186 protein-coding genes, 3 tRNA genes and 1 riboswitch (2 of these 190 cut by a window edge) are annotated in these 230,686 nt (G+C 47.6%); of the genes, 76 read left to right on the top strand and 113 right to left on the bottom strand.

What is annotated here, in order from left to right; all coding sequences use genetic code 11:
* From V7S65_RS08710 to V7S65_RS08700, 3 genes are all read left to right on the top strand, one after another.
* A protein-coding gene (locus tag V7S65_RS08710) for an EVE domain-containing protein (RefSeq protein ID WP_079472477.1) crosses the window boundary here: on the top strand, window positions 1–393 show its 3' portion. The gene continues 21 nt to the left of window position 1, outside the view; the window shows 393 of its 414 coding nt (coding positions 22–414); its start codon lies off the left edge, out of view; it ends in the stop codon at window positions 391–393.
* A 107-nt stretch (window positions 394–500) separates the two neighbouring features.
* Window positions 501–1,370 (top strand): DUF4349 domain-containing protein, encoded by an 870-nt coding sequence (locus tag V7S65_RS08705; RefSeq protein ID WP_336388529.1) that lies wholly within the window; start codon window positions 501–503, stop codon window positions 1,368–1,370.
* A 10-nt stretch (window positions 1,371–1,380) separates the two neighbouring features.
* On the top strand, window positions 1,381–2,058 hold the full coding sequence (locus V7S65_RS08700) for an SIR2 family NAD-dependent protein deacylase (protein ID WP_079471926.1): 678 nt from the start codon (window positions 1,381–1,383) through the stop codon (window positions 2,056–2,058).
* Window positions 2,059–2,144: 86 nt separating this feature from the next.
* Here the strand turns inward: V7S65_RS08700 and V7S65_RS08695 are convergent, their stop codons facing one another.
* Window positions 2,145–3,467, bottom strand: coding sequence for a saccharopine dehydrogenase C-terminal domain-containing protein (locus V7S65_RS08695; protein WP_111578203.1), 1,323 nt, complete (start codon window positions 3,465–3,467; stop codon window positions 2,145–2,147).
* Window positions 3,468–3,890: 423 nt separating this feature from the next.
* Between V7S65_RS08695 and gyrA the strand changes: the two genes are divergently transcribed.
* A complete protein-coding gene (gene gyrA / locus V7S65_RS08690; RefSeq protein WP_079471924.1) occupies window positions 3,891–6,497 on the top strand; it encodes a DNA gyrase subunit A in 2,607 nt (868 codons plus the stop codon).
* A gap of 159 nt (window positions 6,498–6,656) precedes the next feature.
* Window positions 6,657–7,910, top strand: coding sequence for a tetratricopeptide repeat protein (locus V7S65_RS08685; RefSeq protein WP_079471923.1), 1,254 nt, complete (start codon window positions 6,657–6,659; stop codon window positions 7,908–7,910).
* Between the two features lie 166 nt (window positions 7,911–8,076).
* Here V7S65_RS08685 and V7S65_RS08680 read toward each other — a convergent pair whose 3' ends face one another.
* From V7S65_RS08680 to V7S65_RS08665, 4 genes are all read right to left on the bottom strand, one after another.
* A complete protein-coding gene (locus tag V7S65_RS08680; RefSeq protein ID WP_079471922.1) occupies window positions 8,077–8,277 on the bottom strand; it encodes a hypothetical protein in 201 nt (66 codons plus the stop codon).
* A gap of 156 nt (window positions 8,278–8,433) precedes the next feature.
* The gene (locus tag V7S65_RS08675; RefSeq protein WP_336388530.1) at window positions 8,434–10,632 is read right to left on the bottom strand and encodes a hybrid sensor histidine kinase/response regulator; all 2,199 of its coding nucleotides are present in this window, start codon (window positions 10,630–10,632) and stop codon (window positions 8,434–8,436) included.
* 136 nt (window positions 10,633–10,768) lie between these two features.
* A complete protein-coding gene (locus V7S65_RS08670) occupies window positions 10,769–10,960 on the bottom strand; it encodes a hypothetical protein (protein WP_079471920.1) in 192 nt (63 codons plus the stop codon).
* Window positions 10,961–11,087: 127 nt separating this feature from the next.
* Complete coding sequence (locus V7S65_RS08665) at window positions 11,088–11,783, bottom strand: LytR/AlgR family response regulator transcription factor (protein ID WP_336388531.1); 696 nt, start codon at window positions 11,781–11,783, stop codon at window positions 11,088–11,090.
* 103 nt (window positions 11,784–11,886) lie between these two features.
* Between V7S65_RS08665 and V7S65_RS08660 the strand changes: the two genes are divergently transcribed.
* The 5 genes from V7S65_RS08660 to V7S65_RS08640 all read left to right on the top strand — a co-directional run bounded on the left by V7S65_RS08660 (window position 11,887) and on the right by V7S65_RS08640 (window position 19,523).
* The gene (locus V7S65_RS08660) at window positions 11,887–12,192 is read left to right on the top strand and encodes a DUF6660 family protein (protein ID WP_336388532.1); all 306 of its coding nucleotides are present in this window, start codon (window positions 11,887–11,889) and stop codon (window positions 12,190–12,192) included.
* Between the two features lie 96 nt (window positions 12,193–12,288).
* Entirely contained in the window at window positions 12,289–15,420 is a 3,132-nt protein-coding gene (locus V7S65_RS08655; protein ID WP_339545534.1) for an efflux RND transporter permease subunit, read from the top strand.
* On the top strand, window positions 15,417–16,649 hold the full coding sequence (locus tag V7S65_RS08650; protein ID WP_336388534.1) for a TolC family protein: 1,233 nt from the start codon (window positions 15,417–15,419) through the stop codon (window positions 16,647–16,649). Before V7S65_RS08655 ends, V7S65_RS08650 begins: the two co-directional genes overlap by 4 nt.
* A 24-nt stretch (window positions 16,650–16,673) precedes the next feature.
* Complete coding sequence (locus V7S65_RS08645) at window positions 16,674–17,837, top strand: efflux RND transporter periplasmic adaptor subunit (RefSeq protein WP_336388535.1); 1,164 nt, start codon at window positions 16,674–16,676, stop codon at window positions 17,835–17,837.
* A 63-nt stretch (window positions 17,838–17,900) separates the two neighbouring features.
* On the top strand, window positions 17,901–19,523 hold the full coding sequence (locus tag V7S65_RS08640; RefSeq protein WP_336388536.1) for a hypothetical protein: 1,623 nt from the start codon (window positions 17,901–17,903) through the stop codon (window positions 19,521–19,523).
* A gap of 13 nt (window positions 19,524–19,536) precedes the next feature.
* Here the strand turns inward: V7S65_RS08640 and nfi are convergent, their stop codons facing one another.
* The 3 genes from nfi to V7S65_RS08625 are packed head-to-tail and all read right to left on the bottom strand — an operon-like array spanning window position 19,537 to window position 22,146.
* Entirely contained in the window at window positions 19,537–20,226 is a 690-nt protein-coding gene (nfi, locus tag V7S65_RS08635) for a deoxyribonuclease V (RefSeq protein WP_336388537.1), read from the bottom strand.
* A 23-nt stretch (window positions 20,227–20,249) separates the two neighbouring features.
* Window positions 20,250–21,458: a DUF763 domain-containing protein gene (locus tag V7S65_RS08630; protein ID WP_336388538.1), complete on the bottom strand. Its 1,209-nt coding sequence runs from the start codon at window positions 21,456–21,458 to the stop codon at window positions 20,250–20,252.
* Window positions 21,459–21,477: 19 nt separating this feature from the next.
* Entirely contained in the window at window positions 21,478–22,146 is a 669-nt protein-coding gene (locus V7S65_RS08625) for an MgtC/SapB family protein (RefSeq protein ID WP_336388539.1), read from the bottom strand.
* Between the two features lie 129 nt (window positions 22,147–22,275).
* On the opposite strand from V7S65_RS08625, the gene V7S65_RS08620 reads away from it, so the two are divergent.
* The 3 genes from V7S65_RS08620 (at window position 22,276) to V7S65_RS08610 (ending at window position 24,698) form a co-directional block, all read left to right on the top strand.
* A complete protein-coding gene (locus V7S65_RS08620; RefSeq protein ID WP_079471912.1) occupies window positions 22,276–22,473 on the top strand; it encodes a hypothetical protein in 198 nt (65 codons plus the stop codon).
* Between the two features lie 75 nt (window positions 22,474–22,548).
* Window positions 22,549–22,788, top strand: a complete 240-nt coding sequence (locus tag V7S65_RS08615) for a hypothetical protein (RefSeq protein WP_079471911.1) — start codon at window positions 22,549–22,551, stop codon at window positions 22,786–22,788.
* 137 nt (window positions 22,789–22,925) lie between these two features.
* Complete coding sequence (locus tag V7S65_RS08610) at window positions 22,926–24,698, top strand: ABC transporter ATP-binding protein (RefSeq protein WP_336388540.1); 1,773 nt, start codon at window positions 22,926–22,928, stop codon at window positions 24,696–24,698.
* A 47-nt stretch (window positions 24,699–24,745) separates the two neighbouring features.
* On the opposite strand, the gene V7S65_RS08605 is transcribed toward V7S65_RS08610, so the two are convergent.
* Both V7S65_RS08605 and V7S65_RS08600 read right to left on the bottom strand, forming a co-directional pair.
* Entirely contained in the window at window positions 24,746–25,219 is a 474-nt protein-coding gene (locus tag V7S65_RS08605; protein ID WP_079471910.1) for an acyl-CoA thioesterase, read from the bottom strand.
* A 30-nt stretch (window positions 25,220–25,249) separates the two neighbouring features.
* Window positions 25,250–27,742 carry an outer membrane beta-barrel family protein gene (locus tag V7S65_RS08600; RefSeq protein WP_111578195.1) on the bottom strand — a complete coding sequence of 831 codons (2,493 nt, stop codon included), beginning with the start codon at window positions 27,740–27,742 and terminating at the stop codon, window positions 25,250–25,252.
* A gap of 348 nt (window positions 27,743–28,090) precedes the next feature.
* Between V7S65_RS08600 and V7S65_RS08595 the strand changes: the two genes are divergently transcribed.
* Window positions 28,091–28,849 carry a DUF695 domain-containing protein gene (locus V7S65_RS08595; RefSeq protein ID WP_079471908.1) on the top strand — a complete coding sequence of 253 codons (759 nt, stop codon included), beginning with the start codon at window positions 28,091–28,093 and terminating at the stop codon, window positions 28,847–28,849.
* A 71-nt stretch (window positions 28,850–28,920) separates the two neighbouring features.
* On the opposite strand, the gene V7S65_RS08590 is transcribed toward V7S65_RS08595, so the two are convergent.
* Window positions 28,921–29,082, bottom strand: coding sequence for a DUF1328 domain-containing protein (locus tag V7S65_RS08590; protein WP_079471907.1), 162 nt, complete (start codon window positions 29,080–29,082; stop codon window positions 28,921–28,923).
* Between the two features lie 320 nt (window positions 29,083–29,402).
* On the opposite strand from V7S65_RS08590, the gene V7S65_RS08585 reads away from it, so the two are divergent.
* Together V7S65_RS08585 and V7S65_RS08580 are read left to right on the top strand one after the other, a co-directional pair.
* Window positions 29,403–31,151 carry a hypothetical protein gene (locus V7S65_RS08585; RefSeq protein WP_079471906.1) on the top strand — a complete coding sequence of 583 codons (1,749 nt, stop codon included), beginning with the start codon at window positions 29,403–29,405 and terminating at the stop codon, window positions 31,149–31,151.
* Between the two features lie 57 nt (window positions 31,152–31,208).
* Window positions 31,209–32,276, top strand: coding sequence for an NAD(P)H-dependent flavin oxidoreductase (locus tag V7S65_RS08580; protein ID WP_336388541.1), 1,068 nt, complete (start codon window positions 31,209–31,211; stop codon window positions 32,274–32,276).
* On the opposite strand, the gene V7S65_RS08575 is transcribed toward V7S65_RS08580, so the two are convergent.
* Genes V7S65_RS08575 through V7S65_RS08560 form a run of 4 tightly spaced genes read right to left on the bottom strand, consistent with a single transcriptional unit; the run spans window position 32,266 to window position 36,964 of the window.
* Window positions 32,266–32,817 (bottom strand): putative glycolipid-binding domain-containing protein, encoded by a 552-nt coding sequence (locus tag V7S65_RS08575; protein ID WP_336388542.1) that lies wholly within the window; start codon window positions 32,815–32,817, stop codon window positions 32,266–32,268. The genes V7S65_RS08580 and V7S65_RS08575 overlap by 11 nt on opposite strands.
* Window positions 32,818–32,820: 3 nt before the next feature.
* Entirely contained in the window at window positions 32,821–35,115 is a 2,295-nt protein-coding gene (locus V7S65_RS08570) for an FdhF/YdeP family oxidoreductase (protein ID WP_336388543.1), read from the bottom strand.
* A gap of 11 nt (window positions 35,116–35,126) precedes the next feature.
* On the bottom strand, window positions 35,127–35,954 hold the full coding sequence (gene fdhD, locus V7S65_RS08565) for a formate dehydrogenase accessory sulfurtransferase FdhD (protein ID WP_336388544.1): 828 nt from the start codon (window positions 35,952–35,954) through the stop codon (window positions 35,127–35,129).
* Between the two features lie 8 nt (window positions 35,955–35,962).
* Window positions 35,963–36,964, bottom strand: coding sequence for an NADP-dependent oxidoreductase (locus tag V7S65_RS08560; protein ID WP_336388545.1), 1,002 nt, complete (start codon window positions 36,962–36,964; stop codon window positions 35,963–35,965).
* A 147-nt stretch (window positions 36,965–37,111) separates the two neighbouring features.
* Between V7S65_RS08560 and ypfJ the strand changes: the two genes are divergently transcribed.
* Window positions 37,112–37,975 carry a KPN_02809 family neutral zinc metallopeptidase gene (gene ypfJ, locus V7S65_RS08555; RefSeq protein ID WP_336388546.1) on the top strand — a complete coding sequence of 288 codons (864 nt, stop codon included), beginning with the start codon at window positions 37,112–37,114 and terminating at the stop codon, window positions 37,973–37,975.
* 63 nt (window positions 37,976–38,038) lie between these two features.
* Here the strand turns inward: ypfJ and pncB are convergent, their stop codons facing one another.
* Window positions 38,039–39,205 carry a nicotinate phosphoribosyltransferase gene (gene pncB, locus V7S65_RS08550; protein WP_111578190.1) on the bottom strand — a complete coding sequence of 389 codons (1,167 nt, stop codon included), beginning with the start codon at window positions 39,203–39,205 and terminating at the stop codon, window positions 38,039–38,041.
* A gap of 61 nt (window positions 39,206–39,266) precedes the next feature.
* Between pncB and V7S65_RS08545 the strand changes: the two genes are divergently transcribed.
* Window positions 39,267–39,662, top strand: coding sequence for a hypothetical protein (locus V7S65_RS08545; protein WP_336388547.1), 396 nt, complete (start codon window positions 39,267–39,269; stop codon window positions 39,660–39,662).
* Window positions 39,663–39,665: 3 nt separating this feature from the next.
* Here the strand turns inward: V7S65_RS08545 and V7S65_RS08540 are convergent, their stop codons facing one another.
* Window positions 39,666–40,496: an ion transporter gene (locus V7S65_RS08540; protein ID WP_079471897.1), complete on the bottom strand. Its 831-nt coding sequence runs from the start codon at window positions 40,494–40,496 to the stop codon at window positions 39,666–39,668.
* A 90-nt stretch (window positions 40,497–40,586) separates the two neighbouring features.
* On the opposite strand from V7S65_RS08540, the gene V7S65_RS08535 reads away from it, so the two are divergent.
* Window positions 40,587–41,033: a DinB family protein gene (locus tag V7S65_RS08535; protein WP_079471896.1), complete on the top strand. Its 447-nt coding sequence runs from the start codon at window positions 40,587–40,589 to the stop codon at window positions 41,031–41,033.
* A gap of 4 nt (window positions 41,034–41,037) precedes the next feature.
* Window positions 41,038–41,682: a phosphatase PAP2 family protein gene (locus V7S65_RS08530; RefSeq protein WP_336388548.1), complete on the top strand. Its 645-nt coding sequence runs from the start codon at window positions 41,038–41,040 to the stop codon at window positions 41,680–41,682.
* Here the strand turns inward: V7S65_RS08530 and V7S65_RS08525 are convergent.
* The 3 genes from V7S65_RS08525 to V7S65_RS08515 form a co-directional block, all read right to left on the bottom strand.
* Window positions 41,671–42,192: a hypothetical protein gene (locus V7S65_RS08525; RefSeq protein ID WP_079471894.1), complete on the bottom strand. Its 522-nt coding sequence runs from the start codon at window positions 42,190–42,192 to the stop codon at window positions 41,671–41,673. The two genes, V7S65_RS08530 and V7S65_RS08525, sit on opposite strands and share 12 nt — an antisense overlap.
* A 442-nt stretch (window positions 42,193–42,634) precedes the next feature.
* Window positions 42,635–43,465, bottom strand: a complete 831-nt coding sequence (locus V7S65_RS08520) for a phosphatase PAP2 family protein (protein WP_079471893.1) — start codon at window positions 43,463–43,465, stop codon at window positions 42,635–42,637.
* Window positions 43,466–43,523: 58 nt separating this feature from the next.
* Window positions 43,524–44,027, bottom strand: coding sequence for an FUSC family protein (locus V7S65_RS08515; protein ID WP_168771358.1), 504 nt, complete (start codon window positions 44,025–44,027; stop codon window positions 43,524–43,526).
* A 64-nt stretch (window positions 44,028–44,091) separates the two neighbouring features.
* Between V7S65_RS08515 and V7S65_RS08510 the strand changes: the two genes are divergently transcribed.
* Entirely contained in the window at window positions 44,092–45,147 is a 1,056-nt protein-coding gene (locus tag V7S65_RS08510) for a PCMD domain-containing protein (protein WP_336388549.1), read from the top strand.
* A 6-nt stretch (window positions 45,148–45,153) separates the two neighbouring features.
* A complete protein-coding gene (locus V7S65_RS08505; RefSeq protein WP_339545525.1) occupies window positions 45,154–45,948 on the top strand; it encodes a porin family protein in 795 nt (264 codons plus the stop codon).
* Window positions 45,949–46,015: 67 nt separating this feature from the next.
* Here the strand turns inward: V7S65_RS08505 and V7S65_RS08500 are convergent, their stop codons facing one another.
* Window positions 46,016–47,560, bottom strand: a complete 1,545-nt coding sequence (locus tag V7S65_RS08500) for a S10 family peptidase (protein ID WP_336388551.1) — start codon at window positions 47,558–47,560, stop codon at window positions 46,016–46,018.
* Between the two features lie 71 nt (window positions 47,561–47,631).
* Window positions 47,632–48,423, bottom strand: coding sequence for a helix-turn-helix transcriptional regulator (locus V7S65_RS08495; RefSeq protein WP_336388552.1), 792 nt, complete (start codon window positions 48,421–48,423; stop codon window positions 47,632–47,634).
* A gap of 86 nt (window positions 48,424–48,509) precedes the next feature.
* Here V7S65_RS08495 and V7S65_RS08490 point away from each other — a divergent pair, with 86 nt between their 5' ends.
* From V7S65_RS08490 to V7S65_RS08480, 3 genes are read left to right on the top strand one after another with little or no spacing between them, the layout of a single operon-like run.
* Window positions 48,510–49,835: a TolC family protein gene (locus V7S65_RS08490; RefSeq protein WP_336388553.1), complete on the top strand. Its 1,326-nt coding sequence runs from the start codon at window positions 48,510–48,512 to the stop codon at window positions 49,833–49,835.
* 3 nt (window positions 49,836–49,838) lie between these two features.
* Complete coding sequence (locus V7S65_RS08485; RefSeq protein ID WP_336388554.1) at window positions 49,839–50,912, top strand: HlyD family secretion protein; 1,074 nt, start codon at window positions 49,839–49,841, stop codon at window positions 50,910–50,912.
* A 2-nt stretch (window positions 50,913–50,914) separates the two neighbouring features.
* Entirely contained in the window at window positions 50,915–52,510 is a 1,596-nt protein-coding gene (locus tag V7S65_RS08480) for an MFS transporter (protein WP_336388555.1), read from the top strand.
* A 375-nt stretch (window positions 52,511–52,885) separates the two neighbouring features.
* Here the strand turns inward: V7S65_RS08480 and V7S65_RS08475 are convergent, their stop codons facing one another.
* From V7S65_RS08475 to glk, 4 genes are all read right to left on the bottom strand, one after another.
* Window positions 52,886–53,302 carry a RidA family protein gene (locus V7S65_RS08475; protein ID WP_336388556.1) on the bottom strand — a complete coding sequence of 139 codons (417 nt, stop codon included), beginning with the start codon at window positions 53,300–53,302 and terminating at the stop codon, window positions 52,886–52,888.
* Window positions 53,303–53,476: 174 nt separating this feature from the next.
* Window positions 53,477–53,914, bottom strand: a complete 438-nt coding sequence (locus V7S65_RS08470; protein ID WP_336388557.1) for a VOC family protein — start codon at window positions 53,912–53,914, stop codon at window positions 53,477–53,479.
* A gap of 50 nt (window positions 53,915–53,964) precedes the next feature.
* Window positions 53,965–55,251: a voltage-gated chloride channel family protein gene (locus tag V7S65_RS08465; protein WP_336388558.1), complete on the bottom strand. Its 1,287-nt coding sequence runs from the start codon at window positions 55,249–55,251 to the stop codon at window positions 53,965–53,967.
* A 45-nt stretch (window positions 55,252–55,296) separates the two neighbouring features.
* A riboswitch (Fluoride riboswitch) is annotated at window positions 55,297–55,368 on the bottom strand.
* Window positions 55,369–55,384: 16 nt separating this feature from the next.
* A complete protein-coding gene (glk, locus tag V7S65_RS08460) occupies window positions 55,385–56,440 on the bottom strand; it encodes a glucokinase (RefSeq protein WP_336388559.1) in 1,056 nt (351 codons plus the stop codon).
* A gap of 164 nt (window positions 56,441–56,604) precedes the next feature.
* Between glk and V7S65_RS08455 the strand changes: the two genes are divergently transcribed.
* Entirely contained in the window at window positions 56,605–58,386 is a 1,782-nt protein-coding gene (locus tag V7S65_RS08455; RefSeq protein ID WP_079471881.1) for a glycoside hydrolase family 15 protein, read from the top strand.
* 53 nt (window positions 58,387–58,439) lie between these two features.
* Here the strand turns inward: V7S65_RS08455 and V7S65_RS08450 are convergent, their stop codons facing one another.
* The 4 genes from V7S65_RS08450 to V7S65_RS08435 form a co-directional block, all read right to left on the bottom strand.
* Window positions 58,440–60,626: a bifunctional alpha,alpha-trehalose-phosphate synthase (UDP-forming)/trehalose-phosphatase gene (locus V7S65_RS08450; RefSeq protein ID WP_079471880.1), complete on the bottom strand. Its 2,187-nt coding sequence runs from the start codon at window positions 60,624–60,626 to the stop codon at window positions 58,440–58,442.
* A gap of 239 nt (window positions 60,627–60,865) precedes the next feature.
* Window positions 60,866–61,768 (bottom strand): EamA family transporter, encoded by a 903-nt coding sequence (locus V7S65_RS08445; RefSeq protein ID WP_079471879.1) that lies wholly within the window; start codon window positions 61,766–61,768, stop codon window positions 60,866–60,868.
* Window positions 61,765–62,379, bottom strand: a complete 615-nt coding sequence (locus V7S65_RS08440; protein ID WP_336388560.1) for a CGNR zinc finger domain-containing protein — start codon at window positions 62,377–62,379, stop codon at window positions 61,765–61,767. Before V7S65_RS08440 ends, V7S65_RS08445 begins: the two co-directional genes overlap by 4 nt.
* 332 nt (window positions 62,380–62,711) lie before the next feature.
* Complete coding sequence (locus V7S65_RS08435; protein WP_336388561.1) at window positions 62,712–64,343, bottom strand: hypothetical protein; 1,632 nt, start codon at window positions 64,341–64,343, stop codon at window positions 62,712–62,714.
* 114 nt (window positions 64,344–64,457) lie between these two features.
* Here V7S65_RS08435 and V7S65_RS08430 point away from each other — a divergent pair, with 114 nt between their 5' ends.
* Genes V7S65_RS08430 through V7S65_RS08415 form a run of 4 tightly spaced genes read left to right on the top strand, consistent with a single transcriptional unit; the run spans window position 64,458 to window position 68,018 of the window.
* Window positions 64,458–65,345, top strand: a complete 888-nt coding sequence (locus V7S65_RS08430) for a decaprenyl-phosphate phosphoribosyltransferase (RefSeq protein WP_336388562.1) — start codon at window positions 64,458–64,460, stop codon at window positions 65,343–65,345.
* Complete coding sequence (locus V7S65_RS08425; RefSeq protein WP_111578176.1) at window positions 65,345–66,676, top strand: FAD-binding oxidoreductase; 1,332 nt, start codon at window positions 65,345–65,347, stop codon at window positions 66,674–66,676. The genes V7S65_RS08430 and V7S65_RS08425 overlap by 1 nt, the downstream gene beginning before the upstream one ends.
* 26 nt (window positions 66,677–66,702) lie before the next feature.
* Complete coding sequence (locus tag V7S65_RS08420; protein ID WP_336388563.1) at window positions 66,703–67,434, top strand: SDR family oxidoreductase; 732 nt, start codon at window positions 66,703–66,705, stop codon at window positions 67,432–67,434.
* Window positions 67,431–68,018 carry an HAD family hydrolase gene (locus V7S65_RS08415; RefSeq protein WP_111578174.1) on the top strand — a complete coding sequence of 196 codons (588 nt, stop codon included), beginning with the start codon at window positions 67,431–67,433 and terminating at the stop codon, window positions 68,016–68,018. The genes V7S65_RS08420 and V7S65_RS08415 overlap by 4 nt, the downstream gene beginning before the upstream one ends.
* A 108-nt stretch (window positions 68,019–68,126) precedes the next feature.
* Here V7S65_RS08415 and V7S65_RS08410 read toward each other — a convergent pair whose 3' ends face one another.
* Both V7S65_RS08410 and V7S65_RS08405 read right to left on the bottom strand, forming a co-directional pair.
* Window positions 68,127–68,903: an acyl-CoA desaturase gene (locus tag V7S65_RS08410; protein WP_079471872.1), complete on the bottom strand. Its 777-nt coding sequence runs from the start codon at window positions 68,901–68,903 to the stop codon at window positions 68,127–68,129.
* A gap of 112 nt (window positions 68,904–69,015) precedes the next feature.
* On the bottom strand, window positions 69,016–70,659 hold the full coding sequence (locus V7S65_RS08405; RefSeq protein WP_336388564.1) for an ABC transporter substrate-binding protein: 1,644 nt from the start codon (window positions 70,657–70,659) through the stop codon (window positions 69,016–69,018).
* Window positions 70,660–70,704: 45 nt separating this feature from the next.
* On the opposite strand from V7S65_RS08405, the gene V7S65_RS08400 reads away from it, so the two are divergent.
* Window positions 70,705–72,336: a M1 family metallopeptidase gene (locus V7S65_RS08400; protein WP_336388565.1), complete on the top strand. Its 1,632-nt coding sequence runs from the start codon at window positions 70,705–70,707 to the stop codon at window positions 72,334–72,336.
* A gap of 53 nt (window positions 72,337–72,389) precedes the next feature.
* On the opposite strand, the gene V7S65_RS08395 is transcribed toward V7S65_RS08400, so the two are convergent.
* Window positions 72,390–73,049, bottom strand: coding sequence for an NADPH-dependent F420 reductase (locus V7S65_RS08395; protein WP_079471869.1), 660 nt, complete (start codon window positions 73,047–73,049; stop codon window positions 72,390–72,392).
* A gap of 206 nt (window positions 73,050–73,255) precedes the next feature.
* Window positions 73,256–74,008 (bottom strand): menaquinone biosynthetic enzyme MqnA/MqnD family protein, encoded by a 753-nt coding sequence (locus V7S65_RS08390; protein WP_079472474.1) that lies wholly within the window; start codon window positions 74,006–74,008, stop codon window positions 73,256–73,258.
* 142 nt (window positions 74,009–74,150) lie between these two features.
* On the opposite strand from V7S65_RS08390, the gene purB reads away from it, so the two are divergent.
* The gene (gene purB, locus V7S65_RS08385; RefSeq protein ID WP_079471868.1) at window positions 74,151–75,488 is read left to right on the top strand and encodes an adenylosuccinate lyase; all 1,338 of its coding nucleotides are present in this window, start codon (window positions 74,151–74,153) and stop codon (window positions 75,486–75,488) included.
* 163 nt (window positions 75,489–75,651) lie between these two features.
* Here purB and V7S65_RS08380 read toward each other — a convergent pair whose 3' ends face one another.
* Both V7S65_RS08380 and V7S65_RS08375 read right to left on the bottom strand, forming a co-directional pair.
* Window positions 75,652–75,819, bottom strand: coding sequence for a hypothetical protein (locus V7S65_RS08380; protein ID WP_159454397.1), 168 nt, complete (start codon window positions 75,817–75,819; stop codon window positions 75,652–75,654).
* Between the two features lie 87 nt (window positions 75,820–75,906).
* Window positions 75,907–76,257, bottom strand: coding sequence for a YraN family protein (locus V7S65_RS08375; protein WP_079471867.1), 351 nt, complete (start codon window positions 76,255–76,257; stop codon window positions 75,907–75,909).
* A 146-nt stretch (window positions 76,258–76,403) separates the two neighbouring features.
* Here V7S65_RS08375 and manA point away from each other — a divergent pair, with 146 nt between their 5' ends.
* On the top strand, window positions 76,404–77,606 hold the full coding sequence (gene manA / locus V7S65_RS08370) for a mannose-6-phosphate isomerase, class I (RefSeq protein ID WP_111578171.1): 1,203 nt from the start codon (window positions 76,404–76,406) through the stop codon (window positions 77,604–77,606).
* 50 nt (window positions 77,607–77,656) lie between these two features.
* On the opposite strand, the gene V7S65_RS08365 is transcribed toward manA, so the two are convergent.
* From V7S65_RS08365 to V7S65_RS08345, 5 genes are read right to left on the bottom strand one after another with little or no spacing between them, the layout of a single operon-like run.
* On the bottom strand, window positions 77,657–78,607 hold the full coding sequence (locus V7S65_RS08365) for an NADP-dependent oxidoreductase (protein WP_336388566.1): 951 nt from the start codon (window positions 78,605–78,607) through the stop codon (window positions 77,657–77,659).
* A gap of 37 nt (window positions 78,608–78,644) precedes the next feature.
* On the bottom strand, window positions 78,645–81,248 hold the full coding sequence (locus V7S65_RS08360) for a polynucleotide kinase-phosphatase (protein ID WP_336388567.1): 2,604 nt from the start codon (window positions 81,246–81,248) through the stop codon (window positions 78,645–78,647).
* Entirely contained in the window at window positions 81,232–82,308 is a 1,077-nt protein-coding gene (locus V7S65_RS08355; protein ID WP_336388568.1) for a DNA polymerase beta superfamily protein, read from the bottom strand. Before V7S65_RS08355 ends, V7S65_RS08360 begins: the two co-directional genes overlap by 17 nt.
* Window positions 82,298–83,059 carry a nucleotidyltransferase domain-containing protein gene (locus tag V7S65_RS08350; RefSeq protein ID WP_111578167.1) on the bottom strand — a complete coding sequence of 254 codons (762 nt, stop codon included), beginning with the start codon at window positions 83,057–83,059 and terminating at the stop codon, window positions 82,298–82,300. The genes V7S65_RS08355 and V7S65_RS08350 overlap by 11 nt, the downstream gene beginning before the upstream one ends.
* Window positions 83,056–84,429 carry a 3' terminal RNA ribose 2'-O-methyltransferase Hen1 gene (locus tag V7S65_RS08345; RefSeq protein WP_336388569.1) on the bottom strand — a complete coding sequence of 458 codons (1,374 nt, stop codon included), beginning with the start codon at window positions 84,427–84,429 and terminating at the stop codon, window positions 83,056–83,058. The genes V7S65_RS08350 and V7S65_RS08345 overlap by 4 nt, the downstream gene beginning before the upstream one ends.
* 156 nt (window positions 84,430–84,585) lie before the next feature.
* Between V7S65_RS08345 and V7S65_RS08340 the strand changes: the two genes are divergently transcribed.
* Window positions 84,586–85,890, top strand: coding sequence for an O-acetylhomoserine aminocarboxypropyltransferase/cysteine synthase family protein (locus V7S65_RS08340; protein ID WP_336388570.1), 1,305 nt, complete (start codon window positions 84,586–84,588; stop codon window positions 85,888–85,890).
* 42 nt (window positions 85,891–85,932) lie between these two features.
* Here V7S65_RS08340 and V7S65_RS08335 read toward each other — a convergent pair whose 3' ends face one another.
* The 11 genes from V7S65_RS08335 to lepA all read right to left on the bottom strand — a co-directional run bounded on the left by V7S65_RS08335 (window position 85,933) and on the right by lepA (window position 96,895).
* Entirely contained in the window at window positions 85,933–88,359 is a 2,427-nt protein-coding gene (locus tag V7S65_RS08335) for an AsmA family protein (RefSeq protein ID WP_336388571.1), read from the bottom strand.
* Window positions 88,360–88,403: 44 nt separating this feature from the next.
* Window positions 88,404–89,108, bottom strand: coding sequence for a hypothetical protein (locus V7S65_RS08330; protein ID WP_079471858.1), 705 nt, complete (start codon window positions 89,106–89,108; stop codon window positions 88,404–88,406).
* A gap of 9 nt (window positions 89,109–89,117) precedes the next feature.
* On the bottom strand, window positions 89,118–89,897 hold the full coding sequence (locus V7S65_RS08325; RefSeq protein ID WP_336388572.1) for an urease accessory protein UreD: 780 nt from the start codon (window positions 89,895–89,897) through the stop codon (window positions 89,118–89,120).
* Window positions 89,894–90,529, bottom strand: a complete 636-nt coding sequence (gene ureG, locus V7S65_RS08320; RefSeq protein ID WP_111578161.1) for an urease accessory protein UreG — start codon at window positions 90,527–90,529, stop codon at window positions 89,894–89,896. The genes V7S65_RS08325 and ureG overlap by 4 nt, the downstream gene beginning before the upstream one ends.
* Before the next feature lie 17 nt (window positions 90,530–90,546).
* Entirely contained in the window at window positions 90,547–91,227 is a 681-nt protein-coding gene (locus tag V7S65_RS08315; RefSeq protein ID WP_336388573.1) for an urease accessory protein UreF, read from the bottom strand.
* 5 nt (window positions 91,228–91,232) lie between these two features.
* A complete protein-coding gene (gene ureE, locus V7S65_RS08310; RefSeq protein WP_079471854.1) occupies window positions 91,233–91,736 on the bottom strand; it encodes an urease accessory protein UreE in 504 nt (167 codons plus the stop codon).
* Between the two features lie 12 nt (window positions 91,737–91,748).
* The gene (gene ureC / locus V7S65_RS08305; RefSeq protein WP_079471853.1) at window positions 91,749–93,470 is read right to left on the bottom strand and encodes an urease subunit alpha; all 1,722 of its coding nucleotides are present in this window, start codon (window positions 93,468–93,470) and stop codon (window positions 91,749–91,751) included.
* A complete protein-coding gene (gene ureB, locus V7S65_RS08300; RefSeq protein WP_336388574.1) occupies window positions 93,467–93,841 on the bottom strand; it encodes an urease subunit beta in 375 nt (124 codons plus the stop codon). The genes ureC and ureB overlap by 4 nt, the downstream gene beginning before the upstream one ends.
* Before the next feature lie 21 nt (window positions 93,842–93,862).
* Entirely contained in the window at window positions 93,863–94,165 is a 303-nt protein-coding gene (ureA, locus tag V7S65_RS08295) for an urease subunit gamma (protein ID WP_079471851.1), read from the bottom strand.
* A gap of 253 nt (window positions 94,166–94,418) precedes the next feature.
* Complete coding sequence (locus tag V7S65_RS08290) at window positions 94,419–94,973, bottom strand: thioredoxin family protein (protein WP_336388575.1); 555 nt, start codon at window positions 94,971–94,973, stop codon at window positions 94,419–94,421.
* A gap of 128 nt (window positions 94,974–95,101) precedes the next feature.
* The gene (lepA, locus tag V7S65_RS08285; RefSeq protein WP_079472473.1) at window positions 95,102–96,895 is read right to left on the bottom strand and encodes a translation elongation factor 4; all 1,794 of its coding nucleotides are present in this window, start codon (window positions 96,893–96,895) and stop codon (window positions 95,102–95,104) included.
* Window positions 96,896–97,143: 248 nt separating this feature from the next.
* Here lepA and V7S65_RS08280 point away from each other — a divergent pair, with 248 nt between their 5' ends.
* From V7S65_RS08280 to V7S65_RS08270, 3 genes are read left to right on the top strand one after another with little or no spacing between them, the layout of a single operon-like run.
* Window positions 97,144–97,407 carry an acyl-CoA-binding protein gene (locus tag V7S65_RS08280; protein WP_079471849.1) on the top strand — a complete coding sequence of 88 codons (264 nt, stop codon included), beginning with the start codon at window positions 97,144–97,146 and terminating at the stop codon, window positions 97,405–97,407.
* 59 nt (window positions 97,408–97,466) lie between these two features.
* On the top strand, window positions 97,467–98,705 hold the full coding sequence (gene rocD / locus V7S65_RS08275) for an ornithine--oxo-acid transaminase (protein ID WP_336388576.1): 1,239 nt from the start codon (window positions 97,467–97,469) through the stop codon (window positions 98,703–98,705).
* A 10-nt stretch (window positions 98,706–98,715) separates the two neighbouring features.
* On the top strand, window positions 98,716–99,360 hold the full coding sequence (locus tag V7S65_RS08270) for a VIT1/CCC1 transporter family protein (protein ID WP_159454396.1): 645 nt from the start codon (window positions 98,716–98,718) through the stop codon (window positions 99,358–99,360).
* A gap of 55 nt (window positions 99,361–99,415) precedes the next feature.
* Here V7S65_RS08270 and V7S65_RS08265 read toward each other — a convergent pair whose 3' ends face one another.
* Both V7S65_RS08265 and V7S65_RS08260 read right to left on the bottom strand, forming a co-directional pair.
* A complete protein-coding gene (locus V7S65_RS08265) occupies window positions 99,416–99,811 on the bottom strand; it encodes a hypothetical protein (RefSeq protein WP_079471846.1) in 396 nt (131 codons plus the stop codon).
* A gap of 28 nt (window positions 99,812–99,839) precedes the next feature.
* The gene (locus V7S65_RS08260) at window positions 99,840–102,002 is read right to left on the bottom strand and encodes a S9 family peptidase (protein ID WP_336388577.1); all 2,163 of its coding nucleotides are present in this window, start codon (window positions 102,000–102,002) and stop codon (window positions 99,840–99,842) included.
* Window positions 102,003–102,222: 220 nt separating this feature from the next.
* On the opposite strand from V7S65_RS08260, the gene V7S65_RS08255 reads away from it, so the two are divergent.
* The 3 genes from V7S65_RS08255 to V7S65_RS08245 all read left to right on the top strand — a co-directional run bounded on the left by V7S65_RS08255 (window position 102,223) and on the right by V7S65_RS08245 (window position 103,870).
* Window positions 102,223–102,486, top strand: coding sequence for a hypothetical protein (locus V7S65_RS08255; RefSeq protein WP_079471844.1), 264 nt, complete (start codon window positions 102,223–102,225; stop codon window positions 102,484–102,486).
* A gap of 79 nt (window positions 102,487–102,565) precedes the next feature.
* A complete protein-coding gene (locus V7S65_RS08250) occupies window positions 102,566–103,180 on the top strand; it encodes a trimeric intracellular cation channel family protein (protein ID WP_079471843.1) in 615 nt (204 codons plus the stop codon).
* 42 nt (window positions 103,181–103,222) lie between these two features.
* Window positions 103,223–103,870, top strand: coding sequence for a MarC family protein (locus V7S65_RS08245; RefSeq protein ID WP_200817322.1), 648 nt, complete (start codon window positions 103,223–103,225; stop codon window positions 103,868–103,870).
* Window positions 103,871–104,262: 392 nt separating this feature from the next.
* On the opposite strand, the gene V7S65_RS08240 is transcribed toward V7S65_RS08245, so the two are convergent.
* The 6 genes from V7S65_RS08240 to V7S65_RS08215 all read right to left on the bottom strand — a co-directional run bounded on the left by V7S65_RS08240 (window position 104,263) and on the right by V7S65_RS08215 (window position 111,529).
* Entirely contained in the window at window positions 104,263–104,463 is a 201-nt protein-coding gene (locus tag V7S65_RS08240; RefSeq protein WP_111578155.1) for a hypothetical protein, read from the bottom strand.
* A gap of 48 nt (window positions 104,464–104,511) precedes the next feature.
* Window positions 104,512–105,603 (bottom strand): efflux RND transporter periplasmic adaptor subunit, encoded by a 1,092-nt coding sequence (locus V7S65_RS08235; protein WP_336388578.1) that lies wholly within the window; start codon window positions 105,601–105,603, stop codon window positions 104,512–104,514.
* 13 nt (window positions 105,604–105,616) lie between these two features.
* Window positions 105,617–108,820: an efflux RND transporter permease subunit gene (locus tag V7S65_RS08230; protein WP_336388579.1), complete on the bottom strand. Its 3,204-nt coding sequence runs from the start codon at window positions 108,818–108,820 to the stop codon at window positions 105,617–105,619.
* A gap of 12 nt (window positions 108,821–108,832) precedes the next feature.
* Window positions 108,833–110,212 (bottom strand): TolC family protein, encoded by a 1,380-nt coding sequence (locus V7S65_RS08225; protein ID WP_336388580.1) that lies wholly within the window; start codon window positions 110,210–110,212, stop codon window positions 108,833–108,835.
* Between the two features lie 66 nt (window positions 110,213–110,278).
* Window positions 110,279–110,635: a hypothetical protein gene (locus V7S65_RS08220; RefSeq protein WP_336388581.1), complete on the bottom strand. Its 357-nt coding sequence runs from the start codon at window positions 110,633–110,635 to the stop codon at window positions 110,279–110,281.
* Window positions 110,636–110,722: 87 nt separating this feature from the next.
* The gene (locus V7S65_RS08215; RefSeq protein ID WP_336388582.1) at window positions 110,723–111,529 is read right to left on the bottom strand and encodes a DUF6630 family protein; all 807 of its coding nucleotides are present in this window, start codon (window positions 111,527–111,529) and stop codon (window positions 110,723–110,725) included.
* Window positions 111,530–111,622: 93 nt separating this feature from the next.
* Between V7S65_RS08215 and V7S65_RS08210 the strand changes: the two genes are divergently transcribed.
* Window positions 111,623–112,570, top strand: a complete 948-nt coding sequence (locus V7S65_RS08210; protein ID WP_336388583.1) for an aldo/keto reductase — start codon at window positions 111,623–111,625, stop codon at window positions 112,568–112,570.
* Between the two features lie 48 nt (window positions 112,571–112,618).
* On the opposite strand, the gene V7S65_RS08205 is transcribed toward V7S65_RS08210, so the two are convergent.
* The 3 genes from V7S65_RS08205 to V7S65_RS08195 form a co-directional block, all read right to left on the bottom strand.
* Entirely contained in the window at window positions 112,619–113,632 is a 1,014-nt protein-coding gene (locus V7S65_RS08205) for an outer membrane beta-barrel protein (RefSeq protein ID WP_336388584.1), read from the bottom strand.
* Window positions 113,633–113,714: 82 nt separating this feature from the next.
* Window positions 113,715–114,902, bottom strand: a complete 1,188-nt coding sequence (locus tag V7S65_RS08200) for a hypothetical protein (protein ID WP_336388585.1) — start codon at window positions 114,900–114,902, stop codon at window positions 113,715–113,717.
* 61 nt (window positions 114,903–114,963) lie between these two features.
* The gene (locus tag V7S65_RS08195; RefSeq protein WP_079471833.1) at window positions 114,964–115,242 is read right to left on the bottom strand and encodes a SelT/SelW/SelH family protein; all 279 of its coding nucleotides are present in this window, start codon (window positions 115,240–115,242) and stop codon (window positions 114,964–114,966) included.
* 139 nt (window positions 115,243–115,381) lie between these two features.
* Between V7S65_RS08195 and V7S65_RS08190 the strand changes: the two genes are divergently transcribed.
* Window positions 115,382–117,454 carry a tetratricopeptide repeat-containing sensor histidine kinase gene (locus tag V7S65_RS08190; RefSeq protein ID WP_336388586.1) on the top strand — a complete coding sequence of 691 codons (2,073 nt, stop codon included), beginning with the start codon at window positions 115,382–115,384 and terminating at the stop codon, window positions 117,452–117,454.
* Here V7S65_RS08190 and V7S65_RS08185 read toward each other — a convergent pair whose 3' ends face one another.
* Entirely contained in the window at window positions 117,455–117,919 is a 465-nt protein-coding gene (locus V7S65_RS08185) for an Lrp/AsnC family transcriptional regulator (RefSeq protein WP_079471831.1), read from the bottom strand. It abuts the gene before it with no gap.
* A 166-nt stretch (window positions 117,920–118,085) separates the two neighbouring features.
* Between V7S65_RS08185 and V7S65_RS08180 the strand changes: the two genes are divergently transcribed.
* Window positions 118,086–119,216, top strand: coding sequence for a histidine decarboxylase (locus tag V7S65_RS08180; protein ID WP_336388587.1), 1,131 nt, complete (start codon window positions 118,086–118,088; stop codon window positions 119,214–119,216).
* Here V7S65_RS08180 and V7S65_RS08175 read toward each other — a convergent pair.
* The 3 genes from V7S65_RS08175 to V7S65_RS08165 all read right to left on the bottom strand — a co-directional run bounded on the left by V7S65_RS08175 (window position 119,213) and on the right by V7S65_RS08165 (window position 120,936).
* Complete coding sequence (locus V7S65_RS08175) at window positions 119,213–120,097, bottom strand: mechanosensitive ion channel family protein (protein WP_336388588.1); 885 nt, start codon at window positions 120,095–120,097, stop codon at window positions 119,213–119,215. The two genes, V7S65_RS08180 and V7S65_RS08175, sit on opposite strands and share 4 nt — an antisense overlap.
* Window positions 120,098–120,155: 58 nt before the next feature.
* Window positions 120,156–120,410, bottom strand: a complete 255-nt coding sequence (locus V7S65_RS08170) for a hypothetical protein (RefSeq protein ID WP_079471828.1) — start codon at window positions 120,408–120,410, stop codon at window positions 120,156–120,158.
* A gap of 106 nt (window positions 120,411–120,516) precedes the next feature.
* A complete protein-coding gene (locus V7S65_RS08165) occupies window positions 120,517–120,936 on the bottom strand; it encodes a DUF6496 domain-containing protein (protein WP_079471827.1) in 420 nt (139 codons plus the stop codon).
* Between the two features lie 272 nt (window positions 120,937–121,208).
* Here V7S65_RS08165 and V7S65_RS08160 point away from each other — a divergent pair, with 272 nt between their 5' ends.
* From V7S65_RS08160 to V7S65_RS08145, 4 genes are all read left to right on the top strand, one after another.
* Window positions 121,209–121,529 carry a KGG domain-containing protein gene (locus V7S65_RS08160; RefSeq protein ID WP_200817321.1) on the top strand — a complete coding sequence of 107 codons (321 nt, stop codon included), beginning with the start codon at window positions 121,209–121,211 and terminating at the stop codon, window positions 121,527–121,529.
* A 110-nt stretch (window positions 121,530–121,639) separates the two neighbouring features.
* Complete coding sequence (locus V7S65_RS08155; RefSeq protein ID WP_336388589.1) at window positions 121,640–122,023, top strand: ribosomal maturation YjgA family protein; 384 nt, start codon at window positions 121,640–121,642, stop codon at window positions 122,021–122,023.
* 28 nt (window positions 122,024–122,051) lie between these two features.
* Window positions 122,052–122,414: a DUF1304 domain-containing protein gene (locus tag V7S65_RS08150; RefSeq protein WP_079471825.1), complete on the top strand. Its 363-nt coding sequence runs from the start codon at window positions 122,052–122,054 to the stop codon at window positions 122,412–122,414.
* A gap of 8 nt (window positions 122,415–122,422) precedes the next feature.
* The gene (locus V7S65_RS08145; protein WP_336388590.1) at window positions 122,423–122,836 is read left to right on the top strand and encodes a hypothetical protein; all 414 of its coding nucleotides are present in this window, start codon (window positions 122,423–122,425) and stop codon (window positions 122,834–122,836) included.
* Window positions 122,837–122,838: 2 nt separating this feature from the next.
* Here the strand turns inward: V7S65_RS08145 and soxC are convergent, their stop codons facing one another.
* From soxC to V7S65_RS08115, 6 genes are read right to left on the bottom strand one after another with little or no spacing between them, the layout of a single operon-like run.
* Window positions 122,839–124,077, bottom strand: a complete 1,239-nt coding sequence (gene soxC / locus V7S65_RS08140; RefSeq protein ID WP_336388591.1) for a sulfite dehydrogenase — start codon at window positions 124,075–124,077, stop codon at window positions 122,839–122,841.
* Window positions 124,078–124,082: 5 nt separating this feature from the next.
* The gene (locus V7S65_RS08135; protein ID WP_336388592.1) at window positions 124,083–124,649 is read right to left on the bottom strand and encodes a c-type cytochrome; all 567 of its coding nucleotides are present in this window, start codon (window positions 124,647–124,649) and stop codon (window positions 124,083–124,085) included.
* An 8-nt stretch (window positions 124,650–124,657) separates the two neighbouring features.
* Window positions 124,658–126,310, bottom strand: a complete 1,653-nt coding sequence (locus V7S65_RS08130) for a hypothetical protein (RefSeq protein WP_336388593.1) — start codon at window positions 126,308–126,310, stop codon at window positions 124,658–124,660.
* A gap of 10 nt (window positions 126,311–126,320) precedes the next feature.
* A complete protein-coding gene (locus V7S65_RS08125) occupies window positions 126,321–127,670 on the bottom strand; it encodes a DoxX family protein (protein WP_336388594.1) in 1,350 nt (449 codons plus the stop codon).
* 26 nt (window positions 127,671–127,696) lie between these two features.
* Window positions 127,697–129,058 (bottom strand): RagB/SusD family nutrient uptake outer membrane protein, encoded by a 1,362-nt coding sequence (locus V7S65_RS08120; RefSeq protein WP_079471820.1) that lies wholly within the window; start codon window positions 129,056–129,058, stop codon window positions 127,697–127,699.
* Between the two features lie 19 nt (window positions 129,059–129,077).
* Window positions 129,078–132,212: a SusC/RagA family TonB-linked outer membrane protein gene (locus V7S65_RS08115; protein WP_339545496.1), complete on the bottom strand. Its 3,135-nt coding sequence runs from the start codon at window positions 132,210–132,212 to the stop codon at window positions 129,078–129,080.
* 412 nt (window positions 132,213–132,624) lie between these two features.
* On the opposite strand from V7S65_RS08115, the gene tkt reads away from it, so the two are divergent.
* Together tkt and V7S65_RS08105 are read left to right on the top strand one after the other, a co-directional pair.
* Complete coding sequence (gene tkt / locus V7S65_RS08110) at window positions 132,625–134,700, top strand: transketolase (protein WP_336388596.1); 2,076 nt, start codon at window positions 132,625–132,627, stop codon at window positions 134,698–134,700.
* 9 nt (window positions 134,701–134,709) lie between these two features.
* On the top strand, window positions 134,710–135,456 hold the full coding sequence (locus V7S65_RS08105; protein ID WP_336388597.1) for an HAD-IIB family hydrolase: 747 nt from the start codon (window positions 134,710–134,712) through the stop codon (window positions 135,454–135,456).
* Here the strand turns inward: V7S65_RS08105 and V7S65_RS08100 are convergent.
* The 5 genes from V7S65_RS08100 to V7S65_RS08080 form a co-directional block, all read right to left on the bottom strand.
* Window positions 135,444–136,448, bottom strand: a complete 1,005-nt coding sequence (locus V7S65_RS08100) for a glycoside hydrolase family 130 protein (RefSeq protein ID WP_336388598.1) — start codon at window positions 136,446–136,448, stop codon at window positions 135,444–135,446. The genes V7S65_RS08105 and V7S65_RS08100 overlap by 13 nt on opposite strands.
* Window positions 136,449–136,480: 32 nt before the next feature.
* Window positions 136,481–137,014, bottom strand: coding sequence for an FEKKY domain-containing protein (locus tag V7S65_RS08095; protein WP_336388599.1), 534 nt, complete (start codon window positions 137,012–137,014; stop codon window positions 136,481–136,483).
* Between the two features lie 121 nt (window positions 137,015–137,135).
* Window positions 137,136–137,212, bottom strand: a tRNA-Arg gene (locus tag V7S65_RS08090).
* 144 nt (window positions 137,213–137,356) lie between these two features.
* Window positions 137,357–137,430: transfer RNA gene (locus V7S65_RS08085), tRNA-Arg, on the bottom strand.
* 209 nt (window positions 137,431–137,639) lie between these two features.
* Window positions 137,640–139,052 (bottom strand): aminotransferase-like domain-containing protein, encoded by a 1,413-nt coding sequence (locus V7S65_RS08080; RefSeq protein ID WP_336388600.1) that lies wholly within the window; start codon window positions 139,050–139,052, stop codon window positions 137,640–137,642.
* A gap of 95 nt (window positions 139,053–139,147) precedes the next feature.
* On the opposite strand from V7S65_RS08080, the gene V7S65_RS08075 reads away from it, so the two are divergent.
* The gene (locus V7S65_RS08075; protein WP_336388601.1) at window positions 139,148–139,600 is read left to right on the top strand and encodes a GNAT family N-acetyltransferase; all 453 of its coding nucleotides are present in this window, start codon (window positions 139,148–139,150) and stop codon (window positions 139,598–139,600) included.
* 71 nt (window positions 139,601–139,671) lie between these two features.
* On the opposite strand, the gene V7S65_RS08070 is transcribed toward V7S65_RS08075, so the two are convergent.
* Together V7S65_RS08070 and V7S65_RS08065 are read right to left on the bottom strand one after the other, a co-directional pair.
* Complete coding sequence (locus V7S65_RS08070) at window positions 139,672–140,292, bottom strand: rhomboid family intramembrane serine protease (RefSeq protein ID WP_336388602.1); 621 nt, start codon at window positions 140,290–140,292, stop codon at window positions 139,672–139,674.
* A gap of 30 nt (window positions 140,293–140,322) precedes the next feature.
* Window positions 140,323–140,796, bottom strand: coding sequence for a 23S rRNA (pseudouridine(1915)-N(3))-methyltransferase RlmH (locus V7S65_RS08065; RefSeq protein WP_079471812.1), 474 nt, complete (start codon window positions 140,794–140,796; stop codon window positions 140,323–140,325).
* 123 nt (window positions 140,797–140,919) lie between these two features.
* Here V7S65_RS08065 and V7S65_RS08060 point away from each other — a divergent pair.
* Window positions 140,920–140,993, top strand: a tRNA-Arg gene (locus V7S65_RS08060).
* A gap of 76 nt (window positions 140,994–141,069) precedes the next feature.
* Here the strand turns inward: V7S65_RS08060 and V7S65_RS08055 are convergent.
* Complete coding sequence (locus tag V7S65_RS08055; RefSeq protein WP_336388603.1) at window positions 141,070–141,819, bottom strand: response regulator transcription factor; 750 nt, start codon at window positions 141,817–141,819, stop codon at window positions 141,070–141,072.
* A 772-nt stretch (window positions 141,820–142,591) separates the two neighbouring features.
* Between V7S65_RS08055 and V7S65_RS08050 the strand changes: the two genes are divergently transcribed.
* On the top strand, window positions 142,592–143,128 hold the full coding sequence (locus V7S65_RS08050) for a GNAT family N-acetyltransferase (RefSeq protein WP_336388604.1): 537 nt from the start codon (window positions 142,592–142,594) through the stop codon (window positions 143,126–143,128).
* Window positions 143,129–143,198: 70 nt separating this feature from the next.
* On the opposite strand, the gene tilS is transcribed toward V7S65_RS08050, so the two are convergent.
* Window positions 143,199–144,536 carry a tRNA lysidine(34) synthetase TilS gene (gene tilS / locus V7S65_RS08045; RefSeq protein WP_336388605.1) on the bottom strand — a complete coding sequence of 446 codons (1,338 nt, stop codon included), beginning with the start codon at window positions 144,534–144,536 and terminating at the stop codon, window positions 143,199–143,201.
* Window positions 144,537–144,560: 24 nt separating this feature from the next.
* Entirely contained in the window at window positions 144,561–144,872 is a 312-nt protein-coding gene (locus V7S65_RS08040) for a tetratricopeptide repeat protein (RefSeq protein WP_336388606.1), read from the bottom strand.
* Between the two features lie 136 nt (window positions 144,873–145,008).
* Between V7S65_RS08040 and V7S65_RS08035 the strand changes: the two genes are divergently transcribed.
* From V7S65_RS08035 to ispE, 4 genes are all read left to right on the top strand, one after another.
* Entirely contained in the window at window positions 145,009–145,749 is a 741-nt protein-coding gene (locus tag V7S65_RS08035; RefSeq protein ID WP_111578129.1) for an electron transfer flavoprotein subunit beta/FixA family protein, read from the top strand.
* Window positions 145,750–145,785: 36 nt separating this feature from the next.
* The gene (locus tag V7S65_RS08030) at window positions 145,786–146,757 is read left to right on the top strand and encodes an electron transfer flavoprotein subunit alpha/FixB family protein (protein WP_079471805.1); all 972 of its coding nucleotides are present in this window, start codon (window positions 145,786–145,788) and stop codon (window positions 146,755–146,757) included.
* Window positions 146,758–146,946: 189 nt separating this feature from the next.
* Complete coding sequence (locus V7S65_RS08025) at window positions 146,947–147,546, top strand: bifunctional nuclease family protein (protein WP_079471804.1); 600 nt, start codon at window positions 146,947–146,949, stop codon at window positions 147,544–147,546.
* A 74-nt stretch (window positions 147,547–147,620) separates the two neighbouring features.
* Entirely contained in the window at window positions 147,621–148,430 is an 810-nt protein-coding gene (gene ispE / locus V7S65_RS08020) for a 4-(cytidine 5'-diphospho)-2-C-methyl-D-erythritol kinase (protein WP_336388607.1), read from the top strand.
* A 3-nt stretch (window positions 148,431–148,433) separates the two neighbouring features.
* Here ispE and rplT read toward each other — a convergent pair whose 3' ends face one another.
* Both rplT and rpmI read right to left on the bottom strand, forming a co-directional pair.
* On the bottom strand, window positions 148,434–148,778 hold the full coding sequence (gene rplT, locus V7S65_RS08015; protein WP_336388608.1) for a 50S ribosomal protein L20: 345 nt from the start codon (window positions 148,776–148,778) through the stop codon (window positions 148,434–148,436).
* Window positions 148,779–148,826: 48 nt separating this feature from the next.
* Complete coding sequence (gene rpmI, locus V7S65_RS08010) at window positions 148,827–149,024, bottom strand: 50S ribosomal protein L35 (RefSeq protein ID WP_079471802.1); 198 nt, start codon at window positions 149,022–149,024, stop codon at window positions 148,827–148,829.
* A 428-nt stretch (window positions 149,025–149,452) separates the two neighbouring features.
* Between rpmI and V7S65_RS08005 the strand changes: the two genes are divergently transcribed.
* Together V7S65_RS08005 and V7S65_RS08000 are read left to right on the top strand one after the other, a co-directional pair.
* Window positions 149,453–165,565 carry a T9SS type B sorting domain-containing protein gene (locus tag V7S65_RS08005; protein WP_339545476.1) on the top strand — a complete coding sequence of 5,371 codons (16,113 nt, stop codon included), beginning with the start codon at window positions 149,453–149,455 and terminating at the stop codon, window positions 165,563–165,565.
* Window positions 165,566–165,669: 104 nt separating this feature from the next.
* Window positions 165,670–165,963, top strand: coding sequence for a phosphoribosylpyrophosphate synthetase (locus V7S65_RS08000; RefSeq protein WP_111578125.1), 294 nt, complete (start codon window positions 165,670–165,672; stop codon window positions 165,961–165,963).
* A 136-nt stretch (window positions 165,964–166,099) separates the two neighbouring features.
* Here V7S65_RS08000 and V7S65_RS07995 read toward each other — a convergent pair whose 3' ends face one another.
* The 4 genes from V7S65_RS07995 to serA all read right to left on the bottom strand — a co-directional run bounded on the left by V7S65_RS07995 (window position 166,100) and on the right by serA (window position 171,136).
* Window positions 166,100–167,677 carry a S41 family peptidase gene (locus V7S65_RS07995; protein WP_336388611.1) on the bottom strand — a complete coding sequence of 526 codons (1,578 nt, stop codon included), beginning with the start codon at window positions 167,675–167,677 and terminating at the stop codon, window positions 166,100–166,102.
* A 33-nt stretch (window positions 167,678–167,710) separates the two neighbouring features.
* Window positions 167,711–168,475 carry a hypothetical protein gene (locus V7S65_RS07990; RefSeq protein WP_111578123.1) on the bottom strand — a complete coding sequence of 255 codons (765 nt, stop codon included), beginning with the start codon at window positions 168,473–168,475 and terminating at the stop codon, window positions 167,711–167,713.
* A gap of 115 nt (window positions 168,476–168,590) precedes the next feature.
* Window positions 168,591–169,796 carry a hypothetical protein gene (locus tag V7S65_RS07985; RefSeq protein ID WP_336388612.1) on the bottom strand — a complete coding sequence of 402 codons (1,206 nt, stop codon included), beginning with the start codon at window positions 169,794–169,796 and terminating at the stop codon, window positions 168,591–168,593.
* 104 nt (window positions 169,797–169,900) lie between these two features.
* Entirely contained in the window at window positions 169,901–171,136 is a 1,236-nt protein-coding gene (gene serA, locus V7S65_RS07980; RefSeq protein ID WP_079467377.1) for a phosphoglycerate dehydrogenase, read from the bottom strand.
* A gap of 315 nt (window positions 171,137–171,451) precedes the next feature.
* Here serA and V7S65_RS07975 point away from each other — a divergent pair, with 315 nt between their 5' ends.
* Window positions 171,452–172,663 carry a serine hydrolase domain-containing protein gene (locus tag V7S65_RS07975; protein ID WP_227024529.1) on the top strand — a complete coding sequence of 404 codons (1,212 nt, stop codon included), beginning with the start codon at window positions 171,452–171,454 and terminating at the stop codon, window positions 172,661–172,663.
* Between the two features lie 77 nt (window positions 172,664–172,740).
* Here V7S65_RS07975 and V7S65_RS07970 read toward each other — a convergent pair whose 3' ends face one another.
* Window positions 172,741–173,718 (bottom strand): cation diffusion facilitator family transporter, encoded by a 978-nt coding sequence (locus V7S65_RS07970; protein ID WP_336388613.1) that lies wholly within the window; start codon window positions 173,716–173,718, stop codon window positions 172,741–172,743.
* 183 nt (window positions 173,719–173,901) lie between these two features.
* Here V7S65_RS07970 and V7S65_RS07965 point away from each other — a divergent pair, with 183 nt between their 5' ends.
* Both V7S65_RS07965 and V7S65_RS07960 read left to right on the top strand, forming a co-directional pair.
* Window positions 173,902–174,492, top strand: coding sequence for an HD domain-containing protein (locus V7S65_RS07965; protein ID WP_111578120.1), 591 nt, complete (start codon window positions 173,902–173,904; stop codon window positions 174,490–174,492).
* A 25-nt stretch (window positions 174,493–174,517) separates the two neighbouring features.
* Window positions 174,518–175,033: a hypothetical protein gene (locus V7S65_RS07960; protein WP_336388614.1), complete on the top strand. Its 516-nt coding sequence runs from the start codon at window positions 174,518–174,520 to the stop codon at window positions 175,031–175,033.
* An 83-nt stretch (window positions 175,034–175,116) separates the two neighbouring features.
* Here the strand turns inward: V7S65_RS07960 and infC are convergent, their stop codons facing one another.
* Both infC and thrS read right to left on the bottom strand, forming a co-directional pair.
* Window positions 175,117–175,824 carry a translation initiation factor IF-3 gene (infC, locus tag V7S65_RS07955; protein ID WP_079467382.1) on the bottom strand — a complete coding sequence of 236 codons (708 nt, stop codon included), beginning with the start codon at window positions 175,822–175,824 and terminating at the stop codon, window positions 175,117–175,119.
* Between the two features lie 170 nt (window positions 175,825–175,994).
* The gene (gene thrS / locus V7S65_RS07950) at window positions 175,995–177,935 is read right to left on the bottom strand and encodes a threonine--tRNA ligase (RefSeq protein ID WP_079467383.1); all 1,941 of its coding nucleotides are present in this window, start codon (window positions 177,933–177,935) and stop codon (window positions 175,995–175,997) included.
* A 631-nt stretch (window positions 177,936–178,566) separates the two neighbouring features.
* Between thrS and V7S65_RS07945 the strand changes: the two genes are divergently transcribed.
* Window positions 178,567–179,136 (top strand): hypothetical protein, encoded by a 570-nt coding sequence (locus V7S65_RS07945; RefSeq protein WP_336388615.1) that lies wholly within the window; start codon window positions 178,567–178,569, stop codon window positions 179,134–179,136.
* A gap of 80 nt (window positions 179,137–179,216) precedes the next feature.
* Here V7S65_RS07945 and V7S65_RS07940 read toward each other — a convergent pair whose 3' ends face one another.
* A complete protein-coding gene (locus V7S65_RS07940; protein ID WP_336388616.1) occupies window positions 179,217–181,580 on the bottom strand; it encodes a TonB-dependent receptor in 2,364 nt (787 codons plus the stop codon).
* 69 nt (window positions 181,581–181,649) lie between these two features.
* Window positions 181,650–182,240: a DUF3347 domain-containing protein gene (locus tag V7S65_RS07935; RefSeq protein ID WP_336388617.1), complete on the bottom strand. Its 591-nt coding sequence runs from the start codon at window positions 182,238–182,240 to the stop codon at window positions 181,650–181,652.
* 129 nt (window positions 182,241–182,369) lie between these two features.
* Here V7S65_RS07935 and V7S65_RS07930 point away from each other — a divergent pair, with 129 nt between their 5' ends.
* The 7 genes from V7S65_RS07930 (at window position 182,370) to V7S65_RS07900 (ending at window position 193,356) form a co-directional block, all read left to right on the top strand.
* On the top strand, window positions 182,370–184,337 hold the full coding sequence (locus V7S65_RS07930) for an ABC-F family ATP-binding cassette domain-containing protein (RefSeq protein ID WP_079467386.1): 1,968 nt from the start codon (window positions 182,370–182,372) through the stop codon (window positions 184,335–184,337).
* A 64-nt stretch (window positions 184,338–184,401) separates the two neighbouring features.
* Complete coding sequence (locus V7S65_RS07925) at window positions 184,402–185,088, top strand: response regulator (RefSeq protein ID WP_079467387.1); 687 nt, start codon at window positions 184,402–184,404, stop codon at window positions 185,086–185,088.
* A gap of 9 nt (window positions 185,089–185,097) precedes the next feature.
* Window positions 185,098–186,468 carry a HAMP domain-containing sensor histidine kinase gene (locus tag V7S65_RS07920; RefSeq protein WP_336388618.1) on the top strand — a complete coding sequence of 457 codons (1,371 nt, stop codon included), beginning with the start codon at window positions 185,098–185,100 and terminating at the stop codon, window positions 186,466–186,468.
* Window positions 186,469–186,550: 82 nt separating this feature from the next.
* On the top strand, window positions 186,551–187,828 hold the full coding sequence (locus V7S65_RS07915; protein WP_168771352.1) for a TolC family protein: 1,278 nt from the start codon (window positions 186,551–186,553) through the stop codon (window positions 187,826–187,828).
* Window positions 187,829–187,832: 4 nt separating this feature from the next.
* Entirely contained in the window at window positions 187,833–188,924 is a 1,092-nt protein-coding gene (locus tag V7S65_RS07910) for an efflux RND transporter periplasmic adaptor subunit (RefSeq protein WP_079467390.1), read from the top strand.
* A 7-nt stretch (window positions 188,925–188,931) separates the two neighbouring features.
* Window positions 188,932–190,245: a carbohydrate porin gene (locus tag V7S65_RS07905; RefSeq protein WP_339545467.1), complete on the top strand. Its 1,314-nt coding sequence runs from the start codon at window positions 188,932–188,934 to the stop codon at window positions 190,243–190,245.
* A 12-nt stretch (window positions 190,246–190,257) separates the two neighbouring features.
* Complete coding sequence (locus tag V7S65_RS07900) at window positions 190,258–193,356, top strand: efflux RND transporter permease subunit (protein ID WP_079467391.1); 3,099 nt, start codon at window positions 190,258–190,260, stop codon at window positions 193,354–193,356.
* A 189-nt stretch (window positions 193,357–193,545) separates the two neighbouring features.
* On the opposite strand, the gene trhO is transcribed toward V7S65_RS07900, so the two are convergent.
* From trhO to V7S65_RS07865, 7 genes are all read right to left on the bottom strand, one after another.
* Window positions 193,546–194,562: an oxygen-dependent tRNA uridine(34) hydroxylase TrhO gene (trhO, locus tag V7S65_RS07895; RefSeq protein WP_336388620.1), complete on the bottom strand. Its 1,017-nt coding sequence runs from the start codon at window positions 194,560–194,562 to the stop codon at window positions 193,546–193,548.
* A 113-nt stretch (window positions 194,563–194,675) separates the two neighbouring features.
* Window positions 194,676–194,882, bottom strand: coding sequence for a hypothetical protein (locus V7S65_RS07890; protein WP_336388621.1), 207 nt, complete (start codon window positions 194,880–194,882; stop codon window positions 194,676–194,678).
* Between the two features lie 462 nt (window positions 194,883–195,344).
* On the bottom strand, window positions 195,345–197,864 hold the full coding sequence (locus V7S65_RS07885; protein ID WP_336388622.1) for a DUF5686 and carboxypeptidase regulatory-like domain-containing protein: 2,520 nt from the start codon (window positions 197,862–197,864) through the stop codon (window positions 195,345–195,347).
* Window positions 197,865–197,944: 80 nt separating this feature from the next.
* A complete protein-coding gene (locus tag V7S65_RS07880; protein WP_133256181.1) occupies window positions 197,945–198,298 on the bottom strand; it encodes a hypothetical protein in 354 nt (117 codons plus the stop codon).
* Window positions 198,299–198,337: 39 nt separating this feature from the next.
* The gene (locus V7S65_RS07875) at window positions 198,338–198,955 is read right to left on the bottom strand and encodes a hypothetical protein (protein WP_336388623.1); all 618 of its coding nucleotides are present in this window, start codon (window positions 198,953–198,955) and stop codon (window positions 198,338–198,340) included.
* 203 nt (window positions 198,956–199,158) lie between these two features.
* Window positions 199,159–200,346, bottom strand: coding sequence for an O-succinylhomoserine sulfhydrylase (locus V7S65_RS07870; RefSeq protein WP_336388624.1), 1,188 nt, complete (start codon window positions 200,344–200,346; stop codon window positions 199,159–199,161).
* A 21-nt stretch (window positions 200,347–200,367) separates the two neighbouring features.
* Window positions 200,368–200,787 (bottom strand): OsmC family protein, encoded by a 420-nt coding sequence (locus V7S65_RS07865; RefSeq protein ID WP_079467397.1) that lies wholly within the window; start codon window positions 200,785–200,787, stop codon window positions 200,368–200,370.
* Window positions 200,788–200,912: 125 nt separating this feature from the next.
* On the opposite strand from V7S65_RS07865, the gene metX reads away from it, so the two are divergent.
* Entirely contained in the window at window positions 200,913–201,950 is a 1,038-nt protein-coding gene (gene metX / locus V7S65_RS07860) for a homoserine O-acetyltransferase MetX (protein ID WP_336388625.1), read from the top strand.
* A 158-nt stretch (window positions 201,951–202,108) separates the two neighbouring features.
* On the top strand, window positions 202,109–204,970 hold the full coding sequence (locus V7S65_RS07855; RefSeq protein WP_336388626.1) for a TonB-dependent receptor: 2,862 nt from the start codon (window positions 202,109–202,111) through the stop codon (window positions 204,968–204,970).
* Window positions 204,971–205,044: 74 nt separating this feature from the next.
* Here the strand turns inward: V7S65_RS07855 and V7S65_RS07850 are convergent, their stop codons facing one another.
* The 4 genes from V7S65_RS07850 to ychF form a co-directional block, all read right to left on the bottom strand.
* Entirely contained in the window at window positions 205,045–206,562 is a 1,518-nt protein-coding gene (locus V7S65_RS07850; RefSeq protein ID WP_111578110.1) for a reverse transcriptase family protein, read from the bottom strand.
* Window positions 206,563–206,997: 435 nt separating this feature from the next.
* The gene (locus V7S65_RS07845; RefSeq protein WP_079467400.1) at window positions 206,998–208,650 is read right to left on the bottom strand and encodes a hypothetical protein; all 1,653 of its coding nucleotides are present in this window, start codon (window positions 208,648–208,650) and stop codon (window positions 206,998–207,000) included.
* A 14-nt stretch (window positions 208,651–208,664) separates the two neighbouring features.
* Window positions 208,665–211,991 (bottom strand): HEAT repeat domain-containing protein, encoded by a 3,327-nt coding sequence (locus V7S65_RS07840; protein WP_336388627.1) that lies wholly within the window; start codon window positions 211,989–211,991, stop codon window positions 208,665–208,667.
* A 168-nt stretch (window positions 211,992–212,159) separates the two neighbouring features.
* Window positions 212,160–213,263 carry a redox-regulated ATPase YchF gene (gene ychF, locus V7S65_RS07835; protein ID WP_079467402.1) on the bottom strand — a complete coding sequence of 368 codons (1,104 nt, stop codon included), beginning with the start codon at window positions 213,261–213,263 and terminating at the stop codon, window positions 212,160–212,162.
* Window positions 213,264–213,330: 67 nt separating this feature from the next.
* Between ychF and V7S65_RS07830 the strand changes: the two genes are divergently transcribed.
* Window positions 213,331–214,563 carry a nucleoside recognition domain-containing protein gene (locus tag V7S65_RS07830; RefSeq protein WP_111578107.1) on the top strand — a complete coding sequence of 411 codons (1,233 nt, stop codon included), beginning with the start codon at window positions 213,331–213,333 and terminating at the stop codon, window positions 214,561–214,563.
* 273 nt (window positions 214,564–214,836) lie between these two features.
* On the opposite strand, the gene V7S65_RS07825 is transcribed toward V7S65_RS07830, so the two are convergent.
* From V7S65_RS07825 to V7S65_RS07810, 4 genes are all read right to left on the bottom strand, one after another.
* Window positions 214,837–215,334 carry a PH domain-containing protein gene (locus V7S65_RS07825; RefSeq protein ID WP_079467404.1) on the bottom strand — a complete coding sequence of 166 codons (498 nt, stop codon included), beginning with the start codon at window positions 215,332–215,334 and terminating at the stop codon, window positions 214,837–214,839.
* 45 nt (window positions 215,335–215,379) lie between these two features.
* Window positions 215,380–215,679, bottom strand: coding sequence for a thiamine-binding protein (locus V7S65_RS07820; protein WP_336388628.1), 300 nt, complete (start codon window positions 215,677–215,679; stop codon window positions 215,380–215,382).
* A gap of 340 nt (window positions 215,680–216,019) precedes the next feature.
* A complete protein-coding gene (locus V7S65_RS07815; protein ID WP_336388629.1) occupies window positions 216,020–216,817 on the bottom strand; it encodes an FkbM family methyltransferase in 798 nt (265 codons plus the stop codon).
* A 139-nt stretch (window positions 216,818–216,956) separates the two neighbouring features.
* Complete coding sequence (locus V7S65_RS07810) at window positions 216,957–218,477, bottom strand: bifunctional GNAT family N-acetyltransferase/carbon-nitrogen hydrolase family protein (protein WP_079467407.1); 1,521 nt, start codon at window positions 218,475–218,477, stop codon at window positions 216,957–216,959.
* Between the two features lie 166 nt (window positions 218,478–218,643).
* Here V7S65_RS07810 and V7S65_RS07805 point away from each other — a divergent pair, with 166 nt between their 5' ends.
* Together V7S65_RS07805 and V7S65_RS07800 are read left to right on the top strand one after the other, a co-directional pair.
* A complete protein-coding gene (locus V7S65_RS07805) occupies window positions 218,644–219,849 on the top strand; it encodes a glycosyltransferase (RefSeq protein ID WP_336388630.1) in 1,206 nt (401 codons plus the stop codon).
* Between the two features lie 2 nt (window positions 219,850–219,851).
* The gene (locus tag V7S65_RS07800) at window positions 219,852–220,466 is read left to right on the top strand and encodes an acyltransferase (RefSeq protein WP_079467409.1); all 615 of its coding nucleotides are present in this window, start codon (window positions 219,852–219,854) and stop codon (window positions 220,464–220,466) included.
* On the opposite strand, the gene V7S65_RS07795 is transcribed toward V7S65_RS07800, so the two are convergent.
* Window positions 220,463–224,803: a PKD domain-containing protein gene (locus tag V7S65_RS07795; protein WP_336388631.1), complete on the bottom strand. Its 4,341-nt coding sequence runs from the start codon at window positions 224,801–224,803 to the stop codon at window positions 220,463–220,465. The two genes, V7S65_RS07800 and V7S65_RS07795, sit on opposite strands and share 4 nt — an antisense overlap.
* Before the next feature lie 478 nt (window positions 224,804–225,281).
* Between V7S65_RS07795 and V7S65_RS07790 the strand changes: the two genes are divergently transcribed.
* Window positions 225,282–226,622: an oligosaccharide flippase family protein gene (locus V7S65_RS07790; RefSeq protein WP_111578103.1), complete on the top strand. Its 1,341-nt coding sequence runs from the start codon at window positions 225,282–225,284 to the stop codon at window positions 226,620–226,622.
* A gap of 10 nt (window positions 226,623–226,632) precedes the next feature.
* The gene (locus V7S65_RS07785) at window positions 226,633–227,478 is read left to right on the top strand and encodes a beta-1,6-N-acetylglucosaminyltransferase (RefSeq protein WP_336388632.1); all 846 of its coding nucleotides are present in this window, start codon (window positions 226,633–226,635) and stop codon (window positions 227,476–227,478) included.
* A gap of 61 nt (window positions 227,479–227,539) precedes the next feature.
* Here the strand turns inward: V7S65_RS07785 and V7S65_RS07780 are convergent, their stop codons facing one another.
* The 3 genes in view from V7S65_RS07780 to asnB are tightly spaced (at most 21 nt apart) and all read right to left on the bottom strand, a layout consistent with a single transcriptional unit that may run on beyond the window.
* Complete coding sequence (locus V7S65_RS07780; RefSeq protein WP_079467413.1) at window positions 227,540–228,310, bottom strand: class I SAM-dependent methyltransferase; 771 nt, start codon at window positions 228,308–228,310, stop codon at window positions 227,540–227,542.
* Window positions 228,311–228,331: 21 nt separating this feature from the next.
* Complete coding sequence (locus V7S65_RS07775; protein ID WP_079467414.1) at window positions 228,332–229,459, bottom strand: glycosyltransferase family 4 protein; 1,128 nt, start codon at window positions 229,457–229,459, stop codon at window positions 228,332–228,334.
* 1 nt (window position 229,460) lies between these two features.
* Window positions 229,461–230,686 carry the 3' portion of an asparagine synthase (glutamine-hydrolyzing) gene (asnB, locus tag V7S65_RS07770; RefSeq protein WP_111578100.1) on the bottom strand. Its footprint extends 676 nt past the window's final position, so 1,226 of the gene's 1,902 nt are visible here — the last part of the coding sequence; the start codon falls outside the window, past its right edge — the gene reads right to left on this strand; it ends in the stop codon at window positions 229,461–229,463.

Raw genomic sequence — 230,686 nt, 5'->3', positions numbered from 1 at the left:
TCTGAACCATTTAAATATTCTTGGGATCAGTTTGTAAAAGACAAGATCACCTTCTGGGATGGCGTGCGTAACTACCAGGCACGCAACAATCTCCGGGGCATGAAAAAAGGCGACCAGGTACTGTTCTATCACAGCAATGAAGGGATGGAAATAGTAGGGTTGGCCACCGTTGCCAAAGAAGCCTACCAGGATCCCACTACACCCGATCCAAACTGGGTAGTGGTAGACCTTAAACCATTAAAGCCCTTTAAAAAGGCCGTAACACTGGCCCAGATGAAAGCCGAAAAACGATTGGCCAACCTGTCGCTCATACGCCAGGGACGCTTATCGGTATGCGATGTGAAGCCGGAAGAGTTTGAAGCGATTATGGAAATGGGGGGTATGAAGAAGTAAGTATTTTTACAGAGATATGAATGCGAAGGTTATCTTTCTTTTGGAAGATAACCTTCGCCGTTTATGGAATTCCGGTCAGCTATTCATCATAGAGAAAATTCCAGCTCATGAAATATTCATTCATACTAGCCCTTTGCGTGGCAGTGGCCCTTTTGCCTGCATGCCGCAACAACAACAGCACCCCGGCGGTAGCAGAACTTAAACAGGAGGAAGCCGGAGGGGCAGCAGCGGTAACGGCCACTCAGGCGTTGGCTCTGCCTGATAACGACGCTGAGCAGGCCCCCGCGTTATCCATCTCCCAAAAAATAATAAAAAATGCGGTGCTCCGCTTTTCCACTTCCGATTTTGAAGCCTGTAAGAAACGTATAGCCGATACCGTTAAAAAATACGGCGGCTACATTGCCAGCGAAAAACAGGAAAATACCAATATGCAATGGCGGAATGAGGTAGCTATAAAAGTACCGGCAGCAGCCTTTGAACAATGCGTGGAAAGCCTCACCGGCGGCGCCTCCAGGGTGGATGAAAAAAGTATCACTTCCACCGATGTAACAGAAGAATATGTGGACCTCGACGCCCGCATGAAAGCACGCCTGGCCGTAGAGCAGCGTTACGTACAGATATTGCAGCAGGCGAAGAATGTAAAAGAAATACTGGAAGTGGAAGCACAGCTGAAAAGTATCCGCGAAGAAATTGAATCCGCAAAGGGCCGGTTACAGTACATGGATCATCATGTGGCTTACAGCAACATCAGCCTGGAGTATTATCAAACCTTTGCCAACTCGGATCCGCAGTCGCCGGGATTCCTGCAGCGGTCCTGGTTGTCGTTTAAAGACGGTTGGAACGGGCTTTTATCTTTTGCATTGGGTATACTGAGTGCATGGCCTTTGATTGTTGGTATTGTTTTTATTTTTATTTTTATAAAAAAAGGAATAGGGAGATGGAAATCCCGCAGAACCCCAACTAACGTAAACCAATAAACGAATTCACATGAAACCAAGATTGGTGGTGCTGACCGGAGCCGGCATCAGCGCAGAAAGTGGCCTCCGGACTTTCAGAGACACAGACGGATTATGGGAAGGCTACGATGTATATGAAGTGGCTTCCCCGCAGGGCTGGCAGAAGAACCCCGCCCTGGTGCAGGACTTTTACAACGGCCGGCGTCAGGACGTAAAAGCGGCGCTTCCCAATGCCGCGCATACGGGCCTGGCAAAGCTGGAAGAAAAGTATGATGTACGGATTATTACCCAGAATATCGACGACCTCCACGAAAGGGGAGGCTCTACCCGCGTGCTGCATCTGCACGGCGAAATTTTCAAGATGCGCAGTGTAGATAACGAGGAGCTGATTTATGATATCCACGATGATATTAAGATGGGCGATCTGGCAGAAGACGGCGGACAGCTGCGCCCGCACATCGTTTGGTTCGGCGAGGCAGTGCCTATGATTGAAAAGGCGGCGCGGGAAGTATGGGAAGCTGACGTGTTTGTGGTAGTAGGTACTTCTTTGCAGGTATACCCGGCGGCGAGCCTGTTGCAGTATGTAAAGCCCGGTGTACCGGTGTATATCATCGACCGGAAAATTCCTGAAGTAGCGGTGGCAGATAACCTGCACCTCATTGAAAAGCCTGCTACAGAAGGCGTACTGGAATTATTAAGTATCTTATAAAAATAAAAACCTCCCCGTTCCAGGGGAGGTATCACAAGTCCTTGTGCCCGATTAGAGTCCATCATAGGAAAAAAATAACTTTGCGCTTATTCAAAGCTTTCTTCAAATCTGATATCATACTCCTCTAATTCTTTTAGAACGGGGTTATATACTTCCGGCATTACCGGTATTTGTAGTCCTGTTAATGTTACCTTGTCCTGGAGGATCATTTTGGCCATGATGCCCAGCGGAAGCCCCACTGTTTTAGCCATTGCGGTGTGTATGTTGTCTTCGCCCTGAACAATCATGTAACTGTGCATCCTGGTGGCCATGTTGCGTCTTTCAAACTCAATTTCGTGCATCATTACAATCATGTCCTTGTCGGCAGGTTCCATTTTAAGTTTGTTTTCTACCAGGAACTGGAGGACGCCGGCATTGGTTTGTTCTCCTAAATTTATGACTTCTGTATTTAATAATCCCAGGAATTTTAACTGGCGGATCACTTTCGACTTGGTGCTAACGCCCAGAAACTGGGCCATATTCTCTTCCGGGGTGCCTGTTCCTTCTTTAACGGATTTGGTGGACCAGTCAGTATACGTAAGTTTATCTGTGGCAATTTTATGACGGTCGTCTGTCAGACCCAGCTTTATCAGGGCGTTCCAGCCTTCGCAAAAGTCGGGGTACCGGAGGGTGGCGCGCATAAAGGTGGCCAGTTCTTCCAGCTTATACGCCTGCATATACCCCAGTGAATCGCGGTTGGGATAGAAGGCCAGTTTACCGATGCCGGGTACCTGGATGGTTTTGGTATGATCAAAAAGTTGTTCGTAGCTGAGTTCCTTTACTTTTCCTTTTTCTTTGTAGGTAGCGCCGGAAATGCCTGCCATTACTATGTTCCGGGCGTTCCAGGATACTTTGTACTGCCAGGGATTATCATTGCTGTCGGGGGAGATAAGGCCACCGCAGTAGGATTTAAAGGAGAAGATCTGTCCGCCTTTCTTTTCAATGGAGTGAATGAGCTTCATGGCCGACATATGGTCGATACCCGGGTCCAGTCCCATTTCATACATAAAGAGCAAACCGGCTTTTTCAATTTCGGGTTGCAGTTGCCGTACTTCTTCGTCGATATAAGAGGCGGTGAGGAGGTTCTTTTTTGCCGCGAGGCAATCTTTGGCTACCAGGATATGCAGGGTGGCGGGTAAAAGGGAGATCACGAGGTCAGTATCGCGGATCAGTTGTTGTCGGGCCGCGTTGTCTTTGATATCGAGTGCGGCGGGTGTAGCATAATATGATTTTCCTGTTTTGGATTTGATGAGCGAAAGATCGTGATCTGCTACAGTGATATGCCATTTTTGTCGCGGTGCATTTGCCAACAGATAGTCGATCAGACTGGTGGCCGATTTACCGGCTCCAAACAACAGTATGTTCTTCATAGTCTTCTTTAGAAAAGTGATTAAGAATCAGGGGAATAACAGCACTTTTTATACTAATGTTCGAATTTTTAAGCAAATTCGGATTTGATCTTATTATATATATGTTTTCCGTTGATTCGAACAATTGATTATCAGCCTCTTAGAAACAAATACTTTGCCAATATTTATATTCTAATATATTAAAGGGTCTTAACATATTGCAGATAAAACAAAAACAGGGTTGTTTTACTATAACACAAATGCTATATAAATGGTTCTCATTCATTGTGTAAATCAATCATATATCGATATTGCAATATAATCGTTAATCCCTATGGCGTTTTTTATTCACATTCTTTGATTTTTAGGCCGGAATAAGGGCTGAAATGGCTATATTTGCCTTTATCTGTTTTACGCAGAAAAAACTGTAAATCAACACACAAAATGACAGAGCATACGGAAAATCATCAGGAAGGGAGAATTGTCCAGATAAATATCGAGGAGCAAATGAAAACGGCCTACATAGATTACTCTATGTCCGTGATCGTGGGCCGTGCCTTGCCCGATGTGAGAGATGGTCTGAAGCCTGTGCACCGGCGCGTTTTATTCGGAATGAATGAACTCGGCAACCACAGTAACAAGGCCTACAAGAAATCAGCGCGTATTGTGGGTGAGGTAATGGGTAAGTATCACCCGCACGGTGATGCTTCCATTTATGACACCATTGTACGACTGGCGCAACCCTGGAGCATGCGTTATCCAATGGTGGATGGACAGGGTAACTTCGGTTCGGTAGATGGCGACATGCCGGCTGCCATGCGTTACACCGAGATCCGCCTGCAGAAGATTGCAGAAGCCATGCTGGAAGACATCGAAAAGGAAACGGTGGACTTTACCAACAACTTCGATGACACCCTCGAAGAACCTACAGTGCTGCCTACCCGCATTCCCAACCTGTTGGTGAATGGCGCTTCCGGTATCGCCGTTGGGATGGCGACCAACATTATGCCCCACAACCTCAGCGAAGTGGTGGATGGCGCCATTGCCTACATTGAAAACAAAGAGATCACTATAGAAGAGCTGATCAAACACATTAAAGCACCTGATTTCCCGACAGGGGGTGTTATTTATGGTTTTGAAGGCGTTAAGCAGGGTTTTGAAACCGGCAGGGGCAGGGTAGTGGTAAGAGGTAAAATTACTTCTGAAACCGCGAAAAACGGCCGCGAAAAGCTGGTGATCTATGAGCTGCCTTACCAGATCAACAAGGCAGTGCTGCACCAGAAAATTGCACAGCTGGTAAATGATAAAATCATTGAAGGCATTTCCGATGTACGTGACGAAAGTGACCGTGAAGGTATGCGCCTGGTAATTGATCTGAAAAGAGAAGCAATCTCCAATGTGATCATCAACCAGTTATTTAAATACTCTGAACTGCAAACATCTTACGGTATCAATAACGTGGCGCTGGTAAAAGGCCGTCCGCGTATCCTGAACCTGAAAGATATGATTGCAGAGTTCATCGACTTCCGTCATGAAGTAGTAGTGAGAAGAACCCGCTTCGACCTGCGTAAAGCAGAAGAAAAAGCGCACATCCTCGCCGGTTACCTGATCGCGCTGGATCACCTGGACCAGGTGATTGCACTGATCCGCGCCGCTGCTACGCCTGATATTGCGAAGGAAGGGCTGATGACAGAATTCGGATTGTCTGAGTTACAGTCGAAAGCTATACTGGAACTGCGTTTACAACGTCTTACCGGTATGGAGCGCGATAAGATCCGTGCTGAGTACGACGACATCATGAAACTGATCACTTACCTGAAAGAAGTATTGGCTGATGAATCTTTACGTATGAAGATCATCCGTGAAGAACTGGAAGAAGTGAAGAAGAAATTTGGTGACGAACGTAAAACAGAGATCCAGTATCTCGCCAGCGAAATGAGGATCGAAGATATTATTGCAGAAGAAGATGTGGTGATCACCATTTCTCACCTGGGATATATCAAACGTACTTCTGCCTACGATTACCGTCAGCAGAAACGTGGTGGCCGTGGCGCCATTGGTGGTAAAACCCGTGATGAGGATTATATCGAGCACCTGTTCGTAGCCTCCACGCACCATACCATGCTGTTTTTCACGGAGAAAGGCCGCTGCTACTGGCTGAAGGTTTATGAAATTCCGGACGGAGAGAAGAGCGGTAAGGGACGTGCCATCCAGAACATGATCCAGCTGCCGGCCGATGATAAGATCCGCGCTATCATCGATATTAAAGACCTGAGTGATAAAGATTTTATCAATAACCATTATATTGTACTTTGTACCAAGAAGGGTATCATCAAGAAGACGATGGTGGAAGAGTTCTCCCGCCCGCGTCAGAACGGTGTAAATGCCATTACCATCAACGAAGGCGATGAACTGCTGGAAGCCAAACTGACTACCGGCGACAGCCAGATCATGATGGCCATCCAGAGCGGCCGCGCTATCAGATTCCCTGAAGCCACAGTGCGTGACACCGGTCGCGGCGCCATCGGGGTAAGAGGAATTGAGGTAGACAGCGACAAAGACGAGGTGGTTGGTATGGTTTGTGTTAATAAGGAAGATGAACAGAAAACCATCCTGGTGGTTTCTGAGAAAGGATTCGGTAAACGTACCAGCATCGATGAGTACCGTATTACCAACCGTGGCGGTAAAGGGGTGAAAACCATTAACATCACGGAGAAAACCGGTAACCTGATCGCAGTACTCGACGTAACAGAGAAACATGACCTGATGATCACCTGTAAGTCCGGTATCACCATCCGCATGGCTGTTGCAGATATCCGCGAAGCCGGCCGCGCCACACAGGGCGTACGCCTGATCCGCCTGGATGACAACGACGAAATAGCCGCTGTAGCACGGCTGGATGAACAGGAAGAAGAAGTAATCCACGCAGAAGAAGGCGAAGAAGGTAGCGAAACGCCCGCTGTAGCAAGTAATGAAACACCTGAAGCAGGTGAAAATGACAATACACCGGAAGGAACCGACGGTGAAGCTACTGACACTACAGAAGAATAAATAAATTATAGCCGGTAACAGGTCCTTAACCCGGTCTGTTACCGGTTTCTGATAAAAAAAATACAGCCAGCTTTTAGTGGTAACTATACTACTGGTTGTATTACTGTTTATTGGAGCACCATACTCTTATTGTAATCAGCAACTAAAAAAAACAAAAGCATGAAAAAATTATTGGTATCTCTTCTCTTTTGCACGGCCGGTGTATCGGTTATGGCACAACGGGCAAAAGTTAGCAGTGCGGATGAGAACCTGAAGAAGCAAGATCTGGAAAAAGCCAAAGCGGATATTGACGCAGCATTACAGAATGAAAAGACCAAGAACGACGCTAAAACATGGCTGGTAGATGGTAAGATCCTGGAAGCTATGGGCACCAAGCAGAAAAGTTCTGCACTCGCAACAGAAGCTTTTGCTGCCTTCAAAAAAGCGTTGGAAATAGATCCTAAAATGAAAGAAGCTGTTCTGGAAATGAACCAGCCGTTATTCAATGTATACGCTACTATCGCCAACGCCGGTTATGCTAACCTGAATGAACAGAAATGGGACTCCTCCCTGTATAACTTCAAACAGGCATTTGAAGTAGCTGACTTCTATAACAGTAAAAACCTTGGTGGCTCTATTCCTACAGATACTGCCCTCACTTTTTACGTTGGTTACGCTGCCAACCAGGCCGGTAAAAAAGATGATGCTTTCACCTACCTGAAAAAAGCAGCAGATCTGCAGTTCAAAGGCGAACCAGCACTCTATGTAATCCTGGGTCAGCTGTATGAAGAAAAAGGCGATCAGGCAAACTGGCTGAAAACTATTGAACAGGCTAAAGGTTTATTCCCTAAGGATAAACGCTTTAACGATATGGAAATGGCTTTCTACAGCAAAACAGGTAAAACCAACGAATTACTGACCATGCTGGAAAAGAAGATTGCCGAAAATCCAAACGACCAGCCAGCTGTACTGGATTACGCTATCCGCGTAGATAACCTGGCTAATCCCCGCGACGATAAAGGCGGTGATGCTCCTAAACCAGCTAACTACGAAGAACTGATAGGTAAAGCAGAAGCAGCTTACAAGAAAGCTATCGAAATGAACCCTGCTGATGCTACCGCTAACTTCCAGCTGGGCGCACTGTACTTTAACCGCGCAGTTGTTTTCAACAAAGAACTGAATGGCCTGGACAGCAAACAGCAAACTTCTCCCAAAGCCAAAGAATTACAGGGAAAAGTAGAAGGCCTGATGGGGCAGGCATTACCTTTCTTCGAGAAAGCTGATGCAGGCTTTACTGCTAAAGCCAGCAGCCTCGATGCCAGCGACAAACAAACTTACGAAAGCTGCCTCTATGCACTGCAGAAGATCTATGCGATCAAAAACAACACTGCAAAAGTAGAAGAAGTGAAAAAGAAACTGGACAGTTTGAAATAATAACTGCCCTGATATTATTGAAAAGAGCTCACTTTATAGTGGGCTCTTTTTTTGCGTATAAGGGTCGCTGATTTGTATCATTTCCCGCGATTCTCCCATACATAAAAAATCCCGTTAACCGGGAAGGCCAACGGGACTATTAACTCAAACGCTGTATGGTGCTGAATTATGCTTTCTTAGGAGCAGGAGCAGCTTTCTTTGCATGTTCGTGTTTAGCGGCTTTCTTAGTAGTATCAGCAGCTGGTTTTGCTTCAGCTTTTGCTTCAGTTTTAGCAGCTTTCTTTGCAGGTTTAGCAGCTGGTGCTTGTGCGAAAGATGCAGCAGAAATGCTCATTACTACTACAGCGGCGATCAGGCTTTTTTTCATGATGTTGTCTTTTTAAAATGATTAGATGAAGAATATTTTGTTATAGTTTCTGTAGTAAAAATACATCAGCAAAGAAGGTATTGGCAGGATGTTTCGGTGAACAGGGAATTACTGTCGTTGAACAGGGAAAAATGTACGGTAATATATAGCAGGGAATTATAACAGGATGTGGATTGCCTCCTGTACAGCCTGTATACACAGCTGTTTCAGGGTATTGAACTGGCTGGCCACCATGCCGGGGTGATAGTTGTTTTCCTGTAGTTTTTCCAGCGGTTCCAGGATAGGATACAGGTGATCCTGCAAACCGATAAAGGATACGGTTGTTTTCAGGTTGTGTGCAGTGGAACGTATAGCGGGAATGTCTTCCGCCACCACCGCCTGTTTCAGCAATGATAATTCTTCCGGCAGTTGCGCAATGAATTGCTCCAGCATCGTTTTTTCGAAGTGGCTGTTGCCTTTGGAAAGATCGTGGAGATAATTCAGGTTGATAAGATGCTGTGCGCCATTTTCATTTGGCAGGTGATAAACAGCTGGTAACTCCCGGGGCGGCAGTTTGCCAATGTATACCTGGATCATCCTATACAGGTCCTCTTCAATAATGGGCTTGGAGATATATTCATTCATGCCCATCTGGAGGCATTTTTCACGCTCTCCGGCCATGGCGTGGGCGGTCATGGCAATTACGGGAATAGTGGAGTGCAGCTCATGCCGGATGGACTGTACGGCAGTGTAGCCGTCCATTTCCGGCATTTGGATATCCATCAGCACCAGGTCGTAGTGCTGCCGGTCCAATGCCTGCAATACTTCCCTGCCATTGCTCACAATTTTATACTGCAATTGCCAGCTGCCCAGCAAGTGACGCAGCAGGTTCTGGTTCATCCTATTATCTTCTGCCACCAGCAGCCGCACATCGGGATGTAAGGGGAGTTGGTCGTTCTCCGTAAAATAATGATGTCCTTCTTCTGACAATGACTCACCTAATGTATAGGGCAATTCCACTTTGAAGGTGGCGCCTTCACCGGGTTTGCTTTCCACGGAAATAAAACCATTCTGTAATTCTATCAGTTGTTTTACGATGGTGAGCCCCAGACCCGTTCCGCCGAACTTACGCGTGGTGGCGGCTTCCGCCTGGTGAAAGCGGTCGAAGATGCGTTGCTGCATAGCGGGGTCAATACCAATACCGGTATCACTAACGGTGAATAATATACGAACCGCATTCTCTTCTGCCCATACTTTCGCCACATGTATGCGTACTTCGCCTTCACTGGTAAATTTAATGGCGTTGCTGGTAAGGTTCACCAGCACCTGTGTCAACCGCATTACATCTCCATATAAAATATCCGGTACCTCTTCGTCGATGGTAACAGCCAGCCGGAGTTGTTTTTCCTCGGCTTTGGGTTTGAACATGGTGTTTACGCCATGCAACACGCTGCGCAGGCTGAAGGAGGTAGCTTCTATGCGCATCATACCGGATTCTATTTTGGAGATATCCAGGATGTCGTTGATGATTTCGAGTAAGCTCTGGCCTGCGCTTTCTATGGCGCCTACATATTCTTTGGATTTATCGTTGAGCGGTTGCGCTTTAAGCAGGTTGGTGAAACCCAGCACCGCATTCATGGGAGTCCGTATTTCATGGCTCATATTGGCCAGGAACTGGTCTTTTATGGTGGCTAGTTTTTTCTCCTGCTGCTGCGATTCATCCAGCGCTTCTATGAGTTGCTCCTGCCGGTGGATACGGCTGGTGATATATAAAAACGCGAGCAGGCTCATTAAACAGGCAAAGAACACCAGTACGGTGCCCCAGCGCTGGGCTTTTTGCCCGCTGCTGTCTATCAGGTGGGTTGTGCGGTTCACCTCCGATTGCCGGGTGGTATCCAGTTGCCGCAGAATACCGTTGATGGCTTCGCCCAGCCGCCTTCCTTTCTGGTTGTTGATTAATTTTTCAGCGGCCCATTTACCCTGGCTGTAAAAAGTATCCAGCACCATCAGGTTAAAGGTGTTCTTTTCATCTACCAGGTAGTTGAGCTGGGTAAGCAGTTTCTCCGTGCTGTCGTTTTTGATGATTTTATTGATCTCTTTAAGATCTGCCTTAATAATGGCTATTTCGGCTTCAATGCCGGTAATATGAATAGTGTCCTGGGAAATAACTGCGCCACGTACCTTGCTGTCGGTTTTGGCCATATTGGTTTGCAGCTTCTGGAGTTCGTTCTTTACATTCAGTTCCTGTAACAGCTGCTCATTGCCTTTGATCAGCTTATGGATATTGTTGGCGGAGTTGAATTGCAGCACCACAAATAATATCATTCCGGTAATGAACAGGCCGAGGAGGTAATATTTGATTCTTTTAGGCTGCATGACAGTTTAGTACATATAAACGCTGATATAGGAAAGCCGGTTCAATAAAAGTAGCAATTTTATTGCTCCTTCCTTCAGATAATTAGCCTCAGCGTGATAATTCGCTGAGGCTAATTATGTTGACAAAGCAATGTGATTATTTTGCTTTGGGTGCAGCCGGAGCAGCAGCAGGTTTTGCTGTATGATGATGCTTCGCATGTGTTTTGTGAGCAGGCGCCTTTGCAGTCGCTTCTTTTTTTGTTTCTTTTTTAGGCGCAGTGGTCTGTGCAAAAGATGATGCACTCATAAACAACATAGCTGCGGCGATTACAATACCAAACTTTTTCATGGCTGTATATTTTATTTAGTGATCAATTGTTTGACGACATAAAGGTACATCCACTTCAAAAGTGAGGGTAATACTAATGGCCCAACAGGCAGCAGCTATCGGTCAAAAAGGGGAAAGTGTCGTTGAGCTACAGGAGGTTCAGTTTATTATTCAGTGCAGAACGGTAGGCATCTGCTACGGGAATCGCGTTTTTATTGATAATGATCGTGCCGTCTTCAATAGACTCAATTTTGTCGAGCGCTACGATATAAGACCGGTGCACACGCATGAATTTACCAGCAGGCAGTTTCTCTTCCAACGCTTTCAGTGTGGTATGGATGGCGTGGAATTTCTGCGGGGTATTTAATTTTACATAATCGCCCATTGCTTCCAGGAAAAGGATGTCTTCTGTTTTTATTCTCTTCAGAACACCATTATCACGTATAAATACAAACTCGGTATCGGATACCTGTAGTTCGCGGTGATTGCTGTCGGCGATTTCGCGGGCTTTTTCAATGGCCTGGATAAAACGGGCGGGTTGTACGGGCTTAATCAGGTAGTCGGCCACATTCAGCTCAAACGCTTCCACTGCATAATCTTTTTTTACCGTGGTAAAGATGATCACCGGACGTTTCTTCCCCAGGTTGCGGGTAAGCTCCAGACCACTCATACCGGGCATTTCTATATCCAGCAACAGGAGATCTATCTTTTCTTTCTGTAAAAAATTATATGCTTCCATAGCGCTGCTGCATTCACCTGCCACATGTAATTGTTCCACATGACTGGCTAATTGCTTCATGGCGGTACGTGCCAGCTTATTATCGTCTACTATCAGGCAATTCATGCGGCTAATTTAAGTACAAATCGTAATATAAAATCATCTCAGCCGCAACTGCGATGCAGTTTTTTCCGGCGGGGTTTTAAGTTTAATTTTTACATTTGTAAAGATGAAGTGGTTACTTTACATACTAAGCTGTTATATCCTGCTGCTGTCGTGCATTCCCTGCAACGACTACCAGCCGGCAAACAGCAGCATGGCGGTACAACTCACCACTTCCCACGATCACGAAACACAACCGGACTACTGCTCGCCGCTTTGCGTATGCAGTTGCTGCAATGTACAGGCCACTCCCGGTGTGGTAGTCACCGTTTATTTTATGGCGCAACGGATCATCATAGATTACCCACTGTTGCCTGTTAATTCGCTTCCTTCCTTATCAGATAATATCTGGCAGCCCCCACAGCTGGTTTAATCCGTTTTACAGATGTTTTTGCTATGAGCATATCCGTGCCTTTTACCGGTGCAGATATGGCTATGGTACGTCATTTTATTACTTATTGAATCAATCATGCTGGATAAGATCATTCGTTTCTCTGTGAGGAACAAATTAATGATAGGGATATTTACGTGTGCCCTGGCGGCATTTGGCGTGTACTCCCTATTACGTTTACCGGTAGATGCAGTACCGGATATCACCAACAACCAGGTGCAGGTGATTACACAATCGCCTTCACTCGCGGCGCAGGAAGTGGAAAGACTCATTACCTTTCCTATTGAGCAAACAATGGCGGTAATACCGGAACTGGCGGAAATACGCTCTATTTCCAGGTTTGGACTGTCGGTGGTCACCATTGTATTTCACGATAATGTAGATATTTACTGGGCCCGTCAACAGGTGAATGAAAAACTGGGCGAAGCCAGAACCAATATACCTCCCGGCATCGGCGCCCCGGAAATGTCGCCCATTTCCAGCGGCCTGGGGGAAGTATACCAATATGTGCTGCATCCGCGGAAAGGATATGAAGAAAAGTTCGACGCCCGTGAGCTGCGTACTATACAGGACTGGTATGTAAGACGGCAGCTGCTGGGAACGCCGGGTGTAGCCGAAGTAAACAGCTTTGGCGGGATGCTGAAGCAATACCAGGTAACGCTGAACCCGGACAAACTCCGCAGTCACCACCTGGGCATAGCCGATGTGTTCAACGCCATGGAAAGGAATAACCAGAACACCGGTGGCGCTTATATCGACAAGAAACCCAACGCTTACTTCATTCGCAGCGAAGGACTGATCAGCAGTTTGGCGGATATAGAAAAGATAGTGGTGAAGAATACACCGGATGGATTGCCCGTATTGATAAGAGATATCGCTACCGTGCAGCTGGGCGATGCGGTTCGTTATGGCGCGCTTACCCGTAATGCAAACGGAGAAGCCGTTGGCGGCATTGTAATGATGCTGAAAGGGAAAAACTCCAACGAGGTAGTGAAAACGGTGAAAGCCAGGATCGCAGAGATACAGAAAACCCTGCCGCCCGGTGTGGTAATAGAACCTTTCCTGGACCGCAGCGAATTTGTAGGCAGGGCTGTGGGCACGGTACAAAAGAACCTGGTAGAAGGAGCGCTCATTGTTATCTTCGTACTCGTACTATTCCTCGGGAACCTGCGCGCAGGGCTGATTGTAGCCTCAGTAATCCCTTTGTCGATGTTGTTTGCCATTTCTATGATGTACCTGTTCGGGGTATCGGGCAACCTGATGAGCCTGGGAGCTATCGACTTCGGGCTGATCGTAGATGGCGCCGTAATTATAGTAGAAGCCACATTACACCATCTTGCCGGGAGAAATAAAACCGGGCAACTGATACGCTTATCACAGCAGGAAATGGACACCGAAGTATTTGAGGCTGCCAGCAAGATCCGCAGCACCGCCGCCTTTGGTGAAATCATTATCCTCATCGTATACCTGCCTATACTTGCTTTAACCGGTATTGAGGGCAAGATGTTCCGCCCGATGGCGCAAACCGTTTCCTTCGCCATCCTCGGCGCTTTCATCCTGTCGCTCACCTATGTGCCCATGATGTCCGCGCTGATGCTGAGTAAAAACCTGGATAATAAAGTTACGGTGGCCGACCGCCTCATGCGCTTCTTTCAGCGTATATACGACCCCGTTATCCGGGGCGCATTGCGCGCAAAGGCGTTGGTAACGGGGGCGGCTATACTGCTTTTTGTGATCGCATTATTTTTATTTGGTAAGATGGGGGGAGAATTTATTCCTACCCTGGAAGAAGGCGATTTTGCCGTGGAGACACGGCTACTCACCGGTAGCTCACTGTCGGAAACAATCGACAAAGTGAGCCTGGCCTCCGGTATAATAATGAAACAATTTCCCGAAGTGAAAGAAGTGATCGGCAAAATAGGCGCCGCAGAAATACCCACAGACCCCATGCCGATGGAGGCCTGCGACCTTACCATTTTACTGAAGCCCAGGAAAGAATGGACCAGTGCCCGCAGCCGGGAAGAACTGGCCAATAAAATGCAGGAAGCCCTGGAGGTCATACCTGGTGTGAGTTTTGGCTTTTCGCAGCCTATCCAGCTACGGTTTAACGAACTGATTTCCGGCGTGCGGCAGGATGTAGGCATTAAGATTTTTGGAGAAGACCTCGCCACGCTGGCTTCACTGGCCGATAAAATAGGCCGCATTGTGAACCGTACGCCCGGCGCTAAAGATCTGTACGTAGAGCAAACCGGCGGGTTGCCACAGATAGTGGTAACAGCCGACCGGGACAAGATAGCCCGTTACGGACTTGATATCGCCACCATTAATCAAACTATTAACACCGCTTTCGCCGGTCAGAGCGCCGGACTGGTATATGAAGGGGAGAAGCGTTTCGACCTGGTATTGCGGCTGGATCAACAAAGCCGGCAGCAGCTGGCGGATGTACAAAACCTGTATATCACCACACCATCCGGCAACCAGGTGCCGCTACAGGAAGTAGCGGAAGTGAAATTGACGACCGGTCCCAACCAGGTGCAAAGAGAAGATGCGAAAAGGCGTACCATCGTTGGTTTTAACGTTCGTGGCCGCGATATCACCAGCGTGGTAGAAGAGATTGAAGCAGCTATCGGCAAAGAGGTAAAGCTACCCGCTGGTTATTTTATCCGGTACGGCGGGCAGTTTGAAAATCTGAAAGAAGCCAACCGGCGTTTAGCCGTTGCCGTACCCGTGGCGTTGTTGCTGATTTTTGGCTTGCTCTATTTTACTTTTCACTCTGTAAAACAATCGCTGCTCATATTTACCGCCATCCCGATGTCGGCCATAGGAGGCGTTTTTGCGTTGATGCTGCGCGGTTTGCCTTTTAGTATTTCCGCTGGGGTAGGATTCATTGCATTGTTTGGTGTGGCCGTATTAAATGGCATTGTGCTGATAGGAGAGTTCAACCGTTTAAAACAGTCCGGCTTGCAGGACCTGAACAGCGTGGTACTAAATGGAACGGCTACACGATTACGGCCGGTACTCATGACGGCTTTTGTGGCGTCGCTCGGTTTTTTACCGATGGCCCTGGCCACCAGCGCAGGAGCGGAGGTACAGCGTCCGCTGGCTACCGTGGTAATAGGAGGATTGATTACTTCTACCTTGCTCACCCTCCTGGTGTTGCCGTGTTTATATATCTATTTTGAGAAAGGTTTTTCAAAACATACATTATGAAGATCTGGATATTAACAGGCTTGCTGTTACCTGCGATGGCCGTGGCGCAATCGCAGGCGCTGACACTGGAAACAGCGGTGCAGCTGGCCTTGCAGCAAAACAAAGGACTGAAATCTGCCGATGCTTCCATCGGTTACTACCGTAAAATGACAGGCACCAGCGGGGAGATCCCGAAAACAGATGTGAACCTGCAGTACGGACAAACAAACAGTTATGTTGCGAATGATAACAACTACAGCGTAACACAAACCATTCCTTTTCCCACCGTGTTCGGCGCCAGGAAGGAACTGAATAATGCGCAGGTAGATAAAGCCGTATGGTTTAAAGCCGTTACGCAAAATGAACTGGTGTACCAGGTGAAGCAGGTATATGTACAGCTGCTGTACCTGCAGGAAGTAAGAGCCCTGATCATGCGGCAGGACAGCATCTTCACCAGCTTTGCCCGCAGCGCGGATCTGCGTTACCGCACCGGGGAAAGCAGGATGCTGGAGAAGATCGCTGCTGAAGGACGGCTCAATGAAGTAAAGAACTCCCTGCGTCAGAACGAGGCGAATCTTAAAATTTATACCGCCAGGTTGCAGGCATTACTGGGCATCACTACCCCGGTTACTATAACGGAAACGGCTATACCGGATGCTAGGCTTTCCCTCGTAAATGATTCCGCAGCGGTGGCTGCCAATCCGCAACTGCAATACCTGAAACAGCAGGTAACCATTGCGGAGAAGCAAAAGAAGTTGTTCAAAGCAGCGATACTGCCGGATATCATGGTAGGTTATTTTAACCAGTCGTTTATTGGCACCCCGCTGAATGCTTCAGGCGCGCCGCTGGCCACCAACAGCAACCGTTTCCAGGGATTCCAGGTTGGACTGGCACTGCCCATCTGGATGGGGCCACTTAAAGCAAAAGTAAGGGCGGAAGAAAAGCAGCAGCAGGCTGCCAGTTTGCAGTTTGATAATAATGTGATACAGCTGCAATCCCAGTATGAACAGGCAGTACAACAGTTTATCAAAAACAGGAACAGCCTGGAGTTTTATGAAAGCACGTCGCTGCCAAACGTGGAGTTGCTTTTGAAACAATCTGAGAAATCATACAGCAGTGGAGATATTGGCTATGCAGAATACTTTCTTAACCTGGAGCATGGGCTCACCGCCCGGCAGGGATACCTGCTGGCCCGCAATGAAGTAAAACAGGCAGAATTATATATGGCTTACCTGGCAGGTCAGCAGTAAGGTCATCAACAAAAAAATATCATCATGCAATTATTCAAAAAACATATAGCCTTTACCGTTATCATCTTCTTTCTTGTTTCCTGTGGAAGCAAACAAACACCCGCTACTACAGATGCCCATGATCATGAAGAAGAAGCCGGTGTTGTAGAGCTGACTGCCGAGCAGTTTAAAACAGCAGGGATCACTTATGGTAAACCTGAGAACCGGCAGATCAGCGGCGCCGTGAAAGTAAATGGCCTGCTGGATGTACCACCGCAGCAACAGGTAAGCATTTCTGTACCGATGGGTGGATTTATAAAACAAACCAGCCTGTTGCAGGGCATGCCGGTAAAACAGGGGCAGGTAATTGCGGTACTGGAAAACCTCGACTACATCCAGTTACAGCAGGATTACCTGGAAGTAAGCAGTCAACTGGAGTATGCCACAAAGGAACACGACCGTCAGCAGGAATTGGCCAAAGAAAATGTAAACGCCCTGAAAACGCTGCAGCAGGCCAAAGCCAGCTGGCAAACTCTGTTGGCGAAAGAAAATGGACTCAGGCAAAAATTGTCGGTGCTGAACATCAACCTTACTGCTTTGCAAAAAGGGAATATTCAACGTACAGTCAATGTATATGCGCCTATCAGCGGTTATGTAACACAGGTGAATGTTAACCTGGGCCAGTTTGTAACGCCGGCGGATATACTTTTCCGCATTGTAAATACCGAGCATCTGCATGCGGAGCTGACCGTGTTTGAAAAAGATGTACCACGGTTAAAGATCGGGCAGCTGGTGCGTTTCACGCTCGCCAATGAAACTACGCCGCGTACCGCCACGGTTCACCTGATTGGCCGCGAAATAAGCCCGGAACGTACGGTAAGGGTGCATTGCCACCTGGAGGAAGAAGATACGCAGCTGCTTCCGGGCACTTACCTGCAGGCGATGATTGAAACCGGCGCTGCTGCCGTAAAGGCGTTGCCCGACGCTGCTGTGGTGAATTTTGAGAACAAGGCATACGTGTTTGTAAAGAAACCGGGCGCAGACAGCACCTTTCATTTCAATATGCTGGAGATAAAGAAAGGCAACAGTGAACTGGGTTATACCGAAGTAACCTTCCCGGCAGACGCGCCGGAAGGGGATGTAGTGGTGACAGGCGCATATGATCTGCTGGCCAAGCTGAAAAACAGCGGAGAGCACGAAGGGCACTAGCCAGGTATTCATCTTATTAATTTAAATAATTTCATATATTTGAAATTAATAATTAGTAAGAAGATGAACTATTTGAGATGGCCCGTTCTTTTGGGAGCTTTGCTGATCAGCAGTTTCGCCATAGCCCAGGTTCCGGTGGTAACACTGGGGCCCGACTTTGCCGAGCCGGGGGATGGCTGGGATAAACTGATGCAGTTGAAGAATGGTAATACCGTATACCTGCATTTCTCCAAAAAGGACGGGCTGCTGGTAAATATTTATGACACCGCCCGGGCCCTGAAAGCAACCGATACGGTACACGCGCAGCAGTGGAATGCGGCCGACCTGGAGTCTACTGAAATAGATGGCATCTTTGAAATAAACGGTCAGCCGGTACTGTTTCTTCAACAATTGGTGAAATACAATCCCGTGATGTTCCGCCTTATACTGGATGGGGAAACAGGGAAGTTACTGCGGGAGGATAAACTGGGGGAACTGCCTACTATACAGCACCGCAGCGTATTTATAGACGATAATCTCGCTTCCCATGATATGTATGTAGAGAAAGATGCCAACAGCGATTACTATGCAGTAGCCATGTTTTCAGGAGCGCCTATTCAGAAAAACGACAGCGTGCATGAACGCATCCGGATACTGCACTTTTCACCGGCTCATGAAATCATTAACAACGGATTGTTTTACCTGCCTGATTCTTCGTATAGCTATTTCAGTTATATCAACATGGCGGTGAAGGGAAAAGAAAAAGTATACCTGGGCACAGTGGGTTTTAATGCCAAACGAAAAGACGGCGACGCAGGAACGAAGGTGCTCTTTTCTATGCTATCGCCCGATTCGGCTACGTTTGCACATGAAGTGCTGGATTACACGGCCGGCTTTGGAAATGTAGGCGGAGAAGTCCAGGTGACTGCCTCCCAGGTGCGGATGCTGCTCTATGTATCTTCCAAACAAAAAGAAGGGTACACGGGTATCATGATGAATGCTTTCCGGGAGTCTACCGGTAAACTGAAGAAGCACGTGCAGCTGTTGTTTCCGGAGCTTTCACGTAATGTGCAGCAGAACCTCAACTACAAAGAAGAATACAAAGGCACGCCACAACGGTTACACCTGAACGAAGATGGAAGCAGCACGCTGCTGATGGAAAGTCTTTCGTTTTTTAAGCAGGGTAATTCCCAGCTGAATAAACTGCACACCAATCTCGGTGATATCGGGATCACGCTGCTGGATACGGCAGGAAGGGAGAACTCCACCCTGGCCGTTTCCAAATACCAGGTGATCACAGGTGTTTGTGAGCCTTTTCAATTGCAACGCCGCAGTAAAAGTGAATGGGTATTCCGTAATAAGATCGCCGCGCTCAATACCAACACCTGGTTGTCGTATGATTATATTCCTGTGCCTGATGTATCCTTTGTACTTTTCAACGACTATCTCCAATACCTCGATACCGGCGGACAGGATAAAGTGCGTAAGCCCCTGAAATATGCAACAGACGCGAACTTTGTCTGCTACCGTTTTTATAAAGGAAAGATGGACCGGTTATTTCTCTTCGGTACGCCGGAAGTTACAAAGGGATATGCCTGTATGATGGGAGCGGCAGATTATAACGCACAAACGCGGATGTATGCCACCGTGTTGGTTTCACGAAAGGGCCTGGAGAAAAAAGCAAATATCGCGTGGATAAAGTTTTAGTCGCCGCACTTATTCAAAGACTGGTCCATCCTTCAGAAATTATGTTTGTCCGGAATTGGTTAACCGCGTTATGCGCCAGTCGCGTTGGTTCGGGTAAACGGTAGCCTTTTATGCATTGCATCAGGACTGCTGTACTGCCCGGAATATCTATCAAATGTCCGGGCGACACGAAAATAGGCGCCACTTTGCTTTTACTCCGGAGCACATTACCCAGCTGTTGCCCCTGTTTATCCGTTAACGGTGTATAGCTGCCTTTTTCTATACCCGGTTCTTCATAAATACCAAATAACTTCTTCTTCGCGCTGCCGATGGAAGGTTGTTGTGTGAGCACTCCAAAATGACTGGCGATACCCATGCGGCGCGGATGCGCAATACCATGACCATCTACCACCAGGATATCCGGTTTTACCGGCAGTTGCGCCCAGGCGTCCAGCAATGCGGGTACTTCCCGGAAGGCAAGGAACCCGGGAACGTAAGGGAATAGTACCTCTTTTTTTACAAGACTATAGCCAACCGGTTTCAGCGAAGGAAATTCCAGCATTACAATACCGGCGTACACGGTAGTGCTGAATTTATTGAAAGAAATATCTGCTCCGGCCACATAGTTTAACGGGCCGTTGTACGGTGTTATCTTTACTGAATCTTTTAATTCCTTTTGTATGATGGTGGCTTCCGGAACGGTAAGTGTGTTGTAATCGATCATGGATTCCGTTATTTATCTTCTGCTCAGAAAAGGGTTAACTGGTCGCCGCTTTTGGGTGCCGATGGTTTTACAGCTTTCCCGAAAACGGTTCTGCCGCCGTATTTCCAGGAATCGCGGCGTTCCTGTTCTATTACGTTTTCAAAATTGGTATTTGGTTCAAAATCTTTTTCAATCTGCTGCGAAAGTACCGACAGCTTTCTGATGGCATCCTTCTTATCTGATTCCCCGATCTTAGCTTTTTGCAGCGCTTCTTTCAGGGTATGAATGGTTTCGTCATAGATCCGGGTGGGTACCGGGAAAGGGTGACCATCCTTGCCGCCGTGTGCAAACGAAAAGCGGGCGGGGTCCTCAAACCGGGAAGGCGTGCCGTGAATTACTTCACTCACCAGCGTAAGCGACTGCAGCGTTCTGGGGCCTACGCCTTCCAGCATCAGAAGGGTTTCAAAATCAGCGGGACTGGTATCGTGCGCCAGGGCCAGCACGCTTCCCAATCTTTTCAGGTTTACGTTTTCTGCTCTCACATCATGATGGGAAGGCATTACGAGGTTGCGTATTTCCGGCAGCAGGTGCACCGGTTTTTCTTTTGTAAGCTGAAGGATCCCGGCTTTGGTAGTACCGGCCTCTAAATCGGTGAGGTTGAGGATCCTGCCCTGGTTACGTCCGTAGATAAAAGTATGGGGTGCTTCCGTATACGATTGAAAGGCCGACGAATGCCAGTGATAGCGCCTTGCCATACTGCTCGCATCATTCATGCCCTGTTGTACTACCGCCCATTCGCCTTCATCCGATAAAATGAAGGAATGCAGGTACAGCTGAAAGCCATCCTGGACGGCGGTGTTATCCACTTTAGCGGTGAGTTTGCTGCTGTACACGAGCTGGTCGCCGGGTAAGCCGGTTTTGTTGGCAATGACGGTGAGTTCCGCAGGCGTTTGTTTACTGTGGCGGCCTTTACCGCCGCAGATATAGATACCCAGTTCAGCAGAACGGGGATTGATTGCTTTTTTCAGGGCGCCCATTACGCTGGTGGTAATGCCTGACGAGTGCCAGTCCATACCCAACACGCAGCCCAGCGCCTGGAACCAGCAGGGATCGCTGAGTTTTCTGATCACTTCTCCTTTACCGTAGTCTGTCACAATAGCCTCTACAATAGCGCCGCCCAAAAGGCTCATCCGCTTTGCCAGCCAAGGTGGAACCTGGCCGTAATGTAAAGGCAGATCTGCATATGATGGCATAATAATTCAATTAAAGATCTTACGATGGGTTGGCCTGTATCTCGTATTGGGAGATGTTGCTATTCGTCAACAGGAAATTATCAAACTGCTCCATTTTTTCGTGGCTGCCCCGCACCGCGTAATTCACTTCCACAATATGTTCCTTTCTTATTATCATCATTCTTTTATACTTCAGATTAAATCCCTGTAGGATATTTTCAACCTCTATATGTGGAAATTTTTCTTCATGAAAAAAAATTGTGTAATAACGTTTAACATTTATGTCCGCAATTTTTCTTTCTACAAATTCCAGTACAATCAATACAATCAGCGCACCGGCAAGGGCTGAAGCGGCCAGCAGGTACTGGCTCATACCAACGGCCATTCCTATGGCGGCAGCAATCCAGATAGATGCTGCTGTAGTAATGCCATCTATGCTGTAATCCCCTTTGAAAATAACGCCGGCCCCAATGAAACCCACGCCCGTGAGGATATTGGAGGCTACACGGTCTGCCGAATGGGGATATCCCAATTCAGCAGAAAGTATCGTGAATACGGTGCTGCTCATGCATATCAACGTCATGGTACGCATGCCTGCGGCCTTTCGTTTATATTCTCTTTCAAGACCCAATAATGCACCCATCACCAATGCTATCAGCACTTTCAGTATCTGGTCTTCTTCTATGATATGCAATACATCTTTCATCATCTGAAAATATATACCTGCAAATGTACGTGTTGGCACAATTCTTTCCTTTAACAATTGTAACAGGATATTGAACTGCTTGCTTTAATGTCTGTTATAAAATACAATCTATCATTATAAAAAAACACAACGATGGAAGCCTTTTTCTATAAATCATGCGTGGTACTTTGTTTAACCGGTATCCTGAGTTTTTTTCTCTTTGCCTGTAACAGTTCAAAGGAGGCCAGCAAGGAAGCCGATTCCGCCGCTGTATCCATGCCTTCAGTAGACAGCACCAGTGTTATACCAGTAGATACTGCTAAAACCAAACCGGATTCAACCCGCTTATAAACTGCTACACCTGTTTAAGGAGGACGCTTTGTTAACTGATATAACCGCATTACCTCACCCTTAAACACTCAGTTTATGAAAGTAACACACATGCTCATGCTGGCAGGTATATCGGCATTCATGCTCGCTGCATGCGGAAACGGTAATAAGTCCGGGACTGATTCAACGGTAAACACCACAGACACGGCCGGTATGATACAACAAGACACTGTGCCTGCGGCACAGGCGCCTCCGGGAGCCATCAATCCAGGGGAAGATTCATCCCGCTTTGGGACTGGCACCGGCGATTCATCCAAAAACAGACCACGGCCTTAGCCGTACTTATAATGCCTCTGGTATTTGTTTTCCTGCAACGGAAAGCGATCCCCCGGAGGCATTATAGATTTTATCCCGCTTTTTACAATATATTTGGATACGTTTCGTCTACCTCTATTAATAAAGACAATATCCGAATGCAAAACGACACCACAACCCCGGCGGTAAAGCAACCCATTAAGGTAGCCGCTCTGAAAAAAACATTCCGTCTGTTCCGTTATGTAAAACCCTACTGGCCTGAGTTTTCGTTAGGTCTTGTTTTTCTCCTGATTTCAAGTTTAGCCGGATTGGCCTTCCCGAAACTATTGGGTAACCTGGTAGATCCGAAAAGCAATGAACACCTGTTTAATGGCATGAACAAAGCCGGCGTACTGCTGATCGGTGTACTGGTGGCCCAGGCCATTTTCTCTTTCTTTCGCATTGTGTTATTCGTTAATGTAACAGAAAAAACACTGGCCACGCTTCGTCAAACTATTTATAGTCACCTGATCCGCCTGCCGATGAAATTTTTCCTGGAAAGAAGGGTGGGAGAGCTTAGCAGCCGTATTTCCTCTGATATTTCCCTGTTACAGGAAACTTTTACCACCACCCTGGCAGAGTTTATCCGGCAGATGATCATCATCATCGGAGGTGTGGTTATTTTATTAATCACCTCGCCGCACCTGACCATTTTTATGCTGGCTATTTTGCCGCTGATGATGGTAGCCGCCGTGGTTTTCGGCAAATTTATCCGTCGCTTTTCCAAACAGGTACAGGAACAGGTAGCTGCTTCCAACACCGTGGTGGAGGAAACATTGCAGGGCGTTTTGAACGTAAAGGCTTTTGCGAATGAATTTTTTGAAATTGCCCGCTACCGGCAACGCACCAATGAAGCAGCCAGGCTCGGTATGAAAAGCGGGAAATTCCGCGGGGCCTTCTCATCCTTTATCATCATGGGGATCTTTGGCGCACTGGTAGCTGTTATCTGGAGAGGCGTTTCCATCGGTATGCCTACGGCCGACCTCCTGTCGTTTGTGCTGTACTCCCTGTTTATCGGCGGATCTATTGCGGGGCTTGCAGAAGTATATACTAACCTGCAGAAGAGCATTGGCGCTACAGAACACCTGCTGGAAATATTGGATGAACCTGCGGAAGATATTACCCCCGTAACGGCCATTGCGCCGGAAAACCAGCTGGACGGGCAAATCAGCTTCCGCAATGTGTCTTTTCATTATCCTTCCCGTCCGGATCTTACCATCATGAACGATGTTTCCTTTGATGTGTATGCCGATCAGAAGGTGGCATTGGTTGGCCCCAGCGGCGCCGGGAAAAGTACGGTCGTGTCCTTACTGCTACGCCTATACGATCCGGTAAGCGGCAGCATTCTCTTTGATGGCAAGGAAAGCACTGCATTTCCACTGTCGCAGCTCCGTTCACAAATGGCGGTAGTGCCCCAGGATGTGTTCCTTTTCGGCGGCACCATTGCAGAAAATATTGCCTATGGCAAGCCTGGCGCCACTCCGGAAGAAATGGAGGAAGCCGCGAAAAAGGCCAATGCCTGGGAATTCATACAGCGGTTCCCGTTAGGTCTGCAAACGGTGGTGGGAGAAAGGGGAATACAACTCTCCGGCGGACAGCGGCAACGTATCGCCATCGCAAGGGCGGTATTGAAAAATCCCCGCATCCTGATACTGGATGAAGCTACTTCCGCATTGGACTCTGAATCGGAAAAACTGGTGCAGGACGCGCTGGACAAGCTGATGGAAGGCCGGACCTCCATCGTAATCGCTCACAGGCTGGCTACTGTACGCCAGGCCGATAAAATAATTGTATTAGACAAAGGGCATATTGTGGAAGAAGGTACACACAGCGAGTTAATAGGACTGGATGGCTTGTACCGGACATTGAGCGATATGCAGTTTGCAAGTTAAATGTTGAATGCTGTGATTATCCCTGTGGATAATCACAGCATCTGCAGCTACATATACGGGCGCATTTCCTCATCAATATCTTTGCGCAGATCCATTAGTTTCTTTGCATAGCCTTCCATACTTATTTCATTGGCAGTTTGTGGCGTCCATTTAGGAACCGGTACGGTTTTGCCGTGATCATCCACGGCTGCAAAAACCATTACGCAGTGCGTGGTTTTTGATTTCTGCTGCTGGCGCGGATTACCCGCAAATACATCAATAGAAATATGCATGCTGGTATTGCCGGTATAAATGATTTTCGCATCTATCTCCACCAGGTCGCCGATGGAGATTGGTTTAAAAAAACGGATACCCCCCACATATACGGTAACGGCGTATTGCCCGCTCCAATTGGCTGCACAAGTATAACCTGCCTGGTCAATCCATTTCATAACAGAGCCACCATGTACTTTCCCGCCGAAATTTACGTCTGATGGTTCAGCAAGGAACCGCAGGGTAATAGTATGATAAATAGAATCCATAAGTGTCGTTTACAAACGACAAAATACGAATTAAAAATTATCGCCTCCACCCATTTCTCCGTTATTGCTTTCTTTGGACTTGTTATTCTTTCTTTTAAAGAGATGCGTGTCCATTTTGCCAAAGCGCCAGGTAGCATTGAGCCTCAGCTCACGGGTGGCGCGTTTGCGGTAATTTTCCTGCTCGGAGAAGCTGGTGGTAGTATAGGTAAGATTGCGATCGGTATTGAATATGTCGGCGATCCCGAGAGAAATAGACAATGCTTTATTTTTAAGCAGGTCCTTTTTAATGGCGGCATCGGCCGACCATTTAGGCTCTCTTTCGCCCTGTGGCAGGATCTGTTTGGATTCATATTCGGCGCTCACCTGGAGGGTGAGGTTCCACGGCAGCTTAGTGTTGCTGTTCAATTTACCAAACCAGGTAAGACCCTGGTTAGAAAGATTGCTGCCATTGCTGGTGGCGTCGATCTTTGTTTGCGCCAGGTTTATGTTGGTGGTCAGGTCCCATATTTCTGTAAGCTGACTTCTCAGCGTAAACTCCGCGCCATATGAATTCCGGGTGCTGGCATTAATAGGATAGGAGAGTAATACGTGTTGGTCCTGCCCGTTCAGGTTCAGGGTGGTATCTACATAAAAATCAGTGATGGCATTATTGGTATTGCGGTAGTATACGGATACCAGCAGGTTGTGTTTATGTGCAATGTCTTTCAGGTAAGATAATTCAAAGGAGTTGGTGAACTCCGGTTTCAGCTGCGGATTACCGGTGCTGGCACTTTGCCCGCTGTAGTCGATGGTGGGCAGCAGGTCGCGGAACCACGGCCGGCGGATGCGGCGGCTATAGTTCAGTTGCAGCTCATGATCGCCTTTAAATTTCTGCGACAGGAAAATGCTTGGGAACAGGCTGATGGGATAATTGATCTTATAGGAAGATTTCTGCCCCAGTCTTGTTTCTCCGTCGTAGTTCGATTGCTCTGCTCTTAAACCAACCTGGTAGCCGAAATTATCTTTGGCGCCGGTGTAGCTTACATAACCCGCGTTGATCTGTTCCTGATAATGATAACTATTGGAGAGTGCCGTATCCAGTGAGAAATCGCCGGATGGATAATTCTGGCCGTAGGTATTGGTAAAATTATCAAACTGACGGGTGTTGCTGCGCAGCCCCATTTCAATTTTGGATTTTTCTGTCAGCGGTTTTACATAATCCACCTGGGCAGTCATATATTTAGTGGTTCCTTCTCCGCTGCCATAGCGTAGTTCCGGCTTTTTAGGATCATAAACCGGCTGACCGGAAAGATCAAAATACTGCAGGGAGTAATTGGAACTGTTGTCGCCGGTAGCATAATTATAGGTGAAATCCGCCGTCAGCTCTTCACCTTCTTTGGCAAACGTATGCTTGTAGCCTAATTGTGTAGTGTAGTTGCGGAATCCGTTCAGTGTATTGTTGATCCCTGTACCATAGCGTACTTTCTGCTGCTTGTCGTCCAGTTCATTTAATATCTGATTATTATACCGGTTGAAATTACCGCCGGTGATGTTTTCAGAAATCGTGATGGTATTACGGTTATCGATGAACCAGTCGAACCCGATGCGGCCGGTCTGGAATTTCCGGTAGAAGTCACCGTCTTCCAGCTGTTCCGTATACGAGGTGGTATCGGCGCCCAGGTTCTTACGGAAAAGGCGGCTGGTCATGGGTGATTTGCGGTTACGGAAATTATAATTTATAAAGAAGTTGAACTTCTCCTGGCGCAGGTTGAAGTCGATACCGCCGTTGGTGCTGCCGAGGGAAGTTACGCCGGCGTTTACAGCGCCGTTGATACCTGCTTTCTTATTTTTCTTCAGCACAATGTTGAGGATCCCGCTCATGCCTTCTGCGTCATATTTGGCGGAAGGGTTGGTGACCACTTCAATATTCTGAATAGCGTCTGCGGGGATCTGGTCCAGTGTGAGGGTAGAGGGGCGGCCATCAATGAAGATGGTAGGGGCGCCATTGCGCACGGTTACATTTCCGTCGATGTCCACATTCACAGAAGGTACCTGTTTCAATACATCTGTAGCGGTACCGCCGATACTGGCCAGGTTCTTTTCTACATTAAATACTCTTTTATCGATAGCCATTGTAAAGGCCGGTTTCTCGCCCACTACATTCACAGCGGCGAGTGATTTTACATTCGCTTTCAGTTTGATATTACCAATGTCTACGGTGCTGGTTTTGTCAGACAGCACCGTAGCTTTATAAACGGTTTCATAACCGATAAAGTTAATCTTCAGGATATATTTACTCAGCGCAATATTCTCGAAACTGAAGTCCCCATTGGTTTTGGAGAGCATGCCTGTCTGCACGGAAGAGTCGGGGCGCAGCAGCGCTACAGATGCGTACTCAATAGGTTTGCCGGTTTGTGCATCCAGCAGTTTGCCGTAGATGACGCCCATGCTGGCGGAGGCGGCTTTCCCACCCGGTTGTTGCGCCACAGCAGTAATACAAAACAATAACAGCCAGCCTGTAATTAACGATACAATTTTTCTCATAATAGCTTCCAACAATTTATAGCCCTGTAAAATTACCTTTTATGAATGAAGAATCGCCTGTTTTTAGGATGAAAGGTTGGTTAGAACCCTTTACAGTCCGCTGTTTCAACTACAGAATCGCGCAGGATTCCTTGTGGTAGGCGGTTGTAGGAATATGCAGAGAAAATACCACAAGTGTTAATTAGTGTTAAGCCTGGTTTTTAACCGGCATAATTGAGTGGAGGCCAACGCATAGCATACGCTAAATTTTGTGGATAAAAAAGAGGTCAATACAAGTTTATCGTTTCCATTGTATTACAGAGCTACGTATCTTTACAGCCAGCTGTTGCGTTATTTTAATTTTTTTATATGCATAAGGATTACCGACCGGACTGGGATATTTATACGTGCCATATTGAAGAAAGTCCAGCAGTAATAGGCCTTGACCTTGATCTGAGACGATTTGCGCCATTAAAGGAAAAGCCGAATGCCATATATATAACAGTATATCTTAACAATCCACGTGAGGACGGATTCCCGCAGAACGATGAATTTGCCGTCATGGGTGAAATTGAGGACAGTTTGGTGGAGCAACTGCAAACCAAACTGGATGCGCATTTTGTAGGCCGCACCTTTTCAAATGGCGTACGCGATTTTTACTTTTATTCAGGCACCACATTGCTGCATGATAAATTCATTGCGGATGCAATGGTTAATTTTCCTGATTACCGCTACGACTACGGCGTAAAGGAAGATAATAACTGGGAACTATATTTTGATTTTCTCTTTCCTGATGTATACGAATTTCAGCGCATTCAAAACAGGAAGGTACTTCGTATGCTGCGCCAGCACGGGGATGCCTCAGAAAAAGAGCGTATCATCGAGCATTGGATCCACTTCAGAACAGAGGAAGATAAAATTGCTTACTGGGAGCATATTAAGGAAAATGGTTTTGCACTGGCCAGAGAAGAAAAAACAGACAACCCTGAGTTTCCCTATAAATTATGTATTTCCCGCTCCGACAAAGCCAGTGAGGCCACCATCGACAGTGTGGTAATGAGCCTTTGGGAACTGGCCCAGCAGGTGAATGCAGAATATGATGGCTGGGAAACCAGCATCATGAAGTAATTTTTGCTTTTAGCTTTTAGAAAGATGTTGATCACACCGTTTACTAAAAGCTAAAAGCAAATGACCGGTATTTATTTCCGCAGCAATCCTGTCAGTAAAGAAATAGCAAATAACACCAGGAAGATGTAAAAGAGGATCTTGGCGATAGATGCTGCTCCGGCGGCGATACCTCCAAAACCAAATACAGCTGCGATAATAGCTACAATAAAAAAGATGAGTGCCCAGCGTAACATAACGAAAACTTTAAGGTGAACAATTAATATTTGTAACACTTTTCCAGGTAATCCGTTCAATTTTACACAATTATCATTCCGGTAAGTACAATAATTGCGGTTGTTACTAATTCATTTTTTTTCGATATACTTGTTACCTGCTGCTAGATTTGAGGAATTATTTTAAAATATGGCCTACACTAACTGTCTTATGCTGGCTGATTGGCCTGCATAGTCCTGTCTGTTTATACGCAGAAGGCCAACAGTTCCCGCTTGCAGCGGACACTATCCCCCATAAAAGTAGTGGCCTCTTCAAAAAAATCGGGGAATACCGCGATTCCATGCGCAATAAAGAGTACCGCCAATCGCTCATAAAACGCATTACCAAACAGGATGTTCCGGTGGAATCCAATGATAACGACAGCACCATTATCAAAAGTGAGGCGTATTTTACCCCCTTTGCGGGCAAAGTGATCAGAAATATCTACTATAGGAAAGTAAAGGTTTTCGGTCCGCGTAATATCAACGATACCACCTTCACCACCAGCATGAAGCTAATCCACCTGGCCAACCGTATGCACTACGATTCCAGGGAGTGGGTGATCCGGCAGTCACTGTTCTTCCGGGAAAATCAACCGCTGGAACCCTTTGAAATGGCCGACAATGAACGTTACCTCCGTAACCGGCCGTTTATACAGGATGCCCGTTTGTATGTAAAAAACGCCACCGGCGATTCCATCGACGTGGAAGTGGTGACAAAAGATCTCTTTGAATATGGCGTAGACATTTCACAGTTCAGCGCAAAAGACATCAGGGCCAGTGTATCCAACAACGACCTGTTTGGGGCAGGACAGGGCCTTAGAGTTGGTATGCAGTGGCGCTCGGACTATTCGCCCACCTGGAACACGGAAGTGAGGTATACAAAATACAACGTGCTGGGATCTTTCATAGATATGAGCCTCGGCTATACCACCCTGAATAACTACGCCCAGCTGGATACCAATGCCTTCGAAGGAGCGGTGTTTATTAATTTCAATAAACCGCTGTACCGCAACTCTGCCAAACTGGTGGGCGGTTTTGCATTGTCAAAGAACTGGTCCATTAATATCCGCGGATCGTTACCGGAAACCGGCGACAGTGTTTACCGCGACTATGTATATTCCGTGATAGACGGGTGGATCGGCTATAACTTCATCAACAACTATAAACACGACGGCACCATCGGGAAAAAGCCCAATTTCGCGGTACTGGCCAGGCACTATAATTTATCTTTTCAGCGAAAGCCGGACCAGATAAGGTATAAAGACGATCCCGTTTATAATAATCACCGCCTGTACCTGGCAGAACTACAGGCTTACCGCATCGATTACTTTAAAGCCCACTACTTTTTTGGCTTTGGCCGTACGGAGGATATTCCCCTGGGATACAATGTCAGCGCCACCAGCGGTTGGGAAAGCTGGAAAGACCGGAGAAGGATCTACACCGGCATTGAAGCACAGAAATTCTGGACCACCAGGAACCAGGGCCTTTTTAATTCTACGATCGGTCTTAGCACCTTCTGGCTCAACAACGCCTGGGAAGACGGCGTAATACACGCCCGCCTGGAATATTACAGCCGGTTGCTGAATATCCGCAAATCGCGGTTCCGGCAGTTCCTTAACATCGATTACCTCAACAGCCCTAACCCGTTTTTTAATAAGCCGCTCAACATCAATATGGAGTACGGCATATGGGGGTACAGGAATACCATGATCAATGGCTTTCAGCGCCTGAACCTGGGATCAGAAACCGTGTACTACAGCCCCCTGAAATTTCTCGGTTTCAAATTCAATTTCTTTACGGCGCTACAGGCATCCATGATCACCAACAAAAGTGATGACCTGCTCCGCAACCCGGTTTACCTGGGACTGGGAGGCGGTTTCCGGGTACGTAATGAAAACCTCTCACTGAACACTATCAAAGTTTCCGGCTACTATTATCCCAATGCGCCGGCCCCCATGAAGAAGCTGATGCTGGAAATAACCACGATCGTTGATTTCCGCTTTGATGTATCTGCACTGCGCGCACCTACGGTGCTGAACTTCCGCTAAAATCATGCGCAGGAAACCCCTTCATTCCGTAAATTTATAGTACTAAACCTTTGTGTCATGCAATGGAAGAATGAACTGACCCGTATGCTGGGGATCATTTACCCGCTGATACAGGCGCCCATGCTGGGAATTACCACACCTGCTATGGTAGCCGCCGTGAGCAATATCGGCGGAATGGGGTCCTTACCGGTAGGCGGACTCCCACCTGAAAAAATAACAGCACTGATCCGGGAGGTAAAGGGATTAACACAACAACCGTTTGCCGTGAACCTCTTTGTTTATGAGCCTGCGGAGCATTACGACCGGAAAACATTTGAAGATATGCAGGAGTTCCTGCAATTCCTGTATGGCGCCAACAGGCTTGCCGCTGCACCGGTAAATTTCGACGAAGTACCTTTTTATTCATGGAGAGACCAGCTGCCGGTTATCCTGGCAGCCGGTATAAAATATGTGAGCTTTACATTTGGTATGCCTGATGAAGCCGGGTTCCGGTTGCTGAAAGAGCATCATGTGCTGCTGATGGGAACAGCCACCTCGGTGGAAGAAGCGACCGTACTTGCTTCGGCCGGCGCGGATGTGGTAATTGCACAGGGCATTGAAGCCGGTGGTCACCGCGGGTCATTCCTGCCGGGAAAGCTGCCGCAGGTAGGCACGCTTGCACTGGTGCCACAGATCGTAGATCGTGTACACGTACCCGTTATTGCCGCCGGGGGAATAATGGATGGCAGGGGAGTAGCCGCCGCAAAAATGCTGGGCGCGGCCGGTGTTCAATTGGGAAGCCTGTTCCTCAGGGCGCATGAAAGTCTTGCCACACCGGCGCATAAAGCGGCATTGGCGGATATAACGGATACGGATACACTGCTTACCCGTGCATTATCCGGTCGTTGGGCAAGAGGTGTCCGCAATACCCTGATCACAGAAATAGAAGCATCCGGACTACCCATCAGCGAATATCCTTACCAGGATGCGTTAACGCAGCCCATCCGTAAAGTAGCCAGGGAATTGGATAATCCTGCATTTGTAAATATGTGGGCCGGGCAGGCAGCCGGAAAAGCGCGTGCCTGGAGTACCGCAGATATTTTTGCGGAGCTGGTCCGTGAAACAGCGTTGCTCTTTAATAAGTAATGCGTTGGAAGATCCCGGGATAATCTTTCACAATATCATTTTCATCAAAGGGCAGTACTGCCGTGAAATCTGTGGATACATTATCATACAGGTATTCATGCTGGCCGGTGCGGGTATAGCGTTGCTGTACTTTCTGCAGTTCAAATTCCGGGAGGTTGATGTACAGCATATCCAGCAGTTTACTTTCCTGTAATTCAAACTGCAGTCTTTTCACGGGCAGTGTATTGGTAAAAGGAGTCAGTGAAATATCAATGTCGATGCAGTTATCAAAGGCGTCGATGTGGTTATTATCTTTATCAAACCAATGACCATGCAGGTCTGAAGTGAGCTTTAGTTCTGTTGGCGTGAGCCCTTCCTGTTTAATATGAAAGGACGACACCTGCCACGATGCGGTGATCTCTATTTTATAATGAATACAAAATGGTTGTTGATCTCTTACTCCGTTGATACAACCTGTGGCGAGTTTTCCCGTTCCACTTTCCTGCAGCGTAAAATATTCAGTTGCCGGCCATAATAATGCCTGCCATATAATGGGTTGCATGCGTTAGTTTTTTATAGTCGATGATTTTATTTTGATGATCACCAGTTTTGATGTGGGCGTATTGCTTTTATCTGCTACACTGTCCACCGGCACCAGTACGTTGGTTTCCGGGAAATAGGTAGCGGTACATTTTTCAGGTATGTGATAAGATACAATAATGAAGCCATATGCTACGCGTTCTTTGCCACCGTGATAGTTGTAGAGATCTACCACATCGCCCGGATGGAATCCGGCAGCGGCAATATCCGCAGGATGCATGAATATTACCCGCCGCTCGTGATATACACCGCGGTAACGGTCGTCCAGCCCGTATATAGTTGTATTGAACTGATCATGGCTGCGGATGGTCATCATCATATACTCGTCGATGGCCAGCGGTGTGGTTAGTACATCCGCGATGTTGAAATTGGCTTTGCCATTGTAGGTATTGAACCGTCCGTCCCGCGCGCCATTGGGCAGATAGAACCCTCCCGGATGCCTCACTCTTTTATTGTAATTATCGAAGCCCGGAATTACTTTTTCAATATCGTTGCGTATGTGATCATAGTGCCGGGCATAGTCTGCCCAGGGTACACGCGACTTCTCACCGAGCAGGGTCATGGCCAGTTCGCAGACAATCACCGGTTCACTTCTCATATCATTGGATACCGGTTGCAGGTTACCTTTCGACATCTGGATGACACCCATAGAGTTTTCGCAGGTCACAAATTGTTGTTCGCCATGTTGGATATCTTTATCGCTGCGACCGAGACAGGGTAATATCAGGGCTTCTTTACCGTGTACAACATGGCTGCGGTTTAATTTCGTAGATACGTGCACGGTAAGATCGCAGCTGCGCAGCGCCTCCGCGGTATACAATGTGTCCGGCGTAGCGGAAAGAAAGTTGCCGCCCATCGCCATAAACACTTTGGCATCTCCGCGGTGCATGGCGTTGATGGCATGTACCACGTCGTAGCCGTGTGCCTGTGGCGGCTGAAATCCGTATACGGCGTTAATCTTGTTAAGAAGGGCTGCGGATGGTTGCTCATAAATGCCCATCGTCCGGTCGCCCTGTACATTGCTATGCCCGCGTACCGGGCAGGTGCCTGCTCCGGGCTTGCCGATACTGCCTTTCAGCAGCAGCAGGTTCACCACTTCGCGGATCGTGTCTACCGCATTTTTGTGTTGGGTGAGCCCCATTGCCCAGCAGGCGATGATCTTCTTTTTATGGAACAGGGCTTGTGCTGCCTGTTGAATGAGTTCGGGCGCTACGCCGCTATCCGCTATCAGTTTCGGGAGCGACTGCGTTTTCAGATGGGCGATATAATCTTCATAGCCCTGGGTATTTCCGGCTATAAATTCCTGGTCGAATACACTGCCGGGCGCGCGTTCTTCTTCCTGTAGCATCAGCAGCGATAAGGCTTTCAGCAGGGCCATATCTCCATTGATCTTTACCTGCAGAAAAATATCTGTGAGATGTGTTTTTATATTTAATACCCCTTTAACGGTTTGTGGATTCAGGAAATTCAGCAGACCTGTTTCGGGTAAAGGATTTACCGATATGATGGTAGCGCCGTTGGCCTTTGCTTTCTGCAAAGCAGTGAGCATGCGCGGGTGGTTGGTTCCTGGATTTTGTCCTAATATAATAAGCACTTCCGCTTCATGTATATCTTCCAAAGTAACAGATCCTTTACCTATTCCCACTGCATCATTCAGGGCTACGCCACTGGATTCATGGCACATATTGGAACAGTCGGGCAGGTTGTTGGTGCCATATTCGCGGACCATTAACTGGTACAGGAAAGCCGCTTCATTGCTGGTTCTGCCGGAGGTATAAAATACGGCTTCATCCGGTGAGGATAATTTATGAAGATGACCGGCAATAATTTTATAAGCGTCTGCCCAGGCGATGGGCGTATAATGTGTGGCGCCGGGAGCGAGGTACATAGGTTGGGCTATCCTGCCTTTCTTACCTATTTCGTAATCCGTTAATTGTCCAAGCTCAGCGATGCTGTGCTGCGCAAAAAAAGCGGGTAACAATTTTTTTGTGGTGGCTTCTTCTGCAATGGCTTTAGCGCCGTTCTCGCAATATTCCGCGATGCCGGATCTTTCATCATCGGGATCGGGCCATGCACAGCCGGGGCAATCGAATCCATCTTTCTGATTGAGTTCCAGCAGTGCCTTCATACCGCGGAAGGCATTCATTTCCCCGAGGATGTGCCGCATGCTGGACACTACTGCAGGAATGCCCGCTGCTACTTGTTTGGGTGGGCCTAGTCTGATACCAGTGAACCGCACCGGGTTTTCTGCACTATCCATAACACGTAAATTTATTTGACATCAATTCTTTCTGCTCCGCTGTAAATATTAAAACGTTGATCTTTCAGGAACCCCAGCAGGGTAATATTCCATTCAGCGGCCATTTTTACCGCCATGCTGGAAGGTGCGCCTATGGCGGCAATAACAGGTATCCCTGCCATTGCGGCTTTTTGTATCAGCTCAAATCCTGCACGGCCGCTGAGCAGCAGGATACATTCATCCAGCGGTGTTAACTGTTGTTGCAGGGCGGCGCCTATGAGTTTGTCCACCGCATTATGGCGGCCAATATCTTCGCGCAGCAGGAGTAATTCCATGTTGCGGTTAAAGAGGGCGGCGGCGTGTAATCCGCCGGTAGACTCAAACAGCGCCTGTTCATTCCGTAATATAGCAGGCAACCCGAATAATTGTGCGGCTGCGAGTCGTAAGGAAGCGCGGTTAACGGAAACGCCTGTATGAATGGCGGCAATATCATTTTTACCGCACACACCGCAGGCGGCAGTGGCGGTAAAATTTCGCTGGGTATTGCCCAGTTGAGCTACTATGGCTGGTTTCAGGTGAACGGTAGCAACACCGCCGCTATCATCTTCCGACAAAATAATTTCCTGGATGGCAGCCTGGTCGCGGATCACGCCTTCTGTAAACAGGAAGCCGGCGGCCAGTTCCATGTCCTCACCGGGCGTACGCATGGTAACGGAAATGTTCTGCTGCCGGCGGTTATGAGAAGGCCCATGCACCAGTCTTATTTCGAGTGGATCTTCTGTAGCAAGCGTATCACTGGCATCTGTGATATTTCCGGCGGCTACTTTTTTAATACGGGTATGAACAACTGCATTTGTCATACTCAAAATTACACTTTCACTACCATCTTACCGCTGTTTCTTCCCGAAAATAATCCGAGTAGTGCTGTCGGCAAATGATCAAATCCTTCTTCCACGGTTTCGGTATATTTTATTTTTCCGGCCTTAACCCATTCCGACAATTGTTTGAAACCTTCGCCAAACCTGCTGGAATAGTTGCCGATGGTAAAGCCCTGCATGAGGATGCTCCTGGTTACCATAATGGGCTGGATACGTGGCCCCACGGGCACTTCCGTGGAATTATAGAGGGCAATCTGCCCGCATAGCGGTACCCGTGCAAAGAAGTTGAGATGTTTGATCACGGCGTCGGAAATATCGCCACCTACGTTGTCGAAATAAATATCCACGCCATTAGGGCAGGCCGCAGCTATGGCGGCATCCATATTGGCGTTGCCTTTATAATCGATGGCGGCATCAAAACCAAAGGTATCTGTGAGCATCTTTACTTTTTCAGCGCCGCCGGCAATGCCTACTGCGCGGCAACCCATTATTTTCGCAATTTGCCCAACAACAATACCCACCGCGCCGGCAGCACCGGATACCACTACTGTTTCCCCGGCTTGGGGCTTGCCGATATCGGCCAGGCCAAAATAGGCGGTTAGTCCGGGTACGCCGAGCACACCGAGATAATAGGTAAGCGGAATGCTGTCATCGATTTTACGGAGATGGGCGGCAGGAAAAATAGCGGCTGTTGCCCAGGGCAGGAAGGGGTTGCCCATTACTTTATCTCCGGCTTTAAAAAGGGCGCTTTTGCTGCTGGTCACTTCCGCCACGCCGGTGCTTTCAATCGGCTCGCCCACCTGGAACGGAGGGATATATGACTTTGCATCATTCATACGGCCACGCATATACGGATCTACAGAAAAGTAAAGTGGTTTTACCATTACTTCATCTTCCTGCAGTTCCGGTAAGATGGCATCTACTGTTTCAAAGTTGCTGGCTACAGGTAATCCTTTGGGCCTGGCGGCAAGGAGGATCTGCTTTATTTTCATACGAACTGGTGTTTATGAGTATGGATTGGTAATGATTACTTAACAGGTAAAAAATGCTTTTGTTTACCCTTAGGGAAAAGAGTGGAATTTACAATGAAAAATGTACATTCGGGGTAAGAATATTCACCCCTAAATTTAAAATCTACTATGCGTCTTGATGATGAAGAAATGAGCGAAAACGTCGAGAAACGGACCGGTGGCGGCATGCGCAAAATCGGTGTTGGCGGCGGTATTGGCACCATTATCATTATAGTGCTGGCATTGATCTTTAAGCAGGACCCGCAGCAGGTAATGCAGGCTGTTCAGCAGGTAAGTCCTGGCCAGGAGCAGGCCGGAACATCTGAAAAACTCACGAAGGAGAATGCAAGTCCTTTTGAGGTGATGTCTTCCAAAGTACTCCGCAGTACCGAACGGGTATGGAAGCAGGGGTTCCAGGAGAGGAACAAAACCTACGAAGTACCAGGCATGGTGTCTTTTGAAAAAGGTACCAATTCCGGTTGCGGCTTTGCGGAATCAGCTATGGGACCGTTTTACTGCCCGGCCGACCGTAAAGTGTACCTGGATGTTTCTTTCTTCAATGAACTGGAGCAGCAATTTGGTGTAAAGGGCGATTTCTCAAAGGCTTATGTGATTGCTCATGAAGTAGGGCATCACGTACAGAACCTGTTGGGTATCAGCAGTAAGTTACAATCCATGCGCTCCCGGCTCAGCGAAAAGGAATACAATAAATTATCGGTGATGCTGGAATTGCAGGCAGATTTCCTGGCCGGCGTTTGGGCCAACCGCGCCAATAAGATCAAGCCGTTCCTGGATCCGGGCGATATTGAATCCGGGCTGAATGCCGCCAGTGCGGTAGGCGACGATCGCCTTCAACAGGCGAGCACAGGCCAGGTAGTACCGGATGCTTTTACCCACGGAACTTCCGAGCAAAGAATGTTCTGGTTTAAGAAAGGCTTTGAATCCGGGGATGTGGCGGAAGGGGATACGGGTATTGGCCTGGGGAACTGGTAACTGATGGTTTCCGGATTTGTTACCTGTATCATGCGGGCAAACAAATCCGGAAACAGTCCGCTGTTAAATATCCAGCATTTCCTTTGCCAGTTCGATCATCCTCGGATCGCCGGTATATTTCCCGTTCACATCAGACAACTTCACAACAGGCGTCCACCGGGTAGCATCTTCAGGCAGGGCCTCATACATCTTAATTACAATATTCAGGGCTGTTAACCCTACATCATTGGTAAAATTGGTACCGATGCCAAACGACATCCCTATCTTTCCCCGGCAATAGGCGGCGATATCTGCTACTTTCTCATAGTTAAGGCCATCCGAGAAAATGATGGTTTTGCTGAGTGGGTCTACGTTCTTGCCTTTGTAGTGAATAATAGTACGGTCTGCAAATAAAATAGGATCGCCACTGTCGTGCCGCACGCCATCAAACAGCCGGGCGAATTTCTTATCAAACTGCTCAAAGAAAACAGGCGTAGTATAGGTATCAGAAAGCGCAATCCCCAGATCCCCGCGGTACACCTGTACCCAGTTTTCCAATCCAAGCATATTGGCCATTTTAAAGCCATATTTAGCCGCATGGAACATAAACCATTCGTGTGCGTGGGTTCCTACGGGCTTTACGCCATTCCGCATGGCCAGGTGTACATTGCTGGTGCCAATAAAACAGCCTTCTCCATAGTCGCGCAGCGTTTTCACCACCAGCTTATGAACGGCGAGGGAATGCCGCCGCCGGGTGCCAAAGTCCGCGATGGTGATATCCATCTCTTTATATTTCTCAATCTTTCCCCGGGTAATGCGGATTACTTCTTCATCGGCTACCCGTTCCTGGCCGGTTAGCTGGTAATAGAGCTCACAAATGAGCGACATCAGCGGCACTTCCCAAAGGATGGTACGGTACCAGTAGCCATCTGCATGTACTTCCAGGTTTTCGCCCTGTTGTGCAATATGTATTTCAGCGGGATTATAGCGGTAGCCCTGTAAAAAATCGAGGTAGGTGGGATCGAGGTACGGACAGGTTACAGCCAGGTATTCTTTTTCTTCCCGGGTAAGCTGCAGTTCCTGCATGTTATTCACTGCTTCACGGAGGGCTTCCGCGAAGCCCGGCGGAAATGCGTGCTGTCCGCGGTTAATGAAAGTATAACGGGCACGGGCCTTCGGAAACAATTTGATAACACCATGTTGCATGGTGAATTTGTAGAAATCGTTATCAAGTAGCGAAGTAAGGATCATATTTACCGTTTAGATTCACAATAAAATTATATTTTTGTGGCTAACCATATTGTTAATTACCATGAAGGAGATTAAAGTTAAATGGCCCCTTAACCCACAGGAAACCGTGTTATTCAAGGTAGATGGTGTTTATATTAAAAGCAATTTTCAGGCAAAACAAGGTACGTTGTATATTACAAATGAGAGAATTGTTTTGGAATCAAAGCCGATGATGATGTTTCTTTTGTTTGGCATCATCGGTTGGTTGCTCACCCGTAAAAAGATTACCCTGGAATTTCCGCTGTCTGATATTACGGATTTCAGAAGAACTAAACACGGGTTTAATAAAAAGGTAGCCGAGTTTGACCTGATAGATGGCCGCACTATACGCATCGGTGTTTCCGGTAAATGGGAAGTTTTTGATGCTGCTTACCAGAAGGCGATGATAGATGTACAGCCATTATTCAGTGTAAAATAATTTTCAGAGTTTATTGCCGCAGTATTTGCAGAAGTCCGCATTGGCATCGTGTCCTTCACGCATGCAATGCGGACAAACTCTACGATCTACATCTTCGCGGCTACGTATCCTGCTCATCTCTACTGTTACGATCCCTGTAGGCACTGCTATAATTGCATAACCCATTATCATAATGAGCGCTGAAAATGCTTGTCCCAGTGGTGTTATAGGCGCAATGTCCCCGTAACCCACGGTTGTTAGTGTAACTACTGCCCAGTACACACTTACCGGGATGCTGGTGAATCCCGAATTGTGCTCAGACTCTATCACATACATGATAGCGCCTAAAACAACAGTCAATAATCCAATAAAAAAAAGGAAAACAAATATTTTACGTTTGCTTTGTTGTAAGGCAAGCGACAGTTGTTTGCTTTCATTCAGGAAGGGAACCAGCTTAAATATCCTGAAGATACGCATGAGCCGCAGTATCCGGATGGTGAGCAGGAAATGCGCACCACCATAAAAAGCCTCTACATAGGTAGGCAGAATGCAGAGCAGGTCAACAAGTCCGTAGAAGCTGGTGATATAAGCCTTTGGGCGGTAGCTGCACCATACCCGGAAAAGATATTCAAGGGAGAAGATAATAGTGAATACCCATTCCAGTATGTGAAACAAGCGTCCGAATTTCTCCTGCAAAGGCATCACGCTTTCCATCATTACAATAACAACACTGATCAGGATGGCAACGAGAAGGATAATATCGAACGCCCTTCCCGCCGGCGTGTTTGCCTCGAAAATGATGGTATGCCATTTCTCCTGGAAGGGCGTAAGTTCGCGTTTGTTATTGTCAGTCATCCTGTTGGGTTATGTACTTTAAACAAAAACATATCAGTTTATGTTTAAGGAAAACTTTAGATGATTGCGGGCTTTTCCTATCTTTAGTATATGCTAAACGGAATTTTAATTAACTTATTTGAGCGCGATCTCAGCAAACTGGAAGAAGAGATCGCCGCATACGAAACAGCAGCAGGCATTTGGCGGGTTCCTCCCGGGATAACAAATTCAGCTGGAAACCTCTGTCTGCATCTCTGTGGTAATCTGCAAAACTATATAGGCGCCATACTGGGGAAAACGGGGTATGTCCGCAACAGGGAGCTGGAGTTCAGCGCGCGGAATGTACCCACGGAAGACCTGCTGGTGCTGATCAGTTCTACCCGTCGTGTAATCCTTACCGTTATAGCCGGTTTAACGGCGGAAGATCTTGAAAAAACGTATCCGGAAAAGGTTTTTTCAAGTGCCATGTCTACCGGGCATTTCCTGGTGCACCTGAGTACACATCTTAATTATCATCTCGGACAAATAAATTATCATCGCCGGTTAACCCAGTCGTGATCGCATGAATACCTTTCTGAAAAATTTCATTAAAGTATACCAGCAGCTGAAATGGCTGGTGTGGCCATTTGCACTTTTAGTAATCACGGTGCTGATAACGCGGCTGGTGGTAAGCCGTCAGGATGCTTATTTCTTTATCAATAACCTGCACACGCCTGCGGGCGACTTCCTGTTTCCCCGTATAACAGAGCTGGGAAGCGTTGCTGCGGCGGTACTCATTTCGTTGTTGCTGCTGGTTATTAACAGGCGTGCCGGCGCTATGTTGGCTACTGCTTACCTGTTTACCGCAGCTATCAGTTTCACGCTGAAAGCAATGATCGGCTTTCCCCGCCCGCACCGTTATTTTGCCAGCCGTTTACAGGAAATTTATTTTGTACCCGGCGTCCCGGTTCTTGATAATTTCAGAAGCTTCCCCTCGGGACACAGCGTATGTGCGTTTACAGCAGCTACGGTGCTTTCCTATTATGCAAAAAATAAGTATTGGTCGTTGTTATACCTGGCACTGGCTATGCTGGTGGGATATTCCCGGATGTATATGAGCCAGCATTTCCTGGAAGATGTTACCGCCGGCGCTACGCTGGGTGTTGTCTTCTCTATGGTTTGGTTAAGCATCTTCAGGGGTAAAACGGCACAGCTGTCAGGACAATAAATCTTTTTTGTCCTCCATTTCCTGAATCAGCGAGTCCTGGTGCTGCCTGAGCATTTCATTATATAGTTTTGCGGGAGATGCCATTTCAGTGTCTTTTTCTTTGTGCCATACAGGGGCAGGAGTGTACCTTGCCCATAGTATTTCATAGCCGATGTAGATCTGGTATTTGCCTTCCCTCACATGATCGGTATGTCCCAGCCGGCGCTCCTCTCCGGGAGCGAGGTTTTCAATGAGGCGGGCCTGGTGCGTGGTTCCCATAGTGGTAGTGATCACCTGGTTAATCGCCACGGTCATAAACCTTTTGTCTGACAGGTTCTTTACGCTGCGGAGATATTTGGATACGCTGAATACACTGTTGGATACACCTATTATCCTGACCGCATGAATAGCATCTTCTCCCGCTATGGGCTTTAGTTTCTTTTCTTTAAAAGACGCACTGCGAAAGCTTTGGGTTCGGAAATGAATGTACCACAACATGAAAAAGAAGAAAATAATTACCGGAACATACATAATTAATAGCTTTTGAGGAGGGGTTTGTTAAACACAGGATCAGTTTTATTTTGAGTCGTTTGCAGGTCAAAGGGTTTTGATGATTATCATATTGATAATGCTAAAATAATGGGTCCGGCACAGGCAACTGTAAATTCTATGTTAATGAAAGCACGATATTTTGCACAGATCACTGGTTTTTCACGGGGCCTCTTGCAAAAATGATCATTTTTTTTTCACGTTAACAATTAAATCACAAAATTTCTCAGGATAAACCCGCAACTTTACCGAATTGCCAAAAACAGGTGTTTGTAACCAGGTCAACTTTAGGGGTTAACCCCCATATACTCTTTCGTTAACACTCCAATTAATATTTTAATATACGTATTTTTCACATCCGGGACAGATGCAGCATCATAGCGCTACATAGGCGTTATGACATGTTATATACTTATCAAGCTACTTAGCGGGGGAAGAAGATAAAGCTGAGGCCCGCGCTGTGAAATTGCGGGTTGTAATAAGGCATGATCACCTTATCCGTGGAGCGCGCAGGATCTTTAAAGAGCTGCCGTTGTATCCAGGGGTACATCCAATAGGCCGCTTTGGTACCCAGTATACCTATTCCGGCGCCTGCTACCACATCACTGAGCCAGTGTTTATTATTATACATCCTTAAAGCGCCGGTGGTGGTAGCGGCTAAATAGCCGGCCACGCCGTACCAGGGAGAAACGTCTTTGTACTCCTGCCGGAGATATTCTGCGGCGGCGAAAGCCGTGGCGGTATGCCCGGAAGGGAAGGACAGGTAATCAGAATGATCCGGCCGTTCTTCATGCGTGCCTTTTTTTACAATTTCCACTGTACTGGCGGTAATCACTGCAGAAATACCAAGGAGGATGGTGCGGTCGCGCAGGTTGTGTTTTCCCTGTATGCCGGCGGCATTCAGGATATAAACAGCTGCAACGGGAGCATACTGCAGGTAGTTATCAATATGGGTGCGGAATTGAGGATGGTCTTCCTTGATTTCCGTTTTGGTAGTGGAGTTCAGGTCCCGGAGGGTTGGATTGTTGAGCGCAACCACACCATAACCAATCATCACCGCCGGAACGGCAATACCAGCAAGGGTGGTATGAAACTGTTTTGTTTGCCAGGCAGGCAGCTGGCTCTTTTGTACAGGATACGTAAAACGGATGGAATCATTTCCGGCAGGCAGGGAATCTATTTCCTGTGCAGCAGCACAATAAGAACAGGAGAGGGCGCCTAATGCCAAACCTGTTGATAATATCATTTTCTTCATGCTTCACTCCTTGTAGCGACAAAAATAAGGGCCGATTCTGAAGCAAATCTGTATCATTTTATTCCCCGCCACGGTCGGGTTTCGGAAGGATCATTTCAGCGGTTTGTTTTGTATAACGGTTATGGAAGATGAAAGTAATCAGCAACCCAAGCAAACAGCCGGCTAACACAGACAGTACTCTCGCCACGGCAGTATCCCATACATGTTCACCAGCCTCGTGGGTCATTACAATAATAGTGGCCGCCAACGCTGTACGCGTAGCCGCTTCCAGGTTCAGCAGGTTGCAGATCACCACGGTAACAAATACAGCAGTACTCATCATCAGCAACATATTCGGATGCACCAATATCAGCAGGAACCCCGATATACCACCCACCACATTTGCCTTAATACGTGTAACCGCCAACGTTACTGCGTCTGATCCGTCCGGAGATAGCACCAGCATCACGGAAATCAGCACCCAGATGATGTCATTGTAATTTACTAACCACGACAGACCAAGCACTACCAGCACGCCGGTTACGCATTTGGCTGCATAGATTAATATTCGCCTGATTCTCATTTTGTCAATCATGATTGAACTTTTCACAGTTGGGAGTTGTTCTGACTATTTAACCAATAACGGCATGAAATTAAAGAAACTAAGTTATTTGACCACGCTGACTATTTTGTTACACGCCTGTATTAAAGACGCACCCATTAACCCGGAGGCCGATATTGAAACATTTACTATTGAAAAAAAATATCTTACTGCAGATATTTTTATTGATCAGGCAAACAAAAAGATTATGCTGAATCTCACACCTGCGGCTTTTAAAAGCGGTGTGACCCCTGTTATTACAACTTCAGCGGGAGCCAGCGTATCACCGGGTTCCGGCGACTCACTGCACCTGGATTCCTCACGGGTAAGCGAATATGTGGTGACCGCTGCAAACGGAAATAAGAAGATCTATACAGTTGAATTTGGAGGTATGGGAATATGGAAATGGGACTTTGAAACCTGGCTGTTACAGGATAAAGATAAATACCAATACGTAGAGGAACATGGCAGCAGTTCTTTCTGGTCGTCTGGTAATCCTGGCATAGCCCTGTCGGGTGTAAAGAAAGATCCGATGGAATACCCGCTGCGCGCTTCCTCAGATGCATATCATGGAAAGTCGTCCGCTGAACTGGTTACCCGTACCGGCACCGCTTTGTCGGCCCTGCTGGGCATTAAACTGTTTGCCGGTTCTCTTTTTGTGGGCGTATTTGATTCGAGAAATGCCATGACGGCGCCATTAACGGCCACGCAATTCGGAGAACCCTATTCAGGTAAGCCACTGCGTTTTGTAGGTTATTATAAATATCAGCCGGGAGAACACTACCAGGATAAAGCCGGGAATATTATTGCAGGCATGAAAGACAGTTGTTCTGTATACGCAGTGCTGTTCAAAGGAACAACCAGGCTGGATGCCACCAATATCCATACATCAGACAGGATAGTGGCTACCGCCAGCATACCGGACGGCGGTCCGCGCACCACATGGACCCGGTTTGATATTCCGTTTAAAACGGTACAACCATACACCGGAACAGAGAAAATGATGATGGCCATTGTAGCTTCTTCCAGTAAAGATGGCGACACCTATAAAGGCGCAATCGGCAGCAGGTTGGTATTAGACAGCCTTGAGATAGTGAAGTAACCGTAAATGAATAAAAGATTACAGCAGATGATGAATATAAAGATATCAGGAATGATGCTCGGCATGCTCACGGCTGCCACTGCGTTATTTGCACAGGATAACGGGCATGCACAAACGAATACGCACGGTTTTAAACGGGTACTGGAACATCGTATCCTGGCCGGATTTAATTTTGGTGGAACAGCGCCGGTGGGCCTGCCCAATACTATCCGCAAAATTGAAACCTACCGGCCGGAATTTTCTCCTTCACTGGGTTACGAGTTATCATACCGCAAAACTAAAAAATGGGGTGTTGCTGTAGCTGTGAAACTGGATTATAAAGGAATGTTCACCAAAGATGAAGTGCAATATTTTCCTACTATCATTACTACCAGTGATGGTGGCCGTTTTGAAGGAGATTTTACCGGTAAAAACGAAACCACTGTACGTAACGCCTATGTATCTTTTCCCATAAGCCTGGTATATACACCCGGCGACCGGTGGCGTTTTAACCTGGGTGGTTATGTAGCCTGGTTGTTCAGCTCCAATTTCCATGGCAATGTTTCGGATGGTTATATCCGCAACGGCGGATCACTGGGAGAGAAGGTAAACATCACAGAAGCAACGTTCGACTTTGGCACCGAAGTGCGTTCCTTTGATGCCGGGGTACAGGGCGGCGCTGCTTATCGTGTAGGCAGGAAACTCAGCGTGGATGGGAATCTCAACTGGGGGCTACGTCCCATATTTCCGGACGATTTTAAAGGAATGGATTTCCCCTTGTACAATATCTACATGACATTAGGCGTAACATATAAGATATAGTTACCCGGTTATCAATAAAAAAAGCAGCAGCGACTATTTCACTGCTGCTTTTTTTATCCAATGCGGATTAGTATTTCGCTGCCTGTCCGGTTTTAGGAAGGGATGCGCGGATAAAATCGCGGATATCATTATTGCCTGTTGCCAGATCATCTTTCCGGAGGTACATCATATGACCGCTGCGGTAGCCGCGCCACGACAGACGGTCTTTCAGCCTTCCGCCCGGATCCATCTGCCACATGCTGTATTTGGCATTGAAATAATCACAGGCGCCATCGTAGTAGCCCGATTGGATCATTACGTGCAGGTAGGGATTGGCTGCCATTGCTTCGCGGAGGTTTTCGCCGGTATTGTCGCCGTTTTTATCCCACGGATGCACCGGGCCAAACATCATGTATTTAAGATCGGTGCTGAATTTCAGTTCCTGTCTGAGGTAAATATTAATCGCCGGCGTAAACGCATGCAGCCAGGAAGTCAGTTCTGCATTGTAATCAGGACCGTTGCCTGCATCTTCGCGGTCGAGGCCACGGTAGCGGGAATCCAGCCGGCCTACTGTAAACCCTTTATCTCTCAGTAATTCTTTCCAGAAAAAATTCGGTGGTACATCCAGGTTATGCTGCAGGATCACTTTTTCTGATAACCCGGAATAGCGGGCCATTTTTGCTGCGATGCTTTTTCGTTGCTGATCTTCCAGGAATCCACCCTGGCTGATGGCCGGTATTAATTCATGGATGGTGAAGTTTTCTACTTCCGGCAACACTGCCGTGAGATCTTTCTGTTGCAGATCCGGTGGCAGCATTTTATGATACCATGCGGTGGCCGCAAAGTAAGGGAGCCGCAATGCTGCATCCACAGGGCCGTTGCGGGAAATGCCCAGTTCAGTGGGGGATACGAGGATCACACCATTGAGATACATCCACTGGGCATTCTGCAATTCCAGCGCCAGGCCGGAAACACGGGTGGTACCATAGCTTTCACCGATCAGGTACTTGGGGGAAGCCCACCTGTTTTGCCTGGATACAAAAGTGTTGATCCATTCTGCCAGGTAGCGGATGTCTGCATTTACCCCGAAGAATTTTTCACGCGGTACATCTTTCCCTATAAGCCTGGAGAAGCCGGTGTTGGCCGGATCTATATAAATGATATCTGCGATATCCAGGATGGTTTCCGGATTTTCGTGTATGCCATAGGGTTGTACCGGGTATCCCTCATCATCGATATTGAGTAGCCGGGGGCCGGTATAGGCAATCTGCATCCATACGGATGGAGTGCCGGGGCCGCCATTAAAGGAAATGACCAGTGGTCGTGCTGCACGGTCTTTTACATCGGTCCTTTCATAATAGGTATAAAAGAGTCCTGCCAGTACTTTGCCGTCCTGGTCCCACACGGGCTGGGTACCAGCTATGGCTTTGTAAGGGATCTTCTGACCTTTTACTGTTACGTCATGGAAGGTGGTAACCGCCGTATCCGGGTTCAGTACAACGGACCGTTGTGGTGGCGTTTCTTCTCCGGCAGTGGGATTGGCTTTGCTGTTCTTCTGCTGCGCCTGTAGTTGCAGGCTCATAGTGCCTGCCAGCAATAGCGGCAGCCAAAGTTGTTTTCTTGTTACGTTCATGGATCGGATCTTGATTGCGCTTAAAGATTGTGCAATTGCCGCAAAAAATCAAGCACATTCGGATGAGTGGGTTATGGCTGAAAGTCGCTCGGCCTTTTACCTACCAGTTTGAAGAACGTATTACTGAACGCGGAAACGCTGTTGTAGCCGGTATCCCAGGCTATTTCACTGATCGTTTTCTCTGTTTCCAGCAGATACTCCATTGCTTTGATCATCCTGGCCAGTTTCAGGTATTGAAAGAAAGAAATATCCATTGTTGAGCGGAAGAGGCTTGTGAGCGTGCGTTCACTGTAGTTGAATTCATGCCCCACCGTTTCAAGGGTAAGCGGTTCGCCAAGGTTTTCCTGTATATACTTTAAAACCGGTTGAAGCCGGGGATTATCGGTAGTAGGTAAAGTAATGGGAAGCGGCACCGAGCTGATAGCCGGCAGCATATATTTAATGGCTTTGATAAACACAAAGCGCTTGTCGTCCGGCAATATGTCGCCATCCCAGGCAGCCGTATGCAGGATCATTTCCAGCAGGAGATTACTGACAGGGTAGATGCCTGTTTTAGTATAAAAAGGATGTTCACTGTCGTCCAGCTCACTAAAGAAATAAATAGTGCGTACGTAGTTAGCCGGGTACCTGTGCTGAAAATAGTGCTCCACACCAGCCGGCACCCACATATAATGACGGGCGGGCAGAAAATAAGTTTTGTCCTTTGTGTACAGGAAAGCGGCGCCACCTTCCACATAAGTCAGTTGTCCTTTATTATGCTTATGAAGGGAAAAGTGATGTTCCGTTTTCCAGTGCCATATATACGCGGATTCCGGGATGGCATCAACATCTTCCAGTATCAGCTGCGGATTAATATCTTTCATTTGGCCGGTTCTAACAATTTTATGGCAATTTATAGAAAATAAATTAACTGACAGGGTCGGAACTTTGCATCTTCATCACTATAAATATGTCTACAATTATTAATAAGTGGCTTGGAGGGGCACTCATGTTAACGCTCTTCTCTACACAAACAGCCATTAGTCAGGACCCTGAGAAAAACACCCTAACGTTAACGGATGTATGGAAAAAAGCAGCAACCTATAACCGCCAGTTGCAGATGCAATATCTCCGTGTGCAGAGCATGGATGAGCGGACAAAATCCGCCAGGGACGAGCGTTTGCCTGAGATAAAGGCCAACGGTGTATATGCCCGTGTTTCCAACCTGGCTATTTATGAAGATGGCTTGCTTAATAGTCCCACGCAATACCCGGTAGTGCACGGTTACTACCAGTTTGGCGCAGATGCCTATCTCAATGTATATAACGGAGGTAAAACTACCCGTGAAATCAAAGTAAGACAAACCGAAACTGCGCTGGCGCAGGAGCAGAAGAACCTCACGGCGGCAGAAATCCGGTACAAAGCAGCAGCCATATACCTCGATATCTATCGCGGACGTATGTACGAAAAAGTAATGCTGCAGGATATTGCAGAACGGGAAAAAGAGCTGGAAGAGATCCGGCAGCTGAACAAAAACGGCGTGGTGCTAAAAAGCGACCTGTTACGTGCAGAGCTGAAATTATCCAAACAGAAAATGACACTGCTGGAAATAAGGAACGGCATCCTGATCTCCAACCAGCGCCTGAATATTATGATCGGGCAACCCGACAGTACAGACAACGTGGTAGCGCCGGACACACTGATACTACCTGCACGCACCTACGAAGATTACCTGGCAGATGCATATGAACATTCTTTTGCCTTTAAGATTTCAGAAAAGGAAACAGCCCTGAGTGAATTGAAACTGAAGGATGTAAAGAGTAATATCCTGCCTAAAGTAGGACTGTATGCGGAGTACGCCTATACGTATCCGCAGATCCTCTTTTATCCTTACTCCATCGCACTTTACGGCTTAGGACAGGTAGGCGTGAAAGCGGGAGTACCTATCTCCGCATTTTATCAGAACAAACACAGGAAACAGGAAGCAAAGATTAACCTGCAACGGCAGGAGATAGAACACGCCGATACCAAAGACCAGGTGCGGCAGGAAGTGAAGTCTGCCTACCTGCGTTATACAGAAGCCATCACCCGGATAGATGTCGCTAACAACAACATCATTCAGGCAAAAGAGAATTTCCGCATTGTAAACAATACTTACTTCAACCAGTTATCACTGCTGACCGACCTGCTCGATGCAGAAACTCAACTGCTGCAATCGCGCTTTGATCTTACCACCGCACAGGTAACAGCGCAGTTACAATACTATCAATTATTGAAAGCAACAGGCAACCTTTAATATATGAACAAGACGAACACTAACACTACTACCAACAAAACCGACAGGCTTATTTCCCGTATCACCACCATCATAGCTTTGATTGTAGTGGTATTCCTGGCGATATGGGGAATAAAAACGTTGCTGCATCAATGGAAGTTTGAGGAAACAAATGACGCACAGATCGATGAATATATTAATCCTGTTGTAGCTAAAGTAACCGGGTATGTACAGGAGATCCGGTATGAAGAAAACCAGGAAGTAAAGAGAGGCGACACCCTGATTATCATTGACAACAGTGAATATGCCGCGCAACAACAGGAAGCTGAAGCTTCGCTGATGAATGCCCAAGCGCAGGTGTCGATACTGGAAAGTAATGTTTCTACCACCGCCCAATCTTCCAAAGTTTATCAATCACAGATTGCCGCTGCGAAAGCAAAGCTAACGCACCAGGAACAGGAATACGATCGTTATAAAAAATTGTATGACGTGGAATCCGCCACCAAACAGCAGTTGGAAAGGGTAGAAGCGGCGCTGGCAGTGGCGCGGTCGGAATATAATACCGCGCTTGATGCATATCAGGCTTCGCTCGCAAAGATCAATGATGTCAGCGTACAACAGCGCGCGCTGGAAGCTGAAATTAAAAGGAGAGTGGCTGTGGTGGCAAAAAATGATCTCAATGTTTCCTATACAATTATCACAGCACCCTATAACGGAAAAATGGGCCGCCGCACCATTCAGCGTGGGCAGCTGGTTTCAGCCGGACAAGTACTGGCTTACATCGTAGACTGGGAAGCCGGTAAATGGGTAGTGGCCAACTTCAAGGAAACACAGATCCGTCATATGGCCATAGGCGAAACCGCGGATATAACAGTGGATGCTTTCCCGGGAACCACGCTCACTGGGAAAATTGAATCGCTGTCTGGCGCCACTGGCAGCCGTTTTTCATTGTTACCACCAGACAATGCCACAGGCAACTTCGTAAAAATAGCGCAGCGGATCCCGGTTCGTATACGCGTCAACGGTAGCCCTGAAGAATTAAAACAGCTTTCCGCGGGAATGAATGTGAATGTATCCATTGCAAAAGAACGTAAATAATCATGGGGCAAAGTAAACAGACATTCCGTTCCTGGGTACCCGAATGGCTGATCAGGCTAACGATCTTACTGGTATTATTTCCAACGGTAATGCTGTTCGCATTATCAACGGCTAACGTGAACGCAGCTACGGGATTTTACGGCGCAGAACCGTCCGATATTCAATTTTCGATGCTGGTGTATTATGCCGCCCTGGTAGCTTTTACACCATTGGAGAAGCGGTTTTTCAGCCGTATTGCCACTAAAGAATATTTCCTGATTTGCCTGGTGTTGCAGGTAATGGTTACGTACTGCTGTTATCATACCAGAGAAGTATCTGTACTCTTTATCTGCCGTTTTTTACAGGGCATTTTGAACTGCGGGGTTACCAGTATCTGTTTAACGTTGCTGTTCAGCAGACTGAAATCAGAGCATGCGCGTGAAACAGGATACGCCATTTTCTATGGCATGATACTTTGTTCCGGCTCATTAACTTCCCTGGTAACCGCGCCACTGGTAGATGATTACGAGTACAATGCGCTGTATAAGATGATCATATACACTTTTATACCAGGCGCCGTGTTATTGCTGCTGTTAATGAACCGCGTGCATCTCGTTCGTAAAACGCCGCTTTACCAGCTGGATTGGACCAGTTTCGTGATATATGCGCCCATGCTCATTTTGATGGGATATGTGATGATTTACGGACAACAATATTATTGGTTGCAGGACAGCCGGATAGTATGGAGCATTGCCGGAATTATTTTCCTGGCTGCGGTATTTGTAGTACGGCAACTTTACAGCAAACGGCCGTTTATTAATATGGAGGTGTTTAAATCCAGGGGATTCCTGTTTGGCATCACGCTACTGGGAGGGCTTTACCTGATCAGGGGATCGTTCAATGTAACCACCAGCTTTTTCTCCACGGTATTGGGGATGGACCCGATACACACTTACGAATTGCTTGGCTACAATCTCATGGGGATTTTGATAGGCGCTGTGGTGGCGGCGCGGCTGGTGATAAAAAAACGGCCCTTACAATTCATCTGGTTGGTGGGGTTTTTCCTCTTACTGGTTTTTCACAGCAGCATGTATTTCCTGTTCACGTCTGAGGCGGACCAATCGATCTTTATACTGCCATTGATTGTCCAGGGAAGTGGGGCTGGGATGCTGCTTACGCCCATTGTGCTGTTCATCATTTCCTCGGTACCGGAAAGCATCAGTATATCGGCTTCCACCGCGGGTGTATTTATCCGGTTCACCTTCTTTGGAATGAGTTCCGCGCTTATCAATTACGGCTCCCTGTATTTTACTAAAATCCACGCCATGCGGCTCAGCGACGGAATTTCAAAAACAGATAACGGGCTCGCGGAGCGGCTGCATACGTACCAGTGGGCGTTGCAATCACGCGGACTGATGGCTGACCAGGCCGCAAAGCTGGCGCCGGGGCTGCTGGACAAAGCTATTCAGAAACAGGCTTTTTTGAAGTATGCGATGGATTATTACGAGCTGATAGGCATCCTCATACTGGTACTGATGCTGTTGATTGTGATGACGCCATATATCAACCGTACCATCATCAACGTAAAAAGCAAACAGCCTGCGGCGGCTGCTGTGTAGAATGAATCGGTTTTCATAAAAGGAGATAGGTATAGATTTGATATATCAGATCTGAGTTTGTTTTATTTAACATAATATAAATTATAAGATTAATCTGAACCCTTTAATAGAAATAATAGTCTATAACAAACCTGTGGCTTTCGACCCTTCTAAATGTGATAATCACGTGAAAATGAAGCCGCTGAGAATCGCGTATAAAAATAATGTCTGCATATCCGGTGGAATTTTGCATCTATAGCGGGCTTTTGAGAAGCCCTGGTTTTCAGATGCGCATAAAAAAAACCGCTTGAATAAGTGATCTGTTCACTCCCATTCAAACGGTTTTAATCTGTGTTATGTGAATAGTCCGCCGGCATTAATGCCAGCGCGAATGTGCTATCTTTTTACGGCAGTTGCATCTATTTCCACCAGCATACCATCCAGTGCAAGTCGTGGAACCGGGATCAACGTATTTGCTGGAAACTTTTTATCTGGCCAGAGCCGCAGGGATTCTTCGGTGAAGATTTTCAGCTTTTCTTCATTATGATCCACGATCAGCGTGGTCAACTTCACGACATCGCTGAATGCTAACCCCTGCGATTTAAGCGCCGTGTCCAGGTTGCTGAGCGACTGTCTTAATTGCGCCCGGAAATCGTTCACCAGGTTGCCATCGGCAGTTTCGCCGCCCTGACCGGAGATCAGAACCAGTGTGTTTCCCGCTGGTACCACCGCAATATGGGAATATGCATTTGGGGCCGGATCGTATAAGCCGGGCGGATTAATGAATGCCGGCGCTTTTGTTTCTTTTTCCATGTTTGTACTTTTAAAGATAATAAATAAGGAACCTGCCAAAGCCAATGCCAATAAGGCTATCAGCGCATTCCTCCGTAGGAAACCGTTCATGCTGTTGATTTTATACACCGCAAAATAAACGGAAATAGCTACGCCGAAACAGGTACAGATCTATGTATCTAAAGCATAACAGAATCAGCCCGGAAGTGTTTCAATAAACTCAATAACTTCTCCATTCAATCCATACACGAGGGAGTTATACACCGTCATAGGCGGCTCGCCTAAAAACAGTACGGATGGCGGCACACAACTAGCAGCTCCGGCGGCGATAGCCTCATGATAAGCTGCGGTGGCGTCTTTCACCGTAAACGAGAAATGAAGTAAAGCGCCGGCCACCGGTGTTTCGCCATCCTGGGCACGACGACCCTGGGTAGCAACATTCGCGCCCTTGTCAAATATTTCCACAAAGGAAGACGTACCGGGAATGCGCAGCAGCGCAGCGTACTCTATATTGAACTCCGGCAATGTCCAGCTGTGAAACATAGTTAGTCCCAGCGACTCGTAAAATTTAATAGTAGCCTTATAATCTTTCGCCTGGATGGCGATATGGTGCATGCCTGTAATATTCGTCATCCAGCAAATGTAAAAGCTGTCGACAAAAGAACACGGTACTGACAAAATTGTTAGTGCAACTTTCTTACTTCCAGTCGCTGGGCGCCATAAATCCCGGAGTGTCCGCTGAAATAGTAAGCCGTGAAACAAGCCACCGCGAAGTATAAAATGTGTTCGGTGCCAAATAATTCAGCACCCATTAAGGTACAGGCAATGGGTGTATTCGTAGCGCCTGCGAAAACGGCAATAAAGCCGAGTCCTGCAAACAGGTCCACCGGTGCATTGAATAGCAGCGCCAGTGCATGACCTAAGGTGGCGCCTATAAAAAACAGGGGAGTCACCTCTCCCCCTTTGAACCCCATTCCCAGGGTAATAGCCGTGAAAACCAGCTTCCAGAGCCAACTCCAGTCGCTAATGTGACTATCCGGATTAAAAGCCGCTACTATACTGACGCTATCTGCTGATTTACCGTACACGCCCAATCCCAGGTAGTCCGTGGTACCTGCTATGTAACTCAACACAATAATCATAATGCCACCTGCCACCGGAATCATCCACGGTATTTTAATATAGGCTTTTGCGTTATCCTTGATGTTATGAATGAGTTGGGAGAATAAGAGGCTGCTCAATCCAAAAAACACACCGCTCACAATCACTTTCGCCAATAGCCAGAGATCCCGGTGAACAAAAGGAAGCCAGTTCATGAAGGGATTGGCCTTATAGAATATATGGTAGTGGGTATGTTCAATGCCCCATGACGTGCATACAATGTCTGCGAAAACGGCGGCAATTAAACAGGGTATCAAGGCATCATACCGCATTACACCGATGGCCAGTACTTCCAGCGCAAACACGGCCCCCGTAAGCGGTGTGCCGAATACGGCGCCAAAGCCTGCGGCGATCCCGGTCATCAGTAAAATTCGTATATCCGCCGCCGGTAGCCCCAGCTTTTTGCCTATCAAACCGGCCATGCTGCCGCCAATCTGCACTGCTGTTCCTTCCCGCCCGGCGGAGCCGCCAAACAAGTGGGTGATAATAGTGGTGATCAATACCAGCGGCGCCATACGCGCAGGCACGCCGCCACCCGGCTGATGGATCTCTTCCATGATCAGGTTGTTGCCTTTCTCGGAGTCGCTTCCGCCAATGCGATAAAGCCAGTAAACCAGTATGCCCGCCAGCGGCAACCCGAAAATGAGCCACTCATGCTGCATACGCAAACCCGTTACCACATCCAGCAGCCAAAGAAACAAGGCGACTAAAGATCCTACAATAATGGCAACCGGTATTGTCAATACGGTCCAGCGCAGCAATTGATTAGCCACGGACAATTGTTCCAGCAAAGATTTCGTTTGTTTCATATCCTACAAATAGCAGTGTTATATGGCAGCTTTACTACCATTATAATATTTGTAGGCGCCATCAGACAGCCCTGGGCTGACGGTTTGGGTCAGGAAGACACCATTTCCTGTTATCTGTCTCCCAAAAATAAGTTTATTCTTTTAATAATCCGGCATAAAATGCAGCACCCCATAAGGCGGATTTATCATTGTTCACGATATGGATCGGTACACTGGCCAGTAATTCAGCCATACGATCGCCCTGCATATAATGATGATAGAACTCGCCCGTATCCAGCAGCGCTGCTATCTTTGGCGGGATTCCACCACCCAGGAACAGGCCGCCCGTAGCCTTCATCTTCAACACCAGGTTGCAGGATTCCCTGGCAAGGTAGCGTACAAACAGCTCCATCGTTTTTATGCAAACAGGAATTCTTCCGGCTATTGCAGCCTTGCTGATTTCAGCAGCTGCATCGCCGGCGTTCATGGCCGCCCGCAGTTCGGCGGGTTCTTCCATGCCTTTTATATCCCGGAGAAATTCAAAGATATCGGTGATACCAGGGCCGCTGATCAGCCGCTCCCAGCTTACTACATCATATTTTTCCTGGAGATACCTGAGCAGTAAAATATCCAGGTCTGTTCTGGGCGCAAAATCGGTGTGGCCTCCCTCTGTGGGAAACGGGTGATGATACTGGCCATCCCAATACAGCCCTGCCATACCCAACCCCGTACCCGGCGCTATAATGGCCATATTCCCGGTGTGATCCGGGGCGCCCCTGTGCAGGGTGGTAAGCTGCTGCGGCGATAGCGTAGCCAATCCGTAAGCGGTAGCTTCCAGGTCGTTGATCAGGGCTACGGTGTGGATACCCGTGCTCTGCCGGATCTCCTCCTCACTCAGTTCCCGGCTCAGATTGGTGAGTTCCACTTTTCCCTTCACCACAGGCCCGGCAACGCCAATGCATATACGCTGCGGTAAGGTATCGCTGCATCCATTGAGAAAGTGCTTAATCATCTCCGAAAAATGCTGGTAATCACGCGAAGCATATTTCTCCTGTTTTATCAGATCCAGTTCTCCATTCAGGCTGCTGAACAAGGCCAGGTTGGTTTTGGTGCCTCCCAGATCTCCCGCCAGCAGATAGGTTTTGATATCCCCACTGCTTACCGGCTCTATAAAATGAGGAAGGTATTGCTGCTTTTTCAATGTTTGCATCTTTGTGGAACTTTATACTTAAAAATAAGGGTTTCCCCCAAGAATACAACAGGAATATGTTTTGTTAATAATTGCCCCGGATACATTATTGGAACAGCTTTTGTTCCGGGGGATGAACAATTCCGGTAGAAAAATGTAATTCAAAACACAAACGTAAGGCCCATATGGAAAGACACACCTATCAGACAGGACTTATTGGCAACTGTGCATTTCTGGCGCATATTAATAAGAATACAAACATCGATTGGCTTTGCTGGCCCCGCATGGACAGCTCCTTTGTTTTCGGCGGACTGCTCGATAAGAAGAATGGCGGCTCCTTCTCTGTTTTACCGGAAGCGGATTTTTCTTCTCATCAGTATTACCTGGAAAACACCAACGTACTTTGTACTGAAATTACTACCACAGAGGGCAGCTACCGGGTAACCGATTTTGCACCACGCTTCCTCCAGTACGAACGTTTCTTTAAACCGCTCATGCTGATCCGGAAAGTAGAACCACTGGAAGGCTCTCCGCGGATCCAGGTAAAATGTGAGCCTACCTGCGACTATGGCGCATCGAAGTTACGTCCAATGAGAGGCAGCAGTCATATTGAATTTACAGGCTGCGAAGAAAACATCCGTCTCACTACCAATATCCCTGTCAGCTACCTGATTGATGGCGAATTTTTTGTGCTGAATGATACCAGGTACCTGATCCTAACTTACGGGCATCCGCTCGAAGCGCCATTAGCCAGCACCGCAGAACGTTTTCTCCGGGAAACTATTTCCTACTGGAGAACCTGGATCAAACATTCTTCCATCGCCAATTACTTCCAGCCTTATGTGATCCGCTCTGCTTTAGCGCTGAAAATACACCAGTATGAAGATACCGGCGCCATCATTGCGGCCAGTACCACCAGCTTACCCGAGTTTCCCGAAAGCGGGCGTAACTGGGACTACCGCTATTGCTGGATGCGCGATACCTACTATATCATCACCGCCCTGAATCACATCGGCCATTTTGAAGAAATGGAACGGTACTTCGGCTATATCACGGATATTTCTTTCTCCGGCGATTTCCGGTACCAGCCACTGTACGGGATTACCGGCCAGAAAACCTTATCGGAAACCATTCTGCCGCATCTTGATGGCTATATGGGAAATAAACCCGTGCGTATCGGCAACCAGGCATTTGAACATATCCAGAACGATATATATGGACAGGTGCTTATTTCGATGCTTCCATTATATACTGACCACCGATTTATTTTTTCTGAAAGAAAAGATTCTGACCGGTGGATTGAACTGCTGCTGAAGAAGATAGAGAAAACGATCGATGAAAAAGATGCGGGTATCTGGGAGTTCAGGAATATGGCTAACGTTCATTGCTATACGAACCTGTTTCAGTGGGCAGGCTGTGCAGCCGCCGAAAAGATGGCACGCACCATCGGAAATGAATCATTGCTGGAACAGGCTATTGCGCTGAAGAACCGCGCTGCGGCTCATATTGAGAGCTGCTACGACCCGGTAAGAAAAGTGTATACCAACGCAGCTGGCAGTCAGCACCTGGATGCCAGCACCCTGCAGCTCATAATGATGAACTACCTGGACCCGGCCTCTGAACGGGCCCGCGATCACCTCATCGCATTGGAGAAAGAACTGAAAACACCGGAAGGATTGTTTTACCGCTACCGCCACTCCGATGATTTTGGTAAGCCCAAAACTACTTTTCTCGTGTGTGCATTCTGGTATGTGGAAGCACTTGCCTGTGTAGGCCGGCTGGAAGATGCCCAGCGGGAATTTGGTAAGCTGCTGCAATACTCCAATCACCTGCTGCTTTTCAGCGAAGACGTGGAATCTGATACCGGCAGCCAGTGGGGGAACTTCCCGCAGGCATACAGTCACGTGGGATTGATGAACGCCGCTTACCGGATCGCCATGAAACTGGATACGCCCATTTTTCTATAGTCATGTATACATAAAATAAAGGAGGGGAGTTTGTGCTCCCCTCCTTTTCTTATTTAAACGCTTTCCCTGTTGCGTAATGTTCTCAGCAGATGCCGCACCTCATGATAGCTTCGCAGGTAATACTGCGCGGCAGATACCTGGCTGCCCACTTTAACAGTAATGGCTTTATGCGGAAGCGCTTTGAAGATGTCTTCGTCTGTTACATCATCGCCCATGGCCATAATGAAATCATATTTCTTATGATTCAGCCAGCTTAATGCGGCCTTGCCTTTGTTGATCTCTATGTTTTTTACTTCTATTACCTTGTCGCCGGGTAATACCTGCAATCCTTTCTCCACGGTAAAGTAACGCAGGGTGTTCATCAGTTCATTGGCGCGCAATTCGCCGAGCCCCGATTCTACTTTACGGTAATGCCATACCAGTGAGAAACTTTTTTCTTCAATGAAAGAACCGGGTGTGCGGTCGGTGGCCAGTTCCATGATAGGCAGCAGTTCCTTTTTCCACTTATCCGTAAGACCGGGCAGCTGGTACCACTCCCCTGCTTTTGTTTTTTGCCATGCGCCGTGTTCCGCGATGAGATCCAGGTTCAGATGACCAAACCACTCCCCCAGCGTATCATGATTCCTGCCGCTGATCATTACCAGGTCGTTGCCGGGTATGGCTGCCAGCTCCCGCAACAGCTGGTACAGATCAGGATCCGGGGATGCCATATCGATGTTGGGCTGGAACCCAACCAATGTACCATCATAATCCAGGAAGATGATCCGCTTTTTGCTGTTGAAATACTGTTGCCGGATCAATACCGCTGTTTCCTGGTTTACGCGGCGGGCCAGCATGTTTTGCTGCATTTCATTTACCTCCTGCAGGCGGGTCATGAACAGCTTTACCCAGTGATTGATATTGAATTTGGCTACCACCGTGCGCATTTGTTTCATGCGGCGTTGCTGTTCCGGCAGCGGCATGTTCAGCGCGTCTACAATGGCGCGGGTGATAGCGCCGATGTTGTTTGGGTTGACGATAATGGCATCTATTAATTCTTTAGATGCTCCTGCCATTTCGCTCAGGATCAATACGCCATCATTGTTATTGCGACTGGCCACGTATTCCTTGCTCACGAGGTTCATGCCATCGCGCATGGGTGTTACGAGGCAGATGTCTGCGAAATTATAGAGGGCCGATAATGTTTCCAGCGGGAATGAACGGTAGAAGTATTGGATGGGATGCCAGGCAAGTGTACGGAACCGGGCGTTGATATTTCCTACCTGTTTATCTATTTCGTCGCGCAACTCTTTATACTGGGGCACCTGGTCGCGGGAAGGCACTACAATCATATACAATACCACCTTCCCGATGTATTCGGGATGCAGTTGCAGCAGCAGTTCAAAAGCCTGGAGCCGTTGCAGGATTCCCTTGCTGTAGTCCAGCCGGTCGATAGAAAGTACGAGGCGGTCGTTTTGAAAGTTCTCCTTCAGGTTTTTTATCTGTTGCAGTACTTCCGGGTCGCTGCCCATCTCTGCATACTTGTTATAGTCGATTCCCATCGGGAATGTTTCCACTACGATGGCGCGGTCGTTATAAGACACAACGTTAGCGGTGGTAGTTACCGGCAGGATACGGCTGGCGGCATTCAGGAAGTGGCGGGTATCATCAAAAGTATGGAAACCCATCAGATCGGCGCCCAGCATCCCTTCCAGGATCTCTGCCCTCCAGGGAATAAGGCGGAATAATTCGAATGAAGGAAAAGGAATGTGCTGGAAGAAACCGATGGAGATTTCCGGCATCTCTGCGCGGATCATTCCGGGTAACAGCAGCAGCTGGTAGTCGTGAATCCAGATGGTGTCTCCGGGTTCTGCTACCTTCATGATAATATCCCTGAATTTTTTATTTACCTGGTAATAGGCGTCCCAATAGGTTTGTTCATAGTGGGCATAAACAGCCATATAGTGGAAAACCGGCCACAGTGTTTCATTAGAAAAGCCTTCGTAGAAGTTGTTGATTTCGTCCTGTGTCAGGTATACCGGCATCAGGTTCATCTTGCGCAACTTTTTTGTTACTTTCTCCTGTTCTTTCTGGTCTGTGATCTCCTGTCCCGGCCAGCCTATCCAGATATTATTTCCTTCGCGGTAAATGGAGCCTAAACCTGTTGCCAGGCCCCCTTCGCTGGGTTGAAGGGAGTAATCCCCTTCTGTTTCCGAAATCTTTACTGGCAGCCTGTTCGATACAATAATGGTCTTTCGCATAGTCAGTTTATATAATCTATTATCTAATTACATTCAATTGGAATAGCACCCAACAAAACAAAAAATGCACCCAAAAGAGCGGAACCTACATATATAAATAAATACAATGCTGCTACAATGGCTATGGTTCATCAACAGGGTTTATCCGGAGCGGATAAGGGCTACACCTGTATATGTGTGAAAATGCAAGATAATCATTATCAGGGGGAAAAGGAAGTGGAAATATCTCCACTACCCTGTTACGACTTACGCCCGAGCGTCATCAGCACCACGCCACAGATGACAATGGCGGCAGCAATACCTACCAGGGAGGTAATGGCTTCATTTCCGATAGCCCATCCCAGGAACAGGGCTACGATGGGGTTAATATAAGCATAGGTAGACGTGAGGCGTGGCGGCGCATTCTTCGATAACCAGCTGTAAGAGGTGTATCCTACCAGTGAACCGATCAGTACCAAATAGAGATATGCCTGCCAGGCTTCGGCGGTCATCAGGGGTAATGTGCCGAGGCCACCCGGTTCAAGCACAAAGCTCATTAGCAAAGAGAAAATGCCGCCGGCCAGCATCTGGATGGCGGTACTGGTAATTTGCGTAGGCATGGGGAGCCGCTGTACCAGCAGGGTTCCAACCGCCCAGCAGATATTTCCAACCACGATAACGATAACGGGCCATAAAGGAAATTGTCTTGCTTCATGATGGGCAAAGGGATTAAACAACAGGAACAGTCCTATAAACCCTACTACAATTCCCAGCATGGTCATGACCGAAGGGCGTTGTTTGCTGAAAAAGGCCCAGTCCATGCCCATGATCCAGGCGGGCATAGCGGCCACTATGAGCGCCACAATCCCGGAAGGCATATAATGTACAGCCACGGCTACGGTGGTATTCCCGACGCCTATGAGCAGCACGCCAATAAAACAGGCGGAAATAAACTGCTGCCGGTTGGGCCAGGTTTTCTCCCGCAGGCAACCTACCAGCAGCAGGATACCGCCTGCTACCAGGAAACGCATCGACGACAACAGAAATGGCGGTACTACTTTCGTTGCTATCTTCATACCCAGGTAGGTGGAACCCCAGATGATGTACACGGCCAGCAGGCAAAAGATCATTTTGGAGGACAATACGCCTATCTTCTTGTTCATGTTTTCTTTCTTTTGGTACGCTGATAGTTCCGGGTTACTTTGCTCACATCCCCGCAGGTGCTCATGCTGCACCATTTGCGGGACCCGTTGCGGCTTTTGTCCAGGAAAAGCCACCCACAGGCAGGGCACTCTTTTACTTCCGCCGGCTTACCGGAGGTATACAATTCCACTGCCGATTTCACCAGCCACCAATACACCTGCTCCAGTGCGGGCGCATTGAACTGCAAAGTGCCGGCGCCTGCCGACCAGCTGATTTCAATATTGGCATATGCCTCCCCGATATACGCATTGAACTGCATACTGTCGGCCGCAGCGGGTTGCTTTTTTGCAATGCCTGCTGTAAACAACCGGTGCAGTAATTCCCGCAAAGCAATGCTTTTCTCAAAAACCACCGCCGCCTTTTGCGGATAGTCTTTCGCCAGCCGTTCGAGGGTATGGATAATTTTGGGAGATAAAGCACGGGTATGACCATACCATTGCAACAGTTCTTTGAAACCGTTGAGATAGTCATGCGGTATTCCCTTCTTCCGGTTGTCGATGGTGTTCACGAAATCGAGACACAGAATGCCACCGTCGAGGCGGAGTGATGTGATGGATTTAGGAGCTGACATACGCGGGTTTTGTCTTACTCAGGATTAAACTGATGATACTGATTACGATGAATTTCTCCTGACCATTTCTGGTACTTCAGCGAAGGTAATTCATATTATTAACCGGTAAAAGTTATTTTACTGGTTAATAAAAAATGAGGTAAAAACGGGGTATTCATCTACCTGAAACAATACTTAAACATCTGTTTATTTAAGTGCTAATAATCAATTTATTACAAAATAAAAAACAGCTCCCGTGAGAGCTGTTTTACTAGCAATAATAATAGTATTTTAATATCCGGAGATTACCGGGCGACGTTATTTTCGTGATTTCCTCCTACAAGATACATTATTTATTTAACATATACTTCTATAATTGCATTAGTAGGTCTTCTGGGTGCAAGAAAGCTGTCTACCTGGTGGTAGTGTTGCTTCAGTTCTCCTCTCAAAGCAAAGGGATAAAAGTTGTTTAAACTGGGGGCATATTCATAGATCACCAGGTCGTAATGATGGTCGCGCACCTTTTGGGTAAAGGTAGCTAACTGCCTGTTAAACATCCCCACTCCCAGGTGATACCATAATGGATAATCGGGGCCGGTTTCCAGTTTGTAAGGCATTGCTGCTGCCAACGGGGTAAGCTCCGACATGTTCAGTACTTTGATATCTCCTTTCTTTTCGGCCACCACCGGCAGCGCCATAATCTTCTCCATTCCCTTTACCGTGGAAGCAGGCATATATATTTTGCGGAAAGGACGGAGATCGGAAAACACCCAGGACGACACCGGGACATCCGTAGTGTCGTTGTTCAGCATAAAGTTATGCCGGTTCACCACATTTTCATGCCCCGGAGTTCCCATAGCCACCGTTTCCTGCGCCGGAAACAGGCGGTCGGTGAAACGGCCTATATATTTCCACCAGGTACCAGACCACCAGAAAAGCACGAGAAAAGCAGCTCCGAGCAACGGGCGGAATGAGTTGATATTTATCTTCAGTAAGTCCAGTAAATAAGAAGCAATAAACGCAAACGCGAAACTGTGGAAGAAGATATTATTGTCCGGCGGCGTGTAGCTTGTTACCTGGAAAATGGCGGCTTCGCCCAACATACCCAGCGTAAGCAATGCAAACAGTACCTCCCTGCGCTGCTGCAGCCAGGCGCCCCAAGCTTTCACTTTCGCCACAATACACAGCACCACCAGCACTACATATGCCTTGATCCAGTTGGAGCTGCCAAATATTTCGTCCGTAAAATCGTTGAAGGCCAGGCGGGAGCTGTGTGGTGGCTGTCCGTGGTTAAACCAGTACCCGAATCCCGGCATCAGCGGCAGGATCATGATGGCGGCAATCACGGCGAACATGGCCACAAAAATGGGCAGGTCCAGCCAGCGGCGCGTCTGGAAACTATTATACGCCAGGAACAACAGGCATAGCATAAACGCCATTCCGCCGCCGTCCTGTTTGGTGAAAACGGAGAGGAAGATAAAGAAAGCGGCTCCAAACATCCACAGGTAACTACGTAAACGGCTATCCGAAAAGAAGGACCGGAACAGGAAGCTGAGGCCCACCAGTTCAAATACAATCACCGTATGATTATACCAGGGCCAGAAATTAAAGAAGGAATAGGACAATACAAATACCAGTACCGACAGGAGCCTGACACCGGGCTGCACGCCCATACTTTTCAGGATAGAACGGAAAGCAAAGCCCGCCATGATATTCAGGAGCACCTGCGCCTTTACAAGGGAAATGAGTTCCGGTCCGAACAGTTTAAAGAAGATGGCCGGGAAAATCCAGAAGCCATAACCGAGTGGCGAGCCGAAATCCCGGAAGGGAATTTGTCCGGATGATATCCGGTAAGCACCTTCCCAGGAGAGGAAAATATTAACACGGTACGGGAATGTTACAAATAATGGCACCAGGGCCAGTGCGATGATAATAATGCTTTCGGCAATGGCCGGGCGACGGCCTTTCAGTGAAAATTTGGGCATAGTAGATTGGGATTCGCTGTAATTGCTGACTATTCAGTAACATGAATGGCTGCAAAAGTAATTGAATAAATTGTAAATTAGACCCATCTAACATACCAAACAACTCCAGGTTCCGTGAAATTTTTAAAGCTGCTACGACCCAAACACTGGGTAAAGAATGCCTTCCTGTTTATTCCCCTGTTTTTTGCGGGAGAGATTTTTAAGCCCGATAAACTGCTTGATGTACTGGTAGCGTTCTTTGCCTTCAGTTTCATTGCCAGTAGTATTTATATACTGAACGACTACCGCGATATTGAGGCAGACCGCCTCCACCCGGTAAAATGCAAACGCCCCCTGGCTTCCGGGGCTATCAGCCGGCCGGCCGCCCTCGCCCTCTTTATTATCTGCGTTTCCGCCGGCTACGCATTCGCCGTTATGGTAGGTGATAAGTTTGTTTTTGTGCTGAGTATCTATTTTGTGTTAAACATCCTGTATTGCCTGGGGCTAAAGAATATCTCTATCCTCGACATTATAATTGTGTCAACCGGATTTGTGCTGCGGGTTAAATCCGGCGGTGTGGCCGCGAAAGTGGCGTTATCGGAATGGCTGGTGATTATGGTATTCCTGTTGTCTCTTTTTATGGCCATTGCCAAACGCCGTGACGATATAATAATCAAACAGGACTCGGGAAAAGATATGCGCAAGGCCGCGCAGGGTTATAATATGGATTTCCTGAACGTGATGCTGGCGCTTGTTTCCGCCGTTATCATAGTAGCTTACCTGATGTACACGATTTCTCCTGAAACACAGGCCAGGTTTCATACCTATCGCCTTTATTACACCACCCTGTTTGTAATTGGCGGATTATTACGATATTTGCAAATAACCTACGTACAGAACAGTACTGGTTCTCCAACCAAAATCCTATATAAAGACCGTTTTATTCAATTAACCATCCTCCTGTGGGTCCTGAGTTTTTATGTATTAATTTATTTACCGACAGATAAAACATTTTTTGAATAATGCAAAAACGGTTAGCCAACTGGGGGAACTTCCCTGCTGTTGACAGCGACGAAAATGCTTTTACCCAGGAAGATGAGCTTCGTAAATATGTGGTAGCCAATACCCACATGATTGCGCGGGGCAATGGCCGCTGTTATGGCGACGCCTCCCTGGGAAAGCACAGCATTTCCATGCTGAAGTACGATAAGATGCTTTCCTTTGACACGGCCAACGGGATCATGGATGTACAGGCAGGCGTAACGCTGGACCAGATACTGGATATTATTGTTCCGAAAGGATGGTTCTTACCCGTAACCCCCGGCACCAAATATATTACGGTAGGCGGAGCAGTAGCTTCCGATGTACATGGAAAAAACCATCACGTAGATGGCGCCTTCTCCGGCCATATCATTGATATGGATGTATTAACCGCCAGCGGCGAAACCATTTGCTGTTCCGCCACACAACACGACGATCTTTTCTGGGCTACCTGCGGTGGCATGGGCCTTACCGGGGTGATTACCCGTGTGAAATTCGGCCTCAAAAAAATAGCCACTGCCTATATCCGGCAAACACAACTGAAGGCTAAAAATCTGGAGGAAGTGATCCGGCTGTTTGATGAATATAAACACTATACCTACTCTATGGCCTGGATCGATTGCCTTCAGAAAGGCGATTCCTTTGGCCGGAGTATCCTGATTGTTGGTGAACATGCTACCCCGGAAGAACTGAATGCGGCACAACAGAAAGCCCCGCTCACCCTCCCGGCTAAACGAAAACTGACCCTGCCATTCAACCTCCCCTCCTTTGTACTGAACACTTTTACTGTAAAAGCGTTTAACTGGTTATACTATGGGAAGAATTATAAGAAGGTGATGCACAAGGTAATCCCGTATGAACCCTTCTTTTATCCGCTGGACGCCATCCTTCACTGGAACCGCGGGTATGGCAAGGCCGGGTTTGTACAATACCAGTTTGTGGTATCCCTTGAGCAGAAAGATGGCCTGGTAGCTATCCTGCAACGGATCAGTGATAAAGGCTGGGGTTCGTTCCTGGCGGTATTGAAGGTGTTTGGTAAACAGGACAGCCTCATCTCCTTTCCGATGGAAGGATATACCCTCGCGCTGGATTTTCCCATCCGCAAAGGGTTATTTGAATTCCTGGATGAGCTGGATGAGATTGTACTGCAGTATGGCGGCCGTTTATACCTGTCGAAAGACGCGAGGATGAAGCAGAAAATTTTCTGGAACAGCTATCCTAATGCCGGCCGGTTTGCCGAAATTGTAAAACAATATAACAACAACGCGCGTTTTGAATCCCTCCAATCGGAGCGTTTATCACTGACGAAATAGTTTACCCTGATTAACCAAGTACACTCATGCCTACCCTTTTAATACTTGGCGCAGGTTCAGACATGGCGGTTGCCATTGCCCGGAAGTTTGCGTCTGAAAAATATGATATTCAACTGGCCGGCAGGAATACTGCCGCTTTGATACCACAACAACAGGATCTGCAGGTGCGTTTTGACGTTAAAGCCACCACGCATATGTTTGATGCGGCCAACTTCCCATCACACGCGGCTTTTTACGCCGGCCTGCCGGTTCCTCCCGACATCACCGTCTGCGTTTTTGGTTACCTGGGCGACCAGGAGAAAGCGCAGCAAAACTGGCAGGAAGCTGCTACCATTATTAACAGTAATTATACCGGCGCCGTTTCTATACTAAACATTGTGGCGGAAAGCTACGAAGCCAGGAAGCAGGGAACCATTGTGGGGATCAGCTCTGTAGCAGGTGAAAGAGGACGGCAAAGTAATTATATTTATGGCAGTGCGAAAGCAGGTTTTACCGCTTATCTCAGCGGGTTAAGAAACCGTCTTTTTCGTAGTGGCGTTCACGTGATGAGTGTGCAACCGGGATTTGTGAACACCCGTATGACTCAACACCTGACCCTGCCCCCCTTACTCACCGCCCAGCCGGAAGCAGTGGCCACCGCGGTTTTTAAAGCAGTGAACCGTAAAAAGAATGTGCTGTATGTAAAGTGGCATTGGCGATACATTATGCTCATTATCAAATTAATACCTGAAGGTATTTTCAAAAAACTCTCCCTGTGACCATCGCTTTTTTCGACTTCGACGGAACCATTACTACGAGGGATACCCTATGGGAAATCATCCGCCATCACAGGGGCCGCGCCGCTATGTATGCAGGCATGATCCAACTGCTGCCCGCACTGCTGCGCTTCAAATTAAAAATGTTGCCGGCGCAGCAGATGAAGGAAGAAGTACTGCAATATTTTTTTGCAGAAATGCCCGTCCATGATTTTTCCGCAGGCTGTGAAAGTTTCTGCCGGGAGAAGCTGCCGGCGTTAATTCGTCCGCAAGCGTTGGCGGCTATACGAAATCACCAGCAACAGGGGCATCATGTGGTGGTGGTATCTGCTTCCGCGCAGGACTGGGTAGCGCCGTGGTGCCGGAGGGAAAACATCGTTTGCCTGGCCACCCGTCTCGAAGTAAAAAATAAAGTCATCACCGGTAATATACAGGGTATCAACTGCAATGGTGAAGAAAAGGTGCGACGCATCCGTGAAGCTTACCGCCTGGAAAACTTCGGGGAAATATATGCTTACGGCGATAGTGAGGGCGACCGGCCCATGCTGGCGCTGGCGCAGCATGTTTCCTTTAAACCCTTCCGGTAAAACAGGAATAGCGGAAGACTCCTTCCGCTATTCCTCCAATAAAAAATGCCTCACCATTACGGCAAGGCACTTTCTATTATTGTAACAGATTGATTGTACGAAGTATTATCAGGCAGCTTTCGCTTTCTTCATCTGCGCTGTAACCATTGCGGGTTTCAGCTTAATGATACCAACGAAGTTCAGCAACTTCATTACCTGGTAGCTTGGATCCAGCTCATACCATTTCTTGGCAAAGTTAGGACTGTCTTTAAATTTGTGGTGGTTATTCTGAAACAGTTCGCCCATCAGTACAATACCCCACGGAGAAGTATTCCTGGAATGGTCGTTGTTATCAAAATTCTGGTAACCATATTTATGTCCGCACCAGTTAACGATAGCGCCCTGTACAGGTCCCATCAGGAAATGGATTGGCAGCAGTAAATAAAGATACCACATACCGGCAGGAACGAATGCTACATAAAATGCTACATAAGCGCCCATCCAGAGGAAACGGGTGATGTTGCTGTCGCCGAATTTATCCATCGCATCCCATTCAGGTAACGGGTCTTTGGTAAATTTAGGATCCACTTCACTGGTACGGGTTACAAAACCATTGTAGATTTTGCGGGTTTGTACCATCATGCCCCAAACGTCTTTGAAGAAGTGCGGAGAATGCGGATCGTGTTCGGTATCGCTGAATTCATGGTGCATGCGGTGCATAACGCCATAAGCTCTTGGAATCAGGTATGATGAACCCTGGAAAAACCAGGTGCTGAAATAAAAGAATCGTTCCCAGAATTTACTGGTAGTATACATCTGGTGAGATGCATAACGGTGTAAGTAGAATGTGTGAAAAAACAAGGAAAAGAACCAATGCACACAAAAGAATATCAGGATCGCCGTCATTTCTATACTTTATAAAGTGACAAATAAGCGCCAAAGGTAAGCTAATTTAGTGGATATCAAGCCAGATTTACTGTTCCGGGTGGTGAAGGAAATGTTAAAATAATTTTAAATTTTAATTTTTCTTTACCCGACGTAACTCTAAGAGATTCATACCGTTACCCGTGAATCCGGAGATGTTTGGCTGTACCAGTCGTACTACCTCATCGTAGAACAGCGGCACTATTACGGCGTCTGCCATGATCAGGTTGTCCATCTCTCGGTATTGAATGTACCGGATGCTGTCGTTGTTTTCCTCCAGGGATGTTTCATAGAGCCGGTCGAACGCCGGGTTATGATAGCGGGTATAATTCGGCGGCGCCGGGTTTTTACTGTAAAACATAGCCAGGTAGCTTTCTGCGTCGGGATAATCAGCGATCCAGCTGCCGCGGAAAAACAACGCCTGTGATTTAGCGGTTTGCTCCAGCAGCAGGCTTTTCTGCACTACTTCCACCTGGATGCGGATGCCAACATTTTCCAGCTCATTGGCCACGTAGTTGGCGAGATCGGCGTAAATAGGAATAGACAACAGCTTGATAACGGGTAGTCCTTTTCCATCCGGGAAGCCGGCTTCGCGGAGCAGCTGCCGTGACATGGCCGGGTTCCAGGGATAGCCCTTTACTTTCTGCGCGTCGAAAGAAGGCAGCCCGGCGGGCACAAATCCTGCTGTGGCGGCGGTGCCTATGCCATTGCGGAGATAGGTCATCATTTTCGTACGGTCGATACCGTAGTTAATGGCCTGGCGCACCTTTTTCCAGCGGAGCGGCGATTCCCTTACGAGTGGATTGGTGCTGTCTGCAAGAATTCCGAGGTATTCTGTATTCAGATAAGAATGTTTGCTCAGCACCATTTTGCCCTCCCACTCCTTCCGGAGTTTGCCTTGTTTGGTGAGCACTTCATCTTTAAAGGAGGCGTCTATATCGTTCATGAAATCCAGTTGTCCCTGGCGGAACAGCAGGAACTCCGATGCTTTGCTTTCGAGGAAGCCTACCTGAACGGCTTCGAGGTAAGGCAGGCGATGGCCGGTGTCATCTGTTTCAAAGTAAGCAGGGTTGCGGTGCAGCACCAGCGCCTGTCCTTCGTCCCAGAGGAAAAAGCGGAATGGCCCGGTACCACAGGGGTGGTTGCGGAAGTCTTTCCCGTATTTCTCAATGGCTTCATGTGGCACAATGGAGCAGTACTGCATACTGAGAATTCCCAGCACCGGGTGGAACGGCCGGTAAAGCGTGAGTTCAAAGGTGGAATCATTCAGGGCTTTAAAGCCGCTGTCGGCGGAGAGCTTGCCGTTGAAGATCCAGGCGCCGGGCGAAGCCGTGACCGGGTCCATGATACGGCGGAGACTATACACCACGTCGTGGGCCGTCATCCGGCGGCCTTTGCCTCCGGGGAAGATGTCGCTGTCGTGGAAGTACACATCTGTCCGGAGATCAAATGTATAGGTGCGGTGATCGGCGGACTCGCGCCACTGTTTGGCCAGCGAAGGGCGGATCACCAGATTGGTGTCGGGTTCCACCAGCGTATTGTATAATTGCTTTACCGCCCATATTACTTCCTGGCTTTTGGCAAATGCGGGGTCCAGGCTGGCAAGTCCGTTGGTGCTGTTATACCGGAATACCCGCAGCGACTGTTCTTCCGGGCTACCGCATGCCCCAAGTAAGAGGCTGCATAACACTGCAAGCCCCCATCTGCATATAACCACCTGACAATAACAACTTTTCATTTGGCAGTAAATTAATATCTTTCAGGTTAAAATATACGAATAAATATGCGCGGCATACCAATGCTTTGTATGGCCCTTCTGGCAACATTAACTGCAGGGGCACAACAGTTCAGCAGGGCTGACACGCTGAGAGGCAGTATTACTCCTCAGCGCGCCTGGTGGGATGTTACCAGCTACGACCTGCATGTACAGGTAAACCCGGACGACAGCACCTTCAGCGGCTTTAATACCATTACCTACCAGGTGCTGAAAACCGATTCCGTGATGCAGATAGACTTGCAGGTACCCATGGTAATAGACAGTGTGGTACAGGATAAGAAGTCGCTCACCGTTACCCGCGACGGCAATGCCTGGTTTATAAAGATGGTGTCGCCGCAGGCAAAAGACAAATCAAAAAAGATTACCGTGTATTACAGCGGTAAACCCCGCAAGGCGTTGAAAGCCCCATGGGATGGCGGCGTGGTATGGGCTAAAGATGAAAAGGGCCGTCCGTGGATAGCCACTGCCTGCCAGGGTTTGGGCGCCAGCATCTGGTGGCCGAACAAAGACACGCAAAGCGATGAACCGGAAGACATGACCATCAGCGTAACCGTTCCGGCGGACCTGACCGATGTATCCAATGGCCGTTTAAAAAAGACCATCGACAACCCCGATGGCACCAAAACCTTTGTATGGTATGTGGGCAGCCCTATCAATAATTATGATGTAGCGGTGAACGTAGGTAACTATATAGAGATGAAAGATACCTGGCATGGTGAAGGCGGCAAACTGGATCTTGGTTTCTGGGTATTGGATTATAATGAAGACAAAGCGCGGGAACATTTCAAAGTGGTGAAGCCGATGCTGAAATGTTTTGAATACTGGTTTGGTAAGTATCCTTTTTATAAAGACAGTTACAAACTGATAGAAGCGCCGTTCCTGGGTATGGAACACCAGAGCGGTGTGGCATATGGCAACAAATACCTCATGGGTTATTCCGGCAGGGATCTTTCCGGTACCGGCTGGGGATTGAAGTGGGACTTCCTCATTATCCATGAGAGCGGCCATGAATGGTTTGGTAACAGTATTACCAGCAAGGACCTGGCAGACATGTGGATCCATGAGTCTTTCACCAACTATTCCGAAACCCTTTTTACTGAATGCCAGTATGGACATAAGGCCGCGGAGGAATATGTACAGGGTATCCGTAAAAATATCTTAAATGATGTGCCCATCATTCCTCCCTATGGCGTAAACGCAGAGGGAAGCGGTGATATGTATTATAAAGGCGCCAACATGCTGCACAATATCCGGCAGATCATGGAAGACGACGAAGCCTTCCGCCAGTTGCTGCGCGGGCTGAACAAAACATTCTACCATCAGACTGTGACCACGCAGGAAATAGAACAGTATATGAGTCAGGTAGTAGGTATGAACCTCAGTAAAGTGTTTGACCAGTACCTGCGTCATACTACCATTCCTACGCTGGAGTACCGTTTCAACGGACAACAGATCCAATACCGCTGGGTATCTGATGTAAAGGATTTTAATATGCCGGTGAAGGTGAAGCTGAGTGATAACGGGTTTAAGCTGATATACCCCGGAACGTTATGGCGGAGTTCCAATATTACTTTAAGTAACCTGAAGAACTTTGAGGTAGATAAAAACTTCTATATAAATTCCAAACAGGTAAAGTAAGTACACGGATATATAAGAGAGGGATCAGCTGATAGCTGGTCCCTCTTTTCATTTTATCGTTTCAGCAATTTGAAGGCATGACCGGTGCTGTCGTTCAGAAAGCCGTAGGCAGCCCATAAAATAGAGAGTGGTTCTATGCTGCGGCTCATTTCTATCTTTCCCATATCAGCCACATCGAGCCAGCCAATCTGGTGCAGCAGGTTGGTCACTTCCCGTTTGGCATCGTTGTTATTGCCGGCGATAAACATGGTGGGGGCTCCTTCTTTGAAATCCGGGAGCAACATTTTTTCATGGCCTATACAGCTGAGTGCCTTTACCACATTGGCATCCGGAGGCAGCCAGGCTTGTATTTGTTCCCCTGCCGAGTTATTATGACCGATGGTGAAGGTGAGTCGTCCGCTTTCATCGGGGCCTTTGCCATCGAGTGGATTGGTAACATCCACAACTGTTTTGTTTTTGAAGTTCCATATTCCGGCGGCTTCAATGGCTTTTTGGGTACCGGCCCAGCTGGTACAGATCAGCAACAGTTCCCCGAATTCGGATGCCTGTCTGAAAGTGCCGGCCATTGCCTGTTTGCCTTGCTTTTTTATCCATTGCTGCAGGGATTCCCTCGCGGGGTTACGGGTACCGATTGTAACATGATGTCCTGCCTGAATAAGCCCTTTACCAAGGGTTAATCCTACAGGACCGCTTCCAAGGATACCGATTTTCATGAGCGTAGATTAATTTAAGCAGATGATTGTGCGAATCATGAAGATACTTAAAAAAGCAGAAAGGATAAAGTGATGCTTTATCCTTTCTGCTTTAAATATGCTTTGCCAATGCTTCGGATATGCTTAGCGCATGCTTTACACATGCTTAGGACATGCCTTTGACATGGACTTTATACGGAGGTGACGTGGAGGGGACGTGGACTTGATCATACAACCCGCTCCTGTAGCAGGTATCCGAGGAATTTTTGCATGCCCTGTCGCTTCGCCGGCGTTAACGGATAACTGATATTATGAATATAATAAGTGGTAAGATCGTATACTGCGTAAGGGTTTTCGGCTACTACCGCCGGAATATTCTGAATTCCGATACCCGTGGCGTTGTTAAACTCCGTTATAAACGCTGCCGGCAGTTGTTTGTTACTGATCCAGGCGGCGAAAACAAACGGCAGGCTGGTAAAACGCACCCAGTTTTCTGCGAGGTCATATATATATGGCGATACTTTGCGTTGTTCCAGGGCGCGGTCGCCAATCACCAGGCCGGCATCAGTTCCTTTGATCTTGTCCTGGTAATCCCCGTTGGTATCTACAAACTCCACACCAAGCTTCCAGTATTCATGTACCAGTACTTTGAGCAGCGCTACAGAAGTGCGGCTCTGGTAATCCAGGTAAATACGTTTTATTTCATTTAAAGGCACCTCGCTGTATAAACAAACAGATGCCACTGGTCCTTCGGCTCCGATACAATAATCTGCTATGATATGATATTCCTTTAATTTAGGAATAATGGCTACCGGCACAAGCGCTACGTCTACCTCTCCATCTATCAGCTGCTGGGCTATTTTAGCGGGATAATCCATCGATAATTCCATCATCTCCATCACCGGATGATTCCTGAATCCATACAATAAAGGCTTCGTATTCAAATAACTTACAGCCGCAACTTTTACTTTCCGTTCCAATTTCAGTAATTTTGAAGCTGCAAAAGTAATTAAATCCCGGTTAACAAGTTCCAAATGAATAATTGTGGTCCTGTAAATCAGGATTTAGGGAGAACTTGCAGCCATTCAAACATGTTAATAGTAATACTGGAATACATACATTATGCAACTACAACCTTTAACTGCCATTTCTCCGCTGGACGGGCGCTATCGCAAGCAACTGGACGAGCTGGCCAATTATTTTTCTGAATTTGCGTTGATCCGTTACCGTGTGATGGTAGAGGTGGAATATTTTATTGCGCTCTCCGAGCAGAAGCTGTTTACGCTGCCGAAAGCCAAGTTCCCCGCCCTGCGTAAAATTTACCAGGAGTTCACCATCGAGAACGCGCAACTGATCAAAGACACAGAGAAAATTACCAACCACGATGTAAAGGCAGTTGAATATTTTCTGAAGAATGAATTGAAGAACCTGGGTTTGGAAGACAAACTGGAGTGGGTGCATTTCGGTCTTACTTCACAGGATGTAAACAATACCGCTACCCCGCTGTTCTGGAAAGACGCCATAGAACACGTGTACATGCCTGCACTGGCCAATATGATCCTGGAGCTGAAGAAGCTGGGATTGTCCTGGATGAAAGTACCGATGCTGGCACGTACCCACGGTCAACCAGCCTCCCCTACCATTTTGGGTAAAGAGATCCTGGTGTTTGTAGAACGGTTGGAAGGACAGGTGAACCTGCTGGGACATATTCCTTTCGCAGCGAAGTTTGGCGGCGCTACCGGTAACTTCAACGCGCATCACGTAGCTTTCCCCAAGATCAACTGGGAAAAGTTTGGCGAGAAGTTCGTGAATACCACGCTGGGCCTGCAACGTATGAAGTATACCACGCAGATTGAGCATTATGATAATATCGCTGCTCAATTTGATGCGCTGAAACGAATCAATACAATCCTGCTTGACTTCTGCCGTGATATATGGACTTATATCTCTATGGATTATTTCAAACAGAAGATCAAGAAGAATGAAGTGGGCTCTTCTGCCATGCCGCATAAAGTGAACCCGATTGATTTTGAGAACGCAGAAGGCAACCTCGGACTGGCGAATGCCCTGTTTGAGCACCTGAGCGCCAAACTGCCCATTTCCCGCCTGCAGCGCGACCTGACCGATTCCACGGTATTGCGTAACCTCGGCGTTCCGTTTGGTCATACCCTGCTGGCTACCAAATCTATTCAGAAAGGACTGAGTAAACTGATCCTGAATGAAGCCAAGCTGAAAGACGACCTGGAAAATAACTGGGCGGTTGTAGCAGAAGCCATTCAAACTGTATTACGTCGTGAAAACTATCCACAGCCATATGAAGCACTGAAAGAGCTGACCCGTGGCGGAGAACAGATCACGCAGAAAAGCATGCATAAATTTGTGGACGGACTGAAGATCAGCGCTGCCCTCAAAAAAGAACTGAAAGCCATTACGCCACACAACTACACCGGTTTATGGTAAGCATAAAACATAAAAGCTCCGTCTTGTAAGACGGAGCTTTTTTTTTACTTTCTGACTCCCGAAAGCAACTTCCTGTGATCAATGCGTTTAGTAGCGTAATAGCCGCGGTTAAACAAACGCTGTCAAATGTGTATTAATTTTTACTCCCCTGTTTCTTTCTTTGTTACTGGTATCGCCGTTGTTCATCTCTCCTGTTGGTATAAATAAAGTGCCTGCACAGGTCGCGCTGACCATTGCACCAGATCTTTTCAGAGAAAATGTTTTGCCTGAAATCTACCGGGATACCGGGGGTATATAACAACTCAGGGGTAGGTTCTAAAAGCTGGTACAAAGATATATAATATCATAGTATTAAAGAATAATCACAGGCATTTTTTTGTTAATAACTGGTTAACGATCTGAAGCGGGAAACCCGCGTTCAGAACACATCTTTCAGGTGTTCCAACTCATAATTTTCTCCTGAAAATGTGATGGCAATAATATCAAACCGGATGGCTGCCGGGTTAAGGTTATAATACAGGAGATAGTCGGTTGCCACGCTGCGGATATGTTCTTCCTTGCGGGCGTTCACGGCTTCTTCGGGCCAGCCAAAGCGATCTGTACTGCGTGTTTTTACTTCGATGAAATAAATCTGTTCGTTTTTCCGGGCGATGATATCTATTTCCTTCCTGCCGGATTTCCAGTTTACATGCAGGATGGTACAATACCGGCTAACATAAGCCTGTGCAATTGATTCGCCCTGTTGCCCCAGGGACAGATGATTGGCCATTTGCTATTGGGTTTGGGTATTACAAACAACTGCCTGAATAATTTACTTCCTGGTGCGGGGGAATTATTTACGGTTAACACCTATTTTTGCAGGCATATAAAATTATCGATTCTCTGCTATTTAACAAGTAAAACAGATTACTATATATGAACTTATTCAGACTGGAAGGAAAAGTACAGCATTACGCATGGGGCGGATATAACTATATTCCTGAGCTGTTGGGAATTGCCCCTTCAAATCAACCCAGTGCAGAATACTGGATGGGCGCGCATCCCAGCGCTCCGTCCACTATTACTACCGCCAGCGGCCAACTGCCGCTGAATGAGCTGATTGGCCAGGACCCGGCCAACATTACCGGTCCGGCAGTATGGGAACGGTTTAAGGAGCTGCCTTTTCTTTTTAAGATCCTGGATGTAAAAGACATGTTATCTATCCAGGTACACCCTACCAAAAGTGAAGCGGAGAAAGGATTTGCAAGGGAAAACGCTGAAGGTATTCCTTTGAGCGCGCCAAACCGTAACTATAAAGACGATAACCATAAACCTGAAATTATGGTGGCCCTGAGTGAGTTCTATCTCCTTCATGGCTTCCTGCCACATGAACAATTACTGAACGTGCTGAAAACCGTTCCGGAATTTACTTCACTGGTAAGCATATACGAAAAAGAAGGTTATTATGGCCTGTATAAAAATGTAATGGAAATGCCGCAGTCGCTGGTGAATATCATTCTCCGCCCGCTGACAGACCGCATGATCCTTCCATACAAATCCAACAAGCTGTCGAAAAACGATCCTGGTTTCTGGGCTGCCCGTGCGGTTTTGAATGATCCTAACAGCAGGGAAAAACTCGATCGTGGCATCTTCTCTATTTACTTCTTTAATATCATGCAGGTACAACCCGGCGATGCAGTGTTCCAGGACGCCGGCATTCCACACGCTTACCTGGAAGGCCAAAACGTAGAGCTGATGGCTAATTCAGACAATGTGCTGCGTGGCGGTCTTACCCCGAAACATGTGGATGTACCGGAACTCCTGAAGCATACCCGCTTTGAAGGGGTGCATCCGAATATCATTAAAGGCGATGTAAGCGCAGATGGACTGGAAAGAATTTATCCTTCCCCCGCTCCGGACTTTGAGGTGAGTAAAATTGATCTTACTGCCGGACAGGTATACAAGCATACCGCCAAAGCTGCGGAAATACTGATTGTAATGAAAGGCAACGTTACTATTAAAGGCGAGGATACACTGACTTTGCAAAAAGGACAATGTGCTTTTACAGCCTATGGTGCCACTTATGAAATCAGCACTGATGGTGAGGCGGAGTTGTTTAAGGCAACGGCTGGAGTGTAGTGTAGGAATGCCTCCGGCGCGTAATTTTAATACGCACCGGAGGCGTTTACTCAAATAACGATTACTGTTTTTCCCTTCCCTTTCGCCTGGCGGCTCAAGGCAATAGCAGCCGGCACGTCTTCCAGTTTAATTTTATTTTCCACGGGGATTGTAAGCGCACCCCGGTCAATGGCCAGTGTTAAGGTATCCAGCGAAGCGGCGCTACCTTGTGTTTCAAAGTTGCCTCCGCGGAGATTCCTGTCTTTCAGGGCATTTTCTTCTGCTACAAATTGGGTGGTAAATGCAGTGCCGCCGGGTTTCAACAGATCCAGGTTTGCCTCAAATCCGTCTGTTTTACTTACCAGGTCGATCAGCCCATCGAGTCCTCCAGGGAACTGTTCTTTTACCTGTTCGGTTAATGGCGCTTCTTTATAGTTAATAGTTATTGCAGCGCCCAGTTTCTTCATTCTTTCAGCGCCGGCTTCATCTGAAACGGTGGCAATTACCTGTAAACCCTGCGCAGCAGCCAGTTGTACCGCAAACGAGCCAACGCCCCCGGTGGCGCCGTTGATCAGCAGTGTATTTCCTTCCTGGAGATCCAGTTTATCCAATAGTTGCTGGGCGGTCATGCCGGCAGTGGGTACCGCGGCAGCTTCAACGGCCGACAGGCTGGTTGGCGCTTTGGTAATCCCTGATTTTTCAGGCACGATGGCGTATTCGGCATAAGAGCCTTCGCCGATGGGCGAATGAATAAACTGACCGTAGATCTTATCGCCTGCTTTAAACCGGGTAACGCCCTCTCCCACTTCTTCCACGGTGCCTGCACCATCTACGCCCATGATGAGCGGAAACTGGTGTTTGGTTTTCCCGTCGTCCATAATGCCATCAATCATTTTCCAGTCGAACGGATTCATCCCCGCTGCGGCTACTTTTACCAGTACAGTGCCTGGTCGTACTGCAGGTTTCGGCAGGTCCATCACCACAGGAATGTCTTTGAATTTTGATACGGCTACGGCTTTCATAATTATGTTTTTTTAATGTAGAAAGATGCTTTCATGGTTACAGTCTCGGATCCACCGGTTCGCTCTCCAGCGCTAAAATACCAAATACGCATTGATGTACCGCCTGCAGCGATGCATTATTTACAAACCGGTCGAGCCCTTCGAGGCCCAGTGCGAATTCACGCAATGCCAGGGAGCGTTTGCCCGACAGCTTGCGGCTGCGCAAACGGTGCAGGTTTTCCGGTGCGTCGTATTCAGGACCGTAAATGATGCGCAGGTATTCTTTTCCGCGGATCTTTACGGCGGGCTGGATGAGTCCTTTTTCATCCCTGGCCATAAAGGTGGATGGTTTGATCACCATACCTTCGCCACCGGCGGCGGTAAGATTTTCCCACCAGGTGATGGCTGCTTTTTCGCTGGTCTCATTCCCTATTTCCACTTCCAGGAAAGGGGTAGCAATCAGTAATTGTTCATCACCAGCGCAGATATTTTTTATGGCAGACAGATGCCATTCATGGTCTTTATCGAAATACGTTTTGCCTTCCGTGGCCATGATATGAAACGGCGCCAGCTTATAATCGTCCAGCGACTCCACCGGCCAGCAATACTGGCGGTATGCCTTTACGTAACTGCTGGTTTGTTCGAGACGGCGGGAGTACTTTTCCAGCAACGCCTGCGCAGGTACACCCTGTGTAATGGCCTGCTGCAACGCATCCACCACTACGGGCAACGCCTGCCCTGCGGCAGTGCCAACGGCTGCGTACTGGTTTTGCAGTAATGCCTGGGCTTTTGCGCTCCAGGGCATCAGCTCTGCATCCAGGCATACCCAGTCGGTTTCAAAGGTTTCGTAAAAGCCGGTGCTGATCAGCGCTGCGTTGATGCGGGCTATGAAGTGCTGCTCCGTTTGCTTATCGCTGAAGAAGCTGCGGCCCGTTCTCGTATATACCACACCGTTACCTTCTTCTGCAACGCCAAAGCGTTTTATGGCTGTGGCCTCGTCGCGGCAAACAATTACCACTGCGCGCGAGCCCATATGTTTCTCTTCACAAATTACTTTTGCTATACCTGCTTCTTTATAATATTGCAGGCCCTCCGCAGGATGCTCCAGCATTCCTTCTTCCCGGCTCGTTTCAGCGGGCGACATGGTGGGTGGCAAATATATGAGCCACCTCGGGTTGATAGTAAAACGGCTCATGGCTTCCAATGCCGCAATGTTGTTCTCTTCCCGGATAGTAATGCTATGACTATAGTTTGTCTGCAATATTTTCTTCCCGATAAAATCTTCTATGTCCAGCACGTTATCGTACTGCTGCTCCAGGCTTAACGCGCTTTCCAGGTTGTAGCCAATGGGACGGGCAGGCTCGGCGTACTGCTCCTGTGCGGGTACTGACACCAGTATCTTTTCAGGGTAACGCAGTGCGGTAAGCGTAGCGCCAAATACGCAACCGGTATCTATGTCGATGGTGTTGTTTAAAAATTTAGCTTCCGGAACCGGTGTGTGGCCGTATACCACCATTGCTTTGCCCTTGTATTCCAGCGCCCAGTTATATCTTACCGGCAGGCCGAATTCATCTGTTTCTCCGGTGGTTTCACCGTACAGGCAAAACTCTCTTACTGCGCCGGAGCCACGCCCCTGCATGTTTTCCTTTAACCCGGCATGTGCTACCACCAGTTTACCATCGTCCAGTACATAATGACTCACGAGGCCATCCAGGAACTGTTTCACTGCCGCAAGGAACTCCGGTGTTTCACCTGCCAGCTGGGCTACCGTTGCTTCGAGGCCGTGCCGTAACATGACGTTCTTTCCATTCAGGTAGCGGAGCAGTTTGGCGTCATGGTTGCCCGGTACGCATAGCGCGAGACCATTGTTTACCATGTTCATTACCAACCGCAGTACCTGTGGCGACTTCGGACCACGATCTACCAGGTCGCCTACAAACACGGGTTTGCGGAAACGCGTGTATCCATCTGCGTTAGTAGTGAGCGGTGCGCTGATCAGGGTATAGTTTTCTTTATCTACTTCGTAGCCCAATGTACCCAGCAAGGTACACAGCTCATCGTAGCAACCGTGTACATCTCCTATGATATCAAAAGGTCCGTGTTCATCTTTCTTATTATTGTACAACGGGTTACGGGTAACGGTTTCCAGCTGTTCCACCTCTTCCGGCGAGTGCAGTTCAAAGATGTGACGGAAACCTTCGTCCCGGAGGTAGCGGACACCGCGCCGGAGCTGGCTGATCTGTTGCGGGATCACGTGCGTACCGAAGTTACGGTCGCTCCGCAAGTTGTTGCGCTCCTGGCATACTTTCTCCGACATATTGAGTACAATGGCCACCGGGAGTACATGATACTCGCGGGCCAGCCGCACCCATTCCTTGCGCGCTTCCGGCTGCACATTGGTGGCGTCTATCACGGTGAGCAGCCCCAGCTTCAACCGTTTAGCGGCTATAAATCTAACTACTTCAAAAGCATCGGCGGAAACCGCCTGGTTGTTTTCATCATCGCTGATCAACCCCCGGCACACATCCGACGAAACAATTTCGGTGGGCTTAAAAAAGTGGCGGGCAAACGTGGACTTACCAGCGCCAGATGGGCCGATCAATAATACCAGTGATAATTCCGGTATGGAGATATGTGATAATTGTCTATTTCTCCGGGACATAAAATTCGTCTCTTATTCTGATTAACAGGCTGGCGGCCAGCTCCGGGTCCGGGTGATCCGGAAGATCGGAAGCGGCATACAGCTGTTCCATGTCATTTAATTTTCGGGTGGCCATATCCAGCAGTTCGTCGTATGTAAACTCACCGTTGCGGATACGAAGCAGAAAATCGCGGTCGTTACGGTACACCCGTACTTCCTTGTATCGTGCAATCTCTTCAGCCATTGTGAGCAGGCGGAAGGTATGCATCATGTGCTTGCTGTCGTAGTCTGCGCCCAGTTCCCGGTTATGTTCGTAGCGGGCTTCGTTCCGAAGCTCCACCCATTCCCAATAAGATGCAAAGTCTTTACAATACACCGTATAGCCGTCTTTGTTAAACTGCATAATCCCCAACGGGTCCGGCCCTTTCGGGATGCTGCTGAGTTGTACATCATTCGCATCTGCGCCGGAGAAGATCCCTTTAAAGGTAACGCCGGCTTCAAACTGGCTGGTATGATACAACGCGTATACATCCCGGAAATGGTCTATCCGTGCAAGGCCGCAATCGTTTTGCGAGAGGTTGTTTTCGTGTAGCCACTCCCGTAAGGGAACACTGCGGCTGCCCGCAATTACGTAGCAAAATTCAGTTACGTCTTTCCGTTCTGTTCCGTGCGACTGATTGATTTTTTTATTCAGTCCTTTTGCTTTCTTTATCTGCGTTTTGGCGTAGCCTGCAAAAGTTTCCAGGCATAGCTTCGACAGGAAGTCTTTAGGCTGAATGAGGTTCATCAGCGGATGCCGGAACAATTGGTTGCCATTTGCAGTACTCAGCAGTTCCAGGATATTGGGATTGTTTTTATCCAGCAGTTCCAGGAAGCGCTTTATTTCAAAGTATACTTCATCATTGCTTTGATTGGCTACCTGCGGGGTGTAGGTCATCCCATACAGTTCGCTTTGCGGTAATATGAATACGCCTTTGATATCTGTGTCTGACGTGGGTACCTGCAGGTTATACGCCTTGCTGCCGCTGATGCATTCCAGCAGGATGTACTCCCGTTGCTGTTGCAGTGCTTCAAAAGTCATACGAAATATATTTCCGGAAAAGCATATCCAGTTCTGCAGTATCGTTCTTTATGGCCGGTAATTCTGCTGCCTGCATTCTACAATCTTCCAGGGTATATGCCATCCACTGGTGCAGTACAGGATCAGGCGTTACCGTGGCTTGCTCATCCGCAGTGGCTTTTAATTCCAGCAGTTTATCGACGATAGCCTGAATAGCATTATCTGTAATTAACGTACGTAACGGTTCCAGCTCCATCGGCGGCACACCTTTACCGGCAAGGATCCACTGGCAGGCGAGCATTGGGCGCAATACATAAAAGTACTTCTTCAGCTTGATGGCTTCTCCCTGTAATTCGTTGGAGAAAACATTGAAAGCCATAGAGAGGTAATGATGACAACCTGAGCGTGGTGAAAAGTACTTTTCCATCAGGCTTGTCATTGTTTGTTTAAAATCCGTTTCTTCTTTGTAGATGATGGGCGACTGTAACCATTCGTACAGCGGGGCATTGGATTTCAGGAACAGCTGTAATCCTTTGCGTATATCCCATCCGCTTACATCCAGCACTTCATCTACCGGTAATTCAATTACATCGCGTGGTTCAGTGATACTCAGGTAGCTATCCCTGTGACGGGTATAAATATAGCGCACATCGTAGTCGCTGTCGGGAGAAGCAAATCCCCATGCGCGGCTGCCGGATTCGCAGGCATACAATACTTTTACCTGATGCTGTTGTTCCAGTTCCTTTATTTTCTCTAATATAATGTCTCTCATAATGATCGTTTAAACAAGGCCAGCTGGCTGGGTCCGCCCAGTGTTTCATCTATTTCTCCAAGTGGCCTGAAGGATACAATATAACCAAATTGTGCGGCTACGCGGTTGGCCCACGTTTCAAATTGTGCGCGTGTCCATTCAAAACGGTGATCTCCATGCCGGAATGCGCCAGCAGTAAGCTTTTCATACATCACATTATATTCTGCATTTACCGTGGTAATGATCACATGTACAGGCCGTGCGTATTCAAATACTACTTTTTCCAGTGCCTGGAGGCGGGATTCGTCCAGGTGTTCAATCACTTCCACCAGTACGCCGGCATCAAAACCTTCCAGGCGTTTATCCCTGTACGTTAGTGATCCCTGGATGAGCTGTATGCGGCTACGCTGCATTTCGGGGAGGCGGTCGAGCTTCACTTTATCCTGTGCAATTTCCAGTGCGCGATAGCTTACATCCATTCCCAGGATCTTTTTGAATTGTGATTTCTCCATCAGCAGGCGGAGCAGTTTCCCTTCCCCGCAACCCATGTCTGCTACCGTGGATACATTTAGTTCCAGGAGTATATCCCTTACCGTTAGCAGGCGGAGGTCATGCAGTTTTACTTTGTCTTTCGCCGGTTTTTCCTCTGCGGGTAGTACTTCGTCTTTCATGATCAGCTCCAGTGCCTGTTTGGCCAGTGGTGCAATGTTGCGGAGATAGCGGCGGGTAATGAGTTCTTTGGCAGGATGATTATCCAGCCAGCCCTCTCCTTTCTCCATCAGCTTTTCTATTTCATGGCCGCCTACGAAATAATGTTTGTCGTTGTCGCAAACCGGCACCAGGATATACAGTTGTTTCAGGATTGTTTTCAGCGGCAGTGTATGGCGGAGGGTTACATTGAAGTAACGGCTCTGGCCCCATGCGGGATATTGTTCATCCAGCAGGTGTGCCTGCACATTCACTTCATAGCCCAGCGGCTCAAAGAACTGGCGCAGTAAAGGTTCGCCGCCCTTCACCGGTAAAACAGACAATCCAATTTCAAACGGAATGGCTTCATCCACCAGGTGTGGCTTGTCTTTACAACGGCCATTCATGGCAGTGGCATAAGCCTGTGATATAGCCGCGCTCATAAACGACGAGGCTACGTATGGACGGTCGTTTACATATTGTTCCAGTGCAAAGTCGTGGCCGTTCCCGTTTCCGCGTACCAGTCGTACCGGATCAATGTCCAGCAATAACGCGGCGGTGCAGGAATGGTCTGTTGCTTCCGGGTAAAAGATGTGTGCACTCCCTGCGGTCAGTTCAACGGTTTGTACTTTTGCGGGATGTTTATGCAACAGATAGCCCAGGTCTGTGGCGGGGTAACGTTTGGTGGTAATAGTTAATAACATCGGTCAACTGCATTTCTTCACTTAAACATTCATTTTATATTTATTATGGTGCCGAAGATATTATTTTTTGTGTGAGAATCATGTTAAAATATTTTGTTATTACAATTAGTCTACTATATTTGTAGACTTATATTCAAACCTTTAAATTTTCCGGTTATGTCTAATCAGCCATTACATTTTGACACCTTACAGGTACATGCGGGTTATCAGCCTGAATCCTCTACCCATGCGGCTGCGGTGCCTATTTATCAAACCACCTCCTATACTTTTGAGAGCGCGGAACATGCAGCGGATCTTTTCCAGCTGAAGCAGTTTGGTAATATCTACACCCGTATTATGAACCCCACCACGGATGTATTTGAAAAGAGAGTGGCAGCGCTGGAGGGCGGCGTAGGCGCGCTGGCCGTGGCATCCGGACAGGCGGCGCAGTTCATCGCCCTGCATAATATCCTGTTACCGGGAGATAATTTTGTGACCTCTTCCTATCTGTATGGCGGTACCTTTAACCAGTTTAAAGTGAGTTTCAAGCGCATTGGTGTAGAGGCACGTTTTGCAGATCTTGATAAGCCGGAGAGCTTTGAAGCATTGATCGATGAAAACACAAAAGCGCTTTATGTGGAAACCATCGGTAACCCGGGATTTGCCATTCCGGATTTTGAAAAAATCAGCGCCATTGCGCGCAAGCATGATATTCCGCTGGTAGTGGATAATACTTTTGGCGCGGCAGGTTACCTGGCCCGTCCGCTGGAGCACGGCGCCAACGTGGTGGTAGAAGCCGCCACCAAATGGATTGGCGGGCATGGCACCAGTATTGGCGGTATCATTGTGGATGGCGGCAACTATAACTGGGGCAATGGTAAGTTTGTACAGTTCAGCGAGCCGGATGAAGCTTATCATGGTATGAAGTTCTGGGAAGTATTTGGCTCGCACAGTCCGTTTGGCAACATTGCCTACATTATCCGGGCGCGTGTGGCCGGCTTACGCAGCTGGGGACCGGCACTGGCGCCACAAAACTCTTTCCTGTTCCTGCAGGGGCTGGAAACCCTCTCCCTCCGGGTACAGCGGACGGTAGATAATGCACTCGCCCTGGCACAGTGGCTGCAACAACATCCGCAGGTGGAATCGGTAAACTACCCGGGCCTTCCAGACAACAAATACCATGCACTGGCGAAGAAGTACCTGCAAAATGGCTTTGGCGGCGTATTGAGTTTTAAGATCAAGGAAGGAAAAGAAACGGCCGATAAATTCGTACAGGCGTTAAAGTTAATCTATCATCTTGCCAATGTAGGCGATTCCAAAACGCTGATCATCCATCCTGCTACTACTACTCACCAGCAGCTGAGCGAAGAAGAGCAAAGGAAAGCGGGTGTAGCGCCAGGCGTGCTGCGCATTTCGCTGGGTATTGAACATATCAGCGATATTAAGGGAGATCTTGAACAGGCATTCCAAACGGTAGCTTAAAAATAGTGTGGTGACTTTTGTGATGGTCCGCAAAAGTCACCCTTAATCGCCATCTCCTTTCCCCAGCTTTATTTTCACTTTACCATCCTTTTCCGACACTGCATGCAGGTGTATAACAATCCCTTTCCTGCTGCGTTTGCGCTTCTCTGCACTGTCCGTGATGGCCGAATCTTTCGCCGGGTTTCTTAACGGAATATCCAGGTTGATATTGGTGCCTCCATCTATTCCGTATACCCCGTTCACATCAATATTTATGGCGCTGGAAGCGATGCGCATGGGTGGTATCAGTATTTTATTGCCCTGTACCTGGAAGGTGTTGGACAGGTTATCGATGGTGATGCTATCCAGGCGGCGTTTGCGGAAGGCGAAGTTGCCGATATCTGCGAGCGGACCAAAGTTAATCAGGGCGCCGTTCTTCAGGTTAAAATTGATGGTACCGTAAAGGGAGTTCTTAGCAAGACTTCCATTATCCAGTATATTCCCTTTCAGGTTCACCTTTGCCGATACATTTCCTCTCAGGTTATCTGATTTCAGGGCCGACATTCCAAAGTTGTCGAATGCGTAAAACAACTGGCTGATGTGCACATTGTTCACGGTAGCATTCATGTTAAAGTTGTTGTTATTCCCCTGCTGGTGCATTACGCCGGCCAGCTGCATATTTCCACCTGCATGCTGCAGGGCGATCTGCTTTAATAGTATATCCGTATTCGTTAGTTGTACGGAAGCTTTAACATTTTGCGCAGCGAAACGCTGAAAGATGATCTTATCCAGCTGCACCTGCATGTTTACATTGCTGGACGCCAGCACTACATCCAGTTGCCGGTTCACGCGGGTCATTTTGGCTTTCTGCTGGCTGCGGGATGGTTTGGCTTTTCGCCGTGGCGCCAGGAAGCTCTTGAATTCATTCAGATCTACCAGCTGGCTTCGGACATTCCAGGTGAGTTCAATTTTATCCGGTGTGGTAAAATAGAGGTTCAGGAGGTTCTTCACCATGCCGTTCATTTGCAGGCTGCTTTTCTGTGTTTGTATGTTGACATTTTCCAGCATCAGATCCTGCCCGGTAAAACGCAGGGTGGCGCTGGCATCATGAAAAGACAGGTTACGCGGCAGGTAAGTAAACGCGCCTTGTTTTACCTGTACCACCCCTTGCAGGGAAGAAGGTGTATTATCATTGGCCAGTACGGGGCCCGTGTAGTACAGATCGGCATTGGCGTTACCATCTTTGAATAAGATGGGGCTTTCCCCGGTATCGCTGTTCAGGTTAGTCAACGGGAAATTGGACCGGAAGTGGCCGTGGAGCAAAGGTTGCTTCAGGTTCACCACGCGGATGGTATCCGCTTTCAACGGTACTCCTGCCAGCGTAGCGCTCAGCTGAAAAATATTGACGGCGGAGTTTTCATCATTGTGGCCCTGCCCCGGTAACACCTCGTTATTAAACCTTCCGGTGAAATTACAGTTGGTCCATTCGCCCATTGTAGTTACCAGTACATTGTTGGTCGTTTTCCAGGTGATAAGTACTCTGGGCGTATCCCTGTATTTCATATGTCCGTTGAGGTTAGCCTCAGCGTCCAGTGGTTTGGTGAGGGTAATGCTACTTAATTTGGTGCTGATAGTGGGTGGCAACCAGGAGGCCGCATCATGCAGCAATACCTGGTTGGCATTAATTTTCAGCTGGAACGGCGGCGGCTTTTCGCTAAAGCCAAACTGCCCGGTAATGAGCACCGGGTGGTCATCTATGCGGATCTCCTGTGATGGTATCGTGAGAATCTTTGTGCGCTTATTGAATATTACGGAGAGGTTTAATTGCAGTTTTTTATCTTTCAGATAACTTCCTTTAACGGTGTTGAAAGCAAAACTTTTAGACAGGATATCCGATATTATGGTAACCTGTACACTGCTGTCCGTGGCACTCACCTTGCCATCCAGCTGGCGTATATCCAGTTGGAATAATTTAAACTTCTGCCGGTTATCTATAATAAAACTGATGTTCGTTAACATCAGTTTTTTGATGCTGGCATCTTTTGCCCCATTGCTTTTCTTCGCGGCCGATTTCCGTTGCAGCACATATGTGTTGGAATAGCCGGTGGTATCAGTATACAGGAAGATGGTACCATCCTGCAGGGTGATTTCATTTACATCTACGTGCTTGCGTAACAGTGATAACGTGTTTACCCGTACGAAAATGTAGTTAACATCCAGCAATGGATGATGATGTTGCTGAAAGAGGCTGTCTTCCAGCACTACTTTTTTCAGGGCGATAGATACATTGGGAAAACTCTTCCACAGGGAAGGTTCCATATCAGCGATACGGATATTTCCGCTCAGGCGATCATTCAGCTGGGCCGTGATCTGTTTCAGGAAATTGTCTTTATTGGCATGTATGTACCAGGTCATACCCAGGATTAACAACACCAGGAGTGCTATAAATATACCGCCGGTAATAAGGATGATCCTGAGCCATTTTCTCATGTGGTAAAGGTTTATCTGCTATAACAGCTGAGCTGCTAAACAGTTCACCAACCCATAAAAACCATGCCCGTTCCACAGAGTGTAACCGCAGCGCCGCTGATGGCGGCCATATATCTTTCCGTAGCAACGGGTTTCATGAGGGAAAACCCATAGTATCCCAGCAGTACCATGATGATCATGGTGAGAATGGTAAAGAAGGTAAAAGTAGCGATCAGCATTACAATGCCGGGTACAGATTGTTGCGCCGCCGGGTAAAACAATAACGGCAGCAAGGGTTCAGAGGGCCCCATTACGAATATCACAAACAGGATCCAGGGCGTTACGCGGATCCTTTTCTGCGGCGCTACGTAGGCTTCATTATGACGATGCTGATAAACATACATATCGCCATCGTCGTATACATCAAAGTGTTTGTGTGGCCTGTTGGCGATGGCTTTATACAATCCCCAAATGAGGTAAAAAAGCCCCAATATCAGCAATGCCCATCCCGCAATGCCGCCACGTACTTCTGTGATAGCGGTAAAGCGCGATAACTGCCATCCCAGCACCACGCCGATCATCCCGATCACGAGCGAACTCATTACGTGTCCGAGGCCGCAGAGGGCCGTCCACCCGATGGTTTTAGCCACCGACCATTTCCGGGTGCGGGAAAAAACGATAAAAGGCACATAATGATCCGGGCCGGAGGCCGTATGAAGACAGCTGATAGTAACTGCTGTTAGTAATAAACTGTTATCGATAAATGACATACTACTGTTTTAAACAGATAAAAGCTTTGCCAGTTGTTGCTGACATTCAAATAGTTCTTCCCCGCTATGGCCCAGCATTCTTACCATGATACCGTTGCCGGCGGTGCGTGTAACACCCGCCAGTATGCGGGGCTGCTCTTCCAGGTAACGGTGAAGCCTGTCCGCAGTTTCATTAAGGGCTACCTTTTCATGGGTATCAAAAAACAGGAAGGTGGCCTGGTGTGTGTATTCTTCCATCCAGCCCATTGCCTCAAAACTGGTAACGCCGGGTTGCATCAGGAGGTTATCTCTTAGCAGCAGCTGTTCTCCTGAAAATACCTGCGTGATGCTGTGCAGTTTTGTAAAGCGGAATACTTCCCCGTTTAACTTCCGGCCGCAGGTAATGATCTCTCCCCAGATGAGGCGGCAGTTATTTGCGAGGTGCAGGTTCGTATAGCCGGTGTAGGTAGCCTTTTCATGCGGCACCAGGGGGTGCGGCAAAAAGGTGAATGTGCTCCCGGTTTGCAGCCGTACGCGCATTTCCTGTGTAGCACCGGTTTCCATATTAAACAGCCGCTGGTACGCCTGCGTTTGCAGGTGTAAAGCTGTGCCTGCGGCAACGGTAATATCCAGCTGGTAATGATCTTTATCCAGCATTCCCGGTGAAGAGCTCATCATCATGAGACGCAATACCGGGTCGCTGCGTTCTTCCCGCACATTAGCCACTTTAAAAGGCCGTGTGCAGTAGCATTCCTTCAGATAGGTGCCACTGTCTCTTTTACCCGTCAATATCTTCAGTTCACTGATCATGTTAAGAGATTGGGCGCTGCAATGTCTTCCAGTAATGCGTATCTTTTAATCCAGTTGATCACATCTTCCAGCCCGGTGCCGCTCATGAGGTCTGTGAATACGAAAGGCTGTCCCCCTCTCATTTTGCGGGCATCCCTTTCCATTACGCCAAGATCCGCATGTACATAGGGGGCGAGGTCAATTTTATTGATGACGAGCAGGTTGGAGCGGGTAATACCCGGACCACCTTTGCGTGGGATCTTATCTCCTTCCGCTACGTCTATCACAAAAATGGTGACATCTGCCAGATCGGGGCTGAAGGTGGCTGACAGGTTATCGCCGCCGCTTTCTATAAAGATGATTTCGATATCCGGGAAACGGCGTACCATTTCTTCCACGGCTTCGAGGTTCATGCTGGCATCTTCACGGATAGCGGTATGCGGGCAGCCGCCGGTTTCCACACCGATGATCCTTTCCGGTGGCAGCAGGCTATTCTGCGTGAGAAACTCCGCATCTTCCTTTGTATAAATATCGTTGGTGATAACGGCCACCTGGTAGTGTTGCGCCATTTGCCTTGTCAAGCGCTCAATGAGCGCTGTTTTCCCGGAACCTACAGGTCCGGCCACTCCTACTTTTATATATTCTCTGCTCATGGTTTCATTAATTATAGTTACGACATATACAACCGGCTGTACAGGCGTTCGTGCTGCATACTGCGGATATCAAATGCCGCATTGCAAAGCCCGAGCAGTGATTTATCGGGTTGTATTGTTGCTTCCGTCAGTTCTTTCAATAAAGGTTGCAGGTCAAAGAGGATGTCCTGCCCGTCCATTTGCCCGAGGGGCACCAGCTTTACGCAGTTGGTCACCATTCCCATAGCGGCGTTGTAATAGTATGCGTACAACGCGGACGACAACGGGATATTAGTAAGCTGCGCATAGATGCCAAATACGAGGCAGTAGTGCGGGCTGTTGCCCGCAGCTGTTTCATATTGCGTAACCAGTTCGCTGGTATACCTGCGGCTGAAAATGCGTGTGAGCCGCGCTCCCAGCTTCTGGCTGGCTTCCCGGAGTTCGCGCGGCGCCTTTACGGCGGTGCATAATTGATGGAGCTCCAGCAGTTCACTCACATTGTTTTGTGTAGCTGCGGTATAAGCGAGGCTCATAAATGCGGCATCGTTGTAACGGATATTATTCTGCAGCATGTTACGTACAAAGGTGGCCGCCGTAGCAGCGTTGTTCACCAAACCCTGCTGCACAAAGGTTTCCAGCCCGGCAGAATGCGTGTAGCCGCCAATAGGCAGTGTGCTGTCTGCCAGGTGTAGTAAACTGCCGAGATAATGCTGTTCCATATGCTTTATTTTGACGCCAGTTCCAGGATCTTCTCAAAAAATGAAGGGCCGCCGTTGCCGTGCGTATGTGGCTGCACGTTAGTACGCAGGATGTGCAGGAGCTTGCGGCGTTCTTTTACCACCGGGTAACCGGCTGCATGCAGCCAGCGGTACAGCGGTTCATCTGCGGGAATCAGCAGTTGTTCTTCTTCGAGGAAAAGCGGCAGGTGTTTGTTACCGATTTCGTAACACACCTTTGCCATTTCCGCCATATTCCGCGGGCTGATCACGATGGCCTCACAGGGAAGGATATCTACCACGATCATGAGGTCATCATCCTGGTAAAGGATATCATTTTGCCTGAGCTGCTGCCCTTCCTTTGTAAACTTCAATGCTACTTCACGGCCGCCGGCAGTATGTTTCCGCTGAATGCGCCGGGAGGTTTCAAACCACTCCAGCGGCAGCAGGTCTGTTTCCTTACTGCTGCGTGTATGCGTATCCGTATTCCCTATGATTTCCCTTACCAACATATCTCCTCCGGGTTAAAATAAAAAATAGCGCTGTGCGAGCGACAGTTCCTTTAACGGTTCGCAGGTAATTTTTTCACCGTCTACCCGTACTTCGTATGTTTCAGGATTTACGGTGATATCGGGTGTTTTATCGTTGTGGATCAGGTCTTTTTTGGAGATGTTACGGCAGTTGCTCACCGGTAACAGCTGCTTCTGCAAACCGTATTCTTCTTTAATCCCTTTCTCTAACGATAACGCAGATACGAACAATACGCTGGTGTGCAGCAGTGCTTTTCCGTGTGCGCCAAACATATGGCGGTACACCACCGGCTGCGGTGTTGGAATGGATGCGTTGGGATCGCCCATGCGGCTGGCATTGATCATGCCGCCTTTGATGATCATTTCCGGCTTCACGCCAAAGAAGGCGGGTTTCCATAACACCAGATCCGCCATCTTACCGGGTTCCAGGGAACCGATATGTGTGGAAATGCCGTGTGCGATGGCCGGGTTGATAGTGTATTTGGCGATGTATCTTTTTACGCGGAAGTTATCGTTGTCGCTGTTTTTATCTTCTTCCAGCGCGCCGCGTTGTTTCTTCATTTTATCGGCGGTTTGCCAGGTGCGGATAATCACTTCACCGATCCGGCCCATTGCCTGTGAGTCGGAGCTCATGATGCTGAATACGCCCATGTCGTGCAGGATATCTTCTGCAGCAATGGTTTCCGGGCGGATGCGGGAATCTGCAAAGGCCACATCTTCCGGCACTTTTTTATCCAGGTGATGGCATACCATCAGCATGTCGAGATGTTCATCGATGGTATTTACCGTGTATGGGCGCGTGGGATTGGTAGATGCGGGTAATACATTCGGGAAGGAGGCTGCGCGGATGATATCCGGTGCATGGCCGCCGCCGGCGCCTTCGGTGTGGAAGGTGTGTATTACGCGGCCGTTGATGGCGTTAAGTGTATCTTCGAGGAAACCGGCTTCATTCAGCGTATCGGTATGAATGGCGATCTGTACATCCAGTTCATCGGCTACTTTCAGGGAAGCGTCTATTACGGCCGGTGTAGCGCCCCAATCTTCATGAATTTTGAGTCCCAGTGCGCCGGCGGCGATCTGTTCCACCAATGGTTCCGTAGTAGCGCAGTTGCCTTTACCAAAGAAGCCGAGGTTTACCGGGTATGCCTCTGCGGCCTGCAGCATGCGCTGGATGTTCCATTTTCCCGGCGTTACCGTGGTAGCGCTGGTGCCATCCGCCGGACCTGTACCGCCGCCTATCAGGGTGGTTACCCCGCTGAAGAGGGCGTGATCCACCTGTTGCGGGCAGATAAAGTGAATGTGCGTATCAATACCACCTGCGGTAGCAATGAGGTTAGCGCCGTTATGTACTTCGGTAGATGCACCGATGATGAGCTGCGGATGTACACCGTCCATTGTATCGGGGTTACCGGCCTGCCCTACTGCAACGATCTTACCGTCTTTAATCCCTATATCTCCCTTCACAATACCCCAATGATCAATGATGATCACGTTGGTGATCACAAAATCGAGCACGCCTTCGCTGCGCAGTGCAGTGGCCGATTGCGCCATACCGTCTCTCACGCTTTTGCCGCCGCCGAATTTACTTTCATCGCCGTATACGTTGTAGTCTTTTTCTATTTCGATGATGAGGTCTGTATCTGCCAGCCGTACGCGATCGCCGGTGGTAGGACCGTACATGTTTACATATTTTGTTTTGCTGATAGACAGGCTCATAGTTGTTCTGATTTAAAGTTGAGGGAAGCTGCTTTGGCGATGGCAGCGGCTTTTACAGCAGGATCGGTGGTATCGCCGTTTACGAGGTTGTTGATACCGATCACTTTCCGGGCGCCGCCGAGTTCCACCAGTTCTACTTCTTTGGCTTCCCCTGGTTCAAAGCGTACTGCGTTGCCTGAAGGAATATTAAGCCGCATACCGAATGCCGCTTCCCTGGGGAAGGACATCATGCGGTTCACTTCAAAAAAGTGGCAGTGGGAGCCTATCTGTACCGGTCTGTCGCCGGTGTTCACCACGCTGACCCTGACCGTTTTCCGGCCGGCATTGGCAATGATATCTTCTTTCTTCAAAAAATATTCTCCGGGGATCATGGTTGTAAGATTTAATAATGGTTAACGGATAGGATCGTGTACGGTGACCAGTTTGGTGCCATCGGGAAAGGTAGCTTCGATTTGTACTTCGTGTATCATTTCGGGGACTCCTTCCATTACATCTTCGCGGGTAAGAATGGTAGCGCCGTAGTGCATGAGCGCGGCCACGGTATTCCCGTCGCGGGCTGCTTCCATTAAACGGCTGCTGATGAGGGCAATGGCTTCCGGGTAGTTAAGGCGCAGTCCTCTTGCTTTTCTTTTCTCGGCCAGTTCTCCGGCCAGATGCAGTAATAATTTCTCGGTTTCCCGTGCAGTCAGGTGCATATGAATAGATTGTTGTATAAAAACTTGTTTCCGGGAGATTGGCTGGTGTATGAAAGGAGTGGTAAAGTACGAATTTTCCGCGGATTTTGTCTTTCTCTGGATTAGACTGATTATGCTGATTTATGGATTTGATCACTTTTGATTTAAAAAGATTAGGGGAGATAAAAGTGGATATACCTACCTTTATCTCCCCTAATCTTTTTAAAATATAATCAGTAAAATCAGCGTAATCCTGAGAAAGACAAAATACGTTTTAGTGTGCCGCGGAGGCTATTTTACCAAACCGGGTGCGTACTGCGTCCAGTTCTCCGCGTTTCATTTTTGATGTTTTTTCGAGGATGCCTACAAAGTATTCCACTTCTTCTTTCTGGGCAGGGCAACCAACATTTTGCAGTTTACCGGTAGGACCTTTCATACGGCTGTCGGCCAGCAGTTCGCCGTTGGTGTTTAATACCAGCCAGAAAGGAATACCTTCCTGATCGCCGTGGTATTTTGCCAGCAGGTCAGCGCCGCCCGGGTTTTCCAGTGCTTTGTTGGCGCCATTTTCCAACACGGTGATATGACGGATCTCGTAGTTATTATCGAATGCTTTCTTAACACTGGCATCATTCATCGCGGTATCCATTTTATGGCACCAGCCGCACCAGGATGCGTGAAAGATGACGATCACTTTTTTATTGGCTTTTGCTGCCTGTGCGCAGGCATCTTTTACTACTTCATCGGCTGCAGGTGGCGCCTGTTGGGCTTTTACAGCAGAGAAAGTGAGCGCAGAGAATACGAATGTTAAAGAGAGAACTAAAGAACGCATGGGTGATTGGTTTTCTCAAATGTAAGTTTTTCCCGGAATTAGAAAAGTTAAAAAGGATGAGGGAAGATGAAAGCTATATAGCCGGTTCATCTTCCCTCATCCTTATAAAAAGTATCGGTATTATTTTCTTAATCATCCAGTTTGAGTACCGCCAGGAATGCTTCCTGTGGTATTTCCACGTTACCTATCTGGCGCATACGTTTCTTACCTTCTTTTTGTTTTTCCAGTAATTTGCGTTTACGGGAGATGTCACCGCCATAACATTTCGCCGTTACGTCTTTACGCATAGCGCTGATATTTTCGCGGGCAACAATCTTTGCGCCGATGGCAGCCTGGATGGCGATAAGGAATTGCTGGCGTGGCAGCAGTTCCTTCAGTTTTTCGGTGAGTTTACGGCCAAACTCCTGTGCACGGCTTCTGTGGATCAGGGCACTGAGTGCATCCACTTTTTCGTTGTTCAGGAGGATATCCATTTTCACGATGTCACTGTCGCGGAATCCGATCGGTGTATAATCGAAGGAGGCGTATCCGCGTGTCTGACTTTTCAGTTTATCATAAAAGTCGAATACGATTTCTGTCAGTGGTATTTCAAACATCAGCTCCACACGGGTGGTGGTCAGATAGCTTTGATTCAGGAGGTTACCGCGTTTGCCGAGGCACAGGGTCATGATGTTACCGATATATTCGGGTTTGGTGATGATCTGTGCGCGGATGAAAGGTTCCTCGATCCTGTCCAGCTTGGTGGGATCGGGCATTTCGCTCGGGTTATTTACGGTGATTACACCATCGCGGGTGGTGTGTGCAATGAAGCTTACGTTGGGAACCGTGGTGATCACGGTTTGATTGAACTCCCTTTCGAGGCGTTCCTGGATGATTTCCATGTGGAGCATACCGAGGAATCCGCAACGGAAGCCGAAACCCAGCGCCTGTGAGGTTTCCAGCTCATAGGTCAGGGAGGCATCGTTCAGCTGCAGTTTGTCCATACATTCACGCAGCTCTTCGAAATCTTCTGTATTTACAGGATAGATACCGGCGAATACCATTGGCTTTACTTCCTGGAATCCGTTGATACCTTCCAGGCAGGGGTTGTTCGACAACGTGATGGTGTCTCCTACCTTTACTTCCTTAGCGCTTTTGATACCGGTAATAATATACCCTACATCCCCGGTGAACACTTCCTTGCGGGGGTCGAGGCCCAGTTTCAGGATGCCTACTTCATCTGCAAAATATTCTTCCCCGCTGTTAAAGAACCTGATCTTATCTCCTTTTTTGATGGAGCCGTTGAACACGCGGAAATATGCGATGATACCACGGAAGGAGTTGAATACGCTATCGAAGATGAGTGCCTGCAATGGCGCGTCGTTACTGCCTTTTGGAGCGGGAATACGGTGTACGATGGCTTCGAGGATATCTTCGATGCCGATACCGGTTTTACCGGAAGCGAGCAGGATATCTTCTCCTTTTACGCCGATGAGTTCAATGATCTGGTCTTTCACTTCCTCGATCATGGCGCCCTGCATATCAATTTTATTGATAACGGGGATGATTTCGAGGTCGTTTTCCAGTGCCAGGTAAAGATTTGAAATAGTTTGTGCCTGGATACCCTGTGCGGCATCTACCAGGAGGAGCGCTCCTTCACAGGCGGCAAGCGCGCGGGATACTTCGTAGGAGAAGTCCACATGGCCGGGGGTATCAATCAGGTTAAAGATATATTTTTCACCATTTTTTGCAGTGTAATCCATTTGAATAGCGTGGCTCTTGATGGTGATACCTTTTTCACGTTCAAGATCCATGTCATCCAGCACCTGGGCCTGCATGTCGCGGTCGGAAATAGTATGTGTAAACTCCAGTAAACGGTCTGCCAGGGTACTTTTACCGTGGTCAATATGGGCAATGATACAAAAATTGCGAATATTCTTCATATGATGTTTTGCTGTTCCGTAGTCTGCTGCAATGTACTGCATCGGACCTTTTCAGCCGGCAAAGGTATTGAAATTAGTTCATTAGTTAATGCGTTTAGTAATTATGTTTTGTTATTTGGTTTTTAAGGAGATAGAAACCTTAGCGCGGGCTTTTTTTGATATATTAATATATAAAGCTCAACTTTATAGACATAAGGGAAAATGAGGGTGTTACCCCATATTATTAAAAAATTAAAAATTCACCGCACATGGAACTAACTAGTCAGTTTGAAGAGGCAGTGGCAGCGAGTAAAACCCTGCCGGAGAAACCGTCCAATGAAATTTTGCTGCAGCTGTACGCCCTGTACAAACAGGGAACAACCGGCGATGTGGATAATGACGGCCCTTCCAACCCGTTTGACTTTGTGGCGAAAGCCAAGCATGAAGCGTGGGCGGAGCTGAAAGGTAAAACGAAAGATGCGGCTATGCAGGAATATGTGGACCTGGTAAAGAAGCTGAAAGGGGGCAATTAGCCCGGAGCTGTTAGCTGACGGCTAACAGCTTCTTTCATCTTTTTCCTTACTTTTGAGTTATGGTACCTTCATACACGATAAGCGAAAAATCACAACATTACCTGGCGCTGGAAGAACAGTATGGTGCCCATAATTATCATCCGCTGCCGGTTGTACTGGACCGGGGCGAAGGTGTTTTTTTATGGGATGTGGATGGCAAACGTTATTATGATTTTCTATCCGGCTATTCTGCCGTAAACCAGGGGCATTGTCACCCTAAAATTATTGCCACCCTCATAGAGCAGGCAAAAAAGCTGACACTTACTTCCCGTGCATTTCACAACGATCTGCTGGGAGAATACGCACAATACATCACTACTTATTTCGGATATGATAAAGTGCTGCCCATGAACACGGGTGTGGAAGCGGTGGAAACAGCGCTGAAGCTTTGCCGCCACTGGGCATATATTGTAAAAGGCGTTCCGAAAGACAAAGCAAAAATCATTGTATGCGCCAATAACTTCCACGGACGTACGCTGAATGTGATCTCCTTTAGTACAGATCCTGCGGCACGTGATAACTTTGGTCCGTTTACGCCGGGTTATGAAGTAATTCCATACAACAGCTTAACCGCACTGGAACAGGCTTTACAGGATAAAAACGTAGCCGGTTTCCTGGTGGAACCCATACAGGGCGAAGCCGGTGTGATGGTACCGGATGAAGGATATTTGTCCAAAGCGCGGCAGTATTGCCACGACGCCAATGTACTGTTCATTGCTGATGAGATCCAGACAGGGCTGGCCCGTACCGGTAAAATGCTGGCATGCGATCATGAAAATGTGCGCCCGGATATCCTGATACTCGGAAAGGCTTTGTCGGCCGGCACCCTGCCGGTGAGCGCCGTACTCGCGGATGATGAGATCATGCTCACCATCAAGCCGGGCGAACATGGCTCTACCTACGGCGGCAACCCGCTCGCCTGCAAGGTGGCCATCGCTTCCCTGCAGGTACTGAAGGATGAGAAGATGGCGGAAAACGCTGCGGAAATGGGCCTGTTGCTCCGCAACGGCCTGAAGGAACTGCATTCGCCATACATCACCACCATCCGTGGTAAAGGACTGCTGAATGCCATCGTTATTGAACATAAAGACCCGGAAGCTGCCTGGGACCTTTGTCTTACTTTAAAAGAAAACGGCCTGCTGGCCAAGCCTACACACGGTGATAAAATACGGTTTGCACCTCCCCTGTCTATCAATGCCGGACAGATCAATGATTGTGTGCAAATCATTAAAAGAAGCCTGGAGCAGGCTTTCAGTTAGTGAACCTTGTATGACTACATCCCATAAAGCCATCCGTAGTTCAGGATGGAAGACAGATTTTTTAATCGGGTTCCCCGATGGGCTTTTCCTGTTGTTCTTTGCTACGCAGGTGATACAGGTATTTCCCATTGAGGTCCAGACCTTTTATACCATTCACCTGTGTGCGTGGATTATCGGCGCTGTGCTGGTGATGATCAGCGCGTTCCAGGCTAACAAAGGCGACCTGCAGCACGACAGCGCCCTGTTGTCGGACCAGGAACGGACCAAGTTACAACGCCTGGATATCACGCCACGTGTGATTGCGCATATAGAACAGGAAATGGAGAAGGATGCCCATTCATGGGAGCTGATGCTGGAACACGAGAAAGTAAAGGAATCTGCGTTTAGCCGTTCCCGTGCTATCAAGAGTGCGTTGATGACAGGGGTTTTCTTTTTGCTTGGCGGTATCCTTTCGCTGGGGCCTTATCTCTCCAATGAAAATTTCGCGGCTGCCTCACAAACCAGTATCCTGCTGGTTTTCCTTGGGCTCACCATTTTCAGTTTTATCAAGGCGAAAGTAACCGCGCAACGTCCCCTCCCGGTAATTTTACGGTATTGGGTGATGGGAGCCGGTATCCTGGCAGGTGCGTGGATCTTACATAAAACCATCTTCTGAAAATAAAAAAGCGGCATCCGGAAATTACCCGGATGCCGCTTTTGTTATTCGTTCCTTATTTACTGCTTTTTGGCGAGCGTGTAAACAACACGCAGGCAAAAGCCACCAGCGCACCGGCGAAAGACAGGTACAGACCGGGTTGCGACTGCGGGCAATCGCCCATTTCACATCTTGAGTACAATAACATATTCCTGAAGGTCCAGGCCAGCAGGAACCCTACAATAAAGAGGTTCACCCTGGACACCCACTTGTTCTTAACCAGGAATATTCCAATTGCCAGTACAGAAAGGATAATACATAACCGGCCGGGCTCTCCGTAATTGGAACCTGTTCCGTTTACGCCTGTAAATACCAGGTGCCTGCCTTCCACGTCTACCACCGACCACGGCAAAAAGGCGCATACAATCACCAGCAACACTGCCAGTATTCCAATAATAGCTGTCCTGGACATACTTTTCAATTTAGGGAGGCAAAGGTACTTATTTTGCGCCCGGTTCACAATGCGAACGCAAATAATTAGTATATAAAGTAGACAGGTGCTCGAAAGTTCCTTGTCCTTCAGAGATACTGTGCGTACGATTAGGATAAGCCATAAACTGGAACTGCTTGTTATACCTGATCAGTTCATTCAGCAGCATTTCCGCATTCTGATAATGTACGTTATCGTCGCCGGTGCCATGGATGTACAGCAGGTTGCCCTGGAGATTTTTTGCGTAAGTGATAGGCGAACCTTTTACAAAGTCTTCCCGGTTTTCTTCGGGCAGGCCCATGTAACGTTCCTGGTAAATGTTATCATAAGTAAGCTGGTTGCCTACTGCGGCAATAGCGATCCCTGTTTTATAAATTTCCGGATACTGGAACAGGAGGTTCAGCGTCATAGAGCCGCCACCGCTCCAGCCCCATACAGCGGTCCGTTGCGGATCAAGAAAAGTATATTTCTGCAGCAGCGCTTTAGTGCCCATTGCCTGGTCGCGTGCATTGATCAATCCTACTTTGCGGTACACGCATTTACGCCAGGTGCGGCCTTTGGGCAACGGGGTGCCCCTGTTGTCCATTGATACGTATACATATCCATCGGCTGCCATGTCACCATCATAGAGGAAGTTACGGCCTGCACCGATGGCGTCCAAAGTGGTAGCGCCGGCGGGTTCGCCGTATACATAAAATACCACGGGGTATTTTTTAGCGGGATTAAAATTGGCGGGTTTGCTCATCCAGCCGCTCATGGTAACACCATCAACCGTAGTGATGCTGAAAAACTCCGGTTTATTGGGCGCTGCGGCGCCTTTGGTGATCGCATTCAATACTGTATTGCCATTGCTTTTATGCGCAGGCAGCTGCAGGTTTTCGCTAACAGGATAAGTATAGGCGTTGCTAAAGTCGTGGATAGCCCATGCGCCGTAAGGTGAAATTTTATATTCGTGGGAACCGGGTTCGTTGGCCGGCGTAATGCGTTCCGCCTTGCCGCCGTTTAACGGCACCTTGTAAAGATATTGCTGGGTGGGATTATCCGGTGAGGCCAGGAAATAGATAGTGTTGGTGGCTTCATCAATTTTGGCAATGCTGATCACGTCATAGTTACCGGGTGTGAGCAAGGTAGCTTTACCATCTTCCGTAGAAATATTGTAGAGATGACGCCAGCCGTCCTGTTCACTTACCCAGATGAAAGATTTGCTGTTGCGGATAAAGTCCCATCCGGCGATGTTGTCATCGTCCCAGCGTGATTTTACATCGATCCAGGCGCTGTCTTTTTCCTGGTAAATAGAGCGAACGTTTCCATTAGCGGCATCGCAGAGCATTATTTTGCTTTCGTTTTGTTTGCGGTTCAGCTGCTGGATGATGAGAGTATTTTTACCGGGTACCCATTCCATACGGGGAATATAGTGTTGTTGCTGATCGCCTGGAACCTGCATCCAGGTTGTTTTAGCAGATTGTATATCTGCTACGCCGATGCGGCAGGCGGAAGGGCTCTCTCCTGCTTTCGGGTATTCCACCGGTACTGTAAAGGAATATATAGAATCGGTATTATCGATCATAAGGAAGTCGCGGATCTTCGTGGCATCGATTTGCCAGTAGGCGATGCGCTTGCTGTCGGGGCTCCAGCGGAAGCCGTCGCGGCAGCCGAATTCTTCTTCATAGGCCCAGTCGAATGTGCCATTGATAAAACGGCGGGTACCATCAGTAGTGATGGGAGTAATGGCGCCGGTGGAGAGGTCTTCCACGAAAATGTTATGTCCGCTTACATAGGCGGCTTTGGTGCCGTCCGGTGATAATTTAGCGAACATAAGAGAAGATGCGGGCTTATCTTTCCCGAGCTGCAGCAGCTTTCCGCTGGCAATGTCCAGTAACCAGTAGTCGCCGCGGGTTTCGTAGCGCCATACTTTCTTTGAGTTGGTATAAAGCAGTACTTTTTTTTCATCTCCGGAAAAATAAAAATCCTTTATAGCAAGGCTATGATAGCTGGCTGCGGGAATTTTAAGGGAAGATGGTTCACCGGAAAGCGGGAAAGATTCGATTCCGGCCGGGGTGGCTTTAAAATAAGATTTGCCGTCGAGGCTCCACCGGATGCCCTTTCCGGGCTGCGCCTGTGTGGGTAAATAATACAGCGCGATAAAAACAATGAGTAGCGTAAGTTTCTTCATTATGTAAGAATAATTTGCAATGGTAGCCAAATTATAATAGAAAAAAAATGAACAATATAGGGACGGTAGCGTTAACTGGATAAAAAATCACCCTTTCGTATTAAAAAAACAATTTCTTTTTGCCTATTTTTATGTCAGAATTAATAATTAGATAATGAAAACCAGCCGGTTAGCCATATTTTAACCGGTAATCCTAAATCCTGCAGAAAAACCATCAGTTATGATACAGATTGCCTTATCTTATAAAAACCGTGAATACCGGCATTTTGAAGATTCTTCTCTTGCGCAGATAGCCGAACACACCCGGAAATTACTTTGTGCTTTGCTGGAAGACATTTATGACCTTGTTTCAAAGGAAACAGGCCGTTTCCTGATCTACCTGGATCATCATCCGAAAATTGAAGTGGAAGGATTCAGTCATGGTCTGCGTAACCAGATAGAGCGTACGCTTCGTGGTGAATCTGCCTATGAGGATGATTATTAAGCAGCATTAATTAGTTGCTTTTCTCCTGTTATAGTCATATAAAGTATCCTTACCTTAGTTCATAAATACGACAAGGAGAATGCAGCTTACCTTCATCCAGGTATTGGAATTACTGGGCACTTTTGCGTTTGCTGTTTCGGGAGCCACAGCAGCTATTAATAAATCGTATGATGTAATCGGACTACTGGCGCTGGCCTTTATCACGGCTATTGGCGGCGGTACTATCCGCGACCTCCTAACCGGCGCCACACCAGTTGCCTGGATGACGGATGAACTCACCAACAGTGCTATTATTGTGGCCGCCATTATTGCCGCATTATTTTTTTCCTATGTAAAAAAACTCACCCGTTTACTCAGCACTTTTGATGCGATAGGGCTGGGACTCTTTACTATTACCGGTATCAACAAAGGACTGGCAGCAGGGCTTCCCATGCCTATATGTGTGGCGCTGGGCGTAATTACCGGTACTTTCGGCGGATTGCTGCGCGATGTTATCACCGGGGAGCAGCCCATTCTTTTTACCCGTGAAATATATGCAGCCGCGTCCATAGCGGGTGGCATCCTGTACCTGGTTGCCGGGCACTTTACCGGTGTTTCCGGAGATATTGCGCAGGGTATAGCCGTTACCGTTATAGTGGGCATCCGGCTGGCAAGTCTGCGGCATAACTGGCAACTGCCCCGGTTACGTTCCTAGCGGGGATATTTGCTGATAAATAAAATTTATTATATTGCTGATATGATGGCATTATTTGATAATTATATCGCGTTTGCGACTACCGTATTTATGGGATTACTGGCAATTGTAAATCCTGTTTCAGCCATCCCTGTTTTCATGGAGCTGACATCCAATATGGATAAAAAAGCGAAGCGAAACATTGCCACCAAATCAGTGATCATTGCCTTTTGTATTATTCTTGTTTTCAGTGTGGCGGGCAAACTCATTTTTCATGTTTTTGGCATCACGCTGGCTGCACTGCGGGTTACCGGCGGTATCCTTGTTTTTGTGATTGGATATGAAATGGTACGCGGAGAAAAGGAGAATAAAAATGAGAATCCAAAACTCGGTACGCAACCGGTGAAGGCCGACCAGGGAATCAGCGTAGCCATTACCCCACTGGCGATGCCGCTGCTGGCAGGCCCCGGCGCTATTACCACTTCTATGAGCTATTCAGCGGCTAAAGATCTCACACATCTCGCAATTGTAATAGGCATTTATGCATTTATATGTTATATCACCTATCTCCTCTTTATTGCAGGTGAACGCATTGTAAAAATTATCGGCACCAACGTCATGATGGTGATCACAAAAATGATGGGACTTATCCTGGCCGTTATCGGCGTTCAGATGTTTGCCCTCGGCATCCGCGAACTTTTTAATTTTTAAAATAGTTTTTCAGAGAACAATTTTAAATCGTTTCGTGTTATTATTTCAGATGCGCATTAAAAGGATTATTTAGGGTAAAAACAAAAAGGAAAGAATATTTAAGAAGATAGCAGCCATCATCCACATAGCGTTAGCCCGCTATGACTGTCATTACGCATCATTCAAAAAATCCAAAACCATTTTATCCTATTGAAACTCTTCACGTAAAAAGCGTGAGGGAATCTTATTGCCTTCTTTAAAAACTTTTTTTAGTTGAACAACAGGTAAATCCGTTATTGATTACTAGGTGGATGTTATTTGTTCTCTTTTTTTAATAAGAACATAAGAAAATCAATATAGACGGAACAGTTAGCAGAAAAGCCGTCCCGATTCCTCGGGACGGCACTTTTTTTTCAGCCCTGGCTTTTCTTTCTGCGCTTGCTGTCTGCTATATCTTTCTGATCATATTCGTCTTCGTCGTATCCTTCCAGTACATTGTTCCGGTCGTCGTTCCTTTCCTTTTTGGCGCCGCCTTTTGCCGGGGCCAGTGCTTCATTCTTACGCTTTGTTTCTTTCAGCTCACGCTTTTCGGAAGTGCTTTTTTTGATCGTCATAAGTCATGGTTTTATGGTATGGTTACAAAAAAAACGCCGGAACCGCATTTACGGAATCATAATACCCTCTTTAATTTCATCTGTTGCAGGCGCAATCACCCGTTCATCCACCTGCAGGCGGCCGAACACTTCCGTGGAATCATTGTGGTGATTGCCTTCTTCTATATCAATCCATTTTGTATGATGATTCCTTACGGCGATGACATACTTTTTTTCCGTAGACATTACAATGGCGCTGGCGGGCACCAGCAGCGCCTGCGCCGAGCCTTTCAGCGGCAGCATCACTTCCGTATACATTCCTGCTTTGAGTAACCGTTTCGCGTTCTGTACATCTATTTCTACAGCTTCAGAGCGGTATTTATCATTCAGTGTGCCTGCCTGCCGGGCGATGGTACCCTGGAAATGCTCACCGGGAATAGCGTTTACCTCAAATGTAATTGCCGGTTGCTCCGATAGCTGCGCGCTGTATATTTCGGGCACCTCCAGCATCAGCCTCAGCTTATCTTCCTGCTCCAGCATCAACATGGGCTTATCATCAACTTTGGTATCCGGCCCTACCAGCGCGCCGGGATGGATATTGCGTTCTGTGATCACACCATCAAAGGGCGCCGTAACGGTTAAGTAGCCGCGGTTCACTTCCTGTGCGCGGAAATTGGCCTGTTCGCTGTTCATTAATGCGCTGTCGGCCAGCATGCGGGCTTTGGCCAGCTCCAGGTCGTGCGGGGAAATGGTGCCTGGTTCTTCGCTTGTGGCCACGGTGCGTTCGTAGTTATCTTTGCTGGAGGCGAACATGGCCGCTGCCTGCAGGTATTTGGATTGTGCCGCGTAGTAATGCTGGGTTACTTCCGGCGCTTCCAGCACCAGCAGTACCTGTCCTTTCTTCACTTTGGAGCCACGGTCTACCGAAATACTTTTTACAAAACCATTAATCCGCGGGTAGATGCTTACTTTCTGAAAGGCAGCCAACGTACCAGGCAGGCGGATACTCCCTGCCAGGGGCCGTTGTACCGCTGTTGCAAGGGTATAATGACGTTCGTCTTTACTTGTTTTCTTTTTATCGGTCATAGCGGCTGAATTACAGGCAGCCATGATAACGATCATACTTACAGTGAACAGATAATATTTAGAATGCTTCATCATGTTAGATTTTATTTTAAACATTGGCGTTGTCCGGCATTAAGGAAGGCGACTGGTAGCCTGTTTTACGTTGCATCAGTGCATATACCTGTGGCAATATGAGCAGGGCTGCGAGTGTGGAAGCTATCAGTCCGCCGATAACGGCGCGGCCCAGCGGGGCTGTCTGATCGCCAGCTTCCCCGAGGCCGCTCGCCATCGGGATCATCCCTGCAATCATGGCCAGGCTGGTCATCAGGATGGGGCGCAATCTTACGCCGGCGCTCACAATGGCCGCTTTCCGGGCATCGTGGTATTCCATCCGGAGCTTTTCCGCATTGGTAACAATCAGGATGGCATTGGCCACCGACACGCCGGTAGACATGATCATGCCCATATAAGATTGCAGGTTCAGCGTAGCGCCCGTGAGCAACAATGCAATCAGCGCGCCTGCAATTACCGCCGGGATGGTAGTAAGTACCACCAGTGATAATTTAAACGACTGGTAGTTGGCCGCCAGCAAGAGGAAGATAACGGCTACCGCTATCATCAGCCCGTTCTGCAGGCTGTTCAGCGTTTCCACGAGGAGACTGGAAGCGCCTTTCAGTTCTGTGATCAATCCCTTTGGCGGCGTGCCGGTTTCCCGGATTGCCTGTTGTACGGCGGCGGTGGCAGCACCCAGATCTTTACCGGAAATATTGGCACTAACGGTAACGAACCTACGCGGGCCGGAACGGTCGTATTCCCCCGGCATTTCCGTTTGGGTAAAAGTGGCAACGTCTGCCAGTACGGGCCGCGGCTGGCCTTGCACCAGCGGGATCTCTTTCAGGTCATTTAATGCCGTCATGTTATACTCCGGCACCTGTACCTGCACCTGGTAGGTATAGGCCACCTTTTCATCGAGCCACTGATTTTTTTCGGTAAAGCGGCTGGAGGACGTGGATGCGGTAACAGAGCGGGCCACCTGGTAAATGTTTAACCCCATCTGCGCCAGTTTAAGGCGATCGATGTGAATGCTGATCACCGGGAAATGCAGTGGCTGCGCAATCTGTACATCCCGCAGAAATGGAATGTCGTGAAGCTTATTCACCAGTTGTTGTGCATACGTCGAGATCTGTTGCATATCCTTCCCGGCCACCCTTACTTCTATGGGTGTAGCGGCTCCCTGGCTCATAATTTTTTCCATGAGATCTATCGGCTCAAAAGACAACCGCATCTCCGGTATTTTTGCCGTGATGTTCTTCCTGAGCTGATCTTTCAGTGTTTCGATATTTACCTTATAGTTTTCCTCCAGGTTCACCTGCAACACCGCTTCGTGCGTGCCGCTGTTAAAAATATAGAGGTTGCTGGTACCGTAGCTGCTGGGAATTAGTCCCACGTAAGCGGAACTGATGGCCACATGTCCTTCCACGGTGCTGTCCACTACTGCCAGCACTTCATGCAGTGCGGTTTCCGTACGTTCCAGGCGCGTGCCATCGGGCATGCGTAAACGAAGCTGGAACTGCCCGGCGTTGATGTGGGGCATGAGGTCCTTCCCTATCCATACATAGCAACCACTTGCCAGCAGCAGCGAACCAATGATATAAACAGTAACGACTACACGCGATTTATTCATACCGCTTTCGAGCACCCGCATAAAGCCTGATTTGAAGCGTTCGAAGCCCGTTGCTTTCTCCGGGTGCCGCGTGGCCTGTTGCAGGTGTTCATTCACTTCTTTTACTTCTTCCGCATCCAGTGCCATCACGGCGTGCGCATGATGCTGGTATTTATCTGCCTTCAGCCACCAGTTGGCTATAACCGGCACCAGTGTTTGCGCCGCGAAATAGGAAGCTACCATCGCAAAACCGATGGATAACGACAGTGGCAGGAACATGGCGCGAGGTACGCCCGTCATGATAAATGACGGCGCAAATACCGCCAGGATACAAAGCAGGATGAGCAACAGCGGGAATGCAATTTCCTCGCACGCATCATAAATCGCCTGCCGTTTGGATTTACCCATTTCCAGGTGCTGGTGGATGTTTTCAATAGTCACCGTGGCCTGGTCCACCAGGATGCCAATGGCCAGTGCGAGGCCGCTCAGCGTCATGATGTTAATGGTTTGCCCGGCCAGTTTAAGCCCCATTACCGCGCACAACACCGCCACCGGTATGGTGACTACCACCACCAGGCAGCTGCGCAGGTCCCGCAGGAACAGCAGTACCATCAGCCCCGTGAGCAACGCGCCCAGTGCGCCTTCTGTGATGAGGCTTTTCACGGCATTGATCACAAACACCGACTGGTCAAATTCGTATGATACGTTTACGTCGTCCGGCAGCAGGCTTTGCATTTCCGGGATTTTGGATTTCAGTGTTTTCACCACGTCCCAGGTGGAGGCATCGGCCGTTTTTACAACGGGGATATACACCGAGCGCTTACCGTTGACCAGTGCATAATCCACCGTTACATCCGTGGCGTCGGCCACGCGGGCCACATCGCGTACAAACACGTTGTTATTGCCATTGGTCACAATGGGAATGTCACCAAAGCCGGCCACCTCCTTTTCGAGGGAGTTGATGGTGGTTACGAACATGGTGTTGTTGATACGGATATTGCCGGAGGGTGTCATCACATTATTTTTTGCGATGGCTTCTACTACTTCATCAGCGCTGAGGTTGAAGCTGCGCAGCTTTTGCGGATCAACATTAATGACCACCGACCGGGAGTTGGCGCCAAAAGGCGGTGGCGCTGATAGTCCGGGTACGGAAGCAAACATAGGCCGGATGCGGGTAGCGGCCAGGTCGTAAATTTCCTTCAGCGACTTTTTCGGGCTGCTGAACACCAGCTCTCCCACAGGAAGAGATGATGCGTCGAAACGCATTACCTGCGGTGGCAGTGCTCCCGGCGGAAAAAACTTCATGGCCCGGTTTACCTGTAATGCCACCTGGGCGGAGGCTTCCGCCATATCTGTATTTTCATAAAAGGTGAGCTTTAGTAACGTTAACCCCTGTATGTTTTTCGTAGAAATACTTTTTACACCATTTACATACAGGAACTGATCCTGCAGGCGGGTGGCAAAGAAGCCTTCCATCTGCTGCGGCGACATCCCCCCGTATGGCTCTATCACATAGATAGTGGGCAGGTTTAATTTCGGAAAGATGTCGATGGGTATATTGAAAACAGACAGCAAAGAAAAAAGCAGCAACCCGCCGGTGATCACCACCACTGCAATAGGCTTCTTCAGTGCCGAAGATACAAATGACATAATGAATAGCGTTTAGTTCAGATCAGGTAAAAGTTGTGAAATAGTATTGCCCGCGTAAGCGGCACGGAACAGTGCTTTCCAGGCGGCGTCGCGGGTTTGTACCAGGTCTGTTTCCGCGCGGTTCAGCACAAACAAAGCGGTGGTGACATCAATAATATTGGTGAGTCCTCCTTTATACAGCGCCATTTTCTGCCGTGCTGCAGCCCGTGCGGCGGCCAGTTGCAAAGGCAGCTCCTTCAGCTTATCGCGCGATGTTTGGATATCCGACTGCGCCTGTTGCAGTAAGCCGCTGAGCGTAGTGCGGGTAGTGGCCAGTTGTTGCGCGGCTACTTCCGAACGGTATTGCTGTACGGCTACTTTTTCATGTGTGCGTTTCAGGTCAGTAAGATTGTAAGTGATTCCCAGTCCGAGTAAATAGTTGTACCTGCTGTATCCCAGGCCGCTCCACAGATTCTTATCATATACATCATTGAATGATCCGCTGGAACCGCGCATCCATCCTGCTGCCATCAGGTTTACTTTTGGCAGCCGTGATTTGCGGATCACATCGGCGGCGGCGCGTTGTTGCTGGTATACGGCATTGTAATATGCCAGCATAGGATGGGCAGCCAGGCTATCCGGCGCTTCACTGCCCAGCAGTACCGGTAAGCGTTTGTTATTAACGGTATCGGGCTGTATCTGTGCAGTATCAAGACCGGTAAAAACGCCCAGTTGAATGCGTACCTGGTTGTAGTTGTTTTTTATATCCAGCAGCGTGAGTCTTGCTTTCGACAACTCTGCGGCTGCGATGGCACTGTCCACCCCGGGTTTGAGGCCATGCAGCACGGTGGCCGTAACCGCCTTCAGCACTTCTGCATTACGCTGGATATTGTCTGTGGCTATTTGCTGCAATGCGTATAGCCGGAGCAGTTCCAGGTAATTTTGAATAACCGATACCGTAAGCTGGTTAGCCGTATTGTTCAGATCTGTTTGCTGTACTTTCAGTGACTGGGCCGCTTCCTTCTGTTCACTGCCATAGGCGCCGAAGTTGTAGATCTCCCATTGCATGGCTGCCATTGCGATGTTACCGCTCATTAAGGCGCTGTTATTTTCTGCGCGGATACCACCTGATGTGGAAGGGATCATCCCCAATGTGAAGTAAGATCCGTAAATGCTGTTGTCTGTACCGGCATCTACCTGGTCGTGCAGTTTTATGGCCGGGTACCAATTGTGTTTAATATCTGTAAGGCTGGCCTGGCCGGCGTTTACCTGGGCCTGTTTGGCCTTTATAGCGGGGTAATGTGCGAGGGTAAGCGCAATAGCCCGCTGCAGCGAAAAGCTATCCGCTGCAGATTGTGCGAATAAAGAAGTGAAGGGGACAATACATAGCAACCACCAACACCTCTTCTTCACGATCCTATGTAAGTTCATAAATCGCTAAAAAAGAAAATGAAATAAATAAAATGATAAAACGGGTTATCAGGCGGCAGGTGGGCCTCTCCAGCTTCTTAGCGGCGTGGGTACGCTGAGGTAAGGATTGAAATAATATCCTTTGAGGATTTTGTCTACATAAATAAACCGGGTAGTAACCGCCGACAATAAAAGTGGGCAAACCTTTTCGTGGCCGTAGCTGTCGTTGATACCAACGGGGCGGCGTTTGAACCGGTTAATGGTAGCGCGGAACCGGGGCGCTTTCTCCACCGCTTTAAACGTGATGCCGGTGGTGGCGTGAATATTATCCGTGCCTTTTAATTGTATCCTCCCGGCCTGCCCCTGCACCTGTGGCAAGAACATCACCGCGATTAATACAAAAAATAAATGCCGGAATAATTTCATGTGGTATACTGTAATGAATTTACTAAGATATCCAAAAGTACGGGCTTCGGTAGCCGGTATGTATTTTTTTAACCGGATTTTAATGTCTTAAAAAAAACAAATGAGACAGAGTTCTTCCATTTTCAGCAGGGCATTGGCAAGGCGGAAATCCTGCATATTGAGGCAGGTGAAGGATTGATATTCATCCAGGCTGGTGCCGGCTGCTACTATTTTCAGATCGTGTTCATCCAGCTGATCATTTACAAAGTCCAGCACACCTTTGGCGAAATCTTCCGCGCCGATGATGGCTTCAAAATCAGCCGCATCCGGGGCTTTCAGTGTTATACCGGCCTGTCGTAAAGGGGTAAGTTCATTCAGCGCGCTGATGCCGCTTTCTGCAAACTGCTGCCATTCAAATTCCACCACGTTGCCGGTGGCTGATAATGCAGTATATAATTCTTCCCAGATGGCGGTGGCATTTGGCAGCACGATATCCGGCAAATGGCTGATCTGCTCCTCGGCATCGTCTTCATTAAAGATATCGAGATATAGCTGTACCAGTGGTTCACGGGCATTGGACAGACCGTGCAGGTTTTCCAGCATCTTTAGTTCCTGCATGAGAGCGGACCAGCGGAGCAACAGTTCCTCTTCATCTTCCTCATTCATCTCATCCGGGATGAGCACTGCTTTGTCGTGCAACTTATAATTATCCAGCCTGTTTTTCCGGATGTGCAATCCCGGCGTACCAAAAGAAAGCTCATAAGAAGCACAATTCAGGAAGGCAGTACCGATAAGTACCTTATCCATGAATATTTCGTGTACCACGCTTTCTTTGGTATCTATATGGGAGTAGCCACTCTCCTTCCCATAGGTTTGTGTTAACCAGTTAAAATCTTCACGAGAAATAGCAGGCATCTGTTCTGGCATAAAAATTAGTCGGTGAAAGACAAAAGTAGTTAAATTACGTACGGGATGTACCCGTAGTATGAATCAATAAAAAAAATTATTATGGAAAAACGGAAACTGGGACAATCCGGGCTATTGGTAGCCCCGCTGGCCTTTGGCGGCAATGTATTCGGCTGGTCGGCCAATGAATCCACTTCTTTTTCATTACTGGATGAATTTACTGCAACTGGTTTCAACCTTATAGATACCGCAGACGTATACCCGCGTTGGGTACCGGGAAATTCGGGTGGCGAATCTGAAACCATTATCGGTAAATGGATGCGTGACCGCGGCAACCGGGACAAAATAATTGTGGCCACTAAAGCAGGCGGCGATATGGGCGAGGGCAAAAATGTGAGCAAAGCTTATATCCTCAAAGCCGCAGAGGCTTCCCTGAAGCGTCTGCAAACAGATTATATAGATCTCTACCAAACACATTTTGATAATGAGGCGACTCCTGTAGAAGAAACGCTGGCAGCTTATGATACGCTGATAAAAGCAGGTAAGGTCAGAGCTATCGGCGCTTCCAATATGAGCGCTGCCCGCCTGCTGGCAAGCCTGGAAGCCAGTAAGCAAAACGGCTTGCCACGGTATGAAACATTTCAGCCGGAGTACAATCTGTACGACCGGGAAAATTATGAGCGGCAATATGCAAAGATCTGCGAAGAACATCACCTCAGCGTGATCAATTATTATTCACTGGCGAGTGGTTTTCTTACGGGCAAATACCGCACAGCCGCCGATACCGGCAAGAGTGCGGCCCGCGGGCAGAAAGCACTCAGCTATCTCAATGAAAGAGGGCTCCGAATCCTGGCGGCGCTGGACCAGGTAGCCGCGCAATATCACTCCACACCGGCTGGTGTTGCACTGGCGTGGCTGCTTACACGCCCTGCGGTGGCGGCGCCTATTGCCAGTGCCACCAGTAAAGAACAGCTGCATGAGTTGATGAACGGGGTGCAGCTCCAGCTGGATACAGCAGCGGTGGCATTACTCGATAAAGCAAGTGCATAAAAAAAGGGAGGGTTTTTAGCCTTCCCTTTTTTATCTGTTTGTTTATTGTTACAACCGGAATTTCAATCCTGCATTCAATCCCAGTCCCCCGATATTGATATAGGATTTCAGGTCATTGGCCGGTTTATTATCATCTTTATAAATCACTTTGGTGCCCTGCTGGTTTACCGGTGTATTGGAGCCCTGATCCAGCGTGGTTACATATTTTGTATTCTTTTCCGCTACCGACAAATCGTTGACGGTACGGCCTGGCAGCGATTGCACCACCGCACCAGTGGTACCATTGATGAGCGTATTGGTTTCATTGTACTCGGTGATCTCTTTTTCTTTACTGCGCACCGGTACATTTTTGTACTCCGTTTCCACGAAAATATCAAAGCGGGGCGATACCGTAAAAGACACGCCCAATGCGCCCTGGAAACCGACAGTAGGATTAGGCTTAATTGCTTCTTTCCTGTTGATATTGGTAACCACCTGCGTACCCGGAGGAATACCGGCAGGACTGGACACCTGGGTAGCATCGGTTTCAATATAGAGACGGCCCCATAACGGCACTATAACACCGAAGCGCACATATGGATTTACTTTTTCCAGGCCCGGACTTACCACCAGGCTGGGTGCAAAATCAATTGCGTTTACATATCCGTGCGACTCCACATGGCCCAGTTCCTTGCCGGAACCAGCCATAGTAGCACGCTGACGGGTCATCAGATTTTTTTTACTGTGGAAATAGTTAAAGGTTCCTTCTACCGCAAAATATTTATTGATATTATAGCCGACAGAAAGACCAGCCCTGAAACCTTCTCCGTAAGAGCCTGTAAGCACCTTACGGCTAATGGTATCCAGGCCGGATGCACCAAATTCAGTATGCAGATCCTGCGGTGGATATGGGCCAACATTCGGGAACTGCCCCGGGGATACGCTGAAAAAATAACCGCCTACAACTTTCAGATAAAATTTTGAGTGTGAAGAAGAGCTTGTGCTGGAATTGTCCTGTGCCTGGGTGCTGTGGGTAACAATCAAAAGCATGGCGACTGCCCCTAGCAGGAATAGATTTTTCATATGCGATGGTTTTGGAGTATGGTATTTAATCTATTGAAAGTTAACAAATTATTACCACATAACCATCGCCGGAAGCATTCAGTTAGAATGCTTCCGCCAGAGACAGATACAATCCTTTTTGCCTGGATTCACCGCTGCGTTTTTCACCAACGGCATAGTCTATACGAATAGTGAGCCTTGCATTTTCGTCATAGAAGTAACGGATTCCGGCGCCATAGCTTGGTTTAAATCCGCCGAAACGAAAATCACGGTTGGCGAATACGGTGCCGGTACCGGCAAATGCAGCCAGTGCAAATTTTGGTTTGATATCCACAAACCAGATATGAATGCGCATTTTAGGATCGATGAGATAACGGTATTCCGCCTGCCCGGCCAGGTAGTTCTGGTTACGGTACCTGCCGGTGTAATAGCCGCGCATGATCAGGTCGTTCCCCATTTCAGGCAGCAGGTAAAAGGGCAGCTCATTGCCCTGGAGACTATTGAAGATGCCGTTAAAGCCCAGTGTGCTTTTGCGGGAGATGGACAGGAAATGTGAACCCTGTGCTTCTATTTTAAAGAGCGGATGTTTGCTTAAAAAAGAAGGTGCGTATGCCAGGTTGAGTTTCAGCCAGGAACCGCGGCGGGCATAGTTTTCATTATCGCGGTTATCGAAAATACCGGTGAGCCCGAGAAAGGTAACATATCCCCCTTCTTTGTCGGTAAGCGGCATGGTAGTGTAAATGCCTTTATCATCGCCGCTGCTGTACGTGTCATGCTGGTATAATATGGAGGCACCTGCGTAAAAGTGTCCGCTGATGCGCCGCTCCCCTTCCACCTGTACTTTATAGCGGCTGTTGTTTACCAGCGACCGGTTATCGTAATGGGTAGTATCGCCGATGCCAGAGAAATAGAGCGGGTAATTATGATACCGGAGATTGCTTTTAAAATGCCAGGTATTGCTGCGGGTCCAGATATTTGCTTTCAGGTCGATTTTAAACTGGCTCTCCGTGGTAACTGCGGGGATCAGGTTGAGGGTAGAGTTCCGGGTAGCCCTGTCGGGATTCTTGTTATCTGTATAAAAAGAATACAACATGGCGGCGCCGATTTCCAGTCCTTTTTCCTGGGAATAGCCCAGCACCGGCAACGGAAAGAAGCTCCGCTTACGTAACCATACGCTGTCGTATAGCCCTTCCCGTGAAGAAGAAGGGGTTGTGATAGTGCTATCCTGCTGAGCCTTTGCGCCTATTGCTAATAAAAGTGATAAAGCCGTGATATGGAGGTTTTTACGCATAGGGTGCAAATGTAAAGATTTTAGAGAAGAGGATCGCATTCCGGGATCCTCTTCTCTGAAATCATGGTCTGTCCGAATGCCCCAGGCTCTTTTCAGGATTCACCTGATCCCGTACCAGCTGTTTCAGGAATTTGATTTCCGGGAAATGCCCGCTTTCCTTGCGGTCGAAGATTTTTTCTTCGCCGAGCCAGATAATATAGGAGCCCCCAATTTCACTGGGACGAAGGGTAACGCCTCCCAATTCATCTGTAAAAGTGGTGAGGAGTTCCTGGGCCATGTAGGCGGCACGAAGCAGCCAGCCGCATTTCGGGCAATATTCTATGGTAATGAGCGGTTTCATCGTTACTAAACTTTGCAGAAAGATACAACCATAATTGATTTATAGGGTCATAACACTAAATTCATCGCCCCATTCCTCACTTTTTTCTCAACTTACTTTGAATCGTGGCACATTATCTTTAATTTTAACCTATGTTAAAGTGGACCGTCCCCGAATCGCTCCACCCTTGTCACTGCCAACACTATTACATATGCTGCCGGCCAGTCCTTTGAAGAAGAGCGTTTTAATCCCATTATGTCTGATTTTGCTGTCGCCTGCGGTAACAGCGCAACAGTTTATCAACGACAGCCTGCTGGCAGTACTGCACTCCCATTCACAAAACGATACCACCCGGGTGAACCTGCTGAACCAGGTGGCCAGGACGTATTTCACTATAGACGCCCCCACTGCAGCAAAATATGGCGCCGAAGCGCTCCGGTTAAGCGATAGTCTTCATTATACCAAAGGAAAAATATGGGCCTGGCGCAACCTTGCCCTCGTGGAAAATACCAAAGGACACCTGGATCAACAGATGCAGCTGACCCTCAATGCCCTGAAACTGGCGGAAGCCCTGGGCGATTCTTATACCCTGGGCGTACTGAATAACGATGTGGGGAATATTTTCACAGAACTGAATACCCCGCGAGATGCACTCATTTATCTTAAAAAGGCCCTGGCAATAAAGCTGAAAAGAAACGAAAAAACAGAAATTGCCAAGACCCTCAATAATATTGGCTCCGCATATATCTCCCTGAAAATACCAGATTCTGCGATGCTGTTCCTGGAGAAGGCCGAGAAAATAAAGCTGGAACTGCATGATCAGCGCGGACTGGCCTATACCTATGAAAACATGGGTATTGTAGCCATGCTCCGGCACCGGTATGATGATGCGCTGCGCTATCACCAGCTTTCCAATACCTATTACCAGGATGCCGGCAATTTACCCGGTGTGGTGAAATCCAGCCTGAACCTCGCTGAAATACAAACCATGCAGGGCGATCTGAAAGGCGCAGCGAAAAACCTGGAAAAAGCGAAACTGTTAAATGATACGCTGGGCAATGTGAAAAATGAGATGATCTATTACAAGATCCGCTATGAGCTGGATTCTGCCCGGAAAGACTATGCCGCCGCCTTTGAGAGCTATAAGGAATTCAGTAACCGGAACATCGACTTTTTCAACGCCGAAAAAGGCCGGCTGATATCCCGCTCGCAGGAGAAATATGAATCTGAAAAAAAGCAACGCGAAAATATTTTACTGAAGAAGGAACAACACATGCACCTCGCTACCATACAGCAACAGCGGGTGCTGGTACTGTCTGCCGCGGCGCTTTTCCTGGCGTTGCTGCTGATTACCGTGATGGTGTACCGCCTTTATAAAAGGCAACAGGAGCTGTATCTTGAACTGAATAACAAGAACCGGGAAGTATCCATGCAGAACCGCATTATCCTGGAACAAAACGCTACCCTGGAAAATCTCAACCAGGTAAAGGATAAAATATTCTCGGTTATTTCACATGATCTGCGTTCGCCGCTGGCCATCCTGGAAGGCCTGCTCTTTTTACTGAAAGATGAAAAAATTGATGCGGCGCAGTTCCGCATCTATACTGATGAATTATGGAGGGACGTAAAAAATACGGCCTACATGATGGACAATATGCTGCAATGGGCCAGCAACCAGATGAAAGGTATTGGCGTGAAAGCGGATGATTTTGATGTGACCTTACTATTAAACCGCGAATTTGAGCTGCTGCAAACCCTGGCGCGGCAAAAAGAAGTGAAGCTGTCGCACGAACTGAACGAATGCATTATGGTATACGCAGATCCTGATATGATCAGGCTGGTAATGCGTAACCTGATCAATAACGCCATTAAGTTCACCCCTTCCGGCGGTGAAGTACTGATTACCGCCACACATGATAATGAGCAGGCGGAAATCACGGTAAAAGACAATGGTACCGGTATTCCCGTGGAAAACCAGCACCGTATTTTCTCCAACATCTACTACTCTACTACCGGTACGCAGAATGAAAAAGGCTGCGGACTTGGGCTGCATCTCTCCAAAGACTTTGTAGAACGCAATCACGGGCGGATCTGGTTTAACAGTATGCCTGGCAGCGGCAGCAGTTTTTCCTTTACCGTTCCCCTGTCTGAAGAACCGGAGCCTACCCCCCGCGCCTATACGGTGGTGGTACAGGATCATCCGTTGGGCGGCGTGAGTGTGCTGAGGCGATAACTATCCCAGCCGGAAAGCTGTGGTGTGCTTAATTTCCGTCATTACGAAAGAGCTGTGTACCTGCCCGATATTTTCAATGGCCGCCAGTTTATTGGTTAAAAAATGTTGGTAGCTGCGCATATCGTTTACCACTACCTTCAACAGGTAGTCGTAGGTACCGGCCACGTGATAACACTCCATCACTTCTTCCATTTTTGCGATAGCGGTTTCAAATTTCTTTATCAGCGGCAGTGAGTGCAGTTGCAGCGATACATTACAGTAGGCCGCCAGTGTTTTGCCGGCTTTATCGCCATGCAGCAGGGTTACATAGCTTTTGATCACCCCGCTTTTCTCAATCTTTTTAAGCCGTTCATAGGTGGGAGTAACGGACAGCCCTATACGATGCGCAATTTCTTTGGTGTTCAGGCGGGCATCTGCCTGTAGTGCCTCCAGTATTTTCCGGTCTGTTTTATCCAGTGTATCCATAGTAGTTATATTTTTCTTTTAAAAGATGTCCGGCGGTGGCCGGGCAGTGCTATTTATCTTCCAGAAACTTAAAAGTAGTATATCTTTTCTAATTATATTATTATACCAGTTCAATCAGATTATCAATACTTACTTTTACAGCATCATACACCTGTAAAATACGATTATGAAAGAGTACCGGCTGGCCGCGGCAGATGCCGCAGCGCTGAATGAACTGTTAGCGCAGGTACAAACACGTACCAGGGATTTCCTGGGATATCCTGTATCCAAAGATTTTGATTATAGTCCCCTCCTGCCTTTTTTACAATATCCGTTGAATAACCTCGGTGATCCTTTTGTGCCCGCCACTTATGCTGTGGGATCCAGGGAGATGGAGAAATACGTTGTTTCCTTTTTTGCCGGCCTTTTCCGCGCACCGGAAGACGACTGGTGGGGATATGTTACCAACGGCGGTTCTGAAGGCAATTTATATGGCTTATACCTTGCGCGGGAGCTGTATCCCAAAGGGATGGTCTATTATTCCGAAGCCACTCATTACAGTGTGCAAAAGAACCTCCATCTGCTCAATATGCCGGGAATTATTATCCGCACATTGCCCAATGGCGAAATAGATTACGACGACCTGGAAAATACCATCCGTATGAACAGGCATCTGCCGGTGATCATGCTGGCAAATATTGGTACTACCATGACCGAAGCGCGGGATGATGTAAAAAGGATCAAGGGTATTTTGAAGAACCTGGCAATACGTCATCACTATATTCATGCAGATGGGGCGCTGTCCGGCAGCTACAGCGCTTTCCTGGAGCCGCGGCCCGCTTTTGATTTTGCGGACGGGGCTGATAGTATTGCCATCAGCGGTCACAAATTTATTGGCGCGCCCATCCCCTGTGGTGTGGTGATTGCGAGAAAATCCAACCGCGACCGGATTGCCCGCTCGGTGGCGTATATCGGGAGTATGGACACCACCATTACCGGTTCAAGAAACGGCCATAGTCCATTGTTCCTGTGGTATGCACTGAAAAGCCTGGGTGTGGAAGGTTTGCAGGAAAGGGCCAGGCACAGTTTAACAGTAGCTGCACATGCCGTGGAACGCCTCAACGAAAACGGCATTCCGGCATGGCGCAACCCCGATGCTATTACGGTGGTGTTTCCGGATCCTCCCGGAAGCATCCGCCGGAAGTGGCAGCTGGCTTCAGAAAGCGGTTGTTCGCATATCATTTGCATGCCTAACGTAAGTAAGGCGCAGGTAGATGAATTTGTGGACAGCTTCGTTGGCGCGATGGCGTTGGTTTAATTTACGCCCTCTGCAATGGCCATGATCTCGGTGTTGAGCGCCCGCCTGATGAGGCGTTCCGTTTCCTTGTTGGTTTGCGGCATCAGCAGTTGTACTTTAAACTGTACAAAGTCTTTTTTGATCTCGATTGTTTTCAGGGAAAAACTTTCGGGTGTATAACTGCGGGAATAGGCATCTATTGAGCGTTTCAGCCGGTCTTCCAGTCCGCGGATCGTAAACGGGTGTTTATGATCCAGTTCAAATTCAATGGTCAGTTTCCGGATGTTTTGTTTGGACTGGTTCAATACAATAGAAGTAAACACTACCGAATTAGGAATAATAACAATATCATCGTCATCATTCTGCAATACCAGGTTAATGAGGGTAATATCCATCACTCTGCCTTTTACTTCACCGATGCGGATATGATCGCCGAGCGACAACTGATCAGAGAACATAATGATGAGGCCATTGATCATATTGGCGATATAGTCTTTCGTAATGAGGGCAATGGCGGCTGCCACGATAGTGATGCTGGTAACAAATTTCAGCGGGTTTACGCCGAAAAAGAAGGTGATGGCCAGCAGGAGAAAAATGGTATTTAAAACAGAGGAAATACGGTTGATCCCAAGAATAAAATTATCCTTTTCAATAGGCCGCTGCCGGTTACGGCGGCGGGTATACCAGGAGAGAATCACCAGCCAGGCCAGGGAGATAACCAGATTGGCGCCCAGGAAAAAAGAGAGCGCGTTGGTGAGTTTAAACAGCCATGTAAATTTATCATATACGGCAGGGTGTTCAAGGTTAAAATAAACAATGCCCAGGTATATCAGCAGTTTTACGAGGAATATGACCCTTTCCCTGCGATTAGCGTTCTTATAGGTTTTATCGGTTACCATCATAGCAATTCATACTCGCTTTGCTGCGAAGGTACAACCGTAGTGATTAAGCAACAAAGCCTTATTTCATTTTATCCAGAATATCTTCCCAGATAATGCGGGCAATCTGTTCGGTTTCTACCGTGCGGATGCTTCCCTCAAGCGTATCTTCGTGATCAGCAGTAAAGCTAGTACTATGGGGTTCAAATTCATCGAGCACATGTTCGCTCACATCAGGAATCACTTGAAATGCTGTTTCCAGAGCGCCCTTGTCGATCGTAATAATCAACCCATAGGGCTTCCCTCTGATGATCACAGTAATGCTGTGTTTTTCCATACTTAAAATCCTGCAAGCGATATACCACAAAAAAAGACCGGTGCTGTCCAGTCACCGGTCCTTTTGTATATATTGAACGTACAAAACGACCCGGAAAGCCCGTTATTCATGCAGTTGCGGCTGATTTTTTACGGGCGGCTGACTTTCTTTTAGGCGCTGCTTTTTTTGCAGTAGCTTTTCTGGCCGTTGTTTTCTTAGCAGCCGTTTTTCTTCCGGCAGATTTTTTGGCCGCAGCTTTTCCAGGTGCGGCTCTTTTAGCGGTTGTTTTTTTAGCGGGAGATTTTTTCGCTGCTGCTTTTTTGGGCGCTGCTTTTTTTGCGGTGGATTTCCTGGTAGTGGATTTTTTTGACGCCGGTTTTTCAGGCACCTTTGCTCCTTCTTCGCGGGCCTCAGACAAACCTATGGCGATAGCTTGCTTAGGATTCGTAACCTTTTTATTGCTTCTTCCGCTTTTCAGTTTTCCTTCATGCATTTCGTGCATACTTCTTTTCACTTTATTCTGTGATTCTTTTGAATATTTTGCCATAACAAAAAAATTTAGATGGGTTAAGAAAAGAAATAACGTTGAAGCAAAAACAAAATATAAGCCACGGAAAATGAGGGAGTTCCTTTTTAAAAACTGTAGAATGGACAATAAAAGTGTGTGGAAAATTCTATGGATTGTGGAATGTATTGCCCCATTTCATATCCCCATGAGCCTCAAGTCCGCTACCAGCGTGGCTGATCCGTGATGGCACATATCTTGTTCCGGGTTAGCGTAAATGTTTAACTACTATCACTAAAAAAAACCTCAGGATTATGGAAGACATCAGATATCAAACTGCCATGCCGGTTAATCATGTTTCGGAAAAGAACTCCGATCAAAAGAGTAAACACAGTAAACGCGGATTTGCTTCTATGGACCCTGAACAGCAACGTGCCATTTCAAGAGAAGGTGGAAAAGCTGCACACCAGCAAGGTGTTGCCCACAAATTCACTTCTGAAGAAGCCCGTGCTGCAGGCAAAAAAGGCGGTGAAGCCGTTAGCAGAAACCGTGAACACATGGCCGCTATTGGCCGTAAAGGCGGAACCAACCGCGGAAAAAAGAAAAGTAGCGTTGAAAGTGATAATCAGCAATAACCCGATCACCCGGGTTATTGCATCGCATAAGGGGCCACAGGTCCCTTTTTCTCTCTCCTGACCACACTCATATTCCAGATTTCTTTGCTATATTTACCGCTTTTTTACCTATGGTAGCAAAAAGGCGCTGGATTTACTTTTTCCTTATTTTACTGAATATCCCTTTAGGACTCGCCACCAGGTGGGCTCCTCAATATTTCCCTGACATCATACGTATATATGGAGGCGATGTATTATCGGCCACCTGTATCTTTTTTGGCATCCGTTTCCTTTTTCCGGTCGCCCCACTGTGGAAAATTGGCATCGGCAACTACGTGGTTTGCCTGCTGATAGAAATACAGCAGCTATACCAGGCCGAATGGGCCGTGAAGTTCCGGAACACGCCTGCCGGCATCTTGCTGGGACATGGATTCCTGTGGAGCGACTGCGTATGTTATGCCGTGGGCACCCTCCTGGCGCTGGCAGTTGCCTGGCTTGCAGAAAGAATAATTTGACCTATATTTATTTATAAACCACAACACTATGCTGGTACTCATCAAAATACTGATTGCTTTTGTGATGCTGGAACATCTTTATATCCTTTGGTTTGAAATGTTCGCATGGACCAGCAGGGGGCCTAAAATATTCAAGCAACTGCCCAAAGAGCTGTTTCCTCCTACCAAAGCCCTGGCGGCTAATCAGGGCCTGTACAACGGTTTCCTGGCTGCCGGCCTCGCCTGGACCTTTTTTATTTCAGACCCGGTATGGAGCTTACGGGTAGCCGCTTTCTTTTTAGGTTGTGTAGCCGTTGCCGGTATATACGGAGCACTTACCGCCGATAAAAAAATCTTTTTCGTACAGGCATTACCGGCGTTGATCACCCTGTTGCTGATTATATTTTATTAAGATAAAACATGATAGAAGAATCAGACATACGGATAGGCAACTATGTATCCTACTTTGATTATAACATGGAAGAAACAGCCTTTGTAGTAGAAGGCATTTTGCAGGGTTTTGTGTATAATTCAGGACTGCCGCTCAGCAAACTTCCCTATGCAAAAGTAAACCCGATGGTGCTGGATGTGGACCTCCTGCTGAGATTTGGCTTTATCAAAGGAGATCCCGACTACGGCGAAGATGTAAATGTATATTCCCTAAAGTATAACCGGCTGCACAGCGTGCATATCAGGCACGAAAACGAAGTATTCCAGCCGCTTACAGATGCCGCGAAAGGACTGGTACCCTATGGCCGCGCCATTGTACATGTACACCAGCTGCAAAATCTTTTTCACGCAGTTACCCGCGATGAACTTACCTTATTTGAGTAAGATCACTTCCATTTTTCCGGCTTGAACAACACGGTGCCATCTCTCTTCAGCACCCATGCGGTAACCGGGTTCACATGATACCCGCCCATGTCTGTACCCCGCGCCTGGATCAGTTGTTTTAATGTTGGCTGACGATAGCCCGTGTCATCTACCGCAAGGCTCATGATCTCTGTGGGTTGCCCGTCCCAATACCAGAGATGACGGAAATATGTATGTGCTTTGTCCATTACCGGCTCCTGCAATACCGCTTTGGTCCAGTGCTTCCCCGCATCAGTACTGATTTCCACGCTATCAATTTTTCCGCGGCCACTCCACGCGATGCCCCTGATTTCTATCCAGCCCTTTTCCACCTGCTGCGGAAACGACGGATAGGTGATGATAGAACGGGCATCCATATCGAAGCTGAACTGCCGGATCTTATGATCCCGGATGGTTTCCGTGTATTTGGACGTTTCCTCCCGCGTCATAAAGGGCTGGTCCGATAATTCGATGCGCCGGATCCATTTCACATTGGTATTCCCCTCCCATCCCGGCAGAAATAACCGCGCAGGATAACCCTGCTCCGGGCGGATCGCCTCTCCATTCTGCCCATAGGCGATCATAGCGTCTTTCCAGCCCTTTTCCACGGGAATACTGCGGGTCATCACCGCGGCATCAGAGCCTTCTGCCAGGAACCAGGTGGCCTTTGGATGCACGCCTACTTCGCGGAAAAGAGTGGACAGCATTACACCGGTCCATTCACTCTGACTGGTGAGGCCACAAATTTCCTGCGGCGTCATGGTTTCCTTGCCCGATCTGAAGTTGCCTGAGCACTCGATAAAGGCGATACGGGATGCCGCCGGAAAACGCTTTAAATCGCGCAAGGTAAAGATCATAGGCCGATCCACCATCCCGTGAATCAGCAGTTCGTATTTATCAGGATGGATAAGCGGCACGCCAGCATGACTTCTTTCAAAATGAAGATCCGACGGGGTGATAATGCCATACAGGTCCTGCAACGGTGTGCGGGAAGAAATATCCGAAGGCTTTTTTACCGGCTGCTCAAATGGGGATCGGGTGCCCAGTTTGCCGGGAAGTGTACCCGTGATTTTCGTAGGATCAATATAGGTAGTGTCTTTTCCTGTGGCGGTAGTATCTGTGCCACGCTGCACCCTGGAAGCGCCCATTAACGCCGCAGCAGCGGAAACTGCCGCTGCTCTCAGTATCGTTCTTCTTGGTATCTTTTTATCTTCGCCTGACATAATATTCATTTTACTTCATTACCACCGCGACGGTCGTCATTCACATAATATTTTTTCGCCGGCATCACAATGTTTGGCAGCTTCACGGCATCCAGCTGCAGGGTGCTGTCAATGATATCGTTGCGGTACAGCAGGAAAGCAGTAAGACTATACACATCTTCATTTGTGAGCGATCCCGGTGCATTAAAGGGCATAGCGCGGCGGATATAATCAAATACCGTGGTGGCGTAAGGCCAGTAGTTACCAATCGTTTTTGTGCGCACCGTATCGCTGAGCGTGGCCACCAGCCGGTTTGGTGTGGGCTCTGCGCCGGTTTCACCATGACAGGAAGCGCATTTTGCCAGGTAAATAACCCGGCCAGATGCCGCATTGCCGCTGCCGGCGGGCAATCCTTTGCCATCGGGGGCAATGGAGATGTTCAGTGAATCGATTTGCCTGCGGGTGGCTGTTTTTCCAAATCCGAAATGTTCCGGCCAACCTGGTACCGGTGGCCGGGTGTTGGTATGGCAAGCCAGCATACCCAACACCATTACAACGGCCGCCCGGTAACAGTTGGTTCGTTTTATAAACATAGTACTGCTTAATATTTTCCTGCCTGCAAAGTGCTTGGCGCCAATGTGTATTTCCTGTCGATGCGGTCCAGCACTACATAAATGCTATTCTTATTCTCATCCACACCGGTGAGTATTACATGCGAACCATCGCCGGTGGAATATTTCACAGTAAAGCGTTTCCTGTTTTCCCAGGCAGGTGCGGCGGCATAGTCTTTCGCCCTTCGGGCAGATAATGCAATGGGTGCTATCTTGAGTGATTCATCTCCGATATTTTTACGCGCTGCTGCGGGGATCCAGTCTTTCGCCGATTTGGCCGCCTCTTCACGCGCAGCCTTTTCCGCAGCTGCATCCACTACCACGCCGCCATCGCCGCCCACACCGGCAGTGCGGTTACGCCTGTCCGGAATGGGTTTGTATTTATCTTCGAGATAAAGCACTTTATTTACTTCATCGGCATAATAGTGAAAAGCCCGCTGACCGCCGGCAAGACCCGTTATTTCAAAGGTGCGGTTCACATCACGCTGCGGATCGCCGCCACCATTCGACAAATCGAGCGGATGCGGTTTATTTACGCGATAAGTAAAAGTAGACCAGTTCTCAAACGTAGCTTCCTGCCAGCGAACCGTATCTACCGGTGAATACGGGATCACCTGGTCGTTTAACCGGAATTCCGTTACCTGGTAGTTACCGCGTAACTCCTTTACGCCCGCTACGGATGGTTGTTTGTATGGATCATACAGGAAGTTAATCAGCTGCAGATAAAAAAGCACTCCGAGGAAAAGGAAGATGGTAGCAGATTTCAGCCCTATGCGGGTATAGCGTTGCCATCTCTCCGGAAAAACAGGATAATAATTTACCGGCACAGTAAAACGCTCTTGTACCAGCAAACGATAAATTTTGGGTACATCATTTACCAGCAGTAACGCTGCCAGCAGTACGAAATAACTGCTGTATACATGTACACCACCGTCATAGGCGAAATTCACGTACACAATATCTCCCAGCGCGGCGAACAGTAAAATGGAACCCAGCGTGGTAGTTTTACGGAAAAATAACAGCGTGCCTGCCACTACTTCCACCACGCCCGCAAAGATCTGGTACCAGGGCACAATGCCGATAGATAACCAGTAAATTTTCTGGGCAGTAAGATCACCAAAGTTGGTATTTAATATTCCGAAAGATGGATACGGCATCTGTACCGGTAACAGCTTCGTAAACCCAAAGCCGATGATGCCGATACCGGCGCGGTATCTTACCACTACCCGCAGCCAGTACCACGCAGTATAATATTCCTTCCGCGGCAGTTTGCGGGTCTTTACAATACCGGTCCATACAAGGCCGCCGGCGGTAGCTATCAACGCTGTGGTGATCCAGTTGGCATATCCCAGCAGGGAACTGCCAAAGATGGTGTTGCCGAGGATATTAATCCCGGAACCAAAGCGCGCAATATCATACAGGTCGCGGTAATTCAGCCGTGTCCAATCCAGTTGCACCAGTTGCCGGTACCACTCCACACTATTGGGAACGGATAACGCAATGAAAAAAATAAAAGCGATGCGGAATAATATCAGCTGATATTCTTTCCAGACGGGCAGCTGCAACAGCGGTGCGTTGATAGCCACAGAAGCAGCGTCCCTGATCACGGGTTCATCTGGTAATGTTTGTGTGTTATGAGCCATGATAATTGGTTTAAAGTTTTAACTTCCTGTTTCGTCCCCCTCCGTTTGCCACTTCTTCTAACAGGTATTTTTTATTTACTTTTTCCAGTACTACATAGATAGAATCCCTGCTGTAAGTGGTGCCTGTGAGGATCACCCGGTTTGTATCCGGCCGCGAATAGTGCAGCGACAAGGTTTCCGCCGACAACGCGGGATGCCTGTTTTGCAGCGTGAGCAGGTGTTGTGTGGTATCGGCTGCATAACTGTAGTAATGCCTGCCGCTGGTACCTTCTATTTCGTATAGCCGTTCCGCGTTATCCCGTTTCACCAGGTGCAGATTATTGGAATCTACCAGTGCCGGTTTGTTGGTGCGGATGCTGATCGTATTCCATTCTTCAAACACTACATTGCGCCAGCGAAGGGAATCCGTTAAAGAATAAGCGAGTGTGTCGCCATTGACAATAAACGTGGCCACGTTATATAACCCGCTGATCGCCGGTAATCCTTTAGTGGTGGGATACTGGTAAGGGTCGTGTTTGGCGCCCACGCCTGTTTTTACGCCATAGATCACCACAAAGAAAAGCAGGAAGGCTGTCTTCAAAATCCATCTGCCGTTTTTCCGGATGCCTTCAAACACCGGTTTAAAAGTAGCCGCTGCTGTTGGCTGTTGTAAGATGAGCAGGCGGATGATCCGTTGCAGATCAAAGCTCAGGATAACGAAAGCGTAAGTGATCAGCAACAGGCTGTATACCTGGTCGCCCCCTTCGTATGCAAGGTTGGACATGAAGATGTTGCCGCAAAAGATGAGGAACATGAAAGCGCCGATAGAAGCGGTTTTGCGGAACAGCAGCAGCAATGCTAACCCGATTTCCACGCCGCCGAGAAACAGTTCGTAGGAAGGTACGATACCCAGGCTCAGCGAAAATAATTTCCAGCGGTTAAAATCACCATACGGTGTATTGAGGCTGCTCAGCGAGGGATAGGGCGCCTGCAACGCGTACAGCTTCAGGAAGCCATAGGCCAGCAATGCGAGTGCCAGCCGGTACCGGAGGATCACACGCAACCAGTAAAAGGCTTCGTCGTAGGTGCGTGTCCGTTGGCGGTCGGTGTAAGTCCACACGGTAGCGCCGGCTACTGCAATTATCAGCAGTATGCCCCAGTCGGCATACGTTGCAGGCCCCGCGCCAAAGCGTGTTGTAAAGTTGGCCAGGTTAAAAATATCTTCATAATGAAGGTTAAAAATGGGAGTAGAAAAAAGGTAACTGTAAAACTTCCAGTCGAACGGCAACGCCTGCAACAGGAAATAAATAAATATTACCCTGAACCCAATCTTTTCATAGTCTTTCCAGGCAGGAGTTTCCGCGGTTATGACATTACTCATTGGTGATTTGTTATAAGGTGATAAGATCAGTAACCATCATTTTGTTTCAGATTGCCGTTCGATAATGTGACTTCGTTGGCCGGGATCGGAAATACATATAGCTGAGGATTCGTGATATTTAAAACGGCGCCTGCGCGTTTGGTACGTACAAGGTCGAACCACCGGTGAGGTTCCAGTGCGAATTCTATTCTCCGTTCATTTTCAATAGCCAGCAGCAGGTCATCTTTTCCGATCAGTTCCGTCACCGGTGTGAGCCCGGCCCTGTCGCGGATGCTGTTGAGATCTTCGCGGGCCAGGTCCGTTTTACCCAGCTGGGCGCGTGCTTCTGCGCGGATCAGGTACAGCTCAGCAATGCGGATAACATAGGCAGGATCGGTGGCGGGGCTTCTGTAGTACAGGTTACCATACCACAGGCCGGCGGAGGTTTTAGCAACCAGCGCATTGCGGTTGCCGCCTGTTTTCGGATCATTTACCAGCGTGATAAACGCGTCCGACGGCGCCCATTGCCGGGTACCGCCGTTGGCGGGCGGCTGCCAGTAGTTGCGGTGGCCACTCAGGTAAGTAGCGCTGTACGACAGCTCAAATACTGATTCCTTTGTAGCGATGGCGCTGGCCGGTGAAAAGAAAGCGCTGTAAGGCTTCAGCAGAGAATAACTTCTGGTATCGCTGATTACTTTGGTGGCATAGGCTTCTGCCTGCGCCCAATCCGACTGGTACAAATAGTAGCGTGCTTTCAGCGCCCAGGCGGTTTGCTGGTTTACCCTTACCGGGTTGGGTGTTTGAGAAGGCGGCTGCAGCAGGGAATCTGCCGCATTCAGATCGCTCAATACCTGCTGGTATACCTGCGCCTGCGTGCTGCCTTTTACATCCAGTTTATCGGAAGCATTGAGTGTAGGCGTTAACGTTATCTGCACATTTCCCCAGGTGCGGGCGAGATCAAAGTAGCTCAGGGCGCGGATAAAGTACGCCTCTCCCACTGCCTGGTTCTTTTCTGTGGCAGAAAACGTGGCATCCTGCAAACCGGGTACTTTTGCAATCACATTGTTGGCGCCGTTGATAGTAGCGTAAATAGCCGCCCACACAGTTTGCAGGTTGCCATTGTCCGCATTTATTTTATGGGTGATAAACTGCTGAATAACCGACTGGGAGCCGGTCCACTGCACATTATCACCAGGCAGGTAGCCGAAGGTCTGGAACAATGCGCCGTAGTAGCCGTCGCTGCCCAGCTTCCGGTATACGCCTCGCAAGGCAGTATTGGCGGACGTTTTATCAATGATCGTTTGTTCGTCAGATACACTATCCCGTGGTTCCACGTCGAGAAATTTCTTGCATGACAAAGCTGTCAGCGAAAGAAAGAAGAGCGATATATATTTCCGATATGCTTTCATATAGGAGAATTAAGAGCGTTTAAAGAGTTACGTTTAAGCCAAACTGTACACTGCGCGGTTGCGGCGGTGTGCCAAGATCCAGTCCCTGTACGGTTTGTATACCGGTTACGTTTGATTCAGGATCCAGCCCGGTGTATTTGGTAAGCAGCCAGAGGTTATTACCGGTGAAGTATACACGCAGCAACTGGATATGCAGTTTTTCGCTGACAGACTTGGGAATGGTATATCCCAGTGTGAGTGATTTGAGCCGCAGGAAGGAACCATCTTCCAGGAAGCGGTTATTCTGATCAATGGTGTAGTTAAGACCGTAAGCTGTGAGGCGCGGTACATCTGTGATGTCGCCGGGTTTCTGCCAGCGGTTCAGCTGATCGGCAAACAGTACACGGTTGGCATCGCGGGTGCCACCTCCTTCTCCGAAAAATTTGTTCAGGTTATATACATCGTTGCCATACTGGAATGACAACAGCACGCTGAGATCAAAACCTTTATAGGAAACGGTATTGCTGAAGCCACCATAGAATTTCGGCATAGCGTTACCCATTACCTTACGCGCAGACACAGGAAGCTTGCCATCTTTCTCGCCTTCAAAGATTACGTTACCGGTTTGCGGATCCACGCCCAGCTGGTTGTACAGCCAGAAGGAATACATGGGTGAACCTTCCTGCATAATGATCCAGTCGCGATTATACTGGTAAATCGGTGTTGGCAGTTTTTCAATGCGGTTGGTATTACCGGCAATATTCAGGCTGCTGGTCCAGGTGAAATTACGGGTGCTGATATTGGTAGTATTGATCCCGATTTCATATCCTTTATTGCTGATTTCACCGGCGTTGCTATAGATAGAAGTAAAGCCGGAAACGCCTGCCTTAGGCAGTTGCAGCAGTACATCGCTGGTGTATTTGTAATATACATCTGCGGTGATATTGATACGGCCATTGAATAATCCGAGGTCCACTCCGCCGTTGAGCTGACTGGTTTTTTCCCAGCGCAGGTCGGGGTTGGGCAGCTGCAAAGGCGCCGTGCCTGGCTGATCGCCGGTGCTGTTGTCGGGGTAGCCTGCACCACCGGACCACAGTCCTTTTGCCGCGAAGTTGCTGATACCGGATTGATTCCCCGTGATACCGTAGCTGGCGCGAACTTTCAGATCGCTGATACTGTTCACCGACTTCAGGAAATTTTCTTCCTTGAGCCGCCAGGAGGCGCTGACGGAAGGGAAATACCCCCATTTATAGTTGTCGCCGAACTTGGAAGAACCATCTGCGCGGATGCTGGCTTCAAAATAATATTTACCTGCGTAGTTATAATCAATCCTGGAGAAGAAAGACGACAACGTGCTGCGGGTCCATGTTTGCGTAGCAGTGCGGGTAGCAGCAGCGGAAATATATTTGTAGGAATTGTTAGGGAAACCGGTGCCCTGTGCAGCTGTTAATGTTTCCGTATTACTCTGGATGGTGTTGCCTACCAGTACGCCGAAGAAATGTTTTTCTCCTGCATGTTTGCGCCAAGTAAGTGTTTGTTCATTGATCCAGGAAGTATTCTGTGTAATGGCAGAAGTGGCCAAACCGTTGGTGGGACTGGCTCCCAGCTGGGTGAGGTTATTCCAGTATTCGGATTCATTGTAATTGTTATAATCGATGCTGATATTACTGTGAAACTTCAGATCCGGCAGCAATGTGGCATCGAGGTAAAGGTTACCGATATAACGGAGGCTTGTCGTGTGTACGTCGTAGTTATCGATGAGTACCTGCACGTTATCAAAGCCTGCCCACCGGGCGGGTGTACCGTCGGGATTTGTTTCCGGGAGATAGGTAGGCGTGTGTAAGGCCGCCTGTAACAAACCTCCCTGCGGACCATCACCTGCGCGGCCCTGGCTGCGGAAGCTACGCGAGAAGCTGTTGCTGGAACCTATGGTCACCTTGTCATTCACGCGCTGATCGATATTCAGTTTAAAGCTGGCTCTTTCAAAGGAAATGGGCCGGAGAATAGACTCCTGCTTCGAGTAGCCGCCACCGAAATAATACTTTGTTTCGCGGTTACCACCGGAAAGCGACAGGTTATAATTCTGGAGCGGGGCTGTCTGGAAAATTTCCCCGAGGCGGTCGTAGGTATGCTGATCCTGCGGCAGTCCACGCGGGGCAGGCGATTTATCCGGATTATCATTCAGCGCGCGGAAAGGCTGGTAGCTGTATTTGGTGATGCCAGCCTTATCGTTAAGGGCGGTTGCATCTGCCAGGGAGTTGCGGTAAAACTCATTGACCAGCGTAGCATGTTCCGGCCCCGTGGTGAGGTCCCACATTTTGGGTGCCCAGGCCACGCCTGCCGATACATCTGCAGTTACTTTGGCTTTACTGTTATAATTGCCGCGACGGGTAGTAACAATCACCACGCCGTTGGCGCCCCGGGAGCCATAGATGGCTGTTGCGCTGGCATCTTTCAATACCTCTATATTTTCTATATCGGCAGGATTGATATCTGCCAGCGGGGAGCTGGACCGGCCGCCGGTGTTTACCGTTTGCAGGCTGGAATTATTCGTAAATACGCCGTCGATGATGTATAGCGGATCATTGTCGGCGTTGATGGAGGTAGTACCGCGTACCCTTACAAACACGCCATCGCCGGGAACGCCGGTATTCGAATTAATTTGTACCCCGGCGGCCCTGCCCTGCAGCTGTGCATCAAAGCTGGCTACCGGAACGGTTACCACGTCGCTGCCTTTTACAGAGGAAATGGCGCTGGTAAGATCCCTTCTTTTCTGGGTACCATACCCTACTACCACCACGTCGTTCAGTTGTGTACTGAGCTCTTCCAGGGCGATGTTGCCGGCATTGGACTTATCGGCATATACTTCTTTGAGTTTATAACCCAGGGAAGAGATCTGGTAGATGACCGGCACTTTCTGACCGGTAAGAAACGCGAACTCCCCGTTTGTACCGCTCTGCACCTCATGGGTGGTGCCTTTGATATGTACAATAGCGCCGGCGATAGGTTGTTGTGATTTGGCGTCGATAATTCGTCCGGAAAGGGAAATGTTGTTTTGAACGATGTTCCTGTGCGCAGGTTTGGTGGTGTCGGCGCTGTGAGGTGCGCGCAATTCCTGCGACCATGCGGTAGCCGCCAGCAGCAGCCCGCAGCTGCATGCAATAGCAATTTTCATTATCTTTACTTTGGTATGAAAAAATGAGGCCGGTGAAAGCAGGTAACTGCCATCACTGTAAAATGTCTCCAACAGCCTTGATTACCAGCCGGAACTGCGTCAACAGTTCCGGCCTTTTTATTTCTGATTGATGCTTCCTAACATCGGTTTGCTGAATACTCCACGCAGCAAATTTTCCTCATTAAGTGTAATGATGTATCCATGTCGGTATTTTTTGAAAGATAAACGGGGTATGTCAACAGGTGGATGAATTTCCCCTAAAGCGGACCCGGAAAGCCTACGAAGTACAATAATACAATATTTTTTGAAAAGTCTATAGTTTTAGTAGACTAATTAAAAAATAATACGGCAACCTTCTGCGCATGAAGTTTGTTGACCTATGTGTGATCATCTTTTACAAAAAAAGAATACCATGACCAACAACACTTCTCTTATTCCCAATCCTGCTGCGTTGGATGAGCTATGTATCAATACGCTTCGTTTCTTATCGGTGGATGCCGTGCAGAAAGCAGACAGCGGACATCCCGGGCTGCCATTGGGAGCGGCGCCGATGGCCTATGTATTGTGGACCCGGTTCCTGCGTCACAACCCTTCAGATCCGCACTGGTTTAACCGCGACCGGTTCGTTTTATCTGCCGGGCATGGCTCTGCATTGTTATATAGTTTGCTGCATGTTACCGGGTATGATTTACCGTTAGAAGAACTGAAACGGTTCCGGCAATGGGGCAGTAAAACGCCGGGGCATCCCGAGCGGGGTTTGGCGCCGGGCGTGGAAGTAACTACCGGTCCGCTTGGACAAGGCTTTGCCAACGGTGTGGGCCTTGCCATGGCGGAAGCCTACCTGGCAGAAAAGTATAACCGTCCGGGTGATGCAGTAATTGATCACTACACCTATGCGCTGGTAAGCGATGGCGACCTGATGGAAGGCGTAGCCTCCGAAGCCGCTTCCCTCGCCGGCCATTTACGGCTCGGCAAGCTGATCTATTTATATGATGATAACCGGATTACCCTGGCATCTGCCACACCGGTTACCTTTACAGAAGATCACGCCAAACGGTTTGAATCGTATGGATGGCATACCCAGAAAGTAGCGGACGGCAACGACCTGGAAGCCATTGATGAAGCGATCCGCAATGCGCAGGCGGAAACAGACCGGCCTTCTATCATCCTGGTGCGCACGCATATTGGTTTTGGTTCCCCGAAACAGGATACTACCGGCGCGCATGGTTCTCCACTGGGACCTGAAGATGTAAAACTGACGAAAGAAAAACTCGGCTGGCCGGTAGCACCGGATTTTTTAGCACCTGCGGAAGCCCTGGATCATTTTCGTGCAGCCGTAGACGTTGGGAAAACATTATCTTCCAAATGGGAAGAGCAAATGATCATCTACGGGCAAAAATACCCGGAGCTGGCAAAAGAATTACGTTTGCTGATACATGATCATATTCCGGAGGACTGGGATAAGGATATCACTCCATTCCCGGCAGATCCTAAAGGACTGGCCACCCGTGCTGCTTCCGGGAAAGTGATACAGGCATTTTTTAAACACCTTCCCGGCTTCATTGGCGGCTCTGCGGATCTCAACACCTCTACCAATACAGAATTAAAGGACGCCGGTAATTTTGAAAGTCCGGCGATGAAGCAGGGCGACCTCCAGGGCGCAGCCGGCGGCGTATGGGGATACGACGGCAGGAACATCCAGTATGGTGTGCGTGAACACGCTATGGGCGCTATTTCCAACGGTTTGGCAGCACATGGAGGTATTATCCCCTATTGCGCCACCTTCCTCACTTTTTCAGATTATATGCGGCCATCGATCCGGCTGGCGGCACTTTCAGAGCTGAAAGTGATCTATGTTTTTACGCACGACAGTATTGCGATGGGAGAAGACGGCCCTACACACCAACCGGTGGAACTGCTGGCCGCACTTCGCGCCATACCCCACCTGGTAGTGATTCGTCCGGCAGATGCCAATGAAACCATTGCAGCGTGGCAAATAGCGATACTTGAACCGGACAAACCGGTTGCATTGATCCTCTCCCGCCAGGCGGTGCCTACATTGGATCGCAGCAAATATGCAGCAGCCAATGGCCTGCGCTATGGCGGTTATATCCTCGCAGATGCGCCCGATGCAAAGCCTGAGCTGATCCTGATAGCCACCGGCGCTGAAGTGGATTTAATTGTGGCCGCACAGGAAAAACTACAATCATTCAATATCGCGGTGCGCACCGTATCCATGCCCAGCTGGGAATTGTTTGAAGCGCAGTCGCCGGCATACCGCGACCAGATACTTCCTCCTGATGTCACCAACAGGATAGTGGTGGAAGCAGGCATTTCACAGGGCTGGCACCGTTATGCGGGTGACAAAGGCGAAATTATATCCATCGACCACTTTGGGGCATCCGCACCGGGACCAGTGTTGTTACGCGAGTTTGGATTCACGGTAGAAAATATCTGTGAACATGCACTGGCCTTATTAAAAAAATAACTATCACAAATGAAGAAGCTGGTGGTATTTGACCTGGATGGCACGTTGGCGCAAAGCAAGTCTGCCATTGATGAAGAGATGAGCGGATTATTATATTCACTGTTAACTGTGGCCAGGGTAGCGATTATTTCTGGCGGCGCCTGGCCACAGTTTGAGCAGCAGGTGCTGGCAAAACTGCCTGACGAAAAAGGGCTGGAACGATTATCCATTCTCCCTACCTGCGGCACGCAGTTTTATGAGTATACCGGCAAATGGCATAAACTATATGCGGAAGATTTTACCACAGCAGAAAAAAAGAAAATCACCGATGCTTTGAACGAAGTGGTAAACACGCTGGGTTACAAGGCGGCTAAACTCTGGGGGCCTGCTATAGAAGACCGTGGCAGCCAGATCACTTTCTCTGCATTAGGACAGGAAGCACCGCTGGAAGAAAAGAAAAAGTGGGACCCTGACTTTGCAAAGCGGCAAAAAATGAAAGCATTGCTGGCGGGTATCATTCCTGAATTTTCTGTGAGCCTGGGCGGCACTACTTCGGTAGATATCACCAAACCCGGTATCGACAAGGCTTACGGCATCCGTAAACTCCGGGATATTTTAGGTATCCCTATTGAAGAGATGTTGTTTGCGGGAGATGCTATTTTTCCCGGTGGCAATGATTACCCGGCAAAAGAAACCGGCGTGGCCTGTATCAAAGTGCGTGACCCTGATGAAACGAAACGGGTAATAGAAACGATTATAGCCTGCTATACAGGATAAGCCAACAATTCATTGAGCAATGCGGTTAAGCAGATGGTTCCGGCGGCGATCACCTCATCGCCGGCGCCATAGTAAATATAGAGGGTATCATCGAATACGACCGTGCCCGTAGGAAAACAAACATTGTCCACATCTCCCCTGATTTCCCAATCCCGCTCCGGTACCAGTATTGGGTAAGGTAACCGCGCAATTTCCTTCATGGGATCATCCAGATCGAACAGTGCAGCGCAGCCAACGTATACGTACCCGCCAGGTGTTTCATGCACGCCGTGGTATATGAAAAGCCAGCCGTGCGGGGTTTCCACCGGCGGACAGCCAGCGCCCACATAACTCATTTCGTGTTTATACTTTGGCGTTAGTATGATATGATCCTGGAGATGGAGATAATAATCTTTCCAGAACTCCGGGGTGAGGTCAGCTATTTCGTTCACCGCCACCAGTTGTATATGCGGTTTGATACGGTGCAGAAAATAGAATTTGCCGTTAATCTTTCTAGGAAAAAATACAACGTCCTTATCCCATAAACGGGGATTAAAATCGTTGTACCGGATATATTTTTCATCCAGCGGCGCATTGGTTTCCGCGAGTTGTTTAAACTCGGTGAAGTCCATCTGCGCCACTATCAGCCCGTGCTTTTCGAATTGCAGACCATCTGAAGAAGTAGCCAGTGCTGCACAGGCGCTCACGCCATCGTAAGCGGTATAGGTGAGGTAGTATAACCCATCGATATGCACCACGCGCGGATCTTCCAGTCCTTTGGCCTCGTAATCGTGTTCCGGAAATAAAATGGGTTTGTCCAGGCGTTGTTCTATTGTAAGCGGATCGCTTAATTTACAAAAACCAATACTGGAGTGATTGCCTTTCCGCACTGCCCGGTAGTAAAAAAGCACCTGGTTTCCCGCCCTGATAGTGGCTGGATTCAGCACGCCTTCGTTTTCAAATTCCAGATCGCTTTGTTTCAGGAGTATGCCTTCTTTTTTGATCCGTATCATAATTCCCGGTTTCCGTTTGGGTAAAACAATTATCAGTTTGTCAGCAGGGAAACTTTATATTTCGGATAGTCCACCAACAGCTTGTAAAAGATAGTATTTTTTAGTGATCCGGAAACGATTACCTTATAAACGCCTTTTCTTCCGGTGGCAGCCCAGGCATAGTGCAGGCTGTCGTTATGCGTTTTTAATTCCTGTTCTTTACGCCAGATGTACAACTGCTGATTTACCAGTTGCTGCGCCCTCTCCGGCGTAGCGAAAACCGCATCTACTTCCTGCTGGTACCTGCTTCGCCAGTTGCTGCCGTATCTTGCTTCCATCCTCTTATTGGCTGCGTCATTTACACGGGCCACGCTGTCGATCAGCGCCTGATCGATGGTACACTCTCCTACCGTATAAAAAGCAAAGCCCCATTTTCCGGCAATGGCCTGTTCCACCTCCACTCTTTCCACGTCCGGGAAGCCGTAGGTAAGGAAGCAGATCTTCTCTTCCGTATGATTGTTTTGCGGCTGAGCCACGGAGGTAGCCGAGATCAGTATAAGAACGGCGGATGCGAGTAGTGTTTTCATGGTTGTGTTGGCAAAAGACAGCAATAGGTAGCGACACCTAAATATATACTAAATATAAATAATATAAATATCCGCACATAAAAAAAGGACGAACCGATGTAACTCGTGTTCGTCCTTTAGTTGGTGACCTCATCTGGATTCAAACCAGAAACCTTTTGATTCGTAGTCAAATGCTCTATTCAGTTGAGCTATGAAGCCGTTTTCCCGTTTCGGGATTGCAAATGTAGAACAATTTTTTATTCTAACAAATTATTTTTCAATTTTTTATACCTGAGAGCTTTTCTTCAGATTTTTTCTTTTGACAGAAAATGCTGCAGTTAATGCAGCATTTCTATCTTTTTGTGACCTCATCTGGATTCAAACCAGAAACCTTTTGATTCGTAGTCAAATGCTCTATTCAGTTGAGCTATGAAGCCATTTCCCCGTTTGGGATTGCAAATGTAGGACTTGTTTTAAATTAAACAAAAAAAATTAGTACTATTTTTTCAGGAGGCTATCGTTAACGGGTACACGCAGTTTATGTACCTCCCTGCAAGCCGCTGCCATCAATGGATGGCGGCGATCATTCTTCTGTAAAAAAAATAATAGCAGGAAATTAAATTGATAAATAGCACCGGGCAGTAACTCATAAATTTGCAACCAATCTACCCAGCTGTTTCAATTTAAGCTGTACCTCTTCCGACCAGGGCAGGCCGATAGAAAGTCTCATGCAGTTTTCAAATTGATTTTGCATGGTAAACATCCTTCCCGGAGCAATACTGATCCTTTGTTTCATGGCACTGTCAAACAGTTCTGTAGTATTGATTTTTTTATTGAGCTCCACCCACAAGGCAAGCCCACCCTGTGGCCTGCTTGTTTTGGTACCTGCCGGAAAATATTCGGCGATGGCCTCTATATAGTGCTGATAATTGCTCTCCAAAGTGTGCCGAAGCTTACGCAGATGATTTTCATACCGCCCACTTTTCAGGAAGCCGGCTACTGCCTCCTGCGTAATTGCGGGCGAGGATATGGCATGCACCAGTTTTAGTTTCAGGATCTGCTCTTTGTATATACCAGGTGCTACCCAGCCTACCCGGTAGCCTGGCGCAAGGGTTTTGGAAACAGAACTGCACCACAGCACTGTACCTTCTTGATCAAACGACTTGCAACATTTGGGACGTTGCCTTCCAAAATAAAGATCGCCATAAATATCATCTTCGATAAGCGGAATGCCATGTCTGGCCAAAAGTTTCACCACTTCCTTTTTATGTTCATCAGGCATACAAGAGCCCAAAGGCGTATTGAAGTTGGGAACCAGCAAACAGAGGTCGATTTTGGGGATGGCTTTCTTCAGGGCATCCAATTCAATACCTGTAGCCGGATGCGTAGGCAGCTCCAATACTTTTAGCCCTAAACTACCCGCCAGTTGCAGGATGCCCGGATAACAAGGACTTTCAATAGCAATGGTATCCCCCCGCTTTCCCAGCGCCATCATACAAAAAGACAACGCATTCATTCCCCCGGCAGTAGTTACCAGGTCATTTTCATGGAGGCTCCCTCCCCATGATAAAGAGCGGGCAGCAATTACCCTCCGCAACTTTTCGTTGCCCTGCAACTGTTCATACCCAGTACCGCTATCGCTGAGTTCCCGGGTGGCATGCATTATTTCCTTATTCAGTTTTGCCAAAGGCAATAATTCACTGGACGGCGCGCCAACAGAAAAAAGCGTAAGGTTATTTTTACCCATATTGGCGTAGACTTTCCCGATCAATTCTGCTGGCTCTTTACTGTTACTGACCGGTGAAGGTTTGCTTACTTCCGGAAGCGGAAGCCTCTGATAAGGCAACCTGCTTACAAAGTACCCCGACTGTGGCTTTGATTCGATAAGCGATTGCGCTTCCAGTTCCAGGAATACCCTTTTGGCAGTGTTCATACTGATGTTGTGTTCCTGGCATAGCATTCTTACGGAAGGCAGGCGGTCACCCGCTTTTAAAACTCCGTTCCTGATCAGCTTTGCCATGTTATCTGATATCTCCACGTATAGAAAGTCGTTCTTCATAGGATAAAGATAACTGTGTCTATCAAAATACACAAAACTGTGACTGTACCCATTGAGCCGTCATGATTATTTTTGCATAAAAACTATACATAAATATGCCAGAAGTAATCATTAAAACGGGTAAGGAAAATATGGATGTTAAGATGATACATCGTTTCCTGCAGGAAGACTCCTACTGGGCCAAAGGCATTTCTTATGCGCTGGTAGATCATTCACTGACCCATTCATTTTGTACCGGCGCTTTTGTAAATGGTGAACAGGTAGGGTTTGGAAGAGTGATTACCGATTACTATACTTTCGGATGGTTCGCCGACTTTTTTGTATTACCCGCATACCGGGGGAAGGGCATTTCAAAAAAAATGTTAGCCTATATACTGGATCAGCCCTGGTCAAAGCGCTTGAGGAGGAAGATGTTGAATACAAGCGATGCACATGGCTTATATCGTCAATTTCAATTTAAGGATCTTGCTAACGCTTCCGGCTTACTGGAAATATATCATCCAACTGTTCACCTGGCATATAAAGAAGAAGCAGGCTTCAGCAGATAACCGGCCTGTATGGCAGCTTTTGAGACGGGCCGGCAGGAGCGGAAAATAACACTACTGCCGGCCGTTTTTATTTATCGTCCGAATCGTGGATGCCTGAGCGCTTCCAGGAAATAGGTTCCCAGTTCAGGATGGAAGATCAGTGGAAATACAATTCCGAATAATGCTCCCCACATATGCGCATCATGATTGATGTTGTCTCCGCCTTTTCTCGACATATACGCTGATAAAGCGAGAAATAAAACGCCATAAATTACCGCAGGAATGGGGATGAAAAATAAAAAGATAGTGTTCCACGGATCTATCATGATGGCGGTGAACACTACCGCGGAAATTGCACCTGAAGCGCCCAGGGAAGAATAACTGGAGTTGTTCCGGTGCTTTATGTAAGATGGAATATTCGCCACAATTATTCCCAGTATATAGTATAAGATATAAACCAGCTTGCTATGAAAAAGCTGCATGAATAAATTTTCAATGGCCGGTCCAAAGAAAAATAAGGTAAGCATATTGAAAATAAGATGCTGAAAATCGGCATGCACAAACCCTGAAGTAATAAAGCGGTAATATTGTTTGTAACGCTGTACCATATAGGGTTGCAGGCTCATCTTGTCCAGCTGGTCATAGTTCTTAAGGGCAGTATAGGAAACAAGACAGGTAATAATGATAATGATCAAACTGATGGAAAGCGTCATATAGCCGGTTTATTTAGATAGTAAAGGTACTTATTGATGATGATACTTTTCTCTGTTTAAAACTGTATAGGCACGATACAATTGTTCTGCAAAAATAAGACGCACCAGCTGATGCGGGAAAGTAAGCGGGGATAAAGACATTTTCAGTTGCGCTCTTTGCAGCACGGCATCATCGATACCAAATGCACCGCCGATTAATATGATCAGCTGCCGCGTACCTGCATTATTACGTTGTTGCAGGAAGTCGGCAAATTGCACAGTGGTCATCATCTTTCCCTTCTCATCCAGCGCCAGCAGAAAGTCGGTGGGCTGCAACATATCCAGGATAATTTTTGCTTCCTGTTTCTTCAATTCCGGAACAGATAAACTGGCGGCCTGTTTTACCGTCGGGATCAATTTCACCTCAAAATCCACGTAATGCTGCAGTCTTTTCTGAAAAACAGCCATCCCATCCCTGATGTAGGGATCATGTTCTTTTCCTATGCTCCAGAGTTGAATTTTCACTTCGTATAATAATTAAGCAATTGATGTAAAAGTAAGTGTAAATCAGAAGATTGCAGGATTTTTTTAACAACTATTTGGGATTTTCAAAAAATCTCCTACCTTTGGCATCCACTATAAACGCATGGCTCCGTAGCTCAATTGAATAGAGCATCTGACTACGGATCAGAAGGTTTCAGGTTTGAATCCTGACGGGGTCACGAAAGAAAGAGGCATCTTAACCGGTGCCTCTTTTTCTTTTATACGATGGAGACACTAAATTCGTTTAGCTACCCCTCAAATCAACTTACTTGCCACTGCAAACGACAACGCATCCATCACATTGCCCACCTCCAGCCGTTCAAAGATCTTTCTACGGTAATATTTCACCGTATCCGGAGCAACAAATAACTTCTCCGCAATCTGATCGATTGAAAAGCCCTGGGCGTGCAACCGCAAAACGTCCAGCTCTCTTTCCGTGAGCGAAGGCTTTACCAACTTCTGCCAGCTCTTTTTTCCAATGGATAGCTCCCACAGCTCGCTACTCCCCTGTCTGTAAATCCGTACATTCCCTGCAGCCTGCTGCCGCGATAAGGATACTACGCACATAGACTTCCACATCTTCCCCTCTGGTGTCAGGAAGAGCGGAGTTAGTTTATGATTGATGAGGATTTGTTTGCCGTTTTTATGGCGCAGATGAAAATCATAGGTAATACTGTAAAGTATTCGCTCCTCCACCGGGAGTTGCGCGTAGAAATCAAAGCCAGCTTCATTGAGCTCCGATAATAACTCCATGTCCTGGGGTGGGACCTGCCGGAAGTAAAATTCATAGCCCAGTTGCAATACCTCGGCCGCACTATACCCGCACAGGAAAAGCGGATTTTCTGAAACGTATTCGAAAGACATGTTCTTATAGTCGATCACATAGATACTCTCGTAGCTCAGGCGCGCAAAGGCCTTTACCGCCTCCAGGTAGTGCTGGCCGGTTTCCGTGATGTCTCCCAGCTTATTGGTGGTCAGTAAGGTAGAACCGGCGTTGTGCTTCATGTACAAAATTTACAGAAAACTAAATTTACACCCCGGTGTAGGCATTTACAAATTTTTTGTTTCGATTTTTGAGGAAAATACAATTGTAGCATGTCTCCTTTCGCCGGAACACCCCTGAATCCTATCAGCATAATACATTTTGACCTAATGCAACGCGGGTTTTACACGTGTTGCTTATTGTACCCGGGCTATCAATAACATTTACGCTAACAGCAATTCTTTCAGCAACATCAATAACCTGATAATAAAACAATAGAAATATGGAAAAGAAAAAGGCACTAACGTTTACTTTTAGTGTTGTAGCAATCATTTTAGGCGTAACATTGTTCAAGCAATTCGACTTCAAAAATTTAAAATTTGAGAATACAGGACTAGCCATTATTTACGCAACTGTGTTCATATTCTCAATATATCTTCTAATAAAAAAATCAAAAAACAAACAATAGGTCACAAAATGGGATGAGTCTAAAATTAATAGACTCATCCCATTTTCTTTTCCGGCGAAAGCATCCTGCTAAAATATGGAAGCCCTATCGGATCATGTAAAATTTCCCCATAAATTATAGGCAGTTTAATTTTAAAATCCTATTTTCGTGTCCTATGTTAAGTAACAACTTCATATATCGCCTCTCTGCAATAGCATAATAGCCCATTTCCGGGCGCTATACCACTGCCATAGACCTATGGCACGTTATCTATTTATTTATTATTGAACACGATCTTTTATCGTTTAAAGTTTTAACACTTGAACGATGAGATAAATATTTATACAATGACCGCACATTTAAATATCCGGAAAGAAACATCCGCTGACCATAAACATGTCTTTACCCTGATTACGAAAGCTTTTAGCGCTTTAGAACATTCAGATCATAAAGAGCAATTCCTGGTAGAACGATTAAGGAACTCGACTGCTTTTATCCCGGAATTATCCCTGGTGGCAGAAATTGATAACCGGATTGTTGGATACATTTTACTGACAAGAATCTACATCAAAAACGGTAGCGGGGAATGGCCATCATTGGCTTTGGCTCCGGTAGCTGTGGATCCTGATTTCCAGGGACTAGGAATCGGTGGGAAATTGATTATGACCGCGCATCGCATTGCAGCTGAATCAGGCCACAAATCAGTGATACTGTTAGGACACGCCGAATATTACCCTAAATTCGGCTATGTGCCAACAGTTAACTTTGGCATTTCCCTGCCCTTTGAAGTTCCTGTGGAGAATTGTATGGCTGTGGAACTTGTGCCAAAAGGACTGGAAGGAGTTTCCGGGACAGTTGAATATGCTCATGAGTTTTTTGAGTAACACACATTAACCTGGTCACCTCTCCGGACTGGCTTCCAAAATTGGAAGCCAGTCCTTTTAATAACAAATGTTATTTCGCAAAAGTGATACTAAGTATTGCTTTCGTTTTGGGCGTAATTTTCACACGGTCATCTACCCGCATTCCTACCAGCCACACGATACGTTTGTTGGATTCCAGCACCCATACATTTTCTTTCTGCGGCATTGATAACTTCTGATCAATCAGGAAGCGGCTTACCTTCTTCTTTTTGGGCATACCCAGCGGGTAAAAGTAATCCCCTTGTTTCCATTTTCTCAGGATCAGCGGGAAGCTAACCTGCGCGGCATCCAGCCAGGCAATTTCCGGCGCTGTTGGAATACCGGTGTTGCCCCGCTCCTGCTCACGGATCTGTAATTGTCCGCCGCCGAAGTGAATGTGTTGTTGTCCCGGTTCAATCACCACCAGCGGCGACGCTGCTGTTGCCAGCGGGGTAATGAGCAGCCATTGGCGGTTACGCACGATGCGGTGACTCGCAGTATCAACATAACGGCCGGACTCACTTTCCAGCAATGACAATACCTGCTGCGTTTGCGCGGAAGAACAGCCAAAAGTGCGGAACAGTTCCCAGGCAATTGTTTGCAGCGGAATTGTTTTCTGCAGCTTCAGCACCGGTACCATCCAGGTATTCCCCTGTTGAAACAGCAGCCGTTTACGATGCTTCGTTAATGCTTCCTGGTAAAGGATTTCCGCCTCCTTCATCCGCTCAATGGTAGCCGACATATTTTTCACCACACCGGGAAAAGCTTCCTGTATGCGCGGAATTACCTGGTGACGGAAATAATTGCGTGTATACTTGTCAGTTATATTGGAACTGTCTTCTACAAAAGATATATTATTCAAGGCAGCATAAGCTACGAGCCTGTCTTTCTCCGTAAATAACAACGGACGGATCAGGTGTTCCTGCTTTGGCAGAATACCATGCAGGCCGGCGATGCCGGTTCCTTTTGCAAAATTCATCAGCGCTGTTTCCACGCTGTCCTGCATATGATGGGCAGTAGCAACATACGCATATCCTTCAGCGGCGCGTATTTCTTCCAGCCACTGATAGCGCAGTTCGCGGGCGGCTACCTGTATGGTTACACGATGTTGGGCCACATAGGCATTGGTATCAAATTTCACCACGTGCAGCGGCAGTTCCAGGGTTGCGGCTATGTTCCGCACAAAGGTTTCATCCCGTTCAGATTCTTCGCCCCGCAGCTGAAAGTTGCAGTGGGCAATACCGGCACGGTAACCGGCTTTTTTAAACAACCAGGCCATTACGATGGAATCCACACCGCCACTTACGGCCAGCAGCACCTTTTGTGCAGGATCAAACAATTGCTGGCGGGAGATATAAGCAGCGAAATCAGTTACTAAATGTTGAGGCATGCGTTGTTTGTTGGATTAATAATATCAGTATACCAGGTCTTCGTAGGCCGACTGTAATTCGTTGTATGCATGTCTTTCATTACCTGCTTTGGCCATTACCATTCCTTTCTCATAGGTGCTGATGGCAGCGGCGTTATCACCTGCACGTTCCAGTAACTTCCCCAGGTGATAATAAGAACCTACATAGCCGGGTTCATGAGCCAGCAGTTCTTCGAACAACTGCCTGGCGGTTACGTCGTCGTTGAGCTTAATATATTCCAGCGCCAACGCATGTTTCAGGAAGCTGTCGTTAGGTGTGGCTGCCAGGAACTGCTTTATTTGTGCGATTCTGTCCATTCCGTTTGTTATTATTTAATTATACAATATGTCGATCTCTGACACTGATTAAAATCATCTTCCCTCTCTGCGGTTGGCGTATATTATTTAGATATATTTGCTATTACCGCATTTTAAAACAAAACAGTTTAAGGCCATGAAGATTTTAGTATGTATCAGCAAAACTCCGGACACGACTGCAAAAATAGCTTTCACGGACAATAACACGAAATTCAATGAGGCTGGTGTACAGTTTATTATTAATCCGTACGATGAATGGTATGCATTGGTAAGGGCGCTGGAGCTGAAAGAAACCATAGGGGCTGATGTGCATCTCATTACGGTAGGTGGTGCAGATTGTGATCCTGTGATCCGCAAGGCCCTGGCTTTGGGCGGAGACGAGGCATTCCGTGTAAATGCGGATAGTGCAGACAGTTACTATATTGCATCGCAGATAGCTGCGCATGCAAAGGATAAACAATACGATATTATTTTTACCGGGAAAGAAACCATTGATTACAATGGTTCCGGTATAGGCGGTATGGTGGCGGAGCTGCTGGAACTGCCCTATGTATCCATAGCTGCCAAATTTGACCTGAATGGTACAGTAGCTACCGTTAACAGGGAAATAGAAGGCGGAGAAGAAGTTTGTGAAGTATCGCTGCCGGTAGTTGTTTCCTGCCAGAAAGGAATGGCAGAAGCCCGGATCCCCAATATGCGCGGTATTATGGCCGCCAGAACCAAACCCCTGACGGTGGTGGAACCTGTTGCCGCAGATGCCCTCACTTCCGTAGTAAGCTTTGAACTGCCTCCTGCAAAGGCCGGCGTTAAACTGATCAGTCCTGATAACGTGGACGAACTGGTGAAATTACTTCACGAAGAAGCCAAAGTGATCTAAGGGTAAACTATCTCTCAACTACTAATTAAGTTATTCATGTCTATATTAATATTCGCCGACCAGGCACAGGGTAAAATCAAGAAAGCGGCGCTGGAAGCCGTGCAATATGGCGCCAAAGTGGCTGAACAGCTGGGTACTACTGCTACAGCACTGGTACTGGGTCCTGTTGACGCAGCCGAGCTGGCCGCACTGGGCAACTATGGCGCACAGAAAGTTTTACACGCAGCAGATGCCCGCTTACATGAAGTGGAAAGCATTGTATATACTAAAGCTATTGCTGAAGCAGCAGAAAAGGAAGGCAGTAAGGTGCTGATCTTCCCTCATAATTTTGATGGTAAAGCCATTGCGCCGAGAGTGTCTGCCAGGCTGAAAGCAGGTCTGGTGGCCGGCGCCATCTCCTATCCGGATACAACCAACGGTTTTGTGGTAAAGAAGAATGTATTCTCCGGTAAGGCTTTTGCCAATATCAATATTACCTCAGATAAGAAAGTGATTGCCATTATACCCAATACCTTCCCTGCGAACCCGGGAACTGCCACAGCAACAGTAGAAGCCTTCTCTCCCGCTATCAGCGATGCTGATTTTAAAGTGAAGGTGGTGAAAACGGAAACTGTGAGCGGCGAAGTGCCGTTAACCGAAGCGGAGGTAATTGTGAGTGGTGGCCGTGGTATGAAGGGTCCTGAAAACTGGGGAATCCTGGAAGACCTGGCAAAGGCGCTGGGAGCTGCAACTGCAAGTTCCCGCCCGGTAGCTGATGCAGGCTGGCGTCCGCATCATGAGCATGTGGGTCAGACTGGTTTAACGGTACGCCCCAACCTTTACATCGCGGTGGGCATTTCCGGCGCCATTCAGCACCTCGCCGGTGTGAACGGCAGCAAGGTGATTGTGGTCATTAACAAGGATCCGGAAGCGCCTTTTTTCAAAGCAGCAGATTATGGCATAGTAGGTGATGCATTTGAAATAGTGCCTAAGCTTACGGACGCAGTGAAAAAGCTGAAACAGCGCTAATCAAAGGGTTTACGGTATAAGAATTACGAGTGAGGTATTCAATTTTTAAGATCGTGTTGATTTTTCATTCGTAATTCCTGTACCGTAATTCTTATATCATAGATTTATCATTATAGATTTTTTTTAGATAAGGAATATTTTTCTAACTTCACGGTCTTACAAACTATTCAGCGACAACGCAAGACAGATATGAGAAAAATAGAACTGGAAATAGTTGCTTTATCGCACAGCATTACGCAGACTCATTCATATGCCGTGGTACTGGGAGAAGTAAACGGTTTGCGCCGTTTGCCTATTGTGATTGGTGGCTTTGAAGCGCAGGCGATTGCAGTAGCTCTGGAAAAAATGCAACCCAGCCGGCCTTTAACACACGACCTGATGAAAAACTTTATGAACGCCTTTAATGTAGAATTACAGGAGGTGGTCATTAGTAATCTGCAGGAAGGCATCTTTTACTCAAAGCTTATCTGTTCTAACAACGACGAAACAATAGAGATAGATTCCAGGACATCGGATGCACTGGCCCTCGCAGTTCGCTTTGGATGCCCTATTTATACTTTTGAAAATATCCTCAACAGCGCAGGGATCCTGCTGGATGACCCTGCCGGCAAGAAAACCAATAAGCCGGTAACCCCTACTATTTCAGAGCATGAGAAAGGTGTGGAAGATGACCTGAAAGCATTGAATGTAGAGGAATTAACGACCCTGTTACAGGAAGTGCTGGAACAGGAAGATTATATCCGTGCCATCGCTATCCGCGATGAGATCAACAGCCGCAAAAGCAAATAACCTTTTATTTCGTATACTCCCTGCAGCCGGCGGTGTAAAGACTGTAGCTGTTGGTTTGCCGTGCAATTAACTATATGATTGTATTTCCAAACTGTAAAATAAACCTGGGCCTGCATGTTACCGGTAAGCGCCCGGATGGTTTCCATGACCTGGAAACCATCTTCTACCCCCTGCCCGTTAATGACGCACTGGAGGTAATTACGCATACGCAGCTTCAGTTTGAAAGCAGCGGCATTCCGGTTCCCGGTGATGCAGCTGATAATCTTTGTATACGGGCATTCCAGTTGTTGCAGGCCGACTTTCCGCAATTGCAACCAGTGAACATTCATTTACTGAAAAACATACCCATTGGCGCCGGCCTGGGTGGTGGTTCTGCGGATGCCGCATTTATGCTGCAGCTCCTGAACCAGAAATACCAGCTGGGGCTTCCGGAAGCTGCGCTGGTGAACTATGCCGCTCAACTGGGCAGTGATTGCCCTTTTTTTGTTGTCAATAAGCCTTGCTATGCCACCGGGCGTGGAGAAATCATGGAGGAGATAACGCTGGATTTGTCCGGCTACTCCTTTTTGCTGGTACATCCGGGTATTCATGTAAATACGGGCTGGGCATTTAAGCAACTCATTCCGGGTACCCCGGTTCATTCGCTCCGGGAGATGATCCAGCTGCCGGTGGAAGAATGGAAAGATATAGTGACGAACGATTTTGAGGCGCCGGTGTTCCGGGCGCATTCCGTGCTGGGGGCGATAAAGGAGCAGATGTATGCTTCCGGGGCGATATACGCAGCGATGAGTGGTAGTGGTTCTGCGATATTCGGGATATATCCTAAAAACAAAATAGCTGACATCCTGTGGGATGCCAGCTACCGGGTATTTACTATCAGGTAAGTCTTACTTTACAGAAGCTACCAGTGCTTTAAATGTTTCTGGTTCATTCATAGCCAGATCAGCGAGAACTTTTCTGTTCAGGTCGATATTCTTACCGGCTAATTTGTTCATAAACACAGAATAGGTCAACCCTTCTGCTCTAACAGCAGCGTTGATACGGGCGATCCACAGCTGGCGATAGTTTCTTTTCTTTAATTTACGGCCAACATAGCTATAAGTGAGTCCTTTTTCAAGAACGTTCTTTGCTACGGTGTACACATTTTTTCTTTTACCGTAGAAGCCTTTGGCTTGCTTTAAGATCCTTTTTCTCCGGGCTCTTGAAGCTACGGAATTAACTGAACGAGGCATTTGCTTTGTTTTTTCTCAGGTTATAAAATTCGATTCTTTTGACAGATACTAGCGCATTCCGAGCATTCTCTTAACCAGGTTAAGATTTGCTTCATGAACCAGCGTACTACCTCTTAAGCTACGTTTTCTTTTCGTAGATTTTTTAGTCAGTAAGTGGCTTTTGAAGGCCATGAACCGCTTAATCTGTCCGTTCCCACCAACCTTGAACGTTTTCTTGGCACGGGAATGTGTCTTTACTTTGGGCATCTTACATCAAATTTGGTCTGCAAAGGTATGAAAATAATTTAATAAAGCACAGTCTCCTGCAAATAATTCAGCTCCCATCCTGAATGTGGATAACTTTTCTGATATTTTTTTACCCCCTTTAAGCAATTGACAATCAATTTTTCGCTAACCCATTCCTCCAACTTATCTGGCACTTTATCATATTACAAATAATGGCACTTTTTTTATTTCACTATATTATATCTAATTTTAATCTTATTTTAATTATATATTTTAGCCATACCATGTATAAACACCTGACGCCTATGAAACCATTTTACACTTGCTCCACCCTCTGCCGGAAAAAACCGTCCGGGAAAGATAACCGATGTAAAGAGTTGAGGTACAATATGGATTGAGCAAACAAACTGCTCAACCCTGATACTTTTCTTACTTAACTGTTTGCACCTATGAAACGACTATTAACCTTTTTGTACCTGATACTGGGGTTTGTGCTGCTTAATAAGCAGGTGGCAGCACAATCTGCGCCGGCAAACGGCACTCCTTTTATGAACCTTCCCGATACTATATGTAAGGGAAGTTTCGCCAGTATGAATGCCTTTTTCTGGAATAACACCAGTAACTACGCGGATTCGGCTACCTGGACCATCACGGGGGGGACCTATGATGTTCTCTTCACCACTGACAACAGGCCAGGCCATGAGTTAGTGGGACAGCTGCGGGATAACAGCACAAATATTAATAAGAACTCTCTGACCATTAAATTCAACGACGCCAGCCAGTACCAGGTCACCGTAGTGTTGTTCAGAGGAAACAATAAGTATACAGTTAAAAAGCCTATTTATGTAAAAGACTGTACTATTCAACCCTGTTTGGGTAATACCACCAGCAAGAGCGATTTCCTGGAGGACTTTGGTAAATTTAAAAAGAATGCTACCGACAGCCGCTCCAACGCAGCGGTTACCGGATATAACTATGTACCCATGCCTCTGAACGGGGCTAATTTTATTGATGATAGTTACAATATCTTCTGGCATACACAAATAAGAAGTGAGTGGGTAAAGGCAACTGACCACACAGGAAGCACCGTAGATTCCGTGGGTGGTATGCTCATCGCCAACTCATCTATCAATAAAAAATCTTTCTATACTAAAAATAATGTGCAGGTATGTCCGGGCTCTTCTTATAATTTCAGCGCCTGGTTCCTGAACGTGAACAGTTACGGTGTATTTAACAATAACTGTGCGGCAGGTAACTGGGATGGTTATCACTATGCCGGGGTTACCTTTCTGATCATTAATAAAAAGGGCAGTACTAACGCTGCTTTGTGGGATACACTCGCCAGGTTTAAAACCTACGACGTATCCATGAACCTGTCTTATTCAACATGGCAGCAATATGGCGGCAGCTTTAAAACACCCGGAGGTGTAACAGCTGTTACACTGGAAATTGTGAATGACCGTCTTGGTGATTGCGGAAATGATATTGCGATAGATGATATCGGCTTTAATTATTGCAGCCCGGATATCTACTCATTTATCGATGGTCAGATCGATACAGAATTAAGAGCAGATTCACTTTGCGAAGGCGCTCCTATTACTATTAAAGCGCTATATAGTCCGGATGGTCATCTGCCGAACGGTACTTATGATCCCAACCAGGATTATTTTAAGAATCCAATATACCAATGGTTTTACAGTAACACCGGCGACGAAAATAATCCGGCCGACTGGTTTCCTGTTGTAAACGGAAATGGTATTTCGGGAGCAGCCACCAACACGCTCACATTTGCGGATGGTGCGCTGAAAGGGGATCCCAACCAGATAGTACATAAATACTACCGGGTAAATATCCTCGAATCGGGGAACGTCAGCAACTGTGCGTCTCCATCGAAATACACCAAGATCACTATTCTCCCCAAACCTAAAGTAACCATTTCGTCTGGCAGGATCTGTATCGGCGAAAGTGTGGATCTGACGGCAGATGGAGGATATAGTACCTATGAATGGAAAGTGAACCCGGTTTATATAGGTCCTAAAATGACGGTATTTCCTGACAGCACCAGAGACTACTGGGCGATCGGGATTGCCGATTATGGCTGGAACTCCGTGAAGAATGAACCGCGGCAATGTAAGGACAGTGGATTTGCCAGGGTTATTGTAGATAAAAAACCGGTAACTGCTATCACAGGCGGACCGGTAAATATTTGTCTTGGTGCACAGGTTAACCTGAACTTAGGCATAACAGGCGCGCCCGCCGACAGCCTGAACTGGAAATGGAAATACGGAATTGATTCTATTAAAGGTAAAGTTCCTGCTATTACCCATGTTCCTGCAGATACCGGTACCAAAGCGTATAACGTTGTGGTGACCAACAAAACCTGCGTGGTGGTTGACACATTCAGGGTAAATGTGCGGTCGGTACCGGTAGCAGATGTGGATACTACCTACAGACAGTGTAATACCTCTACCTTTAATATTAAAAGGAGCACGCCTCCTGCGGATCAGAAAGGTACCTGGTCATTTAACGGTCCTAGCAAAGGAGCTGTTATCACCAGTGCCACTACTCCCGCCACCAGCGTAACGGGTGTTCCCGCGGGTGATACCGTACGTCTCTTCTGGGTAATTACCAACAAAGCGCTGGCTGCGTGTACAGATACCAACCGGATTACACTCATTAACACCAAACCGCTCACACCAAGTGTTGCCGGCCTGGATCAGGTACAATGTGAGATACGTGATTTCCAGTTGAACGCCAGTAAGCCAGGTGTTGGTGAAACCGGTAAATGGACATTACAGCCCAGTACCACCTCTTCGGATATCACTATTAACTACGACACCGCTTATAATGCGATTGCCTCCGTTGTCAGCAATGCTCGGCCTAAAACCTTTGTGCTGACGTGGACTATCTCCAATGGCGTTTGTCCTGGTCCGAACTCAACTACCGTTAACCTCACCATTAAGGATAAGCCTACGCTGAGTGTTACAGCAGCAGCGGTTTGTAATAACGTAGCCTCCTTTACCGTAGCCTACAGCAATGTGAAACCGGGAACTTTAACGAAGTATGTACTCGATGTAGCCAGCACCAGGAAGATGCCCGGTTTTGTAACGGTGGCCCAGGCATGGCCATCTAACAATACCTCCGGTACCTTTAATGTGCCGTTGCCTGCTAACACACCGGCCGGTAGTTACGACTTCGTAATTACTGCACAGGAAGATACCTTACATGGATGTAGCGTTACTGTACCGTTCTCTGTTTCGGTGGAAAAACCATCCATAGCTCCTACCACTATTGATGCCAGCACAGATAGTATATGCGTTTCCGGTAATGTTACTTTAAAAGTGATTGGTGGTTCCCTGGGAACTGATTCTCTCGGTAATACCCATAAATGGAAATGGTATACCGGCGCCTGTCCTGGTTTACCAGGCAGCGTAGCCGTTACTCCGGCTTCCTCTATTAATAATGGAGCTGAAGTGGTGTTTAATAATGTAACTGCTACCACTACTTATTATGTACGTGCAGAAAGTACCGGTCCTTGTGGAAACACCGCCTGTGCAAGTGTAACAGTAAAAGTATTTGCCAAGCCTAATGCTGCTAACGCAAGTACCGACCAAACAGAATGCGAACGCGCCACTGACTTCCAGTTAGCCGGTAATACGCCTGCTCCCGCCGGCGCAACGGGCGTATGGACATCTCCTAATCCAAGAGTTACGATTACCAATCCGACACAGTGGAATGCTACTGTGAAAGTACCTGTTGGTGATACTGCTTCATTGGTGTGGACTATTTCCAACGGACCATGTTTGACTACTAATGACACAGTATTTATTACCAATTATAAGCAGCCGGCTGTTCGTGATGCCGGCACCAACCAGATTGCCTGTGATAAAACCGTGTTTACCCTCAACGCTACCGCTCCTACTGAGCTGGGTGCCAAAGGTACCTGGTCGTTTACACCGGCTACTGCTTCTGTAATTTTTGCAGATAAAAATAAAGCCAATACTACGGTAACTGTTCCCGCAGATAGCACCGTGTTGCTCTTCTGGCAGATTTCAAATTCAAAGTGTTCTGCCATTACTTATGATACCGTAAGAATCACAAGCCTGAAAAAACCAGCAGTTCAAAATGCGGGGACTAACCAGATTGCCTGTGATAAAACCGTCTTCACCCTCAACGCTTCTGCTCCTACGGAGCTGGGTGCTTTCGGTACATGGTCGTTTACACCGGCTACTGCTTCGGTAGTGTTTGCAGATAAGAACAAAGCCAATACTACTGTTACCGTTCCGGCGGATAGCACAGTGTTGCTCTTCTGGCAGATTTCAAACTCACAATGTTCTGCCATTACTTATGATACCGTAAGAATCACCAGTCTGAAAAAACCAGCAGTTCAAAATGCGGGTACTAACCAGATTGCCTGTGATAAAACCGTCTTCACCCTCAACGCTACCGCTCCTACGGAGCTGGGCGCTTTTGGTACATGGTCGTTTACACCGGCTACTGCTTCGGTTGTATTTGCAGATAAGAACAAGGCTAATACTACGGTTACCGTTCCGGCAGATAGTACCGTGTTACTCTTCTGGCAGATTTCAAACTCACAATGTTCCGCCATTACTTATGATACCGTAAGAATCACAAGCCTGAAAAAACCAGCAGTTCAAAATGCGGGGACTAACCAGATTGCCTGTGATAAAACCGTCTTCACCCTCAACGCTTCTGCTCCTACGGAGCTGGGTGCTTTCGGTACATGGTCGTTTACACCGGCTACTGCTTCGGTTGTATTTGCAGATAAGAACAAAGCCAATACTACTGTTACCGTTCCGGCGGATAGCACGGTGTTACTCTTCTGGCAGATTTCAAATTCACAGTGTTCTGCTAATACTTATGATACCGTAAGAATCACCAGTCTGAAAAAACCAGCAGTTCAAAATGCGGGCTCTAACCAGATTGCCTGTGATAAAACCGTGTTTACCCTCAATGCTACCGCTCCTACTGAACTGGGTGCTTTTGGTACATGGTCATTTACACCAGCTACCGCTTCGGTTGTATTTGCTGATAAAAACAAGGCTAATACTACGGTTACAGTTCCGGCGGATAGCACGGTGTTACTCTTCTGGCAGATTTCAAACTCACAATGTTCTGCTGTTACTTATGATACTGTAAGAATCACAAGCCTGAAAAAACCAGCGGTTCAAAATGCGGGTACTAACCAGATTGCCTGTGATAAAACCGTGTTTACCCTCAACGCTACCGCCCCTACGGAACTGGGCGCTTTCGGTACATGGTCATTTACACCGGCTACGGCTTCTGTTGTATTTGCAGATAAGAACAAGGCTAATACTACGGTTACCGTTCCGGCGGATAGTACCGTGTTGCTCTTCTGGCAGATTTCAAACTCACAGTGTTCCGCTACTACTTATGATACTGTAAGGATCACGAGTCTGAAAAAACCAGCAGTTCAAAATGCGGGTACTAACCAGATTGCCTGTGACAAAACCGTGTTTACCCTCAACGCTACCGCTCCTACTGAGCTGGGCGCTTTCGGTACATGGTCATTTACACCAGCTACGGCTTCTGTAGTTTTTGCAGATAAAAACAAAGCCAATACTACAGTTACAGTTCCCGCAGATAGCACCGTGTTGCTCTTCTGGCAGATTTCTAATTCACAATGTTCAGCTGTTACTTATGATACCGTAAGAATCACCAGTCTGAAAAAACCAGCAGTTCAAAATGCGGGGACTAACCAGATTGCCTGTGATAAGACCGTCTTCACCCTCAACGCCACCGCTCCTACGGAACTGGGCGCTTTCGGTACATGGTCATTTACACCAGCTACGGCTTCTGTAGTCTTTGCAGATAAGAACAAGGCTAATACTACGGTTACCATTCCGGCGGATAGTACCGTGTTACTCTTCTGGCAGATTTCAAACTCACAGTGTTCCGCTACTACTTATGATACTGTAAGAATCACCAGTCTGAAAAAACCGGCAGTTCAAAATGCGGGTACTAACCAGATTGCCTGTGACAAAACCGTGTTTACCCTCAACGCTACTGCTCCTACCGAGTTAGGTGCTGTGGGTACATGGACATTTACACCGGCTACTGCCTCTGTAGTCTTTGCAGATAAGAACAAGGCTAATACTACGGTTACAGTTCCGGCAGATAGCACGGTGTTGCTCTTCTGGCAGATTTCAAACTCACAGTGTTCCGCTGTTACTTATGATACCGTAAGAATCACAAGCCTGAAAAAACCAGCAGTTCAAAATGCCGGTACTAACCAAATTGCCTGTGACAAGACCGTGTTTACTCTCAACGCTTCTGCTCCTACGGAGCTGGGCGCTTTCGGTACATGGTCGTTTACTCCGGCTACTGCTTCGGTAGTATTTGCAGATAAGAACAAAGCCAATACTACTGTTACAGTTCCGGCAGATAGTACCGTGTTGCTCTTCTGGCAGATTTCTAACTCACAGTGTTCCGCTACTACTTATGATACCGTAAGGATTACCAGTCTGAAAAAACCGGTAATGCGTGATGCTGGCTCTAACCAGATCGCCTGTGATAAAACCGTCTTCACCCTCAACGCTACCGCTCCTACCGAGTTAGGTGCTGTAGGCACATGGACATTTACACCGGCTACGGCTTCTGTGGTCTTTGCTGATAAGAACAAAGCCAATACCACTGTTACCGTTCCGGCGGATAGCTCCGTATTGCTCTTCTGGAAAATTGCAAACACTGAATGTGCCGCTGCTAACTTTGATACCGTAAGGATCACAAGCCTGAAAAAGCCAATCGTTCGTGATGCAGGTAGCAACCAGATTGCCTGTGATAAAACCGTCTTCACCCTCAACGCTACCGCTCCTACCGAGTTAGGTGCTGTGGGTACATGGACATTTACACCGGCTACGGCTTCTGTAGTCTTTGCTGATAAAAACAGCGCCACAACTACTGTTACCGTTCCGGCAGATAGCTCTGTGTTACTCTTCTGGAAAATTGCAAACACTGAATGTGCCGCTGCTAACTTTGATACCGTTAGGATCACCAGTCTGAAAAAACCGGTGATGCGTGATGCTGGCTCTAACCAGATCGCCTGTGATAAAACCGTCTTCACCCTCAACGCTACCGCTCCTACCGAGTTAGGTGCTGTGGGTACATGGACATTTACACCAGCTACTGCCTCTGTAGTCTTTGCAGATAAGAACAAAGCCAATACCACTGTTACCGTTCCAGCTGATAGCTCCGTATTGCTCTTCTGGAAAATTACAAACACTGAATGTGCCGCTGCTAACTTTGATACCGTAAGGATTACAAGTCTGAAAAAACCGGTGATGCGTGATGCCGGCTCTAACCAGATTGCCTGTGATAAAACGGTATTCACTCTCAACGCCACTGCTCCTACTGAGCTGGGTGCCGTGGGTACATGGACATTTACACCGGCTACTGCCTCTGTAGTCTTTGCAGATAAGAACAAAGCCAATACCACTGTTACCGTTCCGGCTGATAGCTCCGTGCTACTCTTCTGGCAGATTTCTAACTCACAGTGTTCCGCTACTACTTATGATACCGTAAGGATTACCAGTCTGAAAAAACCGGTAATGCGTGATGCTGGTACTAACCAGATTGCCTGTGATAAAACCGTCTTCACCCTCAACGCTACCGCTCCTACCGAGTTAGGTGCTGTGGGTACATGGACATTTACACCGGCTACTGCCTCTGTAGTCTTTGCAGATAAGAACAAAGCCAATACCACTGTTACCGTTCCGGCGGATAGCTCCGTATTGCTCTTCTGGAAAATTGCAAACACTGAATGTGCCGCTGCTAACTTTGATACCGTTAGGATCACAAGCCTGAAAAAACCGGTGATGCGTGATGCTGGCTCTAACCAGATTGCCTGTGATAAAACCGTGTTTACTCTTAACGCCACCGCTCCTACTGAGCTGGGCGCCAAAGGTACCTGGTCGTTCACACCGGCTACAGCTTCCGTGAAGTTTACTAACATTAACGATCCTAAAACTACCGTTACCGTTCCGGCCGACAGCACCGTGTTGCTCTTCTGGCAGATTTCTAACTCACAGTGTTCCGCCGCTACTTATGATACCGTAAGGATCACAAGTCTGAAAAAACCGGTGATGCGTGATGCAGGATCTAACCAGATTGCCTGTGATAAAACGGTATTCACCCTCAACGCTACTGCTCCTACTGAGCTGGGCGCTAAAGGTACCTGGTCGTTTACTCCGGCTACTGCTTCCGTGAAGTTCGCCAACATCAACAGTGCCACTACTACTGTTACCGTTCCGGCGGATAGCACTGTATTGCTCTTCTGGCAGATTTCTAACACTGAATGTGCTGCTGCTACTTATGATACCGTAAGGATCACAAGTCTGAAAAAGCCAATCGTTCGTGATGCAGGGTCTAACCAGATTGCCTGTGATAAAACCGTGTTTACTCTTAACGCCACTGCTCCTACTGAGCTGGGCGCCAAAGGCACCTGGTCGTTCACACCGGCTACAGCTTCCGTGAAGTTTACTAACATTAACGATCCTAAAACTACCGTTACCGTTCCAGCTGATAGCACCGTGTTGCTCTTCTGGCAGATTTCTAACTCTGAATGTGCCGCTGCTACTTATGATACTGTAAGGATCACAAGCCTGAAAAAGCCAATTGTTCGTGATGCTGGTAGCAACCAGATTGCCTGTGATAAAACGGTATTCACCCTCAACGCTACCGCTCCTACAGAGCTGGGCGCCAAAGGTACCTGGTCGTTTACACCAGCGACAGCTTCCGTGAAGTTCGCCAACATCAACAGTGCCACTACTACTGTTACCGTTCCGGCGGATAGCACTGTATTGCTCTTCTGGCAGATTTCTAACTCACAGTGTTCCGCTGCTACTTATGATACCGTAAGGATCACAAGCCTGAAAAAGCCAATTGTTCGTGATGCAGGGTCTAACCAGATTGCCTGTGATAAAACGGTATTCACTCTCAACGCCACCGCTCCTACTGAGCTGGGCGCCAAAGGTACCTGGTCGTTTACTCCGGCTACGGCTTCCGTGAAATTTGCCAACATCAACAGTGCCACTACTACTGTTACCGTTCCGGCAGATAGCACCGTGTTGCTCTTCTGGCAGATTTCTAACTCTGAATGTGCTGCTGCTACTTATGATACCGTTAGGATCACAAGCCTGAAAAAGCCAATCGTTCGTGATGCAGGGTCTAACCAGATTGCTTGTGACAAAACGGTATTCACCCTCAACGCCACTGCTCCGACTGAGCTGGGCGCCAAAGGTACCTGGTCGTTCACACCGGCTACAGCTTCAGTGAAGTTTACTAACATTAACGATCCTAAAACTACCGTTACCGTTCCAGCTGATAGCACTGTGTTGCTCTTCTGGCAGATTTCTAACTCTGAATGTGCCGCTGCTACTTATGATACCGTAAGGATCACAAGCCTGAAAAAGCCGATCGTTCGTGATGCAGGTAGCAACCAGATTGCCTGTGATAAAACTGTGTTCACTCTCAACGCCACCGCTCCTACTGAGCTGGGCGCCAAAGGCACCTGGTCGTTCACTCCGGCTACAGCTTCCGTGAAGTTCGCCAACATCAACAGTGCCACTACTACGGTTACCGTTCCGGCAGATAGCACAGTATTGCTCTTCTGGCAGATTTCTAACTCTGAATGTGCTGCTGCTACTTATGATACCGTAAGGATCACAAGTCTGAAAAAGCCGATCGTTCGTGATGCGGGTTCTAACCAGATTGCCTGTGATAAAACGGTATTCACCCTCAACGCTACTGCTCCCACTGAGCTGGGCGCCAAAGGTACATGGTCGTTTACTCCGGCTACGGCTTCTGTGAAGTTTACTAACATTAACGATCCTAAAACCTCCGTTACTGTTCCGGCAGATAGCACCGTGTTGCTCTTCTGGCAGATTTCTAACTCACAATGTTCCGCTGCTACTTATGATACCGTAAGGATCACAAGCCTGAAAAAGCCAATCGTTCGTGATGCAGGGTCTAACCAGATTGCCTGTGATAAAACGGTCTTCACCCTCAACGCTACCGCTCCTACAGAGCTGGGCGCCAAAGGTACCTGGTCGTTTACTCCGGCTACGGCTTCTGTGAAGTTTGCCAACATCAACAGTGCCACTACTACTGTTACCGTTCCAGCCGACAGCACCGTGCTGCTCTTCTGGCAGATTTCTAACTCCGAATGTGCTGCTGCTACTTATGATACCGTAAGGATCACAAGCCTGAAAAAGCCAATCGTTCGTGATGCTGGGTCTAACCAGATTGCCTGTGATAAAACGGTATTCACCCTCAACGCTACCGCTCCTACTGAGCTGGGCGCCAAAGGCACCTGGTCGTTCACACCGGCTACAGCTTCCGTGAAGTTCGCCAACATCAACAGTGCAACTACTACTGTTACCGTTCCGGCTGACAGTACTGTGCTTCTCTTCTGGCAGATTTCTAACTCACAGTGTTCCGCCGCTACTTATGATACCGTAAGGATCACCAGCCTGAAAAAGCCAATCGTTCGTGATGCAGGGTCTAACCAGATTGCCTGTGATAAAACGGTATTCACCCTCAACGCTACTGCTCCTACTGAGCTGGGCGCTAAAGGTACCTGGTCGTTTACTCCGGCTACGGCTTCCGTGAAGTTTGCTAACATCAACAGTGCCACTACTACTGTTACCGTTCCGGCCGACAGCACCGTGTTGCTCTTCTGGCAGATTTCTAACTCCGAATGTGCCGCTGCTACTTATGATACTGTGAGGATCACCAGCCTGCTCAAACCAATCATGCGCAGCGCAGGCGCCGATCAGATGGAATGTGAGAAAACTACCTTTACCCTCAACGCTACCGCTCCTACGGAGCTGGGAGCTAAAGGTACCTGGTCGTTCCTCCCGGCCACAGCTGCAGTATCTTTTGTAAATAAAAATGATCCGAAAACCAATGTAACAGTGCCTGCCAACACCGCAGTGCAACTGATCTGGAAGATCACGAACGTAACATGTGCGGCTGATAATGCGGACACCGTATTAATCACCAGCCTGCTCAAACCAATTATGCGCAGCGCAGGTACCGATCAGATGGAGTGTGAGAAAACTACCTTTGCCCTTAACGCTACCGCTCCTACGGAGCTGGGCGCTAAAGGTACCTGGTCGTTCCTCCCTGCTACTGCCGCGGTGACCTTCGTGAATAAGAATGATCCGAAAACCAATGTAACGGTTCCTGCAAACACCGCAGTGCGGCTGATCTGGAAGATTACCAACGCGAAATGCGCGGCTGACAATGTGGATACCGTGTCAATCACCAGCCTGCTCAAACCAATCATGCGCAGCGCAGGCGCCGATCAGATGGAATGTGATAAAACTACCTTTACCCTCAACGCTACCGCTCCTACGGAGCTGGGCGCTAAAGGTACCTGGACATTCTCACCGGCTACGGCTTCTGTGAAAATTACCAACATCAACGATCCTAAAACTACCGTTACCGTTCCGGCCGACAGCTCTATCCTGTTTACCTGGAAAATCACCAACGCGAAGTGTGCGGCCGACAACATCGATACCGTAAGGATCACCAGTCTGAAAAAACCGGTAATGCGTGATGCCGGCACCAATAAAATAGCATGTGAGCAAACCAGCTTCACCATGAACGCCACTGCTCCTACTGAGCTGGGCGCCATTGGTACCTGGACCTTCTCACCGGCTACGGCTTCCGTGAAAATTACCAACATCAACGATCCTAAAACATCCGTTACTGTTCCGGCAGACAGCTCCATCCTGTTTACCTGGAAGATCACCAACCCGAAATGCGCGGCAGACCTGGCAGATACCGTAAGGATCACCAGCTACAAAACACCTGCTGCCGCCAAGGCCGGCCCCGACCAGGAACAATGTGATGATGCCAACTTCATCCTGAATGGCAGCAAACCTGCCGGTTTACATGTAACCGGTACCTGGACAAATCCTGCCGGTACCGCCGGGGTGAATATTTCATCTCCGAATCAATACAACACAACCGTAACTGTTGCAGCGGGTGTTAGCGTAAAACTGGTGTGGAAAATCACCAATGGTACCTGCGCCGCTACTTATGATACGGTAATGCTTACCAACTACGCGAACGCCAATAAAGCAAATGCCGGTCCTGACCAGGCCCTCTGTAACAATACAGGCGACTTCATCATGGCGGCAAATGTGCCGGGCGTACCAACTGCAAAAGGCACCTGGACTGATATCAGCCCGGTACCTGGAAAAGCAAAAATCAAATCACCAAATAGTCCGACTACCGCGGTTACAGTGCCTGTAGGCGATACCGTAATACTCCAGTGGGCTATCGCAAACGGTGTATGTGATACCAGCTTCAGCAGGGTAACGATCATCAACTATAAAGCAGCCATCACGGCAAATGCCGGTCCTGACCAGGAAAAATGTAACACCGCTGCCGACTTCATCATGAAAGCCAGTCAGCCTGGAGCCTCCAGTGCAACAGGCACCTGGACAGATGTAAGCCGTGTTCCTGGTAACGCCGTTATCAAATCGGTAAATGATCCGAATACCGCAGTAACCGTTCCGGTTGGCGATACCGTGATCCTGAAATGGACCGTAACAAACGGCAGCTGTACCAGCACCAGCAGCACAGTTACGCTTATTAACTACAAAACCGCTGCTGCTGCAAATGCAGGAACAGACATTGAAATGTGTAACAACACCGGCGACTTCACCCTGGCCGCAGATCCGGTATCTGTACCAAGTGCCAAAGGTTTCTGGTCTGTGATTAAAGGAAACGCGGCAATCAGGTCTATCAATAGTCCAACTTCCAATGTAAACATCAACGTAGGTGATACGGTTACTTTACGCTGGACTGTGACCAACGGTGTGTGCAGCGCTACCTGGGATGATGTAACACTCATCAACTACAGATTACCGGTACCTGCCAATGCAGGTAGCGATCAGGAACATTGCGATAATGCTACCTTTAATATGAATGCCAGCGATCCTGGTGTTGCAGGTGCAAAAGGTACCTGGATTGTAACCAGCAACAACGCAACACTGATCAATATCAGTGATATTAACCGGAAAGATGCTACCATCACGGTTCCTGCTGGCGAAACAGCCCAATTAACGTGGGTAGTAAGCAACGGCGTGTGCGACGCTTCCAGCTCCAGTGTCACCCTGATTAACCGTAAACCGATACTCGGTAACACCATCCAGGATGATCAGACGGTTTGCGTAACAGAAACGCCAATGGCTATACGCAGTATTGCACTCACCGGCGGTAATGGTACTTACACCTACCAGTGGCAACAAAGCACTGCCGGTGCAAACGGACCATTCACCAACATCACCGGCGCCACCAGCGCTACTTACCAGCCTGGTTTGCTTGCAGCCAACACCTGGTACAGAAGAGTGGTAGCTTCCGGAGCTTGTATCAACAACATCAGCAACGTGGTGAAAATCACCGCTATCACCATCAGCCCGATTGTTACTTTCACTCCTCCGGCTATTACAACGGAATGTGAAAGAGGTAAAGACTACACCACCCTCTTCGGAGATCCGGCGTTCAGTCATGCGCCTTATAACAACGAGCCTCTGACCATTACTCACAATGATGTAACCGTGGTTACTTCGCCTTGCCTCAGTACCATTACCCGTACCTGGACAGCGACAGACAGATGCGGTCTTTCTGTAAGCGCTTCACAAACCATCACCGTGAAGGATACCAAAGCACCGGTATTCACTACACCGGCGCCTGCGGATACCACCGTGGATTGTGATAAAGTGCCTGCTAAAACAGATCTTAAAGCCAACGACGACTGCGCAGGGGAAATCATTATCCCTGTAGTGGAAGTTCGCCAGGATCTGCCAGGCAACTGTTCCAACAACTACCTGCTGATCCGCACCTGGACTGCGAAAGACGAATGTAACACAGGCGTGACCCTGAAACAGGTGATCACCGTGAAAGACATGACCGCACCGGTATTCAACATGGCAGCACCTGCTGATACCACCGTGGATTGCGATAAGATCCCGGCCGGATTTAATCTCACAGCTTCCGATAACTGTACGCCGGGTGTAATTACAGTAGTGCCGAAAGACTCTGCGGCTCACAACACGAACAACTGTAATAACAACTACGTGATCTATCGTAAGTGGACCACCTTTGATGAATGTGGTAATGCACGTGCAGTACAACAGATCATCAGGGTACAGGATACTACCAGACCGGTATTCAGCATGCCTGCTCCAAAAGATACCGTAGTAGATTGCGATAAGGTACCGGCATGGCCTGCGATCACCGCCACCGATAATTGCAGCGGCAGCATCCAGGTATTCACCAGTACCAAAACCGTGAAATTACCAGGCAACTGCGCCGGGAACTTCCAGGAAACCAGAACCTGGACCGCTACCGACGAATGCGGCAATAAATCAGTGATGCAGCAGATCATCACCGTTCAGGATACCACTAAACCGGTATTCACTGTGATGCCTCCTGCCGACACAACAGTGAGCTGTGATAACATCCCTGCTCCTGCTACCGATGTACAGGTATCTGATAACTGCAGCAGCATCGGAAACGGTCTTACCGTATCCCGCAGGATCACTACAGAAAGAACACCAGGCGAATGTGCCGGTAACTACCGCATCATCAGAACCTGGATTGCTAAAGATGCCTGTGGTAATACCGCTACCATTACACAGGTGGTAACTGTAAAAGATACAACCCGGCCAGTGATCATGCCTGCACCTGCAGATGTGGAAATCTACTGTCAGGATAAAATCCCGGCAGCACCGGTATTAACCGCAACAGACAACTGTGATAACAGCTTCCCGAAAAGAGCTATCTATACAGAAGATCCATATGTGGAAGATATCTGTAACGGATATACGATTGTAAGAAGATGGACTATCATGGATGCCTGCGGTAATAAAGCCAACGACGTAATCCAACGTGTAATTATTAAGCCTTGCGATAAACCGCAACTGGAAGCCACCCTGCCATCCAACTGTTCCGACAACGGCAGGATCGCTTTACGCAAAATTGGCAATGTATACCTGCCTAGCTATACGCTGGTAGCGGTTACACCGGCCAACGCAGTAACAGGATTGCCAAGAACACAAAGCAACAACGTGTTCAACCTGAACGGCGCTACTTCTGCTTCCTTTATTATTACAGATGGCAGAACAGGTTGCTCTTCCGATACCGTCACTTACAACCTGAACTACATTCAGAAACCAATGGTGAACCTGGGTAACGATACCACTATCTGTGGCGGCAACAACCTGGTACTGGATGCTGGTCCTGCTAACTTCGCCTACCAGATTAAATGGTCTACCGGCGCAACCACGCAGCGGATCAATATTAACCAGGCAGGCACCTACTGGGTAAATGTAAGCAACGGTGAATGTGCCACTACCGATACCATCCATGTAGGTCTGGTACCAACGCCACTGGTCGATATCCCTGATACGACCATCTGCCGCGGCCAAACCGTGAAACTGGATGCATATGTAAATGGCGGCTCCTATCTCTGGAGTAACGGTTCTACCGAACCTTCTATCCTGGTAGGAACACAGGAACAATTCTGGGTGAAAGTGATGAAGTCAGGATGTATCACCATCGATACCGTGAAAGTGAGCGTGAATCCTCCACCGGATATTAGCCTGAGCCGCGACACATCTATCTGTCCTGACCAGTCCATTATGCTCACCGTTAATTCAAACGGCGGCCGTATCAAATGGCAGACAGGTGAAACCAGCAACTCTATCGTGGTAAACAAACCAGGCGGATACTGGGTAGCTGTAAGCAGGGATAACTGTGTGGTAAGAGATACCGTAAATGTGAGAATGAAACCAGCGCTCACAATGGAGCTGGGACCCGACAGGAACATCTGCCCTGGTGGCACCATTACCCTGGACGGTACCAACCCGGATGCTGTTTCTTATCTCTGGAACGACGGCGATCCTAACCCGGTTAAACAAATTTCTCAGGCCGGCAGCTATAAACTGGCTGTGATGGACAAATACTGTCAACGTGTGTTCATGGACAGCGTGAAAGTAAACATCACTGGTTTGCCGGTTATCAACCTGGGAAGAGATACTACCCTGTGTAAAGGTGAAACACTCATACTGCGCGCTGAAGGTGGTGGTATTACCGGTGTACGCTGGGATAACGGTTCCGGCGGACCATCCCTCACCGTTACCAACGGAGGTACTTATACCGTAACTGTATTCAACGATTGCGGATCGGCTACCGACGACATCACAGTAGGCTTTATAGAATGTGAACCTAAACCAACCTTGCCAAACGCCTTCTCACCAAACGGCGACGGACGTAACGATGTGTTCAGACCAGTAGTAAGAGGACAAATGTTCGACTACGAATTGCGGATCTTTAACCGCTGGGGCGAATTGATCTTTATGTCGTCCGACAACCATAAAGGATGGGATGGTAAATACAAGGGAGTTCCGGTGGATGTTGGTACATACGTATGGTGGCTTTCTTACAAGAAAGTAGCCGGCGGATCCTCCAACGTACTGAAAGGAGAAGTTACCGTTATCCGGTAATAACGGATACAATCATAAAACAAAAAGCATAAGGCCACCCGGCTTTATGCTTTTTGTTTTATAACTTAGTACCGTTTCATTTGCAAACCGGAAATTGTTTTTATATGAAAGTGTTCGACACCGTAACAGCGGCCATGGAAGATCTGCGCAAACGCGGATACACCACCGATTTCAATCTTGTTTTCGACAGTATTCAGTGTAACAGCGGGAATGTGCGTCCAGAGGATTTTGAAATTACAGAAACCTATCGTTTTGAAGGAGATACTGACCCCGGCGATGAGGCAGTAGTGTATGCCATTGAAACCAAATCAGGACTCAAAGGCGTATTGATGTACGGGTATGGTGTTTATTCAGAAGATATGTCTGAAGATATGATCCGTAAACTGGGTCACCGCTGATACATCTTCTTTAATCAACTAACGGGTCCGGGTATACGTACCCGGACTTTTTTATTATCTCCAAAAACAGAAAAGCCGCGTAGATCTTTCGATCTGCGCGGCTTTTAATTAACCAGCTAACGCTAAAGGTTATATGTTATTGAAGTCCTGCTACTTTCTTGCTCAGCCTGAAGTCAACCATTCCGTTAAACCCTCTGGCGGGCGTGATATTGGGAATCGCCTCACGTAAATCATTACCGGCGACCGCACTGATCCTCGCGCTGCTGCGAAGGTTCAGGTAACTGCCTGTTGAAATATAGTTCATGGCCTGTTGCAGGTTCTGATCTGAAGTAGTGTTACCCCATGCGATATTTACATAGTCAACAGCTTCTGCATCCACCGGGATACCGGTGTAGTAGCCGCCGTTTCCGTTGGCATTCGTGGTTTCAAAGTTGATGGCATACAGGTCCGCGAGGTATACCGGCTTATGATCATTATCATACATCGTGATATTGAAATCAATAAAGCCAACTGGTTTCCCGTATGTTTTCTTGCCGATGAGCCTTACATTCATGTACGGTTTAAGATTATTCAGCGTTAATTCGCTGGCAGAAGCAGTTTCGCCGGATACAATAAAAAATATATTATCCAGTCCCATGCCGCCTGTGGCAGCGGCATAGTTCACCTGTGCATCCAGTTTGGTAGCGGCCAGGTTCTGCATGATCTTATCGTTATACTTGTAGGTATACATCACTTTACCCGCAGCAGCGGAAGGAGCAAAAGCATTGTCGAGATATTCCGCCGTAGACGTAGCTCCACCGCCGTTATACCGGAAATCCACGATCAACTGCTTTATGCCCTGTGCCTTGAATTTGGCGATTGTCTGATCCAAAGCCGTTTTCGTGGCAGTAGCATTGCCCGCATCATTGGTCACACTTGAAAAAGTATACATCACAAAATAGCCCACCTTGATATCTATGTTGGCGGTATTTTTAACGGTATAAACCGTATCAAACAGCACCGGGTTGATGTTATAGGTAGCTGCATTGAGCGTAAGGGTAACCGCAGTCTGGTCCTGTTTTTTGAATCCCAGCGTGATAGTGGATGCCGTTGAAATAGTATTATAAAGCGAGTTAATGGCAGATGAGGCGCTGGAGAAATTGGTATTGCCGTTTACGGAAGTGATCTCCCACCCTCTTAAAACGCCTGCTTTACCGGCCGGGCTGTTCTTATCTGCATACTTTACAAACAACCTTACTTTACTGGCGTCTGCTCCGGCAGCGAACCCGATGTCAAATCCCAGTTTAGAAGGATTGGCGGCGGCATTCTGTTCCGATACGCCGTTCATGAGCTGATTGGTGATAGTGCCATCTTCATCCAGGAAGCTGTAATGATCGTATGCTGCATTGGTAGCCGGATTAATGGCATAGCCCTTCATCTCTGTCAGCAGGGCATTTGCATCCGTATACTTGCTGGCCAGGGGATCCAGCTGCGGTACACTGGAGTACCAATAGTAAGTAGGCAGTCCTTTGCTGGCGGTTCGTCCGCCATCGCCGTAGGTTACCTGCATAATCTGGTACATCAGGTATTTCAGGGAATCCTTTTTCAGGGCATCTGTAATGTCAACAGGTGGCGGAGAGGCAGCTTTATCTTTGTGGCAGGACATAAAAGCGCCTGAACACAAGGCGCCCGCCAATATCGTTGTAGTTCCCGCAGAAAACAGTTTTTTATACATAAAAACAGTTAAGACGATGGTAGTCAGACTGGCTTACTTTTGGGTGGCCAGTGTTTGGCGTGTCCAGAAGTCGGCTGAATAATACAAAGCGAAATTGTCCGCATACTCACCCGGCATTGGGGGCTTTTCTCCTTTGGCCCGTTTAGCCTCCAGTTCTTTTTTATCCTCTCTCTTCATAGCATTTACCTTGAAATGATAGGCAATGGGCTTATCACTTCCGGCGGGGATGCCCAGCACTTTCAATGGGATTCCCAGTTCACATACGAGGTTACCGGCGGCATCATAAGAAGAGGTGGTTTGAATACCAAACGTATTCTTCACCGGAATATTGCCATCCGGGATGCTGTCGAATCCTTCTACTTTAATCTCCTTTACGTTCGCCAGGAGTTGTTTCTTTAATTCGCCTGCGATGAGCGCCCTGGATTCTTCCGGCACATCGGGCGCGCCGGTATTTATATTATAGGTGAGCGGAAATGTAATCCCCGCGCCGCCTTTCTTCTTCCCAGTGGCGTTGATGGAAACAGTAAGGCCGGAACGCATGATTTTCATCTGGCTCTGCGGATCAGGAACACTAACGATTACGTATAAATTCTCCTGGTCGTTGGCTATAGTGTAAAATAACTTGGTTACGTTGTTATAGAACTGCAGGGGTTTGGGCCATTCAGTAGCCTGTCCGTCGATTTTAATATTGGCTGGCGCCCATTTATTCGGTTCACTATCTTGTGCGGAAGCATTTACATACAACAAAAGACCGGCTATTACCCCTGCTCCTGCCGTCAGTGCCCTGTTCATTTTCATGTGCTAATTTTTTCAGTTGCACTACAAGGTTAACAAAGAATTTTGAAAATACGGGCAGAAAAAATGTATATGAGCAAAAAGAATCGGTGAACGGGGGGATATGGCAGCTAAAGAATTACTTCTTTAGCTGTTTGATCAACATATCGATCTGTGCCTGTTGCTCATCATTCCTTTTATTTTGCTGGATAATGTAAAGGGTCAGCTCTTCCACCTTTTCCAGGAGCTTACGGTTCATTTCCCCGAGGTCCTGGCCCTCTTTTGCCACTTCGGCAGCTCCGGGTATGCCCGGCAGGTGCTTATGCTCCGTTACATATGCAGCTACGTCGTTTAATAAAGGCAGTTGGTAGCGCTCATGAAAAACGTAATCAGGCCAAGGATTACTTTGGGTTACTTTTACCCTGCGGGCAGCAATAGTACCTTCTACAGCCAGCTTATTAGTGCCGGTGGTAGTGGTGCCAATGCCTACATTGCCGTTGTTGAGGATGGTCATACGAATGGGGACTACGGTATTGATTCTGCCCGTTTCAAAATAAATATTCCCACTATTGGCAGCTCCCACGTGGAGATCCGTATAACTTTCTACCACGTTAGCATTGCGTTGTTCCACCACTGCGTAATTGGCAGAGGTGTTCCCCATCAACAGGCGGGAATTAGCAATAGCCGTATTCTGCATGCTCACCATGTTTATAGTATTGGCCGTTGCTTCATCAATTTGCAGGTGATGTAATGGCGTTACAGTCCCCATACCAATGTTACCATCCTGGTTGATATGCATGTTAACAACGGGCTCTCCCCCGGTATTATCTGTAGCATTAGTCAGAAACTGCAGATAAGTATCCCAGGAACCACCTCTGTAGGCTCTTACAGCTGCTTTTCCGGCGCTCGAAAATTCAAATGACAAATCCCTCCGGCTATTCGCATTCATCGGTAAGTTCGCTCCTGCAATCACCAGTTTTTTATAACTGGTGTCTGTAAAACTCCCCACAGTAAGATCCGGCACATTCAGGGATCTTTTTATAATCAGGTCTCCTTTTGGAAGCAGGGTCATTATCAGGTCATTATCATTCTGATAATTAACCAATGTATCATTAGCCAGCCACCTGAATCTGAATCCATTACCGGATGGACCATTTAAAGCATTGTTCAGGGAGCCACCGCTTTGTAATACCAATCCGGATCTAAAATTTGCGGAATACAAAGTGCTGAAAATATCATTTACATACGACTTTTTGAGATGGATCGTATCAAAGTTTGCCACCTGGGCTTGGGCGGCGGAGAAAATGCACAGACAGAGGACTAAAAAAACAAATGTCTTTTTCATACAAGAGGGATAAAAAATAAGTTAACGGGTTAAAGATATTGCAAGAAAACAAAAAGCAGGGATAAATCCCTGCTTTTATAAAATAAAAAGTAACAATACATTTATTAATACAATAATCTCGTTTTAATCGTATGCTCCACTTCCTTCAGCAAAGCCAGCGCCTCTTGCGATAACCTGGTATCCACATCCAGTACCACATAACCGATCTGGTCATTGGTTTTCAGGTACTGCCCCAGGATATTGATTTTGTTGGCAGATAAAGCCGTATTGATAGCAGACAATACTCCCGGCACGTTCTGATGAATATGCAGGATACGGTGTGTGTTTTCAATAGGTGGCACGCTGATAGCCGGCACCGTATGGGAACCAAAGCTGGCGCCCTTCTCCAGGTAATTGAGCATTTTACTGCTCACGTCCAGGCCGATGTTATGCTGCGCTTCTTCTGTGCTTCCGCCGATATGCGGCGTCAGGATTACGTTGGATAATTTTTGCAGCGGTGTACTGAATGCGGCGCCATTCTTCTCCGGTTCTACCGGGAATACGTCGATGGCGGCGCCGGACAGACGGCCGCTTTCCAGTGCGTCTTTCAGCGCTTCCAGGTCTACTACTTCACCGCGGGCATAGTTAATAAAGATAGCGCCGGGTTTTGCATCTGCCAGCACTTCTGCGGTGATCATATTCGCCGTGGTTTTGCTGGAAGGTACGTGCAGGGAAACAATATCGGCCTTGTTGAAGAGTTCTTTCAGGGTGCGCTGCTGTTCTGCATTACCGAGTGGCAGTTTGGTTTCTGCATCGTAATAGATTACGTTCATCCCCATCCCTTCTGCCAGCACGCTCACCTGGCTACCGATGTTGCCGTAACCTACAATCCCCAGTGTTTTACCTCTTAGCTCATAGCTGCCGGTGGCTTCTTTCAGCCAGATGCCGTTATGTGCGGCATTGTTTTTATCCACGATACGGCGGATGAGGATAATAGACAAGCCTATTACCAGCTCAGCCACTGAACGGGTATTGGAATAAGGTGCGTTAAAAACGGTTACACCGTGTTCTGTAGCAGCTTTCAGGTCAACCTGGTTGGTACCGATACAGAAACAACCAATGGCCTGCAGTTTCCTGGCCGATTCCAGCACTTTACGGGTAACTTTGGTTTTGGATCGGATGCCCAGTAGATGAACGTCCTTGATTTCATTGATAAGATCCTCTTCACTCAGCGCGCCCGATAGTTTGCGCACCTGGTATCCTGCCGTGGTAAATTCTGCCACCGCAGCATCGCTGATGTTCTCTAATAATAAAATGCTGATCTTCTCTTTCGGATAACTTGTCGACTTTTGCTGGTCCATAATATTATACTAAGTTATATATGTATCTCTGTGTTGCAATTGGCTTAATAATTGCTGATAGCGGGGAAACAGGGCACAAACCTACTCGAAGTTGAGGAATATTCAAATAGCAGGGGAATCAAATTCGATTTTATCAAAAAAACAGAACAATCAGAGCTAATTTTTAAAGTTTTTCTCGCTTTTTTGCTTAAAAATCAATTAAAAGAATCACAAATCACTGTTTTTATTTGGCAGTCTTTTACTTTGAGTCTAAATTTAGCGCTTTGTATTTTTTGGGTAGAAAATTGAATTAAGAAAGTAGTCACAACTCCTCTAATGAAGCGATTGAAAGCATTAAGTATTATCTTAACCATATCGGGTATTGCAATTATCTCCAGCTGTCAGAGCAATGCAGCAAGAAGGGAAGAAAGTAAAAGGAAAGCAGCAGCAGATTCAGTACGCTTTACTATAGGACTATCAGCCGCGGAAAAAGAAGCCATCCTTAAATCGCCGCGTACGAAACAAATGCAACAGGAACTGGAAGCGTTTTACAACGGGAAGCTGCTACGCAGCGGCTTTAACGGCTCCATCATAGTGGCAAGGAAAGGGGTGGTTATCTTTGAAAAATATCATGGCTATGAAAACTCCCGGACTAAAACACCGGTGATAGATAGTTCTTCTTTTCAACTGGCTTCTGTAACAAAAACCTTTACCGGCGCAGCAGTGATGTGGCTGGTACAAAATGAGAAGCTGAGCCTGGAAGATTCCCTGCAAAAATTCTTTCCCGAATTTCCTTATAAAGGAATCAATGTCCGTATGCTCCTGAACCACCGGAGCGGCCTGCCTAACTATCTTTATTTCTGCGATAGCTTATGGAAAGAGGAAGCCAACTTTATTACCAATGGTGAGGTGATCAAATTAATGGAACAACATAAGCCCGCCATGCAACATTTGCCGGGTACGCATTTCCAGTATTGCAACACCAACTATCTCCTCCTTGCTTCTATTATTGAAAAGGTAAGCGGACAAAAATATGCCGACTTCATGCAGCAAACCATTTTCGGGCCACTGCATATGACCAGCACTTTTGTATACGACCCCTCCTCTGCTGTGCGCGTACATCAAACCCAGAGCCATAAATATAACGGACAGTTTGAACCAGATACTTATTTCGACGGCGTAATGGGCGATAAAGGCATTTACAGCAGTGCCAGGGATATGCTCAAATGGGACCAGGCGCTTTATTCCGGCCAGTTCCTGAATGAAGCAACCTTAAAGGCCGCCTACACGCCTTACAGCAATGAGAAACCAGGTGTCCGCAATTACGGACTGGGATGGCGGCTCATGGTGTATCCCGACAGCACAAAAAATATCATTTATCACAACGGCTGGTGGCATGGTAACAATACGGTGTTCTACCGTTTCATACAGGATTCTACCACTCTTGTTATCTTAGGAAACAAATACAACCGCGGTATTTACCAGGCAGTAAAACCTATACGTGATATCATTGGTCATGGTGATGGTGAAGAAGCGGGAGAAGAATAAACAGTTAAACATCTTACTATAAAAAAACCAGCATAGCTTGTATAAGTTATGCTGGTTTTTTTTAGTGAGATGTGTTACTATCCATGCTTTCTGTTGGGTAGCACGTTATCGCGGGTCCATATTATTTCGCCGGTAAATGCATGGCTCCGGACCGGGCATGCTTCTTTCAGGCAATAGTGGCAACAGGAAGGAATACAGGGATCCATATGAATAAAAAACTCCACCTCGCTGCCCGCAAACCCTTCATTCACGAGCTTTTCAATCTTCTTCATTTCATCGTGCGCATCATTCAGCTCCAGGTAGTAAGGCAGTGTTACATGGCAATCAATATGATAATTGTTACCATATTGCTGCACACGCATATTATGAATATCAATCCAGTTCTCCCTCCGGTGGGCCGATAAGATAGTGATCACCTTGTCTACTATTTTCATATCCGTTTCATCCATTAACCCGGAAATAGAACGGCGTAACAACTGGTATCCCTTGCCGAGGATCAATCCGCCCATCACCAGTGATACTGCCGGGTCCAGCCAGGTCCAGCCGGTGAAATGAATAACAATCAACGCTGCAATCAACCCGGCGCTGCTGTATACATCGGTCATGATATGCTGTCCGTTTCCCGAAATAGTAATAGAAGAAAGCTGCTTGCCGGAGCGCACCAGGTACAGTCCCAGCAGCAGGTTGGCTACAGTGGTAGCACCCAATACCCATAAACCGCTTTCTATCCGGTGCAGTTCGCGCGGCATGATAAAATACTGGAACGTTTTTACAAGGATCAACACGCCGGCGATAAAGATCATAGCGCCTTCAAAGCCGATCGAAAAGAACTCCACTTTGCCATGCCCGTAAGGATGATTGGCATCTTTCGGCTGACTGGCGAGGTAAATACTATAGCAGGCAAAACCTCCCGCCACCACGTTGATAATGGATTCCAGGGCATCAGAAAGGATGGCCACCGAATGAGTCATAAAGTACGCCGAGAATTTCGCCACCGTTAGAATAAAGCTAACAATCAGCGACACCAGTATGACGCGCAGTTCTTTTTTTAGCAAAGGTTCAGTTTTGTGTAATAGTAAAGGGCAAAGGTAAAGGATTATTGGCGTTTGAAAACCACTCCGGGTATTAATAAAAACATAACATAAGGCATGCTGATAAAGCAGTTGCAGCTATTACATTTGCGATAATGCCACGGCATACTATGAAAAAACTGTACTAACCCTTATAAACGTACGAAAATGACCGGTAGTGAATTACATGCCCAATCTGTAATCAATAAAATTTTCGACCTGTATAATACATATGGCCACCAGGAATATGGTGAGCAGGTAACGATGCTGATGCATATGATGCAAGCGGCGCTGATAGCAGAAAGCACCGGCTTTGACGATGAAATGATCGTTGCCGCATTCCTGCACGACATTGGCCACTTTTTTGAAAATGCCCCCCAGATGGGCGGTCTCGGTACCCGCGCACACGACGACCTGGGCAGCGCTTTCCTGCTGGAATGCGGCTTTCCGGAGCGGATGGCACAGCTGGTAGGCAGCCATGTTGCAGCGAAACGCTACCTCACCTGGTCCGACAGCGCCTATTACGACACACTCTCTGAAGCCAGCAAACAAACCCTGGAATACCAGGGTGGCCCCATGAGCGAAGAAGAGGCGCTGGCATTCCGCAGCGATCCATTATTTCATCAATACATCCAGATCAGGATCTGGGATGATATGGGCAAGGAAACGGATATGCCGGTAAATCCCGAAGACGTAGAGCGGATGCGCGAGAAAACGCTTGCTTACCTGCTGGCAAACAGCACTTCTGATAATAATTAGCACCTGTGTATTAAATTGCAGGTCTATGGATCTGCGCGCTGAAATTTTATCGGAGCACTCCCGTGCCCAATCACTCCGCATTGCTGCATGGATAGGCCCTCATCCGGAGCGGTTTGCCGCATTGATACATTTATTCCTGCACGACGAATACCGCGTGGTACAGCGGGCAGCGTGGATTGTGAGCTTTGTGGCAGAAAGGCACCCGGAGTTGCTTGCCCCTCACCTGCCGGCGATGGTAGCCAGGATGGAGGAAACAGGTATGCCTGTGGCAGTGAGGAGGAATGTATTAAGGGTATTGCAATACCTGCGCATCCCTGAGTCCCTGCAAGGGCCGGTGATGAACCGTTGTTTTGCCTTCCTGGAAGATCCGCTGGAAACCGTAGCGGTGAAAGCATTTTCCATGACGATACTGGCTAACCTGGCAAAAGATTATCCCGACATCAAAAACGAGATCCGGCTGCTGATAGCAGCAGAGCTGGAAAATAATCCCACGCCTGGCATCCGTTCCAGGGCGCGGAGAGTGTTGAAAGAAATACAATAGCGGGTTACACGCTAAAAGCAAAAGCAGCGCAACAAGGTATAATACCCTGCTGTGCTGCTTTTTTAATGTGATATAACCATCGGCTATGCGTTAGCATCTCCTGCTGCGTCAGCGGCTGGAGGCGTAACGGGCGCCTTTGCTTCTCTCGGTTCTCTTGGCTCCCTCGGTTCCTTGGGTTCTCTTGGTTCCTTAGGTTCTTTTTCCTTCTTTTTCGCTGCTTTAGGAGCAAAGATGGCGATCATACGCTTACCTTCCATGGTAGGCATACTTTCCAGACCACCTACTTCTGCCAGCCTTTCAGCAAACTTCAGGAGAATCAATTCACCACGTTCCTTAAACATGATAGCACGTCCTTTAAACTGTACATAGGTTTTTACCTTGTTACCGTCTTTCAGGAAGCTTTCAGCATGTTTCGCTTTAAAATCGAAGTCATGGTCGTCGGTGTTAGGCGTAAAGCGAATTTCTTTCACTTCACTTTTGTGCGCCTTCGCCTTCATTTCCTTTTCCTTCTTTTTCTTTTCGTAGAGGAATTTATTGTAGTCGATGATACGACAAACGGGAGGCACAGCATTCGGGGAAATCTCCACCAGGTCTAAACCCTGTTCCTCAGCCATACGCAGCGCATCCTCTGTTTTGTAGACACCTACCTCAATATTTTCACCTACAAGTCGTACCTCAGGAACGCGTATCATCCTGTTAGTGCGATGTTCTTGTTGTTGTTCCCTGCGGAAGTTGGGGTTTCTTCCCCGGTTGTTGCCGCCAAAACTGCTTGGTCTGGGTCTTTGTTGCATTAAGAAAAATAAAATTAATTAATTAATTGTCCATTTAGTCCGTGGTCCACATATCGTCCAGGGACCAAAAACAATCTTTACAAAAATACGGGGAAAATTACAGCAATTAACATACCTCAATCGAGTAATGTTCATTGTTTTATATACCTTTTTTCCACATTTATGCGATGTTATTCAATTGGCTTCCGGTTTGCTACCTCTTCGTTTATCATAGTGGTAAACTGCCCGAGTTGCATAGTTCCCAAATCACCTTTTGACTGACGACGAACGGCTACTACATTATCGGCTGCTTCTTTTTCACCGAGTACGAGCATGTACGGAATCTTTGCCAGCTCTGCTTCCCGGATCTTCTTACCTATTTTTTCGCTTCTGTCATCTATTTCAGCGCGAATTTCCGCTTTTTTTAGCAATTCTGCTACTTTTTCTGCATACGCCTGGCTTTTATCACTGATAGGCAGGATCTTCACCTGTGTTGGCGCTAACCACAACGGGAATTTACCGGCACAGTGTTCGATCAGTACAGCAATAAAGCGTTCCAGTGAACCAAATGGCGCACGGTGGATCATTACCGGACGGTGTTTCTGGTTATCGGCCCCGATGTACTCCAGTTCAAAGCGTTCCGGCAGGTTATAATCCACCTGGATGGTACCGAGCTGCCATTTGCGGCCCAGTGCATCCTTCACCATGAAGTCGAGCTTAGGACCATAGAAAGCCGCTTCGCCATATTCCACTACGGTGTTAAGGCCCTTTTCTGCTGCAGACTCAATAATGGCCTGTTCCGCCAGATCCCAGTTTTCATCGGTTCCGATGTACTTGCTGCGGTCGTCTTTATCGCGCAGCGAGATCTGGGCAGTGAAATCCGTAAAGCTAAGGCTGTTGAATACATACATCACCAGGTCTATCACTTTCTGGAATTCTTCCTTCACCTGGTCCGGACGGCAAAACAGATGCGCATCATCCTGGGTAAATCCTCTTACACGGGTAAGGCCATGCAGTTCACCATGCTGCTCATAACGGTATACGGTACCGAATTCGGCAAAACGCACGGGTAAGTCTTTGTACGACTTTGGCGATACCTTATACAGCTCGCAGTGATGCGGGCAGTTCATGGGTTTCAGCATAAACTCCTCACCTTCTTCCGGTGTATGGATCGGCTGAAAACTGTCTTTACCATATTTTTCGTAGTGACCGGAAGTCACGTACAGATTTTTATTCCCGATATGCGGTGTTACTACCGGCAGGTAACCGCTGGCCAGCTGGGCTTCCTGGAGGAAACGCTGCAGGCGTTCGCGCAACATGGCGCCTTTGGGTAACCACATCGGTAAACCCAAACCTACTTTTTCAGAGAAGGCAAACAGTTCCAGTTCCTTACCCAGTTTACGGTGATCACGTTTCTTGGCTTCCTCTATCAGGGCCAGGTATTCATCCAGCTCTTTCTGATTAGGGAAGGTGATGCCGTAGATGCGGGTAAGCATCTTATTTTTTTCACTGCCACGCCAGTAAGCGCCTGCAATGCTGGTAAGCTTGATGGATTTGATAAAGCCGGTATTCGGAATGTGCGGTCCGCGGCAAAGATCTGTGAATCCGCCCTGGGTATAGAAAGTGATGCTTCCATCAGGTAATTCATTGATCGTTTCTATTTTATACGGATCGCCTTTTTCAGTAAAATAAGTCAGTGCATCTGCCTTACTTACTTCTTTGCGCACGTATTCGCTGTTGTGTTTAGACAGCTCCACCATTTTTGCTTCGATCGCTTTCAGATCTTCTTCAGAAATGGTGCGGTCGCCCAAATCAATATCGTAATAGAATCCGTTTTCAATTGAAGGGCCATAGCCGAGTTTTACGCCGGGGTACAGGGCTTCCAGTGCTTCGGCCATCAGATGCGCCGAGGAATGCCACATTGTTGCTTTACCATCCTTATCCACCCACGTCAGCAGCTGCAGCGTGCTATCCGTCAAAATCGGGCGTGTAGCATCCACTACCTGCCCGTTAACATTTGCTGCCAATACTTTGCGTGCCAATCCTTCGCTGATGGATTTGGCAATGTCCAATGCAGTTACTCCTGATTCATACTGACGAACTGCGCCATCCGGAAAAGTGATATTTATCATACGTTTTGCTGTTAGCGCCATACTTTTTCATATGGGCTATATTTCCTTTATAAAATGTTTGCGAAGTTAAGAAATAGTTTGTTAGCATTTAGATAACCATGTCCTTGAACTTAAGGATTTTAAAAATAAATATTTATACAGCGGTGTGAACACAGTTGAATTATACATTTATAATTACAAATCATTACAACAAAGGTACTATTACTTATCGCTGCCGCAATACCCAGGCATCCGTCCTTATAGGATAAGCCGTAGATAACCCGTATATAAGCCGTAGTTAAGCCGTATATAAGCCATACCTATAAGATACGGTTTATCTATGGTTTATCAGTGTCTTTATTACAAGTGTAATATAAGGTTTGTAAAAGTCTCCTCTGCGTAGGACTAGTTCCATAGTCGGGTAACATCTGCAGAATCATCGGGCATATGAGGCTCAAAATCCTTTCGGGAGTACAATCCAGGCAATAATCCAAGTGCTGTTCTTAGCTCATTTATTTCAAAATATCATTCGTACTTAAAAGATAATAATGGGAAATCGCATTTGATATATTTAAAAGAAATATCTGTAATAATTGCGATATCGGAATAAAGAATAAATTAATTTTAATCCTGTAATAAAAAAACATTACATATGACAATTGGAAACTTAAAACTGTATGACATCTTCCGCAAGGATTTGCATTTGTCGGACGACAAAGCCCTGGAAGTTGTAAACGCGCTGGATGATCATTATGAGAGGAAATCATCCGCGAAAATTGAGCAACTGGCTAATAAAGGCGAGTTGTTGGCCGTTAAAAACGAACTAAAGCAGGACATCCACACGCTCGCCACCAGGATGGATCTGATGGCCACTAAAGAGGAGTTATCAGAGGTTAAAAACGAACTTAAGCAGGAAATCCACACGCTTGCTACCCGCATGGATCTGATGGCCACTAAAGAGGAGCTGTCGGCTGTTAAAACAGGGTTAACGCTGGATATCCAAAAGGTCAAATCGGAATTGACGGTGGACATCCAAAAAGTTAAAACGGACTTGACGATGGATATCCAGAAGGTTAAATCAGAATTGACTGACACGATCAACCATGTCAAAGCAAAGCTGATCAACACGATTCACAAATCGGTACACTACGCCGCCATTGCCCAGTTTATTGCTATAGTGGCTGCTTTGGCAGGAATCATCAGGTACTGCCTGGTAAGATAATGCCCCCCTACTATCACCCCATTTGTATGTACTATCACCCTTCCTGAATTTACCGTACTATCACCCCTTTGAATTCCGGATCAGAACTTAAAGTTATACGTCACCGACGGTAACACCGGAAACAACGATACCTGCTTCGCACTCACCTTCAACGTGCCATCTACCGCACTCCCCTCCTGGTCAAAGTAAATGAAATAAGGATTTTTCCTGCTGTAAACATTATACACAGAAAACGTCCAGCTGCCTTTAACACGCTTATTGGGCCTTTTAGACACCGGCGTGTATATAGCCGACAGGTCCAGCCGGTGATAGGCATCCAACCTGTAAGAGTTAATGCTGCCGTAACCCTGTACCAGCGTGCCTTCTATAAAATAGAACTTTTCCGGTAACGTAGTGGTGTTACCGCTGCCGTAAATAAACACAGCCGACACAGTCCACCGTTTACTCAGGTCGTAAGTGCCTACCAGCGACAAATCATGACGGCGATCGTACTTTGCGGGATAACGGTTGCCATCATTCAGCGCAGGAAATTGCCGCCACGTCCAGGCCAGCGTATAACCCAGCCAGCCGGTAAACCGCCCCTTCTTTTTGTTTACAAATAATTCCATTCCATAAGCCTCGCCCTTCCCAAAAACGAAGTCCAGTTCCGGGTCATTCAAGGAAGGCGTATATCCTTCCCGGTATTCAATCTGGTTTTGCAGGCTCTTGTAGTATACCTCTGCAGAGGCTTCATACATATTGTTATTGAAGTTGCGGAAGTACCCGGCGGAATATTGCCAGGAAATCTGCGGCTGCACCAGGTAAGTGCTGGGCACCCAAACGTCTGTAGGCAAAGTAGTTCCGGCATTGGATACGAGGTGAATAAACTGGTAATTACGGGTGGCAGAAGCTTTTACGGAGCTTTCCTCGTTCCACGACCATCGCAGGAGGATCCGCGGCTCAAAGCCACCATGACGGGATATCGGTTGCCAGCGCCGGTACACGATACTATCTGTTTTATTCCCGGCGGCATCACGGGTGTAGCGGGTATAGGGGCCTATCTGCATAAAACCGCTGTAGCGCACGCCCACGTTCAGCTGCAGCCGGGGAGATATTTCCCAGTCGTCCATCAGGTACAACGCTACTTCATGGGCATATTTCTTAAACACGTTCTCCGGGGAGAACCTGGTGGAATCCTGCTCCCCGCTGATGGTAGACGGCGTAAAAGTGTGATAGATATAGTTGCCGCCAAAACGGATGTGGTGCTTTACATGCGCATAGTAATCGAAATCTGTTTTCAGGTTCATATCGCTGATGCCGGAAGACAACCTGATATCAAAATTATTCTGCAGCGCGCTGAACTGAAATTTATAATCATTGTAGATGAGGGAAGTATTGGCAAACAGCTTCTGACTGAATACATGATTCCATCGCAAAGTAGCCGTGGTATTACCCCAGGGAATCTTTACATCAAAAGAGCGGTCCTGGTTATTAAAGCTGAATACATCTTTCCCAAGATAACCGCTCAGGTAAATACGGTCTTTATCAGAAATAGCGTAGTTCATCTTTACATTCAGATCGTAGAAGTAATAACCCGAACCCTTATACGAAGTATTATTAATGAATGGTTTTGTAACGAGGTCGATATAGGTTCGGCGGCCGCTGACGATAAAGGAGGCTTTATCTTTTTTCAGTGGTCCCTGGAAAGACAACCGGGAAGAGATCAGCCCTATTCCCCCTTCTCCCTGGAAATTTTTATTATTCCCCTCCTTCATGGCGATATCCGCCACAGACGACAACCGGCCGCCATAATTGGCTGGCATACCACCTTTGATGAGGGTGGTGCTCCGGATGGCATCTGCATTAAACACAGAGAAAAAGCCAAAGAGATGGCCTGTATTATACACCGGGGCTTCATCGAGCAGGATAAGATTTTGATCGGCTCCGCCACCACGCACATAAAAACCGGCATTGCCTTCACCGGCGGCCTGTACGCCCGGCATAAGCTGCAGGGCTTTGAGCACGTCCACCTCTCCCATTAATGCGGGCAGTTTCTTTATCTGTACCGCCGTTAACTCCGCCTTGCCCATGTCAGTACTTTTTACATTGGCGTCTTTTCTTTTGTCGGTGACCACCACTTCCTTTGCCTGGTACGAACGTGGGTACAGTTGCAGGTGCTGGGTGGTATTCCCATCCAGGGTAAGTGCTACTGCTTTGGATTCATAGCCCAGAAAAGAATACAGCAGGATGTAATTGCCGGCCGGCAGGGTGATAGAATAAAATCCGTAGTTGTTGGTATGTACCCCGTTCGTGGAATGCAGCACCTGCACGGTGGCGCCGGGGAGTGATTCACCATTGGTACTGTCTTTAATAAAACCGCTTACGGTAAATTGCTGTCCCGCTGTTTCATTGAAGAAACATAGCAAAAAGAAGAACAATAAAAAGGAACTATATCGTGTGAACATACCGTAAATCATGAGCAGCAAATGCAAAAGTAATTTACGATTTACTGCGCACGATCCAACGATTACTTATTATTTATAGCTCAGGCTATCTTTGGTTTCACCGCAGGTGAGCATCTTATGACCGAAGTAAGGATTCTGTATGTCTGCCTTGTCGCTGAGCCAGTAAGCGCCTTTGTCATCAAAGGCCATCGGGCAATACTGGTGATAAATAGTATGACCTTTCAGGCCCGTATTCTTCACAAGGTCGAACAGCATATCGGATACCATCTGGAAAGCCGCTCTTTTACCATCGAGTTCTGTTTCCCCTGCCAGCCCGGCTAGTTCGGCGCTTACGCTGCCGGTGATGCCGGTAATATTGGCCAGGTGGCTGCTATCCATCTGTAAAAGGTTCACCGGGAGGCTGTCCACATGCCCTTTGAGCTCCGCTGCAGCGGTGTTGGCAGCGGTGCTATCGGCCTGTACCAGCGCATCCGAAAGTTTATAATACGATTGCATAGTGGCGCCGAGTGAGTCGTAAAATACCTGGCTATATGGTGCCTGTAACGCGGTGGAAGCGCCTGCCGCTGCTGCCTCCTCCTTCGGGGCGGCCTGCTGGTTGCAGGCAAACAGGGCCGCACTCAGCATCAGTAAGCCAACCGGAACGCATACTTTAAAATTCATAATCTTACACTTTGCAACAAAACTAAATAAAATGACCGGATTGTTTCTCAGGAGTACTGAATTTGAGTAGGTTAAAGTCCGCATTTTTCCTTAACTTTGCACGTTTTTTATCCAATTTTTTTATTTTTTATGTTGATCGCATTACAGGACATTACGTTTGAGTTTGGGTCCAGGGTTATTCTGGAAAATTCCTCGTGGCATATAGAACCGGGCGACCGTGTGGGGCTTATCGGGTTGAATGGTACCGGCAAATCTACCCTGTTGCGCATTATCAATGGGGAATATTCCATTTCCAAAGGAAGTGTTAATAAAAGTAAAAGTCTGACGATTGGCTTCTTTAACCAGGACCTGCTCAGCTTTGAAACCGATGAATCTATCCTTACCGTAGGCATGATGGCCTTTGGCAAAGCGCTGGAGCTGGAGAAAGACATTGAGCGTATTACCCGGGAACTGGAAGACAGCCAGACAGAAGAACTGTTGCACGAATTCAGCGATAAACTGCATGAATTTGAAGCGCTCGACGGCTACAACATGAAACACAAAACGGCACAGGTGCTGGAAGGTCTTGGTTTTACCACCTCCGACCTGGAACGGCCATACAGCCAGTTTTCCGGTGGATGGCGCATGCGTGTGCTCCTGGCCCGTCTTATCCTGCAGCAGCCGGATGTGCTGATGCTCGATGAGCCCACGAACCACCTGGATCTTCCCTCCATCGAATGGCTGGAAAGGTACCTGGTAGGTTACAACGGCGCCGTGATCATTGTATCGCATGACCGTTTCTTCCTGGACCGTATGGTGAACAAGATCGTGGAAGTATACCAGCAGCAGCTGCATCACTACGCCGGTTCTTACGCCGACTATGAAGTGGAAAAGGAACTGCGCCGCGAAATGCAGCAACGTGCTTACGAAAACCAGCAGGACTATATCCGCCAGCAGGAACGTTTTATTGAGCGCTTTAAAGCCAAAGCGTCCAAAGCAGCCCAGGCACAGAGTATCGCCAAAAGGCTCGATAAACTGGAGCGTGTGGAACAAACCGATAACGGTCCCTCTAAAATTAAAATCAACTTCACCGTAGATAAAACGCCTGGTAAGATCTTATGTACCCTGAATAACATCAGTAAAAGCTTCGGTAAGATAGAGATCTTAAAAAATACCAGCGCAGAAATCAACCGTGGCGACAAAATAGCCTTAATCGGCGCCAATGGTAAGGGTAAATCTACCCTGCTGCGGATCATCTTTGGTATGGAGCCGATGGAAGGTGAACGGGTACCCGGTCATAACGTGGTAACCAGCTTCTATGCACAGCACCAGCTGGAATCACTGGACATGAACAGCGAAATACTGGATGAACTGAAAAACTTTGGCAGCGGCCGTACAGAGCTGGAACTACGCCAGTTGTTAGGTTGCTTCCTCTTTACCGGCGATGATGTATTTAAAAAGATCAAGATCCTGTCCGGAGGTGAAAAGGCCCGTGTGGCGCTGGCAAAAACCATTATCAGCCAGGCCAACTTCCTGATGCTGGATGAGCCCACGAACCACCTGGACATGAACTCCGTGCAAATGCTGATAGATGCCCTCAACAAATACGACGGCAGCCTGGTACTGGTATCGCACGACCGTTACTTCGTAAGCCAGACCGCCAACAAGATCTGGGAAATCGTTGACGGTGAAATCAAGGAGTTCAAAGGTACCTACAACGAATACGAAGAGTGGAAAAAGAGAATGGCTGCCCAGCAACAGCCCGGCAATGCCAAAGCCACTAACAATAACGCAGATACGAAAAAAGAAAGCCGCCAGCAAGCCTCCGCTCCTGCTGCAGATGCAGGCAAAGGCGCTATTAACAAAGACGTACAGCGTGAACTGCAGAAACAACAAAAACAGTTTTCACAGGTAGAAGGCCAGGTGGCCAGCCTGAAGGAACGTAAAGCCGGCCTGGAAGCCAGCCTGGGTTCTCCTGAAATCTATAACGATAAAGCTAAATTTGCCCAGGTAGAAAGCGAATACCAGGATGTTCAGAAATACCTGGACAGGGCCAATCAGCAATATGAGCAATTATTTGAGAAAATAATGCAGCTGGAAGCGAACCTTATCAGTTAGTAATTTTGTTATACAGGTATCTTTCGGGATACCTGTATAACAACACTTAAACCCTTTCTGAAGTATGCAAAAAATACTGGTTGTTGAAGACGAAGTTAAAGTAGCCAATGCCGTGAAGAAAGGACTGGAAGAAAACGGTTTTGATGTAGATGTGGCCTACGACGGACGTATAGGCAAAGGATTGGCCACCAGCAACGATTACGACCTGGTGATCCTGGACCTCAACCTGCCCCACAACAACGGCTACGAGCTGTGTGAAGTAATCCGCCATAAAAACAACCGCGTTCCCGTGATCATGCTCACTGCACTTGGTGGCATGGAAGACAAAATGCAGGCTTTTGAGCTGGGTGCGGACGACTACCTCGTTAAGCCTTTCGACTTCCGCGAACTGCTGGCGCGTATCCGGGTATTCCTGAAAAGAGCCGGCTCCGATGCCACTCACGGTACCCAATACAAAATCAGCATCGCCGACCTGGAAATAGACCGGGAGAAAAAAGACGTAACCCGTGGCGGCAAAAAAATTGCCCTCACCGCCAAAGAATACCAGCTGCTGGAATTTCTGGCCATGCATAAAGGCAAGGTTATCTCTAAAATCACCATCGCCGAAAAAGTATGGGATATCGACTTCGATACCGGTACCAACGTGATTGAAGTGTACATGAACTTCCTCCGCAAAAAAATTGACAAAGATTTTGATCAGAAACTCCTGCACACCAAAACAGGTATGGGTTATTATCTTTCTGAAGAATAACACGCCCGGTTGAAAATCAAATATAAAATAGCGCTTTATTATACCCTCTCGGCCACGCTGATGCTCGTTGCATTTGCCGTGCTGGCGTATTATTTCTCCGCCAAATCACGGAAGGCGGAATACCTGGAAAGACTGGAATACCGCGCCCGCTCCATTGCCAACGTGATTATTGAAGACGGCAACGTAAAGGTGGATTTGCTGCGGAAACTGGACCGGACCACCTTCCAGGATCTTTATAAAGAAACGATCCTCGTATACAACCCCAGTTACGACCTGCTGTACAGTAATCTGAAAGATACCACCATCCGCACACATCCCAGTTTACTCGACTACATCAAAGAGAATAAACTGTACAGCTACGACAAAGGCAGCGGTGAAGTTGTAGGCGTTTATTATACAGAAGGCAATGTGTCTGTCATCGTAATTGTATCTTCCTTTGATAAATATGGTTTTCAAAACCTGCAGAACCTCAGCCAGATCCTGCTGCTGGAGCTGATTACCGCCGTGATAGTGCTGGTGGGCGTAGGTTACTTTTTTGCCCGTAAAATGGTGCAGCCTATCGATCAGCTGGTACAACAGGTAGATAGTATCAATGCCAACAACATGCAGGATACACAGGTAGCCGTGAAAGGGAAAGATGAAATAGCTAAGCTGGGCGCCAACTTCAACACCATGCTGCAACGTCTTAGCGAATCGTTCCATCTGCAAAAAAGCTTTGTGAGCAATGCCTCCCATGAGCTGCGTACTCCCCTGGCAGCCATCATCAGCCAGTTACAGGTGGCATTATCCAAAGACCGCAGCAAAGAAGAATACCTGGTACTACTTACCTCCGTGCTGGAAGATGCAGAGAACCTCTCCGACCTTTCCAACGGCCTGTTGCAACTGGCACAGTCAGAAATGCGGCAACAGGAATTTGTATTGGGTAATGTAAGGATCGATGAATTACTGATGGAGATGACCACCCTGATCCGGTTGAAACAAAAAACCTCCAGCAAAGTAGAGATCCAGTTTATGAAAGTGCCCGATAATGATTTGCTGGTAACCTGTTATGGAAACGAGAATTTGTTAAAGGTACTTTTCCTGAACCTGATCGATAATGCGTGTAAGTTTTCCGAAAATAACACGGCGCATGTGTCGATAGATTTTTACACGCAGCATATCCTTGTACAGATAAAAGATTCCGGCATCGGTATTCCACCGGACGACATTAACAAAATATTTGAACCCTTTTACCGTGGTCAGAATGCCCTTCAGATCCGCGGTCATGGCCTGGGTTTATCTATCTGTAAAAAAATTGTGCAGATCCACAACGGCCACATTACCGTTACTTCCAACCCGGAAGGTGGCACCACTTTCTCCGTGATCCTCCCACATGTTTAAATTTCTTTTAAGTTTTTTTTAATCTTCCTTAAAGGCCGCTTTAATTCACCTTTCTGAGCTTTGTGCCATGAAATCTGGCATTATGCGAACTATCAGGATGCTGTTCCTAACAGCGTGTATTTCCGGCCTGGGCTATATTCAACATGCACAGGCGCAAATCACTTCTCAACCTGTCACCTTGCAGGCAGTGGAAGATTCATTTCTTACAAAAAACTATTTATTACTGGCGCAACGCTACCAGGTAGACGCTTCCAAGGCGCTGATCCGGCAGGCGAAGATGTGGAACAACCCCTCCTTCAGCACCGTACTGGGTTTTGGCAGCACCAATAATTTCAAGCCGTTTAATGTGGGCGCCGGTGGCGAAACACAATACAACCTGGATCAGCTCATCCAGCTGGCAGGCAAACGGAATAAAACCATACAACTGGCGGCAGCAGCAGCTAAAATGAGCGAAGCCAACTTCGATGAACTGGTGCGCACCCTCCGCTTACAACTCCGGGAAAACTTCTACAATGTATACTACCAGCAACAGAGCGAAACCGTGTTGAAAGAACAGCTGGATAACCTGCAGAAAATTGTGGATGCATATGTAACGGCAGATAAAAAAGGAAGCGTGGCCCACGCAGATCTCGTAAGGCTACAGGCATTACAGGTAGGCATTGAAAACGACTTTGCCGATCTGAAACAACAGGAATTGGAATCACAGAAAAACCTGCAACAGTTGTTACATACCAGTGTTTTTTATGAAGCCCGGCTGCAACCTGCGGACCTGGCTTCATATAACCTGGATAAGATCCAGCTGCAACCGCTGCTCGACAGCGTAGCGCAGAACAGGCCGGATGTACGGATGGCCGACATGCAGTATCAAACCGCACAGCTGAACTACCGCCTTCAGAAATCAATGGCAGTACCGGACCTTCATGTAGGCGCCACCTACGACAAACAAGGCAGTTACACACCTAATTTCGTGGGACTCACACTGGGTATTGACTTACCCACCTGGAACCGTAACCAGGGAAATATCCGCGCAGCGCAGCTCCAGATCGGGTCAGAGCAACAACAACTGCTGCAACAACAATCCATCGCACAATCGGAAGTGCTGAATGCTTATCAGCGCATATTAGCACTGGAAAAGCGTTACAAAGGATTTGACCTGCACCAGTTCCAGGGAGAATTTGATACCCTGATTGCAGAAGTGGCAAAGAATTTCAGCAAAGGAAATATCTCCCTTCTTCAATTCATCGATTACTTCAACAGTTACAGCGATAACGCAAAAAATATCAACAAGTTTTTATCCAACCGGGTAAATGCCTACGAAGAACTCAACTATGCAACAGGACAAGAATTATTTAAAAATTAAGCGCATGAAACAGCCTTTCCTTTTTATTGGCTTTTCGCTGCTGGCAACCATTCTATGGAGTGGTTGTAAACACAGCCAGGCAGAAGATCAGGAGAAAACCACCTTTGTGCTCAGCGATACCATGCTGAAAAATATCCGTATTGATACGGCACATCTGCAACCAGTGGTGAATGAAGTTCGTTTATCCGGTAAGGTTACCCCCAACGGCGGCAAGGTATTGAAAGTATATCCACTGGTGAGCGGGTATGTGGAAGATATCAAAGTTCAGCTGGGCGACTATGTACAGAAAGGCCAGGTACTGGCCGTTATACACAGTGCTGAAATTGCTGATTACGAAAAGCAGCTGGCACAGGCTAAGTCGGACCGCAACGTGGCAGACAAAAACCTCAAAGTGGCCCAGGACCTGTTCGACAGCCGTTTGAACACAGATAAAGATGTGGTAAATGCCAAAGGAGAAGTACAGAAATCTGATGCAGAAATTAACCGGCTCAACGACCTGTTTAAAATATACCGTAAAGGTAAAGGCGCTACCTACCTGGTAACCGCCCCTATTTCCGGTTATATTATTGAGAAGAATATCAATAATAACATGGAGATACGTACCGATAACAGTTCCAATATTTTCACCATCTCTGAGCTGGACGATGTGTGGGTGATGGCCAATGTTTTTGAAACAGATATCGCACGCATCAAAGAAGGCTATGAAGCAGACGTGGTAACAGTAAGTTACCCTGATCAGCCTTTCCGTGGCAAAATCGACAAGATCTACAACTTCCTGGACCCCGCTACCAAAACCATGCAGGTAAGGATCAGCATCGATAATAAAAACATGCTGCTGAAGCCGGAAATGTTTGCCACAGTATATGTAAAATACCAGGATAACGACCAGAAAATAGCCGTCCCTTCTGCCGCCGTCATCTTTGATAACAGCAAAAATTACGTGCTGGTATTTAAAGACAAATTTAATATAGCCGTACGCGAGGTAGAAGTAGATAAAACAGCTGGTGATATTACTTATATCTCCTCCGGCTTAGCAGCAGAAGAGAAAGTGATCTCCAAAAACCAATTGCTCATTTACGATGCACTTAAAGATTAATCCGGCGATGAAGCAGTTGTTCTCCATAGGAATACTGGCACTGGGCAGTACCCGCCTGCTGGCACAGGAAAAGAAAACGGATAGCATTATCCCGTACACGTTCCATTTTCAGCAAACGCTGGTAACGCAATGGCATCCTGATTTCTCTGCGAAGTACTCAGGCGCCAACAGTTTCCGTACCCATGAAAAAGGGGCTACGTCTATTACCAGTACAGTTTATGCCGGTATCCGTCCGTGGAAGAACTTTGAATTATACGTGAACCCGGAACTCGCCGGTGGTGAAGGTCTCAGCCATGCCACCGGCATTGCGGGTTTCCCGAACGGAGAAACCTTCCGTGTGGGCGATCCTAAACCCAAAATTTACCTGGCCCGCGCTTATGGCGTATATACGTTGCCGTTAACTTCTGCTACAGAAGCGGATGGCGATGATCTGAATCATGTAGGCGGCGTCACTCCTACTCATTATCTGCGGTTTATTGGCGGTAAATACTGCCTCGCGGATTTCTTTGATCAGAATGCGTATAGTCATGATCCCCGCACCCAGTTTATGAACTGGTCGCTGATGAGCAATGCGGCGTGGGACTATCCCGCAGATGTACGCGGTTATACGATGGCACTAACCGTTCAGTACCGGAAAGATAACTGGCTGTTGCAGGCAGCTACCTCCCTGGAGCCGGAAGAAGCCAATGGACCGAAGCTGAACTACCACTATGGTAAATCCAACGGCGAAGTAGTGGAAGTAACGCACATGCATACACTAAATAAGCATGAAGGAAATGTGCGGTTAATGGCATTTATTAACCAGGCCCCTATGGGCAATTATAACGAAGCGGTGAGCGTGGCAAAAGACACACCCGACATCAATTCCGTAAGAAGAGATGGACGCACCAAATATGGTTTCGGTATCAATATAGACCAGGAGCTGACCAACAGCGGCGGCGCTTTCCTGAAAGCATCGTGGAATGATGGTCGTAATGAAACCTGGGCCTATACTGAAATCGACCGTTCCATCAGCGCCGGATGGCTGCAAAACGGCCAGTGCTGGCACCGGGCGCAAGACAATGCCGGCGTAGCGGTGGTGGTAAACGGATTATCAGCAGAGCACCGCAACTACCTTGCTGCAGGCGGCACCGGCTTCATGATCGGCGACGGCCAGCTGAACTACGCACCGGAAATGATCGCCGAAGTTTTCTATCAATGTAACATTACCAGGCTACATATAGCCTTAAGCCCTGACTACCAGTTTGTGATGCACCCTGCCTATAACAGGGACCGCGGACCGGTAAATATCATCGGGTTAAGGACCAGAGTGGCATTCTAAAGAACAGGACTTATGAATAAATTCATTAGAAATATTGTCGCTTTTTCGCTGAGAAACAAACTGTTTGTTTTTATCAGTGTGGCTACGCTGATCGCAGCAGGCATATTCTCATTTTTGCATACGCCCATTGAAGCCTTCCCCGACGTTACCAATACACAGATAGTGATTGTAACCAAATGGAACGGCCGCAGCGCGCAGGAAGTGGAACGCTTTGTAACGCTGCCCATAGAAGTATCTATGAATGCGGTACAGAAGAAAACCAGCGTACGCTCTGTTACCATGTTCGGATTATCTGTAGTAAAGATCATGTTTGACGATGACGTAGAAGATTTCTTCGCCCGGCAACAGGTCAACAACATGTTGCAGAGTATCAGTTTGCCGGAGGGCGCCGATCCCGAAGTACAGCCGCCCTATGGCCCTACCGGTGAGATATTCCGGTACTACCTGAAAAGCAGCAAACGCGACTCCCGCGACCTGCTCACCTGGCAAAACTGGGTGATAGACCGGCAGATCCGCAGCGTGCCCGGTGTTGCCGACGTAGTGGCCTTCGGCGGACAGGAAAAGATCTATGAGATCTCCGCTGACCCGGTAAGACTTGCCAAATACGATATCACGCCACTGGAATTATACCAGGCCGTTACCAAAAGTAATGTGAACGTAGGCGGCGACGTAATTGAAAAGAACGGACAGGCATATGTAGTGCGTGGTATCGGCCTGTTGAACAGTATTCCCGATATCAATAACATCATTGTTCAGAATATCAATGGCGTGCCCCTCCTGGTGAAGGACCTGGCTAACGTACACGAAGCCTCCGCGCCGCGTGTAGGCCAGGTAGGCATAGGCAGCAACGACGACCTGGTAGAAGGCATTGTGGTAATGCGTAAAGGAGAAAATCCGACAGAAGTGCTCGCCCGCCTGAAAGAGAAGCTGAAGGAGCTGAATGAAACCATTTTGCCCGATGATATTAAAATGGAAACGTTCTACGACCGTGATAACCTCATGGAGTTCTGCACCCATACGGTGATGCACAACCTCGCTGAAGGGATCATTTTTGTAACGGTGATCGTATTCCTGTTCATGGCCGACTGGCGCACCACCGTGATTGTATCCATCATTATTCCGCTGGCCCTGTTGTTTGCCTTTATGTGCTTACGCCTGAAAGGCATGAGCGCCAACCTGCTGTCGATGGGGGCGATCGATTTCGGTATCATCATAGATGGCGCCGTGGTAATGGTGGAGGGCATCTTCGTGATGCTGGACCATAAGGCCCACAAGTTTGGCATGGAGCGGTTCAACAAAATGGCGAAGCTGGGCTGGATCAAGCAAACCGGTGGAGAACTGGCCAAAGCCATCTTCTTCTCTAAACTCATTATCATCATCTCCCTGATCCCCATATTTTCTTTCCAGAAAGTAGAAGGTAAAATGTTTTCGCCACTGGCCTGGACGCTGGGATTTGCTTTACTGGGCGCATTACTGTTCACCTTAACACTGGTGCCTGTACTGTGTTCTATACTGCTCAATAAAAACGTGAAAGAGAAAAACAACCCGTTGGTGAATTTCTTTGACCGTTTTGTAATGAAAGGATTCGGATGGACCTACCGGAATAAACGCCTGAGTCTTACGCTGGCACTGGCTTTCATGGTGCTCACCTTTGTTTCCGCCAAATTTCTGGGAACAGAGTTCCTTCCGCAACTGAATGAAGGCTCCCTGTGGGTAACCACCGAACTGCCCATGAGTATGTCGCTCACAGAAAGCACCAAAATGGCGCATGATATCCGCCAGGACCTCGGCGGGTTCCCTGAAGTAAAAAGGGTATTATCGCAGGTAGGCCGCTCCAATGATGGTACAGATCCCAACGGCTTCTACTTTGTACAATACCAGGTAGACCTGGCGCCGAAGGATGAATGGAAACGCAAGATTACACAGGACGAACTGATTTCCCAGATGGAACAGCGCCTGAAGAAATACCCGGGTATCATCCTCAACTTCTCACAACCTATCAGCGACAACGTTTCTGAAGCAGTGGCCGGATTCAAGGCCGCCAACGGTGTGAAGATTTTTGGAGATGACCTCGTGAAGCTGGAATCGCTCTCACAACAGGTAGTAGCGCAATTGAAAACAGTGCAGGGTATTAAAGATCTTGGGGTGATCCGGAATATTGGTCAGCCTGAAATGAGCATCAATCTCGACGACAATAAAATGGCCCAGTATGGCGTAGCCACCGGTGATGCGCAGGCAGTTATTGAAATGGCTATTGGCGGTAAAACGGCTACCCAGCTGTATGAAGGCGAGAAAAAATTCGATATCCGTATCCGTTATGATGAGAACTATCGCAAAACGGAAGATGACCTGGCCAACCTGATGGTGCCTACAATCAACAATAATAAAATACCCCTGAAAGAGATCGCAGAGATCAAAACCATTACGGGACCGGCTTTCATTTACCGCGACAGTAACAAACGTTTTATCGGCGTGAAGTTCTCTGTTCGTGACCGCGACCTCGGCAGCACCATTGCTGAAGCGCAGGCGAAAATCAACCGGGTGGTGAAACTACCGAAAGGCTACAGCATTGGCTGGACGGGTGAATTTGAAAACCAGGTGCGCGCCACACAACGACTGGGACAGGTAGTGCCTATCAGTATCATTGCCATCTTTATGGTGTTGTTTATTATGCTGGGCAGTGTAAAGGATGCAGGGCTGGTGTTAATGAACGTGCCGTTTGCACTGATAGGTGGTATCCTGGCATTGCATGTTACCAATATGAACTTTGGCATCTCCGCAGGTGTGGGTTTCATTGCATTGTTTGGTATCTGTATTCAGAATGGAGTGATCCTCATTTCCGTATTCCATAAAAACCTGGAGGCAAAACTATCGTTGAATGAATCGATTAAACTGGGTGTGCAGAGCCGTATACGGCCGGTGGTGATGACAGCCATGATGGCGGCCATAGGCTTGATTCCGGCAGCTATATCACATGGTATCGGATCTGAAACACAGAAGCCATTGGCCATCGTGGTAATTGGCGGACTTATTACTGCAACAGTACTTACGCTGTTGGTATTCCCGATCATTTTCTACGGTGCTTATAAAAATAAGAAGGATCAGATGTAATGGATTGAATGGCGTGTAGTCGTTTCATTTAGTATGTTATAACTCGAATGGCTACACGTTTACATTTTTAGTTCGCATATAGGTTGATAGAATGGTCATAGAAAAGAAAAGGCCGGAGTGATCCGGCCGATTCAATTTTATGGTCAGCTACTCCGCCCTGCCGAGAAGAAACAACGCGGGGCGGATTTTTTATTCTATTTTTCTCCTTCTGGATTTATTGAACATCAGCCCTTTTTCCACTCCCTTGCGCAGTTCCGCCTGTTGTTCCGGAGGTAATGCGTGGGTGGTTTGGCAGGATTCGCTGCAGCAGCCATCATACTTTTTTGCGCAGGATTCGCATTGAATAAACAGGAGGTGGCATCCATCATTCAGGCAGTTGGTATGCGTATCGCAGGGCGCTCCGCACTGGTGGCAGTGACTGATAATATCATCGCTGATGCGTTCCCCGAGCCTGTCGTCGAATACAAAGTTTTTGCCTTTGAACTTAATGGGAAGTCCTTGCTGACGGGCCTTGTTAGTGTATTCAATAATACCGCCTTCGAGGTGGAATACATTTTTAAAGCCGTTGTGCAGCATGTAAGCCGATGCTTTTTCACAACGGATTCCCCCGGTGCAGTACATGATGATATTCTTGTCTTTTTTATCTGCGAGCATGTCCACCGCCATCGGCAGCTGGTCACGGAAAGTATCTGAGGGCACTTCTATGGCGCCTTCAAAATGTCCGACTTCATACTCATAGTGGTTTCTCATGTCCACGATCACGGTATCCGGATCGGCAGTGAGTTCGTTGAAGGTACCGGCATCCACATAACGGCCACGGTTGGCCATATCGAAGGTGGGATCTTCAATGCCGTCGGCCACGATCTTTTCACGGACTTTGATTTTCAGCACAAAAAAGGATTTGCCGTCATCATCCACGGCAATGTTAAGCCGGATGCCATTAAGGAAGTCGATAGCATACAGTTGTTGCTTAAATGCCTCAAAGTGATGCTCGGGAACGCTCACCTGGGCATTAATGCCTTCGTGTGCTACATAAATACGTCCGAAAGTGCCGAGTTGGAAAAGCGATTCGTACAGTTGATCACGGAATGCCTGTGGATCGGGGATTTTTGCGTACTGGTAGAAAGAAACAGTGACGCGTTTAAACGTTTCATTGGCCAGCCGTACTTTCAGTTCGGCGGCAGATACTCTGTTGTGTAATGCCATAATTGCTTGAAATTTTAAGGACGCCTGCGTCGCGAACAAAACTCCAATCAACCCTCTTTAATCGTAAAAGAACAATTGATTTAGGCCGCAAAGGTAGCAAAATTCACTGAATATCAGTAGTGATAAGGATCTGATTTCTTCGCCCACTGGTAAAGAATATGTAAGGAAAACCAGGCTATTGCGCTGATAATGAAGATGTAACCGATAAAGCCGGGAGTTCTCAGTTCTGCCGCACCGGGCAGGTCATTTGTTTCCGTAATGTAGGCGGCTGCCGCCAGGATAATTCCCGACAACAGCACAATGAGGGCGATTTTTCTCATACCGGATGGTTCAAAGGATGACGCTTCATTCTGGCACCAACGTGTGAGTAAAATGTGTACTACGCTGGGCCAAAATATACTTACCTTACTAACGAATTAACTCAACCAAAGGTTCACCGGAGATCTAAAAAATATTTATCTTTTTATAACTATTTGATAATTATTGTATATATCTTTGCGGACACGTTACAACCCCAATTGGCACCCTTTTTGAAAATTGACTAAGAGAAGCAATATTGTTTAACCCGAAAATGTTATTTTATGAGTATTTACATTACTTACTTTATTTATGCAGTTGTTGGTATCTGGATTTACAGGTTACTGGCATACTTCTTTGACGAAAAGAAAGAAATAAAGAGCAGGAAGAAATTTTAGAACCGGTCTTGTGAATGATGAGATACGGGGATTTTGTTACCTGGCAAGCAATAACAGGTGGTAACAGGTCCCCGGAATCAGTGCCGGTTAGTTTTTAAACTTCACCATATTACCCAGGATACCACCAAAGCCAACCCGGACGCCTATACGGGTATCTTCTTTACTCTGATAACCCGCTACCACATCTACCCTGATCATCTTCAGAATATTTTCAATCCCCCCGAAAACTTCTACATAGTTATTATCGCTGTTTACATAAAATGCGTTGGCGCCGGCTACCAGGTTCCATTTCAGGCGGTTGAACAATGGAATTTTATTGGTGAGTAAACCATTAAAATGATGTTCCACATTGGCGGTAGCGTAAAACGGAGCGGTAGTACTATACTGATAATACGGCGCCAGCTGAAAACTGTTCAGGTACTTCATGTTATAGAAGGTCTGGTTGCCATTGAAGTGCTGGTAATCGGGTATTTGTACGTTCCTGTCGTTCAGGAATCCACCTGCTCCGAGGCGGTAGCGGAATTCACCCAGCAACTTAAAGTTCATATTATCCTGCACGGAAAAACTCCATTTATCGAAATCAACAATACTGTTTGCCACATTGGGTATCCCCTTGCTATAGCCCACTTTGAACGTGGGGTATTTGGAGCCAAAGGGAATTTTGCGGTCGGGCAATTCCACAAACTGTTGACCGGGCTGGAAGGTAAAATCCACATCCAGTATCAACGCCTGGTGCTTTTCAAAGGGCACATTGGCCAGCTCATAAGGGTGGTTGGGCGTAAACTGTTTACGGTCGTTTTTAAAGATTACAAAGTCGGTGGTATTTTCTACGGGGTTCCTGCTTTCATAGGTAGCGCCGAGCGACAGGCGGTCATTGGTCTGAAATGTACGTGTGTAGCGTAGTTTACCAAACCAGTTTTCATACAGCTTCATATAGTTTTCCTTCAGGAACAGGGTATAAAACTCGTTGGCAATATTGTCGATGGGATTGTCCTGGTTGAATTGGGAAACGCGCTTCCCTCCTGCCAGCGACCAGTCGTTGCGGCCATAACGCTTTTGTACTTTACTCCTGTTACTATAGTCAATTTGCGTATAGGCATTGAAGTGAGTATTGCTCAATCCGTACCGCAGAAAAGGGGTGATACGTAAACTGCTTTCTTCCCCGGTATAGATGTTGAGATCCGGTTCCAGTGCAATGACCAGTCCTTCCACGGTATTATACTTCAGCGATTTCAGCAGTCCTTTTACGCCGAGGGAATGATATTGTATGGAGCTGTCGCGGCGGAAATAGTATTTATGTTTTACGCCGTTCCAGAGTACATCCATTGCTTTCACCGGTTTCTGTTTGCGTTGCAGGGAGTCGAGGTGATAGCGGGAAAAAGAAGAGTCGCGCGCGGCTTTGGCGATGCTGTCTTTTTCGTGGTAATCCTTTACCTCAGCGGTTTCCAGCGGCACCGGCCGGATGCTGTCCCAGTAGGTATGTCCCTGTTTATCAAAAGCGGAGTCATATTTAAGGAAAGTATTATCGAAAAACTTAGGAGGAAAATCAGGATGTACGTTATAATCGGAATATACATTTACAAAGCTGCCACCCATGCGGAAACCAAACTTATTAAATGAGATGTGCATCACCTGGTCTTTTACGCGCCAGATGTCGGCAGTAACGGGTACATGGGTTTGGCGGATCTCCAGTGTATCCATCAGTTCCAGCTGGTATTCGCTGGTGAGGATCAGGTCTGTGCTGTGAATGCGCCAGTCGTCGTCTGTAATAAAGATATAGCCTGAAAACAGGGGCTCCTGCTTCCGGCGGGGAATCACCTGTATTTTATTAACGGTTTTACCTTCTTCTGTAAAAGTGCCTTCCAACCTGTATTTGTAATAGGCCAATGCGTTTTCTGCAATGGGAGAAATGTAGCCTCTGGGGCCCATTTGCGTGATAACGGCGGAAACATTGTTGTCATAGAAGCTGATGATGGCAGGGAAGCTTAAACCAAATCCGCCGCCACTTTTGCGGGAGGAAATTACTTCCAGTTTTATTTTATCCGGCAACCGTGCCGATATTTTAGTAACAGATTCCGACAGGAATATCATGCCTTTCCCGGTACTGTCTACCCCCATTTCTTTCTTATCTATTTTCTGTCCCATGAATCTTCCCGGAACATTTTTCATCCCGATGGTGCCTTTGATATAAGACATACAGGTATATTCTTTCACCTGTTCCTGGTAGAAATGCCGCCTCTTAATGGCCTGCCGGATGATGGCATAGGCGGGATCTTCTCCGTTGGCTTTCACCACTACTTCTTTTATCTGCATATTAACGGGCTGCAGGTGAAAGTCGAGTATCTGCGTTGAGGCGTTTACGTTAAGCGGCAGTTCTGTTCTTTTAAAACCGATATACTGGCATACCACGGTATACTGGCCAGGCGCAAGATCAAGCTGGTATTGGCCGGCAGCGTTGGTAGTAGTGCCGGTGGTGGTTCCTTTTATGAAAACGGTAGCAAATGGGAGCGGTTGATCTTTATCATCCGTTACGCGGCCTTTCACCGCAATAGCCTGGCAGTAGCTGGAAATGAAAATGCAAAACAGGGCAGACAGGTAGTTCTTCATATTCCAAATGTAACGGCGAACAGCTTACGGGGTACCTGCATAAGCTGTTTTATCAGAATTTTAACAGCCTGGATAAGTAATCAGGCGGGCTTTTTTGCGGCACGGATAAACGCAGCAGAACTGGCGGCAAAGCCGGCTACGAGTCCGCCGATAAACGAACTCACTACACCCATGAGCGGCGCGCTCCGCACCTTCAATATCATTTCACTCATCCGATTGGCCAGCAGGTGATCATTTCTTACATCCATATAAAAAGCCAGGATCATCCATAACACAAATATGCCCATGAAGGCGCTGAAGAATGATTTACCCGGTGATAAAGGCATCAGCAACGTTACCAGGAAGGCCACGAGCGCTACGCTCCACCAGGGCAGCACCATACCTGCTACATAAGCCAGGAGAAGGATCAGGAGAAAATGGGCAAAGGATTTCATGATTCTAATATAAGTAGAAAAGTTCAAAAAAGAAGAACGTTAGTCACAATAAGGGAATCGTTTTTTGAACGCATTAAAGATCAGCGGCGAGAATATGAGGTTGTCTTTATCCACTGTCAGGTCATTTGCCTTCATCTCCTGCGAATAGGTCCAGATCTCATTGCCGGATTTTCCGTCGATTAAGTGGAAGATAAATATTTTGTTTTCCCTTTTTATTTTATTGATTGCAGCCTGCGCCAGGGCTACATCGAGATTAAAGGGATTTTTATGGGGCTTACGGCGTTCCATAATACTCAGGACACAGGCGTCCACTTTTAATACCTTCGCAATGGCAGACATATCCATATAGGGTAGCTTCAAAAAATCCACCCCGGCTTTTTGCAGAATGGAATCAGTGGTTTCCCAGGGCTGTACTTCTACCAGCAAGCGGTTGGTGTCGCTGATGATGGTTTGATACAAAGCCTCCTGCAATTGCATCCCATGCTTTAATTCCTGCGCCCGGAACTCTTTTACATTACTATCGGCCAGATGCCTGTATTCTGAAAAAACGGCCCTGAATGGCAGCACCGCAATCACCTTATGATCATAATTACTTTGCGCTGTTGCAAACAACGGGATTGCGCTTATCAATAAAAGCAGTAATAATATTTTTTTCATGGGGGAATATCTATCAGGTAACGGGGTTAATGACAGTGATACTGCAAACTATTTATTCAAATGGTTGAAGGGGCTCTTTATTCACATGCCGGTGCATCGGGACATTCATGCCAGTACTGTGGGGGCTTTGCAACCGGAGCTGACTAAAAAGTTATACAGGATTGTTATCCCGTGTTCCCTTTCAGCCAGCTCCGTGATTATTTTTATTTACTCTTCTCTAATGCCTGTTCTATATCTTCCACGATATCCTTAATATTTTCCAGTCCTACGGAAATGCGTATCAGCCCTGGCGTTATACCGGCAATTGCCCGTTCTTCATCAGAGAGCTTTGCATGGGTGGTGCTGGCAGGATGGGAAGCAATACTGCGGCTGTCTCCCAGGTTAGCAGTAAGCGAAAGGAGCTGTAACGCATCCAGGAAACGAACGCCCTGTTGCAGGCCGCCTTTCAGCTCAAAACATACGATACCGCCACCGCCGCTCATTTGCTTCTTCGCAATGTTGTATTGCGGGTGATTGGTCAGCAAAGGATATTTCACCGACAGCAGGTGCGGGTTACTTTGCAGGCGCTCCGCCAGTTTCAGGGCGCTGGCCGAATGACGTTCCATCCTCACGTACAGGGTTTCCAGGCTTTTACTCAGCACCCAGGCGTTGAATGGCGACATGGCCGGGCCGGTGCTTCTGCAAAAAGTATGGATTTCCTTGATCAGTTCTGCCTTTCCAACTACTACTCCACCCAGTACACGTCCTTGCCCGTCGATCCATTTGGTAGCCGAATGGGTAACCAGGTGGGCGCCGTATTCAATAGGACGTTGCAGTACAGGCGTTGCAAAGCAGTTGTCTACGTTCAGAATGATATTGTGCTTGTTGGCAATGCCGGCCAGCAGTTCCAGGTCAATGATCTCAAGACCGGGATTGGACGGCGTTTCCACGAAGATCATCCGGGTATTGGGCTTTATCATGGCGGCAATACCGGCGGGATCAGTCATATCAAAATAAGAAGTTTCAATACCCCATTTAGGCAGGAACTTCGTGATCACAGTGTGGGTAGATCCAAAGATAGAGCGGGCCGACAGCAGGTGGTCGCCGGCTTTGAGCAGTGCCATAAAGCTGGCAAAAATAGCGCTCATCCCCGATGCAGTGGCATACCCGGCTTCTCCTCCTTCGAGGGCACACATCTTCTGTACAAATTCGTCTACATTGGGATTGCTGAAACGGCTGTAGATATTAAAGTCTGTTTCATCCGCGAAGGTAGCGCGCATTTCTTCTGCGTTATCAAAACAAAAACTGGAGGTCAGGAACATGGGTACGGAGTGTTCCATCTGGTCCGTTTTTGGCGTCTGCATTCTTACCGCATTGGTATCCGGTTGGTATTGATTTCTATCTTTGCTCATGGATATGGTAATTACAGCATTTTAAGCGTTCAGTTTCACTTCCCAGGTCAGTTTGGTATTACCCTGACGCAGGGTTTCCGCTACAGAACAATATTTGTTCATAGACAATTCTACAGCGCGTGCTGCTTTATCGGGATCAATATTACCCTTGAGATGAAATACCAGGTGAGCTGTTTCCCAGAGAGAAGGTTCTTTTCCTTTTTCTCTTTCTGCGTCTATTTCAATACGGAAATCTGTTACTTCCTGGCGTTGTTTCTTCAGGATCATCATCACATCAATGGCAGAGCAACCACCCAGGCCCATGATCACCATTTGCATAGGTCTTACTCCGTTATTCTTACCGCCATTTTCCAGAGATGAGTCCATCAGTACTTTGTGGCCGCCTTCATCTACTGCCTCCATATTAAATCCGTCATCTACTCTTTGTAATGCTATCTTCATGATTATTAGGTTATCTTCAACAAAGATAAAATAAAACCATCAGGATTTATGCAGTGGCCGTCATTCCTCCCTAATTCGTAATTCATCGGGTGTATTTTGTAATTTTTAATTCTGATATTGTAGTTTTGCGCAAATTCGAAGAAGCATTGTCGGCAAAGGTATTTCACAGTCAAACAGCATTCCGGTTAGAATCCGGGGAAGTATTACCGGGATTACATATCGCGTACCATACATATGGTACGATGAAAGAAGATGGCAGTAACGTGGTTTGGGTATGTCATGCTTTAACCGCCAACAGTGATGTGGCTGACTGGTGGACCGGCTTAATTGGTTCCGGCAAAGCGATTGACCCTGCCAGGCATTTCATTGTGTGCGCCAATATCATTGGCTCCTGCTATGGCAGCAGCGGCCCTCATACTATCAACCCGGAAACGGGCCATCCGTGGTACCGGCAGTTCCCTACCATCACCATCCGCGATATGGTACAGGCGCATATCCTGCTCCGGCAGTACCTGGAAATTCCCCGTATCCACCTGCTGATCGGCGGTTCTATGGGCGGTTACCAGGCACTGGAATGGTCGTTGCAGGAGCCGGCTGTTATTGATCGCCTGTTCCTGTTATGTACCGGAGCTGCAGAAAGCGCCTGGGGTATTGCTATTCATACGGCACAGCGACTGGCCATTGAAGCAGATGATACCTGGAAAGACAACTGCCACAGCGCAGGATCGAAAGGGCTGAAAGCCGCCAGGGCTATTGGTATGCTTACCTATCGCAACTACCGGACCTTTGTGCGCGCCCAATCCGATGAAGATAAAGAGAAGACCGATAATTTCAGGGCTTCTTCCTATATCATTTACCAGGGCGACAAACTCGTAAAACGCTTTAATGCACAGTCGTACTGGCTGCTCACAAAAGCAATGGACAGTCATAATATTGCCCGTGGCCGTCATGAAGATATTACCACTACCCTTTCGCACATTCAGCAACCTACCCTGCTGATAGGGATCAGCAGCGATATTCTGTGTCCGCCGGAAGAACAGCAGTTCATGGCCGCACATCTGCCACATGCTACTTATCATGAAATAGATTCTTCGTACGGGCATGATGGTTTCCTGATAGAATTTGAAAAAATCGGGAACATATTACAGGAATGGATGCAATAACAGCACATTGATTTTTAAGGTATTATAATAAGATAGATGCAGCAGGATGACCCTGCTGCATTATTATTTTAATCCCCTGCACTCCCGATGGCTATATGCGGTTTTTTTTCGTTATATTTATTTAAACCGAGTCTAAACCTTTTATAAATCCATCGTGTATGAGAAGCATTCTAATCAAAGCCTTCATTGGCTGTCTGGTGCTTTTATTATCCCTAACCCAGATAATTTCGGCCCAAAACCCTGTCTCCATTAATGGTACTGTACGCGAAAAAGGTTCCGGCAACGTCATGCCTGGTGTAACCGTAGCAGTTAAAGGCTCCAATACCGGTACGATCACCGGCAGCGGAGGCGCTTTCACGCTCAGAACCACACATGCGTTCCCGTTAACACTGGTGTTTTCCTACGTAGGCTTTAAAACGGAGGAACAGCAAATTTCTTCCGCTACTGATAAAGTGGCGATAGAACTCAGCTCCACCGAAATCCTCGGCCAGGAAGTAGTAGTTGCCGCCAGCCGTACACAGGAAAGCATCCTGCAATCACCGGTGTCTATCGAAAAGCTGGACACCCGCGCCCTGAAAGCCTCTCCCGCACCTTCTTATTACGATGCGCTGGCTAACCTCAAAGGCGTTGAAATGAGCACCCAGAGCTTAACATTTAAATCAGTGAATACCCGCGGCTTTAACAGCAATGGTAACACCCGCGTGCTGCAACTGAACGACGGAATGGACAACCAGGCGCCCGGCCTCAATTTTGCGGTGGGCAACATGGTGGGTATTCCTGAAGTGGACCTCGACAACATGGAACTCATTCCCGGCGCAGCTTCCGCACTGTATGGTCCCAATGCCCTCAACGGCATCCTGCTGATGAACAGCAAAAATCCTTTCCAGTACCAGGGATTAAGCGCCCTCGTAAAAACCGGCTTCCTGAATGATGCCGGCCGCTCCACCGCCACTACCGGCTATTACGATGTGTCTGTACGTTATGCGCATGCCTTTAGTGATAAGGTGGCCTTTAAGCTGAACGTAGGCTATTTACAGGCGAAGGACTGGCAGGCATATGACCACCGGGATCAGAGCCTGGCAAACGGTCATACCCTCGAAAACGGTACCCGCGCCAATAATGAAGGCTATAACGGGGTGAATGTATATGGAGATGAGAATACGGTAAATATGTACACCGGCCTGAAACCTTCCCTGATGCCACAAATGATTGCATTATCACAGCAACTGGGAGGCGCCCTCACACCGGATCAATTATATAACGCTATCCTGCCTCCGCAGAATATGTCGAACGTAACCCGCACCGGTTACAATGAAGCGGACGTAGTAGATTATACCACCAAAAACCTGAAACTCAACGCAGCATTGCACTACCGGCTAACCACCAATCTCGAAGCCATTTTGCAGGGCAGCTATGGTTCCGGTACCACCGTGTATACGGGAGCTGACCGCTATTCCCTGAAAAACTTCAACATGGGTCAGTATAAAGTGGAATTGAAGAGCCCTGACTTCTATGTAAGATTATATACTACGCAGGAAAGGGCGGGCGACAGCTACGCCGGTGGTACGCTGGCTTCCGGTATCAATGAAGCCTGGAAAACCAGCCAGCAATGGTATACTGAATACTTCGGTACTTACGGCCTTGCAGCAGGCAATCTTTTTAAAACAACTTTTACCAATAACCTCGGACAAGGAATTCCTGCTGCATTTGCTGCCGCCCAGGCGGCCGTTCAGTCGCAACAGGCCAATTTCATCGGCGCTGCCAGAACCAACGCCGACAAGGGCCGCCTGATTCCCGGCACACCGGAGTTTGATGCTGCCGCAGATAAGGTGAAGAACAAACCCATCCCCGGCGACGCTTCCGGTGTAGGCGCTAAGTTTACCGATAAAACCAACCTGTATCAGGCAGAGTTCATGTACAACTTTCATAACCTGATTCACTTTGCAGAAATACTGGTAGGCGGTAACTACCGCCGCTATGCGCTGAACTCCGAAAAAACACTGTTTGCAGTGGACGACAACGGCAAGGAATTCCGCATCAATGAATATGGCGGCTATGTGCAGATCATGAAAAAGCTGATAGACGATCACGTAAAACTGACCGGCTCCCTGCGTTATGACAAGAACATGAACTTCAAAGGCCAGTTCAGTCCGCGTTTGTCGGCAGTATATACTTTCCTCGGTACGCACAATATCCGCGCTTCCTATCAAACAGGTTTCCGCATCCCGCACAACCAGGATCAGTATATCGATCTCGTGACGCCGCAGGCACACCTCATCGGCGGATTACCTTTCCTCCGCGAACGTTATGGATTGGATAAAGGACCGGTGTTCTCCCTCCAGTCAGTACAGGCGGGCGCTCCTAAACAGTATGTTTTCCGTGAGTTTCTCCCGGAAAGGATCCAGGCATATGAAATAGGTTATAAAGCAGTGATCGCAAAACAATTGCTGGTGGATGCTTATATCTATAAAAATGATTTCAAAAATATGAATGGTACACAGGTGCTGGTACAACCCACCGCCGATCCTGCAAAAAACAATATATTCTCTGTGCCGGTAAGCGCCACAGAAGTAGTACATTCCTGGGGATGGGCATTGGGACTGGATTACAGCCTGCCGCTTAATTTCACCGCCGGTGGTAACATCTCTTATAATGAACTCACCAATGAAAAAGACCTGGGCTCGTTCATGACCATGTACAACACACCAAAGGTGCGCTACAGCCTGAATTTCGGTAACCGCAACATTGCCAATTCCAATTTTGCTTTTAATATATTATGGAAATGGCAGGAGTCCTTCATATGGCAATCGTCTTTTGTAGGACCTAATTTAAATGCTGCAGGTCTTAGTGAAATTCCTGCCTATGGCACACTGGATGCGATGGTGAGCAAGTTTTTCCCGAAGGCTAAAACCACAGCAAAACTGGGCGCTGCCAATATCCTGAACAAGAAATATGTGCAGTCGTGGGGTAATCCTACTGTTGGCATGCAAGGCTATATTTCTATCGGTTATAATTTATAAAAAGAAGAAGCCCCGGATACTGTTTTCTGATCAGAAAATAATACCCGGGGCTTTTTATGTTTGTTAGTCAGTTGCTATACTACATCCCACCAGGGTTTGTCTGATGAGGCGGTTGGATTGTTGAGCGGTGTGGCATTTACCAATGGCGTAATTTTTTTCGAGGTGCTTTCTCCCGTCCATAAACCACGGGCTTCTGCTTTAATATCTTCCCTTTGTAACAATGTGCCCAGCGTGGCTTTCAGCTTTGCGCCCAGCTCGGGTTTCACCATGTATACAAAGTTGGCGTAGCCTTCCATGCTGCTGATAATATTTTTTCCTTTGCCCCAGCTTTTGTTAGCTAAACCTGTTTTTTCAACCTGGTGCAGCAGGGCGCGGAATTTACGCAGGGTAGTACGGTCCAGGCTCAGCTTTTCATTTACCACGATGCCTGTTACTTCGTGCTTATCTCCTTTACGCATCACCTTTAATTTATCCGGATGGATGGTAAAGCCTTCTTCTTTTACAAACATTTTCACCGCGCGTAATAACTGCCCAGCTTTATCTGCAGCGGGTCCTTTGGCGGAAAAAGTCATATCGTCTGCATACCTCGTATAGGCGTATCCGTATTTTGCCGCCAAACCTGCAAAACGCCTGTCCAGCTTATAACAGATCAGGTTTGTAATAGCAGGGCTGGTAGGGGCTCCCTGCGGGAGATGCCTGGCTGTTTTAGCTACATAGTATTTGCGGCCATCGAGCAATACTTCATCTACTTCGGGTTCTGTACAAATAAGCGCCAGTATGGTAGCTACCTGTTCAGCGTATCCGAGTTTACAGAATAATCCTTTTACACGTTTGTATGCGATGGATGGGAAGAAGTCGCGCAGATCGATGTTGATCACAATATCCTGACCGGTATGTGGCGCCGCGTTGGTAACAATGGATCTACCCGGTACGAAGCCGTGGGCAGATTCATCATTTTTTATTTTATAGAGAATATTTTCCAGGATCCAGTGTTGTGCGGCTTTCAGCTGTGGCATGGGCGCAGAAATGGTGCGGGCGCCGCCGGATTTTTTGGGAATCTGAAAACGTTGATAGTGGGTATGGTGCCCCACTTTACGGTTAAACGATAAATACCTCAGTTTGCCGATGGTGATTCCCATTGCGGTGGCTAATGCAGTAGCGTCGGCCCATACGGGCAGTCCGAACTTTTGCAGTTGCGCTACATCCGGCGTCACTTTATTTAAGCCGGCAGATACCTCTTCACCGAGATATACAATCTGTTGCTCTTTGGTAATGGCCCATGCTGCAGCTCTTTCTTTCCGGGCAGCTTCGCGGCGTTGTTTTGTTTCTTCTCTTTTCAGTTTGGCTTTTGCCATGCGGGCTTTGCGCATGTCTTCCAGCATTGCCCGTTTGTTGCGGTATTTCTGCCGCTCGCTGAGAAGATCGTTCAGTTGCCGGCGCACCTCCTTTTCCTTCTGGATGAGCGTAGCCGCCGGTGAAGGCTGCGCAACGTTTTCGGCCCAGAAACCCAGGCGTGTCATTTCCTGTAATATATATTCCTCTTTAGAGGATGCACGTATCTTATCGTACAGTTGTTGACGGGTTAAGGACATGATAAATATGTTTGTATTTATTCAGTTTCATGACTTTGATAACGGAGTATATCCGTAATAAATATCCGGGTGTATAAAATAAAAGGAGGTGGAAAATGGCCGGCGGTGCAGCCCTGCTGAGAGGGGAAACAAAATTCTGTAAAGAGGAAAAGGCCTTCGTGCAAACCATTGACTAAATCAATCAACTCCAGGGAGGGGCCTACTGTACGCATATTTCAGCCCCCGGGGCTTCTACTGGAAATATGCGTACAGTAGGCCCCTCCCAAAGTAAAGATTGCATTTAGTGAAGCATGTATAGTCAGAATACCTGAATGACGAAACATCATTCGTCCCTTTTCGGGCGCAAGTGCAATCAATTCCTCTTTACAAAGATCTTTGTTATTAACGAGTCAGCAAGGTAGAAAATAATTTCCGGAAATAAAACACCTCCTTAAATTATTTTACCGCTTTATTTTCCGAATGCGCTATACGCAGTGCCAGCATATGTTCGCACGGCCCCTTGTATAATTTATTCGTACTATAAAAATTACAATCGCAGTGCGCATTACTCAATCTTTCATCCGCATCAATGGTAATAACGGGATGGTATATACGTTGCGCACCTTTTATAGTTCCTTTCAGTTGCAAACCTACTCCCGGGATGTCGGTAGCCGTTAGCTCCACTTTTCCGGCCTGCACCAGTTTGGTGGCTTCCCCTTCCTGTGGATTGGCAAAGCGCAGTTGGTCCAGCGGCAATGGTTCACGGCTCAGCTCACGAAGACGGTAAAAGCCCGTGTGCAGATCGTAGATTACTTTGCCTGCCTGGGTATAAATTCCCAGTGCGCCCAATACCGTAGCCCTGTCCAGACCAGTGGCGGCCACAATTGTTTCCGGTTTGGCCATCCACCTGGTTTTCAGGTCTTCATAAACAGTGAGCTTTGCCAGGTCATTCACATCTGCTCTCGGCGCCATGAGGTCGAACTGCCCGGCGCGCGACCAGTCGTTGGCGGTCCATCCGCTGAGCCCCAGCGTAAACTGCATATCCCCGAGGTCCGCCACATAAAAGGATGGCAGCCCGTTGCCGGTAAGATGCACGGTGAATTTCTTTGCAATTGGAATCAGCCTCTCCAGGATCAGCAACCGTCTTCTCCCCCATATCCTGATTTCCCTGCTTTGCGGGCCGGTGTATAACGATCTCGCACATACGATTTCCTGGTTCCACGGTTCAAACACGGCACGTACCGGTTTGCCTGGTTCCAGTATAAAACGGATGGAACGGGGACCGCGTTTTTCTTTGAACCGCCGCAGCCAGGAGCAGAAATTATACACATCCATCGGGTGCAGGTCAAACGTTGCTGCGGGCAGCGTCATCGCAGAGCTTACCTGCAGAAATCCCCTCACCCAGCTATCGGGTAAGTCGATCTTTACTTCATGATACAGTTCCTCCTGCGAGGTTTGCACCTGGAAGCCTCCCGGATCAATCTTAAAATCTGTTTCCTTATAATCACGGATCTTCTGGAACTCATTATATAAAGAAGCGGAATAATCAATGTTGGTAGTACCGCATTCAAATTCGTTCACTTCTTTAAAAACATTATAACTGGCACTCAGCTTTCCGTAGGTAGATTCATCCTGGCTGAAACATTCAAAGAACAGTTCATCCGGATGCACGCTGATTACCGGGTCCAGCACAAACCATGTGTCGCGGTCCTTCTGGTATAAATAATCGAAATAATGTTTGCGGGCTTTATAAAACGGAGCCATCACTTTGTCCTGCTCCTGGTAAATACTGTTGAGCTCTCCCCTCAGGGCCTCTATCCGCTGATCAGCGGCCTGCATATCATAGCCGTTCATGAATTCCGCCAGCCACACCGTTTCCTGCTGGGCGGCCCATTCCTTATAGGCTGTTTTATCTTTCGGTTTAAAGCGCAGATCAGACACTACTACATCGTGCAGGGCGGAAATGGCTTCCCGGAAGGCTATTTTTTTATGCAGCTTGCCCACAAAAAAAGTGGGATCACGACGGGTATCCGGTGCAAAAGAAATGCCCGCAGCAGTGGCATTGCTGTACACGTTGGAGTTTCCGCTGTATCTGTAGTTGAATAACATAAATGGATTACTTTTTAGGATACTCTAATCGCTGTTGGCACTATTTCAATAGGTAGTTCCACCGCATACCGTTCCTGTATACTGCGCATGATGGCGATACAGCGGGCTTTGTCGCCAATGGCTACTGTAGCAGATATATGCGCAATAATATGACCGATGTAAGTGGCTGCCTCTGTGGATTTCATAGCTTCCTTCTCCAGGAATGCAAAGATCCGTTCCTTTGCAGCGCGGGCCTTATTTACCCGGCTCAGTACCACCCGGAAATAATGTTCCAGCTCCCGCAAAAACACCAGGTTGCCGGCGGCATATTGCTGCAGGTAGTTGGTGGCAAATAACTGCATGCTTTCACTTGGATGCTGGCTAAGTTTCAACAGGTAAGTTTGCCCGTCCTGTTCGCGGAAGAAACGCAGCAGCAGTTCCCTGCCAAATGCCTGTATATCGGGGCGTACACTGTCGGCCACTGCCACCAGTGTTTCCGGCGACCAGTCGTTATCTGTAAACTGCGTCCGGAAAAACTCCATGGCCTCCTGCCGGGTGTCGTCCCATTTTGCATCGAGCATACCGATGGCGGCATCCCTTTCAAAACGGATACGCGCCGCGTTGTTGTAATAGAAATGCCAGCTCCACTCCCTTACTTTCAGCAACTCGTGGTTACCGGCGGCAATCACCTGTTTCAGGGATAAAGCCGATGCCGGGATATACTTATCCAGCACCAGCAATCCGAACTGCTGTGCCGATCTGTAGTTGGCGTACAACAGGCGTAATGCAGTAGCCGTGTCGATGTCCTGTAAATAGTCTACCAGCTCATTGCTGAGAGTGGCTTCAATATCCGCATGCATGCCTTCGGCAGTTTCCTTACGCATGAGCAACGGCACCAGTTCATTGACCAGGTAAACGGCGAGGCGTTTATCCTGCTGCACCAACCGGCTGATGAGGGGACGCACTGCGTTCCGTACATCCGTGTACGTACTTAATAATATATGGAGTACCAGTTCCGGTCTTCTCAACAATTCATCCGTGCCTATTGCTTCCAGCACTCTTACGCCAGCGGTTCTTACCGGCTGGAACTCATTGCTGATGAGGCGCTTCAGCATAGCGTCAGATACTTCGCTGAAGTTAAACTGTCCCTGTTTCAGGAGCAGCAGCCTCGCAGCGAAAGCCTGACCGGCTGGCACGGGGCTTTGCAGCAATGCTTCTATATCCGGCATACCCGTTTCCGTTAGTGCCTCGCGGCAATATTGTTCCAGGATATCGCAGCCGTCGTTGAGGTTTTCATTACCCGCTGGTGTAGATGTTTTCAGCGCCAGCAGTGCAGTAATTGCTTTTGCGCTGAGAACCCGCATCTTATCCAGTGGCAAGTGCACCGGTTTGAGTTGTTTACGGACATAATTACGCACCTCTTTATATGGTGAGAATACCAGCTGCATGAGGAAATCCATGTCCGCAAAGCAAACGGCTTCATTGTCGTTGATCCACTGCAAACCCTGCAGGCGGGCCAGATCCAGTGGGCTCATCACCAATATATATAATAACCGCAACGACGGATTGGCGGGATCATATCTTTCTTTGGCCAGTTCCAGACCAAACATAGATGGAATGGAGAATGCGTTGGCGAGGAGTCCGGCAATCACGCCTTCATCCATTTTATCTTTCAGGGCATTGTAATCCGGGTGGGCTTTCAGTTGCTCCATCGCAAAGATGTGGATCACTTCCATGCGGGCGGATACCAGCAGCTGGATAAAAGCCTGTGGTAACTTTTGCCATAGCGGCAGAAAAGGTACATCGCTCACCGGTTTTGCTGGTGAAGATGCCTGTGTGGCTTTATATTCGGGCGGTACGGCGGATGCGGTGAGGTTCTTCTCCCCACCCAGCCAGCCGAAGAGTTTTTTCAGCAGGCCGCCTTTGTCCTTCGCAGCGTCGGGGTTGGCACCGAGTACCGGTTTCGTTTGTCCCTGTGCGTTAGGTGTTTCCTCGTCTTTGAAAACCCATTCCTTACGATCAGGCGTTAGTTGCAGGTTGGCGGCGTTTCCGCGGAGGATATAGTTGAGGTATACCAACTTCGAGTTAGCCGGGAACTGGCGGTAGAAACTCACGTAGCGGCCATTCACCCAGGTATGTTCCCGGGTCTGGTATTCTTTGGCTGCATCCCTGCTTTCTTCATATTGCAGCAACAGGGCCGTGGCGAGGCGAACGTAATGGTCGTCGTTTTGTTCCCCGAACTGGCGCAGGTTACGGAATACGCGGTAGTGAAGGTAATTACGGGTTCTGTCTGAAAAGGCTACCCTGCTGGTGGGCTTTTTCAGTTCCTTATCTGCCTGTACAGATTCTTCCAGTTCGTGTATGTAAGTGGCAGGAACAAACGGTTTATCGTTGTAATCTATTCTTGTACCCGGATTCCTGAACATGGCATTTTCCCTTTCAAAACGGGCGGCCAGGATGGCAACGATTCCCTGATCGCCGCGTAGTTCCGCCTGTTTGAAGATATGACGGATATGCTGGAACCAGGACGGCCTCAAAGGCAGGTGCATAAGGAGATTGCCAATGGCAATCCTTACTGCGGGCTGTTCAAAGGCTACGATGTATAAGTCTTCCAGCAAAGGATAACTTTGCTCCTGTTGTGTGATCACCCGTTGCTGCAGCAGTGCCAGCAGTTCTTCTGTATTTCCTTTGGCAACTGCCTGCTGGAAAACTTCGGGGAGCCGTTGGAGGTAGGAACGCACATGTTCTGCGCGTTCTTCCGCCGGCAGTACCAGTAACAGGCCGTTGGCGGCCAGCATCCGGATGTTCAGCGGGCGGGAGCTGTTATCGGCATAAGAACGGAGCACCGGTGCTGCGGCGGGATCGGCCGACTTGCCCAGCGCCCAGAGGGCTGCATAGCGTTGCAGTCCGTCGCCTTTTTCCACAAGCTTGATCAGGTAGGGCACTGCTTCCTTTATCTTTTCTTCACCGGCCCGCCATATTACACGGGAGGTTCTCCAGGCAGTTTTAAAGCTGCTTTTCCCTTCCACCGCATCCTGTAATCTTTTCAGGATGGCACGGTGCTTCACATTTTCCACGAGGGTAGTGTCTACCGGTGTAAACGACAGATCCTGAACAGCTTCCTGTTCTCCCAGATAACCTTTACTTCTTTTTTCTTTTTCAAGACCATCGAATATAGTGGTGGCGGCAGATAATGTTACGGGGCTTACTGTTTTGGTGCCGTCTTTCAGCGTACCAAAGCGTTTACCATATCTGAAGTTAACAATATACTGTTCCGGGCCAACTTCACAAAGATCGATTTCATAGGTCTTATCCGAGTTTCCTTCCCGGAAAAAAAGTTTTACGTTCCTGACAATACGCATGAGCTAACATTAAAAATAGGTGGCTAAGCTAATAAAAGAATTTTGAATTCGGAGCGCGGGGGTTATATAATTAATATATGCATATACGTTAGGGGTAACATAGCAACGGGCCGGAAGGCCGGCCCGTCTTTTTGTTGTAACCTTCGTGGATCTTATCCAGAAGTATTTTTAAACGTTGAAACGGAAGTGCATTACATCTCCGTCGGCAACGATGTATTCTTTACCTTCAATACGCAGGCGGCCATTATCACGGGCAGCAGCTTCAGATCCATATTTCACGTAATCTTCGTAGGCAATTACTTCGGCTTTAATAAAGCCTTTCTCAAAATCGGTGTGGATTACGCTGGCGGCCTGTGGTGCTTTCCAGCCTTTATGGATCGTCCAGGCACGTACTTCCTGCACGCCGGCAGTGAAGTAAGTGATCAGTTCCAGCAGGTTATAGGCAGAACGGATTAAGCGGTTCAATCCAGGTTCAGTGAGACCATATTCTCCCAGGAACAATTCTTTATCGGCCGGATCTTCCATTTCGGAGATCTGTGCTTCGATGGTGTTGTTCATGATAATTACCTGTGCATTTTCTGCTTTCACAGATTCCTGGAGGGCCTGTGAAAATTTGTTACCGGTATGAAGGGAGGCTTCATCTACGTTGGCAACGTACAGTACCGGCTTTTCGGTGAGCAGGAACAGGTCGGCAATGGCTACCCGTTCTTCTTTACTAAGACCGAGTTCGCGGATGTTACGGCCTTTCTCCAGGTGTTCCTGGCATCTTTTCAGTATTTCAAATTCGATCTTTGCTTTTGGATCGCCACCGGTTTTAGCCATTTTTTCGGTGCGGGCTACTTTACGCTCCACGCTGTCGAGGTCTTTCAGCTGTAATTCGGTGTCAATGATTTCCTTATCGCTGACAGGGTTGATGTCGCCTTCTTCGCGGAGGATGTTTTCATCTTCAAAACAGCGGATCACGTGCACGATAGCATCTACCTCACGGATATTGGCCAGGAACTTGTTTCCCAGACCTTCTCCTTTGCTGGCGCCTTTTACCAGGCCGGCAATGTCCACAAACTCGATGGTAGTAGGCACCACGCGGTCAGGCTTTACCAGCTCTGCCAGTTTATGCATACGTTCGTCAGGTACGTCCACCTGGCCAACGTTAGGTTCTATAGTACAGAAGCGGTAGTTACTGGCCTGCGCCTTAGCGCTGTTGCTCACCGCATTAAATAAAGTCGATTTTCCTACATTCGGCAATCCTACAATTCCAACTTGCAAAGCCATTTTTTAAAATTTGCGCAAAGATAGGTTTATTTTAGTTTATTTGTTGATTGAATAAACCAATAATCTAATGGCATTAAACTACGTATGGCTGGGATTTTTTCTTATTGCATTTGTTGTAGCACTTTTCAAGTCAGTAGTTTTACATGATGCGTCTATCTTCGGGGAGATCATGAACGGCATGTTTGCCAGTGCTAAAACCGGTGCGGAGATCTCACTGGGACTGGCTGGTATCATGACTTTATGGCTGGGTATCATGCGGATTGGCGAGGTAGCCGGGATGATCAACCGGTTTTCCAGGCTGGTAAACCCTTTCTTTTCCAAGTTGTTCCCGGAAGTGCCCAAAGGGCATCCGGCGATGGGGTCCATGATGATGAACTTCTCCGCCACCATGCTGGGGCTGGACAACGCTGCTACGCCAATGGGACTGAAAGCCATGAAGGAGCTGCAGGAAATCAATCCTAAGCCCGAAGAAGCGAGTAATCCGCAAATCATGTTCCTGGTGCTGAATACTGCCGGCGTGGTATTGATCCCGACTTCTGTTATTGCCATACGGCTGGCCGCAGGCGCGGCTAACCCGGCAGACATCTTCATCCCTACCCTGATATCCACGTTCATGGCTTTTATCATGGGGATGTTTGTGGTTTCCATCTACCAAAAAATCAATCTCTTTAAATTACCTGTGCTGGTATTCCTGACCCTGTTTGCAGGGATCATGGCTGCTTTATATTTTTGGGTACGTAGTTTACCTCCTGCGGAGATAGGCCCTAAAACGGCTTCCCTCGGCGGCGCGATCATTTTCAGCATCGTCATTATTTTCCTGGTGGCGGGGATCGTGAAAAAGATCAATGTATACGATGCCTTTATTGAAGGGGCGAAAGAGGGATTCCAGGTATCTGTAAGAATCATTCCTTACCTGGTGGGTATGCTGGTAGCGATCAGCGTATTCCGGACCACCGGTTGCCTGGACTATATCACCAACGGAATCGGGCTGCTGTTTGCGGCAATGGGGTTCAATACGGATTTTGTGCCTGCCCTGCCGGTAGCTTTTATGAAGCCGCTGAGTGGCGGAGGCGCCCGCGCGCTGATGGTGGATATCCTGAAAACGCACGGACCGGATTCTTTCGTGGGCAAACTGGCCAGCATTATACAGGGTACCACGGAAACCACCTTTTATGTACTGGCAGTGTACTTTGGCTCGGTAAACATCAAGCTTACACGTTATGCCCTGGCCGCCGGACTGATTGCCGACTTCTTTGGCATGCTCTGCGCAATATTACTTGGATATCTCTTCTTCCATTAAATAATATGATAAGGAGTATTGCAGCGGCTGATCCAAAAGTCAAATGAGGCTTGAGGGTCAGCCGCTCTTTTTTAAGCTATTTACATGGATAGTGCATTGATAGTCCATGGGGAGTCCATGAGGAGTGCATGCGAACAGTATAGATAGTGCATGGATGATCCATGATATACGCAAGTCCGGGGCACTGGAGAAGCATTCGGCAAGTAAGGGCGGTCCCACTCCCGGGTAGCCAGGTGATGGAGCCGGAACCCTTTTCAGTTCAGCACGGCTATTTTAAGCAGGTACATTAATAGTGGCATTCACCCGCTTTACAAAATCATCTGCACCGGTAGGGCTGATCAGCCATTTCCTGTTGAGTGATTCTATCAGCACCAGGTTTTCCCGGCTGGTACACCAGCGCTGGTACTTCCCTATTTCACTGGAACGGTAGGTACCGAGGTACCCGAAAATGCCTCCTATTCCCAGTAAGCGGGAGCTTGTGCCGAGGTCTTCTTCCGTAACGCTTCTCAATCTTACCACATCTTCCAGCTGGATAGTGATGCTATGCAGCGGCCGCTTGATAAGTATAGTCGTAGCCGTTAGAATATAATACCGGGGGCTCAGACACCAGGCCACCAGGATGGCTGGTACCAGGATAAACAAAAACATGGTAGTGGTAACGGCATCATGCGAAACATCCGTCATCTGTCTGCATAAAAACACTAGCGTGATAATGATGACCAGGTTCGTTACAATCTTCGAGTTATCATCCAACGGGGCGGCGTATCTCATATTATGGCTCTCCTTTAGTTCGGTGAGTAAGATAAAAAAAAATGGTTATATGCTGTCATACTTCCCTGTTTTTTCTTCAATGGTAACATCCCCGTCTTTTCTTATCTGCATTTTTATATACACTAATAACTGGGATGCACCGGCCTTAAAACATACTTCCTGGGTTTTACGCACTACTTCCATCAGCTCCTCATAGGTTCCTTCCATCACCGTTTCAAAAGGACATACCCTGTATTTTACACCGGAATCTTTAATCACTGCAATTGCTTCGTCAACTACCGCATATACCTGTTCTGAAGGCACCGAAGGAATGATTTGCAGTGCTAAATTGATCTTATGGCTCATCTTTTTACTATTTTTTAATTTTATGGTTATCAGTTGATTAAAACAACATGTCTACAGTAATGGTTCAATTAAAACCTCCTTTTTCCGGGCGTAATTTATTACGAACAAGGGAAAACAGGTTGTTTTAGTTATAGCGTTCATTTAATTAAATCTCTCAATTTATTAATTATCAATAACTAAAGAAGAAATATTTTACATGATTTTCATTATTTAAAATCATTGTACGTTTCATTATACATAACAAATAAAAAATATCTGTTTAACGCCTATAAGGTGGTAAAACTACGAAAGGCAATACACAAATGAACATGTATTGCCCTTATCATCCTAAAGAAACTGATTATATTTTTGTAGCCAGGTAGTTAAACTGGTCTATCCGGTCGAAAGTAAAATTGGCCAGTGAGCTCAACTTATCATTTACAGTATTGTCACCTTCATAGCGCTCAAAAATGATACGCAGGTGTTCAGCTTTGCTGATAAAATTCCGTGCTCCTTCCAGCACTTCTGTCTCCATTCCTTCCACATCCAGCTTAACAATGATCTTACCGCGCAGGTCAAATCCCAGTTCGGGGATCAGGTCATCGAGTTTTTCGATAGGGATATTACCTTCCTTGTCACTATCCCTGTCGATATAACTTGACCCGGTAACGGTACTCATAATATTGAAGTTCACCTTTTCCTGCTTGCTACCAAGACCGCAGGCATAAAGTTTCACCTTATCTTCCACATGATTGAGCCGGATGTTTTCCTGAACGGCTTTATAATTTACAGGTTCAAAGGCAACGCAGGGGATTCCTTTTCCGGCCAGCCAGACATCATATTCGCCGATACAGGCGCCAATATCAATGAACCCGTCGATGTTCCTGTTTTCCACCTGCTCCTTGAGGAAGTCGCGCACCCGCTTCTCGTAGGCGTAATTAATAAACTGAAAGTCAGTAGTACCTCCGCGGATCCGGAAAAGTCCCATCGCTGATTTTGCCTTCCACTCGCTCAGAGAGGGTTTGTTTAATAAAACGAGTTTAAGGGACGCCTGAAGGGATTTCCAGTCGTTATACCGGATATACTCACTAAAATAGGCAAGATACTGCCTGTACTTGGATACATTCTTCCAGGAAGGATAATAGGCTTGATCTTTCATAACTTAGGGGTTTTACACTGAATTTAAAACTAAAAAAGGATAACAGCAAGCCTCCGCAAGCCGTTACCCTATTTATTTTCAGGACTCAAATTACATCCATTTATAATTCAAAAATCCTCCTTATTTATATGTCTAATTATCACTTCTTTTTATAATTCACTTCATACAAATCCCGCCGGATATCCTTTTTAGTTTGTACGCTTCCAAAGGCGTGTAATTCTTTCAGCAATACCAGGTCCACGTCAGCGATAACCACCATTTCGGTGTTTGGCGTTGATTCTGCTTTTATACCGGTTACGGGAAACGCAAAATCCGATGGGGTAAACACGCAGGATTGCGCATACTGCAGGTCCATATTATTTACCTTCGGCAAATTACCGATACAGCCGGCTATGGCAACATAGCACTCATTTTCAACGGCCCTTGCCTGTGCGCAGAACCGCACCCGGTTATAGGCATGCTGCGTATCGGTCATAAAAGGAACGAACAGGATCTGCATGCCCTGTTCCGCCAGGATACGGGAAGGCTCCGGGAACTCCACATCATAGCAGATCTGGATCCCTATTTTGCCGCAATCCGTATCAAACACCTTGATATCACTTCCCCCCTTGATTCCCCAGGCAGCTACCTCACCGGGAGTTGGATGGATCTTGATATATTGCTCGTAAGTACCATCCCGGCGGCAGAGGTAGGAAATGTTGTAGAGTACCTCATCGATCACAATAGGCATGCTCCCCGAAATGATATTTACATTATAGGCTACTGCATGCTGCTGGAATATTTCCCTTAACTGCTCTGTGTATTGGGCCACTCCCCTGATAGCCCCGGCGGGGTCCATCTGGTTAAACTCTTTCATCAGCGGGGAGTTGAAGAGTTCCGGGAAAACAACAAAGTCTGATCCATAGTCGCTTACCGCGTCAATGAAATATTCCACCTGTTGCAGGAAACCATCCAGGCTGCCATAATCGCGCATCTGCCATTGTACCAGCCCTATGCGTACCGTTGATTTGTTGTACCGGATAGTGTCCTGGTCTTTTTCATAATAGATATTGAACCACTGCAGCAGCGTGGCAAAGCCTTTGGAGGCCTCGTCGTTGGGCAGGTAGTTCTTCAGGATCTTCTTTACAGTGAAATCATTCGAAAACTGGAAAGTGAGCGTGGGATCATAAATTTCCCGGTCCTGTACCTTCTCGATATACTCCCTGGGCGACATCCGGTCGGAGAACTTTTCAAAATTGGGTATGCGTCCACCGGCCACTATCCCCTGCAGGTTTAGTTGTTCGCAGAGATTTTTACGGGCATCGTATAACCGGCGGGCCAGTCTTTTCCCCCGATAGTCGGGATGTACGAAAACCTCGATTCCATACAACGTATCCCCTTTGGGGTTGTGTGTGTTAAAAGTATAGTACCCGGTGATCTGCTCATAGGTATGACTATCCCCGAATTTTTCATAGTCCACTATAATAGCCAGCGCGCAACCTACTACTTTATCATTGACCGTAACCGCTATCTGCCCTTCCGGGAAAAGCTTGATGAGCCGCTGTATAGTTGGCTCCCGCCAGTAACTGCCGGCCATATCGGCATAGGCGGACACCATAGATTCTTTCAGGTCCAGGTAATCCTCGACGGTCAATGTTCTTATTTCTACTGTTTCTGACATAGCCTCTTTTTTTATAGAACGATTCTTATCGTAATACTTCAATAATATCGATTTTTTTTATTTACTTTGTATTTAAGTTAGCAACTTCAATATTTAACCATCCCCAACGGCAGACCTGCACATTTAATTCAAGAAACCGTTATACATCATCTACACCTTTGCTATCGTGCCTTTAATTCAAAACAGAGATATCGTTGTAATAGGGCTGCAACAATGGTACACCACTATTGGAAGCAACTGTAAAAATATTGCGCTGGAATTCGCCCGGCATAACAGGGTATTATATGTTAATGCTCCGCTGGACAGAAATACCCTTATGACGGGGAGACAAGATCCGCATGTGCAATACCAGCTGAATGCCATCCATAAAAAAGTTCCGGGTATTGTTCCCATCAGTGACAACCTCTGGAACTATTATCCATCTGCCATACTGGAGTCTATTAACTGGCTCCCTTTTACACCATTATTTTCCTGGTTTAACAAGCGGAATAACAGAAAGTTTGCAGACAGTATTATGGAGGCTGTCCGGGAAATGAATTTCAAAGACATCATTTTATTTAATGATAATGACATCTTCCGGGGCTTTTATCTCAAAGAAATGCTACGGCCTTCCAGCTATGTATACTACAGCAGGGATTACCTCCTGGGCGTGCCCTACTGGAAAAAGCACGGGCTGCGGCTTGAACCACAACACATCGCCAAGGCCGATGCCGCGGTAGCCAATTCCTTATATCTCAAAGAAATGCTGCAGCAGTATAATCCTTCCAGCTATTATGTTGGACAGGGATGTGACCTCCGGCTTTTCAATGCGGCCGACAAACACCCTGTTCCGGATGATGTGCCAACAGGAAAAGGCCCCATCATTGGTTACGTGGGCGCGCTTAAATCGCTGCGGCTGGATATCTCCGTTTTGGTAAAGATAGCCAGTGAAAGACCGGGATGGCAGCTGGTACTGGTTGGTCCGGAAGATGATGACTTCAAAGCCTCCGAACTCCACCGCCTTCCCAACGTTTATTTTACAGGACATAAAGATCTGTCGCAGCTTCCTGCCTATGTGCAGTCTTTTGATGTATGCCTTAATCCACAGGTGATCAATGAAGTAACGGCAGGTAATTACCCGTTGAAAATTGACGAGTACCTTGCAATGGGTAAGCCGGTAGTAGCAACCGCCACTAAAACCATGGAGTTGTTCAGGGAACATGTTTACCTGGCAGCTACACCGGACGACTATGTTCCACTGATTGAAAAAGCACTGTCAGAAAATGCAGATCCGGGATTGGCCACTGAACGTATCCGCTTTGCCGGTACACATACCTGGGAGAATTCCGTTGCGGCCATTTATCAGGCGATCTTAAACTCCAGCGGTAATTGATTATGAGTATAAAAGACAAACTGAAACAACACCCGGGTTTGAAGAAACTGGCTTTGTACCTGCTGATGCCAAAGCATCAGGCCCGTCCACGCCTGTGGGTGCGGTTATTTATCAACCCCTTCATCCATAAAAAGGGAAAGGGTTCCCTCATAAGAAGACGCACACGGATGGACGTGTTGCCATTTAATACGTTTACCCTCGGAAGTTACTCCACGATAGAAGATTTTGCTACGGTAAATAATGGCATGGGTGCGGTGATTATTGGCAACCATGTAAGGATCGGGATAGGTAATGTGTTAATTGGCCCGGTTCGTATAGGCGACAATGTTATACTGGCACAGAACATTGTGTTATCCGGTTTAAATCATGGTTACCAGGATCCTGATGTTCCTATTGCGTTGCAGCCCTGCACCGTTGGAGAAATTGTTGTAGAAGCAGATTGCTGGATTGGCGCCAACAGCGTTATTACCGCAGGAGTAACCATCGGACGCCATGCTGTAGTAGCAGGCGGCAGTGTGGTTACCAAAGACGTTCCTCCTTTTACAATAGTGGCGGGCAACCCTGCCCGCCCTATACGTCAATATCAGCCATCCAGTGGTACCTGGGAAAAAATCTAGTTGGTTACTTTTATAAAACGTCCTTTCTTATTATAGCTGCTGTCTTCCGACTTCACATCCACTATAAAATGTCCGTTTGATAAATTGCTGATGTTTACTTCTGTCTGGAATGAATCCGGAGTAGTATACCTCATCTGTTGCTGCATGCGGCCATTCATGTCGAAAATCCTCACTTGCAGAGGCGTTGCGCCGCTCCTCACAATCCGTAAGCGGATGTATTGCGTGGCCGGATTCGGGAATATACCCAATGAATCTTCCGTATGACTGACGATGTCGTTGCCAAGTACGGTCAAGTTAAAGGTAGTGGTAGCGGTAGCGCCCCTGTCGTCCGTAACGGTAAGCCTGAACTGGTATTTACCGGCATTGAGGCTGTTGATCAGTGTTTGCACCTGATCCGGGCTTTTTAAATTTGCGGTGGCGGGTCCTTCTACCTGTGACCATTCATACTTCACAATATTGCCATCGGGATCATAAGAAGAGCTGCCATCCGCGATGAATGAATTCATTGGCTGCTGAATGCTTCTGTCGCCCTGCGTTTGGGCTACCGGCGCCTTATTTTCCAGGGGCAATACAGTGATGTTTACTGAAGCGGTAGCAGTGGCGCCGTTGTTATCGGTTACCGTTAACCGGAACGTATAAGTTCCCGTCTGCAGGTTGGTTGCATTTGTTTTTGAAGCATTGGCAGCGGAAAGATTGCCCCCGGCAGGACCGGCGGTCTTTTCCCACAACCAGGTAACTATTTGTCCGTCGGCATCAGCGGAGGCGCTGCCATCCAGGGCGGCGCTGCTTACCGGCAGCTGAATCTGTATGTCGCTGCCTGCAACCGCTACGGGCGGGTTATTAACCGGAGCCGCTGTTACCGTAATGTTTACAGTAGCTGTGCTGGTAGCGCCGTTATTATCGGTTACCGTTAACCGGAACGTAAAAGTTCCTGCCTGTAGATTGGTAACATTTGTTTTTGCGGCGTTGGCGGCGGAGAGGTTTCCTCCTGCAGGACCGGCGGTCTTTTCCCACAACCAGGTAACTATTTGTCCGTCGGCATCGCTGGAGGCGCTGCCATCCAGGGCGGCGCTGCTTACCGGCAGCTGAATCTGTATGTCGCTGCCTGCAACGGCTACGGGCGGATTATTAACCGGGGCCGCTGTTACCGTAATGTTTACAGTAGCTGTGCTGGTGGCGCCGTTGTTATCGGTTACCGTTAACCGGAACGTATAAGTTCCTGCCTGTAGATTGGTAACATTTGTTTTTGCGGCGTTGGCGGCGGAGAGGTTTCCTCCAGCAGGACCGGCAGTTTTTTCCCACAACCAGGTAACTATTTGTCCATCGGCATCAGCGGAGGCGCTGCCATCCAATGCAGCGCTGCTTACCGGCAGCTGAATAGCTATATCATTTCCTGCATCTGCCACCGGCGATTGATTGGGCGCTGCCGCCAGTACCAGGACAGTTACGGTGGCGGTAGCGGTGGCGTTACTATTGTCGGTAACTGTAAGCTGATAGGTATATGTACCGGCAGACAGGTTACTCACAGTTGTTTTAGCAGCTCCGGCACTTGCCAGGTCGCCACCTGCGGGACCGGCAGTTTTTTGCCACAACCAGCTAACGATCTGCCCATCGGTGTCTGCGGAACTGCTGCCATCAAGCGCAGTAGTGTTTACCGGCAACTGGATCTGTATAGTTTTCCCGGCATTGGCTACCGGCGGTTTATTGGCGGCTGCCAATACGGTAATGTTTACCGAGGCGGTATCCTTTGCACCTGAGTTATCGGTGATGATGAGGCGGTAGGTATAGTTACCCGCTACCAGGTTGCTTACATTTGTTTTTGCGGCATTCGCGGCGGAAAGGTCTCCCCCGGAAGGACCCGCAGTTTTTGCCCAGGCCCATGTAGTTATTTGTCCGTCGGCATCAGTAGAGGCGCTGCCATCCAGTGAAGTACTGTTTACAGGTAACTGCACCTGGATATTGCTCCCTGCATTGGCCACCGGTGGCTTATTGGCAGCGGGTTTCACGGTAACGGTGATGCTGTCGCTATCAGTCAGCCCTTTATCATCGGTGATGGTTAAGGCATAAACGTAGGTTCCCGCAGTGAGACCCGTTACATTTGTTTTAACCACATTGGGGCTCACGATGGTTCCCGCGGTGGGGCCACTGATCTTCTTCCACGCATAGCTTTGAATGGTGCTGCCACCGGAAGCGGCAGACGAGGCGCCATCCAGCGTTACATAATCTATGGGTAAGGTAATGGTAACATCGCCGCCGGCATTTGAAACGGGCGGTGAGGTGGTACTGGTTTTCAATTCAAAGGCGCCCACATCATATTTACTTTGCTGCGGCCGCGCGGTATTATCAAAATCTGTTTTCAGGGTGAAGTCAGACATATCCCTGCCGGTATTCACTGCAGTTGAAGTAGATAACAGCCGGTAATTTTTCGCGGCACCGTCTACAAATTTAGCGGAAGCCACATCTGTATAACAGATGTTATTGCTGGCAGTTAATTTAATAGGCTGATCCCCTTTAATATACATCCCCTTTGAAGGAAAATCGTAGGCTGTTCCTGTTTCCACCAGCAGGTTGTTATATACCTGGTGCCCGATGGGCGTCTGGTAAGCAAATATTTTTATACCATTCTTACCTGCGTCTGTATTAACGATGGTGTTATTATAGATAATAGCGGCAGGCGGAGGAAATACATCCGGGGTGGTATTATCCGGAATTTTATCTGCCACATTAATCCCTTCATAAAAAATATCAGAGATCACATTGTTATATATCTCGCTTACTCCTGAACCGAAAACCGTAACACCAGGCATATAGCCGGTAGTGATGGTATTGTTATACACTTTCAGGGCAGAGCCGGAACCAATGAGGATTCCATAACCATGTGCGGAATTCTTTGAAGTGGCGTAGTTTACCAGGCGGTTATTGAATACACGGTTGTCACCATTTTTAGTCATGGAGATCTGTAATCCGTCGCTGCCAATATTTTCCAGGTCGTTGTCGTATACCCAGAGGTTTTCAATCCAGTGCGACTTCATATCAACACAGGTACCTTCCGTCCAGTAATAGTGTGTGTTACCGATATAGAAACCTTCGCCGGTGGAGTTGCGGCATTTAATGTGATGGAGTTTCACATTCTTCATTACAAAGCTGCCTTCCAGGTATTGTGGCTGGGCGCAGGTTTGCAGGGTTTTAGCCTGTAACAGGATGTTGCCGTCATGGATATAAATATTATGCACATCAAAATCGGAAGCGCCTACACCCAGTGTAAGACCGAATATTTTAAGGCCGTTGATATTTGTACCATTCAGGTCGAAACCAAATTCATAATTTTTATCTCCGCTCCCGCTTATCTCTACAAACCGGCAGGTAGGTGCATTAAACACGGCTGCTGTACCCTGGTTCTTTACCCCGAGCTTTACCTGTCCGCCGCAGTTGATGATAACAATGGGTTTCGCGGCTGTTCCGGTCAGGTTACCGAGATGCAGATACTCATATTCTCCTGCAGGAATACACAACGTGTCACCGGGACTTACGTTAAATGTTTTCATGGCATCCGGATAATATATTTCTGCGCGTCCGTTGGCGGTGTTGCTCATTGGCACTACAATACGCTTGCCTCCTGTAACGGGTGGCGGTGTTACCACTCCTCCCTGCGTGTACTGGAGCATCCACTCATACATATTTTTACCATCTTCCTTTGTGGCAGGATCATAGGCTTTGGTCCATGCATCGTGTGAAGTGGAACTATAAATAGACAATTTAGCCAGCGGATTGGGAGCCGGCACGGTGGCGTTGATATATTTTACCCAGTTCTTTGAATAATCGGAAGGTACGGTGGGATCGCCATCGTTATGGAATACCCATAAAGGTGTATTGTTGGAGGCCACTACGCCGGCATAGGCGGTAGTGGGTGGATACATGCCGCAAACCGGAGCTGCAGCTGCAAATGCTTTTGCTTTTGTTTTATCTTCACAGAGTGCGCCCCATGTTAATCCACCTCCCATGCTTAAACCTGTGATATAAATGCGGGAAGGATCAATATCATATTTTGTAAGAAGATAATTCTTAAACAGCGTCACATCTCCGGAACCCGGCCATGTGTTGAACTGAGGGGATATTACTATAAATGAAAAAGTTTGATTGTTTACGGTGAAGGTGGTGGGAAATCTACCATCATTGATTACCCGGGGAAGACCATTTCTCAACACAGAAGATAAGGGAGATCCATAGCTGGCCAGTTCGCCGTTACCATGAAAGAAAATGATCAGGGGATATTTCTTACCACTTCCGGGCGTATAGCCGGCGGGAAGATATTCATAGAAGCCTTTGATATTGGACATCGAAGGATCACTAAAAGAACGCGCCGTTTGCACCTGGCCTGAAACAGGGACTAATCCAAAACAGGATACTAACAATATAGCAGCGCCTAGCCTATAAATACTGCGGCAAAAAAATTGCCTTAGCAATAGCAGATGGTTTATCATATAAATATATGGCTTGTGCAATGGTTTTAAAAGTCTATCCTCATAGTCATTACTTAAAAGTTCCCGGAAAAAGGGTTTTTATTATTGCAAAGAAAGCTTTTTTTTAATTCACATAATGAAAAAAAATAACATATATCACTACAATAAATAAAGTATAAATATTTTATATCTATATTTATTTGTTTATTTTCAATCTATCCTTCAATGCGATGCTAATAATTCTAAATAAAAAAACTACCTTTGTTATTCCAGGCATTGAATATTCCTCCTTTTTTAACCTCATCCTGTAAAAAGACCATTATTTTTCATACAATTTGACTGTAATTAATGGTTCATGGCATTTAGACTTTTAGCTGTTGTCCGAAACAGGCATTTCCATTCCCTTCTTGGAAATGTAATAATGGCCTTTTTCAACGTACTTTCCTTTGCATTACTGGTTAGAATGCTTTCCCTGAGCGCATTTGGGGAATGGGTATTATTTCTGGCCACTTATAATATCCTGGATCAGATACGCACCGCCATGCTGCAATCCGGCATTATCAAGTTCAGCGCAGGAACAGATATTGCTGTCAGCAGGCAGGTAACAGGAGCTGCCTGGTATATTTCCCTGTTGCTCACCTTTTCTTTTATCGTGCTTTCCTTTTTGGTATATGCGATTGCCTATCCCTATTTCAGCGCCACGTGGCACTTCTTCCTGGGCTGGCTCGGAGTGATGACTTTATTTTCGCTGCCTTTTAACTTTGCCACCTGGGTGTTGCAGGCAGCGCACAGGTTTGATAAAATTGTGCAGATACGTATGCTGCAGAACGGGTCTTTCATGGTTTTGCTCGGCGCCCTGTTCTTTATGAAACAGGTAACATTGCACAACGTGTTGTATACTTATTCGCTGTCACTGCTGATCACCAGTATTTACTGCATGATATTCCGGTGGACGGCCTTAACTACGATGGCTGCCAGAACAAAGGCCCAGGCAATAGAATTGTATCATTACGGACGGTTGATAGTAGGCAGTATGGTTTCTTCTGCCTTTTTGAATTACTCCGATAACCTGGTACTCAGAACAATGCTTAATCCCGCTGCCGTAGCGGTTTACAGCATCCCCCAGAAATTCATGGAGGTGATTGAAATTATATTGAGAAGTTTTGTGGCTACTTCGCAACCCACTATTTCTGCTGCCGCCAACCGGAACGACTGGAAAGAAGTATCGCGTGCCTTTTGCCGGTACACCGGTACCGTTACAATTCTGATTCTTCCTTTTGTGATCGGACTGCTTTTATTTACCAAACCCCTGATTCTTTTACTCGCCGCAAAGGCTTATCTGCCGGCTACAGATATTGTACGGATATTCCTGTTTTCGGCCATCCTCTATCCTATCGACCGGTTTATTGGGGTTACGTTGGATATGATCAATAAACCGCTGATTAATTTCTACAAAAATCTTATCAAACTGATACTGAATATTGTGCTGGATGTTGTACTGGTATTACTTTTTGCAGATATCCGCGCGGTCGCTATCGCTTCTTCTCTGAATCTTTTATTTGCGGTAATCTTTGGATATATTTTCCTCCGGCGTTATCTTCCCGCAGTGAATCTGAAAAGCATATGGCGTTATGGCTGGCTTGAATGCAAAATGTTATTGTCAAAAATAAAACTGTTCCGTTTGCAGTATAAATAATCTTCAGTTTATGAAACTAGCTTTTATTATACTGAGTCATAAAAATCCGGCGCAACTATGCCGGTTGCTGAACAGGCTGAAACATCCTGCTATTGATTGTTATATACATCTCGATGCCAAATGTGATATCAATAAATGGCAGGAGGCGATGAATATGCCGCAGGTATATTTTATTGAGAAACGGGTAAATGTTACCTGGGCAGGATATGGAACCATACAGGCAGCATTGAATGGTATTGAATTTATTGCCGGTTCAGGTAATAAATATGGTTTTATTCACCTTATCAGCGCACAGGATTATCCGCTTACAAATATGAACGTGCATTATGATTTTTTCAACACCCGGGCAGGGCAGCAATTCCTCGATCTGCTTCCCCCAGAGGCCTTGAAAAGGGTGATGCCCAAAATTACCTCCTATCATTTTGAAGATTTCCAGTTTCCAGGGAAATACCGGATCACCGTGTGGATCAATAAAATACTACCTAAAAGACGCCACCCCTTGAACCTCGAAGTATATGGAGGATCGCTCTGGTGGAGCCTCACACAGGAATGCGCCGAATGGTGCCTGCATTATATCCAGGATCACCCGGAGCTGGAGCGCTTTTACAAATATACCTGGGGAGGAGATGAATTTATTTTCCAGACCGTTATCATGAACGGGCCTTTTAAAAACAGTGTGCAGAATAACTATCAGCGGTATATCGACTGGTCTGAAGGACGGGCGCATCCCAAAACATTTGCCATGACCGACCTTTTTGCTATCCTGCAATCCGGCAAATTACTGGCCCGAAAATTTGATATGGATAAAACGCCCGAGCTACTGGATAAGATAGATGCGGCGGCTAATCGCCGATAAAAAAAAGAGAAGGCTGGTCACCGTGAGCAGCCTTCTTCTTTTTTGTACCAACATTCAAAAATCAACCGGCACTTTTTCTCCATAAGGTGTTAAAGCCACCGGTAAAATTGTAAGGCAATATTTCTGCCACCTGGCAATCGAGCGTTTGCAGGAATTTAAGTCGCTTTGTAAGCAGGGAAAAAGGAAATACATCTTCTACAAAATTCGTTTTCGCAAACCTCACTATTTTGAAATCGCTGGCCTGCGCCAGGTCCTGTAAGTCTTTACGCGTAAAAAACTGTACGTGATCCAGGTTATCTGCCTGGGACTGTGCGGTGGTTCCTTTAAAGCCAAGCGCATTTTTTACTTTATTAATGTTCTTCCACAAAACCGGGTTGTTGCGTGCTTTGAGCATGGGTCTTGTTACACACAATTCCCTGGGACCGTTACCATTCGGAACGGTTACTACCAGCAGGCCATCGTCTTTCAATGATGCGTGGATCGTGTTCAGCAGCAGTTGCGGATGATCCAGGTGCTCCAGTACTTCGCTGCATATTACAGCATCATAGGTTTCGCCCTGGGCAGTAAGCGCTTCCGCGCTGATAGCCGCAAACTTTACGTTGGGATACGTATTGCGCTGCTGGGCAACAGCAATGGTTTTCTCACTGATATCTATCCCCAGCACTTCATATCCAAACTGCCCGAGATGCCGGCTGATAACGCCATTACCACATCCTACATCCAATACCCGGCCTCCATCGGGAATATTACTCTTCAAGCTATCCGTTATAAAATTGAGTCTTTTTATATCGGTGATCCGATCATATTCGTAGGTGATTACGGTTTTTGTCATATTGAAATTGATAAAATGTTATTATTTACAAAGCTGTTGATATACCGCCGCAATTTTCTCCGTCATGCCGGCCACGTTGAAATTCGCTGCAATGGCAGCTTTCGCATTATTCTGCAAAGTAGTCCTCAATGTATGATCCTTTGCCACTCTCACAATGGCAGCACCCAATGCTGCAGGATTGCCAGATGGCACCAGCAGCCCGTTCTCGCCATCTTTCACTGCTTCTTTTGTACCATCTACATCGCTGGCAATAACGGCTTTCCCCATTGCCATTGCTTCCAGTACCCCGATGGGGAAGCCTTCCCATAAAGAGGGTAAACAATAAATGTCTCCTGCGTGAAGCACCGCGGGTACGTCCTGGCGGAAGCCCGCAAATGTTACCTGCTTTTCCACGCCGGCTTCAGCAGCTGCATTTACCGCGGCAGCCATCAGCTCCCCGTCTCCTATCATCAGCAAATGCAGATCCGGCGCCTGTTGCAACGCAGCTGCAAAACCCTTTACCATACACACCGGGTCTTTCTGATAGGTCATGCGTGCAATAAAACAGATCAGGAGTTTATTTTCCGGGATGCCATATTCCGCCCGCAGATCCGGGTATTGCTGGTCCGGGTTGAACTTCTGCAGGTTTACACCGTTTCGTACCACGATACCGGTAAAGTCCTTAAACGCTTTGATGCCGGTTTGCCGGTTGGATTCCGACACGCAGATATTTACCTGTGTTTTACCTGTAATAAATTTTTCAGCGGCAATGCGCAGGCGTTTAGCCAGCGGATGTAATCCGTCATGAAAAGACCAGCCATGAATAGTATATACCACCGGTAAACCCAGGCGGCGTGCAGCCCACAACACATTTGTGTTTGCCCGGGTACCATGCACATGCACAATATCTATCCGTTGGTCCTGCATGAATTTTTTTACTTTTTTCCAGACGCTGATATCAAATGCCTTCTCACTTTCGATCACAAACACAGGAATATCCATTTTCTGTAAAGCCGTTATCATTGGGCCTTCTGTAAAAGAAAGCACGATGGGATCAAATGCGGATTTATCCAGCGAGGCCACCAGGTCCAGTACGTGACTCTCTCCCCCGCCAATTTTACCCTGGCGGATGGTTTCAAGTACCCGTGTTCTACCATTTGTTTTGCCCATGTTACAATTTTTCAATCCAGCGGCTATACCATAACTGGAAAACCAGCATATTCCATAGTTTCTGATGACTCACCTTGCCACCCGACAAATAAGTTTCCAATAATCCTTCTACGTGAGGTACATTGAAAAGTCCTGATTTGGCGAGGCGCTCACCCGAAAGATAATATTGCATCTGCTCTTTCAGCTCATCTTTAAACCATTCCTGTAAAGGAGCAATGAAAGGTCTTTTCGGACGTTCCATTAAGGTTTTGGGAATATACTTATGTACAATAGTTTTCAGTATATACTTATTGATGCCATCTTTTACTTTCAGACTGGCAGGCACTTTTGCAAGGAACTCCACCAAACGGTGATCCAGCATAGGTTCCCGTCCTTCAATACTCACCGACATGGTGGCCCTGTCTACCTTTACCAGGTTATTGTCTACCAGGAAAGTTTTATAATCCACCGCCAGCAACCTGTTCAGCGGATCATTCATATTGTCCAGCTCCCCGTTCATATCGAAGTTGGTTTTATAACCATCTGCAGGAACTGCGGTATAATAGTTTACTTCGTTTTCTGTGAGATACTGGCTGATATATTTAAGCGCGTGCTGCGGCTTGCCGCTGGCCCATATCAGTTTCATTTTTTCGTACCGGGAAGCAAAATTATATTGCTTGTTAAAGTAAGGGATAATTTCCGGTGATACCACAGACATCGCAGCACTGAGCGTACGCTGTATAGGTTTTGGAAAACTTCCCGTATAACGGAGCGACTGGTTAAACTTGTTATATCCGGCAAACACCTCGTCTCCCCCATCAGCAGAGAGTACTACTTTTACTTCCTTGCTGGCAAACCTGCTGACCAGCGTAGTAGGTACGGTAGAATTATCTGCAAATGGTTCATCATATATTTCCGGTAAATGATGCAGTACCTCTTTTGCTTCGTTGGGACCTACTATCCATTCGTGGTGTTCCGTACCCAGGTGCATCGCGATCTTTTTCGCTTCCTTTGATTCGTCCCACTGCGGCTCTTTATAGCCAATGGTGAAGGTTTTGATGCGACTGGAAGTATCGGACTGCAACAGTGCCGCAACGCTGGCGCTATCGTATCCTCCGCTTAAGAAAACCCCCACCGGCACATCAGATACCATACGGTAACCGTAGGCGCTGTGCATCAGTTCTTCCGTGTGTTTGATCACATCGTGTTCAGACAACCCGGTAAGCGGCTGACGATAGGCATCCAGTA

The sequence above is a fragment of the Chitinophaga sp. CCNWYY40 genome (assembly GCF_037483205.1).
GTDB classification, from domain to species: domain Bacteria; phylum Bacteroidota; class Bacteroidia; order Chitinophagales; family Chitinophagaceae; genus Chitinophaga; species Chitinophaga ginsengisegetis.
Note: the sequence above shows the minus strand (reverse complement) of the source record. Positions and strands in the feature narration are given on the sequence as shown.

Excerpts from the sequence above, each read along its gene's own strand:
- V7S65_RS07930 (WP_079467386.1), top strand. The coding sequence starts at position 182,370 with ATGTTGATCGCATTACAGGACATTACGTTTGAGTTTGGGTCCAGGGTT.
- V7S65_RS08180 (WP_336388587.1), top strand. The coding sequence starts at position 118,086 with ATGAAAGAGTACCGGCTGGCCGCGGCAGATGCCGCAGCGCTGAATGAA.
- V7S65_RS07885 (WP_336388622.1), bottom strand. The coding sequence starts at position 197,864 with ATGAAGAACTACCTGTCTGCCCTGTTTTGCATTTTCATTTCCAGCTAC.
- V7S65_RS08535 (WP_079471896.1), top strand. The coding sequence starts at position 40,587 with ATGCTAAACGGAATTTTAATTAACTTATTTGAGCGCGATCTCAGCAAA.
- V7S65_RS08585 (WP_079471906.1), top strand. The coding sequence starts at position 29,403 with ATGCGCAATAAAGAGTACCGCCAATCGCTCATAAAACGCATTACCAAA.
- serA (WP_079467377.1), bottom strand. The coding sequence starts at position 171,136 with ATGGACCAGCAAAAGTCGACAAGTTATCCGAAAGAGAAGATCAGCATT.
- V7S65_RS07815 (WP_336388629.1), bottom strand. The coding sequence starts at position 216,817 with ATGAAAGATCAAGCCTATTATCCTTCCTGGAAGAATGTATCCAAGTAC.
- V7S65_RS07880 (WP_133256181.1), bottom strand. The coding sequence starts at position 198,298 with ATGAAATCCTTTGCCCATTTTCTCCTGATCCTTCTCCTGGCTTATGTA.
- V7S65_RS08520 (WP_079471893.1), bottom strand. The coding sequence starts at position 43,465 with ATGAAGAAAATGATATTATCAACAGGTTTGGCATTAGGCGCCCTCTCC.
- V7S65_RS07820 (WP_336388628.1), bottom strand. The coding sequence starts at position 215,679 with ATGAGCCATAAGATCAATTTAGCACTGCAAATCATTCCTTCGGTGCCT.
- V7S65_RS07935 (WP_336388617.1), bottom strand. The coding sequence starts at position 182,240 with ATGAATTTTAAAGTATGCGTTCCGGTTGGCTTACTGATGCTGAGTGCG.
- V7S65_RS07785 (WP_336388632.1), top strand. The coding sequence starts at position 226,633 with ATGAAACTAGCTTTTATTATACTGAGTCATAAAAATCCGGCGCAACTA.
- V7S65_RS08025 (WP_079471804.1), top strand. The coding sequence starts at position 146,947 with ATGAGAAAAATAGAACTGGAAATAGTTGCTTTATCGCACAGCATTACG.
- V7S65_RS08610 (WP_336388540.1), top strand. The coding sequence starts at position 22,926 with ATGCAAAACGACACCACAACCCCGGCGGTAAAGCAACCCATTAAGGTA.
- V7S65_RS08350 (WP_111578167.1), bottom strand. The coding sequence starts at position 83,059 with ATGAGAGACATTATATTAGAGAAAATAAAGGAACTGGAACAACAGCAT.
- tkt (WP_336388596.1), top strand. The coding sequence starts at position 132,625 with ATGACCAACAACACTTCTCTTATTCCCAATCCTGCTGCGTTGGATGAG.
- V7S65_RS08365 (WP_336388566.1), bottom strand. The coding sequence starts at position 78,607 with ATGAAAGCCGTAGCCGTATCAAAATTCAAAGACATTCCTGTGGTGATG.
- V7S65_RS08125 (WP_336388594.1), bottom strand. The coding sequence starts at position 127,670 with ATGAGTAATGTCATAACCGCGGAAACTCCTGCCTGGAAAGACTATGAA.
- V7S65_RS08500 (WP_336388551.1), bottom strand. The coding sequence starts at position 47,560 with ATGAACGTAACAAGAAAACAACTTTGGCTGCCGCTATTGCTGGCAGGC.
- rplT (WP_336388608.1), bottom strand. The coding sequence starts at position 148,778 with ATGCCTCGTTCAGTTAATTCCGTAGCTTCAAGAGCCCGGAGAAAAAGG.
- fdhD (WP_336388544.1), bottom strand. The coding sequence starts at position 35,954 with ATGACAAATGCAGTTGTTCATACCCGTATTAAAAAAGTAGCCGCCGGA.
- V7S65_RS08075 (WP_336388601.1), top strand. The coding sequence starts at position 139,148 with ATGCCAGAAGTAATCATTAAAACGGGTAAGGAAAATATGGATGTTAAG.
- V7S65_RS08510 (WP_336388549.1), top strand. The coding sequence starts at position 44,092 with ATGAAATTAAAGAAACTAAGTTATTTGACCACGCTGACTATTTTGTTA.
- nfi (WP_336388537.1), bottom strand. The coding sequence starts at position 20,226 with ATGATCGATTACAACACACTTACCGTTCCGGAAGCCACCATCATACAA.
- V7S65_RS08130 (WP_336388593.1), bottom strand. The coding sequence starts at position 126,310 with ATGGCTCATAACACACAAACATTACCAGATGAACCCGTGATCAGGGAC.
- V7S65_RS07910 (WP_079467390.1), top strand. The coding sequence starts at position 187,833 with ATGAAACAGCCTTTCCTTTTTATTGGCTTTTCGCTGCTGGCAACCATT.
- V7S65_RS08280 (WP_079471849.1), top strand. The coding sequence starts at position 97,144 with ATGGAACTAACTAGTCAGTTTGAAGAGGCAGTGGCAGCGAGTAAAACC.
- V7S65_RS07960 (WP_336388614.1), top strand. The coding sequence starts at position 174,518 with ATGGATCTGCGCGCTGAAATTTTATCGGAGCACTCCCGTGCCCAATCA.
- ypfJ (WP_336388546.1), top strand. The coding sequence starts at position 37,112 with ATGCGTCTTGATGATGAAGAAATGAGCGAAAACGTCGAGAAACGGACC.
- V7S65_RS08650 (WP_336388534.1), top strand. The coding sequence starts at position 15,417 with ATGAAGATCTGGATATTAACAGGCTTGCTGTTACCTGCGATGGCCGTG.
- V7S65_RS08630 (WP_336388538.1), bottom strand. The coding sequence starts at position 21,458 with ATGCCATCATATGCAGATCTGCCTTTACATTACGGCCAGGTTCCACCT.
- V7S65_RS07825 (WP_079467404.1), bottom strand. The coding sequence starts at position 215,334 with ATGAGATACGCCGCCCCGTTGGATGATAACTCGAAGATTGTAACGAAC.
- V7S65_RS08700 (WP_079471926.1), top strand. The coding sequence starts at position 1,381 with ATGAAACCAAGATTGGTGGTGCTGACCGGAGCCGGCATCAGCGCAGAA.
- V7S65_RS08640 (WP_336388536.1), top strand. The coding sequence starts at position 17,901 with ATGAACTATTTGAGATGGCCCGTTCTTTTGGGAGCTTTGCTGATCAGC.
- V7S65_RS08345 (WP_336388569.1), bottom strand. The coding sequence starts at position 84,429 with ATGTTATTAACTATTACCACCAAACGTTACCCCGCCACAGACCTGGGC.
- V7S65_RS08200 (WP_336388585.1), bottom strand. The coding sequence starts at position 114,902 with ATGCGTAAAAACCTCCATATCACGGCTTTATCACTTTTATTAGCAATA.
- V7S65_RS08615 (WP_079471911.1), top strand. The coding sequence starts at position 22,549 with ATGAAAGTAACACACATGCTCATGCTGGCAGGTATATCGGCATTCATG.
- V7S65_RS08105 (WP_336388597.1), top strand. The coding sequence starts at position 134,710 with ATGAAGAAGCTGGTGGTATTTGACCTGGATGGCACGTTGGCGCAAAGC.
- V7S65_RS08330 (WP_079471858.1), bottom strand. The coding sequence starts at position 89,108 with ATGTCATTTATCGATAACAGTTTATTACTAACAGCAGTTACTATCAGC.
- V7S65_RS08175 (WP_336388588.1), bottom strand. The coding sequence starts at position 120,097 with ATGATGGTAACCGATAAAACCTATAAGAACGCTAATCGCAGGGAAAGG.
- V7S65_RS08420 (WP_336388563.1), top strand. The coding sequence starts at position 66,703 with ATGCCTACCCTTTTAATACTTGGCGCAGGTTCAGACATGGCGGTTGCC.
- V7S65_RS08435 (WP_336388561.1), bottom strand. The coding sequence starts at position 64,343 with ATGCCCAAATTTTCACTGAAAGGCCGTCGCCCGGCCATTGCCGAAAGC.
- V7S65_RS08645 (WP_336388535.1), top strand. The coding sequence starts at position 16,674 with ATGCAATTATTCAAAAAACATATAGCCTTTACCGTTATCATCTTCTTT.
- tilS (WP_336388605.1), bottom strand. The coding sequence starts at position 144,536 with ATGCCTCAACATTTAGTAACTGATTTCGCTGCTTATATCTCCCGCCAG.
- V7S65_RS07985 (WP_336388612.1), bottom strand. The coding sequence starts at position 169,796 with ATGAAAAAGACATTTGTTTTTTTAGTCCTCTGTCTGTGCATTTTCTCC.
- V7S65_RS08665 (WP_336388531.1), bottom strand. The coding sequence starts at position 11,783 with ATGAATTGCCTGATAGTAGACGATAATAAGCTGGCACGTACCGCCATG.
- lepA (WP_079472473.1), bottom strand. The coding sequence starts at position 96,895 with ATGAAGAATATTCGCAATTTTTGTATCATTGCCCATATTGACCACGGT.
- V7S65_RS08605 (WP_079471910.1), bottom strand. The coding sequence starts at position 25,219 with ATGGATTCTATTTATCATACTATTACCCTGCGGTTCCTTGCTGAACCA.
- V7S65_RS07810 (WP_079467407.1), bottom strand. The coding sequence starts at position 218,477 with ATGTCAGAAACAGTAGAAATAAGAACATTGACCGTCGAGGATTACCTG.
- V7S65_RS08680 (WP_079471922.1), bottom strand. The coding sequence starts at position 8,277 with ATGAAAAAAAGCCTGATCGCCGCTGTAGTAGTAATGAGCATTTCTGCT.
- V7S65_RS08580 (WP_336388541.1), top strand. The coding sequence starts at position 31,209 with ATGCAATGGAAGAATGAACTGACCCGTATGCTGGGGATCATTTACCCG.
- V7S65_RS08590 (WP_079471907.1), bottom strand. The coding sequence starts at position 29,082 with ATGTTACGCTGGGCACTCATCTTTTTTATTGTAGCTATTATCGCAGCT.
- V7S65_RS08170 (WP_079471828.1), bottom strand. The coding sequence starts at position 120,410 with ATGGAAAAACACAGCATTACTGTGATCATCAGAGGGAAGCCCTATGGG.
- V7S65_RS07940 (WP_336388616.1), bottom strand. The coding sequence starts at position 181,580 with ATGTTCACACGATATAGTTCCTTTTTATTGTTCTTCTTTTTGCTATGT.
- V7S65_RS07965 (WP_111578120.1), top strand. The coding sequence starts at position 173,902 with ATGACCGGTAGTGAATTACATGCCCAATCTGTAATCAATAAAATTTTC.
- V7S65_RS08560 (WP_336388545.1), bottom strand. The coding sequence starts at position 36,964 with ATGAAAATAAAGCAGATCCTCCTTGCCGCCAGGCCCAAAGGATTACCT.
- ureG (WP_111578161.1), bottom strand. The coding sequence starts at position 90,529 with ATGAGCAGAGAATATATAAAAGTAGGAGTGGCCGGACCTGTAGGTTCC.
- V7S65_RS08600 (WP_111578195.1), bottom strand. The coding sequence starts at position 27,742 with ATGAGAAAAATTGTATCGTTAATTACAGGCTGGCTGTTATTGTTTTGT.
- V7S65_RS08040 (WP_336388606.1), bottom strand. The coding sequence starts at position 144,872 with ATGGACAGAATCGCACAAATAAAGCAGTTCCTGGCAGCCACACCTAAC.
- V7S65_RS07850 (WP_111578110.1), bottom strand. The coding sequence starts at position 206,562 with ATGTCCTTAACCCGTCAACAACTGTACGATAAGATACGTGCATCCTCT.
- V7S65_RS08450 (WP_079471880.1), bottom strand. The coding sequence starts at position 60,626 with ATGCGAAAGACCATTATTGTATCGAACAGGCTGCCAGTAAAGATTTCG.
- V7S65_RS08035 (WP_111578129.1), top strand. The coding sequence starts at position 145,009 with ATGAAGATTTTAGTATGTATCAGCAAAACTCCGGACACGACTGCAAAA.
- V7S65_RS08540 (WP_079471897.1), bottom strand. The coding sequence starts at position 40,496 with ATGACTGACAATAACAAACGCGAACTTACGCCCTTCCAGGAGAAATGG.
- V7S65_RS08470 (WP_336388557.1), bottom strand. The coding sequence starts at position 53,914 with ATGACGAATATTACAGGCATGCACCATATCGCCATCCAGGCGAAAGAT.
- V7S65_RS07905 (WP_339545467.1), top strand. The coding sequence starts at position 188,932 with ATGAAGCAGTTGTTCTCCATAGGAATACTGGCACTGGGCAGTACCCGC.
- V7S65_RS08220 (WP_336388581.1), bottom strand. The coding sequence starts at position 110,635 with ATGAAATTATTCCGGCATTTATTTTTTGTATTAATCGCGGTGATGTTC.
- V7S65_RS08355 (WP_336388568.1), bottom strand. The coding sequence starts at position 82,308 with ATGACTTTTGAAGCACTGCAACAGCAACGGGAGTACATCCTGCTGGAA.
- ureC (WP_079471853.1), bottom strand. The coding sequence starts at position 93,470 with ATGAGCCTGTCTATCAGCAAAACAAAATATGTAAACATGTACGGTCCT.
- V7S65_RS08530 (WP_336388548.1), top strand. The coding sequence starts at position 41,038 with ATGAATACCTTTCTGAAAAATTTCATTAAAGTATACCAGCAGCTGAAA.
- V7S65_RS08290 (WP_336388575.1), bottom strand. The coding sequence starts at position 94,973 with ATGCGTTCTTTAGTTCTCTCTTTAACATTCGTATTCTCTGCGCTCACT.
- V7S65_RS07800 (WP_079467409.1), top strand. The coding sequence starts at position 219,852 with ATGAGTATAAAAGACAAACTGAAACAACACCCGGGTTTGAAGAAACTG.
- V7S65_RS08000 (WP_111578125.1), top strand. The coding sequence starts at position 165,670 with ATGAAAGTGTTCGACACCGTAACAGCGGCCATGGAAGATCTGCGCAAA.
- V7S65_RS08070 (WP_336388602.1), bottom strand. The coding sequence starts at position 140,292 with ATGACGCTTTCCATCAGTTTGATCATTATCATTATTACCTGTCTTGTT.
- V7S65_RS08705 (WP_336388529.1), top strand. The coding sequence starts at position 501 with ATGAAATATTCATTCATACTAGCCCTTTGCGTGGCAGTGGCCCTTTTG.
- V7S65_RS08240 (WP_111578155.1), bottom strand. The coding sequence starts at position 104,463 with ATGACGATCAAAAAAAGCACTTCCGAAAAGCGTGAGCTGAAAGAAACA.
- V7S65_RS08595 (WP_079471908.1), top strand. The coding sequence starts at position 28,091 with ATGCATAAGGATTACCGACCGGACTGGGATATTTATACGTGCCATATT.
- V7S65_RS08340 (WP_336388570.1), top strand. The coding sequence starts at position 84,586 with ATGTCTAATCAGCCATTACATTTTGACACCTTACAGGTACATGCGGGT.
- V7S65_RS08155 (WP_336388589.1), top strand. The coding sequence starts at position 121,640 with ATGGTAGCAAAAAGGCGCTGGATTTACTTTTTCCTTATTTTACTGAAT.
- V7S65_RS08545 (WP_336388547.1), top strand. The coding sequence starts at position 39,267 with ATGAAGGAGATTAAAGTTAAATGGCCCCTTAACCCACAGGAAACCGTG.
- V7S65_RS08055 (WP_336388603.1), bottom strand. The coding sequence starts at position 141,819 with ATGAAGCACAACGCCGGTTCTACCTTACTGACCACCAATAAGCTGGGA.
- V7S65_RS08625 (WP_336388539.1), bottom strand. The coding sequence starts at position 22,146 with ATGATGAAAGATGTATTGCATATCATAGAAGAAGACCAGATACTGAAA.
- V7S65_RS08685 (WP_079471923.1), top strand. The coding sequence starts at position 6,657 with ATGAAAAAATTATTGGTATCTCTTCTCTTTTGCACGGCCGGTGTATCG.
- V7S65_RS08655 (WP_339545534.1), top strand. The coding sequence starts at position 12,289 with ATGCTGGATAAGATCATTCGTTTCTCTGTGAGGAACAAATTAATGATA.
- infC (WP_079467382.1), bottom strand. The coding sequence starts at position 175,824 with ATGCAACAAAGACCCAGACCAAGCAGTTTTGGCGGCAACAACCGGGGA.
- thrS (WP_079467383.1), bottom strand. The coding sequence starts at position 177,935 with ATGATAAATATCACTTTTCCGGATGGCGCAGTTCGTCAGTATGAATCA.
- V7S65_RS08480 (WP_336388555.1), top strand. The coding sequence starts at position 50,915 with ATGGGGCAAAGTAAACAGACATTCCGTTCCTGGGTACCCGAATGGCTG.
- V7S65_RS07780 (WP_079467413.1), bottom strand. The coding sequence starts at position 228,310 with ATGACAAAAACCGTAATCACCTACGAATATGATCGGATCACCGATATA.
- V7S65_RS08425 (WP_111578176.1), top strand. The coding sequence starts at position 65,345 with ATGCAAAAACGGTTAGCCAACTGGGGGAACTTCCCTGCTGTTGACAGC.
- V7S65_RS08165 (WP_079471827.1), bottom strand. The coding sequence starts at position 120,936 with ATGGCAAAATATTCAAAAGAATCACAGAATAAAGTGAAAAGAAGTATG.
- V7S65_RS08205 (WP_336388584.1), bottom strand. The coding sequence starts at position 113,632 with ATGAAAAATCTATTCCTGCTAGGGGCAGTCGCCATGCTTTTGATTGTT.
- ychF (WP_079467402.1), bottom strand. The coding sequence starts at position 213,263 with ATGGCTTTGCAAGTTGGAATTGTAGGATTGCCGAATGTAGGAAAATCG.
- V7S65_RS08215 (WP_336388582.1), bottom strand. The coding sequence starts at position 111,529 with ATGCCTGCTATTTCTCGTGAAGATTTTAACTGGTTAACACAAACCTAT.
- V7S65_RS07775 (WP_079467414.1), bottom strand. The coding sequence starts at position 229,459 with ATGGGCAAAACAAATGGTAGAACACGGGTACTTGAAACCATCCGCCAG.
- rpmI (WP_079471802.1), bottom strand. The coding sequence starts at position 149,024 with ATGCCCAAAGTAAAGACACATTCCCGTGCCAAGAAAACGTTCAAGGTT.
- V7S65_RS08660 (WP_336388532.1), top strand. The coding sequence starts at position 11,887 with ATGAAGTGGTTACTTTACATACTAAGCTGTTATATCCTGCTGCTGTCG.
- V7S65_RS08150 (WP_079471825.1), top strand. The coding sequence starts at position 122,052 with ATGCTGGTACTCATCAAAATACTGATTGCTTTTGTGATGCTGGAACAT.
- V7S65_RS08100 (WP_336388598.1), bottom strand. The coding sequence starts at position 136,448 with ATGATACGGATCAAAAAAGAAGGCATACTCCTGAAACAAAGCGATCTG.
- V7S65_RS08050 (WP_336388604.1), top strand. The coding sequence starts at position 142,592 with ATGACCGCACATTTAAATATCCGGAAAGAAACATCCGCTGACCATAAA.
- V7S65_RS08475 (WP_336388556.1), bottom strand. The coding sequence starts at position 53,302 with ATGGAAAAAGAAACAAAAGCGCCGGCATTCATTAATCCGCCCGGCTTA.
- V7S65_RS07890 (WP_336388621.1), bottom strand. The coding sequence starts at position 194,882 with ATGAGAAAAATCGCCCTCATTGTGCTGTTGTCGGGAATTATCCTGGCG.
- V7S65_RS08120 (WP_079471820.1), bottom strand. The coding sequence starts at position 129,058 with ATGAAAGCATATCGGAAATATATATCGCTCTTCTTTCTTTCGCTGACA.
- ispE (WP_336388607.1), top strand. The coding sequence starts at position 147,621 with ATGATTGTATTTCCAAACTGTAAAATAAACCTGGGCCTGCATGTTACC.
- V7S65_RS08335 (WP_336388571.1), bottom strand. The coding sequence starts at position 88,359 with ATGAGAAAATGGCTCAGGATCATCCTTATTACCGGCGGTATATTTATA.
- V7S65_RS07830 (WP_111578107.1), top strand. The coding sequence starts at position 213,331 with ATGGCATTAAACTACGTATGGCTGGGATTTTTTCTTATTGCATTTGTT.
- V7S65_RS08030 (WP_079471805.1), top strand. The coding sequence starts at position 145,786 with ATGTCTATATTAATATTCGCCGACCAGGCACAGGGTAAAATCAAGAAA.
- V7S65_RS08245 (WP_200817322.1), top strand. The coding sequence starts at position 103,223 with ATGATGGCATTATTTGATAATTATATCGCGTTTGCGACTACCGTATTT.
- V7S65_RS08695 (WP_111578203.1), bottom strand. The coding sequence starts at position 3,467 with ATGAAGAACATACTGTTGTTTGGAGCCGGTAAATCGGCCACCAGTCTG.
- glk (WP_336388559.1), bottom strand. The coding sequence starts at position 56,440 with ATGCAAACATTGAAAAAGCAGCAATACCTTCCTCATTTTATAGAGCCG.
- V7S65_RS08525 (WP_079471894.1), bottom strand. The coding sequence starts at position 42,192 with ATGTATGTTCCGGTAATTATTTTCTTCTTTTTCATGTTGTGGTACATT.
- gyrA (WP_079471924.1), top strand. The coding sequence starts at position 3,891 with ATGACAGAGCATACGGAAAATCATCAGGAAGGGAGAATTGTCCAGATA.
- ureA (WP_079471851.1), bottom strand. The coding sequence starts at position 94,165 with ATGCACCTGACTGCACGGGAAACCGAGAAATTATTACTGCATCTGGCC.
- V7S65_RS08495 (WP_336388552.1), bottom strand. The coding sequence starts at position 48,423 with ATGAAAGATATTAATCCGCAGCTGATACTGGAAGATGTTGATGCCATC.
- V7S65_RS08080 (WP_336388600.1), bottom strand. The coding sequence starts at position 139,052 with ATGAAGAACGACTTTCTATACGTGGAGATATCAGATAACATGGCAAAG.
- V7S65_RS08145 (WP_336388590.1), top strand. The coding sequence starts at position 122,423 with ATGATAGAAGAATCAGACATACGGATAGGCAACTATGTATCCTACTTT.
- V7S65_RS08210 (WP_336388583.1), top strand. The coding sequence starts at position 111,623 with ATGGAAAAACGGAAACTGGGACAATCCGGGCTATTGGTAGCCCCGCTG.
- V7S65_RS08360 (WP_336388567.1), bottom strand. The coding sequence starts at position 81,248 with ATGTCCCGGAGAAATAGACAATTATCACATATCTCCATACCGGAATTA.
- V7S65_RS08410 (WP_079471872.1), bottom strand. The coding sequence starts at position 68,903 with ATGACGGCGATCCTGATATTCTTTTGTGTGCATTGGTTCTTTTCCTTG.
- V7S65_RS07990 (WP_111578123.1), bottom strand. The coding sequence starts at position 168,475 with ATGAAAATGAACAGGGCACTGACGGCAGGAGCAGGGGTAATAGCCGGT.
- V7S65_RS08185 (WP_079471831.1), bottom strand. The coding sequence starts at position 117,919 with ATGGATACACTGGATAAAACAGACCGGAAAATACTGGAGGCACTACAG.
- soxC (WP_336388591.1), bottom strand. The coding sequence starts at position 124,077 with ATGTCAGGCGAAGATAAAAAGATACCAAGAAGAACGATACTGAGAGCA.
- V7S65_RS08620 (WP_079471912.1), top strand. The coding sequence starts at position 22,276 with ATGGAAGCCTTTTTCTATAAATCATGCGTGGTACTTTGTTTAACCGGT.
- V7S65_RS08570 (WP_336388543.1), bottom strand. The coding sequence starts at position 35,115 with ATGGATAGTGCAGAAAACCCGGTGCGGTTCACTGGTATCAGACTAGGC.
- V7S65_RS07865 (WP_079467397.1), bottom strand. The coding sequence starts at position 200,787 with ATGAAGATAGCATTACAAAGAGTAGATGACGGATTTAATATGGAGGCA.
- V7S65_RS08465 (WP_336388558.1), bottom strand. The coding sequence starts at position 55,251 with ATGAAACAAACGAAATCTTTGCTGGAACAATTGTCCGTGGCTAATCAA.
- manA (WP_111578171.1), top strand. The coding sequence starts at position 76,404 with ATGAACTTATTCAGACTGGAAGGAAAAGTACAGCATTACGCATGGGGC.
- purB (WP_079471868.1), top strand. The coding sequence starts at position 74,151 with ATGCAACTACAACCTTTAACTGCCATTTCTCCGCTGGACGGGCGCTAT.
- V7S65_RS08440 (WP_336388560.1), bottom strand. The coding sequence starts at position 62,379 with ATGTCAGCTCCTAAATCCATCACATCACTCCGCCTCGACGGTGGCATT.
- V7S65_RS08005 (WP_339545476.1), top strand. The coding sequence starts at position 149,453 with ATGAAACGACTATTAACCTTTTTGTACCTGATACTGGGGTTTGTGCTG.
- V7S65_RS08670 (WP_079471920.1), bottom strand. The coding sequence starts at position 10,960 with ATGAAAAAGTTTGGTATTGTAATCGCCGCAGCTATGTTGTTTATGAGT.
- V7S65_RS08575 (WP_336388542.1), bottom strand. The coding sequence starts at position 32,817 with ATGCAACCCATTATATGGCAGGCATTATTATGGCCGGCAACTGAATAT.
- V7S65_RS07795 (WP_336388631.1), bottom strand. The coding sequence starts at position 224,803 with ATGTCCAATATCAAAGGCTTCTATGAATATCTTCCCGCCGGCTATACG.
- V7S65_RS08255 (WP_079471844.1), top strand. The coding sequence starts at position 102,223 with ATGATACAGATTGCCTTATCTTATAAAAACCGTGAATACCGGCATTTT.
- V7S65_RS08400 (WP_336388565.1), top strand. The coding sequence starts at position 70,705 with ATGCGCGGCATACCAATGCTTTGTATGGCCCTTCTGGCAACATTAACT.
- V7S65_RS07855 (WP_336388626.1), top strand. The coding sequence starts at position 202,109 with ATGAGAAGCATTCTAATCAAAGCCTTCATTGGCTGTCTGGTGCTTTTA.
- V7S65_RS08405 (WP_336388564.1), bottom strand. The coding sequence starts at position 70,659 with ATGAAAAGTTGTTATTGTCAGGTGGTTATATGCAGATGGGGGCTTGCA.
- V7S65_RS07975 (WP_227024529.1), top strand. The coding sequence starts at position 171,452 with ATGAAGCGATTGAAAGCATTAAGTATTATCTTAACCATATCGGGTATT.
- V7S65_RS07840 (WP_336388627.1), bottom strand. The coding sequence starts at position 211,991 with ATGCGTATTGTCAGGAACGTAAAACTTTTTTTCCGGGAAGGAAACTCG.
- V7S65_RS08250 (WP_079471843.1), top strand. The coding sequence starts at position 102,566 with ATGCAGCTTACCTTCATCCAGGTATTGGAATTACTGGGCACTTTTGCG.
- V7S65_RS08160 (WP_200817321.1), top strand. The coding sequence starts at position 121,209 with ATGGAAGACATCAGATATCAAACTGCCATGCCGGTTAATCATGTTTCG.
- V7S65_RS08115 (WP_339545496.1), bottom strand. The coding sequence starts at position 132,212 with ATGAAAATTGCTATTGCATGCAGCTGCGGGCTGCTGCTGGCGGCTACC.
- V7S65_RS07875 (WP_336388623.1), bottom strand. The coding sequence starts at position 198,955 with ATGAAAAAAATATTATTACTGCTTTTATTGATAAGCGCAATCCCGTTG.
- V7S65_RS07900 (WP_079467391.1), top strand. The coding sequence starts at position 190,258 with ATGAATAAATTCATTAGAAATATTGTCGCTTTTTCGCTGAGAAACAAA.
- ureE (WP_079471854.1), bottom strand. The coding sequence starts at position 91,736 with ATGTTGGTAAGGGAAATCATAGGGAATACGGATACGCATACACGCAGC.
- V7S65_RS08260 (WP_336388577.1), bottom strand. The coding sequence starts at position 102,002 with ATGAAGAAACTTACGCTACTCATTGTTTTTATCGCGCTGTATTATTTA.
- V7S65_RS08325 (WP_336388572.1), bottom strand. The coding sequence starts at position 89,897 with ATGATCAGTGAACTGAAGATATTGACGGGTAAAAGAGACAGTGGCACC.
- V7S65_RS08135 (WP_336388592.1), bottom strand. The coding sequence starts at position 124,649 with ATGTTTATAAAACGAACCAACTGTTACCGGGCGGCCGTTGTAATGGTG.
- V7S65_RS08095 (WP_336388599.1), bottom strand. The coding sequence starts at position 137,014 with ATGAAAACACTACTCGCATCCGCCGTTCTTATACTGATCTCGGCTACC.
- V7S65_RS08395 (WP_079471869.1), bottom strand. The coding sequence starts at position 73,049 with ATGAAAATCGGTATCCTTGGAAGCGGTCCTGTAGGATTAACCCTTGGT.
- V7S65_RS08505 (WP_339545525.1), top strand. The coding sequence starts at position 45,154 with ATGAATAAAAGATTACAGCAGATGATGAATATAAAGATATCAGGAATG.
- V7S65_RS08265 (WP_079471846.1), bottom strand. The coding sequence starts at position 99,811 with ATGTCCAGGACAGCTATTATTGGAATACTGGCAGTGTTGCTGGTGATT.
- V7S65_RS08315 (WP_336388573.1), bottom strand. The coding sequence starts at position 91,227 with ATGGAACAGCATTATCTCGGCAGTTTACTACACCTGGCAGACAGCACA.
- V7S65_RS08230 (WP_336388579.1), bottom strand. The coding sequence starts at position 108,820 with ATGTCATTTGTATCTTCGGCACTGAAGAAGCCTATTGCAGTGGTGGTG.
- V7S65_RS07995 (WP_336388611.1), bottom strand. The coding sequence starts at position 167,677 with ATGTATAAAAAACTGTTTTCTGCGGGAACTACAACGATATTGGCGGGC.
- V7S65_RS07870 (WP_336388624.1), bottom strand. The coding sequence starts at position 200,346 with ATGAGCAAAGATAGAAATCAATACCAACCGGATACCAATGCGGTAAGA.
- V7S65_RS07845 (WP_079467400.1), bottom strand. The coding sequence starts at position 208,650 with ATGTTATTCAACTACAGATACAGCGGAAACTCCAACGTGTACAGCAAT.
- V7S65_RS08455 (WP_079471881.1), top strand. The coding sequence starts at position 56,605 with ATGGAAAGACACACCTATCAGACAGGACTTATTGGCAACTGTGCATTT.
- pncB (WP_111578190.1), bottom strand. The coding sequence starts at position 39,205 with ATGATCCTTACTTCGCTACTTGATAACGATTTCTACAAATTCACCATG.
- V7S65_RS07790 (WP_111578103.1), top strand. The coding sequence starts at position 225,282 with ATGGCATTTAGACTTTTAGCTGTTGTCCGAAACAGGCATTTCCATTCC.
- V7S65_RS08485 (WP_336388554.1), top strand. The coding sequence starts at position 49,839 with ATGAACAAGACGAACACTAACACTACTACCAACAAAACCGACAGGCTT.
- V7S65_RS08270 (WP_159454396.1), top strand. The coding sequence starts at position 98,716 with ATGACTACATCCCATAAAGCCATCCGTAGTTCAGGATGGAAGACAGAT.
- V7S65_RS08490 (WP_336388553.1), top strand. The coding sequence starts at position 48,510 with ATGTCTACAATTATTAATAAGTGGCTTGGAGGGGCACTCATGTTAACG.
- ureB (WP_336388574.1), bottom strand. The coding sequence starts at position 93,841 with ATGATCCCCGGAGAATATTTTTTGAAGAAAGAAGATATCATTGCCAAT.
- V7S65_RS08195 (WP_079471833.1), bottom strand. The coding sequence starts at position 115,242 with ATGAAACCGCTCATTACCATAGAATATTGCCCGAAATGCGGCTGGCTG.
- trhO (WP_336388620.1), bottom strand. The coding sequence starts at position 194,562 with ATGGCATTACACAACAGAGTATCTGCCGCCGAACTGAAAGTACGGCTG.
- V7S65_RS08375 (WP_079471867.1), bottom strand. The coding sequence starts at position 76,257 with ATGGCCAATCATCTGTCCCTGGGGCAACAGGGCGAATCAATTGCACAG.
- V7S65_RS07915 (WP_168771352.1), top strand. The coding sequence starts at position 186,551 with ATGCGAACTATCAGGATGCTGTTCCTAACAGCGTGTATTTCCGGCCTG.
- V7S65_RS08515 (WP_168771358.1), bottom strand. The coding sequence starts at position 44,027 with ATGAGAATCAGGCGAATATTAATCTATGCAGCCAAATGCGTAACCGGC.
- V7S65_RS08675 (WP_336388530.1), bottom strand. The coding sequence starts at position 10,632 with ATGCAGCCTAAAAGAATCAAATATTACCTCCTCGGCCTGTTCATTACC.
- V7S65_RS07925 (WP_079467387.1), top strand. The coding sequence starts at position 184,402 with ATGCAAAAAATACTGGTTGTTGAAGACGAAGTTAAAGTAGCCAATGCC.
- rocD (WP_336388576.1), top strand. The coding sequence starts at position 97,467 with ATGGTACCTTCATACACGATAAGCGAAAAATCACAACATTACCTGGCG.
- V7S65_RS08235 (WP_336388578.1), bottom strand. The coding sequence starts at position 105,603 with ATGATGAAGCATTCTAAATATTATCTGTTCACTGTAAGTATGATCGTT.
- V7S65_RS07945 (WP_336388615.1), top strand. The coding sequence starts at position 178,567 with ATGACAATTGGAAACTTAAAACTGTATGACATCTTCCGCAAGGATTTG.
- V7S65_RS08445 (WP_079471879.1), bottom strand. The coding sequence starts at position 61,768 with ATGAACAAGAAGATAGGCGTATTGTCCTCCAAAATGATCTTTTGCCTG.